The 230,686-nt window shown below is 55.2% G+C and carries 194 protein-coding genes, 8 tRNA genes and 3 pseudogenes (2 of these 205 only partly in view); 66 read left to right on the top strand and 139 right to left on the bottom strand.

All coding sequences use genetic code 11. The annotated features are described in order from the left end of the window. From CPH17_RS05615 to CPH17_RS05630, 4 genes are all read right to left on the bottom strand, one after another. A protein-coding gene (locus CPH17_RS05615; protein ID WP_096298531.1) for a restriction endonuclease crosses the window boundary here: on the bottom strand, window positions 1-1,208 show its 5' portion. It extends 1,063 nt beyond the left edge of the window; the window shows 1,208 of its 2,271 coding nt (coding positions 1-1,208); it begins with the start codon at window positions 1,206-1,208; its stop codon lies off the left edge, out of view. Between the two features lie 88 nt (window positions 1,209-1,296). After that, entirely contained in the window at window positions 1,297-3,126 is a 1,830-nt protein-coding gene (locus CPH17_RS05620; protein ID WP_096298533.1) for an AAA family ATPase, read from the bottom strand. Between the two features lie 1,344 nt (window positions 3,127-4,470). Next, window positions 4,471-4,547: transfer RNA gene (locus CPH17_RS05625), tRNA-Arg, on the bottom strand. A gap of 52 nt (window positions 4,548-4,599) precedes the next feature. Then, window positions 4,600-5,547, bottom strand: coding sequence for an AEC family transporter (locus CPH17_RS05630; protein WP_096298535.1), 948 nt, complete (start codon window positions 5,545-5,547; stop codon window positions 4,600-4,602). Between the two features lie 153 nt (window positions 5,548-5,700). Between CPH17_RS05630 and CPH17_RS05635 the strand changes: the two genes are divergently transcribed. Next, window positions 5,701-8,760 (top strand): sensor domain-containing phosphodiesterase, encoded by a 3,060-nt coding sequence (locus tag CPH17_RS05635; protein WP_096298537.1) that lies wholly within the window; start codon window positions 5,701-5,703, stop codon window positions 8,758-8,760. Window positions 8,761-8,762: 2 nt separating this feature from the next. Here CPH17_RS05635 and CPH17_RS05640 read toward each other — a convergent pair whose 3' ends face one another. Continuing rightward, window positions 8,763-10,727, bottom strand: coding sequence for a diguanylate cyclase (locus CPH17_RS05640; protein ID WP_074398520.1), 1,965 nt, complete (start codon window positions 10,725-10,727; stop codon window positions 8,763-8,765). Window positions 10,728-11,468: 741 nt separating this feature from the next. On the opposite strand from CPH17_RS05640, the gene CPH17_RS05645 reads away from it, so the two are divergent. Beyond that, window positions 11,469-12,704 carry a DcaP family trimeric outer membrane transporter gene (locus CPH17_RS05645; RefSeq protein ID WP_157742939.1) on the top strand — a complete coding sequence of 412 codons (1,236 nt, stop codon included), beginning with the start codon at window positions 11,469-11,471 and terminating at the stop codon, window positions 12,702-12,704. Window positions 12,705-13,443: 739 nt separating this feature from the next. Here CPH17_RS05645 and CPH17_RS05650 read toward each other — a convergent pair. From CPH17_RS05650 to CPH17_RS05680, 7 genes are all read right to left on the bottom strand, one after another. Next, window positions 13,444-14,574, bottom strand: a complete 1,131-nt coding sequence (locus CPH17_RS05650; protein WP_096298542.1) for a porin — start codon at window positions 14,572-14,574, stop codon at window positions 13,444-13,446. 263 nt (window positions 14,575-14,837) lie between these two features. Next, entirely contained in the window at window positions 14,838-15,611 is a 774-nt protein-coding gene (locus tag CPH17_RS05655; protein WP_096298544.1) for a ProQ/FINO family protein, read from the bottom strand. Window positions 15,612-15,653: 42 nt separating this feature from the next. Beyond that, window positions 15,654-16,181 carry a dihydrofolate reductase gene (locus CPH17_RS05660; protein ID WP_096298546.1) on the bottom strand — a complete coding sequence of 176 codons (528 nt, stop codon included), beginning with the start codon at window positions 16,179-16,181 and terminating at the stop codon, window positions 15,654-15,656. After that, a complete protein-coding gene (locus CPH17_RS05665; RefSeq protein ID WP_231898109.1) occupies window positions 16,178-16,951 on the bottom strand; it encodes a thymidylate synthase in 774 nt (257 codons plus the stop codon). Before CPH17_RS05665 ends, CPH17_RS05660 begins: the two co-directional genes overlap by 4 nt. A 170-nt stretch (window positions 16,952-17,121) precedes the next feature. Then, entirely contained in the window at window positions 17,122-17,913 is a 792-nt protein-coding gene (gene lgt / locus CPH17_RS05670) for a prolipoprotein diacylglyceryl transferase (protein WP_096298548.1), read from the bottom strand. Window positions 17,914-17,981: 68 nt separating this feature from the next. After that, on the bottom strand, window positions 17,982-18,785 hold the full coding sequence (locus CPH17_RS05675; RefSeq protein ID WP_096298550.1) for a sulfite exporter TauE/SafE family protein: 804 nt from the start codon (window positions 18,783-18,785) through the stop codon (window positions 17,982-17,984). Next, window positions 18,782-19,948 carry a response regulator gene (locus tag CPH17_RS05680; RefSeq protein WP_096298552.1) on the bottom strand — a complete coding sequence of 389 codons (1,167 nt, stop codon included), beginning with the start codon at window positions 19,946-19,948 and terminating at the stop codon, window positions 18,782-18,784. Before CPH17_RS05680 ends, CPH17_RS05675 begins: the two co-directional genes overlap by 4 nt. Window positions 19,949-20,122: 174 nt before the next feature. On the opposite strand from CPH17_RS05680, the gene CPH17_RS05685 reads away from it, so the two are divergent. Next, window positions 20,123-20,890 (top strand): NRDE family protein, encoded by a 768-nt coding sequence (locus CPH17_RS05685; RefSeq protein ID WP_074396868.1) that lies wholly within the window; start codon window positions 20,123-20,125, stop codon window positions 20,888-20,890. Between the two features lie 9 nt (window positions 20,891-20,899). Here the strand turns inward: CPH17_RS05685 and ptsP are convergent, their stop codons facing one another. Together ptsP and CPH17_RS05695 are read right to left on the bottom strand one after the other, a co-directional pair. Then, window positions 20,900-23,161, bottom strand: a complete 2,262-nt coding sequence (gene ptsP, locus CPH17_RS05690; protein ID WP_074396869.1) for a phosphoenolpyruvate--protein phosphotransferase — start codon at window positions 23,159-23,161, stop codon at window positions 20,900-20,902. Between the two features lie 81 nt (window positions 23,162-23,242). Beyond that, window positions 23,243-23,734, bottom strand: coding sequence for an RNA pyrophosphohydrolase (locus tag CPH17_RS05695; RefSeq protein WP_074396870.1), 492 nt, complete (start codon window positions 23,732-23,734; stop codon window positions 23,243-23,245). A 186-nt stretch (window positions 23,735-23,920) separates the two neighbouring features. Between CPH17_RS05695 and CPH17_RS05700 the strand changes: the two genes are divergently transcribed. After that, on the top strand, window positions 23,921-24,577 hold the full coding sequence (locus tag CPH17_RS05700; RefSeq protein ID WP_074396871.1) for an HAD family hydrolase: 657 nt from the start codon (window positions 23,921-23,923) through the stop codon (window positions 24,575-24,577). Between the two features lie 194 nt (window positions 24,578-24,771). Here CPH17_RS05700 and CPH17_RS05705 read toward each other — a convergent pair whose 3' ends face one another. Next, complete coding sequence (locus CPH17_RS05705; RefSeq protein WP_008957639.1) at window positions 24,772-25,746, bottom strand: malate dehydrogenase; 975 nt, start codon at window positions 25,744-25,746, stop codon at window positions 24,772-24,774. A 246-nt stretch (window positions 25,747-25,992) separates the two neighbouring features. On the opposite strand from CPH17_RS05705, the gene CPH17_RS05710 reads away from it, so the two are divergent. Then, window positions 25,993-27,114 carry an efflux RND transporter periplasmic adaptor subunit gene (locus tag CPH17_RS05710; protein WP_096298554.1) on the top strand — a complete coding sequence of 374 codons (1,122 nt, stop codon included), beginning with the start codon at window positions 25,993-25,995 and terminating at the stop codon, window positions 27,112-27,114. Continuing rightward, window positions 27,098-30,160 (top strand): efflux RND transporter permease subunit, encoded by a 3,063-nt coding sequence (locus CPH17_RS05715; protein ID WP_096298556.1) that lies wholly within the window; start codon window positions 27,098-27,100, stop codon window positions 30,158-30,160. The genes CPH17_RS05710 and CPH17_RS05715 overlap by 17 nt, the downstream gene beginning before the upstream one ends. Before the next feature lie 158 nt (window positions 30,161-30,318). On the opposite strand, the gene CPH17_RS05720 is transcribed toward CPH17_RS05715, so the two are convergent. From CPH17_RS05720 to yrfG, 9 genes are all read right to left on the bottom strand, one after another. Further along, entirely contained in the window at window positions 30,319-30,807 is a 489-nt protein-coding gene (locus tag CPH17_RS05720) for an Rsd/AlgQ family anti-sigma factor (RefSeq protein ID WP_074396875.1), read from the bottom strand. Between the two features lie 107 nt (window positions 30,808-30,914). Next, window positions 30,915-31,427, bottom strand: a complete 513-nt coding sequence (locus CPH17_RS05725; RefSeq protein ID WP_074396876.1) for a disulfide bond formation protein B — start codon at window positions 31,425-31,427, stop codon at window positions 30,915-30,917. Beyond that, window positions 31,427-33,064: a glutamate--cysteine ligase gene (gshA, locus tag CPH17_RS05730; protein WP_096298558.1), complete on the bottom strand. Its 1,638-nt coding sequence runs from the start codon at window positions 33,062-33,064 to the stop codon at window positions 31,427-31,429. Before gshA ends, CPH17_RS05725 begins: the two co-directional genes overlap by 1 nt. Window positions 33,065-33,196: 132 nt before the next feature. After that, the gene (locus tag CPH17_RS05735; RefSeq protein ID WP_074396878.1) at window positions 33,197-35,554 is read right to left on the bottom strand and encodes a Tex family protein; all 2,358 of its coding nucleotides are present in this window, start codon (window positions 35,552-35,554) and stop codon (window positions 33,197-33,199) included. 250 nt (window positions 35,555-35,804) lie between these two features. Beyond that, window positions 35,805-36,302: a peptide-methionine (R)-S-oxide reductase MsrB gene (gene msrB / locus CPH17_RS05740; RefSeq protein ID WP_074396879.1), complete on the bottom strand. Its 498-nt coding sequence runs from the start codon at window positions 36,300-36,302 to the stop codon at window positions 35,805-35,807. Between the two features lie 117 nt (window positions 36,303-36,419). Beyond that, a complete protein-coding gene (locus CPH17_RS05745) occupies window positions 36,420-37,976 on the bottom strand; it encodes a phosphoenolpyruvate carboxykinase (protein ID WP_074396880.1) in 1,557 nt (518 codons plus the stop codon). 304 nt (window positions 37,977-38,280) lie between these two features. Further along, a complete protein-coding gene (gene hslO, locus CPH17_RS05750) occupies window positions 38,281-39,156 on the bottom strand; it encodes an Hsp33 family molecular chaperone HslO (protein WP_074396881.1) in 876 nt (291 codons plus the stop codon). A gap of 46 nt (window positions 39,157-39,202) precedes the next feature. Further along, entirely contained in the window at window positions 39,203-39,592 is a 390-nt protein-coding gene (gene hslR / locus CPH17_RS05755; RefSeq protein ID WP_074396882.1) for a ribosome-associated heat shock protein Hsp15, read from the bottom strand. Window positions 39,593-39,610: 18 nt separating this feature from the next. After that, window positions 39,611-40,264: a GMP/IMP nucleotidase gene (gene yrfG, locus CPH17_RS05760; RefSeq protein ID WP_074396883.1), complete on the bottom strand. Its 654-nt coding sequence runs from the start codon at window positions 40,262-40,264 to the stop codon at window positions 39,611-39,613. Window positions 40,265-40,336: 72 nt separating this feature from the next. Between yrfG and nudE the strand changes: the two genes are divergently transcribed. Next, window positions 40,337-40,951, top strand: coding sequence for an ADP compounds hydrolase NudE (nudE, locus tag CPH17_RS05765; protein ID WP_074396884.1), 615 nt, complete (start codon window positions 40,337-40,339; stop codon window positions 40,949-40,951). Window positions 40,952-40,991: 40 nt separating this feature from the next. On the opposite strand, the gene CPH17_RS05770 is transcribed toward nudE, so the two are convergent. After that, entirely contained in the window at window positions 40,992-42,050 is a 1,059-nt protein-coding gene (locus CPH17_RS05770; RefSeq protein ID WP_074396885.1) for an oxidoreductase, read from the bottom strand. Between the two features lie 126 nt (window positions 42,051-42,176). Here CPH17_RS05770 and CPH17_RS05775 point away from each other — a divergent pair, with 126 nt between their 5' ends. Then, the gene (locus CPH17_RS05775; RefSeq protein ID WP_074396886.1) at window positions 42,177-42,983 is read left to right on the top strand and encodes a CLCA_X family protein; all 807 of its coding nucleotides are present in this window, start codon (window positions 42,177-42,179) and stop codon (window positions 42,981-42,983) included. Here CPH17_RS05775 and CPH17_RS05780 read toward each other — a convergent pair. From CPH17_RS05780 to CPH17_RS05845, 14 genes are all read right to left on the bottom strand, one after another. Then, on the bottom strand, window positions 42,980-43,945 hold the full coding sequence (locus CPH17_RS05780) for a zinc-binding metallopeptidase family protein (protein ID WP_074396887.1): 966 nt from the start codon (window positions 43,943-43,945) through the stop codon (window positions 42,980-42,982). The genes CPH17_RS05775 and CPH17_RS05780 overlap by 4 nt on opposite strands. A gap of 178 nt (window positions 43,946-44,123) precedes the next feature. Then, entirely contained in the window at window positions 44,124-45,050 is a 927-nt protein-coding gene (locus CPH17_RS05785) for a YihY/virulence factor BrkB family protein (RefSeq protein ID WP_074396888.1), read from the bottom strand. Window positions 45,051-45,222: 172 nt separating this feature from the next. Beyond that, window positions 45,223-45,310, bottom strand: a tRNA-Ser gene (locus CPH17_RS05790). Between the two features lie 94 nt (window positions 45,311-45,404). Next, window positions 45,405-45,911, bottom strand: coding sequence for a YiiD C-terminal domain-containing protein (locus CPH17_RS05795; RefSeq protein ID WP_096298560.1), 507 nt, complete (start codon window positions 45,909-45,911; stop codon window positions 45,405-45,407). Window positions 45,912-45,913: 2 nt separating this feature from the next. Further along, window positions 45,914-46,474, bottom strand: a complete 561-nt coding sequence (locus CPH17_RS05800; RefSeq protein ID WP_096298562.1) for an NAD(P)H nitroreductase — start codon at window positions 46,472-46,474, stop codon at window positions 45,914-45,916. Window positions 46,475-46,523: 49 nt separating this feature from the next. Beyond that, window positions 46,524-47,357, bottom strand: coding sequence for an NADPH-dependent 7-cyano-7-deazaguanine reductase QueF (queF, locus tag CPH17_RS05805; protein ID WP_096298564.1), 834 nt, complete (start codon window positions 47,355-47,357; stop codon window positions 46,524-46,526). 3 nt (window positions 47,358-47,360) lie between these two features. Then, the gene (locus tag CPH17_RS05810; RefSeq protein WP_074396892.1) at window positions 47,361-48,134 is read right to left on the bottom strand and encodes an ABC transporter permease; all 774 of its coding nucleotides are present in this window, start codon (window positions 48,132-48,134) and stop codon (window positions 47,361-47,363) included. Next, window positions 48,131-49,099: an ABC transporter ATP-binding protein gene (locus CPH17_RS05815; RefSeq protein ID WP_074396893.1), complete on the bottom strand. Its 969-nt coding sequence runs from the start codon at window positions 49,097-49,099 to the stop codon at window positions 48,131-48,133. Before CPH17_RS05815 ends, CPH17_RS05810 begins: the two co-directional genes overlap by 4 nt. A 135-nt stretch (window positions 49,100-49,234) precedes the next feature. After that, window positions 49,235-49,309 (bottom strand) — tRNA-Gly (locus tag CPH17_RS05820). A gap of 22 nt (window positions 49,310-49,331) precedes the next feature. Then, a tRNA-Glu gene (locus CPH17_RS05825) sits at window positions 49,332-49,407 on the bottom strand. A 23-nt stretch (window positions 49,408-49,430) separates the two neighbouring features. Beyond that, window positions 49,431-49,505: transfer RNA gene (locus tag CPH17_RS05830), tRNA-Gly, on the bottom strand. Window positions 49,506-49,545: 40 nt separating this feature from the next. Continuing rightward, window positions 49,546-49,621: transfer RNA gene (locus tag CPH17_RS05835), tRNA-Glu, on the bottom strand. 80 nt (window positions 49,622-49,701) lie between these two features. After that, window positions 49,702-49,776 (bottom strand) — tRNA-Gly (locus tag CPH17_RS05840). Between the two features lie 24 nt (window positions 49,777-49,800). Continuing rightward, window positions 49,801-49,876: transfer RNA gene (locus tag CPH17_RS05845), tRNA-Glu, on the bottom strand. A 312-nt stretch (window positions 49,877-50,188) separates the two neighbouring features. Here CPH17_RS05845 and CPH17_RS05850 point away from each other — a divergent pair. The 5 genes from CPH17_RS05850 (at window position 50,189) to msrB (CPH17_RS05870) (ending at window position 55,260) form a co-directional block, all read left to right on the top strand. After that, window positions 50,189-51,292 carry a TRAP transporter substrate-binding protein gene (locus tag CPH17_RS05850; protein WP_096298566.1) on the top strand — a complete coding sequence of 368 codons (1,104 nt, stop codon included), beginning with the start codon at window positions 50,189-50,191 and terminating at the stop codon, window positions 51,290-51,292. 1 nt (window position 51,293) lies between these two features. Continuing rightward, a complete protein-coding gene (locus tag CPH17_RS05855) occupies window positions 51,294-51,803 on the top strand; it encodes a TRAP transporter small permease subunit (protein ID WP_096298569.1) in 510 nt (169 codons plus the stop codon). A gap of 3 nt (window positions 51,804-51,806) precedes the next feature. Then, window positions 51,807-53,129 carry a TRAP transporter large permease gene (locus CPH17_RS05860; protein ID WP_096298571.1) on the top strand — a complete coding sequence of 441 codons (1,323 nt, stop codon included), beginning with the start codon at window positions 51,807-51,809 and terminating at the stop codon, window positions 53,127-53,129. A gap of 30 nt (window positions 53,130-53,159) precedes the next feature. Then, entirely contained in the window at window positions 53,160-54,746 is a 1,587-nt protein-coding gene (locus CPH17_RS05865; protein ID WP_096298573.1) for a gamma-glutamyltransferase family protein, read from the top strand. A gap of 115 nt (window positions 54,747-54,861) precedes the next feature. After that, complete coding sequence (gene msrB, locus CPH17_RS05870) at window positions 54,862-55,260, top strand: peptide-methionine (R)-S-oxide reductase MsrB (RefSeq protein ID WP_074396898.1); 399 nt, start codon at window positions 54,862-54,864, stop codon at window positions 55,258-55,260. Between the two features lie 52 nt (window positions 55,261-55,312). On the opposite strand, the gene CPH17_RS05875 is transcribed toward msrB (CPH17_RS05870), so the two are convergent. The 10 genes from CPH17_RS05875 to nrdR all read right to left on the bottom strand — a co-directional run bounded on the left by CPH17_RS05875 (window position 55,313) and on the right by nrdR (window position 66,890). Then, window positions 55,313-57,478: a methyl-accepting chemotaxis protein gene (locus CPH17_RS05875; protein ID WP_074396899.1), complete on the bottom strand. Its 2,166-nt coding sequence runs from the start codon at window positions 57,476-57,478 to the stop codon at window positions 55,313-55,315. Window positions 57,479-57,706: 228 nt separating this feature from the next. Continuing rightward, window positions 57,707-60,151 carry an endopeptidase La gene (gene lon, locus CPH17_RS05880; protein ID WP_074396900.1) on the bottom strand — a complete coding sequence of 815 codons (2,445 nt, stop codon included), beginning with the start codon at window positions 60,149-60,151 and terminating at the stop codon, window positions 57,707-57,709. 85 nt (window positions 60,152-60,236) lie between these two features. Further along, window positions 60,237-61,499 (bottom strand): DUF945 family protein, encoded by a 1,263-nt coding sequence (locus tag CPH17_RS05885; RefSeq protein WP_074396901.1) that lies wholly within the window; start codon window positions 61,497-61,499, stop codon window positions 60,237-60,239. Window positions 61,500-61,548: 49 nt separating this feature from the next. Beyond that, window positions 61,549-62,022 carry a phosphatidylglycerophosphatase A family protein gene (locus tag CPH17_RS05890; RefSeq protein WP_074396902.1) on the bottom strand — a complete coding sequence of 158 codons (474 nt, stop codon included), beginning with the start codon at window positions 62,020-62,022 and terminating at the stop codon, window positions 61,549-61,551. Next, entirely contained in the window at window positions 62,019-62,996 is a 978-nt protein-coding gene (gene thiL, locus CPH17_RS05895; RefSeq protein WP_096298575.1) for a thiamine-phosphate kinase, read from the bottom strand. The genes CPH17_RS05890 and thiL overlap by 4 nt, the downstream gene beginning before the upstream one ends. A gap of 59 nt (window positions 62,997-63,055) precedes the next feature. Further along, window positions 63,056-63,550: a transcription antitermination factor NusB gene (gene nusB / locus CPH17_RS05900; RefSeq protein WP_074396904.1), complete on the bottom strand. Its 495-nt coding sequence runs from the start codon at window positions 63,548-63,550 to the stop codon at window positions 63,056-63,058. Then, window positions 63,543-64,034, bottom strand: a complete 492-nt coding sequence (gene ribH, locus CPH17_RS05905) for a 6,7-dimethyl-8-ribityllumazine synthase (RefSeq protein WP_096298577.1) — start codon at window positions 64,032-64,034, stop codon at window positions 63,543-63,545. Before ribH ends, nusB begins: the two co-directional genes overlap by 8 nt. Before the next feature lie 13 nt (window positions 64,035-64,047). Further along, window positions 64,048-65,205 (bottom strand): bifunctional 3,4-dihydroxy-2-butanone-4-phosphate synthase/GTP cyclohydrolase II, encoded by a 1,158-nt coding sequence (gene ribBA / locus CPH17_RS05910; RefSeq protein WP_074396906.1) that lies wholly within the window; start codon window positions 65,203-65,205, stop codon window positions 64,048-64,050. Window positions 65,206-65,247: 42 nt separating this feature from the next. Further along, on the bottom strand, window positions 65,248-66,378 hold the full coding sequence (gene ribD / locus CPH17_RS05915) for a bifunctional diaminohydroxyphosphoribosylaminopyrimidine deaminase/5-amino-6-(5-phosphoribosylamino)uracil reductase RibD (RefSeq protein ID WP_441316761.1): 1,131 nt from the start codon (window positions 66,376-66,378) through the stop codon (window positions 65,248-65,250). A gap of 35 nt (window positions 66,379-66,413) precedes the next feature. Further along, a complete protein-coding gene (gene nrdR / locus CPH17_RS05920; RefSeq protein ID WP_074396908.1) occupies window positions 66,414-66,890 on the bottom strand; it encodes a transcriptional regulator NrdR in 477 nt (158 codons plus the stop codon). A gap of 143 nt (window positions 66,891-67,033) precedes the next feature. On the opposite strand from nrdR, the gene CPH17_RS05925 reads away from it, so the two are divergent. Next, window positions 67,034-68,797: a sugar phosphorylase gene (locus CPH17_RS05925; RefSeq protein WP_074396909.1), complete on the top strand. Its 1,764-nt coding sequence runs from the start codon at window positions 67,034-67,036 to the stop codon at window positions 68,795-68,797. A 158-nt stretch (window positions 68,798-68,955) separates the two neighbouring features. Continuing rightward, the gene (gene dsbG, locus CPH17_RS05930; protein ID WP_441316769.1) at window positions 68,956-69,699 is read left to right on the top strand and encodes a thiol:disulfide interchange protein DsbG; all 744 of its coding nucleotides are present in this window, start codon (window positions 68,956-68,958) and stop codon (window positions 69,697-69,699) included. 12 nt (window positions 69,700-69,711) lie between these two features. Here dsbG and CPH17_RS05935 read toward each other — a convergent pair whose 3' ends face one another. Then, a complete protein-coding gene (locus tag CPH17_RS05935; protein ID WP_096298581.1) occupies window positions 69,712-70,131 on the bottom strand; it encodes a DUF6691 family protein in 420 nt (139 codons plus the stop codon). Then, window positions 70,128-70,589, bottom strand: coding sequence for a YeeE/YedE family protein (locus tag CPH17_RS05940; protein ID WP_096298583.1), 462 nt, complete (start codon window positions 70,587-70,589; stop codon window positions 70,128-70,130). Before CPH17_RS05940 ends, CPH17_RS05935 begins: the two co-directional genes overlap by 4 nt. Window positions 70,590-70,780: 191 nt before the next feature. On the opposite strand from CPH17_RS05940, the gene ylqF reads away from it, so the two are divergent. The 3 genes from ylqF to htpX all read left to right on the top strand — a co-directional run bounded on the left by ylqF (window position 70,781) and on the right by htpX (window position 74,093). Next, window positions 70,781-71,734, top strand: a complete 954-nt coding sequence (ylqF, locus tag CPH17_RS05945; protein WP_096298585.1) for a ribosome biogenesis GTPase YlqF — start codon at window positions 70,781-70,783, stop codon at window positions 71,732-71,734. Between the two features lie 58 nt (window positions 71,735-71,792). Further along, window positions 71,793-73,040 carry a pyridoxal phosphate-dependent aminotransferase gene (locus CPH17_RS05950; RefSeq protein WP_027335178.1) on the top strand — a complete coding sequence of 416 codons (1,248 nt, stop codon included), beginning with the start codon at window positions 71,793-71,795 and terminating at the stop codon, window positions 73,038-73,040. A 147-nt stretch (window positions 73,041-73,187) separates the two neighbouring features. Then, window positions 73,188-74,093 (top strand): protease HtpX, encoded by a 906-nt coding sequence (htpX, locus tag CPH17_RS05955; protein ID WP_096298587.1) that lies wholly within the window; start codon window positions 73,188-73,190, stop codon window positions 74,091-74,093. A gap of 98 nt (window positions 74,094-74,191) precedes the next feature. On the opposite strand, the gene CPH17_RS05960 is transcribed toward htpX, so the two are convergent. From CPH17_RS05960 to pdxB, 3 genes are all read right to left on the bottom strand, one after another. After that, on the bottom strand, window positions 74,192-75,133 hold the full coding sequence (locus CPH17_RS05960; RefSeq protein WP_096298589.1) for a diguanylate cyclase: 942 nt from the start codon (window positions 75,131-75,133) through the stop codon (window positions 74,192-74,194). Then, window positions 75,126-76,217: a cobalamin-independent methionine synthase II family protein gene (locus tag CPH17_RS05965; protein ID WP_197703509.1), complete on the bottom strand. Its 1,092-nt coding sequence runs from the start codon at window positions 76,215-76,217 to the stop codon at window positions 75,126-75,128. Before CPH17_RS05965 ends, CPH17_RS05960 begins: the two co-directional genes overlap by 8 nt. Before the next feature lie 141 nt (window positions 76,218-76,358). Next, entirely contained in the window at window positions 76,359-77,504 is a 1,146-nt protein-coding gene (pdxB, locus tag CPH17_RS05970) for a 4-phosphoerythronate dehydrogenase PdxB (protein WP_074396916.1), read from the bottom strand. 96 nt (window positions 77,505-77,600) lie between these two features. On the opposite strand from pdxB, the gene CPH17_RS05975 reads away from it, so the two are divergent. Next, a complete protein-coding gene (locus CPH17_RS05975) occupies window positions 77,601-77,882 on the top strand; it encodes a hypothetical protein (RefSeq protein WP_074396917.1) in 282 nt (93 codons plus the stop codon). Window positions 77,883-77,888: 6 nt separating this feature from the next. Here CPH17_RS05975 and CPH17_RS05980 read toward each other — a convergent pair whose 3' ends face one another. Both CPH17_RS05980 and rlmKL read right to left on the bottom strand, forming a co-directional pair. Beyond that, a complete protein-coding gene (locus CPH17_RS05980; protein WP_096298591.1) occupies window positions 77,889-78,224 on the bottom strand; it encodes a glutaredoxin family protein in 336 nt (111 codons plus the stop codon). Window positions 78,225-78,247: 23 nt separating this feature from the next. After that, on the bottom strand, window positions 78,248-80,440 hold the full coding sequence (gene rlmKL, locus CPH17_RS05985) for a bifunctional 23S rRNA (guanine(2069)-N(7))-methyltransferase RlmK/23S rRNA (guanine(2445)-N(2))-methyltransferase RlmL (protein WP_096298593.1): 2,193 nt from the start codon (window positions 80,438-80,440) through the stop codon (window positions 78,248-78,250). Window positions 80,441-80,783: 343 nt separating this feature from the next. Here rlmKL and rmf point away from each other — a divergent pair, with 343 nt between their 5' ends. Beyond that, window positions 80,784-80,993, top strand: coding sequence for a ribosome modulation factor (gene rmf / locus CPH17_RS05990; RefSeq protein ID WP_074396920.1), 210 nt, complete (start codon window positions 80,784-80,786; stop codon window positions 80,991-80,993). Between the two features lie 121 nt (window positions 80,994-81,114). Here the strand turns inward: rmf and CPH17_RS05995 are convergent, their stop codons facing one another. The 5 genes from CPH17_RS05995 to CPH17_RS06015 all read right to left on the bottom strand — a co-directional run bounded on the left by CPH17_RS05995 (window position 81,115) and on the right by CPH17_RS06015 (window position 89,899). After that, the gene (locus tag CPH17_RS05995; RefSeq protein WP_096298595.1) at window positions 81,115-82,128 is read right to left on the bottom strand and encodes a quinone-dependent dihydroorotate dehydrogenase; all 1,014 of its coding nucleotides are present in this window, start codon (window positions 82,126-82,128) and stop codon (window positions 81,115-81,117) included. Window positions 82,129-82,230: 102 nt separating this feature from the next. Next, window positions 82,231-87,054 (bottom strand): NAD-glutamate dehydrogenase, encoded by a 4,824-nt coding sequence (locus CPH17_RS06000; protein ID WP_096298597.1) that lies wholly within the window; start codon window positions 87,052-87,054, stop codon window positions 82,231-82,233. Window positions 87,055-87,226: 172 nt separating this feature from the next. Next, window positions 87,227-88,330, bottom strand: a complete 1,104-nt coding sequence (trmA, locus tag CPH17_RS06005) for a tRNA (uridine(54)-C5)-methyltransferase TrmA (protein ID WP_096298599.1) — start codon at window positions 88,328-88,330, stop codon at window positions 87,227-87,229. A 65-nt stretch (window positions 88,331-88,395) separates the two neighbouring features. Then, window positions 88,396-89,229 (bottom strand): glutamate racemase, encoded by an 834-nt coding sequence (locus CPH17_RS06010; protein WP_096298601.1) that lies wholly within the window; start codon window positions 89,227-89,229, stop codon window positions 88,396-88,398. A gap of 124 nt (window positions 89,230-89,353) precedes the next feature. Beyond that, a complete protein-coding gene (locus CPH17_RS06015; RefSeq protein WP_096298603.1) occupies window positions 89,354-89,899 on the bottom strand; it encodes a hemerythrin domain-containing protein in 546 nt (181 codons plus the stop codon). A 110-nt stretch (window positions 89,900-90,009) separates the two neighbouring features. On the opposite strand from CPH17_RS06015, the gene CPH17_RS06020 reads away from it, so the two are divergent. Then, window positions 90,010-91,344: a replication-associated recombination protein A gene (locus CPH17_RS06020; protein ID WP_074396926.1), complete on the top strand. Its 1,335-nt coding sequence runs from the start codon at window positions 90,010-90,012 to the stop codon at window positions 91,342-91,344. 54 nt (window positions 91,345-91,398) lie between these two features. On the opposite strand, the gene lolA is transcribed toward CPH17_RS06020, so the two are convergent. Both lolA and CPH17_RS06030 read right to left on the bottom strand, forming a co-directional pair. After that, entirely contained in the window at window positions 91,399-92,055 is a 657-nt protein-coding gene (gene lolA / locus CPH17_RS06025; protein WP_074396927.1) for an outer membrane lipoprotein chaperone LolA, read from the bottom strand. Window positions 92,056-92,235: 180 nt separating this feature from the next. After that, window positions 92,236-95,235 (bottom strand): DNA translocase FtsK, encoded by a 3,000-nt coding sequence (locus CPH17_RS06030; protein ID WP_074396928.1) that lies wholly within the window; start codon window positions 95,233-95,235, stop codon window positions 92,236-92,238. Between the two features lie 129 nt (window positions 95,236-95,364). Here CPH17_RS06030 and aat point away from each other — a divergent pair, with 129 nt between their 5' ends. The 3 genes from aat (at window position 95,365) to infA (ending at window position 97,269) form a co-directional block, all read left to right on the top strand. Next, window positions 95,365-96,096 (top strand): leucyl/phenylalanyl-tRNA--protein transferase, encoded by a 732-nt coding sequence (aat, locus tag CPH17_RS06035; RefSeq protein WP_074396929.1) that lies wholly within the window; start codon window positions 95,365-95,367, stop codon window positions 96,094-96,096. A gap of 81 nt (window positions 96,097-96,177) precedes the next feature. Next, entirely contained in the window at window positions 96,178-96,912 is a 735-nt protein-coding gene (locus CPH17_RS06040) for an arginyltransferase (protein WP_074396930.1), read from the top strand. Window positions 96,913-97,050: 138 nt separating this feature from the next. After that, window positions 97,051-97,269: a translation initiation factor IF-1 gene (gene infA / locus CPH17_RS06045; RefSeq protein ID WP_007111068.1), complete on the top strand. Its 219-nt coding sequence runs from the start codon at window positions 97,051-97,053 to the stop codon at window positions 97,267-97,269. A gap of 134 nt (window positions 97,270-97,403) precedes the next feature. Here the strand turns inward: infA and clpA are convergent, their stop codons facing one another. The 3 genes from clpA to CPH17_RS06060 all read right to left on the bottom strand — a co-directional run bounded on the left by clpA (window position 97,404) and on the right by CPH17_RS06060 (window position 102,610). Continuing rightward, window positions 97,404-99,680, bottom strand: a complete 2,277-nt coding sequence (gene clpA, locus CPH17_RS06050; RefSeq protein WP_074396931.1) for an ATP-dependent Clp protease ATP-binding subunit ClpA — start codon at window positions 99,678-99,680, stop codon at window positions 97,404-97,406. A 139-nt stretch (window positions 99,681-99,819) separates the two neighbouring features. Beyond that, the gene (clpS, locus tag CPH17_RS06055) at window positions 99,820-100,143 is read right to left on the bottom strand and encodes an ATP-dependent Clp protease adapter ClpS (RefSeq protein ID WP_441316770.1); all 324 of its coding nucleotides are present in this window, start codon (window positions 100,141-100,143) and stop codon (window positions 99,820-99,822) included. Window positions 100,144-100,375: 232 nt separating this feature from the next. Next, on the bottom strand, window positions 100,376-102,610 hold the full coding sequence (locus tag CPH17_RS06060) for an NADP-dependent isocitrate dehydrogenase (RefSeq protein WP_074396932.1): 2,235 nt from the start codon (window positions 102,608-102,610) through the stop codon (window positions 100,376-100,378). Between the two features lie 255 nt (window positions 102,611-102,865). Between CPH17_RS06060 and CPH17_RS06065 the strand changes: the two genes are divergently transcribed. The 9 genes from CPH17_RS06065 to CPH17_RS06105 all read left to right on the top strand — a co-directional run bounded on the left by CPH17_RS06065 (window position 102,866) and on the right by CPH17_RS06105 (window position 111,523). Beyond that, on the top strand, window positions 102,866-103,480 hold the full coding sequence (locus CPH17_RS06065; protein WP_074396933.1) for a pseudouridine synthase: 615 nt from the start codon (window positions 102,866-102,868) through the stop codon (window positions 103,478-103,480). Beyond that, entirely contained in the window at window positions 103,477-103,920 is a 444-nt protein-coding gene (locus CPH17_RS06070) for an NUDIX domain-containing protein (RefSeq protein WP_074396934.1), read from the top strand. Before CPH17_RS06065 ends, CPH17_RS06070 begins: the two co-directional genes overlap by 4 nt. 73 nt (window positions 103,921-103,993) lie before the next feature. Next, window positions 103,994-105,136, top strand: a complete 1,143-nt coding sequence (mnmA, locus tag CPH17_RS06075; RefSeq protein WP_074396935.1) for a tRNA 2-thiouridine(34) synthase MnmA — start codon at window positions 103,994-103,996, stop codon at window positions 105,134-105,136. Next, window positions 105,133-105,774, top strand: a complete 642-nt coding sequence (gene hflD, locus CPH17_RS06080; protein WP_074396936.1) for a high frequency lysogenization protein HflD — start codon at window positions 105,133-105,135, stop codon at window positions 105,772-105,774. The genes mnmA and hflD overlap by 4 nt, the downstream gene beginning before the upstream one ends. Window positions 105,775-105,817: 43 nt before the next feature. Continuing rightward, entirely contained in the window at window positions 105,818-107,203 is a 1,386-nt protein-coding gene (gene purB / locus CPH17_RS06085) for an adenylosuccinate lyase (RefSeq protein WP_074396937.1), read from the top strand. A 70-nt stretch (window positions 107,204-107,273) separates the two neighbouring features. After that, window positions 107,274-108,461 (top strand): cupin domain-containing protein, encoded by a 1,188-nt coding sequence (locus CPH17_RS06090; protein WP_074396938.1) that lies wholly within the window; start codon window positions 107,274-107,276, stop codon window positions 108,459-108,461. A gap of 1 nt (window position 108,462) precedes the next feature. Further along, entirely contained in the window at window positions 108,463-108,915 is a 453-nt protein-coding gene (locus CPH17_RS06095) for a GNAT family N-acetyltransferase (protein WP_096298605.1), read from the top strand. Between the two features lie 291 nt (window positions 108,916-109,206). Then, window positions 109,207-110,805 carry an isocitrate lyase gene (locus CPH17_RS06100; RefSeq protein WP_096298607.1) on the top strand — a complete coding sequence of 533 codons (1,599 nt, stop codon included), beginning with the start codon at window positions 109,207-109,209 and terminating at the stop codon, window positions 110,803-110,805. A 250-nt stretch (window positions 110,806-111,055) separates the two neighbouring features. Next, window positions 111,056-111,523 (top strand): glycine zipper 2TM domain-containing protein, encoded by a 468-nt coding sequence (locus CPH17_RS06105; RefSeq protein WP_074396941.1) that lies wholly within the window; start codon window positions 111,056-111,058, stop codon window positions 111,521-111,523. 86 nt (window positions 111,524-111,609) lie between these two features. On the opposite strand, the gene CPH17_RS06110 is transcribed toward CPH17_RS06105, so the two are convergent. Then, window positions 111,610-111,888 carry a hypothetical protein gene (locus CPH17_RS06110; protein WP_074396942.1) on the bottom strand — a complete coding sequence of 93 codons (279 nt, stop codon included), beginning with the start codon at window positions 111,886-111,888 and terminating at the stop codon, window positions 111,610-111,612. Between the two features lie 172 nt (window positions 111,889-112,060). Here CPH17_RS06110 and CPH17_RS06115 point away from each other — a divergent pair, with 172 nt between their 5' ends. Then, window positions 112,061-112,543 carry an FKBP-type peptidyl-prolyl cis-trans isomerase gene (locus CPH17_RS06115; RefSeq protein ID WP_074396943.1) on the top strand — a complete coding sequence of 161 codons (483 nt, stop codon included), beginning with the start codon at window positions 112,061-112,063 and terminating at the stop codon, window positions 112,541-112,543. Window positions 112,544-112,619: 76 nt separating this feature from the next. Here the strand turns inward: CPH17_RS06115 and nikR are convergent, their stop codons facing one another. Further along, complete coding sequence (nikR, locus tag CPH17_RS06120) at window positions 112,620-113,021, bottom strand: nickel-responsive transcriptional regulator NikR (protein ID WP_074396944.1); 402 nt, start codon at window positions 113,019-113,021, stop codon at window positions 112,620-112,622. Between the two features lie 98 nt (window positions 113,022-113,119). Here nikR and CPH17_RS06125 point away from each other — a divergent pair, with 98 nt between their 5' ends. From CPH17_RS06125 to CPH17_RS06145, 5 genes are read left to right on the top strand one after another with little or no spacing between them, the layout of a single operon-like run. Continuing rightward, the gene (locus CPH17_RS06125; protein ID WP_096298609.1) at window positions 113,120-114,709 is read left to right on the top strand and encodes an ABC transporter substrate-binding protein; all 1,590 of its coding nucleotides are present in this window, start codon (window positions 113,120-113,122) and stop codon (window positions 114,707-114,709) included. Then, window positions 114,700-115,680 carry an ABC transporter permease gene (locus tag CPH17_RS06130; protein WP_096298611.1) on the top strand — a complete coding sequence of 327 codons (981 nt, stop codon included), beginning with the start codon at window positions 114,700-114,702 and terminating at the stop codon, window positions 115,678-115,680. Before CPH17_RS06125 ends, CPH17_RS06130 begins: the two co-directional genes overlap by 10 nt. Continuing rightward, window positions 115,677-116,477, top strand: a complete 801-nt coding sequence (locus tag CPH17_RS06135) for an ABC transporter permease (RefSeq protein ID WP_074396947.1) — start codon at window positions 115,677-115,679, stop codon at window positions 116,475-116,477. Before CPH17_RS06130 ends, CPH17_RS06135 begins: the two co-directional genes overlap by 4 nt. 18 nt (window positions 116,478-116,495) lie before the next feature. Continuing rightward, a complete protein-coding gene (locus CPH17_RS06140) occupies window positions 116,496-117,314 on the top strand; it encodes an ATP-binding cassette domain-containing protein (RefSeq protein WP_096298613.1) in 819 nt (272 codons plus the stop codon). Further along, window positions 117,307-117,960, top strand: a complete 654-nt coding sequence (locus tag CPH17_RS06145) for an ABC transporter ATP-binding protein (RefSeq protein ID WP_231898085.1) — start codon at window positions 117,307-117,309, stop codon at window positions 117,958-117,960. The genes CPH17_RS06140 and CPH17_RS06145 overlap by 8 nt, the downstream gene beginning before the upstream one ends. Here the strand turns inward: CPH17_RS06145 and CPH17_RS06150 are convergent. The 3 genes from CPH17_RS06150 to CPH17_RS06160 form a co-directional block, all read right to left on the bottom strand. After that, on the bottom strand, window positions 117,893-119,086 hold the full coding sequence (locus tag CPH17_RS06150; protein WP_074396950.1) for an MFS transporter: 1,194 nt from the start codon (window positions 119,084-119,086) through the stop codon (window positions 117,893-117,895). The two genes, CPH17_RS06145 and CPH17_RS06150, sit on opposite strands and share 68 nt — an antisense overlap. A gap of 40 nt (window positions 119,087-119,126) precedes the next feature. Continuing rightward, window positions 119,127-119,711 (bottom strand): NlpC/P60 family protein, encoded by a 585-nt coding sequence (locus CPH17_RS06155; RefSeq protein WP_074398524.1) that lies wholly within the window; start codon window positions 119,709-119,711, stop codon window positions 119,127-119,129. A gap of 232 nt (window positions 119,712-119,943) precedes the next feature. Then, window positions 119,944-122,406, bottom strand: a complete 2,463-nt coding sequence (locus CPH17_RS06160) for a YbeU/YbeR family protein (RefSeq protein ID WP_096298617.1) — start codon at window positions 122,404-122,406, stop codon at window positions 119,944-119,946. A gap of 505 nt (window positions 122,407-122,911) precedes the next feature. On the opposite strand from CPH17_RS06160, the gene CPH17_RS06165 reads away from it, so the two are divergent. Then, the gene (locus CPH17_RS06165) at window positions 122,912-123,961 is read left to right on the top strand and encodes a four-carbon acid sugar kinase family protein (RefSeq protein ID WP_074396961.1); all 1,050 of its coding nucleotides are present in this window, start codon (window positions 122,912-122,914) and stop codon (window positions 123,959-123,961) included. 242 nt (window positions 123,962-124,203) lie between these two features. Here the strand turns inward: CPH17_RS06165 and CPH17_RS06170 are convergent, their stop codons facing one another. The 3 genes from CPH17_RS06170 to CPH17_RS06180 form a co-directional block, all read right to left on the bottom strand. After that, complete coding sequence (locus CPH17_RS06170; protein WP_096298619.1) at window positions 124,204-125,073, bottom strand: glycine betaine ABC transporter substrate-binding protein; 870 nt, start codon at window positions 125,071-125,073, stop codon at window positions 124,204-124,206. 120 nt (window positions 125,074-125,193) lie between these two features. After that, window positions 125,194-126,447 carry a M24 family metallopeptidase gene (locus CPH17_RS06175; RefSeq protein WP_074396963.1) on the bottom strand — a complete coding sequence of 418 codons (1,254 nt, stop codon included), beginning with the start codon at window positions 126,445-126,447 and terminating at the stop codon, window positions 125,194-125,196. Window positions 126,448-126,484: 37 nt separating this feature from the next. Continuing rightward, the gene (locus CPH17_RS06180) at window positions 126,485-127,375 is read right to left on the bottom strand and encodes a HalD/BesD family halogenase (protein WP_074396964.1); all 891 of its coding nucleotides are present in this window, start codon (window positions 127,373-127,375) and stop codon (window positions 126,485-126,487) included. Between the two features lie 101 nt (window positions 127,376-127,476). Here CPH17_RS06180 and CPH17_RS06185 point away from each other — a divergent pair, with 101 nt between their 5' ends. After that, window positions 127,477-128,364 carry a LysR substrate-binding domain-containing protein gene (locus CPH17_RS06185; protein ID WP_074396965.1) on the top strand — a complete coding sequence of 296 codons (888 nt, stop codon included), beginning with the start codon at window positions 127,477-127,479 and terminating at the stop codon, window positions 128,362-128,364. Between the two features lie 28 nt (window positions 128,365-128,392). On the opposite strand, the gene CPH17_RS06190 is transcribed toward CPH17_RS06185, so the two are convergent. After that, window positions 128,393-129,298: a LysR substrate-binding domain-containing protein gene (locus CPH17_RS06190; protein WP_074396966.1), complete on the bottom strand. Its 906-nt coding sequence runs from the start codon at window positions 129,296-129,298 to the stop codon at window positions 128,393-128,395. Window positions 129,299-129,481: 183 nt separating this feature from the next. Between CPH17_RS06190 and CPH17_RS06195 the strand changes: the two genes are divergently transcribed. The 3 genes from CPH17_RS06195 to CPH17_RS06205 are packed head-to-tail and all read left to right on the top strand — an operon-like array spanning window position 129,482 to window position 133,319. Then, window positions 129,482-130,975, top strand: a complete 1,494-nt coding sequence (locus CPH17_RS06195) for an aldehyde dehydrogenase (RefSeq protein WP_074396967.1) — start codon at window positions 129,482-129,484, stop codon at window positions 130,973-130,975. Window positions 130,976-130,980: 5 nt separating this feature from the next. Beyond that, window positions 130,981-132,180, top strand: coding sequence for an iron-containing alcohol dehydrogenase (locus CPH17_RS06200; RefSeq protein ID WP_074396968.1), 1,200 nt, complete (start codon window positions 130,981-130,983; stop codon window positions 132,178-132,180). After that, window positions 132,177-133,319: a mandelate racemase/muconate lactonizing enzyme family protein gene (locus tag CPH17_RS06205; protein ID WP_074396969.1), complete on the top strand. Its 1,143-nt coding sequence runs from the start codon at window positions 132,177-132,179 to the stop codon at window positions 133,317-133,319. Before CPH17_RS06200 ends, CPH17_RS06205 begins: the two co-directional genes overlap by 4 nt. Before the next feature lie 131 nt (window positions 133,320-133,450). Here CPH17_RS06205 and speB read toward each other — a convergent pair whose 3' ends face one another. The 7 genes from speB to CPH17_RS06240 all read right to left on the bottom strand — a co-directional run bounded on the left by speB (window position 133,451) and on the right by CPH17_RS06240 (window position 139,590). Beyond that, window positions 133,451-134,437 carry an agmatinase gene (speB, locus tag CPH17_RS06210; protein WP_074396970.1) on the bottom strand — a complete coding sequence of 329 codons (987 nt, stop codon included), beginning with the start codon at window positions 134,435-134,437 and terminating at the stop codon, window positions 133,451-133,453. 10 nt (window positions 134,438-134,447) lie between these two features. After that, window positions 134,448-135,737: a M20 family metallo-hydrolase gene (locus CPH17_RS06215; protein WP_074396971.1), complete on the bottom strand. Its 1,290-nt coding sequence runs from the start codon at window positions 135,735-135,737 to the stop codon at window positions 134,448-134,450. A gap of 23 nt (window positions 135,738-135,760) precedes the next feature. Beyond that, complete coding sequence (locus tag CPH17_RS06220) at window positions 135,761-136,480, bottom strand: DUF1989 domain-containing protein (protein ID WP_074396972.1); 720 nt, start codon at window positions 136,478-136,480, stop codon at window positions 135,761-135,763. 79 nt (window positions 136,481-136,559) lie between these two features. Further along, window positions 136,560-137,378 (bottom strand): amino acid ABC transporter ATP-binding protein, encoded by an 819-nt coding sequence (locus CPH17_RS06225; protein WP_096298621.1) that lies wholly within the window; start codon window positions 137,376-137,378, stop codon window positions 136,560-136,562. After that, complete coding sequence (locus CPH17_RS06230; protein ID WP_096298623.1) at window positions 137,365-138,063, bottom strand: amino acid ABC transporter permease; 699 nt, start codon at window positions 138,061-138,063, stop codon at window positions 137,365-137,367. The genes CPH17_RS06225 and CPH17_RS06230 overlap by 14 nt, the downstream gene beginning before the upstream one ends. Window positions 138,064-138,076: 13 nt before the next feature. Next, a complete protein-coding gene (locus CPH17_RS06235; RefSeq protein WP_074396974.1) occupies window positions 138,077-138,733 on the bottom strand; it encodes an amino acid ABC transporter permease in 657 nt (218 codons plus the stop codon). A gap of 26 nt (window positions 138,734-138,759) precedes the next feature. Next, on the bottom strand, window positions 138,760-139,590 hold the full coding sequence (locus CPH17_RS06240; protein WP_096298625.1) for a transporter substrate-binding domain-containing protein: 831 nt from the start codon (window positions 139,588-139,590) through the stop codon (window positions 138,760-138,762). Between the two features lie 160 nt (window positions 139,591-139,750). On the opposite strand from CPH17_RS06240, the gene CPH17_RS06245 reads away from it, so the two are divergent. From CPH17_RS06245 to CPH17_RS06285, 9 genes are all read left to right on the top strand, one after another. Next, on the top strand, window positions 139,751-140,704 hold the full coding sequence (locus CPH17_RS06245) for a LysR family transcriptional regulator (RefSeq protein WP_074396976.1): 954 nt from the start codon (window positions 139,751-139,753) through the stop codon (window positions 140,702-140,704). A 453-nt stretch (window positions 140,705-141,157) separates the two neighbouring features. Next, entirely contained in the window at window positions 141,158-141,853 is a 696-nt protein-coding gene (locus tag CPH17_RS06250; protein WP_172898690.1) for a GntR family transcriptional regulator, read from the top strand. A 42-nt stretch (window positions 141,854-141,895) separates the two neighbouring features. Continuing rightward, complete coding sequence (locus CPH17_RS06255; protein ID WP_096298627.1) at window positions 141,896-143,119, top strand: CaiB/BaiF CoA transferase family protein; 1,224 nt, start codon at window positions 141,896-141,898, stop codon at window positions 143,117-143,119. Window positions 143,120-143,132: 13 nt separating this feature from the next. Then, complete coding sequence (locus CPH17_RS06260; RefSeq protein WP_096298629.1) at window positions 143,133-144,422, top strand: TRAP transporter large permease; 1,290 nt, start codon at window positions 143,133-143,135, stop codon at window positions 144,420-144,422. 87 nt (window positions 144,423-144,509) lie between these two features. Beyond that, window positions 144,510-145,556, top strand: coding sequence for a TRAP transporter substrate-binding protein (locus tag CPH17_RS06265; RefSeq protein WP_096298631.1), 1,047 nt, complete (start codon window positions 144,510-144,512; stop codon window positions 145,554-145,556). A gap of 11 nt (window positions 145,557-145,567) precedes the next feature. Beyond that, a complete protein-coding gene (locus CPH17_RS06270; protein WP_096298633.1) occupies window positions 145,568-146,101 on the top strand; it encodes a TRAP transporter small permease in 534 nt (177 codons plus the stop codon). Continuing rightward, window positions 146,094-148,031, top strand: coding sequence for an aconitate hydratase (locus CPH17_RS06275; protein ID WP_096298635.1), 1,938 nt, complete (start codon window positions 146,094-146,096; stop codon window positions 148,029-148,031). Before CPH17_RS06270 ends, CPH17_RS06275 begins: the two co-directional genes overlap by 8 nt. A gap of 17 nt (window positions 148,032-148,048) precedes the next feature. After that, window positions 148,049-148,981 carry a hydroxymethylglutaryl-CoA lyase gene (locus CPH17_RS06280; protein WP_096298637.1) on the top strand — a complete coding sequence of 311 codons (933 nt, stop codon included), beginning with the start codon at window positions 148,049-148,051 and terminating at the stop codon, window positions 148,979-148,981. Between the two features lie 15 nt (window positions 148,982-148,996). Then, entirely contained in the window at window positions 148,997-150,175 is a 1,179-nt protein-coding gene (locus CPH17_RS06285) for an MFS transporter (RefSeq protein WP_157742940.1), read from the top strand. Window positions 150,176-150,256: 81 nt separating this feature from the next. Here CPH17_RS06285 and CPH17_RS06290 read toward each other — a convergent pair whose 3' ends face one another. From CPH17_RS06290 to CPH17_RS06300, 3 genes are all read right to left on the bottom strand, one after another. Further along, complete coding sequence (locus tag CPH17_RS06290; protein ID WP_096298641.1) at window positions 150,257-151,741, bottom strand: hypothetical protein; 1,485 nt, start codon at window positions 151,739-151,741, stop codon at window positions 150,257-150,259. Window positions 151,742-151,756: 15 nt separating this feature from the next. After that, window positions 151,757-153,598, bottom strand: coding sequence for a hypothetical protein (locus CPH17_RS06295; RefSeq protein ID WP_096298643.1), 1,842 nt, complete (start codon window positions 153,596-153,598; stop codon window positions 151,757-151,759). A gap of 271 nt (window positions 153,599-153,869) precedes the next feature. After that, the gene (locus tag CPH17_RS06300) at window positions 153,870-155,309 is read right to left on the bottom strand and encodes an MBL fold metallo-hydrolase RNA specificity domain-containing protein (protein WP_197703527.1); all 1,440 of its coding nucleotides are present in this window, start codon (window positions 155,307-155,309) and stop codon (window positions 153,870-153,872) included. Between the two features lie 425 nt (window positions 155,310-155,734). On the opposite strand from CPH17_RS06300, the gene CPH17_RS06305 reads away from it, so the two are divergent. The 7 genes from CPH17_RS06305 to tal all read left to right on the top strand — a co-directional run bounded on the left by CPH17_RS06305 (window position 155,735) and on the right by tal (window position 163,473). Further along, complete coding sequence (locus tag CPH17_RS06305) at window positions 155,735-156,463, top strand: SDR family oxidoreductase (RefSeq protein ID WP_096298647.1); 729 nt, start codon at window positions 155,735-155,737, stop codon at window positions 156,461-156,463. A 164-nt stretch (window positions 156,464-156,627) separates the two neighbouring features. Further along, complete coding sequence (locus tag CPH17_RS06310; protein ID WP_096298649.1) at window positions 156,628-157,566, top strand: ABC transporter substrate-binding protein; 939 nt, start codon at window positions 156,628-156,630, stop codon at window positions 157,564-157,566. A 61-nt stretch (window positions 157,567-157,627) separates the two neighbouring features. Continuing rightward, a complete protein-coding gene (locus tag CPH17_RS06315) occupies window positions 157,628-159,130 on the top strand; it encodes a sugar ABC transporter ATP-binding protein (RefSeq protein ID WP_096298651.1) in 1,503 nt (500 codons plus the stop codon). After that, window positions 159,127-160,107, top strand: coding sequence for an ABC transporter permease (locus tag CPH17_RS06320; RefSeq protein WP_096298653.1), 981 nt, complete (start codon window positions 159,127-159,129; stop codon window positions 160,105-160,107). The genes CPH17_RS06315 and CPH17_RS06320 overlap by 4 nt, the downstream gene beginning before the upstream one ends. A 55-nt stretch (window positions 160,108-160,162) precedes the next feature. Further along, on the top strand, window positions 160,163-161,704 hold the full coding sequence (locus CPH17_RS06325) for an FGGY-family carbohydrate kinase (protein ID WP_096298655.1): 1,542 nt from the start codon (window positions 160,163-160,165) through the stop codon (window positions 161,702-161,704). A 9-nt stretch (window positions 161,705-161,713) separates the two neighbouring features. Beyond that, window positions 161,714-162,445 carry an SDR family oxidoreductase gene (locus CPH17_RS06330; protein WP_096300904.1) on the top strand — a complete coding sequence of 244 codons (732 nt, stop codon included), beginning with the start codon at window positions 161,714-161,716 and terminating at the stop codon, window positions 162,443-162,445. Between the two features lie 74 nt (window positions 162,446-162,519). After that, window positions 162,520-163,473 (top strand): transaldolase, encoded by a 954-nt coding sequence (gene tal, locus CPH17_RS06335; RefSeq protein ID WP_096298657.1) that lies wholly within the window; start codon window positions 162,520-162,522, stop codon window positions 163,471-163,473. 65 nt (window positions 163,474-163,538) lie between these two features. Here tal and CPH17_RS06340 read toward each other — a convergent pair whose 3' ends face one another. The 36 genes and pseudogenes from CPH17_RS06340 to CPH17_RS06480 form a co-directional block, all read right to left on the bottom strand. After that, window positions 163,539-164,537: a LacI family DNA-binding transcriptional regulator gene (locus tag CPH17_RS06340; RefSeq protein WP_096298659.1), complete on the bottom strand. Its 999-nt coding sequence runs from the start codon at window positions 164,535-164,537 to the stop codon at window positions 163,539-163,541. 846 nt (window positions 164,538-165,383) lie between these two features. Continuing rightward, the gene (locus CPH17_RS06345) at window positions 165,384-166,658 is read right to left on the bottom strand and encodes an O-antigen ligase family protein (RefSeq protein WP_096298662.1); all 1,275 of its coding nucleotides are present in this window, start codon (window positions 166,656-166,658) and stop codon (window positions 165,384-165,386) included. A gap of 239 nt (window positions 166,659-166,897) precedes the next feature. Next, entirely contained in the window at window positions 166,898-168,172 is a 1,275-nt protein-coding gene (locus CPH17_RS20190; RefSeq protein WP_096298664.1) for an exopolysaccharide biosynthesis polyprenyl glycosylphosphotransferase, read from the bottom strand. Next, a complete protein-coding gene (locus CPH17_RS06355; RefSeq protein ID WP_157742941.1) occupies window positions 168,162-168,761 on the bottom strand; it encodes a glycosyltransferase in 600 nt (199 codons plus the stop codon). Before CPH17_RS06355 ends, CPH17_RS20190 begins: the two co-directional genes overlap by 11 nt. A 68-nt stretch (window positions 168,762-168,829) precedes the next feature. Next, complete coding sequence (locus CPH17_RS06360; protein WP_231898086.1) at window positions 168,830-169,609, bottom strand: IS3 family transposase; 780 nt, start codon at window positions 169,607-169,609, stop codon at window positions 168,830-168,832. 35 nt (window positions 169,610-169,644) lie between these two features. Next, a complete protein-coding gene (locus CPH17_RS06365) occupies window positions 169,645-169,956 on the bottom strand; it encodes a DUF1153 domain-containing protein (RefSeq protein WP_092829743.1) in 312 nt (103 codons plus the stop codon). Window positions 169,957-170,245: 289 nt separating this feature from the next. Continuing rightward, window positions 170,246-170,482, bottom strand: a complete 237-nt coding sequence (locus tag CPH17_RS06370) for a hypothetical protein (RefSeq protein WP_096298668.1) — start codon at window positions 170,480-170,482, stop codon at window positions 170,246-170,248. Between the two features lie 794 nt (window positions 170,483-171,276). After that, window positions 171,277-171,501: pseudogene (locus CPH17_RS06375) on the bottom strand (transposase); the annotation flags it as partial. 34 nt (window positions 171,502-171,535) lie between these two features. Continuing rightward, a complete protein-coding gene (gene tnpC, locus CPH17_RS06380; protein ID WP_074394777.1) occupies window positions 171,536-173,134 on the bottom strand; it encodes an IS66 family transposase in 1,599 nt (532 codons plus the stop codon). A 43-nt stretch (window positions 173,135-173,177) separates the two neighbouring features. Continuing rightward, the gene (gene tnpB, locus CPH17_RS06385; RefSeq protein ID WP_074394776.1) at window positions 173,178-173,534 is read right to left on the bottom strand and encodes an IS66 family insertion sequence element accessory protein TnpB; all 357 of its coding nucleotides are present in this window, start codon (window positions 173,532-173,534) and stop codon (window positions 173,178-173,180) included. Further along, a complete protein-coding gene (locus CPH17_RS06390; RefSeq protein WP_074394775.1) occupies window positions 173,531-173,743 on the bottom strand; it encodes a hypothetical protein in 213 nt (70 codons plus the stop codon). The genes tnpB and CPH17_RS06390 overlap by 4 nt, the downstream gene beginning before the upstream one ends. A gap of 76 nt (window positions 173,744-173,819) precedes the next feature. Further along, window positions 173,820-175,184 carry a transposase gene (locus CPH17_RS06395; protein ID WP_231898087.1) on the bottom strand — a complete coding sequence of 455 codons (1,365 nt, stop codon included), beginning with the start codon at window positions 175,182-175,184 and terminating at the stop codon, window positions 173,820-173,822. 347 nt (window positions 175,185-175,531) lie between these two features. Further along, window positions 175,532-176,632 carry a class I SAM-dependent methyltransferase gene (locus CPH17_RS06400; RefSeq protein ID WP_096298670.1) on the bottom strand — a complete coding sequence of 367 codons (1,101 nt, stop codon included), beginning with the start codon at window positions 176,630-176,632 and terminating at the stop codon, window positions 175,532-175,534. Between the two features lie 132 nt (window positions 176,633-176,764). Next, window positions 176,765-177,415: pseudogene (locus CPH17_RS20475) on the bottom strand (integrase core domain-containing protein). 172 nt (window positions 177,416-177,587) lie between these two features. Further along, on the bottom strand, window positions 177,588-179,933 hold the full coding sequence (locus CPH17_RS06410; protein WP_096298672.1) for a hypothetical protein: 2,346 nt from the start codon (window positions 179,931-179,933) through the stop codon (window positions 177,588-177,590). A 205-nt stretch (window positions 179,934-180,138) separates the two neighbouring features. Further along, window positions 180,139-180,405 (bottom strand): hypothetical protein, encoded by a 267-nt coding sequence (locus CPH17_RS19875; RefSeq protein WP_157742943.1) that lies wholly within the window; start codon window positions 180,403-180,405, stop codon window positions 180,139-180,141. A 678-nt stretch (window positions 180,406-181,083) separates the two neighbouring features. Further along, window positions 181,084-181,362 carry an integrase core domain-containing protein gene (locus CPH17_RS20480; RefSeq protein WP_157742978.1) on the bottom strand — a complete coding sequence of 93 codons (279 nt, stop codon included), beginning with the start codon at window positions 181,360-181,362 and terminating at the stop codon, window positions 181,084-181,086. Then, window positions 181,278-181,514 (bottom strand): integrase core domain-containing protein, encoded by a 237-nt coding sequence (locus CPH17_RS20485; RefSeq protein WP_197703512.1) that lies wholly within the window; start codon window positions 181,512-181,514, stop codon window positions 181,278-181,280. Before CPH17_RS20485 ends, CPH17_RS20480 begins: the two co-directional genes overlap by 85 nt. 90 nt (window positions 181,515-181,604) lie before the next feature. Further along, a complete protein-coding gene (locus CPH17_RS20095) occupies window positions 181,605-181,787 on the bottom strand; it encodes a DDE-type integrase/transposase/recombinase (protein WP_197703513.1) in 183 nt (60 codons plus the stop codon). Then, a complete protein-coding gene (locus tag CPH17_RS19885; protein ID WP_157742944.1) occupies window positions 181,768-181,947 on the bottom strand; it encodes a hypothetical protein in 180 nt (59 codons plus the stop codon). Before CPH17_RS19885 ends, CPH17_RS20095 begins: the two co-directional genes overlap by 20 nt. Window positions 181,948-182,277: 330 nt before the next feature. Continuing rightward, a complete protein-coding gene (locus tag CPH17_RS06420; RefSeq protein WP_096298675.1) occupies window positions 182,278-183,855 on the bottom strand; it encodes a glycosyltransferase in 1,578 nt (525 codons plus the stop codon). 91 nt (window positions 183,856-183,946) lie between these two features. Further along, window positions 183,947-184,081 (bottom strand): sugar transferase, encoded by a 135-nt coding sequence (locus CPH17_RS20360; protein ID WP_269457729.1) that lies wholly within the window; start codon window positions 184,079-184,081, stop codon window positions 183,947-183,949. A gap of 44 nt (window positions 184,082-184,125) precedes the next feature. Beyond that, the gene (locus CPH17_RS20365; protein WP_269457730.1) at window positions 184,126-184,356 is read right to left on the bottom strand and encodes a sugar transferase; all 231 of its coding nucleotides are present in this window, start codon (window positions 184,354-184,356) and stop codon (window positions 184,126-184,128) included. Next, window positions 184,349-184,741, bottom strand: a complete 393-nt coding sequence (locus CPH17_RS20110) for a sugar transferase (protein ID WP_197703516.1) — start codon at window positions 184,739-184,741, stop codon at window positions 184,349-184,351. Before CPH17_RS20110 ends, CPH17_RS20365 begins: the two co-directional genes overlap by 8 nt. Window positions 184,742-184,828: 87 nt before the next feature. Continuing rightward, window positions 184,829-185,215, bottom strand: a complete 387-nt coding sequence (locus CPH17_RS20115; protein WP_197703517.1) for a hypothetical protein — start codon at window positions 185,213-185,215, stop codon at window positions 184,829-184,831. A gap of 61 nt (window positions 185,216-185,276) precedes the next feature. Further along, complete coding sequence (locus tag CPH17_RS06430; RefSeq protein WP_096298677.1) at window positions 185,277-186,503, bottom strand: glycosyltransferase family 4 protein; 1,227 nt, start codon at window positions 186,501-186,503, stop codon at window positions 185,277-185,279. Window positions 186,504-186,505: 2 nt separating this feature from the next. Next, a complete protein-coding gene (gene wecB / locus CPH17_RS06435; protein WP_096298679.1) occupies window positions 186,506-187,576 on the bottom strand; it encodes a non-hydrolyzing UDP-N-acetylglucosamine 2-epimerase in 1,071 nt (356 codons plus the stop codon). Then, window positions 187,573-188,958, bottom strand: coding sequence for a hypothetical protein (locus tag CPH17_RS06440; RefSeq protein WP_157742945.1), 1,386 nt, complete (start codon window positions 188,956-188,958; stop codon window positions 187,573-187,575). Before CPH17_RS06440 ends, wecB begins: the two co-directional genes overlap by 4 nt. An 8-nt stretch (window positions 188,959-188,966) precedes the next feature. Next, a complete protein-coding gene (locus CPH17_RS19890) occupies window positions 188,967-190,031 on the bottom strand; it encodes a hypothetical protein (protein WP_157742946.1) in 1,065 nt (354 codons plus the stop codon). A 1-nt stretch (window position 190,032) separates the two neighbouring features. Beyond that, complete coding sequence (locus CPH17_RS06450) at window positions 190,033-192,480, bottom strand: glycosyltransferase family 4 protein (protein ID WP_096298685.1); 2,448 nt, start codon at window positions 192,478-192,480, stop codon at window positions 190,033-190,035. Window positions 192,481-192,518: 38 nt separating this feature from the next. Further along, window positions 192,519-193,613: a DegT/DnrJ/EryC1/StrS family aminotransferase gene (locus CPH17_RS06455; protein ID WP_096298687.1), complete on the bottom strand. Its 1,095-nt coding sequence runs from the start codon at window positions 193,611-193,613 to the stop codon at window positions 192,519-192,521. A 47-nt stretch (window positions 193,614-193,660) separates the two neighbouring features. Beyond that, window positions 193,661-194,236: an acyltransferase gene (locus tag CPH17_RS06460; protein WP_074397001.1), complete on the bottom strand. Its 576-nt coding sequence runs from the start codon at window positions 194,234-194,236 to the stop codon at window positions 193,661-193,663. 19 nt (window positions 194,237-194,255) lie between these two features. Further along, entirely contained in the window at window positions 194,256-195,206 is a 951-nt protein-coding gene (locus tag CPH17_RS06465) for a Gfo/Idh/MocA family oxidoreductase (protein ID WP_074397002.1), read from the bottom strand. Between the two features lie 19 nt (window positions 195,207-195,225). Continuing rightward, the gene (wbpA, locus tag CPH17_RS06470; protein WP_074397003.1) at window positions 195,226-196,536 is read right to left on the bottom strand and encodes a UDP-N-acetyl-D-glucosamine 6-dehydrogenase; all 1,311 of its coding nucleotides are present in this window, start codon (window positions 196,534-196,536) and stop codon (window positions 195,226-195,228) included. A 340-nt stretch (window positions 196,537-196,876) separates the two neighbouring features. Continuing rightward, the gene (cysQ, locus tag CPH17_RS06475; RefSeq protein ID WP_096298689.1) at window positions 196,877-197,710 is read right to left on the bottom strand and encodes a 3'(2'),5'-bisphosphate nucleotidase CysQ; all 834 of its coding nucleotides are present in this window, start codon (window positions 197,708-197,710) and stop codon (window positions 196,877-196,879) included. A gap of 130 nt (window positions 197,711-197,840) precedes the next feature. After that, window positions 197,841-199,607, bottom strand: coding sequence for an SLC13 family permease (locus CPH17_RS06480; RefSeq protein WP_074397005.1), 1,767 nt, complete (start codon window positions 199,605-199,607; stop codon window positions 197,841-197,843). Between the two features lie 207 nt (window positions 199,608-199,814). Between CPH17_RS06480 and rfaH the strand changes: the two genes are divergently transcribed. Next, window positions 199,815-200,339, top strand: a complete 525-nt coding sequence (gene rfaH, locus CPH17_RS06485; RefSeq protein ID WP_074397006.1) for a transcription/translation regulatory transformer protein RfaH — start codon at window positions 199,815-199,817, stop codon at window positions 200,337-200,339. Between the two features lie 818 nt (window positions 200,340-201,157). Here rfaH and CPH17_RS06490 read toward each other — a convergent pair. Further along, window positions 201,158-201,349: a DUF2283 domain-containing protein gene (locus CPH17_RS06490; protein WP_074397007.1), complete on the bottom strand. Its 192-nt coding sequence runs from the start codon at window positions 201,347-201,349 to the stop codon at window positions 201,158-201,160. A 2-nt stretch (window positions 201,350-201,351) separates the two neighbouring features. Continuing rightward, window positions 201,352-201,606, bottom strand: coding sequence for a DUF4258 domain-containing protein (locus CPH17_RS06495; RefSeq protein ID WP_082934255.1), 255 nt, complete (start codon window positions 201,604-201,606; stop codon window positions 201,352-201,354). A 291-nt stretch (window positions 201,607-201,897) separates the two neighbouring features. Between CPH17_RS06495 and CPH17_RS06500 the strand changes: the two genes are divergently transcribed. Continuing rightward, window positions 201,898-202,356 carry an REP-associated tyrosine transposase gene (locus CPH17_RS06500; RefSeq protein WP_096298691.1) on the top strand — a complete coding sequence of 153 codons (459 nt, stop codon included), beginning with the start codon at window positions 201,898-201,900 and terminating at the stop codon, window positions 202,354-202,356. A 317-nt stretch (window positions 202,357-202,673) separates the two neighbouring features. Here the strand turns inward: CPH17_RS06500 and CPH17_RS06505 are convergent, their stop codons facing one another. Further along, window positions 202,674-202,865, bottom strand: a complete 192-nt coding sequence (locus tag CPH17_RS06505; protein ID WP_074397007.1) for a DUF2283 domain-containing protein — start codon at window positions 202,863-202,865, stop codon at window positions 202,674-202,676. A 2-nt stretch (window positions 202,866-202,867) separates the two neighbouring features. Beyond that, window positions 202,868-203,122, bottom strand: coding sequence for a DUF4258 domain-containing protein (locus CPH17_RS06510; protein WP_082934255.1), 255 nt, complete (start codon window positions 203,120-203,122; stop codon window positions 202,868-202,870). 154 nt (window positions 203,123-203,276) lie between these two features. On the opposite strand from CPH17_RS06510, the gene CPH17_RS06515 reads away from it, so the two are divergent. Next, the gene (locus tag CPH17_RS06515; RefSeq protein ID WP_074397008.1) at window positions 203,277-203,735 is read left to right on the top strand and encodes an REP-associated tyrosine transposase; all 459 of its coding nucleotides are present in this window, start codon (window positions 203,277-203,279) and stop codon (window positions 203,733-203,735) included. Between the two features lie 92 nt (window positions 203,736-203,827). Here the strand turns inward: CPH17_RS06515 and nadS are convergent, their stop codons facing one another. The 5 genes from nadS to CPH17_RS06540 all read right to left on the bottom strand — a co-directional run bounded on the left by nadS (window position 203,828) and on the right by CPH17_RS06540 (window position 209,550). Continuing rightward, on the bottom strand, window positions 203,828-204,112 hold the full coding sequence (gene nadS, locus CPH17_RS06520; protein WP_074397009.1) for a NadS family protein: 285 nt from the start codon (window positions 204,110-204,112) through the stop codon (window positions 203,828-203,830). Then, entirely contained in the window at window positions 204,112-204,447 is a 336-nt protein-coding gene (locus CPH17_RS06525) for a type II toxin-antitoxin system RelE/ParE family toxin (protein WP_074397010.1), read from the bottom strand. The genes nadS and CPH17_RS06525 overlap by 1 nt, the downstream gene beginning before the upstream one ends. Before the next feature lie 238 nt (window positions 204,448-204,685). Beyond that, the gene (gene glyA, locus CPH17_RS06530) at window positions 204,686-205,951 is read right to left on the bottom strand and encodes a serine hydroxymethyltransferase (RefSeq protein WP_096298693.1); all 1,266 of its coding nucleotides are present in this window, start codon (window positions 205,949-205,951) and stop codon (window positions 204,686-204,688) included. Window positions 205,952-206,197: 246 nt separating this feature from the next. Beyond that, complete coding sequence (locus CPH17_RS06535) at window positions 206,198-208,768, bottom strand: ABC transporter permease (protein ID WP_096298695.1); 2,571 nt, start codon at window positions 208,766-208,768, stop codon at window positions 206,198-206,200. Beyond that, a complete protein-coding gene (locus CPH17_RS06540) occupies window positions 208,765-209,550 on the bottom strand; it encodes an ABC transporter ATP-binding protein (RefSeq protein WP_096298698.1) in 786 nt (261 codons plus the stop codon). The genes CPH17_RS06535 and CPH17_RS06540 overlap by 4 nt, the downstream gene beginning before the upstream one ends. Here CPH17_RS06540 and CPH17_RS06545 point away from each other — a divergent pair. From CPH17_RS06545 to CPH17_RS06555, 3 genes are read left to right on the top strand one after another with little or no spacing between them, the layout of a single operon-like run. After that, on the top strand, window positions 209,549-210,220 hold the full coding sequence (locus CPH17_RS06545; protein WP_096298700.1) for an arylesterase: 672 nt from the start codon (window positions 209,549-209,551) through the stop codon (window positions 210,218-210,220). The two genes, CPH17_RS06540 and CPH17_RS06545, sit on opposite strands and share 2 nt — an antisense overlap. After that, window positions 210,221-210,895 carry a transglutaminase-like cysteine peptidase gene (locus tag CPH17_RS06550; protein ID WP_074397015.1) on the top strand — a complete coding sequence of 225 codons (675 nt, stop codon included), beginning with the start codon at window positions 210,221-210,223 and terminating at the stop codon, window positions 210,893-210,895. It abuts the gene before it with no gap. 11 nt (window positions 210,896-210,906) lie between these two features. Next, a complete protein-coding gene (locus CPH17_RS06555) occupies window positions 210,907-212,808 on the top strand; it encodes an EAL domain-containing protein (protein ID WP_096298702.1) in 1,902 nt (633 codons plus the stop codon). 91 nt (window positions 212,809-212,899) lie between these two features. Here CPH17_RS06555 and CPH17_RS06560 read toward each other — a convergent pair whose 3' ends face one another. The 9 genes and pseudogenes from CPH17_RS06560 to CPH17_RS06595 form a co-directional block, all read right to left on the bottom strand. Next, window positions 212,900-213,226 (bottom strand): tryptophan synthase subunit beta like protein, encoded by a 327-nt coding sequence (locus tag CPH17_RS06560; RefSeq protein ID WP_074397017.1) that lies wholly within the window; start codon window positions 213,224-213,226, stop codon window positions 212,900-212,902. A 111-nt stretch (window positions 213,227-213,337) separates the two neighbouring features. Further along, window positions 213,338-224,230 carry an immunoglobulin-like domain-containing protein gene (locus tag CPH17_RS06565; protein WP_096298704.1) on the bottom strand — a complete coding sequence of 3,631 codons (10,893 nt, stop codon included), beginning with the start codon at window positions 224,228-224,230 and terminating at the stop codon, window positions 213,338-213,340. A 42-nt stretch (window positions 224,231-224,272) separates the two neighbouring features. After that, window positions 224,273-224,452 (bottom strand): annotated as a pseudogene (locus CPH17_RS20490) (immunoglobulin-like domain-containing protein); the annotation flags it as partial. Window positions 224,453-224,577: 125 nt separating this feature from the next. Further along, entirely contained in the window at window positions 224,578-225,255 is a 678-nt protein-coding gene (locus tag CPH17_RS06570; RefSeq protein WP_096298706.1) for a retention module-containing protein, read from the bottom strand. A gap of 232 nt (window positions 225,256-225,487) precedes the next feature. Further along, entirely contained in the window at window positions 225,488-225,997 is a 510-nt protein-coding gene (locus tag CPH17_RS06575) for a helix-turn-helix domain-containing protein (RefSeq protein WP_096298708.1), read from the bottom strand. 11 nt (window positions 225,998-226,008) lie between these two features. Continuing rightward, window positions 226,009-226,302, bottom strand: coding sequence for a hypothetical protein (locus CPH17_RS06580; protein WP_096298710.1), 294 nt, complete (start codon window positions 226,300-226,302; stop codon window positions 226,009-226,011). Beyond that, the gene (locus CPH17_RS06585; RefSeq protein WP_074397020.1) at window positions 226,302-227,729 is read right to left on the bottom strand and encodes an HlyD family type I secretion periplasmic adaptor subunit; all 1,428 of its coding nucleotides are present in this window, start codon (window positions 227,727-227,729) and stop codon (window positions 226,302-226,304) included. The genes CPH17_RS06580 and CPH17_RS06585 overlap by 1 nt, the downstream gene beginning before the upstream one ends. Next, the gene (locus CPH17_RS06590; RefSeq protein ID WP_231898088.1) at window positions 227,729-229,897 is read right to left on the bottom strand and encodes a type I secretion system permease/ATPase; all 2,169 of its coding nucleotides are present in this window, start codon (window positions 229,895-229,897) and stop codon (window positions 227,729-227,731) included. The genes CPH17_RS06585 and CPH17_RS06590 overlap by 1 nt, the downstream gene beginning before the upstream one ends. Window positions 229,898-230,040: 143 nt before the next feature. Next, on the bottom strand, window positions 230,041-230,686 hold the end of the coding sequence (locus CPH17_RS06595; RefSeq protein ID WP_096298714.1) for a TolC family outer membrane protein. Its footprint extends 830 nt past the window's final position; only the last 646 of its 1,476 coding nucleotides appear in the window; its start codon lies beyond the right edge, outside the window; its stop codon occupies window positions 230,041-230,043.

The raw sequence follows: 230,686 nt of genomic DNA on the forward strand, positions 1-230,686 counted from the left end.
TTCTGGCACTTCATGTTAAGGTTTCTAAATGGTTTGCTCCAAATAAGGTCTGGGTTTTGTAAAGAAGAATAGATATATCTAGGATAGTCTTTAGGTTCAACACTATCGATAAGGTCACTGGAAACTGAAGCAATAACACGAGGATTATAGTTTTTATGATCTACTATTTTCCCGAGCCAATCTCCTTCGAGTATGGATACAAAGTGCTGATTTGAAAGCCCAGAAACTAACAAGTGATTATAAAATATATGGGACCTCAGTTTGCGCGTATACACACCAACATCTAACAAATACTTAGATAACTGAAGCCTTCGATCATCGACATGATCGGAAATTCTTCGTGCTTCCTCAAAGATATGTGCCCTTGTTGTAAGAATAAACCGAGAATTTTCAGATCTCCTTACTCTTTTCACAAACATTGATAGTGCAGTATCACGTTGAAGAAGGGATTGACGATCAAGCTCAATTCGACCTAGAAAATCATCAAAGAAAAATACTGTTGGTTTATCATCTTCAATTTTTGCAAACCCATCTTCCAACGAGTTTATTGCATAAAACCTCCAGCCATTATTTAAGTAACTGTAGGAAATCATTTTTGCTAAGGTTGTCTTCCCTACGCCAGGAGGACCAGAAACAATTAATACTTTTTCTTTCTCTAACTTTTCTATCGCGTCGTCAAAACTTGGATTTCGGGCATAGACCTTAAGATCTTCTAAAATTTCAGATTGTGTAGCATGTGTGAAGGCTTCAAGTCCTGATTGAAGAATTCGCTCAATAACAGCAGCACTAGACAACCACAACTTTATGTGTGATTTTTCTATTTCTGGATTTCTTTTTATCGCTGAGCTAATGTCTTCACGCCCCCAAATATCATTTTTATTTGATAAAAATCTTGCAAAAATACTAGCAAGCTCATTGCTTTTCTTTGGTGTTAAAGACTGCGACGTAAAAAAAAGGTATCGCTTTGGCGCAAGCTTACTGAGGTTTTCTATTTCACTTTTTGCAGCGGCTTTTAGGGATGCAAAAGTTGAGCCTTCATAGTGTTTGCACTGTATTATAACTGTCCCGTCACCCATTGAATGACGGCCATCAATACCACCGTCAGGCCCAGGTCCAAATGCAGAAAACCGCATTCCAGTTTCAGCCTGGGCAATATCACGGCATAAGTCTTCAAAATCAATAGGCGATAGATTCTCTAATTGCGACATTGCTATAACATTCTCTTCTAATGGTAGTTTAAGACGATTAAACCATCACTGCTTAACTTACACGCGCACGAGAGCTTACACGTCACTATCAAACAAACGTGGTTAGTTTTTGTGACAGCTCAAGTAGCTCTGACTTATCTACCCCATTATCATTATAATTTGATTTCTCGATAATTTTTATAGCGGACATAGATGGCCAAAATCGATCTATTACATCATCAGGTTTAATACCTACAGCATTTCCAATAATTTTTTTAGCATCGCAGGTATCAGTGAAATTCACCTCTGCTCCAGACTCATCCTTAATTAGATCTATGCATAGGTAGTTCTCGATTTCACGTTTACGTGTCGAGTAGAATGCTTTGCCTTGAGCCTCTACTTCAACTTTACGTTTTTGAATGGACTTGACTTGTTCTGGGCTACCGCCAACATCTGAATCAAGGAACACACACCACGGTAGTCCCAGGCTATCAGCCAGCTTAAGGGTGACCCAGTGCTTAACATTGCCGCTACCACCTGTCTGGAGAGGGACTATCCCAGCTTCATCTAAGCTGGCTCTGATATAACCTGCATCTTTCAAAGTTGAGGTTGTATGACGCAAGAATGTAACGTCTGACTTCCCTTCTACCAAGACAATGCCTTTAGCACGTTCCATACCTGTTTCAGGTAATACGCCGAGGCTTTCAGCAGCCTCTTTTAGCACCGTATCACTTGGCATTTTAACCATTGGTAAACCTTCGGCATTCTTAGTAACATAACGAACGCCTTCAATTGGAATCAATCCAGCCAAGGCAGGCACATGAGTGGTCACTAAAATCTGTCGATTATCCTTATTGGCTAATTCCAGCAATGCCTTCATTAGCATTACTTGGTAATCAGGATGCTGAGAAGTTTCTGGCTCCTCAATGGCGTAGATTACATTTCGATTTGATCCAAGAACGGATTTCTCAGCCTCAGCCCGGAAGAAGTTCAATAGTATTAAACGACGAACTCCGCTTCCCCTTTTATTGATAGGGATTCCGTCATCACCATCTAATGTGAAATTAAATGTCCATTTTGGCTTGTCTTTAAATCTAGGAGTCAGTTCGTTTGCAAGTTCAGGTGCCATCTCTTTTAATTTTTCAAGTGTGCGATTGGCGACATCTAGCACGCTTTGCTCTATCTGATTTTCAAGGGCAGATATCTGTGCTTGTAGATTATCTTGAGCGTCTTTAACTGCTTGCTGGAGAGGGTTTTTAGCCTCTGCATCCCCATCACTACTTTCTCGATCAGCTTTAAACAACGCAAATGTCGGAAGTTGCTCTTCAATTTTACCCCAAACTGATTTCCCTTCTGCTGATAGTCCCTTGTCGATATCCAATAGTGTTTCATCGAGATTCAGTGGTTGCGAGTGATCTCGAATAGCCTTACGCCAAAGAGAGGCTACTCGCTTATCGACTACATCATCCTCAACCCCCCATTCTTTACCAAACTTTTTTAAATCCGTTATTTTCAGGCCAAGCATGTTATTTAAAACATCATCAACCGGGTGTTGGCATCGAATGTAAGTTTTCTCAGGCTTACCAGATGTGTTTGCTTTAAAAACCTTTACTACTTCTAAGCAGCCCTCTTTATTAAGCAGTAGCTCATCGGAAAGTGTGGTCTCGACATTTACATCTAAAATAAGCTTATCCGGCAGCTCATCAAATATACAGCAAATCTCAAACTTATTTTCGCCTGCTTGCAACCGGAAACAGTTTATGTCGTTTTTGTCCGCCTTAGCTCCATCAGCTTCAAAGAATATTGCTAAAGCTTCCAATACCGTAGATTTCCCAAAGTCATTTCGACCAACTATACCCGTCATGGCTTCATCAATAGGTATAACTGTCGTGCTTTGATACCCTCTAAAATTGGTCAACTTAAGGTATTTTAATCTCATAATTGTTTTCCTTTCCTAAATCTTACAACAAGGTATCTTAAAAAGGCTCTTAATTTCACTTCAAAAAATCAAAATAAAATTGCAGATGCCAATCCTAATGTCCACTTTGGCTCAATAGCTGCTTTGAAAAATGAGTGAAACGGTTACTGAACCGTAAGAACTGAAAGCTTCAAAAAATGACATCGCCGATCGGCACAACCAGCGGTTGGTGATTTGCAGACCAAGGTCGCAAGCGAATTGATACTCATAAGCCACACCCCCAACTTTAATTATTTTTAGCAGTATTGCCCATTCCTTTACACCGGAGCAACCCGTTTAGCTGCGACTTTAGGCCATCCTACGCCGCAACTTTGTGGAAGGCTTTGGCTCTACAGGGTCTTGTCAGGAATGTTCATTCTGGCTACCAGCCAGCCGGAGGCCTAGCTTTAGAATATTATTTTTCATCTTCTCCCCTAAACGGGCACAAATTCGCATGATTTCGCATGACTCCCATGCACCCAAAATCCTCCTACAGCCCAGCAACAGCGGGCTTCAGCCCATTTTGCAGAGTGCATGAAGAAATACCCCACAAGCGAACACCGCAGGCGGGTGGGGGACAACGCGCCGTGGGGTGCGGCGGCCAGGGGGTCTGCCGTTGGCAACCGCTCTATAAAGCCGCTGTATGCCGTTGCAATCCTTGCCCATGCTTTGCCCTACTCCACAACGAGAAAGCTCCGCACAGGGCGGGGCTTCACGGCAGCAGCATTAGCGAGTGTTAGGCGGTATCGTCGCTATCCAGCTCCTCCATGCTTGGTACATAGCCCATCTGAGCTTCCAGCGCTTTAAGCTCACGCGGGAAACGAATAGGTGAGTAGTGGCCCCGTTATGGTAGTCCTCACACGCTAGACGCTCTGGCACTTCGCTACCGGGAATTTTTACCCGTGAGTGGTCAACGGGTATGCGGCACGGGAACATATCTGCAAGCGCTGCTGTTTGTCGCTCTGCTTCTGATCAACGGGGCCAATACTGCCGCTTTATATCTGCCGTTTCTCTCGCGCTTCTGCAAGGCTCACATCGGGGCAAACGCTACCCAAGGCTGCCATTGGGCGAGATCCTAAGTTCTAATCCTTGGCCATCGGAAAGGGTGACGACTTTCGAGCCAGCCTTGGTGGCGGTTATTTGTCGTACAGGTAGCGCCATGGCGGCATACCGGGCATCTTTGAACGGAGGTATATACCATTACGTATACCACTTGGAAGCCGGTTTTGAAAGGAATACTGGGGAACAGGAAGGGCTAAAAAATAATGTCTTTCAGTGTGTTACACATCATTTTTGGACTTATCAGGACTTCTCAAAACAGCGAGGTGGCGTCCCTGGCAGGAGTCGAACCTGCGACCTGCCGCTTAGGAGGCGGCTGCTCTATCCTACTGAGCTACAGGGACTTATGAGGAGCGGCAGTATAACGCTTAGGCCAACGTAGGCCAAGGCAATGCGCTATATCCAGCCGAGCAGCCGTAGCGCGAAAATACCGGCGGTAACCGTCACGCTTGCCATCAGGGTGGTAATGGCGATGATGTTCGCTGCTAACGAGAAATTGCCACCAATCGCCTTGACCATTACAAAGCTTGCGGCTGCTGTGGGGCTGGCAAAGAACAGGAATAGCAAGCCTAGTTCGCGGCCCGAAAACCCCGCAAGCCAGGCAGCTCCGGTCGACAATACCGGAAGAATAACCATCTTCATCACGCTGGCACTTAACGCGACCTGCTGGCTTTCTCGCAGGCTTCTCACCGACAGGGTCGCCCCGATGCAAATCAGCGCCAGCGGCAACGTAAGAGAAGCAAAATAATCACCTGATGTCATCAACCAACGGGGCAACTGAACTGACCATGCGGTGAATGGCAAGGCGGCCAACACGGCGATAATCAGCGGGTTGGTACAAATCTTCCAGAGCAGGCTGCGCCAATCCGTTGCCTGACCGGGTTGATACATTGCCAGCACCACCACCGAGAGTACGTTGTACGTCACAATGACAACGCCTAATAATAGACTTCCCGCCGAAAGACCATAGTTGCCATACATGCCCGCGGCCAAGGCCAGCCCCACCACGCCACAATTACCGCGAAAGGCTCCCTGAACGTACACTCCGCGTTCTTCACGAGGGACCCGGAAGCTCGCCCAACCCCAGCTCAAGGCACATTGGCACAGGGTCGCCAACGCGAAGAACACCAAGAGCGGCACATCCAACGCCACGGCCAAGTCAGCTTTTATCAAGCTTAAAAAAATCAACGTCGGTAAGGTGGCTTTGAAGACTAAGGCAGAAGCGGTCGTCACGAATGCTCTGTCTATCCAGCCAAGTCGCTTTAAACCTAAACCTACAAATACCATGGCAAAAACAGGCAGGGTGACATCAAGCGTGCGGGCAAACAGCTCAAATAGACTCACGGTCAACAATCTCTTTTGCTGAATTCAAATATTAAGGCGCTGCATCTGCTTATACTCTACCGTACCGTTGACGGAGATTTATCGACTGGCTGGACAGCGATGGCAGCATAAGAGAAAGTGTTCCAAAACGCGCATATAACAGACAGGTTACCCATGGTATCACTCCTCGGAAGCCATAATGAAGCGCAGCGTTTGTTTACACTAAAACGCTACACCTTGGGTGATCGCTCTGCGGATCCTGAGCTTGACCGCATCACTCGCTTGGCCGCCACGCTTTGCCAGGCCCCTATGGCGTTAATTACCCTGGTCGACGAGCACCAAACATGGTGCAAAAGCAAGTATGGCAACGCCGTAAGTTTCACCCAACGTGAGCATTCATTCTGCACTCACACTCTCTCGTCAGCCTCGCTTCTCGAAGTTCCTGATACCCAACAAGACCACCGTTTTCAGCGGCTCCCACTGGTCACTCAGCCCCCGGGCATCCGCTTCTATGCAGGAATGCCCTTAATAACTGAAAACGGCTACGCGATTGGCTCGCTCTGCGTGATGGACACGGTGCCACGCCAGCTAACCACCACCCAGCGCGAGCTCTTAACCCAGCTCGGCACTAGCGTCATATTACAGTTTGAGCACCACTTAGCATCTCGCGCCCAGCATGCCACCAGTAAAGCAGGTATCGGCGTTTGGGAGATGGACATTCCTAGCCGCGTCACACATTGGAATGACGTCATTAACCAGCTATATGGCATTGGCGAAGAAGACGATATTGATATATTCCAGCGCTTAAACGTCTACGTCGAGGCGGATAAAGCACGCTTAATTCAGGCGTTGAATGCAGCGGTTGAGCACAAGCGAGCATTTAATGACACCTTTCAGCTGATCACTCCGCAAGGGCTTCAGCGCTGGGTTCGTATTACCGGCCATCCCATAATGGTCAACGGCAGCGTTGTTCAGTTAATCGGCACCATGATTGATGTGACGCCACGCAAACGCGTCGAAAGCCAGCTTTTAAAGCAGCAGGCGTTGGAGCGCGCGATTATGCGCGCTCAAGCAAGCTTTATTGATGAAAGAGAAAACACGTCTGCGCTCAATCATCTGCTAGACGATTTGCTGGCGCTGACTGATAGCGAATATGGCTTTATTGGCGAAGTTCTTAAAGATGAGCAACAAGCCCCTTACTTGGTTGCCCATGCCATTACCGACATAACCTGGGATGACGAATCGCGCCGCTTTTATGATCAAAATGCTCCCAATGGCATGATCTTCAGCAATCTGGACACGCTGTTTGGCCACGTGATGCGCCATGAGGAGGTAGTGATTGCCAACCAGCCTGACCAAGACCCGCGGCGGGGTGGGCTCCCTCCCGGCCATCCTCAGCTAAAAGCTTTTTTAGGGGTGCCGATCCATTTGCACGGCCACTGTATCGCCATGATTGGCTTGGCGAATCGCCCCAATGACTACGACAGGGCTCTAGTAGATTTTCTAGCCCCGCTGCTGGGTAGTATCGGGCAACTGGTGAACAGTCTTCGCATCAACCGCCAGCAACGAGACGACCAAACTGCCATTTCCCGCCTCTCGATGGTGGCCAAAAAAACCAGCAACGGCGTGGTCATTACCGATGCCCAAGGCCGTATTGAATGGGTCAACGAAGGATTTACCCGCTTAAGTGGTTACACACTTGACGAAGCGCTGGGCAAAACACCTGGAGAGCTATTGCAGGGTCCGCAGACTAACCCAGCCACGATTGCGAGGATTACCAAAGCACTCCAGCAGAAACGCGGCTTTGAAGAGGAGGTGCTCAATTATCGCCGGGATGGGTCTCGCTACTGGGTACATATCAGCTGTAATCCGCTGCCAGATAGCGATAACGGTAACGCAGGCTTTATTGCCATCCAGTCCGATATTAGCGACACCAAAGCCCACGAAGAAGCCCTGTATAAAGCCGCCAATATTGATGAGCTAACCGGGCTCGCCAACCAGCGTTTAGTGAAAGAACAGCTGGCTCAATATACCGATGGGGCCACGCACGACAATGCCGTTAGCATTCATGTTTTAAATCTAGATGATTTTAAACGACTCAATGAGTTACTCGGTTATCAAGCGGGAAACGACGTGCTGGCAGGCATCGCCAGACGTTTGGAGGGGCTAATCGACATCACGGGGTTCTGCGGGCGTTTAAGCGGCGATGAATTCGCTGTAGTGACGCAACCACCTATCACCGCGGCCAGCTTACAGCGCCGCATTCACGACACGTTTTACTTAGCAGGCCAGGCTATCAAGATTACCACCTGCGTGGGCACGACTACCTACCCGCAGGACAACGTAGACACCGACACACTTATCCGACATGCGTACCAAGCCCTCTACCAAGCAAAAACCCACGGGCCCGCACAGAATGCCATTTACAACCCGGATGAAGAACAGTCCACGCGCAGCAAACAAAAGCAGCGCAATGCCATACGCTATGGCTTAAAGAATGGAGAGTTTGTGCTTTTTTATCAGCCACAGGTTAACCTTCAATCCCACTGTGTGATTGGGGTCGAAGCGCTAATCCGCTGGCAGCACCCAGAAAAGGGCCTACTCTCACCAGCCGCTTTCCTGCCGTTAGTCGAAGGCACTGATTTGGAATATGACGTCGGCGAGTGGGTCATCGAAACAGCGCTCAAGCAGCAAACGCTTTGGCAACAGCAATCCATTTACATGCCCATCAGCGTGAACATCAGCCCACGGCACTTATTGCACCCCGGCTTCTTGCCGCAGTTGCAGACTTTGCTTGCCGCCTACCCACACATTGAACCACGGCAGTTATCACTGGAAATTTTGGAGTCGGCCACGCTTGATGATATGCAGGCGGCACTGGCGGTGCTATCTGCCTGCCAGGCATTAGGGATTGACGTTGCCCTTGACGACTTTGGTACAGGCTATTCCTCATTGGCCTATTTTCGCCATTTACCCGTGCAACTGATCAAAGTCGACCGCGACTTTGTCCGCGATATGCTAGACAGCCAGAATGACCGGGCGATAGTGGAAAGCATAGTGTTTCTAGCCAAAAAGTTTTCACGCCCGGTCCTGGCAGAAGGCGTCGAAACAATGGCGCATGCTAGCGCGCTGCTGGCATTAGGCTGCCACTTGGCCCAGGGCTATGGCATTGCCCGCCCCATGCCCGCGTTGGATATCCCCCAATGGTTGCAGCAGTGGAAGTTAACAAGTTGATATCATTCAAAAAGCTGGATAGCGCTTGGGCTATGCTCTTCATGTAGCCTGATCACCACGCCATTACGGCCTTTATCCTTGGCTGCGTAACTCCCGGCATCAGCGCGCGCCAACGCTTCATCAGTGCTTCCATCGTCTTCGTGAAAGGTGGTAACCCCAATACTCAGCGTTACGCTATATTCTTTACCTTCATGAACCACCGAAATTTCCCCCACTGACTGACACAAGGATTCGGCGATCTTTTGCGCTTGGTTCAGAGTACAGCTGGGCAGCAAAACACCAAATTCATCGCCGCCTTGGCGGGCAACATGATCACTACGGCGCACTTCCCAAGCGACCACTTGGGCGATACGCCGCAGCATTTCGTCACCCAGTGCATGCCCACCTTCATCGTTAATCGGTTTGAAATGATCAAGGTCAAACAATAATAGCGCCGAGGGCGTGCTGGTTTTTTGAAATTCGGCAAAAGCATCATCAAGCCGCCGCTCAAAACCACGCCGGTTAAGCAACCCGGTTAGCGGATCATGCTCAGCTTCCCAGCGCTGAATAGCCTCTTGCTCACGCCGCTCGGTAATATCTTTGACGACGCCTACCAAACCCAACGAATGGCCACCCTGGGAGAGCATCACCACCCGAGCATGTACATCCAGCCATAGCGTTTCATTATCGCTACGCACAAAACGAAACTGGCGGACAAAATCACTCCCGGTTTTGAGGCTATGTTTCCACATATCGATAGCTCCGCCCCGATCATCGTGATGAATTTGATGCAGCCAGGCGTTCGTCGGCGCATCCGACTGGATGCCGAGCATGTCGAGAAGCGACGGATTCATATAAGTAATATCGCCGTCAAAATTGGCGACAAACATTCCTTGCGGGGTAGCATTTAGCACAGAGTCGAGAAAAGCTTCACGCTCTTGGAGGTTAGCCATCAATACTTGGCGCTCGTCCTCCACGCGGTTGAAGGTATGCGCAACGCGCTGCAACTCTTGCAAATTAGTGCCTAGCTGCACTCGCTCGCGTTCACCGCGCCCCACTTGGCCAATCTGCTTGGCTAAATGTTTTAACGGCGACAACATACGGCGCAAAATTAACCAGAGCACCGGCAGCATCAGCAACGTCAGTGCGACTCCCAGCCACCATAGTCGCTTTAAAAAGCCGCCTAGCGGCTCTTGGGCTTGCTCACTGGGCAAATACAGGCCTACTACCCAATTCGCTGGCCAAACCTGCCCATAGGACTGAAAACCAAGCTGGCCGTTAAGCAACGCACCAACGGCCTCACCTTCCCAACCATCTAATGCCAAACCAAGCCAAGGATTAAAATCGCTGTCCGGCACCTCGGTCATAATCAGGTCGCGATTAGGGTGATAGAGTATTTTTCCAGAGGCCGTCGCCACCCCCGCGTAGCCTTGTTCGCCTAGCCTAACCCGAGAGAGCCGATCAAAAATCCCACCGGAATCCAGACTGACAACGCCGCCCACAAAGCCGTTGAAGTTCCCCTGCTGATCAATGCGCGGCACGCTAATCAATATCATTGGCATACCGCTACCACGCCCCACAAACGGCTCACTAACGTAAGGCTTTTGCGAGCCGCGCAGTATTTTAAAATATTCAAGCTGGGCGGTGTCTAACCCTTCACGTCCTTCAACATTCGGCCAATCGGCGATCACCCGCCCTTCTGCATTGGCGACCACCACACCTTCGAACCAAGCCATTAGCGCTTCATTACGCTGTAACGTCGAATCTATCGCGTCGTCACTAGCATCTGCTTCAAGCTGGGTGTTTAGGCGGCTTAACGCATCAATGCGGGCGTCTACTTGCTCAGTGACCTCATCGGCAAGCAACGTCGACTCATAGCGCAAGTGCGCCATATTGGTGGCCTTCACCATGGCACTGCCTAGCTGCCACGCCATCCCCAGCACCAGCATCACGACCAGTAGCCAGGTAACGGCTAGCCCCATCAGCATCCGGTTCTGAAGCGAACCGATACAGGATTTGCGTTTTAACCAGCGAGCCAAACCCACCCACCCCGCTTACCTTGCCGAATATTCAACATTTCACCTTTAAGGTTTTTTTATCGTGTGTGCTAATAGTACCGTTGTATGAGCCTCCACCACAAAATAATTACCTACCGATAATCAACGACCGCTAGTGATCAAGCCTCTTCTCATCAGGCACATGGGGGTCGAAATTGTTGCAAACCTCATGCCGATGTTCGCTAGGCGAACACTGTGCGGCACCCTATTATGCATCAGCCCTTCTTCTCACTCCCAGCAGGCATTACCTCACCTGTTCTTCTTAGACCCAAAGAGCAGCCCCCTGAAGATACGCTGAGGTGTAGAAAAGGAGTGCCGTGCTGAAAGCATTTATTCAAAAAAACGCAATTCACGATAAAATAACAATCAATTAACCTTAAAAAAGACTTTTTTATAAGTAAACTTACCAAATAAAAAATTAACCACATCTAATATTTAAAATACTTAAAAAAAATTAGCGTGCTAACACATTGAATGAAATCGAGAAAGTTCCTCATCCTTTTGTCGTAATCTTATATTCACCCAATTGTAACTTCACTTTAAGCTCGCTATGTTAGCTCCAGATAGCAAACAGCGTTCGCCTCTTGGGCTAGTTGGCTATCTAACTAAACAACAACAAACCACAACGACAGCGCAGTCTCTCGATAGACTGCCTGATATAAATAAAAGGAAATGCAAGTGACTTTTACAAAGCGCTTTAAGCAAACCGCTCTCTTCTCGACTAGTGCATTAGCTCTTGCTGTTGCGTCGGCATCACACGGCTACGATATAGAAGTGGGTGACACTGACATTAGCATTTATGGCTATGCAAAACTGGACCTGATCTACGATGTAGATAGTGATCTTGGTGATAAAAGCGTTGGCTACGGCAATATTGCTCTTGATGGGGATAGTAGCAGCACCGGCCATACCGGCATACATGCGGCAGAAAGCCGTATCGGGTTTTCAACGGCCACCCCGATGGCAGGCAGTGAATTAAAGACCACCATTGAAGGTGATTTTTACGGCGGTGGCGCTGATAGCAATGCAGCGGAATTCCGTTTGCGCCAGGCATTTGGTGAGTGGAACGGTATTCTTGCAGGTCAAACCTGGACCAACTTTGCAAGCTTCATTCCTGGCACACCTACTATCGACTTTACCGGTCCTGGCGGACGCGGCATTCTAGATCGCCAAGCTCAATTACGCTACACCACTGGAGGGTTCTCTGTTGCGGTGGAAGACCCAGACAAGCTGGGCGGCAATGTAAATGCCAACATTAGTTCTGACACCATTACTGGCTATGAACCAGACGGCACTCCAATCACAACCACTTCATCTTCAAGTGCGGCTAAAAACAAAGTACCTGACCTAACTGCCCGTTATGAAGGCGCTAGCGGCAACTTTAGTTATGCGGCCTCGGGCGTAATGCGCTACCTGGAGTACGATACAAACAATAACGCAGACGCAGATGCTTCCTGGAGCGATGATACCGCTACAGGTTGGGGCATCGCGCTGGCCGGTGCACTTGAAGTCACTGAGGACTTGACCGTTCGTGCAGGTGTTAGCCACGGCGATGGTATTGGCGGTTATGTTGATAGTAACCCCTACCAAGCTCCTGCTTACGTAGACTCTAACGGCAACCTAGAAACCGTTGAAGCAACAGGCGGCACAGTAGGCGCAAGCCTGAAAGCCGGCCCTGGCGCATTTAACCTCGTTTACAGCGTTGCTACAGCGGATCTGGATGATGCAGAAGTTGCCGACAGCACGAATGATACCTTCGAAAGTGTTTGGGCTAACTATATCTGGTCACCGGCATCTACTCAAAACATCGCTTACGGTGTTGAAGTCGGCCAGCACAGCCGTGAAACGGTAGGTGGGGACGACGGCGATGCTATTCGCGTACAGGGCATGGTGAAGTACAGCTTCTAAGCATTAACGGCGGCTTTACAAGTCGCCACAGGCAGACCTTAACAGTACAAGCAAAAACTCTTCGATCCTTAAGCCCCAACCAAGGTTGGGGCTTTTTTAATGGGCAGTAACAGTGAAATGGCTCATCGTGGAAAAGCGTTACCCAGGTAATCTCAACACGCCATTGGCAGGTAGCAACCAGCCCCTTAAATAATATGTCGTCTATCTACCTATACATAGTATTAGCCTGACTCCAGGCGCTTACTGATTGCAAAGTTAACTACTCTGGCACTTGCGCGTGCTCTTTGCATGACAACTCCCTATATTAAGCTGGCACCCTTCTAAACAATAACCTCCTTCATAGCTGACAAGCTTGGACTATCAACGGGCAAGCCACTGACTTGGCCTGACGCAAAGTAAATACCTCCTCCTGGCTAGCAATGCACACCGCAGAGGAAACCGTATCAGGCGCAGTAGAAGCGGGCTTATAACGTCACTCACCACATCAGATTCAAAACTTGATGTTGCTAGCTGTCCTTTCCAAGCAATATTGATTCATTGCCAGCAATAAATTCGCGCTACTAATGCAACCCTGGCCCTAACAAACACACCAGGCTAGTCGACAATTCGCATACCGCTTCCCCAACTATCCCTTTACGGGAAACCGTGTAATACCCACACAAAAAAGCCGGCCCCTAAGGGCCGGCTCTGTCGTCGTTTCCGACGTATCTAGCTAATCAACTGCTTAAGACGAAGCGTCTTAGAAGTCGTAACGTACACCGACGGTGTATTGAACATCGTCGTCAAGGCTACGGAAGTTTTCAGACAGCGACTCATCGGTGCTAGTAGAGCTATCTTCCTGGTAAGCTTCGGCGAAGACATACATCGGCTCGCTGAAGCGATAGTTGGCGCCCAGCACCCAACGGTTTTGATCGTCGACGCGATTATCGATCATTTCAACGTGGTAGTAGTCGCCGTAGATCTCACCCATGCCGTAGTCATAAGTAGCACCAACACCAACTAGGTTGTCGATCTCATATGATGCAACAGACTCACCGGCGCTATTGGTAGACTGTGTTTCAACTTCATCTTGAGAAGCGGTAACGTCACCAGCTTCCTGGTAACTGATACGTGCGCTGAAGTTGTCGGTAAAGCCGTACTGAGCTACCACGCCCCATAGGTCTTCGGAGAACTGTTTAGCGCCTTCACCGTCGTAGCTAGCGGTGTCATTTTCATCGACCTGCTTGGCTTGGTTGTAGGCAGCACCCAGGTAGAGGTCTTCCCACTCGTAGCTAACACCAGCGTGCCAGGAGGTGCTGGAACCGGTATCGTCTGCACCACTAGTATCATCAGTGTTGCCAGACAAGTGCTTGACTGCAACCTTAGTCTGGAAGCCTTCCATTACCGGAGAAGAGTACTGGATAGAGTCGCCGTGGGCAGCAACGTTACCAAAGTCAATGTTGGTAGCGCCGTCGCTTTCTGGCACGTCCTGAATGACGGTAACGTTCTGGTACATGATGGAGTCGAAGTTACCGACCTGCACCGCACCCCAGGTATCACTCTTCGCACCCACGTAAGTGTTGCGAATGGTATCAAAACCTGCATCGTTACGTGCATCGGCCTTGCCACGGAATTCCATGCGGGCGAAAGTGCTCAGGTCGCTGGTGACGTCGTGGTTAGCGATAAAGCCAAAACGCGAACCCAGGTCAACAAATTCAGAGCCGTCAGACTTTTCATCGCCACCAGCTTCCGGGCCACCAGTCTGTACAGCGTAAGCCAGACGACCGTAGAGGTCGAGGCTGGTGCCGTCCTGGTCGTAAACGGTTGCGGCCTGGGCGCCAGAGGCGGCCATGGTACCAGCGATAGCAGTCGCTAAAAGTGTCTTTTTCATGGTGTAGGTTCCTTAACTAGCTTACTGTTTCGATCGTTTCTGTTCGACCTTAGGTCGACAGTCGGCTTCGTGGGTACGCTCTTTTTTCATTTACCAGGTATTTAAAACCCGGCTAATGCGGCACATCCTCACAAAGACCTTGTTATATTCCAATGCTCGCAAGGCAAACTCTATACTGGGACTGTGAGGAACGCAATAGAAAAAAACACTGTTTTTTTATTATTCGCGTTTTTTTTGCGGAACAAAGCCATTCTGAGCAGGTCTTATCGGCTCTGAAATTTCTTCTGCAGGCCCAACAACTTATCTTCCAGGCTAAGTTGTTTTTGGGGCGCATCAGCGCCAGATGGCGTTTTTTCTGCTTTTTTCTGCGGGTTTGTCGGCGCTTTTTTTGTGGGTTTGGGCGTTTTGGCGTGAGGATTAGCGCCCTTAGGCGCTTGAGGGCGCTCATTGGGAGACGCGGACGCCTGCTGGGCACGTTTTTCTGCTGCATGACGCGCAGCTTCCGAATCTACAACCCCCGCTTCATTGCCATCCAAATCAATACGCACTGCCCCCTCGCGCACTGATTTTATATAACGCGGCAAATTGACGTAGTTTGCCAAAGCGCGACGGATTAGCTTGCCTGACCATGGCTCGCGTTCGGCGAGGTCTTGGTGTATGCCGACTTTCAACGGCTGAGTATGCCCCTTAAAGAACGCTTTTGGATAGCGCTGATACCACTGAGTCAGAAGCGCGTGGGGCGCAGGCGGCTCGGGGTTAGATTCCTCGCTAGCGGACACATCAACTGGCGGCGAGGATGTTGGCACAGACTCCGCTTTGTTTTGTGTAACGCTTTCTGTCACGTCTTCTGGCACGTCCACTTCCGCGGCGTCGGATGTTGAGGCGTGAAACTGAGCTAACTGCTGTTTTAACTCAGCATTTTCTGCACGCAGCCGGGTTAGCTCAGCCTGAGTGAGTGCCCAACGCTGCTCAAGGTCGTCTAATAACTGTCTGGGGCTTATTGACCCAGGGTTTACCGACTTAGTGCTAACCGACATCCAAGGCTTCTCCTTCGCGGGGCTTTATATACACACCTAAGCCTATGGGGCTACGCGTTCGTAAGTCACAAATGCATATTGGGGTTGCTGTTCATTAGGCTGACCGGCCACGCGTTGCGTTTCACGCCATTCGCTTGGGTCTAACGAAGGAAAGTACGCATCACCTTGCACCTCAATGTCAACTTCCGTCACGTAAAGCCTCGACGCATAGGGCATGGCTTGGCGATAAATTTCCCCGCCACCCATGACCATAATTTCTTCAGCCGCTTCAATTGTTGCCTGCTGGTCTGCCAGGGCAAGGGCGGCAGGAAGATCGTGGCAGACCCGAATACCCTCATGAGTAAACGCGTCTTGACGGCTAACCACAATATTTAACCGATTAGGCAACGGCTTGCCAATCGACGCAAAGGTTTTACGGCCCATTACCAGCGGCTTGGCCTGGGTCATACGTTTAAAGAACTTTAAATCTTCAGGCAAATACCAGGGTAGCTGCCCTTCTACCCCTATGACACGGTTTTTAGCCATTGCCACAATCATGGCCACGGGTACCAGCGGCTCAAACTGACTCATACCGCCACCTCGGCTTTGATGTGGGGGTGTGGCTGATAATCCGCTATTTCAATGTCATCAAACTGGAAGTCAAAGAGATCGTTAACATTGGGATTCAGGTTTAAACGCGGTGGCGCTTTGGGCGCACGTTCAAGCTGCTGCTCCGCCTGTACCAGGTGGTTACTGTAAAGATGCGCATCGCCCAAGGTGTGCACAAACTCACCGGGCTTAAGCCCAGCGACCTGCGCCACCATACTCAATAGCAAGGCGTAGCTTGCAATATTAAACGGCACACCCAGAAAAATATCGGCGCTGCGTTGGTAGAGCTGGCAGGAGAGCCGCCCGTTCGCCACGTAAAACTGAAACAGGCAGTGGCAAGGGGGAAGCTGCATATCATCTACCTGAGCCGGGTTCCAGGCTGATACCACCAAGCGCCGCGATTGAGGTGACCTGCGAATCTGCTCAAGCACATTGGCGATCTGGTCAACGCTACCGCCTTTGGGATCGGGCCAGCTACGCCATTGATAGCCATATACGGGTCCCAGATCACCGTTCTCGTCTGCCCACTCGTCCCAAATACGCACGCCATTATCTTTCAGGTAGGCGATATTGGTATCGCCTTTTAAGAACCACAAAAGCTCGTGAATAATCGAACGTAAATGCAGTTTCTTAGTGGTTAGCAACGGAAATCCGCGCGACAAATCGAAGCGCATTTGATGGCCGAACACCGAGCGAGTGCCCACCCCTGTGCGGTCATGGCGGTCAGTCCCCTGATCTAATACCAAGCGCATTAAATCCAAGTAGGGCTGTTCAAGCGCAGGCAAGGCGTTCGCATTGACGGAAGCGTTTGGCACGGGCGTAGTTACGGTCACAGCATTTCCAAATTAAAGGGGCAACATAGCGATGTATTCTAGGTGGACAGACTCAAGCGAGCAATGGCTGCCCGCCTGAGCACGGGCACTCAGATGAGTTTTGCGTCTACCGGCTGTTGACGAGACCAGGCCATCATTATAGCGCCCAGCGCGATCATGGGTAGCGTCAGCACCATTCCCATGGTGACCCAACCAAAGGCGATAAAACCGATGTGGGCGTCGGGCAGGCGGAAAAACTCAACTAGGAAGCGGAACACGCCGTAGAAAAGCAAGAATAAACCTGAAACAAAGCCACGCGCTTTCGGTTTAGCCGATGCCCACCAAAGAATGCAGAACAGTACCAAGCCTTCTAATATGGCTTCGTAAAGGGCTGACGGATGACGCGGTTCGGGGCCCATACCGGGAAACGGCATCCCCCAGGGCAGTGACGTAACTCGCCCGGGCAGTTCGTGGTTAATAAAATTACCGATACGGCCAGCGCCTAGTCCAATGGGTACCAGTGGGGCAATAAAGTCGGTTAACGTCAATATGGCTAATTGCTTACCCCTTGCAAAAAACCAGGCCGCGAGCAGCACCCCAATTAAGCCTCCATGGAAACTCATTCCTCCATCCCAGACTTTAAACACCCATAGCGGGTCGGCTGCCCATTGGCCCAAGCCATAAAATAGTGCGTAACCCAAACGTCCGCCGGCAACGACCCCTATGGCGCAGTAAAACAGCAAATCACCAATATCGTCTCGGCTTAGCCCAATCCGCGCTGCACGTCGACAGCCGAGCCACCAAGCGGCCACGAACCCCACCACGTACATAAGGCCATACCAATGGATTTGCAGCGGGCCAATGGCGATCGCAACAGGGTCGATTGTGGGATAATTAATCATCTACGCTCTCTACTTAATGGGTCTGTTGATGTGTCTGGATGAGTTAATACAATTAGCTCTACAAACGTCTAGCTCAATAAAAACTTCAGCCCCACGACAGTGAGCAGGGCCGCAAATGCCCAGCGCAACACGTGACTGGGCAGGCGATGCGCTAGGCGGACGCCCACTCGGGCAAAAGGAATACTCGTCATAACGATGGTAATAAACGCTGGCCACATCACATAACCGGTGGCCCAAGGAGGCAACTGCGGATGTCCCCAGCCCATCCATATAAAAGTGGCGGCACCAAACAGCGCAATGGGTACGCCGCAGGCGGCTGATGTTGCCACTGCTTGGGTCAAGCTAGCCCCACAGCGCGACAACCAGGGAACGGCAAGCGTGCCACCACCGATACCGAAGAGCGCCGACACCCCGCCAATCACACTCCCCGCCAGCACCATTGCATAGGCTGGGGTGTTGACAGCCTGATTAGGCGTAGGCTTAAACCCTAGCGCCATTTTGACGGCCATCGACAGCACAAACAGGCCAAACAACATACCCAGCAGCGACCCTGTCAACTGCCCGGCTACCAGCACCCCCATAATGGCGCCGGCCATTAACCCCGGCAGCAAAGCGACAAACCAAGGGAAGTGAATACTCCCCCGTCGCCAATGCCCCAACGCCGAGGATATGCCTGTTACCACGATTGTGGCCAACGAGGTACCAATCGCGAGGTGCATCACCACGTCAGGCGAAAGCCCTTGGAAAGTAAACACCGCGGCCAGCGCGGGTACGATGATCAACCCACCCCCGACGCCGAACAGGCCTGCCATCGTTCCCGCCACGGCACCAAGCAGCCAATACCCGAGTAACGTAACCGCCAATGCACTCATCGGGTAGGCGAAGCCCCATTGGCCTCTGGGAACCATGTGGTAATGATGCCCAGCAAGGTTTCCGGCTGATAAGGCTTGGTCAGTAGGTCGTCAAGGCCGGCGGACAAGCATTCTTGCTGCCCCATGTTGTCAGCATTAGCGGTTAGTGCGACAAGAACGCTCTTACGGCCTCCTTGAGCAGCTTCGACTTCGCGCCAACGGCGGGTGGTTTCCAGCCCATTGAGCGTCGGCATAAAAATATCCATAAAGACCAGGTCAAAAAAGCTTTGCTGCTGACGCTCGAGTGCCTGCTCTCCGCTGCTCACGCCCTCTACATATAAGCCGTGGTTTTCGAGCATCTGACGCGCCAGCATAAGGTTCACCGGACCATCATCGACGACCAGTACCCGCAACGATGATGCCACAGGTGCTTGGTCAGAAGACTCGGCAGGGACGTCACGGTGCTGCACCAAGTTCATTAGCAATGCACGAATATCGGCAATTCGCTCGCGCACCTCAAGCATATTGGCCCGACAATCTTCGCTGACCTGGGTATTTAATTGTTCGCTTAAACGGTCAAATAACGCATCGGTCTCACGCTGCAACAAGCCTAAATACTCCGACTTAAGACGCGACTCTTCTCGCGCTCGGTCACGCCCGGCGAGCAGATGCCTTACCTGTTGCTGTTGATGATGCAGGTCATCAAGCAACGTCTTGGCATCATCGGTTTCATTGGTGACTGCCTCAGCTGACGAAGGTGCAGCTATCGACGCAGCAAGGCTCGATAGCACATTATTCACTTCCGCAAGGCGTGCGACGGGGCGTTCGTCAGAGGGCTCATCCAGCGTAAGCGTTTGGCGAGGGGAGGTGATCGCCACCCGCTTAGCGAGTGTTTTGGTATGTTGCTCAAGCTCAACCAACTGCTGCATAAGACGCTCTTCTTTATGCTTGGCACGCGACTTCACCAACATCAAAAACGCCGCTACATTCAAGCTGCTGCCAGTCAACAGCACAAGCATCAGCCACAGCGAAATGCTCCATGATGCGTAGCCGGGCGACACCCACCCGACCAACCAAACCACCAACGCGCAAAGCACCACTAAGGTGGCCTGCATCAGTAGCAATGGCCACAGCACTGGCCATATCAGGGTATTCCAGAAATGTTCCCGCTGGCTGTGTTGCATAAAATAGCGCCTTCCTTTCTGGCCAAGCGACACAAGCTGATGCGTATTCCTGATTAACAACGCATTTGTTTCGCAACTTGGGTTAGTGTAGGAAATGACAGGCTACAAGTGTACGTCGACACGCCCGGAGTGTCATGCCCGCGCTATATCAACCCAACCGGACGATGAACCCCCATGTGTTTAATCGCTTTTCGATGGCAGCCACGCTCTGCCACTCCCTTGCAGCTAATTGGCAACCGCGATGAGTTCCATGCGAGACCCACTGCGACCCTAGCGCCCTGGCACGACAGGTCGTTAGTAGGAGGACGCGACCTGGAGGCGGGTGGAAGCTGGCTGGCGGCCAATCGCGAGGGCAGGATCGCAGCGCTTACCAATGTGCGCGACCCCGGGTTAATCCCGGCACCGGGGGCGCCCAGTCGCGGACATTTGGTAAGCCAGGCATTGGAATGCGACAACATAGCGGCGTGGCTAGGCAACCTTGCTGAGGGTGCAGCGGCACAGTACGCGGGCTTCAACTTGCTGGTCGCCACCCCTACCCAGCTTTGGTATTTGCATCGCGGCCGCGAGCAGCTTTCGCTAAACGAAGTCTCTCCTGGCGTTCACGGCTTGTCTAATGCTGTGCTTAACAGCCCGTGGCCGAAGCTGCTATCGGTCAGGGAGGCCCTTGAACAAGTTGACCCCAGGCACTTTCCGGGCAAGGCCCTAAACGCCTTCCAAGACCCTCGCACAGCGCCCATTTCAGCGCTACCGGACACCGGAGTAGGCGATGAGCTGGAACGCCAGCTATCGGCAGCGTTCATTGTGGGCGAGCGCTACGGCACCCGCGCCACCAGTTGGTTATCACTCACTGACAGTGGCGATGTGTCGATAACCGAGCAGCGCTTTGGGCCCTGGGGAGCTTTCGAAGGCGAGACGACACTGAGTGTCCAGTGCGAACAATAAATTAAGTGTCTAATCACGCGGCGGCAGCAAATGTGAAAGCTGCCAGTCGTCCATACGTTTATCCAGGTGCACGTGCACCTGGGCCGGCGTATCCAGCAGCATCACTTCAGACAGCAACTGCTGGGCATCCTTGAATGACACACGTCGAATCGCCGCACGCACTTTAGGCAGGCTGGGGGCATTCATTGACAGGCTGGTAAAGCCCATTGCCATCAGCAGAAGCGCTCCCGCCGGGTCGCCCGCCAACTCGCCGCACAACGAAATAGGCTTATTAAGCCGTCGCGCATCCTGGGAGAGCTCTTGCAACGCGCCTAGCAATGCGGGGTGAAGCGCGTCGTAAAGGCTTGAGACCCGTGGGTTATTGCGGTCTACCGCAAGAAGATACTGGGTCAGGTCATTACTGCCTACCGAGAAAAAATCCACCCGCTTGGCCAATGCATCCATTTGGTAGATAGTGGCCGGCACTTCAATCATTACCCCCACCTTGGGACGCTCTACATCGATGCCCTCCTCACCCAGCTCCAGGATGGCGCGGTCCAACAACCGCAGTGCTTCGTCCACCTCTTCCACATTGGTGATCATGGGGAAAAGCACGTAGAGGTTGTCGAGCTCTCTGGACGCTTTCAACATCGCCCGCAGCTGCACCATCAGGACTTCAGGATGGTCCAAGGTGACTCGCATACCCCGCCAGCCTAAAAACGGGTTGGCTTCTTCAATCGGGAAGTAAGGCAGATCTTTGTCACCGCCAATATCTAGCGTGCGCATGACCACCGGCAGCGGTGCAAAGCTTTCTAACTGATCGCGGTAAAGCCGCGTCTGTTCTTTCTCACCTGGGAAGCGCTCGGTAATCATAAACGGCACTTCGGTACGGTATAGCCCCACACCGCTGATACGGCTTTTGAGCAGTGCGGCGGCATCAACGGCTAGCCCGGTGTTCACCATCAATGGCATGTCGTGGCCATCAGGCGTCTCGCTGGGCAAGTCTTGCTCGTGCGCTAATAGTTCGGTAAGCGCTTCTTCTTCGGCAATCAGGCTTTCATAGCGGGCTTTCAGCTCCGGGGCCGGGCGCACAAACAACCGCCCCCGGTGGCCGTCTAGCACGACAGGCGCGCCTGAAAGCCTTGGCAGCGGTAAATCGACCATGCCAAGCACGGTGGGGATCCCCATGGCGCGGGCAACAATCGCCACGTGGGACGTACTGGAGCCCCGTACCGACACTAACCCTTTCAGCTTATCGCGGGGCACTTCACCCAGCATGGCAACGCTAATCTCATCACCCACTAGAATCGCGTTATCGGGATACGTTTCAGGAGTCGAGGGCGAGCCCTCTTGCAAGTGAGCCAACACACGGCGACCCAGGTCGCGAATATCCGCTGCCCGCTCGCGAAGATAGTTATCATCTACGCGCTCTAGGTATTGAACGTGGCGGCGCACTACGTCAGCCAAAGCGCCAGGCGCCCACTGCCCTTCACGGATACGCTTTACCACTTCCTCTGACAGCGCCGCTTCGCCGAGCATTTGCTGGTAAACATCGAACAGCGCCAGCTCTTGGGTAGAAATGCGGTTAACCAGCCGCTCAGCGGCGGCGCGAATTTCATCGCGGGTTTTGCCAATCGCTTCTTTAAGCCGCGCGATTTCATACTCTTGGTCGTTGGGAACAAGGTCGGGAACGCTGTTGAGGTCTGACGGCGGCGTAATCACCACTGCTTCACCCATCGCCATACCCGGCGACGCCGCCACCCCCTTGAACATGGTTTGCCCGCTGGGAAGCGCACGTCGGTTTAAGTTACCGGTCGCCAATGCATGTGCCAACACACCTGCCAACTGGGCCGCCATAGTGACCAAAAAGGCCTCATCTTCGTCATCGTATTGGCGCTGCTCGGCTTGCTGAACGACCAGCACACCCAGCATTTGACGCTGATGGATAATGGGCACACCCAGAAAACTCGAGTAACGCTCCTCTCCGGTGGCTTCAAAATAGCGGAATTGTGGATGGGATTGGGCATCTTCTAAATTAAGTGGCTCGCTGCGCTTAGCCACCAGGCCCACCAGCCCTTCGCCAACCGGAAGCACCACCTGGCCAACAGCTTGGGTGCGCAAGCCGATGGTTTCCATTAGCACAAGCGACTCAAGCTCTTTATCGTAAAGATAAAAAGAGCACACATCGGTTTGCATCGCTTTGCGAATGCGCCGCACCATGGTGGCTAATGCAGCATCCAGGTTTTTCGCGCCATTCACTTCTTGAATAACGCGTCGCAGCACCTCAAGCATGGACGTTTTACTTTTCACTGTTATTTGCCTCGCTGAGGAATTCCTTGGCAGTCAACCGCGGCCCTGTCCTAGGGCGGCGACTCACTCGTCAATTAGCGCCAGCCGTTGGACTCGGGGCGATAGCTCGCGGAGCGCACGGCGATACACTTCACGCTTAAACGGTACGACTTGGCCGAGAGGATACCAGTAACTTACCCAACGCCACCCATCGAACTCGGGCTTTGGCGTTGCCGTCATGCAGATACGGCTATCCTCGCAGCGAATTTGGAGTAAAAACCACTTCTGCTTTTGACCAATACAAACCGGCCGCGAATGTGTGCGAATCATGCGTCGTGGCAGACGATAGCGCAGCCAGCCCCGGGTGCAGGCGACAATGTCAACATCATTGGCCGTCAGACCAATTTCTTCGTGAAGTTCACGAAAAAGTGCTTGTTGCGGTGTCTCGCTTGCTTTGATGCCTCCCTGGGGAAACTGCCACGCATTTTGTCCTACACGACGCGCCCATAGCAGCTGCCCCTGGCGGTTGGCGATAATGATGCCAACATTGGGGCGAAAGCCGTCAGCGTCGATCACGGACATCACCTTATAAATTTTCAGTTACCGCCATTTTTCCACAAGGACAACAAGCGTATCAATACAATATAACGTCAACTTGCTAACGCACACGATATGCCGGTGTAAAAGCACTGTTGACTCTGCGATAATCCGCGGCTTTGCGTCTGACTACAAACGACCAACATTAACCATAAGGGGAGCGCCGTGAGTTTGGCCATTTTCGATTTGGATAATACCTTGCTATCCATCGATAGCGATCACGCCTGGGGTGAGTTCTTGCTTGAGCAGGGCGCGGTAGATCCGGTCGCGTACCGGGAAGCCAATGACCGTTTTATGGCCGATTACAATGCAGGCACCCTCGATATGGCCGATTTTTTAGCCGTCGCGCTTAAGCCGCTTGCCGACAATACGCCCGAGCAGCTTGCTGCTTGGCATCAACAGTTTATGGCCAGCAAAATCGAGCCACACATTTTGCCCAAAGCCGAGGAATTGCTGGCTCGCCACCGCACACGCGGCGATACGCTACTGATCATTACGGCTACTAACCGCTTTATTACCGGGCCGATTGCCAAGCGCTTGGGCGTTGATCATTTGATTGCCGTAGAACCCGAGCGTATTGACGGCCGCTACACCGGCCAGGTGCAAGGTATTCCCAGCTACCGCGAAGGCAAAGTGACGCGTTTGCAGCAGTGGCTTGAGGAACAGGATTTAACCATGGAGGGCGCTTGGTTCTATAGCGACTCTCACAATGACCTACCGCTGCTTGAAAAGGTCGACCATCCTGTCGCCGTCGACCCCGACGACACCCTGCGCAACGTCGCCGAACAGCGCCAATGGCGCATCATGAGTCTGCGGGACTGATCCCTGCCCCGGGAGCTGGAAGAGCGGCGCTTTGCGCCTGGAAGAAGTTTGCGCCTGGAAGAAGGAAGAAGGAAGAAGGAAGAAGGAAGAAGCCAGGCTAGCTAAAGATATCGACCAAGAAAAGCCCCGCAGGCCAAAGCCTGCGGGGCTCTCTTACTTCTTACCTCTTACTTCTAATTCTCTTGCTTCTCCGATCAGCCGAGCAGGTGCTCGACCGCGGCACGCTCTTCGCGTAGTTCTTTCTCGGTGGCTTTCATTTTCTCTTGGCTGAATTCGTCAATCTCGAAGCCTTGAACGATTTCATATTTGCCACCCTGGCAACGCACTGGGTAAGAGTAAATGATGCCTTCTTCGATGCCGTAGCTGCCGTCAGACGGAATTGCCATGCTGACGATGCCTTTGGAACCCAGCGCCCAGTCGTGCATGTGGTCGATAGCGGAAGAAGCCGCAGAAGCCGCAGAAGACGCGCCGCGTGCTTTGATGATCGCCGCGCCGCGCTGTTGCACGGTAGGAATAAAGTCGTTTTCGTACCAGTCACGCTCAACCAGATCAAACGCTGCTTTGCCGTCGACTTTGCACTGGGCCAGATCCGGGTACTGGGTGGCACTGTGGTTGCCCCAGATGATCATGTTTTCAACGTCCGTGACGTGCTTGCCGGTTTTCTGAGCCAGCTGGGTCAGCGCACGGTTGTGGTCCAGGCGCGTCATGGCGGTGAACTGGCCTGCGTCCAGATCCGGCGCATTGCAGGAAGCAATCAGCGCGTTGGTGTTGGCGGGGTTACCGACCACCAGCACTTTTACGTCACGGCTGGCGTGGTCGTTCAGCGCCTTACCTTGTACGGAGAAGATCGCTGCGTTAGCTTCCAGCAGGTCTTTACGCTCCATGCCGGGGCCACGCGGACGCGCACCTACCAGCAGAGCGAAGTCGGCGTCTTTGAACGCGACATTCGGATCGTCGGTGGCAACGATGTCTTGCACCAGCGGGAAGGCGCAGTCGTTAACTTCCATTACCACGCCGTTCAGCGCGTCCATCGCCTGAGGAATTTCCAACAGCTGAAGAATGACAGGCTGATCCGGCCCCAGCATGTCGCCAGCGGCGATGCGGAAAATTAAAGAGTAGCTGATCTGACCGGCGCCGCCGGTAATCGCAATACGTACTGGATCTTTCATCATTGCTCCTTGATTGGTTCGCCTAGGGATGGTTCTCGCCTGAGGAATAGCTCAACAGAACTCAAGACGCAAAGATGGTATGCCTCGCTGGGCAAAAACTCAATCAGACATGAGACTAGTATGCATTTAGGCATTTAATACACACTCATGCAGCGGCGTGCTACTCGCTGAACAGGCTGAGTTGCGCTATGGTGTCATCGGCTTGATAACCGCCTTTCTTGTATTGCTAAGGACATGGACGCTCCCATGCGAAGAATCCCGTTTTCTTATGCCTTAGCTAGCCTATTAGTGCTGGCGCTGGTGATATGGCTCGCCTTTGGTAATTTTCAGGGCTTCCAAAGCACGCCCCCGGACACTCCCGCTGACCGCGAGGAGGGCTCGCGTGTCGAGGTAGTGGAGCAATACAGCACCGCCTTTATTCCCGAGCAAATTATCCAGGGCCAACTGACGGCTCACCGCGAAGCCACCTTACGCGCCAACATAGCGGGCTTTGTCGATGAAAAGCCGGTGGATCAGGGAAGTCGCGTTAAGACAGGCGATAGACTACTCGTGCTGGACAACGACGCACTGCCCGAGCAACTCCAACAGGCCCGGGACGAGCTAGCCGTGGCCGAAGCGGAGTATTCTGGCGCGCGCAACCTGCGCCAGCGTGAGCTCATTTCACAGCCGGAGCTATTGCGTTTGCAGAGCGCGCTTAGCGCCAACGCCGCTCAAGTCGCTCAGTTGCAGAATCAATTAGACGACAGCCGCCCCACCGCGCCTTTTGACGGTGTGCTCAACCGCGTAGAGGTGGAGCTAGGCGACCTGCTACAACCCGGCGAAGAATGGGGCCAACTGGTTGATGATCGGCGCTTGAAAGGCACCGCCTGGGTCTCTCAACAGCAGGTGGGCGATTTAAGCGAGGGCTTACCGGTCACTGCCCGGCTGCTGAACGGCGACTATTTAGAAGGCGAACTCACTTTCGTTAGCCACCGAGCCGATGAAGCCACGCGCAGTTTTTATATTGAAGCGACACTGGATAACCCGGCCGGCAAACGCCTTGCAGGAGGCAGTGCCGAGTTGACGATCACCCTACCGCCTCGCCAGGTGCATACCCTTTCCCCTGCACTGCTCAGCTTAAATAGCGAGGGCCAGTTGGCAGTCAAACACCTGGATGATAGCGACCAGGTGCAGCAGACCACGGTAGAGTTGGTCAGTGCCGATACTCAGCGCGCGCATGTGGCGGGCCTGCCCAATCCAATACGCCTGATTACGCTAGGCGCGGGCATGGTGGAGACAGGCGAAACGGTCACTCCGGTACCTTCCGAACAGGCCACCATTGCGCAACCGTCACCCGGTCAGGATAGCGTTCATGCGCCAGTTGATTAATGCGGCGCTAGCCCACACCCGCACGACAATACTGCTATTGGTGAGCCTGCTGCTGGCAGGCATCACTGCTTGGCAGATGATTCCTAAAGAAGCCAACCCCGACGTCACCATTCCAATGATTTACGTCTCGTTGTCGCTGGAGGGCGTTAGCCCCGAGGATGGTGAGCGGCTACTGATTCGCCCCATGGAGCAGGAGCTGCGTGGCATTGAAGGATTGCGCAAGTTCACCGCCCAATCCAGCGAAGGGCACGGCTCGATTACGCTCGAGTTCGACCCAGGCTTTGACCCAGACACCGCGCTCACCGACGTGCGCGACCGGGTGGATACCGCCCGCAGCGAACTGCCTGATGAGGCCGATGAGCCGCGAGTCATGGAGGTCAACGTTTCGGAGTTTCCAGTCTTGACCATCGGCCTCTCCGGGCAGTTGGACACCCGCGAACGCATGACCATTGCCCGGCGCCTGCAAGAGGAGATCGAAGGCATTGCCGATGTGCTGGAAGTCGACATCGCCGGTGAGCGTGAAGATCTGCTGGAAATTGTCGTGGATCCGCTGGTGCTTGAGAGTTACGGCGTCGATTTTGACGCGCTGTTTAACCAGGTATCACGCAATAACCGCCTAGTGGCAGCCGGCAGTTTGGATACCGGCGCGGGGCGCCTGGCGTTGAAAGTCCCCGGCATTATTGCGTCGCTTGACGATGTCATGAATATGCCGGTCAAAGTCGAGGACGATCAAGTCGTCACCTTTGGCGATGTCGCTTGGATTAATCCCACCTACAAAGATCCCGAGGGCTTTGCCCGCATCGATGATCAACCCGCCGTGGTGCTTGAGGTTTCCAAACGCGCTGGGGCTAATATCATCGCCACCATTAATGCAGTGCGTGAGCGCTTGGCCGAAGCAGATGATTTGCTGCCTGAGCAGTTGCGCTTCACCACCATTCTGGATGAGTCGACCACCGTTGAGAATATGCTCTCCGAGCTGCTCAACAACGTGTTGACTGCCGTGGTGCTGGTGCTGATTGTCGTGGTCGCCGCAATGGGCTGGCGAATGGCGCTATTAGTGGGTTTGACCATTCCTGGGGCGTTTTTAACCGGTATCCTACTGGTATGGGCGTTTGGTTTTACGCTCAATATCGTGGTGCTGTTTGCGCTAATTTTGGTGGCGGGTATGTTGGTCGACGGCGCCATCGTGGTCAGCGAGCTTGCCGACCGCCATTTGCGGGATGGCCAAGCGCCCCATCAGGCGTGGCTAAACGCCGCCTCACGCATGAGTTGGCCGGTAATTGCCTCAACCGCCACCACACTTGCAGTATTTATTCCGCTACTGTTCTGGCCCGGTGTGGTCGGTCAGTTTATGAAGTACCTGCCCGCTACCGTTATTTTGTGCCTACTAGCGTCGCTGGCCATGGCGCTGGTGTTTTTACCCACCCTTGGCCGTTTGTTTACCCGCACTGCCGTTCCTGATGCAGATAACAACAATAAAGATGATGCGACGTCATTCGGGCGCGGCTATCGCCACTTGCTGGCCAGGCTGCTCATGCACCCGGCCTGGGTCCTGCTGGTCACCGTGTTGTTGATGGCACTTTTATATACCGGCTATGCGCGCTTCAACCACGGCGTCGACTTCTTCCCTAACGTGGAACCCGACAGCGCCCAGGTACTGGTGCGCGCCCGAGGTGATTTCTCCGCCGCAGAAACCGATGCCATCGTGAAGCGGGTGGAAGCCAGATTATCCGGCATGAGCGAAGTCAGAGCGCTGTATGCGCGCTCCTTTGCGGTGCCCAACGAGCAGATGGGCAGCGACGTCATTGGCATGCTGCAGTTTCAATTTATCGACTGGCATGAGCGCCGCCCTGCCCAGGCTATTTTGGACGATATGGCCGAGCGCGCAGGGGACCTTCCCGGCATTACGTTGGAATTTCAGGAGCAGGAAATGGGCCCCGGCGGCGGCAAGCCTATTGTGCTAGAGGTCAGCGCCACCAATCCCGACGTCGCTGATGCGGGGGTTAACCAGCTAATACAATTAATGGATGAGTTGGGTGGCTTTGAAGACATACAGGATAACCGCAGTCTGCCGGGCGTAGAGTGGCAGGTAAACGTGGACCGTGAAGCCGCGGCGCGTATGGGCACGGATGTGACGACGATTGGTAGCGCCGTCCAGCTGCTTACCACCGGCCTTCAGGTGGCGAGCTACCGGCCACCCGAAGTGAGCGACGAAGTGGATATTCGTGTACGTCTGCCACAAAACTGGCGCTCGCTGGATCAATTAGAGCGATTAACGATCAACACCCAGCGCGGCCAGGTGCCTATTTCACACTTTGTAACCCTGGAGCCAGCGCCTAAAGTCGGCACCCTCAACCGCATTGACGGCCGCCGCGCGATTACCGTTGATGCCGACCTTGCCCCTGACTACCTAGCCGATGAGCGCCTGAACGCCCTATTGGATGCTAGCAGCGACAGCTTGCCCGAGGGCTTGATGGTCAATGTCGCTGGCGAACAACAGGATCAGCAGGAATCAATGCAGTTCCTGGTCAGCGCGTTCTTGATTGCTATTGGCTTGATGGCGCTGATTCTGGTGACTCAGTTCAATAGCTTTTACCAGGCTGGGCTGGTGCTTTCGGCCATTGTCTTCTCTACCGCGGGCGTACTGATGGGCCTGCTGATTACCGGCCAGGCGTTTGGCATTGTGATGGTAGGCATGGGCGTGATTGCCCTAGCGGGTATCGTGGTCAACAACAATATCGTCTTGATCGATACCTATAACGAGCTGCGTGGCAACGGCTTATCGCCCAGTGAGGCCGCGTTGGAAGCGGGTTGTTTGCGGCTGCGCCCGGTACTGTTAACGGCGATCACCACGGTACTGGGATTAATGCCGATGGTGCTGGGCATCAATGTTGATTTGTTTACGCCTGCGTTGGGCTTTAATGCCCCCTCTGCCCAATGGTGGACGCAGATGTCTAGCGCTATCGCAGGTGGGCTCACCTTCGCCACCGTGCTAACGTTGTTGCTCACCCCCTGTATGCTGGTGATCGGCGGCAAACGGCGTTAAAAGCCAGAAGCCCGATACGTCGGGCGATCAGACTGTCTACAGAGGATAATCTTTAGCGAACTGATCTTGCCTAATCGCGCAATAAATTGCGCTCTAACAAAACCGGTGCTCGCACCCAGCTCAGTAAGAGCCCGATTTGTCGGGCGATAGCTGATTGGTTAGGCAGGCGCTTGGGAGGTTTCAGGGTTGTGCGCGGCATGCAGGCGGGCGATGAGCTGGTCTTCCAAGGCAAAACGCTCGGTTAACCCGCGAGCCAAGCGATCAATCCAGGCAGGTAAGCGGGCAACATTCTGCTCGCAACTGGAGGTAGAAGCAAAGTCGGTATCAAACTCAAGCACCATTTCCGTGGACATTTCCAGCCGCTCAAGTAGCTTGCCTGCAATGTTCAGGGCGCTTTCATCGTTAAAGGCGTGCGCTTCCTCGGCCAGTTGGGGGTATATTTCAAAATGCCCCGCGCTAATGTAATCCATTAGCGATTCACTGAAATGGTCAATACGTGATTTGTTGACGCTTTCAAGTTCCGCGTCACAGGCCTCTTTTAGCTCGATAAAACTTACCAGCAAATCGCGCCGTTGTTCCAACCAGCGATCAATAAGGGTGTGTACACCCCCCCAGCGCTCCTGGGCATTTTTACAATCTTCGAGCATGCGGCTCTCCTTGCTTGTCGCCACCGTTAACAACGCTAGACTCGCTTTTCCACTCTGCGCTGTCAATCCTCACCAGGATGGTTTCCTTAATCCTGTGATTAAGGCTATTAGCTGAATAGCATGGCACGCTGTCGGGCGAGCACGATCATACGCAGCGGTATGAGCAATAGCACAGCAAAACCGATCAATGTCCAAGCAGGCAACGATAGTCCCAGTAGGGTAAAGTCGATCTCGGCGCACTCTCCCGAGCCAGTCAGCACCATGGCGACCACATCCTGCATGGGCAAAATATCCATCATGTAATCAAGACCAGGGCCACACGTGGGCACTTCATCAGCGGGCAGCGATTGAAGCCAAATATGGCGGCCCGCAATAAAGGCCCCCGTACCCGCCGACAGCAAGCCAAGAATGCCGTATATGACCTTACCCACTCGCCCTGGGTTATGCACTGCTGCGATGAGCAACACCACGCCTGTCGCGATCACCGCTACGCGCTGAAACACGCAAAGCGGACACGGCTCGAACCCGCCGATATGCTCAAGTCCGAGCGCGACCGCCATCATAAAGATACAAAAAACGACACCCAACAGCGCCGCTGGACGGATGGACGGTGTTTTCATCATTTCTTCTCCGCTCGCAGTGCCGATAGCGCGCGCGATTCTCGGGCATGGGCAAAGTAATCGCGTAAAAAATCATCGAAGCTTACTTGATCATCGGCTTCGATATCGCGCTGTTGCTGGTGGGATGTATCAATCAACTGGGCTAGCAGCGCTTCTCGAGAACGCTGCATAGGCTTAGCTTTCAGTTCACTCGCTTGTGCTTGAGCAAGCTGTAACAAGGTATCGCTAAGCGAACCATTGCCCGCTTGTAGCTGCGCCAGTAGCCGCGCCGAGGGGGTCAGCGATGGATCATTTAGGCGCGGCGTTAACGCTTCTAATGCCGCCGCATGGGGAGTGCCCGTTTCTACTGCATCCAACAGCCGTGCGACTTCCGCCATTTCGGTAAAAATCTGTTCACCCCAGCCGCGCACTGAGGTCGATTCGCCGTCGCGAACTAGCGTCAATGCCGGGTCACGCCCACGCTCCACTACAAAACGACGGTTGTCGTCCAGACGATCACACTCTTCGTCTGATATCCATGGACTCTCACTTAGCAAACACCACATCAAGAAGGTATCGACAAAGCGCATTTGCGTTTCATCAATGCCTAGAGGGTCAAAGGGATTCAAATCCAGGCAGCGCACTTCGATGTATTCGACACCCCGAGCCTCAAGCGCCTGACTGGGCGTTTCGTTGTGCTTGGCCACCCGCTTGGGGCGAATATCGCTGTAGTACTCGTTCTCGATTTGCAGAATGTTGGCATTGAGCTGTTGCCACTCGCCATCCACATTCACCCCCAGCTTTTGATAATCCGGCCAGGGCGAGGAAATCGCGTGCCGCAGGGTATTCACATAGTTGGACAGCGAGTTGAAGCAAATTTTCAACTGCGACTGTACCTTGTTTTGATAACCCAGGTCCGACATGCGCAGCGTGGTGGCATAAGGGGCGTAGTAGGTGTCGTCGCTTAACGGCTTAAGCTTCTCGGGCACCTTGCCATCGGGCAGAAAGCTTTTGTCTATTGCTGGCGAGGCGCCAAAAAGATACAGCAGCAGCCAGCTGTGGCGCCGGAAATGACGGATCATGCCGAAGTAGCGAGTGGAACGGTAATCGTTGAAAGGCACGTCCGTCGCTTGCTCCAATTCACGCAGCGCATGCCACATATCGTCCGGCAGGGAAACGTTGTAATGCACCCCGGCGATGGCTTGCATAATACGCCCATAGCGCACGTCTAACCCTTTGCGATAAACGTGCTTCATGGTGCCAACATTCGAGTCGCCGTAATCGGCGATGGGCACGCTGTCGTTGCCCGATAGCCGCGACGGCATACTCCCCGGCCAGATCCACTCGTCGGCCAGGTGCTGATAGGTAAAGCTATGCAGGTCCGATAAAAAGCACAATGCCTCGCCCGGGTCTGAGTACACCGGCGTGATGTACTCAAGCAACGCCTCGGAATAGTCGGTGGTAATGTGCGGATGGGTCAACTTTGAGCCCAACGCATAGGGATGCGGGGTTTGCGCAATGTGGCCATTTGCATCGACCCGCAGGCCTTCTTTTTCCAACCCGCGGCGCAGCCGGCCGAGACGGCCCTGCCGGGCGCTGGGTAGCAAGCGATCGACCGTAGCCGTTAGTGAAGGTGGCACAGTGAGTGGTTCAGGCAAGGTGAACACTCCTTGTCAATAAGGCCCGTGCACGCACGGGCCTTGGTGGAATCGGGTGGCATCGCCAGCGGCTACCCATCGAGAATAGACAGCAGGATATGGCGGCAGCCGTTCAACTTTCAAGATGCGCGACTATTTGTCCTGCTTGGCCTTAAGCAACGCCGCCCCCAGCGCACCCACTGCTGCGGGCGGTTCACTGGACTTGGCGGCCTGGCGTCTAGCGTTCTGCCCCTGGCGGCGCGATGGCTTGCGCGGTTCATTCTCGCCTGCCTGGGAAGCACCCTGTTGCTCACGCTCCGGCTCATCGTCCAAGCGCATGGAGAGCCCTACCCGCTTACGCGGAATATCCACGCTCATGACCTTGACGGTGACGATATCGCCGGCCTTGACCACGCTGCGTGGATCATCGATGAAACGATCGGAAAGCGCCGAAATGTGCACCAGGCCATCCTGATGAACGCCGATGTCCACAAAGGCGCCGAAGTGAGTAACATTGGTCACCGTGCCTTCAAGCACCATCGAAAGCTTAAGGTCTTGAAGCGTTTCGACCCCTTCACGAAACTCAGCGGCTTTGAACTCAGGGCGCGGGTCGCGGCCGGGCTTATCCAGCTCGTTAAGAATGTCGCTCACTGTAGGCACACCAAAGCGCTCATCGGCGAAGTCGCCGGGCTTTAGTGTTTTGAGCGTTGCGCTGTCGCCAATCAGCCCTTTGACATCGCGACCGCTTTGCTTGGCCATACGCTCGACCACCACATAGGCTTCGGGGTGGACGGCACTGGCGTCCAGCGGATTGTCGGCGTTGCTGATACGTAAGAAGCCAGCACACTGCTCAAAGGTTTTGGGCCCCAGGCGGCTGACTTCCAAAAGTTCTTTACGACTTTTGAAGGCACCTTGAAGGTTACGCTGAGCGACAACGTTCTCAGCAATGGCAGTACTTAGCCCGGCCACCCGGGACAGTAGCGCGCTTGACGCGGTGTTTAAATCCACCCCTACCCCGTTAACGCAATCCTCAATGACTGCCTCCAGGCTGCGCGATAGCTGCACCTGAGAGACATCATGCTGGTACTGACCCACGCCAATCGATTTGGGTTCGATTTTGACCAGCTCCGCCAACGGGTCCTGCAAACGGCGGGCAATCGACACCGCACCACGTACCGTGACGTCGAGGTCAGGCAGCTCTTTCGACGCGTATTCCGAGGCGGAGTAAACCGAGGCGCCTGCCTCGCTCACCATGACCTTGCTCAGGCGATAGTCGGGCGCAAGCGCTTTCAGTAGCTCCCCGGCCAGCTTGTCGGTTTCCCGGCTGGCGGTGCCATTCCCTACGGCAATCAACTGCACACCGTGCTGCTTCACAAGCTTGGCCAATACGCCGAGCGCGTCATCCCAACGGTTCTGCGGCGCATGGGGATAAATCGTCGCTTGGTCGATAAATTGTCCGGTGGCGTCGACCACGGCCACTTTACAGCCGGTACGCAGGCCGGGGTCGATGGCCAGCGTCACTTTTTGCCCTGCCGGTGCGGCCAGCAGCAAATCTTTTAGATTGGCAGCGAATACTTCAATCGCAGTGAGTTCGGCCTGTTCGCGCAGACGCCCGAGCAGCTCGGTCTCAAGCGCCGTGTAGAGCTTGACGCGCCACGTCCAGCGCACCACTTCGGCCAACCACTTATCCGCCGCGCGGCCTTGATCACTGATACCGAACTGCTTGGCTATGGTTACCTGAGCAGGGTGAACAGGGGCTTCCTCTTCACCGGGCAGGCGAATCGCCAGGCTCAAGACGCCTTCATTGCGACCACGGAACATGGCAAGTGCGCGGTGAGATGGCACCTTGGCAAGTTTTTCATCGTGCTCGAAATAATCGGAAAACTTAGCGCCCTCATGCTGTTTACCGTCCAGCACGCGGGCGCTTAATTCGCCTTCCTGCCACAGCCGCTCGCGAAGCTGGCCGATCAGGTCAGGGTCTTCGGCAAAGCGCTCCATCAAAATCTGCTTGGCGCCATCCAAGGCCGCTTTAGCATCGTCAATGGCGGGAATGTCGCCCTCTGCAGGGCGCAAATAATTGTCAGCCTCGCTTTCGGGATTAAGCGTGGGGTCGGCAAGCAGCGCATCGGCCAGCGGCTCTAGCCCCGCTTCGCGAGCAATTTGTGCTTTGGTGCGACGTTTTTTCTTGAACGGCAGGTACAAATCTTCCAGCCGCTGCTTGGTCTCCGCAGCGTCAATGCTTGCTTTCAGCGGACCATCCAGTTTGCCCTGCTCGTCAATGGCGGCAAGTACTGCGGCACGGCGCTCTTCCAGCTCCCGCAGGTAGCGCAGGCGCTCATCTAGCTGACGCAGTTGAATATCGTCCAGCGCGCCGGTGACTTCTTTACGGTAGCGGGCAATAAACGGCACGGTGGCGCCACCATCCAGCAGTTCCACCGTGGCTGACACTTGCTCGGGGCGAACGCTTAGCTCAGCAGCTAAACGGGCAATAATACGCTGATTGACATCCATAAATGACCAATAAACTCATGCAGCACTGTTAAGTGCCCACAAGGTACCATAATCCCATCACGGCTGGCATGGCTTGCTAGCGTCGCCAGCCTTGGTCATCCCAAAAAAACGGCCCTCTGGCCGTTTCTGCCTGAATCTTCCATTGTGCTAATACGTTCACCGCACTCAACCTCACCTATCGTTGACGGTTTTGAAGAGCATATTATTGAAGGGTTTAGATTGTGACGGCGGCAATAGCCGTCGGCGGTATTTAAGCAGGCACAAACCTTAACGCCACACCATTATTACACCAGCGAAGCCCGGTTGGCTCGGGGCCATCTTCAAACACGTGGCCTTGATGGCCACCACAACGGGCGCAGTGGTATTCAGTGCGCGGCCATACCAGCTTAAAATCGAGCTCGGAGAGTAAGTGTCCTTCCACATGCTCAAAAAAGCTCGGCCAGCCGGTACCTGAATCGAACTTCATCTCGCTGGTAAACAGTAATAAATCACAGCCGGCGCATCGATACTCTCCCTCACCCCACTCTTTGTCTAAAGGGCTTGAAAAGGCAGGCTCCGTGCCATGGTCACGGAGAACATCATAGGCCTCGTCGGACAGTCGTTCACGCCACTCGTCTTCACTGAGCTCAAGCGGTTCGATATCAGGGGCCGCCTCTAGGTCGAGTCTTGGAAAACCAAACGATATACCTGGGATGGCCCCTGCTAGCCCAGTGAATCCAGCAAGGCCAATAAAGTGACGACGTTTCATGAGGTAACTCCCATAACGGCCAGAAGACGGGCTAAAAAAAGGGGCAACGCCGTAGCGATACCCCTTCAGACACCTTAGTGGTGCTAACGTTCTAGACCTTACAGGCTGGTTCCATGATTAAGTCAACTGCGGCCCTGCCTGAATAATCGCTGGATTCACGCCTTCAAATTTCTTGAAGTTATCAACAAACTTGGTCACCAGCTCCTGCAAGTGGTGATCATAAGCAGCGCGGTCTTCCCACGTTTCACGCGGATCAAGCAGGCTTGAATCGACACCAGGTACTGCCACCGGCACCTCTAGGTTCAGCCCATCGATGAGCTTGGTTTGCACATCGCGCAGCACGCCGGACTGAATGGCGCTGATAATCGCGCGGGTCGTCGGGATAGAAAAGCGAGAACCGCCTTCACCAAAGGCACCGCCAGTCCAGCCAGTATTGACCAGATAGACCTGAGCGTCTTTTTTCTCGACGCGCTTGATCAGCAGGTCAGCATATTCACGCGCCGGACGCGGGAAGAACGGAGCACCGAAGCAGGTAGAGAATGTTGCCGCCAGCCCTTCCGAAGAGCCCATTTCAGTGGAGCCGACCTTTGCGGTATAGCCCGATAAGAAGTGGTAGGCGGCGGCTTCCTTTGAGAGCACCGAGACCGGCGGCAATACGCCGGACATATCACAGGTCAAGAAGACGATGGCGTTCGGCTCCCCGGCCAAATTTTCCGGCACGCGCTTTTCGACGTGCTCTAGCGGGTAAGCGGCGCGTGAGTTTTGCGTCAGGCTATCGTCGGCGTAATCCGGCTCGCGACGATCGTCCAGCACCACGTTTTCCAGTACGGTGCCAAACTTGATGGCATTCCAAATCACCGGCTCGTTCTTCTCGGACAGGTCGATACACTTGGCATAGCAACCACCTTCCATGTTGAACACAGTACCGTCGCCCCAGCCGTGCTCGTCGTCACCAATCAAGTAACGGGCCGGATCAGCAGAAAGCGTTGTTTTACCGGTACCGGAGAGACCGAAGAACAGGCAGGTTTCGCCGTCTTCGCCGACGTTGGCGGAGCAGTGCATGGGTAGTACGTCAGCGTCGGGCAAGAGGAAGTTCTGCACCGAGAACATGGCTTTTTTCATTTCACCGGCATAGCGCATACCAGCGATCAGCACTTTTTTCTCGGCGAAGTTAATAATCACACAACCGTCGGAGGGCGTGCCGTCGCGGCTGGGATCACAAACAAAATCGGCCGCGTTGAGAATCGTCCACTCGTCTTTAACAGCAGGATTAAACACCTGAGGACGCACAAACATAGTGCGTCCGAAGAGATTTTGCCATGCGGTTTCGGTGCTTACCCGCACCGGCAGGTAATGCACATCGTCGCTGCCCACGTGCAGCTCAGAAACAAAATGTTCACCCGCACCCAGATAATCTTCAACCCGTGACCACAGGGCCGAGAACTTACCCGCATCAAAAGGCCGGTTAACGCTCCCCCAATCAATGCTGTCACGCGTAGAGGGTTCATCAACGATAAAGCGATCTTTCGGTGAACGGCCGGTACGAACGCCCGTGTTCACTACCAGGGCACCGTTAGCAGACAGGCGGCCTTCGCCACGTGCCACGGCGCGCTCGATCAATTCGGCGCTGCTGAGGTTAACATGGGCTTGATGAGCGGCTTGAGTCGTGGTCATGTCGATTCCTGGGCCTTGCGGCCGATTTTCTCGTTTACCGGGCGTCACCGACGCCTTTCAAAAGTTCATCCCGGCACATGGCTGGGCGCTTAAGTCCGGCGCATTATGGCAAAAAGAAAGCCCCCGGAAAACGGGGGCTGAAAGCAAATATATTGTAGTTAAACTACAACATTGGCACCATATTTTGTGTTGCGCTGCAGTAAATTTTCAAACAGACGTTTGGCAAGATCGCCCAAGTCACTGGTATGGCTAGCGCCCATGAGGGGCGTTTTAAACACAAGCGTTAAGCGCCCCGACTACAAAATCAATGGATAGTCGGTGACGGCGCGTCAGGGTTATCCAATAAACTTTCAATTTCCGCCGCCGTGTAGTGATATTTCGTGTGGCAAAAGTGGCATTGGGTGTTGATTTCGCCTTGTTCGCGCACAATATCACGCAGTTCCGTGTCTCCCAGCGTCAGTAACCCATAGCTCATCCGCTCGCGGGAGCAGGTACAGCCAAAGCGTAGCGCTTTGGGCTCAAACACCCGAACGGTTTCCTCATGGTAGAGGCGATAAAGCACTTCGCGTTGTTCAAGGCCCAGCAGCTCTTCTGTCTTGATGGTGTCAGCAAGGTGTACACTGCGTTCCCAAGCATCTACATCCTGGTGTTGCGAGTCGTCAGGCAGACGTTGCAAGAGTAAGCCCCCTGCCCGCTCACCGTCTGCGGCAAGCCAAAGCCGCGTGGGCAACTGTTCGGACTGGCTAAAATAAGCCTCCAGACAGCCGCTCAGCGTATCGTGATCAAGCGCGACAATCCCCTGGTAGCGATTCCCCTCATTAGGATCGAGGGTAATCAAGATTTGGCCATCGCCGACCAATTCGCGAAAGCTGGCCTGCTCGCTGGGTAAATCGCTACTTTCGGCAATCCGGGCAACCGCCCGCAGCTCACCACCGGGATTGGATTCGGCCATCATCAGCGACAGTACACCCTGGCCGCGCACTTCCATGCTCATGGTGCCATCCAGCTTGACCGTATCGGTAAGCAGCGCCACAGCCGCCAATAATTCACCTAGCAGTCGGTTGACCGCTGGGGGATAGGCGTGGCGGTCCAGTACTTCATGATAGGCGTTGGACAGCGTTACGATTTCGCCGCGCACATTGGTATGGTCAAACAGAAAACGTTGGATTTGATCAGACATAAGAAAACCGTTGGGGAAAATAAAAAGGGATAGCCGAGCGGGAAGCTCACTCCCCCTGCTGGCGCTGAAAACGGTGTATATCGCGACGCTGCTTTTTGTCAGGCCGCTTAAGCGGGTGCTGCATGACTTCGTTGGTTAACCGGCGTGCTTCAGCCTCGCGGGCGCGGCGCTCAACGCTTTCCTGAGTTTCGGCGTAAAGCTTCCGGGCTTCGGGCGCGCCCTTCCGCTGGCCTGACAGGGCAGTAACTTCTACCTCAAGCACGTCCCAGCCTTGAGGCACTTTGATCAGTGCGCCCAGCTCGACGTTTTTGCTGGTTTTGGCGCGGGCGCCATCGTAGTGCACTTTGCCACCTTCAATAGCTTTTTTAGCCAGAGCGCGCGTCTTAAAAAACCGCGCAGCCCACAGCCATTTATCCAAGCGAACACTGTCGCTCATTATCGCTCTCCTTACTGCTCAGGTACGTGGCAGCAGTTGGGCAAACCGGTCCAGGGCGTCAAACTCCTCAAGCGCCTTCTCTGGCCGTTGGCTATCCGGCTGTTTGATGCCGAGCAAATACTGAATGCCAAAGGTGCGAGCACTGGCGAGAACATGAGGATTATCGTCAATAAATAACGTACGGGCTGGATCAAAAGGTTCAAGCGCTTGCAAAGCTGACCAAAACGCTTGCTCTTCCTTTGCCGCACCAACATCTTCTGATGAAATGATGGCATCCAGGTAGTTTTCCAACCCCGTCAGCGGAAGTTTCAGCGCCAGACTGGCGCGGTCGGCATTAGTTGCCAGCACCACACGGGGATGGGCCTGCTTCAGCCAGGTTAGAAAATCCAGCGCGTCGCCGCGCAGGCCGATCAAGTGCTGCACTTCGCGCTTGAGTGCGACAATATCGACGCCGAGCTCGCGGCTCCAATAAGCTAAGCTGTACCAGTTGAGTGTGCCTTGCTCACCGATGATGCGGGCACGCAAGGTCTCTTGAGATGCCTCATCTAACTGATGGAGCTCAGCGTAGCGACGCGGCAAATGCTCCAGCCAAAAATGGCTATCGAAGTGCAAATCCAACAAGGTACCGTCCATGTCTAATAATACGGTATCAATCTCACTCCACTCGATCATTACCGCTCCCATCGCGAATGCTATAAGCGTGCTATTGTAGCCTAACCCCCGTTTACCAGCCATGGAGGCAGCATGTCCCGCTACGATTCAACCAACGACCGCTCCGCATCGGGCTACCCTCAAAAACCCCGTATCCTGGCGCGCAACACCGTAGCGCAGAGCCGTTTGTTTCATGTCGAAGCACTCGACCTGCGTTTTTCCAACGGAGAAGAGCGTCAGTTCGAACGCTTGACCGGCGCGGACAGAGGCGCGGTGATGATTGTCGCCATGCCCGACCCGGAGCATGTGCTGCTAATTCGCGAATACGCGGCGGGGTTTGAAGATTATGTACTCACCCTGCCCAAGGGATTGGTGGACCCCGGCGAAGATATCATCACCGCCGCCAATCGAGAGTTAATGGAAGAATGCGGCGTTGGCGCGCATCACCTTGAGCCGCTAACGGAGCTCTCTCTGGCGCCCAATTATATGCGCCACCGTATGCAGGTGCTCATGGCAACCGACCTCTACCCCAAGCGCCTGCCAGGCGATGAACCCGAGCCCTTGATTGTCGAAACCCATGCGCTAGAAGAGCTACCCGCCTTGTTGCTGCGAGAAGATTTTCATGAGGCACGGGCGATCGCCGCGCTGTATATTGCCCGCGATAAATTACGCGAAGAGAAGCGCAATAACGCGACGGATTTGCTGTAACAGGGACGGCCAGCGGTCATCCCTATCTGTCAGCGTGGCGTTACAGATGATTTTTCAACGATATCCAACGCCGCTGGCGGTGGCTATCAAGCCCCGCCTCCAGCAATGCCATACTGCGTAGCGCATCGTCGATACCCACCGGGAGCGGTGCTCCATCGCGAATTGCACTGGCAATAGCCTGGTAATAAGCCAGGTAATCGCCAGGCTGGGTGGGGAGCTCACGGCGCACCAGTGGGGCGTCTTCCCCCTCGCCTTCCCGCAGTGTCAACACACCGTGCTGACTGTCTTCGCCCCACAGAGGCGTCGGCGACTCACCGGCTTTTAAACGATCTTCCTGAGGGTCTAAGCCATATTTAACGAAGCTGCCCTGGGTGCCATGAATCCGAAAACGCGGCGTCGGCTCAGCGACCAAGGTGCCGGCCGCAAGCGTAACGCGAAATCCGTCGTACTCGAGCAGGGCAAGAAAATCATCGTCTGCCTTAGCGCCCTCACGTAACGCGCCTAGCTCCAGCAAAATGGCATGGGGCATGCCAAACAGCTCGCAGGCCTGGTCCAGCAAATGCGGGCCCAGGTCGTACCAAATACCCCCGCCTGGTGTGGCTTTCTCGCGCCAGCGGTCGCGCACTTCCGGCCGAAAGCGATCAAAATGAGATTCGAACCCGGTCACGCGGCCCAATGTACCCGCCTCAAGCAGCGCTTTGATGGTTAAAAAATCGCTGTCCCAACGACGATTATGAAATACCGAGACCATCCGCTCTTTATCTGTCGCTAAGGCCTTTAGCTGTTTGGCTTCGGAAAGCGTCACGGTAAACGGCTTATCGACCACCACATGCTTGCCAGCGGATAGTGCCGCCTTGGCAAGTGGAAAGTGCGTATCGTTGGGCGTGGGTATCACGACCAGATCGATATCCTTGCGCTCGCACAGCGCAAGCGCCTTGCTTTCAACGTCAACCTCGGGCAAATCGGCATGTACTTTGGCCGCATCACTGGAGGACACGGCCACAAGATCCAGCCCTTGCGTGGCCCGAATAAGCGGCATATGAAACGTCTTGCTGGCAAAACCGTAACCCACCAAGCCCACATTAATAATTGCCTTCATTGCATTCCTTACTGGTCAATCCAAGCGGTTAACGATTGTGGCATGAGCCATGCGCGCAAACTAGATGCTGAAGCGATACCATCAAGGCATAAAATATCTTCATCTACTACCGAAGCGAGCCATGCTGTGAGTATCAATGCGCGTGAATTTTATCGTAATGGACCGTCTCACCGTGAACAGCGTGCCAGCAGTTTTGGGCTAATTCGACGGCAGTTTGATTTTCGCTCTATCGAGATTGGTCGCTGGGTGACAAGCGTCGAACGGGACCGTGCAGCGGAGCTATTTCACGATGCGCTGTGCGATTTAATGTTGATCCTTCAAGGGCCTGAAGCACTGATTTCGCTGCGCGGCTCGCTGGCATTGCAATATGGGTGCGGGGGCAGGCCGGGCGTGTCTGCACACTACGACCCTAACCAGCGCAGTTTTGCACTAGCTAAAAATGCCGGCCCCGGGAGTATCGCTCACGAATGGTTCCATGCCTTCGACCACTACATCACCAGTAAATGTTTTCGTGCGGCACCTAACCGTTCCTTTGCTTCTGTTGCCTGGCTGGCTGATGCTGCGCCTATATCTCACCCGCTTAACGATCGTTTGAGACAATGCTTTCAAGCCATTCTGTTGCAGCCGGAGGGCGACCAGCCAAGCGAACTGTTTAGGTACTCGGCCCAGGTGGATAAACAACTTGGCCAACTCTATTACAGCCAGCCTGAAGAGCTATGCGCGCGGGCGTTTGAGGCCTTTGTTCAAGACGCCACGGTTACTAACCACTTCTTGGTAAAAGGCACTAAAGCCTCGCCTGAAGCTGAGCGCGGACTTTACCCCCAAGGCGAACAACGCCAGCGGATTAACGACCTATTTGGCAAGTATTTTGCCGCGCTGGGCAAGGCACTGGAGAATGAAGGCCAAGCGAATACCCCAATGACTCACGCTTAAAGCCCCTGAGCGCCGCGGCGCAACCAATTATGCACGAAAGCCAGTTTATGGCGGGCATGCTGCGAAAGCACGAACGGGTACACATCCGCTAAGCCCATGGAGCGATTTATATGGTTAACGCCCACGGTGAGCGAGGCCGCAATATGGATCAGTTGGTCGGCATCTGGCTCTGAATAAGGGTCCCACCCAGGGCTGGGTATTTGCGGCGATGACAGACCAGTGGCGACAAAGCTGTCGGCAATATCGGTCAGATGCAGCAGATGGGCTGCCGTTTCCGCCCAGTCTTCATGGGGATGCGCGGATGCGTAACTTGTCAGGTAGTGCTGCTTCCATTCCGGCGGCGGGCCATTTTCGTAGTGGTAACGAAGCGCTGCCTGATAATCAATCCGCTCATCGCCGAACATGGCGCGGAAGGCATCCAGAAAATCTTCACGAAGGCTCAACCGCCACCACAGCATGTGGGCAATTTCATGGCGCATGTGGCCTATCATGGTGCGATACGGTTCTTCTAACGCCTCTCGACGCGTGGCAACCAACACCGGATCCACCTCCGCCACGCTAATCGTCACGATGCCTTCAGCATGCCCCATGGGGACCGGGGTAGGGCCTTCCGCCAGCAGATGAAATACGGGCCGTGCCCCAGGGTCCTCTGGCCGGAACCAATGCCAGCGACCGAGGTTATCTAGCGCCCAGCGCTTGGCCGCTTCAGTCTTCGCCCAGTTGGGGATAGCGTCAGGAATGGAAGGGTCAGGCGCCAGCGCCGTCATGGCACAGGAACGACAAAAAGCACCTTGTTCTGGCGCTATCCAGTTGCATCCAATTCTTTCCCTGTTAGCACAAAAGGGGGGCATTGGCACAAAAGCACGCGCCTGGGGATCGTAAGCGACGGGGGTGCCGTCTGCGGTATTGAGATTGTCGAACCAGAGATTACCCGTGCCGACCGGATTGGCAAAAACACGCATGAGGAGACACCTCCAAAAAAAACGTTAATAACCATCTTGCGCGCCCAGACCGCTCTCCCACAAGTGACAGCATATAAATAGCGACTTAGACACCTAAATGCCGCCAGTTGATACGCTGCTAAGCATCGTTAATGTGAAAACGTTTGCGATCGTAACACCTAGGCTGCAGTCAAACAGTTCATTCAAGCCGGGTCACTGGCTGGCGATCAGGATCGGCATACCACGGCAGGCTAAGGCGTGTGTTGCGCTCTAGTTCGGCAATCACCTGGGCACCCAGTAATAAAATAATGGCGCCAACTTCCAGGCTAAGTAGCACAATAACCAACGTCGCCAGGGAGCCATACACGGCGTTGACAAATGACAGATGGGTAAAATAGTAGACCAGCAGTAGCCGCACACCTTCCCATAGCAGTGCCGCCACGAACCCACCTACTACAGCCCGTCGCAACGCGATTTTCACCACCGGAAGCACTTTGTAGATGGCACTGAACAACAGAAATACCCCGACGAAACTGATCAGGTTAAGTACCGGTTCGGAAAACCGCGCCAGCGGCAGCTCCCGCTCAAAGATGGCCAGCACTAGTGAATTGAGTGAGCTGGCCAGAGTAACGACAAGTGTCAATGCCATTAGTCCCGCTCCCAACACCAACATAAAGGCGTAAGGCAGCATCACGGATACCCAGGCGCTGCGCCTAATATGCGGGGTCTCTGGCGCATGGAAGATAATCGCCAAGGCATCTTCGAGCATACGAAAGGCGAACGAGCTGAAGAGCAACATGACTGGAAAAACAAAGATACCGATCACATCGCGGGAATCCAGCAAGCCTCGGACAGCTTCAAGCAGCACTTCAGCATGCGCTGGCGTCAGGTGGCGCGCTTGTACGGCCAACACATTAAGCAAGTGCTGCTCATCCACTACTTGCGTCAACATAACGACTAGCAAAGCAAAGAGCGGCACGATGGAAAGCAAAATATTGTAGCCCACCCCGCCAGCCAGCAGAATGCCGCGGTTCTTGAGAAAGTTGCATAGCACTCGCCATGCAAAGTGGATCAGCCTGGGCAGCAGAAGGACGATGGCACTGAGGAATACGCGATATCGAACCATGGTTGGCCACTCTCCTTGTAAGCTCAGGCTATGATACGCCTATGACGCTGCCCATTTACAAGAATGACCGATAATTAACAGTTCGAGTGTTAGATGACAACCACGGCAAGGAAAAAAACCAGAACACCAAAAACAAAAAAGCCGCTGAAATCAGCGGCTTAATCTATATTCTTGGCGGAGGGGGAGGGATTCGAACCCTCGAAGCCTTTCGACTTACACACTTTCCAGGCGTGCTCCTTCGACCACTCGGACACCCCTCCGCGTTGTTTGCTCTTTTGAGACCGGCGTGGCCTTTCCCAGCAGAACGGCGCACATTTTATGGGCTAAGCTGCGAAATAGCAAGCCGTTTTCGGATCAGGCCCCCGGGAGGACCGCATAACTGCCAGTAGCATGCAGACACAGCGTGTCGCCGCAATACAGCTTTTGATCTAGCGCAATACGCCCCTTCCCACGCTCCCGTAGCGCTGCGTCGAGCAAGTCCGGCCCCTTGGGATCGCACGGCATGCATATCAAGCGGTAATCACCTGTCACCGGCGCATGAAAACGTTGACTGGCCTCTGCCACCACTACGTCGCGTGCCAGCCCGCGTTCACGCAGCCACAACGTTACCCAGCACCAGCCCTGCAGCGTGGTTTGCGCGGTTAGCGCACCGCCAAAGCCCGTGCCCTTGTCATTAAGGTTCGGCTCAAGCGCCAACTGCCAGGCAAGGGAATCGCTCTGACGAGCCATGTGAGTGATCCCCAGAGCACCAACCATGGGAATTGCCTCGCCCAACCATCGCTGAAAGGCCACCAGATCATCCGGGCCTTCGGGTAACGGTAAGCGCGGGTGCGGCACTCCGGCTTGACGGCTGGCTGCCATGGCTATCCCCAGCGTTCTACAAAATCAGTAACGTGATGCTGCGGTAGCGGCTTGTGTCGACCTCCTGGCGTGCCGAGGTAGATAAAGGCAACCACTTCGTCGTCTTCCTCTAGGCTCAGTCCTTTACGCACCACTGGGTCAAAGGCGTACTTACCGCTGCGCCACATAGCACCCAGCCCGAGCGCGTGGGCGGCTAACAGAATACCGTGGGCCGCACAGCCAGCAGAAATCACCTGCTCCATTTTGGGGACTTTGGCAATATCCGGCGTTACGCTGGCGATAACCGCAATCACCATGGGCGCACGCAGGGGTTTCTTACGCGCCGAATCAAGCGCCGCGTCATCGGCATGGGGATCTTCTTGAAACTCGGCCTCGGCAAATAACTCACCCAAGCGCTCGCGACCTTCACCACTAAACTCAATAAACCGCCAGGGACGCAGCTCTTTATGGTCGGGTGCGCGCAGCGCGGCCTGATAGATCGCGCTAAGCTGCTCGGCGCTAGGGGCAGGCTCGGTCAACTTGCCCATGGAGCTACGTTCGTGCAGTAGCGTAAGTGCGTCCATGATGACTCCCATCTAATCAATGGTGTGAGCGCTAGGTTAGCGCAATCATTTACTGCCTTGCTAGGCGCAGCGGGCTAGGCGGCGCAAGCCCCGGGGTGGCCCGCCAAGGGCTGATATCCAACCCGCCGCGACGCACATAGCGCGCCAGCACCAACAGTTCACTGGGTTGGGCGTGGTGCATTAAGTCGGTAAAGATATGTTCGACACAATGCTCATGAAAATCCTGATGCTGACGGTAGCCGATCAAATAACGCAACAGCCCCTCGCGCTCCAGCTTAGGGCCTTTATAGCGAATCATCACGCTGCCCCAATCGGGCTGGCCCGTCACTGGACAGTTGGACTTTAATAGATGCGAGTAAAGCGTCTCTTCAACGACCTGCGCGCTAACCGCCAGATGCTCGGCACTGGGGGTGTAATCGTTGACGTCGATATCCAGCGCATCCAGACATTCCCCTGGCAAGCATTTAGGTGCCAGGGCATCTGCGTCTACGTCGAAAAGCGCAACGCTAACGGGCGCACCTGCCGCACCCGCTAAATCTTGCGCTAACGTATTAATGACCTCATCTCGGTCGGCAAAGCGGGTTTGGTTGAAGCTGTTGAGGTAAAGCTTCCATGATTTTGACTCAATCAAGTTGGGTGAGTCGGCAGGTAAACGAAAGCGAGCCACCGCCACAATGGGTTTGCCGCGCCCATTCAACCAAGAGACCTCAAAAGCGTGCCATTCATCTTCACCGACAAACGGCAGGCTGCCCTCAACAATGCCTAGCGGGGCACGGTTCGCCGTGCGTGAAATGGGATAGAGAAGCCCAGGGTCGTAAGCGTCTGGATAAGCAGATTCACGTCCCAGCGGCGCGTGCGCAAGAGTATCGGGTCGATGCGACATGCTTTAACTCCGTATTCCTTTACCGCGCTCTAGCATACGCAACGCTATCGCGAAGAGGACCACAATAAAGCCCAACACAGCAGCCAGCGCCCAGCCAACGGGAATATCTGATACGCCTAAGAAACCATAACGGAAAACGTTCACCATGTATAAAATGGGGTTGAGCATCGACACGCCCTGCCAAAAATCCGGCAACATGGAAATCGAGTAAAACACCCCGCCCAGATAGGTAAGCGGCGTGAGAATAAAGGTGGGGACAATCGAAATATCGTCAAACTTGTCGGCCAACAGCGCGTTGATAAAACCACCGATGGAAAATAGCGCAGAGGTGAGCACCACCACCAGCACGGTAAGCAACGGATGCTCGACCGTCAGGCGGGTAAAAAACAGCGAAACCACGGTGACAATCAGCCCAACACCTAAACCGCGCGCCATACCCCCAAAAATAAAGCCGGATAAAATCACCCAGTTGGGCATGGGCGATACCATCAACTCCTCAATTGAACGCTGAAACTTGTTGGAGAAGAAGCTTGAGGCCACATTGGAGTAGCTATTGGTAATCACCGACATCATGATCAGGCCAGGGACAATAAAGTCCATGTAGGTGAAGCCGTCCATATCACCAATGCGCGAGCCAATCAGATTGCCGAAAATAATAAAATACATGGCCATGGTGATAGAGGGTGGCAACAACGTTTGTGGCCATATCCGCGTGAAACGCTTGATCTCTTTGAGCACCAGCGTCCACAAGGCGATAAGGGTTTGACTCGCATTCATACCCGCGCCTCCTTTGGTTGTTCGGCACGCTTATCGATCGCGTTTTGACTCCCCTCCACCATCGATACGAACATTTCCTCTAACCGGTTGGCGCGATTACGCATCGACACAACCTGCAAGCCCTGGTCGGTTAATGCACTGAACACATCGTTGAGTCGCTGACCGCGATGAACCACCAGCGACAACTGCGAGGCCTCCACCCGCTGGATATCGAACCCATCCACCACGGGGGCATCGCTGACAGGCGCCGCAAGATCCAGTAGAAAAGTTTCCCTACTCAGTTCGGCGAGCAACTCGCGCACGCTGGTATTACGGACAATTTCACCGTGGTTAATGATCGCAATATTGCGGCATAAACTCTCGGCTTCCTCCAGGTAATGCGTCGTGAGGATGATGGTGGTGCCTTCGTCGCGATTAATCCGCCGCATGTATTCCCACATGCTACGCCGCAGCTCGATATCAACTCCGGCGGTTGGCTCATCGAGAATCAGCAACTTGGGGCGATGCATCAAGGCACGCGCAATCATCAACCGCCGCTTCATGCCACCAGAAAGCATCCGCGCGCTGCCGTTGCGCTTATCCCATAACCCGAGATCAGTCAGTAGCTGCTCGGCGCGAGGCAAGGCCTCACGGCGCGTCATTCCATAATAGCCCGCTTGCGCCAGCACGATATCGAGGACTTTTTCAAACTGGTTAAAGTTAAACTCTTGAGGCACTACGCCCAACTGGTATTTAGCTTTAGCGAAGTCTTTATCGATATCGATGCCAAAGATCGACACCTTTCCCTGGGTTTTCTGCACCAGAGAACAGACCACACCCAACGTGGTGGATTTGCCTGCGCCGTTAGGGCCCAATAGCGCAAAAAAATCGCCCTGCTGGACGTCAAGATCAATACCTTTTAACGCTTGAAAGCCGTTGCCATACTGTTTAGTAAGGCCACGTATCGACAATGCCGGTTCGGCCATGAACATGTCCTGTCAGCAAAATGAGAAGGGTCGCTGCATGCGTAAGCACTAGATATTAGGGCGCAAACTTTTTTTTCAATCGGTTTTGCCGCATTAGGCAGGTACTGAAGAGACGAAAGGAAAGATGGGTGCGCTTGGAGCGGGAAAGGAGATTCGAACTCCCGACCCTCGCCTTGGCAAGGCGATGCTCTACCACTGAGCTATTCCCGCAACGCAAAAGAAAAGTACGAGATGGCGTCCCATAGGGGGTTCGAACCCCTGTTACCGCCGTGAAAGGGCGGTGTCCTGGACCACTAGACGAATGGGACACAGATAGAAGCGTTAGATTGTTTGGAGCGGGAAAGGAGATTCGAACTCCCGACCCTCGCCTTGGCAAGGCGATGCTCTACCACTGAGCTATTCCCGCTCGATAATACGCTTCACTTAACAAGATCTCGCTATCGGATTGGCGTCCCATAGGGGGTTCGAACCCCTGTTACCGCCGTGAAAGGGCGGTGTCCTGGACCACTAGACGAATGGGACACAGCTGGAGCGGGAAAGGAGATTCGACCGGGCTGGCGTTCCAGCTCACGACCCTCACCTACTTTTCCACACAATCCAATTGGAGCGGGAAAGGAGATTCGAACTCCCGACCCTCGCCTTGGCAAGGCGATGCTCTACCACTGAGCTATTCCCGCATTCCGATACCTTGACGATTGAGTTGGCGTCCCATAGGGGGTTCGAACCCCTGTTACCGCCGTGAAAGGGCGGTGTCCTAGACCACTAGACGAATGGGACGTCGCAATGCCTCGTCGAGGTGGCGCGTATGTTACTCAGCCCTTATTAAACTGTCAAGCAGTTCCCTCTCGGCCGCCCCTGCCTATTGAGCCATGCGCCAGCGTGGATATTACCCACTACAACCGCTTCACCGTAGTGCATTTAACGTCATATGACGCTCACTATTAGTGCGTAGTACACAACCACCTCAGATACCAACAACCGACAAACGCAGTAAAAATCTTTTATTTAAAATAAATCGATTTTATGGCATGCCGCTTGCTAACACCTTGTTGGGACACGATTGATTCATTGACCGCCACGAGGTGCCTTATGACCTTTACACGCCGCAAGTTTCTTACCACTGCCGCTGTATCTTCCACTGCTGGGTTGGTGCTCGGCGCCCCCAGCATTGCAAGAGCACAGTCGTCCGACACCTTTAACTGGCGTATGACCAATGCCTACGGGCCTGGGTCGCCATTTTATGTCGAAGGTCCAGGGAGCCCCACCGACGTTATTGACAAGATCAACACCATGTCGGGCGGACGCCTCAACATTCAACACTTTGCAGCGGGAGAGCTCATCCCCGCGCTTGAAGGGTTTGAAGCGGTGCAGAGCGGCACCATCGAAATGAACGCAGCCAACAGTTACTTCTGGTCGGGTACGACCTTTGCCGCCCAGTACTTCACCACCGTGCCCTTCGGCATGAGTTTTATGGGCCATATGGCATGGCTATACCACGGCGGAGGTTTGGAGCTGTGGCACGAGCTATACGAGCCGTATGGCATGGTGGCTTTCCCGTTGAACAACACCGGCGTGCAGATGACCGGCTGGTTCCGCGAACCCATTGAAGACATTGGCCAGCTTGACGGTCTGCGCATGCGCGTACCGGGCCTCGCTGGCAAGGTATACGCCTCTCTTGGAGTGGATGCCCGCGTACTCCCTGGCGGCGAGATATTCCCGGCGCTGGAACGCGGCGTGATTGATGCTGCAGAGTTCGTCGGCCCCTACCAAGACCGCCGCATGGGGCTTCAAGACGCCGCCAAATACTATTACACCACCGGCTGGCACGAACCCTCCACCACGGGTGAACTGCTGATTGCTAAAGATCAATGGGACAGACTGCACGAGGATCTGCAAATGATTGTTCGCTCGGCATGTATGGCGGCCTGCCTTGAGAGCCTGACATGGTCGGAGGCTGTCAACGGCGAAGCCTTGACCGACCTGGTCGACAACCATGGTGTGACGGCTAGCCAACTACCAGAACCGATTGTGGATGCACTCCGCGAAGCCACGCTGGATACCCTTGAAACCGAAGCCAATGACGACGCAGAAGTACGCAAGATTCACGATAGCTACATGGCGTTTAAAGCCAAACACGACCGCTGGGCCGGTGCCAGCGAACGCGCTTGGCTAAGCAATATCATCGGAGTGTGATATGCGAGCCGTAGAAAACCTAGTCAAAGGCATTGAGGCACTGGTCCGGCTATTTGGCCGGATCGCCGCCTGGACTTGCGTAGTATTAGTGGCGTTGGTATCCAGCGATGTAATACTTCGTTACCTGTTCGATATCGGGGCCGTTTGGCTGCAAGAGCTTCAGTGGCATCTGATATCGCCCATTGCCCTGTTTGGCATGGCGTACTTACTGCTCAACGACGAACAAGTCAGGGTGGATGTGTTTTACGAGCATTTTCCGGCGCTCGTAAAACGCGTCATCGAAGTAATTGGTGGCCTAGCGCTGCTTGTTATGGGCTTGTATATCGCTTGGCTAACGCTTCCCTGGGTCGCGCAATCGTTTGGCCGCGGCGAAGCCTCACCGAACCCTGGCGGCCTCCCCTGGCGCTGGCTGTTAAAAGCATTCATCCCGTTTGGTTTCACCCTGCTCGCACTGCAAGGGCTGGCTCATGCGCTGCGCAATGCGCTCGCGCTTCCCGCACAAGGTGACTGACCTATGTCTTTAAATGAATGGCTTGCGATCGGCATGATCGGAGCCTTTTTCGTTATGCTGCTGATTGGCATTCCAGTGGCGATTAGCATCGCGACGACCGCATTTGTGTTTGGCTTCATCGGCTTTGGGCCGGTGCTATTTAACCTTCTGCCGTCGCGCATCTATGGCGTGGTGACCAACTACACCTTTATGGCCATCCCTCTGTTTGTGTTTATGGGCGTCATGCTTGAGAAATCCAAGCTTGCCGAAGAGTTGATTGACGTCATCGGCCACGTATTTGGCAATCTCTCCGGCGGCATGGGCGTGGCGATTATCTTTGTCGGCGTACTGCTAGGGGCCGCCACCGGGATTGTGGGGGCCACCATTGTCACACTGGGCCTGCTCACGCTTCCCACTCTGTTGCGCCGTGGCTACCCGAAAACGCTGGCAACCGGAATGATTTGTGCTTCCGGCACCCTCGGGCAAATTATCCCCCCAAGCTTGGTGCTCATCTTATTAGCCGAAATTTTGGGGGAATCCGTTGGCACCATGTTCGCCGCCGCGATGCTACCGGGGCTAACCCTGGCGGCCGTTTACATCATCGCGATTCTCGCCCTTGCGGCCTGGAAACCCCACTTAATGCCGCCTATACCCGCAGAAGAGCGCGCTCAACTAAGTAAAGCACAGTTGATGCGCAAGGTCGTGCGGGTGGTAGGGCCGCCAGTAGGCTTGGTGGTTGCTGTTTTAGGATCGATCATCGGCGGCATTGCCGCACCGACCGAAGCTGCTGCCATGGGAGCGCTGGGTGCAATGGTATTTGTCGCAGGCTCCGGGCGACTGAGTTTTAACCTGCTCAACGAAGTCGCTAAAGCAACGCTTATTATCTCTGCGATGGTATTTTTCATCTTGATCAGCGCGCAGGTATTTGGTTTGGCGTTTCGTGGCCTGGGCGGCGAGCACTTAGTCGCCCGGATGTTCGAGTGGGTGCCCGGCGGCGAAATAGGCGCCCTGCTATTCATGCTGCTGATGTTCATTCTGGGCTTCTTTCTCGAATGGATCGAGATTAGCTATATTGCCTTGCCGTTATTCTTACCCTTTTTTATTCAGCTAGGCGTCGACATGGTATGGCTGGGTATTTTGGTGGGGCTGGTGTTGCAGACCTCGTTTTTAACTCCACCCTTTGGTTGGTCACTGTTCTTCCTGAAAGGCGTCGCCCCCAAAGGTGTCACGACGCTGGATATCTATCTCGGCGTACTACCGTTTATCGCCTTGCAGTTTCTCGCCATTGCCCTGGTGATACTATTTCCCAGTATCGCCACGTGGCTACCTAATGCCATCGGCTGGTAATCGCCGGGCTCAACAATAAAAGGATAAGATATGCTTCATACGCAACGTAGCTATGGCGGCAGCTGTGTCGCCCCTCACCATCTGGCCGCAAGTGCGGGGCGCGACGTCCTCAAGCAAGGCGGTAACGCCGTAGAAGCGATGGTAGCCGCTGCCGCCACCATCGCCGTGGTCTACCCGCATATGAACGCCCTGGGCGGCGATGGCTTCTGGTTAATCCATGAACCTGGCAAAGCACCGGTGGCCATTGATGCCTGCGGCCCGGCTGCGGGCTTGGCCAATGTAGACTTCTATGCGGGCGACACTCACATTCCCGAGCGTGGACCTAAAGCGGCCCTCACCATGGGAGGCACGGTAAGCGGTTGGCAGGAGGCGTTATCGGTTGCCGCCGACTGGGGCCAAGCCCTGCCGTTGACGACGCTGCTGGCCGACGCCATTGGCCATGCACAAAATGGCGTAGCGGTTTCAAAGAGCCAGGAAACCCTGACCGCCAAGCACCTCGAACGGTTATCGCCCAGCCCTGGCTTTAGCGAGTCGCTGCTAGTGAACGGCAGAGCCCCCCTTGAAGGCGAGCGGCTGCGCCAGCCGCGCCTAGCCGCGACGCTTGAACGTCTGGCCACGGCAGGTCTGGATGATTTTTATCGCGGGGAGCTTGCCGCCAGCATGGCGCGGGACCTGGAAGCGCTGGGCAGTCCATTGCGTTTGGATGATTTTCACGCGTATCGCGCCCAGCGGGTGACACCGCTTGAAGTGACTCTCGCCGACGCTACTCTGTATAACCTGCCAGCCCCCACCCAAGGGGTGGCATCATTGATGATTCTCGCCATTTACGAGCGCATCAAAGCCAAACAACCCAATGGCTTCGCCCACCTGCATGGCCTGATTGAAGCCACCAAGCGTGCCTTTATGCTGCGCGACCAGTACGTGACCGACCCGGACCGTACCCCCACTCCACTTCAGGCGTTACTCAGTGACGAGCGCATTGACGCTGAGGCCGCTCAGATTAATGCCTCACAGGCGCTGCCTTGGCCCTATGAAGCCGCAAAAGGCGACACCATCTGGATGGGCACGGTGGATAACGAGGGCCGGGCGGTTAGCTTTATCCAAAGCATTTATTGGGAATTTGGCAGCGGCGTGGTGTTGCCAGAAAGCGGCGTGCTGTGGCAAAACCGCGGCATAAGCTTCTCGCTCGACCCTGCGGCGTTACGCGGGCTCGCTCCAGGGCGCAAACCGTTCCATACGCTTAATCCGGCGCTTGCCCGGTTTAACGATGGGCGCACCATGGTCTATGGCACCATGGGTGGTGAGGGACAGCCGCAAACGCAAGCGGCGGTCTTCTCGCGCTACGCCTTCCATCAAATGCCATTGCAGCAAGCGATTACCGCACCACGTTGGCTTTTGGGCCGCACTTGGGGCGAATCGAGCATGAACCTAAAACTCGAAGATCGTTTTGATAATGCGCTAGTGACAGCGCTGAACAAGGCTGGCCACGACGTGGAAGTTCTCAACGAGTCCTTCAGTGACACGATGGGGCATGCCGGGGGCATCGTTCACCACCCTAACGGGCTGATTGAAAGCGCCCACGACCCCCGGAGTAACGGCGGTGCGGTTAGCGTTTGACGGTATGGCTGGCGATTTTGTCGAATATTGCGCATCCTGAACTCAGGTAGGCGACCACTGTCATTTACAGGTAGGGTATTAGCCAGCGAGACATAAGCGGGAGAGGAGACCCCCTATGGCGAAAATCGACAAATCCCCAGACCAATGGCGTGAACAACTTACGCCAGAGCAGTACCGCGTCACCCGCGAAAAAGGCACAGAGCGTCCGTTTACGGGCGATTATCAGGTCAGTGATACCCAAGGCATCTACCACTGTGTTTGCTGCCACGCACCGCTGTTTGAGAACGAGCACAAATTTGATGCCGGCTGCGGCTGGCCCAGTTTTGACCGTCCTCTCGGCACTCGCTGCATTGAGGAACACCAGGACACATCCCATGGGATGGCCCGCACCGAAGTGGTGTGCGCCCACTGCGACGCCCACCTGGGTCACGTCTTTCCTGACGGCCCACCCCAAAGCACCGGATTACGCTACTGTATCAACTCGGTATCGTTAGAGTTTCATCCCGACGAATAAAACCAAAAAAGCTTTGCGCCCGCCAGTTCAGGATGGCGGGCGCAGTTAACGCTTAAAACTCATCCCATTGGTCAGCACTGACGCTCTGCGCTTCGCGCTGTTTAGACGATGACGAATGGTTGGGCAGTGCCTTGGCTGTTTTATCTGTCGCTTGATTCATTCTGGACAAATGTTCACGGGCGGTTTTAATGCTTTCTTCCTGAGCCCCTTCCAAGCGGAACGCATCCACCACGTTGGCCAGCTCAAAGGCCTCAAGCGCTAGGTTATCCGCGGACGCGGCAATCGACTGCACCTTCGTGGCATTTTGCTGGGTGACATTATCCATTTCGGCAATTGCCGCGTTGATTTGCCCGATGCCACTACTTTGCTCGCTAGAGGCCGTACTGATCGACTCCATCAGCTCGCTCACGCGGTTGACCTGATGCATAACGGCGTCAATCGCTTTTTCCGCCTGCTCAACGGCGCTGCGGCCACCGGTGACCTCCTGGGTAGTACTATCGATCATGCGGCGAATTTCCTGGGCGGCTTCAGCGCTGCGTCCGGCAAGGTTGCGCACCTCGCTGGCCACCACCGCAAACCCGCGCCCGTGCTCACCGGCCCTTGCCGCCTCGACCGAGGCATTCAAAGCAAGAATATTGGTTTGGAACGCAATACCGTCGATTACGCTGATCATCTCGGTCATTTTTTCAGCACTTTGGGCAATCCGCTGCATACGCTCAACCAACTGCTGCATCTGTTCGCCGGTTTGCTGAGTGCTGCGCGCATTTTGTACCGCCAATTCGCTCGCCTGACGGGCGTTATCGGTATTTTGCTGCACGGTCGACGTCATTTCTTCCATGCTCGAGGCGGTCTCTTGCAGTGACGATGCCTGCTGTTCGGTGCGCGATGCCAGTTCCTCATTTTCGGCGGCAATTTGCTGAACCGCAGGCGTTACCACCGATACACGGCTTTCAACGTCGCCAACAATACCTGATAGGCTAAAGCGCATCGTATCCAGTGAGTAAAGGAGTTCGCCCAGCTCATCGCCGGTTTGGCGGCGCTCCCGGGCAGCCAAGTTACCGGCGGCAATCTGAAAGGTAATATAACGCGCGCCCGCTAGACTGCGCATAACCGATTTCAAAATCAGCATGCTCAGGCCAATCATGACCAACGCACCCAACCCCATTAGCACCAGCTGGGCAACCACCATTTGCTGTCGACCTTGCTGCGCCTCAGACAACATATCTGCGGCCAGTGCGCGTTCACTTTGCACCAGTTGGCTGACCTGCTCACGCAAGGCCCGCGCGCTTGGCACGGCTACATCGTTTAACGCTTCAAAAGCGCCAAAGCCGTTGCCATCCACAAGCGCCGTGGTCGCTTGATCCACGCCGTTGCTCCAATTGTCCAACGCATTGCCAAAGGACTGTATCACCTCACTGCTTTGGTCTTCGTCAGCCCGGTACTCATCCCAACTAAGCCGGATGCTATCCAGCTCAGCCATCAAGGCCTCTGACATTTCGTCGGCTTCTACACTGCGTGGATTGCGTACGGCAGGCTCTAACTGTTCCATCACCTGTCCAACGGTTTGTTCAATACGTTGCAGGTTGGCGACGTCATCAAGCCCTGAACGGCTCAGGGTATCCAAGCGCTCGCCAGACACCATCAGCCCGTAAATGCCCAGCCCGCCTGCCAAACCAAGCAGCAATAATGCCGCCGCCACCATGCCGATTAACTTGGCACGCAGGCTAGTGACTCTAAAGCGCGAGAGCATTCCCGTGAGCCCCTTACGCCGCAGCGTACCGCGCACCAGCGTGTAGTGCCTGGATTTGCCCTTCTCACGCATCTCGGCGTAGATCTTTTCGGCCTTGGCCACTGCCTTGGGGCTGGCCTTTCGGCGTACTGAGGTGTAACCCACGATACGATCACCGTCGCGCAACGGTGCAAGGGTGGCATGTACCCAGTAATGGTCGCCGTTTTTACGGCGGTTCTTGACCAGGCCCTGCCAGGTGGTGCCTGACTTCAGGGTTTTCCATAAATCCGCAAAGGCCGCTTCCGGCATATCCGGGTGGCGAATAATATTATGCGGTGCGCCAATCAACTCATCGCGGGAGTAGCCGCTCACTTCAACAAAGGTGGGATTCGCGTAGGTGACGTTACCTTTCAAATCTGAGCGCGATATCAGCACGGTTTCTTCTGTTAACGGATATTCTTGCTGCGTGACGGGTTGGTTGTTGCGCATGGTGGTCCCTGGAAAGAATGTTTTTTTTAAAAAAGCTATTACGTTTATCGGCCATTCACGCAAAAACTAAATAGTGATTTACAAAGAAAAAAACGCTACCCGTAGGGATAGCGTTTTAAAGATTATTCAGGATTAAGCGTTAATGACTAGATGACCTACTTTAACGATAAGCATCGATACCAGTGCCATCAATTAAGCGAGTCAATTGTTATTAATTCACTTAATTAGCTATTTGAATACTACCTTGGCCACGTCGCGATAGCGGTTGGCAAAGTGCACTGTCATCCCCTCCTTCAGATAATCGGGCAGCTCTTCATAATCGCGCCGGTTGGCCTCGGGCAATATCACTTCAAAGATATCGCTGCGGCGGGCGGCAATCACTTTTTCGCGGATACCCCCGACGGGCAATACTTGCCCAGTTAAGGTCAGCTCTCCCGTCATGGCGAGAGGACGATCAATGGCCTGGTGCCTTGCAAGCGACATCAGCGCGGTGGTCATGGAAACCCCCGCCGAGGGGCCGTCTTTGGGCGTGGCGCCTTCCGGTACATGCAAGTGCACAAAAGCCGAGTCGAAAAAGTCGCTATCAGCTCCGTATTCCTGCAGGTGGCCAAGCGTATAGCTATAGGCAATATTGGCCGACTCCTGCATCACGTCACCCAGTTTGCCAGTGAGCTTAAAGCCACGGTCCAGCGAATGTACCTTGCCCGCTTCGATGGGCAAGGTAGCCCCGCCCATGGAGGTCCAGGCAAGCCCCGTGACCACGCCCTCACCTGTTAGGACTTTTTCTTTCCGGAAGATCGGCGCGCCTAAAAATTCTTCAAGGTTTTTTACCGACACCTTAACCGTCTCAATGCCTTCTTCAAGCAGCTTGACGGCAGCCTTGCGCACGATGCGATGCAACTGCTTTTCTAACTGACGCACACCCGCCTCACGGGCATAGCCTTCTATCACTTGCTTAAGCGCAGCGTCGGATAGCTGAATACGCTTTTTCGCCAGATTGTCGCGTTTTAGAAGCTTGGGCCACAGGTGATTCTTGGCGATCGCCAGCTTTTCTTCGGCAATGTAGCCCGACAGGCGAATTTGCTCCATACGATCAAGCAGCGGCCCGGGAATCGAATCCAAGGTGTTGGCCGTACACACAAATAACACCTTGGAGAGGTCCATACGGACGTCCAAATAGTGGTCGAGAAAGTCGACGTTTTGCTCTGGGTCCAACACCTCGAGCAGTGCTGATGCCGGGTCGCCCTGAAACGACTGGCCTAGCTTGTCGATTTCATCCAGCATGATCACCGGATTTTCAACTTCTACTTCCTTGAAAGCCTGAACCAATTTACCTGGCATGGCCCCCACATAGGTACGCCGATGCCCTTTGATCTCGGCCTCGTCACGCATACCGCCGACGGAGAAGCGATAAAACTGGCGCCCCAGCGCTTCAGCAATCGAGCGGCCAACGGATGTTTTACCTACCCCGGGCGGACCTACCAGCAGCACAATGGAGCCGCCCACATCGCCCTTGAACGAGCCTTCAGCGAGGAACTCAATAATCCGCTCTTTAACATCTTTCAGCCCGTCGTGGTCGCGGTCCAGCACTTGTCTTGCATGCCCCAGGTCCAACTGGTCCTGGCTGGTGACGCCCCAAGGGAGTGAGGTCAGCCAATCCAGGTAGTTGCGCGTCGTGCCGTATTCGGGCGACCCGGTTTCCAACACGCTGAGCTTATCCAACTCGTCGTCGATACGCGACTGGACGCGCTCGGGCACTACTAGCGACTCTAACCGTGCACGAAAGGTATCAACGTCGTTTTCGCGGTCGTCTTTTGAGATACCCAACTCGCGCTGAATGACTTTCAACTGCTCACGTAGGAAAAACTCGCGCTGACGTTCCTGCATTTGCGCGTTGACCTGCTCACTGATTTCACTTTGCAACTGAGCAACATCAATTTCTTTGCGCAACAGCGGCAGCACTTTTTGCATCCGCTCGGCGACGTCCAGCGTCGATAGCACGTCTTGAAGTTCTGGCCCTTTGGCGGAGGTAATAGCCGCCGCGAAATCAGTCAGCGGGCCTGGCTGGTGGGGGCTGAAGCGATTTAAGTAGTGTTTGAGCTCCTCTCCATACAGCGGGTTAATGGGCAACAATTCCTTAATCCCATTAATAATCGCCATGGCATAAGCGCGGGTCTCTTCGTTTTCCGCATCTACCGGCTCTTTAGGGTAGCTAACTTCAACGAGGTAAGGCGGAGTGGTCGAAAGCCAGCGCTTAATTTTAAACCGCTGAAGCCCCTGGGCAATAAACTGGATTTGCTGATCTTCGCCCTTCATCTTGTGGACTTTCACCGCCGTGCCAATTTCCGGAAAGCCCTCGCTATCCAATGAATCGACACCGTGCTCACCGACATAGGCAACCCCGACGGTATGGTGAGGCGTGTTGCCCACACGACGCATGGTTTCTTCCCAGCGCTCACGGTTGATCACCAGGGGTTGCACTTGAGCGGGAAAGAAAGGCCGATTATGGATCGGCAATAGGTAAATACGCTCGGGGAGCATGTCACTGGCGGGCACCAGCGAGTTTATGCGCTCGCCGTCTGATCGGAACTGATCGCCTTCGCTCTGCGAAGTCGAATCGTTATCGCCCTGAACGTTAAACTGGTCGTCTCGGTCAAATTCCTGGTCGCTCATGCACCCTCCAATCAGCACCTGCCGGTGGCGATTGCCGCTCGGCTTTGTGATGGAAATGCGGGCGCTTCAGGCAAACTTCAACCGTTTAATGATCAGGCCATAGCTCAGGCATGGGGCGACCATTAACTCGCCACTGGCCGCGAACCACATCGAACGCTAGCTCCCGAGTACCTAACGGTAGCCCAAGCCAGAGAGCCGCGACGGTCGGCGCATCGTGCCAGGTAAAATCACCGTCGATACGTTCACGCCAACGGGCTTGCTCCTCGGGCTCACCTAGCAGAGTGGCATCTAGCTCGTCTAGTCGGCGGTTATCAAAAAATAGCGCCCCATCGGCATCCAGACGAATACCCAACAGAGGACTCTCGACGGTCGCGGTGGAAACGTCTAAGCGCGGCGAGTCACTTAACAACTGACGCAAATCTGGCTGAAGACGCGTTAAGGTGCCTTCGGCCATAGGCAAGCGTGCATCACCCCAAGCGGCCTCCTGACGTAACTGGCGAATCGTCTCGCGTAAGGCATCCGCATTAATCCGCGAAAGCTCCATCACCATGTGGCCGTTCTGCAAAAGCGCCGTGTCTGGCGTTTCAGAGGGCACCCTCACCTCACCAATGCTGAGCTCGCCTTTTATGCGCAGTTCCTGCTCGTCGAGTATCATCCGACTGTTCACATCAAGCGGCGCCACGTGGACGTCAAAGGAAGGATAAGACAATGCCAGGTTGTCGATATGCAGATAGTCACGCTGGGTGAAGTGGTAGGCATCTTCAGTGTAGGTATAGCGACTCTCGAGCACCGAGGGGCCTAAGCGCAGCTCAGCCGGGCCGTCGGTAATAGTCAGTTGATCCATTGCCGCCCGCATTCGCCAGTCCCCATAAACACCCTCCAAACGCAGTCGGCCACCACGCACGCCTAGCTCTCTGCCATTTTGCTGAATGATAAAGGGTGCCAGCGCCAAGCGTAGATCACTGTGCCCGCTGAGCGTATGGTAACTACCTTTCCAGCGAGGTACTGACGGCGCTGAGACCTCCCCAAGCGCCTGTTGCAAGACGGTGTCCAGGCGGGGTAACAGCGTGCCTTCGACATCCGTGCTTAAGATACCGTGGCGGGCGTTATAGTTAAGCTCCAAACGCCAGGGACGCCCAAGCAACGGAGAAAGAATCAGCCGTCCTTGCGAACTTAACCAGCCCTGCTCACTTTCAGTGCGAGTGACACGCCACTCGCCACGCGCGGCTAGGTCGTCCAGCGCCTGGCGCAGGCTTCTCTCGAACAACACGCTGGAAAGCAGTTGCGCGGCCATCCATAGCACGGCAATGACAGCCAACACGGGGACAATCAAACGTTCCTTGCGCATGGCGTCTCCCTTGAGCCAAACGCGCCGACAAGCGGCGTTTTTTTAACGATCAGTGCAACCAAAACCAAAGGTGCATAATGCTCCAAGCGTAAATCCCTGCCATCACATCGTCGATCATAATGCCAAACCCGCCGGCCACTCGCCGATCAGCCCAGCGGATGGGCCATGGTTTGAACACATCGAAAATGCGGAACACTACAAATCCCCATAAAGCAGATTCCCATGAAAACGGCACCGCTGCCATGGTAATCCAATAACCGACAAACTCATCCCAGACGATCCCAGAGTGGTCATGCACCCCCAAATCATGGGACGTTCTATCGCACAGCCAGACGCCAATCACAAAGGCAACAAACACAATACTTAGGTACCAGCCTAGCGATAAATCCGCCATTAACCAATAAAAGGGAATCGCGGCCAGCGTACCAAACGTACCTGGCGCCCAAGGCACGGCACCACTACCAAGCCCGAAGGCAAAAAAGTGCGTGGGCCGACGCCAAACGCTGGCAGGGGCATGGTTCATGGCGTCTCTCCCTTGAAATGCTGCCAGCCGTGGTAGCGCTGAAGGGGAAGTCCATGCACGCCTAGCGTGTCGCTACACTCGCCAATCACGTGGAGCGGAACACCTAGCGCGTCAAGCTGCTGCCGCGCTTGATCAACATTCCCGGCTGGTAACGTCACCAGTAGTTCATAGTCGTCGCCCCCGGTCAATGCGGCTTGGCGCGCAGCCTCTTGACCCAGGGCGTGTTTTAGCCCTTCAGCCAACGGCAGCGCATCCAGGGATAGTGAAGCTCCCACGCCAGACGCCTCGCGCAGGTGGCCCAAATCGGCCAACAGTCCATCCGAAATATCGATCGCCGAACTGGCTAACTCGCGCAGCGCTTCGCCGGCCGCTAAACGCGGCGTCGGCCATAAATAACGCGCCAGCAGTGGGTGCGCCCTATCACGCTCGCCCTTTTGCCACAGCGCTAAGCCGCCCGCACCACCGCCTAGCGCGCCTGTTACGGCAATCACGTCGCCAGGCTGAGCACCGCTACGCGTTAGTGCCTTGGTGTTAGGCACTTCCCCCATAACCGTCACAGCAATGGAAAGCGAGCCCGAGGTTACGTCACCACCCGCAAGTGTGGTTGCGTGTTGCTCAGCCAGTGCGGCAAAGCCACGCGCGTATCCTGCAAGCCAAGCATGGACGGCTTGATCATCGCCAAACTGTGCCTGATCTAGCGTCAAGGCCATGACACACCAACGCGAGGTGGCGCCCATTGCCGCCAAGTCACTCAGCGCCACGGCCAGCGCACGGTGGCCAATAGCATCGGCAGGCGCATCGCTTGGAAAGTGAACATCCGCCACCGAGGTATCCACGCTGACGACTAGCTGGTGCCCCGGCTGAGGCGTCAGCAGGGCAGCATCATCGCCTACACCCAACGCCACGCCATGTTGGCGGGCATTGTCACAAGGCAACGTAAAATAACGTCGGATTACATCAAATTCGGCAAGCACAAAGGCCCCTTAAACGCAGCGTCAGCACGAGCGCGAAATCACCCAGCCCATTGGGCCGGTTAGCGACGACGCGCGCTGACCTCGGCACTCCGCAAGCGAATAGCCAACTTGTCGAGAATACCGTTCACGTATTTATGGCCGTCGGTGGCACCAAACGATTTGGCCAGCTCAACACCTTCGTTAATAACGACGCGATAAGGCACTTCCATTCGCCGGGATAGCTCGTAGGCCCCTAGACGAAGGATAGCCAGTTCAACGGCATCCAGGTCTTGCAACCGGCGATCAAGCAGCGGCGATATTTCCCGGTCCAAATCCGCTTTAAAGCGAGCCGTATTGTGCAGCAGTTCATGAAACAGGGCCTGATCAGCGATTTCCATCACTTTGGACCAATTTTCATAATCTTCCAGGTCGTCATCTGGCACTTGGCTACGGAATTCCGCTTCAATGGCGCTGATTGACTTACCCGTCATATGCCACTGATATAGCCCTTGCACCGCCAGCTCGCGCGCCGCTTGTCGGCCCTGCTGGGCAGCCGAGGGCTTACGCTCACTCATGTGTATCCCCAGGCGCAATAGCGCGCAGCAACGAGACCATTTCCATCGCGGCCATGGCCGCTTCCGTACCTTTGTTACCGGCTTTGGTACCGGCACGTTCGATGGCTTGCTCGATTGTCTCAACGGTCAGCACGCCATTGGCAATCGGCGTATCGAACTCGAGTTGCAGCTGGTTGAGGGCAGTGTTACAGCCGCCCGCCACATACTCAAAATGCGGCGTACCGCCACGAATCACGGCGCCAAGCGCGATGACTGCATCGGGCTTCACCACCTTGAGTACGCGTTTGACGGCCAGCGGCAGTTCCCAGGCACCGGGGACGTGAACGATGTCGATATGCTCTATGTCGACGCCGTGACGCACCAGGCTGTCTACGGCGCCTTCCACCAGACTATCCACCACATGATGGTTGAAACGGCCAACTACGATGACGTACCGGCCATCAACGTCGACGTAGGTGCCTTCAACTTGAGAAAGGGATTGCATCAATTTATACCTGCTAAGAAGTTGGCTCATCGGAAGTATCATTCGGGCCCAATCGTTCAACGACTTCAAGATCAAAGCCGGAAAGCGCCGAAAACTTCCACGGTGAACTAAGTAAGCGCATTTTACCCACGCCAAGATGGCGCAGTATTTGCGAGCCAGTGCCAATGGTTAAGTAGTTGCCGGCTCCGTCAGAATCGCTGGTGCGCGGCTGGCGGACGCGTTCTAAAAAAATATCCAACTGATCTTTAAGGTCTTGATGCGGTCGTCCATCGTCAATGAGCACCAGGACACCTGCCGGGGCCGCGGCGATTTCCATCAGCGCTCGCTGGGCATCCCAACGACACTGCTCGCCTTTGGTAAGCCCCAGCACATCGCGTAGCGTATCGGCCAAATGCACCCTCACCGTGGTGGGCGCCTCAGGCGTGGGCTGCCCCTTGACCAGCGCCAGATGATGCGCACCCTGGATACGGTCACGAAACACGTGCAACGTCATCTCGCCCTGGGTGGTCATGATCGGCGAAGTTTCCAGATGATCGACGGTCTGCTCATTGACGATACGGTAATGGATCAGGTCAGCTATGGTGCCCATCTTGATGCCGTGCTCACGGGCGAAAGCTTCAAGCTCGGAGCGACGCGCCATGCTGCCGTCGTCGTTCATGACTTCACAAATCACACCACTCGGCTCACAACCCGCCAGAGCAGCCAAATCACAGGCTGCCTCGGTATGACCAGCACGACGCAGCACGCCGCCCGGCTCGGCCATCAGGGGGAAAATATGCCCCGGTTGGACGATATCCGTGGGTTTGGCATGCGGGGCGACGGCCGCCTGGACAGTGCGCGCGCGGTCAGCCGCTGAAATCCCAGTGGTTACCCCTTCGGTGGCTTCAATGGAAAGGGTGAACTTGGTCCCAAACCCTGAGCCGTTGTCGCGCACCATCAGCGGTAAGTTAAGCTGCTCGCAGCGAGCCCGCGTCATCGGCAGACAAATTAAGCCGCGGGCAAAACGTGCCATAAAGTTGATATGTTCCGCCTGGACTTTTTCGGCGGCCATGATGATATCACCTTCATTTTCGCGATCCTCATCGTCCATGAGAATCACCATTTTGCCCTGGCGAATATCGTCGACCAGTTCGGCAATGGGGGCTAATTCCCCAGAGGAAGCGTGCGCCATGGAATCTCCAAAAGGTTGTCGCAATGGGTGCGATTTCGCGCGTCAGGGTACCTTGGTATCGTCGCTTGCGCCAGTCACTAACGGTGAGGCGATAATCCGCCAATCCCGACCCACTGCCCGAACATCATGAATGGTGAGGCGCTGCTGATCAGCCATCAGGGTAAGTCCTGGCAGAGCAAAAAGCGGTCGAGCTTCTCCCCCTAACAGCGTAGGTGCAATGAATAGCTGCATTTCATCGATCAAGCCCGCGTTGATCATCGCCCCCGCCAGAGTCGCTCCGGTTTCGACCAGCAGCTCATTGACCTCTTCGTTGACCGTCAGCCATTCGAGCAAAGCGGGCAGGTCCACCCGGCCTTGTGGGTCGGCAGGTAAAGTCTGCACCTCTGCGCCTGCTCCAATCAGCCGCTCACGCTTGTCGGCGCCGTGAGACGGCGTGGTCATGATCAGAGTGCGCCCAGGCGCTCGCAAACAGGCAGCAGCAAGCGGCAGCCGCAGCTGGCTATCAACAATGACCCTAAGCGGCTGACGACCAGCCACTTCCTCGGCGTCGTCCAGACCAAGTTGCTCGGCGCGCACGGTCAGCCGCGAGTCGTCCATAATCACCGACTCAACGCCGCTAAGAATCGCACTGGAACGGGCGCGCAGTCGTTGCACCTGAGCACGCGCCTCGGGACCAGTAATCCACTGTGATTCTCCCGACCCCATGGCGGTGCGGCCATCCAAGCTCATCGCCATTTTCATACGCACGAAGGGACGCTTGGACGCCATACGAGCGATAAAACCTGGATTAAGTGCCCGGGCATCCGAGGCTAGCAAACCCACGGACACCTCGATACCCGCCTCTTCCAGCATGCGAATGCCCCGACCGCTAACCTGGGGGTTAGGATCGACCATTGCCACCACCACCCGCGCCACCTGAGCGGCTTGCAGCGCCCGCGCGCAAGGGCCGGTGCGGCCGGTATGCGAACATGGCTCTAGCGTGACATAAACCGTCGCGCCCTGGGCGCGGTCGCCGACGGCGCTTAACGCATTAATCTCGGCATGGGGCTCACCCGCTCGACGGTGAAACCCTTCGCCTATAATCTCACCGTCACGCACGATCACGCAGCCCACGCGTGGATTTGGGTCGGAGGTATACAAACCGCGCGCTGCCAGCACGAGGGCGCGTGACATGTAGCGATGATCCTCGGCACTAAACGACGTCATACTCACGAGGAAGGCCCAGCGTCCGTGGGCTCTTGGGAAAGGCGATCAATTTCAGCGCGGAACTCGTCCAGATCCTGGAATTTACGATATACCGAGGCAAAGCGAATGTAGGCCACTTGATCGAGAGTATTCAGTGCCTGCATGACCGACTCCCCGATCTCGCGAGCGTTAATTTCTCGATCCCCCCGGGCGCGCAGCGTTTGACGAATCCGCTCAACAGCCGACTCAATCGCTTCTGCACTGACCGGCCGCTTTTCGAGCGCCCGCAGCATACCAGCGCGCAACTTGGTTTCGTTGAAGCTCTCGCGAGAACCGTCAGACTTCACCACGCGGGGCATCACCAACTCGGCGGTTTCGTAGGTGGTAAAACGTTCCTGACAGCTTGCGCATTGGCGACGACGACGCACTTGGTCACCGTCGGCCACCAGCCGCGAATCGGTCACGCGAGTATCGTTAGCACCACAAAAGGGGCAATGCATGGCGTTCAACCTATTGTCAGCCCGTGCTACAACGTGGCACGAGAAAGCAAAAATGACCTGTCAATGCGTTCTTAACCCGTCATTGTAACGTTTTGGCACATAAGCTGCACCGTTTGTGGAAGCCTGTTTATTAGGACGCCTTCATGACTGCCTTCGACACTACCGTTCATGCCCACTTGAGCCACCTTTATGGCCCCCGCGCCGCTGAGGTTCAGCGTCGGCTTAATCTGCACTTGACGCACTTTCTCGCTGCCCGCAAAGCGCCGACCGCCACCGGGAAGCGCGCCCAGCATGCACCATCTTGGAGCGAAAAAGACCAGTGGCTGATCGCCTATGGTGACTCAATTGTCGATGACCAAACGCCACCATTAGCGGTGCTTAACGACTTTTTGCAGGCGCGGCTCGGTGAACGTATCAGCGGCGTCCACGTACTGCCGTTTTTCCCGTGGAGCAGCGACGACGGCTTTTCAGTGATTCACTACCGAGAGGTCAACCCAGACCTGGGCGATTGGCAGCATATTCAAACCCTCGCCCGCCACTACGATTTGATGGCCGACTTGGTACTCAATCATGTGTCGCGGGAATCACTGTGGTTTGTCGATTACCTGAGCGGCAGCCTGCCGGGGCGTGATTACTTTATCGAAGTCGACCCGGACACTGATGTGTCGGCCGTGGTGCGCCCACGCAGCAGCCCACTGCTGGTGCCTATCTCCACCCGCCGGGGCACACGCTATCTATGGGCAACGTTTTCTGAAGACCAACTCGACCTGAACTTTGAAAACCCCGATGTGCTGCTGGAATTTGTTGGCATCCTACTGTTTTACCTAGAACAAGGTACCCGCATCGTGCGGCTGGATGCCGTCGCCTTTCTGTGGAAACGATTGGGAACGCCGTGCATTCACTTACCCGAAACCCATACGGTGGTGCGATTGCTGCGCGCCATCGTCGACCATGTTGCCCCGGGCACCTTACTGATCACTGAAACCAACGTGCCTCACCACGAAAACATCAGCTACTTCGGGCTTGACCTCCAGGCCGACGGACCACCCGACGAAGCCCACATGATTTATCAGTTCACCTTGCCGCCGCTACTACTGCACACGCTAACCCGTGGCGAGACCAGCACTCTGCAAGCCTGGCTGGCGAGCCTGCCTCCGCTGCCGGACCACTGTACCTATCTCAACTTTACTGCCAGTCACGACGGCATTGGCGTGCGCCCGCTGGAAGGCCTGCTACCCGATCACGAACGCGATGCCCTGCTTGAACTGATGCATCGCTTCGGTGGCTTTGTCAGCATGCGCAGTAACCCAGACGGCAGCGACACACCCTACGAAATCAACATCACCTGGTTTGAAGCCATGCAAGGCACGCGCAAAGGCCCCGACCCGTGGCAAATCGCGCGCTTTTTGTGCAGTCAGGCGATCATGCTCAGCCTGCAGGGGATTCCCGCCCTGTACATTCACACACTGACCGGCACCCTCAACGACGTCGAGGGGGTTGAACGTAGCGGCCGTCTGCGCTCAATCAATCGTCGCCGCTGGCAGCGCCGCGAACTGGACTTACTCCTCGACAGCACTGCCACACCTACCCACGACGTCTTCAATGCCCTTAGCCGCTTGTTGGAATATCGCCGCCAAGAGCCGTGCTTTCACCCAAATGCCGCACAGCGGGTGCTTGCCTCAGAGCCATCGCTACTGGCCATCGAGCGTGGCCCGCTAGCTAGCGGCCGCCGCCTGTTGGCGCTGTATAACGTCACCGAAGTGCCGCTGTCGTTCGAACAGCTCGGTGATGACGTTCAGTGCGCTTTATCATCAACGTCATGGCAGCCCTTGAGCGGCGAAACCGACTGGCAGCCGACGGACCCACTGCCCCCATATGCTGTGCGCTGGCTGACTAACAATCCTTAATGTTATAAGGATAGAAACTTTAGCAAGAAAAAGATGCCTATTCAGGTCACGCGCGTTACGCTAGGTCCTCGATTTTGCGATGATTAAGGAGCGTTATGCGCGACTGGTTCTCTATGCCCCTTCCGGTGTCACGAAGTTTTACCCTAATAGCCAGCGCGATGCTCGGTATGCTTATGATGCCGACCGCTCAGGCCGACTCGCTTCCCGACCCCATCCAAGCCTTGGCAGATCAAGGCCTTGAGATTCACGGCGAGTTTGACGCCCCCGGCGGAATGCGCGGCTTTGGCGCCAGCCGGCAGGGTCAAGAACTGACCATTTACTTAACGCCCGACGGCGAGCATGCCATCAGCGGCTCGCTGACCGACCAGGACGGCGATAACCAGCTTGAGGAGGCAGCCCTGGATAAGCACGTACGGGCACCCCTCGAAGCAGAAACTTGGCAGCTACTAGAAGACAGCCATTGGATTCAAGATGGCCAGCGCGACGCACCTCGCGTGATTTACACCTTTACAGACCCTAACTGCCCCTATTGCCAAACCTTCTGGGAAGCCGCGCGGCCTTGGGTCGACGCTGGCAAGGTGCAACTGCGCCATATCATGGTGGGTATTTTAGATGCCGACAGCCCCGCCAAAGCGGCTGCGCTACTCGCTGCCGAGGACCCCGCCGAAGCACTCGTCAACCACAAGCAAGGCGAACGCATCAGCGCCAGCGCTCAACCTCGCGATATTGAAGAACAGGTCTACACCAACAATCAGCTGTTCGAAGGCCTGGGGCTCCACGCCACGCCGACCAGCGCCTTCAAGCGCCAGACCGACGAGGGAGTCACTCGGCTGGACCGCGTCGAAGGCATGCCCAACGAGGAACGTTTGGAGGAAATGATGGGTGGCCCAGCGCCGGAGTAAGCGATAGCCTCGTCAGGCGATGCGCCTGGCGATCACCCAGCCCAGCACCATGGTCGCCAGCATCGCCACCAGCGGTAAGGTAGCGCCGCCAAGCGACGCAATGGCCGGCCCCGGGCAATAGCCCGAGAGGCCCCACCCCACGCCGAACAGCGCCGCCCCGCCGAGCAGTCTGGCGTCCAGCGTCTGCTTGCTGGGCAGCTGAAAGCGCCCGTCCAGCATGGGGGCGGGCTGCTTCAGCACAACGCGGTAGCCAATGAAGGTGGTGATGACCGCCCCGCCGAGTACGAACATCAGCGTCGGGTCCCAGTCACCGGCGACATCCAGGAAACCGACCACCCTGGCCGGATCGGTCATGCCCGAGACCGCGAGTCCCAGGCTGAACAGCAGGCCGGCGACATAGCTCGACACCAGGGTCAGAGACTGTTTTTTCATGCCCCACCTCCCAGAACGTGCCGCACGACATAGACGGTCACCAGCGCGGCGACCAGGAACGTGATCGTTGCCGCCAGCGACCGCGGTGAGAGACGCGCCAGCCCGCACACCCCGTGGCCACTGGTGCAGCCGCTGCCGAGCCCGGTGCCCAGCCCGACCAGCAGGCCGGCCACCAGCATCAGCGGCACGCCGCCCAGCGGCTGGCCGATGACCTCGCCGGGATGATTGACGACGTTGCCCCACCCGACGCCAAGCCCCATCAGCAGCAAAGGCCCGCTGATCAGGCCTACCAGAAACGCCACCCGCCAGGCGCTATCGCCCTTTGGCCGCTGGGCGATCAAATTACCCACAATTCCGCTGATCCCGGCGATTCGCCCAAGGCTTGCCATCAGCCAGACCGCCGAGATACCGATCAAGATACCGCCCACAAGCCCCTGCAGGCTCGATGCCAGGTCCATGTTGTACTCCTCTTTGCCATTACCTGTCTTTGCAATTAATGGTCGTGGCGATTGCTTGGCGCCGCCGCCAACATATAATAATTATAAAGTTATACCATATAAGAATATAAGGCCGAGATCACGCCTTAACAACCGTTTATTGACCACCTTCTGTTAAGATGCAGCGCATTTGCTATTTGCAGGAGAAACCCATGCTCGGCTGGTTCCCCGGACACATGAACAAGGCCCGCCGCCAGATCAAGGAGGCGCTGCCGGAAATCGACGTGGTCATCGAAGTGCTCGATGCCCGCCTGCCTTATTCGAGCGCCAACCCCATGCTGGCCGAGCTGACCCGCCACAAGCCGGTGCTCAAGATTCTCTCCCGGGCGGACCTGGCCGACCCGGACCGCACCGACGAGTGGGTGGCATTTTTCGACGCCCAGGACGACATGCGCGCGCTGGCGGTGACCACGACCAATCTCCGCGAGCTTAAAAAAATTCCCAAGCTGTGCCACGAGCTGGCCGGCGCCGTGCGCGCCGACCGAGACGTGCGCGTGATGGTGATGGGCATTCCCAACGTGGGTAAGTCGACGCTGATTAACGGCTTGGCGGGGCGCAAAATCGCCAAAACCGGCAATGAGCCGGCAGTCACCAAGCGTCAGCAAAAGGTGCGCATCGACGGACGCGTGGCGCTGGTCGACACCCCAGGGGTGCTGTGGCCCAAGATTGAAGACCAGGCCAGCGCCTACCGCCTGGCCGCCAGCGGGGCGATTCGCGATACCGCCATCGAGTATACCGACGTGGCTATCATCACCAGCGCCGAACTGGCAAAGCGCTACCCGAACGCGCTGACCGCCCGCTACAAGCTCAAGGCGCTGCCCGCATACGCACCGGTCAGCACCGATGAGATTGATGCCGACGGCCCGCAAAAGCCGGACTTCCTGGCAATTGCCGGTTTTGACGGCCACGCGATCCTCAAGGAAATCGCCGGCAAGCGGGGCGGCCTGCGCCCCGGCGGTGAAGTCGACCTGCACCGCGGCGCCGAGGTCTTGCTGCACGAGCTGCGCGACGGCAAGCTGGGCAGGCTGACGCTGGAAACCCCAGACGATATTCCGCCGCCGCCCGTAAACGATAACGAAGACAGCGCCTTGCATTCCGACGCATAATGGCGCATCGACCGGCGATGCCGCGCGGCCACTGGACACTTTTTGGAAATAACGGCTCATGGACACCCCGCACTCACAAGAACCGCCCACGCTCAAGAAATCGCACAAGCTGAGTAACGTCTGCTACGACATTCGCGGCCCGGTACTCGACCACGCCAAGCGCCTGGAAGAGGAAGGCCAGCGGATTCTTAAGCTGAACATCGGCAACCCCGCGCCGTTTGGCTTTGAGGCGCCCGAGGAAATTCTTCAGGACGTGATGCGCAATCTGCCCACCGCCCAGGGCTATTGCGATTCCAAAGGCCTATACTCGGCGCGCAAGGCGATCATGCAGGAATGCCAGCGCAAGGAGATTCCCGGCGTCGGCATCGAAGACATTTATATCGGCAACGGCGTGTCGGAGCTGATCGTGATGGCCATGCAGGCGCTGCTCAACGACGGCGACGAAGTGCTGATTCCGGCCCCCGACTATCCCTTGTGGACCGCCGCCGCCCACCTGTCCGGCGGCCACGGGGTGCATTACCTGTGCGATGAGCAGGCCGACTGGGCACCGGACATGGACGACATCCGCGCCAAGGTCACCAGCCGTACTCGGGCCATCGTGCTGATCAACCCCAACAACCCCACCGGCGCGGTCTATCCGCCCGAGGTGGTACGTGAAGCGCTGGCCATTGCCAGGCAGCACAACCTGGTGGTGTTTTCCGACGAAATCTACGACAAGATTCTCTACGACGGCGTCGAGCACACCGCCACCGGCGCGCTGGCCGACGACGACCAGTTGGTCATTACCATGAACGGGCTGTCGAAAAGCTACCGCTGCGCCGGGTTTCGCTCGGGCTGGATGACCATTTCGGGCACCCTGGCCAAGCTCCACGCCCGCGACTTCATCCAGGGCCTGACCATGCTGGCCTCGATGCGTCTGTGTGCCAATGTGCCTGCCCAGCACGCCATTCAGACGGCGCTCGGCGGCTATCAGTCGATCAACGACCTGATTCTGCCCGGTGGGCGCCTGCTGGCGCAGCGCGATATCACCGTGGAAAAGCTCAACGCCATTCCCGGGGTTTCCTGCGTAACGCCCAAGGGAGCGCTGTATGCCTTCCCAAGACTTGATCCCAAGGTGTTTAACATCAAGGACGATCAGCAGTTGGTGCTTGATCTACTGCTCCAGGAAAAAATCCTGCTGGTTCAGGGTACGGCGTTCAACTGGCCCGAGCCCGACCACGTGCGCATCGTCACCCTGCCCTGGGCGGATCAGCTGGGTGATGCGCTGGATCGATTCGCCAATTTTCTGGCGCGCTACCGGCAGTAATCCCGGCGCGCCGAAAAACCGTCGCCACGTCCACTTGAAACCTGAACGCGGCGGACGTATCTAAATACACCAGTACGACACGACGGCGACTGGCCTACTCAACGCAGTCACACTCTAGACGGTTACATCCAAGGGAGAATCCGCCACATGATGCGCATATTGCTGTTTTTAGGCACCAACATTGCGGTGTTGTTGGTTGCCAGTCTGACGCTACGATTGCTTGGGGTCGAAAGTTACCTCAATGCGCAAGGCATCAACTTCACCAGCCTGCTAATTTTCTGCTTTATCTTTGGCATGGCCGGGTCAATGATCTCGCTGTTCATCTCGAAGTGGATGGCCAAGCGTAGCACCGGCACGGTGATCATTGAAAAACCGTCAAACTCAACCGAGCAATGGCTGCTCGACACCGTTGCCGAGCTTGCCCGCGAGGCCGGCATCAAGACGCCGGAAGTGGGCATTTTCCCCGCTCAGCAGTCAAATGCCTTCGCCACTGGCTGGAACAAGGACGATGCCCTGGTCGCGGTGTCAGCGGGCCTTCTGAACCGCATGCGCCCCGAAGAAGTTCGCGCCGTGCTGGCCCATGAGATTGGTCACGTAGCGAATGGCGATATGGTGACCCTGGCCTTGATTCAAGGGGTCGTGAATACCTTTGTAATGTTCTTTGCCCGCATCGTGGCCCACCTGATCGATGGCTTTTTGAAAAGCCGCAGCGATGGCGAAGGCGGCCTCGGCTTTATGGGCTACTTTGCCGTGGTCATGGTGGCCGAGATTATCTTTGGCATCGCGGCCTCGGCCATCGTCGCCTGGTTCTCGCGCTTTCGCGAATACCGCGCCGACGAAGCAGGCGCACGGCTTGCTGGCACCGGCGCCATGGTCAACGCCCTGGCTCGCCTGAAAGGCGAAACCGAAATGCCCGACCAAATGCCCGACACCCTGCGCGCTATGGCGATCACCAAAGGCCAGACTCGCTCGCTAGTCGAGCAACTATTTGCCAGCCACCCGCCGTTGGATGACCGCATTCGCGCATTGAAAGAAGCCGCTTATCGCCAATAAGTGTTTACATACCTGGACCTGTTGACATTTAACTGTGCTAGCCATAAAAGCCGCCCTGCCTTATCACAAGGGCGGCTGAATAGATCCCACAAACTAACTCAAGATTCAAAAAGTGCGGAGCGAAAACACGCTCTGCCATCTGATTTGGCTTGATAAAGCAGTTTATCGGCAGCACGAACCAGCGCTAACGGGTTGTCTCCCGTCACGTGTTGCGCGGTAGCGACACCAAGGCTGATCGTAACAATTGGTGCCACTTTTGATTTACCATTGGGAATGGCCAGCGCTTTGACTGCTAATTCCAGCTCTCCGGCTTTATGGCGGGCACCGCAAAGATCGGTTTCCGGCAAGAGGCAAGTAAACTCTTCACCACCATAACGAGCAACCAAATCTCTGGGACGGTTCAGCGTCGCTCTTAGGGATGAGGCAATATTTTTTAAGCATTCATCTCCACTGACATGGCCGTATAAATCGTTATAGCGCTTAAAAAAATCGATATCGATAAAGATTACGGATAAAGGCAATTGACCCTGCTTACACCGCTTCCACTCTGAATCCAGTAACTCATCAAAATAACGCCGATTGGCCACTCCGGTCAGGCCATCTGTAAGCGCCAACTCATGCAAACGAAGCGTTTCTTGATCACGACGCTTGAGCACAGTGGCTGAAATCTGTAAAGCGGTTGAGCGGAGCAACTCAGCACTCTGGTCAGGCATGGCAGGATGAAGCTGAGTCTCCGCATTGGTGCTCTGGGCAATACGAAAAATACTGCCATTGACGCTAATTTCTTGGACAACCGAGATAGATCGTCGATTATTAATGTATTCGAAAGCGGAGGGGGGAGCATCATTTAATGCCCAAGATAAATCCAGCGCTCGTTCTGGAAGCAAACACGCTGCATGAATATCACGCGCACTGAGCCCCTTGATTAATAAGGGCGCAGCATCGGCAAACTCTTCAACAAAATCCAAATTCCAGTCAATCAAGCGTTGCTCAATATCAAAAATGGCAAAGCTTTGAAACAAAGTGGGCGCGTTAGTCATACCGAGCACTCTGCTGCGATGATAGTTGCTCTGAAGCCATTGTTGTACCCAGCACGCGTGCACGAATTTTAGCAAAAGCGGTTGATCGGGAAGTGTAAATATCGTCGCAGAAAGGTGAAAAGCCGCAGTCGTCGGTAGTGCCTAACTGTTCCAGCGGTATATGACGTGCCGCTTCCAGCACACGCTTACAGACTTCCTCAGGTGTTTCAATGTAAGGATTATTGACATCGATAACACCGATGAAGGCGCGCTGCCATGGTTTTAAATAGCGGGCAACAATTCTCAATGCCCGATCAGGATCTGTCTCCGCCGCCATCGCAATATAAAAATTGCCAGCCTTGAGCTCGAAGAGGCTGGGTAAAAGCTCGGCGTAGTCCACATCAGCACTATGCGTGGAATTGTGATCGGCGCCGGGACAAGTGTGGATACCGATATATTGACGGTCTTCATCAGTAAACCGTTCCAAGACCCTATTATTTAAATCAATAAACCCATTCAGTACGCTACCACTCGGGTCGAGCTTAATCGCCAATCGCCCCTCGGTGAAATCGATTTGCACTTTTTGTGCGCCAGCGGCAAAGCAGGCACGAATTTCTTTTTCCTGCTCATTGACCAAATCCTCCAGGAACTCTTCGCGGGTATAATCAGGAATACTCTCTGGGGGATAAAACAAACTCAATGCTGAGACTGAGATGATGGCTTGCTTCATTGGGCGCTGGGTATATTGTCTGGCCGAAGCCAATGTCTCTGAAGCGGAAAGAATGAAGCGAAAAGGCCCAGCAGTTAAGCGGGGCAACCGACGCACGTGACCATCCTGGAAGGGAATTTCAAGACCGTCAGGAGCAATATTCTCCCCCCCTTCGACCGAATAGGTAGCAAAGCTATGTGTTTTACGCTGTTCACCATCACTGATGATAGGGGACCCCGTTGCCTCAAGTTCTCTCATCGTTAGTTGAACTGCTTGATCATAAAAGGTGGTCATGGCCTCCGCATCAAGCTCGCCTGACTCAAATTGACGCTGAGCCTGCATCAACTCTTCAGTACGGGGTATGCTGCCAATAGCTTCAGTCGGTAATGTGATCATTTCTTTTGCTCCCAATGCTCAAATGCGCACGCGCACGGTTTAACAGGTAGATATGAAATACCAGAAAACCACGCCGTGCTGATTAATAGCGACTCATTCTACTTTCCAAACCCCCAGGCCAATGCAGACAAGAATTGAATACTAGCCCGCATACACATTAAACCCCGCCCCACGCAGTATGCTTCCTAGCCCTACCGCTTCGCCAGAAAGCTTCACGGTGAGCGTGGCAAACTCACGGCGCACTGGGTAATCGGCTCGGCAGCGGTCAAAACCCTGAGTAATCCCCCACTGGCGTACTTGTCGCGCAAGACTGTCATGGTCGCGGCGCACGTCGTAAACCGCCCGCGTGCAAAGCCTGAGGGCGTCATCCACCGGCAGCGCCTGTTCAAGCGCCAGGCTTGCCAGCGCAGGCGGCGGGCACAGCTCGCCAAACCCAAGGTGACTCGGCTGTCCTAGATGATCCGCCAGCGCCTGGTGAATCATCCAACTACCACGTAACTTGCCATCCAGGCTGTAACCCGCAATATGCGGTGTCGCCAGGGCCGCTAAATCCCGCAAGCTGGGGTCAACGGCCGGCTCTTGCTCCCAGACGTCCAGCACGGCGGTGATATCCCCCGTGCCCGACAGCCGGCTGCGTAACGCCAGGCCGTCCACGCAGTCGCCACGCCCCGCATTGAGCAGTACGCTGCCCGGCGCTAACTCATTGATGCGCTGGGCATCCAGCAAATGTTGGGTGGCGTATGGGCCGGATGCCACCCGTGGCGTATGCAAGCACAGCACGTCGCAGCGGGCGATGAGTTCATCAAGCTCGGAAAATCCCATTGGGCCTTCGCGCTCGGCCCTCGGCGGATCGCAGGCCAATACCGGCACGCCTAGCGCCGTTAGGCGTTCAACCAGCCGGCTACCCACGTTACCCACCCCGATAACGCCCACACATCGCTCGCTGAGCACCCAGCCGTCGCGCTCGGCAAGCGTCAATAAGCTACTAAGCACATAATCCACCACGGCCTCGGCGTTGCAGCCCGGCGCGCTGGCAAACCCGATACCCCGCTCTTCCAGAAAGGCTTGGTCGATGTGGTCGGTACCGATGGTACAGGTGCCGACAAAACCCACGCGACTATCAGCAAGCAGCGACCGATCAACCTGGGTGACCGAGCGCACAATCAAGGCATCGGCGTCTGCTACTTCGGCGGCGCTAATCTCACGCCCGGGCACGCGGGTAAGTGAGCCGAAAGTCCCAAAGCAGGGGTCAAAGGCGGGGATATTGGCATCGACAACAAGTTTCATAGGCGTTTTCTTATCCGAGCTTTACAATACGCCCGCATCGGCTTGTGGTGCAGACACGTTTAAGGGGGCGTTAAAGCGAATGTTAAGGGGAATATTTTGATCGTACGCTGGGAAACCGACCATGACTACGTGTTGGTGCATATTCACCAGGATATGCTGGGTGATTGGATTTTTAGTCGCGCCTGGGGGCAAATTGGCACCCAGTACGGGGGGTTGAAACATCAATTGGCTGACACCCTTGCCCAGGCCCATATGTGGCTGGAAGATGAAACCACCATTCAGGCCTCGCGTGGGTTTCGCAAAGTGCTGGAAGTGGCTGACAACTCTCCCGAAGGTCAGGAGGCCATGCGCCAGCTGTCACTGCTTGACGCCTTCTGAACCTGATCACCCTAAAAAGCGCCGCCCACTGATCTGGTGCGCGCCTTTCGGCGGAGCGCCTTCAACAGAATCGGTGAGCGCCTCCAGGGCCGCTTCATCCAGCCAGCCCCGTTTGTACAGCCAGTCGCTCAAGCGCTCAAGCTTATGACCACTTTCCAGCTCCTTCCCCTCGTCGTCCGCCAACACGGGGATGCGCTCGCCGTAGCTTGCCAGCAGCGCATCGTCGTCACTCACCTCAACGCGCAGCCACTCAATCGGCTGCCGGGTTAACGCCGCCACCTGTGCCTCCAGCTCGTCGCAAAGATGGCAGCCCTGGGTGGTGTAAATCGTCAGTCGAATCATATCGCGGGCCTGAATTGATAGCGCTATTCGCGCTGGCGTAGCAAGAACACATGGTGCGCGTTGCTACGTCGCTGGAAATCCGGATCAAAGCTGCGCGCGGTTATATCCTCGACCACAAACTGCTCGCTCAGCGAGTCGTCCAGCTTGAAACGCCGCTGGTTATTGGAGAACACCAGGGTGCCGCCCGGCGCAAGTCGCGCCATAGCCAGTGTCACCAGCCGCGGATGGTCGCGCTGCACGTCCAGGGTGTCGCGCATTTTCTTGGAGTTGGAGAACGTCGGCGGGTCCATAAAGATCAGGTCGAACTCGGCATTGGCGGTTTCCAGCCAGCGAAAGCAGTCATCACGCACTACCCGATGCAGCCTGGGGTCCAGCTGGTTGAGGGTAAAGTTATCCCGCGCCCACTCAAGGTAGGTATTGGACATATCCACGCTAACGCTGTCGCTCGCTCCGCCCAATGCCGCCTGCACTGTGGCAGTCGCGGTATAGCAAAACAGATTCAAAAAGCGCTTGCCGCTGGCCATCTCAAAGAGCATGCGGCGCACGGGGCGATGATCAAGAAATAGTCCGGTATCCAGATAATCGCGCAGGTTAACCCATAGCCGAGCACTGCCTTCCCGCACCTCGAAGCGCTCGCCGCTGGCGTCGCGTTTTTGGTACTGGGCGCTACCGGTTTGCCGCTCACGACGCTTGACGTGGATCTTGCTGGGATCGACGTCCAGCACGCTGGGCATTACCTCCAGGGCATCAAATAGCCGCTTTTGCGCCTGGGAAGGGTCCACCGAGCGTGGCGCCGCATACTCTTGCACGTGTACATGATCGCCGTAGCGATCGACCGCCAGAGCATATTCGGGCATATCGGCATCGTAAAGCCGGTAGCAGGTTTCTCCGCTTTGCTTCAGCCATTTTTTTAGCCGCTTTTGGTTTTTGGCCAGCCGGTTGGCAAACATCTGCGCGTTGTCCGATCCCTTGGGCGCGGTGCTCACCTCAGTGCTGGGGGACTCAACGTCGGCCGTATCCTGCGGGGTATGGGGGTCAATGGCCATCAGCAATAGCTTGGCGTCCAGCGCGCCGTTTTTCAGCGCGTACTGCTTGTGGGCGCGTAGACCAAGACGGTGACCGAGGTCCGGATTGCCGGTGAACACCGCAAGCGTCCAGCCGGGGAACAGCGCCTTGGCCTTGTCACCCAGCTGCGCGTAGAGCTGTACCAGCTCGGGCAGCTCGCCCAGGCGTTCGCCGTAGGGCGGGTTAGTGATCAATAGCCCCTGCTCGACGGTCAGCTCGGCAGGCCGCGTCAGCTGTGAAAGCCGTTGACCGTGCAGGTGAATCAGCGCGGGAATACCCGCGCGCATGGCATTGGTCTTGGCGGCCGAGAGCGCCGCGGGGCTTTCATCAAAGCCGGTCAGCGAGGTTTTACAGCGCTTGCGGCCAATTGACGCCCGCGCATCGGCCTCGCGCTTTAACTCACGCCATTGGTCTTCATCGTGACCGGCCCAGCCGTGAAAACCAAAGCGTTCGCGGTGCAGGTTGGGCGCCTGGTCGGCGGCCATCAACCCGGCCTCAATGAGCAGCGTCCCCGCCCCACATAGCGGGTCAATCAGCGGCTCCCCTGCTTTGGCACGCTCAGGCCAGCCTGCGCGCACCAGCAAGGCGGCCGCCAGGTTTTCTTTCAACGGCGCGTGGCCCACATCACGGCGATAGCCACGCCGATGCAGACTTTCTCCTGAGAGATCGATGCCAAGGGTCGCATTAGCGCGGTGCAGGTGGGCGTAAAGACGCAGGTGTGGCGTCTTGGTATCAATCGAGGGGCGTTCCTGGCCAGCCAATTGCAACGCATCGACCACGCCATCTTTCACTGTTTGCGCACCGAAGCGGGTATGGCGGATGTGATCACTGCGGCCATGAAAATCTACCGCCATGGTCCGCCCGGGGGCCAAATGTTGGGTCCAATCCAAGCGTGCCACTACGTCACGCAGTTGTTCGGCAGTTTCGATCATTGGCTCGCGCGCCAAGATAAGGATGATGCGGTTAGCTAACCGCGACCATAGGCATATACGATAGGCCGTGGCCTGATCGGCTGAAAAATAGACACCTGCCACCGTTGTTTTACCTGGGGTAGCGCCTAGCGCTGCCAGTTCGTCGGCTAGCAGGCTTTCGATGCCCTTGGGGCACGTCGCCAAAAGGCTGAGGGGGGCGGTTGAGCTTAACTCTGTCATGGTAATGGCTGCGCGTAACTGCGCGATATTCCTGTATATGGCAAATGTGTTTACGTCTTATGACAATTTGATGGTCGACAAGAGACCCCATCATGGTCTAACAATAAGAGAGTAGCTACTGAAAAACGCATGCGTTGTCTGTCAGGGTCTCAATGACCTATGGCGTTGACGAACCGGCCGCCCGGTGGGTTCAGCACGTGAGTGCTAGACCATTGTGCTGGGACGGCGGTTCACTCTTGAGGTCAGCTCTCGAAATAGTGGCGGCGAGACATAGGGGCGGGTTGCCCTGTATCACGCCCCCCGTTATTTCATCTTAAAGGCTTTCATGAAAAGAGGTTAGCCAATGAAACGACAAAAACGTGATCGCTTCCAGCGAGCTTATGTACACGGCTATAAAGCGGGTATTACGGGTCGCTCCCGTGATGATTGTCCTAGTCAAGAGATTAATTTACGCGAATACTGGATGAGCGGTTGGCGTGAAGGTCGCGGCGACCAGTGGGACGGCATGACCGGTGTATCAGGCATCCATAAAAATCCCATGGTAATGACCTAACCCTTTACCTTTAACGAACATACAGTAAGCCCGCTGACTCAAGCGGGCTTTTTGGTTGTATACGTCCTTTAAAATGGCGCAAGCCAACAGCCTGCACCTCACTAGTTAACCGCCATGCCTATTAATTTATTTTTAGAGCGTTGGCGCACTCGCTAACAAGCTTGGGCCCACGATAAATTAGCCCTGAATAGAGCTGTACCAAATCCGCTCCGGCATCGCGTTTGGCCCTGGCCGCCTCACCGCTGTCGATGCCGCCAACGCCAATAATCGGTAACCGAGGGAGTTGCTCGCGCAATAACCGAATCACCCGGTTCGAGGCTTCAAACACTGGCTTGCCCGATAGCCCGCCCGCCTCGTCGGCTTGCGGGTCACCTGCCACCGCTTCCCGGGAAATCGTGGTATTGGTGGCGATCACTCCATCAAACCCATTGCGCTCGATGCTACCTGCCACTAGCGCCACTTCCTCGTCGGTCATATCCGGCGCAATTTTTACCAGCAGCGGCACATGACGGCTCGATTGCTCGTCCAAGGCTTGGCTACGCGCCCGAATAGGTGCCAACAAAGCGTCTAGCTGAGCGCCAAACTGCAGCGTACGCAGCCCCGGTGTATTGGGCGAGGAAATATTCACGGTGATGTAATCAGCAACCCCATGAACCGCCTCTAAACAGACCAGATAGTCGTCCAACGCATCGTCTACCGACGTGGTCAGATTTTTGCCTATATTAATGCCCACCACACCGCCATAGTGGCGCTGTTTCACCTGTGCGACTAAATGTGCGACGCCGCGGTTATTAAACCCAAACCGATTAATGATGGCCTCGTGGCCCGCGAGACGGAACAAGCGGGGCTTGGGATTACCCGGCTGGGCCACCGGCGTTACAGTGCCGACTTCAATAAACCCAAAGCCAAGCTCACCCAGCGCGTCGAGGTGATCGGCGTTTTTATCCAACCCAGCCGCCAGGCCCACACGGTTGGCAAAATGCAGCCCCATCAGCTCAACAGGATCCTCGACCGGCTTGCCTACCAAGCGCTTAATACCTCCCAGGCGGTGTAGAGAATCCAAGGCTCTGAGCGCCATGCCGTGGGAAGTTTCAGGGTCGATGCGGAATAACAGCGAGCGAGCAAGGATGTACATGGTGGGTCTCTTGGAGCAAGGGCTAAAAAGCGGTCGCTAGTATAACGCAAACGGGCGCTCCCCGGAAAAACCAGAGAACGCCCGCAAGGATGGCAGCGCGGTTTAGCTTTCGCTATCACTTTCCGCCAGGTCGACCAGTTCACGAATGGCCACTGCAAACAGCGCAAAGCCCACTTCACTGCCGCCGCGTACCTCGTCGATCAGACGACACCAGCGGCGGTGCAAGTCGGCGTGCTGATCCAGCCATTGAGCGACACGCTCCTGGGTGTCGCGACTGCCGGCCTCCAGCTTGAGTACGCTAGTGGTTAGCGCCAACTGCTGGCGGTCGATATCATCACGGAAGGTTTCCCGCGCTTGGGCCTGCCAGGCATCGCGCACTTCAAGCTGGGTAACCTGCTGGATCATCCAGGGGAGCTCCAGGCGGCTACCAATCTCGTAGAAGACCTCGGCTACACGCTGGGGTTTTTCATTGGTGGCCCGTGCTGCCTGGATAATGCCCAGACCAGCATACAGGCTGGGAGCCGCCGCTACGGTCGAGGCTAATGCATCGGGAACGCCCGCTTCTTGCAGCTCTTCAAAGCGTTGTTGCCACGCAGCCAGTTCCTCGCCGCTGAGCAGCTCGCCAATGCCTTCCTGTAACTGCGCCAAACGGGGACGGAAGTACTCGATGGTATCCTGGGTCGATAGCCCCATGTGCTGACGCAGGAACCACCGCGTCGCGCGGCGGATCATGCGCATCACGTCGAGCATCATCGCGTATTGCACACGGTTGGGCACCTGGTTATCCAGTGCTTCCAGCTGGGCCCACAGAGTAGCCAGATTAAAGCTGTCCCGGGCAACGACGTAAGCGCGGGCAATATCCGCTCGGCCAGCGCCGGTTGAGTCCATGAGCCGGCGCACAAACACAATGCCCATGTGGTCGACCAAATCGTTGGCCACCTGAGTGGCAACAATCTCGCGCTTCAGACGGTGGTCATACATTTCCGGCTGATAGCGCTCGGTCAATACCGCCGGGAAAAGACGCTCAAGATGCTGGTGAATATACGGGTCGTCTGGCACCTCTGAGGTAATCAAGTCGCCTTTCAGGGTGCTCTTGGCGTAAGAAATCAATACCGAGAGTTCCGGAAGGCGCATGCCCTGTTGCTGGCTCGCACGCTCTTTTAATACGTCATCGGCGGGGAGGAATTCAAGTTCTCGGTCAATCTGACCGGCTGACTCCAACTCGCTGATAAAGCGGCGGTAAGGCCCCATACCCTGCTGGGAGAGAATGGCCGAAAGATCCAATGCCTGAGTTTGGCGGTAGTTATCGAGAATCACCAAATCGGCGACCTCGTCGGTCATCTCGGCCAGCAACTGGTTGCGCTGCTTGTCGGTCATGTCGCCGCGCTTGACCACCTCATCAATCAGGATTTTGATGTTCACTTCATGGTCGGAGCAGTTGACGCCCCCGGCGTTGTCGATAAAGTCGGTGTAAACCCGCACGCCTTTGGCGGCGGCTTCCATGCGGCCACGCTGGGTCAGGCCCAGATTACCGCCCTCGCCGACCACGCGGCAGTTCAAATCATTGCCGTTGATGCGCAACGCGTCGTTGGCTTTATCGCCCACATCCGCATCAGTCTCTTCAGAGCCTTTCACATAGGTGCCGATCCCGCCGTTCCAGATCAAATCGACCTTGGAGACGAGCATTGCGCGGATCAACTCGTTAGGCGAAAGCCGCGTCTCTTCAATGCCAAACGTCGACTGCATTTCGGGGGTAATCGCAATCGATTTAGCGCTACGGCTAAACACACCACCACCTTGGGAGATCAGCGTCTGATCGTAATCTTCCCAGCTGGAACGCGGCAGGTCGAACAAGCGCTGACGTTCGGCAAATGAGGCAGCGGCGTCCGGCGTAGGGTCAACAAAAATGTGCAGGTGGTTGAAGGCCCCCACCAGTTGAATCGTCTCCGACAGCAGCATGCCGTTGCCAAACACGTCGCCCGCCATATCACCGATGCCGATCACGCTAAATTCATCGCGCTGGGTATCGACATCCAGGTTTTTAAAGTGACGCTTGACCGATTCCCAGGCACCGCGTGCGGTAATGCCCATCTTCTTGTGGTCATAGCCGTTGGCGCCGCCGGACGCAAAGGCATCACCCAGCCAGTGACCATATTCAAGCGAGATTTCGTTAGCAATATCCGAAAAGGTCGCCGTGCCCTTATCAGCAGCAACCACTAAATAGGCGTCGTCTTCGTCGTGGCGCACCACGCTCTCTGGCGGCACGACATCGCCCGCGACGAGGTTGTCAGTCACATCCAGCAGCGCGCGGATAAATAGCTGATAGCAGGCAATGCCTTCTTTTTGCTGGGTTTCACGGTCGGCGTTCTCTGGCATCCGCTTACAGACAAAGCCACCTTTCGCGCCCACCGGCACAATCACTGCGTTTTTAACCTGCTGTGCTTTCACCAGCCCCAGCACTTCGGTGCGGAAATCCTCATGACGGTCGGACCAGCGCAGCCCGCCGCGAGCCACCTTGCCGCCGCGCAGGTGCACGCCTTCCACCCTTGGTGAGCAAACGAAAATCTCAAACGCGGGACGCGGCTTGGGCATGCCGGTCACCTTGGAAGGCTCGAGCTTGTAGGCGATGTAGTCCTTGGGACGACCGTTTCCGCTTTGCTGGTAATAGTTGGTGCGCAGCGTCGCCAGGATCAGCTCCATAAAGCGGCGCAACAGCTGGTCGTCGTTAAGGCTGGCGACTGCCTCAAGGTGTTCATTAATGCGCGCCACGCACTCGCTGGTGTCGTGGTCATCCAAGCTGGGGTCGAAACGCTGTTGGAACAACGCTACCAGCGTCTGGGTGATCACCGGGTAGTTGGCAAGCGTGGTGGCGATGTAGTCCTGGGACATGCCAAAGCGAATCTGCTTGAGATAGCGGGCATAGCCCCGCAGCATGGCCACTTCGCGCCAGTCCAGGCCAGCGCCGATGATCAAGCGGTTGAAGGCGTCGTTATCAGCCTCACCGGCCCAAATGCGCTTGAACGCTTCGCTAAACGTTTCACGCATATCCGAAAGGCTTACCTCAGCGCCGCTATGCTCCAGCTCGAAGTCATGAATCCAGTAGCGCTGTTGGGGGCCGTTGATATCGTAGGGGCGCTCGCCAATCACTCGCAGGCCGAGGTTTTCCATCATCGGCAGCACGTCGGAAAGCGGAATTTGCGTCGCTCGGTGGAACAGCTTGAGGTTGACCCCGCCGCTCTGCTCTTCCAACGGTCGATAGAGCGACAGTGAGAGATCGTCACCGCTGTCCAGGGTCAGCAGGTGCTGCACGTCAAACACTGCCGTTCGCGCGGAAAAGTCTTCGCGATAGCTGGCGGAAAACGCTTCGTGGAACTGCTCCATCAGGTGGTTGGCGCGCTCTTCGCCGAACCCTTCGATCATTGCGGCCTGCAGATCGTCGCGCCAGCTGCGCGCCAGGCGAGCAACCTTGCTCTCCAGATGCTTAAGGTCGTACTCGCTGGGCGCATCGCCGTTGAAGCGCAGAATCAATTGAATACGTGCCAGCACCGATTCCGACAGGTACGTATTGAAGTCTCCAAAGCGGGCGTCAAGCTCGTCGCAGAGCATGTGCTGGATGCGCTGTCGCAGGTCGGTCGAGAACACGTCACGAGGCACGAAGACTAGGCACGAATAAAACTTACCGCTGACGTCGGCACGAATAAACAGACGTACCTGGCGGCGCTCACGGATATTGAGAATACCCAGCGCCGTGCTGGCCAGCGCCTCGGTATTCATTTGGAAAAGGTCGTCGCGCGGATAGACCTCCAGCACCTGAAGAAGCTGCTTGCCGTTATGCCCTTGGGGATTGAAACCGGCAATATCCATCACCGCTTTGAGTTTGCGACGCAGCAGAGGAATATTGCGCGGTGATTCGTTGTACACCGTAGCGGTAAACAGCCCAAAGAACCGCCGCTCGCCGATCACATTGCCATGATCATCGTAGCGGTCGACAGTAATGTAATCCGGATAAGTTGGCCGGTGTACCCGAGAATGATGAGCACTTTTGGCAAACGACAGCAGCTGCGGCACCAGCACATAGTCATTGTGTTCGCCAATGCCTTCTTCGGTACGAATACGCTCGCAGTAGCGTGGCTGATCCAAACGGAAGACACCCAGCACGCTGTCAGGGTCGCGGGTTAACTCGCCGTCTTCAAGCAGGTATTCGTCGTAACCGAGAAAGGTAAAGTTATCTTTAAGTAGCCATTCCAAAAAGGCGATGGCCTCTTCGTGGTCGTCCGGGTCGATTTGCGGCGGGCAATTTTTCTCAAGCTCCTGAATGGAGCTGCGGATCTGCTCGCACATGGCATCGAAATCACCCACGGCGGTGCGTACATCACGTAACACCTCGTGCAGGTTGTGCTCAATTTTCTCCAACAGCTCAGGGTCGGTATGCCGGTCGACCTCAATCACAATCAGCGACTCGCGCGCCTCTGGTGCTTGTGCATCGCGGGGCGAACCTAACGCCTGCAGTTGGTGCTGCGCATCTCGGCCAACCGCCACTACCGCATTCTGAATAGCATGAACCGTTAGGCCGCGACGATTCAGCTCAATGCGTACAGAATCGACCAAAAACGGCATGTCCTCGTGAAGTACCGCAACAAAGGTGTGCGTCGACTGCCAGCCATGCTCTTCAAAATCGGGATTGAACACTCGGATTTTGGGGCTTTGCGGGTCGTGGTGCTGCAAGAACTGCCAAATCGAGAGCGTCGCCCCATAGAGGTCATCCAGACGGCGATCAATGAGATCTTCCACCGGTACCGTCGCGTAGAAGTGTCGCGCGAAGGCATCGATAGCCGTAGCGCGGGTCGGCTCCAAGCGATCGTGCAGACGTTCTTGTAGCTGCTTCAACAAATCTTGCCGACTTTCTTCAATCGCAACGTAATGCATCCATCACCTCAGCTACCGGGGCCATCACCTGGCCAAAAAACGAAGGACAATAGGCCTTTAGGCCATTATGCGACTAGCTTACGCTACCCGTTAACGCCGCCCTAGCCATCTGTCTGGTTACTCATAGCGCATACCACTTTTGCATTAGCCGTGTTTTTATCATCCGTGCCGGTCAGCGCCGCGTCAGCCACACCCCACATTCACAATGGTCGGTAAACGGAAACTGGTCAAACAACGCAAAGCGGACGATCTCATGGGTGTGCGTTAATTGGTTTAAGTTCTCTGCCAGCGTCACAGGGTTGCATGAAATATAGACGATCTGGGCGTATTCGCTGAGCTGGCGGCAACTTTGCTCATCAAGCCCTGCCCGCGGCGGGTCCACCAGCACCGTAGAAAAGTCGTAGGATTCAAGCGCCATCTCTGCCACACGGCGACCAGTTTTCTCGCCTTTTAACGCAAGGGCGAACTCCTCTGCCGACATGCGCGCCACTTGGGCGTTGGTCACGCCGTTCGCCGCGAGGTTGACGTTGGCGCTGGCCACCGACGTGCGCGAGATTTCAGTGGCCAATACACGGCGAAAATTCGCCGCCAGAGCGATGGTAAAGTTGCCATTACCGCAGTAAAGCTCGACCAAGTCCTCATGCTCACGCCCCGCCGTCACATCGCTTGCCCAACCCAGCATCGCCTGGCAAATATGTGCGTTGGGTTGGGTAAAACTGTTTTCGACCTGTTGGTAATGCAGCGTGCGACCCTCTAACTCCAGGCGCTCCCAAACATGATCGCGCGTCAGTACCAGACGCTGTTTACGCGAGCGACCGATGATCATAATACCCAGTTCCGCTTCAAGGGCCCGCGCTTCAGCTTCCCAGGCCTCACCCAACGGACGGTGATAGATCAGCGTGACCAGCGCCTCCCCCGAAAGCGTGGTTAAGAACTCGAACTGAAACAGTCGGTGGCGTAACTCATCGCTTTTCAAAAAGGCCGTGCGTAACAGCGGCATCAGACGGTTGATGGATTCACTGGCAACTGGGAACTGATCAAGTCGAATAACGCGCTTGCTCTTAGGATTGCCCGGCGTGACCTCAAACATGGCGTAGAAAAGATCATCGCCTTCATGCCAAATACGAAACTCACAGCGCTGGCGGTAGTGGCTGGGCGGTGACGGAAACATCTCTAAAGCCGGCGGCGCGAAGGGCTCAAAAAGGCGTTCGACATAGGCACGTTTGTCAGCCAATTGCTCGGCGTAGCGTTCGGGGTCAACAACAGGGATAGCCAAAGCGGCTCCTCTTTATGTATGGGTAAACATGATCTTGGTAAATATTAAACAGACCCTTACCACGGCTAATGCGTCAGGCTTAATGGCTGCGCGGGCTGAAATCCATAACGCGCCAAACCTTCGGTTAGGTGGTCGGCCGGGCCGGTGGTAAAACAGCGACCGTCGGGGTTCATCACCATTAGCATCTCTGCCACCTGACCGACACGCCGGGCAATGGCATCGCCAGAATCGACCCATTGAATCGGTACCGGGGCAAGCTGGGCTAACCAGGGTTGTAAGAGGGGAAAATGGGTGCAGCCGAGCACGATAGTATCAAGTGCAGGGGTATCAATTGCAGGAGTATCCAGCGTGGACACGCCTGGCCTTGGTTGCGCAGCTTGCCACAGCGGCATCAACGCGGTGTGGATACGCGCCTTGTCGAGTGGTTGCCCCGCCAACCATGCCTCGGCTTCGCTGACCAATGCATCGGCGGCCACTTTGGTCACCACGCAGTCGCTGGCAAAGCGGTCGATCAGTTCCTGGGTATATGGGCGGCCGACCGTGGCCCTGGTGGCCAGCAGGCCGATATGACGCGTCTGGCTAAGCGCCGCCGCCGGTTTAATCGCCGGTACGGTGCCCACCACGGGGATCGACAAATGCCAGCGCAGCTTTTCAAGTGCCAAGGTACTGGCAGTGTTGCAGGCCACAACGAGTACGCTAGGTTGGCAAGCCGCAACCGCCGACAAGCAAACAGCCAGGATACGCTCGGCAAGGCTGGCGTCGTCGCGCAGACCATAGGGTAGCCACGCATTGTCACAGGCGTAGCAAAAACTGGCATGGGGATAGTGCTGACGTAACGCCGCTGCTACCGACAGCCCTCCCACACCGGAATCAAATATCAGAACAGGCCCTTGCTTCATCCTGTCACGCCACAGCCATTGCGTTTTACCACCATCGCCCCTGTCTATGCATTTTTATCAAGGCGATTAGTTTAACACGCACGCGGTAGCTGATAAGCCATCTTCAGCCAGGCCCTCATCAAACTTATACGTTGGGAACATCGGCCCCGCGCAGCTCGGCATAAAGCTCTGGATAGGCTAACTGCAAACGCTCAAGGGATTGTTCGGCGCCCACCGGCAGTGACTGGCGCAGAGCCTCCATATCGTCCTCGCTAAAGTGCTTGTCCATCAACGGAAATAGCGCTTCACGTTCCTGACGCAGGTAGGCGCGGTGCGCCTCCAGATACTCCCTCAAGTCGTCAGCGAACTTGTCCATGGGCAGCACGTTGTCCATCAAAATCATATCGATGTCATTGGATAGCTGCTGCAAACGGGGCGTCAATTGACGATAATCTTCAGCCATTTTTTCGGTGAGCGCCGTGTGTTCAGGGGCGTCCGTGCGCAGCCTTTCAACACAAATTCGCTCCAACGGCCCAGCAAAGCTGTCCATGTAGGACAAAATGTAATCCACCACCTCGCGCATTAGGTGAAAATTGGGACGCTCGCCTTGAACCAAGGCTTTTTGCTTCAATTGAAGGACGTGCAGCATCCTGGCCATATTGGCATGATCTAATCGCAGTTGGTTTAACATTGAGCCGTCTCCTTTATCGTCTTACGCCAAAGGTAGTCTGAGCAGACACGCTTTACCATACACCTTATGATGACATACCCAACCGATGGTCAGTGTTAAACGGAGCTTCCATGGATCTTTTCAGCCGCGCAACCCCTGCCGACGACGCCCCTTTAGCCTACCGGATGCGCCCGCGCCAGCTTGAAGACTATGTTGGCCAACAGGCGCTCGTTGGCCCGGATAAACCGCTACGGCGTATGGCGGAGTCGGGCGTTGTACGCTCAATGATTTTATGGGGGCCGCCGGGTGTCGGCAAAACCACCCTGGCGGAACTCCTGGCGCATGCATCCAACGCCCATTTAGAACAGCTCAGCGCGGTGATGGCAGGGGTTAAGGATATTCGCGTGGTCGTCGAACGGGCCCAGCAACTTAGTTCACCGGTTATTCTATTTTTAGATGAGATTCACCGATTGAACAAGAGCCAGCAGGACGCCCTACTCCCTCATGTTGAGTCTGGCCTTTTGACGTTGATTGGCGCCACCACCGAAAATCCGTCGTTTGAGGTCAACTCAGCACTGCTCTCTAGGGCGCGGGTTTATGTGCTGAAATCGCTGACGCAAGACGAATTGATCAGCGTGATGCGCCAGGCCCTGGACGACCCCGAGCGCGGGCTGGGCAAACGTAGCATTGAGGTGGAGCCATCGGTATTAACTGCCTTGGCCAAGGCAAGCGCAGGAGATGCCCGCCGCGCACTGGGCCTACTGGAAACCGCCTGCGATTTCACCACACAACAGGCTGGCCACGAAGTGCTGCCCGAAAGCGTACTGGCCGATGTCATCGGCCATCAGGCCAGCGCCTTCGATAAGCAGGGCGATGCCTACTACGACCTGCTCTCGGCTATTCACAAATCGGTGCGCTCCTCACGGCCCGATGCCGCCTTGCTCTACATGGCCCGCTTTATTCAAGGCGGTGGCGACCCGCTGGATGTGGTGCGCCGACTCAGCGCCATCGCCTCGGAAGACGTGGGTAACGCTGACCCTCGCGCACTACCATTGGTCATCGCCGCCTGGGATGCCTATTTACGGCTAGGCGACTACGAAGGCCAGCGGGCAATCGCCCACGCGGCGATACATCTGGCGGTGGCGCCAAAAAGCAATCGCATTGACCAGGCCTGGAACAAGGCCCAGCAGTTTGTCCGCCAACAGCCCCAGGTTGAAGTACCCACCTATCTGCGCAACGCGCCAACCAAGCTGATGGAGCAACTCGGTCATGGCGAAGGCTACCGCTATGCGCACAACGAACCCGACGGCTACCCTGCAGGGAGTGCCCACGACTGCTGGCCGGAGGAGCTGCCCAGACAAGCGTTTTATCAACCCAGCGCGTTCGGTCAGGAAAAGCGTTTTGCCGAGATCATGGCGTGGCGAAACGCCAGAAACAAAGAAGCCGACCAGGCATCGGATGCCTGATCGGCCTTTATGTAAATGAAATGAGCCTTTCCGCTAATCGCTCATAAAGCCCGGCTAGCGCTCGTCCTCACGAATCACGTCAGCTCCATCGGGGACTTCAAATTCAAAACGCTCGTCGTCAATATCTTCATTGCGCTCGGCATTGCTGAAGATAATCGATGTGCGTTGGCCGGTGCTATCGGTCATCCATAGCTCGGTGAGCATATCACCATCAAAGGTCATGCGAAGCTGCTCAAACAAAGTATCCGCGGACGTGGGCACTAGCGTGAAGATATCATCACCGCCGTCGTCCTCGTACTCGACATCGTAATTTTCGGTCAGCTCGCTAACCCGTCCTGATAGCAACAATGCGGGAGTATGAGTCACCCGCTCGTCCAGCGCCTGGACCGTCACTTGCTCAAGATCCGGATCGTAGAGATACACCTCATCACCGTCCGATACCACGGTTTGCGCATAAGGCGCTTCCACTTCCCAGCGCAACATACCAGGGCGCGACAGCCACATTTCGCCACGCGCTTCCTGCAAGCGGTCACCGCTGCCATCGAGTATTTCTTGCTCAAACGATGCCTGATAGCTTTCCAGCGGATCAAGCCGTTCGGTTAGCCGCTCAGCGGCCTCGTTGGCAATGGCCAGCGGGGCGGTGAAGGTTAATCCTAATGCGCTGGCAGCCAGTAGTAATGATGAAGGACGTCGAGTTTGCGTATCGCTCATGCGATCTCCCTAGGCAACCTTGCCAGTGAACAATGAACTTAGCCGGTCATATGGCTAGTAAAAAAGCGGATAAAGAGTGAACGTGGGGGCTAGCATAACCGTTCGTGTAGCCATTAAGACGCGCGTCCCGCTACCAAGTTTCATCGGCAGCGGGATTTCCACGCTAATTGCACGATTGGCTTAATGGCCAACAGGCGGTGGCGCCAGCACCTCCCGGGCGCCGTTGGTACCCATCGATGACACCACGCCCGCACCTTCCATGGCCTCCACGAGGCGAGCGGCACGGTTATAGCCAATTTTAAAGCGCCGCTGCACTGCGGAAATCGATGCTTTACGCGTTTGCGTGACAAACTGAACGGCTTCATCGTAAAGCGCGTCCTGCTCGGCGTCATCGCCATCGACTCCCTCGGCCTCAAGCCCAGCTAACGCGTCTGCCGAAACACCGCCCGATAAAATCTCTTCGATATATTCCGGCTCACCGCGGCGCTTCCAGTCTTCCACCACACGATGTACCTCATCGTCGTCGACAAAAGCCCCGTGGATACGATTGGGCGGCCCCGACCCGGCGGGCAAGTACAGCATATCGCCATGCCCCAGCAGGCTTTCCGCGCCGCCCTGGTCCAAGATCGTGCGCGAATCAATCCGCGATGACACCTGGAAGGCCATCCGCGAGGGAATATTGGCCTTGATCAAACCAGTGACCACGTCCACCGACGGGCGCTGAGTGGCAAGTATCAGGTGGATCCCTGCCGCACGGGCTTTTTGCGCCAGGCGAGCAATGAGCTCTTCGACCTTTTTGCCCACGATCATGAACATATCGGCGAATTCGTCGATCACCACCACGATGTAAGGCAGCTTCTCAAGTATCGGTGGCGTTTGGTGCATCTCCCAAGGCTGCGGCTCCCATAGCGGGTCAGCCACCTGGGCGCCAGCGCGCTCGGCTTCGTCCAGGCGGGCGTTAAAGCCGGCAATATTACGCACCCCCATAGCGGCCATCAGCTTATAGCGACGCTCCATTTCTGCCACACACCAGCGCAGGCTATTGGCTGCCTCTTTCATATCGGTAACTACCGGAGCCAACAGATGCGGAATACCGTCGTAGACAGATAGCTCCAGCATTTTTGGGTCGACCATGATCAGCTTTAGCTCATCCGGCGTGGCCTTGAGCAGCATCGAAATTAGCATGGCGTTGACGCCCACCGACTTGCCCGACCCCGTGGTACCGGCCACGAGCAAATGCGGCATTTTGCCGAGATTGGCGACTACCGGCCCGCCACCAATGTCCTGCCCCAGGGCCATGGTCAGCGGTGATTTTTCCTGTTGATAGCGTTCGGAATCAATGACTTCGCGTAGCCTGATCATTGCCCGATGGGGATTTGGTATCTCAATACCGACCGTCGGCCGCCCTGGAATCACCTCGACCACGCGTACGCTCTTGACCATCAACGAACGCGCCAAATCTTTGGCTAAGTTGCTGATTTTGGAAACTTTGACGCCCGCTGCGGGCTTAATTTCAAAGCGCGTAATCACTGGCCCGGGCCAGGTGTCGACCACTTCAGCTTTGACGCCATACTCGCGCAGGCGTACTTCAAGCAGCTCGGCCATATCCGCCAACTGCTCATCGGTATAGTTGGGCTGATGTGGCTCAGCCGGGGTCAGCAGGCGCAAGCTCGGCACGTCGCCTTCGGGGTCGGGTATGTGATCGAAGGAGGGACGCTGATTTTGCAGATGTTCCACCGTCCACAGCGTCGGCCCGTTATCGGCCTCCTCTTGCTCGGCGGCAACCTCCGGGCTGAAGGTCGGCTCATGACGCGCAGGCGGAGGCGTCGATGCTTCCGGTACCTCGTCGTCATCGCCCCATATCGGCTCGGGCACTACTTCAGGCACCCGATCCTTGTGCCGCTCGGCGTTCAATGACTCAGCGGCTTGTTCGGACGCTGCCTCATCCGGCACGGGTGCCCACGGCTTGTCCTCAGCGGCGGAGAGCGGTGCTGAAGAAGCCGGCACAGCCTCTGGTTCACGGCGCGAGGCGCGCAGCGGTAATGGCTCGCGGGACGCTTCGTCGGCAGGCGATGCAGGCGTGGCCGTAAAAGGTGACGCAGCCGTCGAATCAGCGCTGTGATCACGTGCCGATGGTTCAATCTCGTGCGTTGCCTGCTGGCTGGCCGGTGGCGCAGTGGTCGGCAACTGTTCAGTGGCTGCGTCTGTTTCAGTAGCGGCTTCTTTGGCTATCTCTGGAGGCGTCGCCTGGGCGCGCGGCGCTGTCTTGAAAGCCGTGGCAGAAGGTGCTCGTGCGGCCGTCCAGGGGATAGACGTGTCCGTGACGTTATCACGGCCTGCTTGGTTGTCTTCCTCCATGTCGGTCGACATCGCAGGTTCGCGGCGTTTATCGCGACTGCTGCTCTCGGCCTTAGGCTCGGGCGCTGCTTTACGTTGCGTGGGCTCTGGGACAGGTCGCGCTGCCGCTCGCTGCTTGGCTCGCTCACGGCGCGCCTGGCGACGCGCCGACCACCAACCACTCAAACGGCACAGGCGGCGGCCCACCTCATCGGCGACCTGCAGCCAGGACATGCCACTAAACAGCGGAAAACCGCTCAAAATCAGCGCAGCGGCAATCAACCCTACGCCGCCGCTGTTGACCAGCGGGCGTAGCGCACCCACCAGCCCTTCACCCAAAATACCTCCAGAGGCATAGGGCAGCAGGCTATCGGGGTTATAAAAATGCAGCGCGCCGAGCATGGTGGTGCCAAACATCAGCAGCATCAGCCCCCCGGCGCGCACCGCTACGGCCACCGGGTCCAGCTCAAAGCGCACCTGGCGGGAGCGAACCAGCCACCAGGCCAAATAGCCGACCATGCCTGGCCACCAGAGCGCACTGGCCCCCAGGAGCGAATAGAGGACGTCAGCAAGCCAGGCACCCACTGGCCCCATCCAGTTGCTGACCGCGGTTTCCGGCCCTTGGGATGACCAGCCGGGATCCGCTGGCGAATAACTAAACAGCGCCAGTAATAAAAATGTACATATCGCCAACAGCGCCACCACCACGCCATCGCGTGCGGCGCCCTGCAGGCGTAACCCAACCCGACGAGCTTTGTCCTTGGCGGCGTTGACCCGACCCGAAGACCCACTTTGGCGCGTGTTACGCTGTGTTCGCTTGTCGACCGCTTTATTCAATTTCAAGCGACTCTCCCTTTTGCACCCGATGGCGTCGTTAATCCACTTGCGAGTTTGTATCATACCGAGCATCCTGCTGCCGTCACAGGGTCGTTGATCCGCACTTGTTATCGCTGCTAATGACCGGAGCACTCCATGCTACCCTGGCTTTCCTCGCCAATGCCTCACTTTCCCCCCGTCACCTCGGCGCTGGGTTCGCCTAACGGCCTGCTCGCAGCGGGCGGCGAATTAACCCCCGATTGGCTGGTGGAAGCGTATCGGCACGGCATCTTTCCATGGTACAGCGATAACGACCCCATTCTATGGTGGAGCCCTGATCCCCGCATGATACTCCTACCTGAACAATTTAAGCAGCGCCGCAGCTTAACAAAAAAGCTGCGCAATGCGGGATTTGAGATCACCGTCGACCAACATTTTGAACAAGTGATCGACGCCTGCGCCGCGCCACGGGACGAAGAACTGGGCACCTGGATTACCGATGACATGTATCACGCCTACTGTGACCTCAAAGCCCAGGGCATTGCCCACAGTATCGAGGTGCACCATCACCAGCGCTTGGTGGGCGGCCTTTATGGTGTCGCTATGGGGCCGGTGTTTTTCGGTGAGTCGATGTTTTCCCGCGTTCCCGACGCCTCAAAAGTGGCTTTAGCGCACCTGGTCCGCGCCATGCGCGACCACGGCGGCAAGCTCATCGACTGCCAAATGCATACACCGCACTTGGCAAGCCTAGGCGCAACAACAGTCGCCCGAGCGACATTCATCAGCTATCTTGAAAAGTGGTTGCCAAGCTCTGCGTTTAGCTTTGCAACACCACCGGAGAACGCGCCCGTTGTGCCGCCTTCTCCGTGGCTATCGGCTATCGCCTGACGCAATTTACCGGTATCTATTTTACAAGCACCTTTTTTACAGGCTAACGGTGCCAACGCTAACGGAACCAGGAGGCAAACTGTGAGCAGCAACGCTCCCCGCCGGCTTGTACGCGATTTGCGCTTCTTTTTGACAGTGCCCCACGCCTGTAGCTATCTGCCCGACAAAGAAGCCACCACGCTGTTCCTGGACCCTCAGGAATCGCCCATGCCCGGTGTCTATGACTCCTTGTCCCTGCTCGGGTTTCGGCGCAGCGGTCGACATTTATACCGTCCCCATTGCGAAGGCTGTAACGCTTGCCGCTCCGTACGCGTGCCGGTCGAACGCTTTAGCCCGAACCGAACGCAGCGGCGAATCACCCGGCGCAATGCGGATATCACCACGCGCATCACCAAAGCATACTTTGATGCGCGCCATTACGCGCTTTACGCTGACTATATTAACCACCGCCATGCCGATGGCGACATGTACCCCCCAAGCCATGAACAGTATCGAACGTTTTTGACCCTGGACGAACCCTATGCTCAATTAATGGAGCTTTATCTTGAGGATCGCCTGATTGGAGTGGCTGCCTTCGACCAGCTTGAGCACGGTCTTTCAGCGATTTATACCTTTTTCAGCGTCGACGAATCCCTGGATAAGCGCTCGCTGGGCACTCTGGCTATATTACGGCTCATCGACTTGGCCCGCGACAAGCAACTGCCCCACCTTTACCTGGGTTACTGGATAGAAGCGTGTCGAAAAATGCGCTATAAGCAGAATTTTACCCCCCTTGAGGTGCTCGACGGCCGCCAGTGGCGAGAATTAATTCGCTAATCAGCCACGCTTTTTTGCCTTGACGCCAGGCTTACGGCACAATATAGCGCTATTCGAGGTGGTGCTGGCTATCAGGCACCGCATGCCCAGTCGTTTTGAGCACACCTATTACGTTGAATTAAGTGAGGAACTGCCTATATGGCACGCGAAGATCATATTGAAATGGAAGGCGTTATTGTCGATACCCTGCCCAACACCATGTTCCGTGTTGAGCTGGAAAACGGTCACGTCGTTACAGCGCATATCTCTGGCAAAATGCGCAAAAACTACATCCGCATCCTGACCGGCGATAAAGTAAAAGTTGAGCTCACGCCTTACGATCTCTCCAAAGGCCGCATCGTTTACCGCTCACGCTAACAGCGCCCAGCACGGCGTGAATCAGCGCCCTGCCCTCTTTTACTCGTCCAGCGCTACCGATGCCTGCCTGCCAAAACGACAACGCCCCGTCAATGACAGGGCGCTGCGTAGAAGTCTGGATAGCTAAGCGCCCATTAGGGCGCATCGGCCATTTCCGACTCGGTTGACAAGCGTAACTCGCCTTCCTCCAAGCTGACGTGCACGATCCCGCCCTGCTCGGCAAGCTCGCCAAACAGAATCATCTCTGCCAGCGGCTTTTTGAGCTTCTCTTGGATCAAGCGCGCCATCGGGCGTGCCCCCATGTCCGGATCGTAGCCTTGATCCGCCAGCCAATCGCGCGCCATATCGTCGACTTCCAACTGAACGCGCTTCTCGTCCAACTGTGCTTGTAGCTCGATCAGGAACTTGTCGACAACGTTGCGGACTACCGAAGTCGGTAGCGAATGGAACTGGATAATGCCGTCCAGGCGGTTGCGGAATTCCGGCGAGAAGGTACGGCGAATGACTTCCATCGCATCGGTCGAATGGTCCTGATGCTGGAAACCGATCGAGCGGCGCGATGCCTGCTCGGCCCCGGCATTGGAGGTCATGATCAGGATAACGTGACGGAAGTCTGCTTCGCGGCCGTTGTTATCGGTCAGGCGGCCGTGGTCCATCACCTGCAGCAGCAGGTTGAAGACTTCCGGGTGCGCTTTCTCGATCTCATCCAACAGCAGCACGCAGTGCGGCTGCTTGGTGACGGCTTCAGTCAGCAGGCCGCCCTGATCGTAGCCAACATAGCCCGGAGGCGCACCGATCAGGCGTGACACGGTATGCCGCTCCATGTACTCCGACATATCGAAACGCACAAGCTCAATACCCATGATATGCGAGAGCTGCTTGGCCACTTCGGTTTTACCTACCCCCGTCGGCCCAGCAAACAGGAAGCTGCCCACCGGCTTGTCGGGCGACTTCAAGCCAGCACGCGACAGTTTAATGGCAGCAGACAGCGTATCGATGGCCTCGTCCTGACCAAATACCAGCATTTTCAAGTCGCGGTCGAGTTTTTCAAGCAGCTTGCGATCCGAACTGGACACGCTCTTCGGCGGAATGCGGGCAATCGATGCCACAACCGCTTCCACCTGCTCCACATCGATGGTCTTGGCGCGCACTTCAGGCGGTAGCAGACGCTGGTGGGCACCGGCTTCATCAATCACGTCGATGGCTTTATCCGGTAGGTAGCGGTCGTTGATATAGCGATCCGCCAGACGCGCCGCGCTTTCAAGCGCCCCATCGGTATATTTAAGTTCGTGGTGTTCTTCAAACCGCGAACGCAGCCCCTGAAGAATCTTGATGGTATCTTCCACCGACGGCGCCATCACATCGACTTTCTGGAAGCGACGCGCCAAGGCACGGTCTTTCTCAAAGATACCGCGGAATTCTTGGAAGGTAGTCGAGCCAATGCAGCGCAGCTCGCCCGAGGAAAGCAGCGGTTTGAGCAGGTTAGAGGCATCCATCACACCGCCAGACGCCGCACCCGCACCAATCACGGTATGTATCTCGTCGATAAACAATACCGCATTGGGCTGCTTACGTAGCTCGCCGAGCAGGCTCTTCAGGCGCTTCTCGAAGTCACCACGGTACTTTGTACCGGCCAGCAGTGCGCCCATATCCAGCGAATACACCACCGCATCGGCGATAACATCAGGGACGTCTTCTTCGACGATGCGCTTGGCTAACCCTTCAGCAACGGCCGTCTTGCCAACACCGGCTTCGCCGACCAGCAGCGGGTTGTTTTTGCGGCGACGGGCAAGAATCTGCACCACGCGCTCAAGCTCGTGATCGCGACCGATCAAGGGGTCGATTTTGCCCAGCCGCGCCTGCTCGTTGAGGTTGGTGGCATAGCCGGTAAGCGGGTGAGCCGCGCCTTCGGCGCTGCCTTCCTCGGCTTCTTCGCCTTCCTGCTGGGAAGGCGATGGTGAAGGGCCATGCCCCGCGACCTTAGAGATGCCATGCGCGATGTAGTTAACCGCGTCTACCCGGGCAACATTCTGCTGCTTGAGGAAATAAACCGCTTGGCTTTCCTGCTCAGAGAAAATCGCCACCAGTACGTTCGCGCCGGTAACTTCACTTTTACCAGACGACTGTACGTGGAAAACGGCGCGCTGGAGCACCCGCTGAAAGCCCAGTGTCGGCTGCGTTTCGCGGTCGCCTTGGCCTTCAGGAATCAGAGGAGTGGTCGAGTTGATGAAGTCCTGCAAATCGGACCGCAGCTTGTCGAGGTTTGCCCCACAGGCTTTCAATACATCCAACGCCGAAGCGTTGTCCAAGAGCGCGAGCAACAGGTGCTCGACGGTCATGAACTCATGACGCTTGGAGCGCGCCACGGTGAAAGCCGTGTTCAGGGTCAGTTCAAGTTCTTTGCTCAGCATGGCAGTCCCCTTTTCGCTACACCCTAGGGCATATCGCCACCTAGGACTTGCGTCGGATCAGTTTAATCGACCGGCACTTTCAAACATCGGGTACAAATCGAACAGTTGCAAGCCCACCTACCGATTTTTTTCAACGCTCTCAATCGGCGGCTTCAATGTCGCTCATTAAAGGATGCTCGCACTCACGGGCGTATTCATTCACTTGGTAACTTTTAGTTTCAGCAATATCGCGGGTAAACACACCACAGGTAGCTTTCCCCTGAGTATGCACCGCTAACATCACCTGGACGGCTTTTTCACTGTCCATGTTAAAGAAGCCTTGCAGCACTTCGATGACAAACTCCATCGGCGTAAAGTCATCGTTGTGAAGCACCACCTTAAATAGCGGCGGCTGAGCCAGCTCAGGCTCGGCAGACTGCACCGTCAGGTCGTCATCGTATTCAGGCATATCGGGGCGCGTCATGCCCGCTTCAAGCGAAGACGCCTCCGGGTATGAACTGTCGGTATGGGGCATAAGCAGCAAGGTTTATCATCTCTCGGCCGACGGGCAACGTCCTAGGTAGCGATGTGCTATATAGTCAGACGTGCGCAATCAGCAAGGGTTCATGGAAAAATCAAAATTATCACATCGTGCCGGACAAAAAACCCCCGCCCGACAAGCGGGCGAGGGCTTAACGCTACGGAATCGAACTGCGTTAGTCGGCAGCGACCATCGCCAATGCGTTGTTGAGCGTTTTACTCGGGCGCATGGCTTGGCTAGCCCGTTCGCCACTTGGACGGAAATAACCTTCAATATCAACTGGCTGCCCTTGAACGCTGTTGAGCTCATCAACAATCGTCGCTTCGTTGGCTTTGAGCGTTTCCGCCAGACGTGCAAACAGCGTCTTCATCTCGGCATCTTCGTCTTGCGCGGCCAGTGCTTCTGCCCAGTATAGCGCCAAGTAGAAGTGACTGCCTCGGTTGTCCAATTCGCCTACCTTACGCGACGGTGACTTATTGCTGTCCAGGAACTGACCGTTGGCTTCATCAAGCGCATTAGCCAACAGCTTAGCGCGGGCATTACCAAAGGTGCTGCCCAAGTGTTCAAGCGACGCCGCCAGGGCCAAGAATTCGCCCAGTGAATCCCAGCGCAGGTGATTCTCTTCCAGGAACTGCTGGACGTGCTTCGGCGCAGAACCGCCCGCACCCGTCTCAAACAGCCCACCGCCATTCATCAGCGGTACAATCGAGAGCATCTTGGCGCTGGTGCCCAGTTCCATAATCGGGAACAGGTCGGTTAGGTAGTCGCGCAGTACGTTACCGGTGACCGAAATGGTGTCTTCGCCCTTGCGAATACGCTCAAGCGATACCTTCATGGCCTCCACCGGCGACAGAATTCGAATATCCAGGCCGTTGGTGTCGTGGTCTTTCAGGTAGGTTTCGACTTTGTTGATCAGTTGCGCATCGTGAGCACGGTTGGCGTCGAGCCAGAAAATCGCCGGCGAGCCGCTTTCCCGCGCCCGGGTCACTGCCAGTTTGACCCAATCCTGGATCGGCGCGTCCTTGGTCTGGCACATGCGCCAGATATCGCCCGCTTCAACGTCGTGGCTAAACAGCGTGTGGCCGTTTTCGTCGGTCACTACCACGGTGCCATCGGCAGGAATCTGGAAGGTCTTGTCGTGGGAGCCGTACTCTTCCGCTTTCTGGGCCATCAAACCAACGTTAGGCACGCTGCCCATGGTGGTCGGGTCGAAAGCACCATTTTTCTTGCAGTCTTCAATCACTGCCTGATAAATGGTCGCATAGCAGCGATCCGGAATTACCGCCTTGGTATCCTGCAGCTCGTCGTTAGCGTTCCACATCTTGCCCGAATCGCGAATCATCGCGGGCATCGAGGCGTCGATAATCACGTCGCTGGGTACGTGCAGGTTGGTAATACCTTTGTGCGAGTTGACCATCGCCATCGGTGGACGCTCTTTGTAGAGCGCCTCGATATCGGCCTTGATGGTTGCCTGCTGTTCAGCGGGCAGCTTTTCAATCGCGCTGTAAAGATCGCCAATACCGCTATTGGGATTGAAGCCCGACAGTTTAAGCGCGTCGGCGTGCTTTTCGAGAACGTCTTTGTAGAATTCCTCTACCACCATGCCAAACATGATCGGGTCGGAAACCTTCATCATGGTGGCTTTCAGGTGCAGGGAAAACAGCACGTTATCTTTCTTGGCGTCTTTGATCTGGCTGTCGATAAAATTGCGCAGGCGGCGGCTGCTCATGCAGGCCGCGTCGATCACCTCTCCTTCCTGCACGGCAAGGCCTTCTTTCAAAACGGTGTGAGTACCGTCTTTCTGGGCCAGATCGATCTTGAGCTTGCTGGCGTTTTTAATCACCGTGGACTGCTCGCTGGCGTAGAAATCGCCTTCGCTCATGTGAGCCACGTGCGACTTCGAATCAGCGCTCCACTCGCCCATACGATGCGGGTATTTACGCGCGTAGTTCTTAACCGACTTCGGCGCACGGCGATCAGAGTTACCCTCGCGCAGTACCGGGTTGACCGCACTGCCCTTGGCCTTGTCGTAACGCGCCTTGATCGAGGTTTCCTCGTCGTTCTTCGGCTCGTCCGGGTAGTCGGGCAGCGGGTAGCCCTGGCTCTGAAGCTCTTTGATGGTCGCCTTCAACTGCGGGCCTGATGCACTGATATTGGGCAGTTTGATGATATTGGCTTCAGGCGTGGTGGCCAATTGGCCAAGCTCGGCCAGGTCATCGCTGACGCGCTGTTCATCGCTGAGCAGATCAGGGAATTGGGAAAGCACGCGGGCAGCGAGAGAAATATCGCGCGTCTCAACGATAATGCCCGCCGAGTCGGTAAAGGCATCAATAATCGGTAACAACGAATAGGTCGCGAGCGCGGGGGCCTCGTCGGTGAGCGTATAAATGATCTTCGGCGTTTTGGACATTTTTGCGTTAACCTCTTTTCTCTGTCGCTGTGATTATAAATTCTTAAGCGTCGCGGCTCATTGAGCAAGAAACCTTATCGCGAAGCGTGCGGAGCTTTTGGTAGCTCCTCCCATCACATGGTGATTAATAAAAGCCACAAGGTGGTTTATCGGTGGTGGTGACGACGACCCCAGCGGTCACGCAGGAGTATACCAGCGCTGCACTTTAACCGCATGAGCGATTGTCGACAAATCAAGGGCAGCCCAAACGAGACAATGAGCAACCTATATTTACTGCATAAACCCTACCGCATGCTGTCCCAGTTCACCGACCCCCAGGGCCGCGCCACCCTGGCGGATGTGATTGACGTGCCAGACGTTTATGCCGCCGGTCGGCTCGACTACGACTCGGAAGGCCTGCTGCTGCTCAGCGATGATGGCAGCCTGATTCACCGCATTGCCCATCCGCGCCATAAACAACCGAAAACCTACTGGGTTCAGCTCGAAGGGCGAATCGACGACGACGCCCTACACGCGCTGAAAAGCGGCGTGGCGCTAAAAGACGGGCCCACGCTGCCTGCCAAGGCGCGGCGTATCGACCCACCCAACATCGCCCCGCGCCACCCGGCCATTGACCCTAAGCGCCACCCATCCACCAGCTGGCTGGAGCTGACAATCAGCGAAGGCCGCAACCGCCAGGTGCGACGCATGACCGCCCACGTCGGCTTCCCCACGCTGCGTCTGATTCGCGCTGCAATCGGCCCTTGGCAGTTGGGCGAACTGGCGCCAGGCGAATGGCGTCACGAAACCCTGCATGCGCCGCGCGCGGCGAAGCCCAATCAGCGCCCAACCCAGCGCAAACGGCCCGCATCAGGGCGCAAGCGGTCATGAAACAGACGATTCACAGCACAGCGGCCTGCGTAATTCAACAGGGCGAACGCTTTCTAATGGTCGAGGAAGCCCGCGGCGGCCCTACCACCGTGTTCAACCAGCCGGCCGGGCATATCGAACCCGGCGAAGGGCCTATCACCGCCATCTTGCGCGAGGTCGCCGAAGAAACCGCTTGGCAGGTCACGCTCACCGGCTACCTGGGGCTTTACATTTTCCATACGCCCCAGGGAAAAACCTTTCACAGCCACGGCTTTATCGCCACGCCCAAGACGTTTCTGGATACCCCGCTGGATCGTGACATTACCGCCACCCACTGGCTGACACTGGATGAAATTCAGGCGCTCAATCACGCTGGGCGATTGCGCAGTCCTCTGGTGGTCACCCGCATTGAAGATGCCATGCAACACCACCATTACCCCCTAGAGGTAATCCGCGAGTGAAGCACTCGAAGCGCCATGGCTGCATCGTGTATAATCACCGCCCAATTGCATACCACTCCAACCGAGGATGGCGATGACATCCACCACTGGCACCTCCACGCCCACGGCGTCTGCGACCGGCAAAGTGATTGTCGGCATGTCCGGCGGCGTTGACTCTTCCGTATCGGCCTTGTTGTTACTACAACAGGGCTACGACGTGGAAGGCCTGTTCATGAAAAACTGGGACGAAGACGACGGCACGGAGTACTGCACGGCGAAGGAAGACCTCGCCGACGCCGAAGCGGTGTGCGCCAAGCTTGGCATTAAGCTGCATACGGCCAATTTTGCCGCCGAATACTGGGATAACGTTTTTGAGCACTTTCTCGCCGAGTACAAAGCGGGCCGTACACCTAATCCGGATATTCTGTGCAACCGCGAAATAAAATTTAAAGTGTTTCTTGAATACGCGGAGATGCTCGGCGCGGAGAAAATCGCCACCGGTCACTATGTTCGTGAAGGCACCCGGGAAGGTCGCCCCCGCCTGTTAAAAGGCCTGGACGGCAACAAGGACCAGAGCTACTTCCTGCATGCCGTGCCCGAAGCTGCCATTGCGCGCACGCTATTTCCGGTGGGTGAGCTGGAAAAGCCTGCGGTGCGCGCGCTGGCCGAGCAGCACGATCTAATCACCGCCAAGAAGAAAGACTCCACCGGCATCTGCTTTATCGGCGAACGCCGCTTTCGCGACTTTCTCAAGCAATACCTGCCCGCCCAGCCCGGCACCATCGAAACCCCCGAGGGCGATGTGATCGGCGAGCATATGGGGCTGATGTATTACACCCTCGGCCAACGCCAGGGGCTCGGCATTGGCGGCTTGGCCAACTATTCCGAAGACCCGTGGTATGTCGCCCAGAAAGATCTGGAACGCAACGTGCTGGTAGCCGTGCAAGGTAAGCATCATTCGCTGCTCTATAGCGATGCGCTGGTCACCGAGCCGATGGACTGGGTCGCCGGTGAGCCACCGGTCACCCAAGGGCGCTTCACGGCTAAAACCCGCTACCGCCAGAGCGATCGAGGCTGCGAGATAATTGCCAAGCCTGATGGCAGCGTCGAGGTACATTTCGACGATCCCCAACGCGCCGTAACCCCAGGTCAGTCGCTCGTTCTCTACGACGGCGATATTTGCCTGGGCGGCGGTGTGATTCACTCCACATGGAAGGCAACCGAGGCAGCCACATGAGCCCTACCACGCCCATTCATCGCGCGCCGGAAACCCCGGCCGCGCGCCAAGCACTGGCGCTAGCAGGGGTCTTTCAGGCCGCAAGCCTGGTGGACGAACTGGCCCGCACGGGCCAAGTAGAGCCGCGCGCCTGGGAAACGCTTATCCAAGCGACTAGCGACCCTAACCCGGAAAGTTTTGAAGCAATCTACGGCGGCCACCCCAACAACCTGCGCCAGGGATTGGATACTCTCGAAATGCTGGTCGGCCGGGAACAGGCCAATCCGGTGGTGCTACGCTATGGCTTTTCGATACTGCTATTGATGAACAAGCTGCGCAACAACCGCAACATGATGGATACCCTGGGGCAGAAGTTGAGCCATATACAAGGTCAGGCGGAACACTTTGGTGCCACCCATGAAAACGTGGTCGCAAGTCTGGGCGAAGCCTACCAGGAGACCATCTCGACGTTTAAAAACCGCATTGTGGTTCAGGGCGACCCCTCGCTGTTGCAAACCCGCATGATGCCCGAGCGTGTGCGCGCCTGTTTGATGGCCGGCATTCGTTTTGCGCTGCTATGGCATCAGCAAGGCGGCCGACGCTGGAAACTGATGTTCCAACGCAAAGCCCTGCGTCGCGCGCTGGATGACTTGAAATAACGTCCCTTTACCCCTAATCGCTTTCAGAACTGGAAACCAAGCCATGCAACTCTCTGCTTTGACCGCTCTTTCCCCCGTTGACGGCCGCTACGCCAGCAAAGCCGCCGCGCTGCGCGAACATTTCAGCGAATTCGGCCTGATCCGCGCTCGGGTCATCGTGGAAGTCCGCTGGCTGCAGCGGCTCGCCGAACACAACCAAATCGTCGAAGTACCGCCGCTTTCCGCCCAGGCGACGGCGTTTCTTGAAGCGTTGATCCGCGACTTTTCCGTGGCCGACGCTGAGCGTATCAAGGACATTGAGCGCACCACCAACCACGACGTCAAAGCGGTGGAGTACTTTCTCAAAGAGAAAATTGCCGACAACAGCGAACTGCATGCGGTGACTGAATTCATCCACTTTGCCTGCACCTCGGAAGACATCAACAACCTGTCCTACGGCGTAATGCTGGCCGATGGCCTCCAAGCATTGCTACCCGTCATGCATAACGTTGCCGACGATATCACCGCACTGGCCATCACCCATGCCGGCCAACCGATGCTGTCGCGCACCCACGGGCAAACCGCCAGCCCCACGACGCTTGGCAAGGAAATGGCCAACGTGGCTTATCGCCTCAAGCGCCAGCTCAAGCAGATCGAGCGCGTCGAGATTCTGGGCAAAATCAACGGCGCCGTGGGCAACTACAACGCTCATCTGGCGACCTATCCCGAAATCGACTGGGAAGCCAATGCGCGAACTTTCGTGGAAGGCCTGGGGCTGAGCTTCAACCCCTACACCACCCAGATCGAACCCCACGACTACATCGCCGAGCTATTCGACGCCATCTGTCGCTTCAACACCATCCTGATCGATTTTGACCGCGACGTCTGGGGCTACATTTCGCTTGGCTACTTCAAGCAGCGCACCGTGGAAGGTGAAATCGGCTCGTCGACCATGCCGCACAAGGTCAACCCCATCGACTTTGAAAACTCGGAAGGCAACCTTGGCTTGGCCAACGCGGTACTCGGCCACCTGGCGCAAAAGCTGCCGATCTCGCGCTGGCAGCGCGATTTGACCGATTCCACCGTGCTGCGCAACCTGGGCGTGGGCCTGGCCTACGGGCTGATTGGCTATCACGCCAGCCTCAAGGGCATCAGCAAGCTGGAAGCCAATCCTGAACGTCTGGACAGCGACCTGGACAACAGTTGGGAAGTGCTCGCCGAGCCGATTCAAACCGTCATGCGCCGCTACGGTATTGAAAAGCCTTACGAAAAGCTCAAAGAGTTGACCCGGGGCAAGCGCATCGACCAGGCTGGCTTTGCCGCCTTTATCGATACCCTGGCGCTACCCGACGACGTCAAAACCGAGCTGAAGGCAATGTCACCGGCAAGTTACATCGGCGACGCCGAAGCCCAGGCAAATGCGCTACGTCAACGATTGGATGCACTATAATCCGGTTTTGGCCCTTACATCGGTTTTAACCAACTGCTTACACTGCGAATCTTCGCGCTAGGATAACGTCATGCACCCTTCCGATAAGCCACTTACCTTGCTAGGCGACTTGACCCCAGCAGAATTCTTGGCGAGCTACTGGCAACAAAAACCGCTGCTGATCCGCGGGGCAATGCCTGACTTTATCAGCCCCATCGAACCCGACGAGCTGGCAGGACTTGCCTGCGAGCCCGGCATAGAGGCGCGTCTGGTGGAAGAAAAAGGCCCCAACGGCGCATGGGAGGTATCCCACGGGCCTTTCGATGAAGCCACCTTTGAGCGCCTGCCCAACGGCCACTGGAGTCTGTTGGTTCAAGCCGTGGATCACTATCTGCCGTCGGTGGCCGCCCTGTTGGATGAATTCGATTTTCTGCCCCGCTGGCGACTAGACGACGTGATGATCAGCTATGCTCCGCCCGGCGGCAGCGTCGGTCCCCATGTCGACCAGTACGATGTGTTCCTGTTTCAGGCCAGTGGCCAACGCCGCTGGCAACTGGGTGGCCAACCCGGTGATGACGCGCCGATTATTCAGGGCATTGACCTGCGTATCCTGGAAACCTTCGCGGTTGAAGAAGACTCCGACTGGGTGTTGGAACCCGGCGACATGCTCTACTTACCGCCAGGCTGGGCCCATCACGGCGTTAGCCAAACGGAAGACTGCATGACCATGTCGGTAGGCTTCCGCGCACCCTCGGCCGACGAAGCGGTCACGTCCTACGCCGATTTCCTGGGCGAACAGCTGCCCGCCTCCCTGCGCTACGCCGACCCCGAACTCACGCCCGCAGAACACAGCGGCGAGCTCGACGATGCCGCAGTAGAGCGTATGCGCCAGCTAATCGTGTCGACGCTGGATAATCCACAGCAAATCGCCCAGTGGTTCGGCCGCGTGATGACTCAACCCAAGTATGTCGACCAAGTCGTACCGCTTGACCCTCCCATGACCGAAGCCAACCTTGTTGCTCAGCTACAAGAAGGCGAGCCGCTATACCACATGCCCGGCTCACGCTTCGCCTGGCGCAGCGAGGGTAACGCCACCACGCTGTTCGCCGACGGTGAAGGCTATGCCTGCTCGGAAGCGCTGGCACAGCGCCTGGCGTCAACCGCACCGCTTCACGAGGATGTGCTGGAATTGCCAGGCGCCAAATCGCTCATTACCCAGTTGGTCAACGCCGGCAGCCTAAGCTGGTTACATGACGACGATGGCGACGACGACGAATAACATGCCCCGCGACGCTCTACCGGTGAATATCCAAGAGGGTGAATGGTCGTTGCTCGGCAACATCGCAAGCCCTATTCGCCGCGTAGTGTTCATCGACGAACAGCAGGTGCCCCAAGACGAAGAATGGGACGGCCAGGACCCAGCCTGCCGTCACTTTGTTGCCTATCTTAACGACCAACCAGTAGGCACCGCGCGGCTACTGCCCGACGGCCATATTGGCCGCGTGGCAGTGCTTGCCGAGGCACGCGGATCAGGCATCGGCGGCCAATTAATGGCCGCCGCCATCGCCTGTGCCCAGCGTCTTGGCCACCCTCAAGTAGCGCTCAGCGCGCAGCTCCATGCGCTGGCGTTCTACGAACGGCTCGGCTTCACCGCCCACGGCGACATCTTCATGGACGCAGGCATTCCCCATCGTGAGATGACCCTTACCCTCAGCCCATCGCCTGCTCGCTAGTTGCGAAATTCCACTACACAATCCCACCGCTTTGTTACCCGGCTGTAGTCGGGCTACAACGCTGCCTGCCCCCAAGTGTCAATTGTTGCCTACCTCGCCTTCGGGGATAGTGGTTTTACTGCAGTGCCACATGGCCTGCCCGAAATCACCGCGCTTACGACGTTCTATTAAGAGACTTATTTCTTAAAGACACGCCAAGCGAATTGAACGATGCTGAAAATGACTTCGCAGGTGCAGCATAAGAAACTGCTAACGTGCGCATCGTTATCACAACCCCGGAGGGATTAGCTCATGACTGGACTACTTGAAGAGATCAAGGCACTGGCCCAACTACGCGAAGCACAAGGCGGCAAATGGGACAACATCAAGCCTGAATACGCCGCGCGTATGCGTGCCCAGAACCGCTTTCACACCGGCCTGGACATCGCCCGCTACACCGCCAAGATCATGCGCGACGACATGGCCGCCTACGATGCCGACACCGCCAACTACACCCAATCACTAGGTTGCTGGCACGGCTTTATCGGCCAGCAGAAGATGATTTCCATCAAGAAGCACTTCGGCACCACCAAACGCAGCTACCTCTACCTCTCCGGCTGGATGGTTGCCGCCCTGCGCTCCGAGTTCGGCCCGCTGCCCGACCAGTCCATGCACGAGAAAACCTCGGTCGCCAATCTGATCGAAGAGCTCTACACCTTCCTCAAGCAGGCCGATTCGTGGGAGCTCAACCACCTCTTCCGCGCGCTGGACGACGCCAAAGAGGCTGGCGTCAAAGCCAAGGAGCAGGAACTGATCAGCCAGATCGACAACCACGAAACCCACATCGTGCCGATCATTGCCGACATCGACGCTGGCTTTGGCAACGCCGAGGCCACCTACCTGCTGGCCAAGAAGTTCATCGAAGCCGGTGCCTGCTGCATCCAGTTGGAAAACCAGGTATCCGACGAGAAGCAGTGCGGCCACCAGGACGGCAAGGTCACCGTGCCCCACGAAGACTTCATCGCCAAGATCAACGCCGTCCGCTACGCCTTCCTCGAGCTGGGCGTCGAAGACGGCGTCATCGTGGCACGTACCGACTCGCTGGGGGCGGGCCTTACCCAGAAGATCGCCGTGACCAACGAACCGGGCGACCTGGGCGACCAGTACAACAGCTTCCTGGATGGCGACGTGATCGAATCGGCCTCCGACATCAACAACGGCGACGTGGTCATCAAGCAGAACGGCAAACTGGTCAAGCCCAAGCGCCTGGCCTCCGGCCTTTACCAGTTCAAGCCCGGTACCGGCGAAGACCGCGTGATACTCGACTGCATCACCAGCCTGCAAAACGGCGCTGACTTGCTATGGATCGAAACCGAAAAACCCCACGTTGGCCAGATCGCGTCGATGGTCAACCGCATCCGCGAAGTCTGCCCAGATGCCAAGCTGGTCTACAACAACTCACCGTCGTTCAACTGGACGTTGAACTTCCGCCAGCAAGTGTTCGATGCCTGGGAAAAAGAAGGCAAGGACGTCTCGGCCTACGAGCGCGACAAGCTGATGAGCGTCGAGTACGACAACACTGAGCTTGGTCAGCTTGCCGACGAGTGGACGCGTAACTTCCAGCGCGACGGCGCGCGGGAAGCGGGCATCTTCCACCACCTGATTACCCTGCCCACCTACCACACCGCGGCGCTGTCTACCGACAATCTGGCTAAGGACTACTTCGGTGACGAAGGCATGCTGGCCTACGTCAAGAAAGTTCAGCGCGAGGAAATCCGCCAGGGCATCGCCACAGTTCGCCACCAGGACATGGCTGGCTCCAACATCGGCGATGATCATAAAGAGTTCTTCCACGGTGACGCCGCGCTGAAAGCAGGCGGCAAAGACAACACCATGAACCAGTTTGGCTAATACTCACCCCGAGCCAATTCGCTAGCCGTACCAACGCCCAGCAGGTTTGACCTTCTGGGCGTTTTTTTCACCTAGTTTTGCACACTATTTTCTTAATCAGCGACTACACTCGCTATCATTACTTTTATTCTCAACAAACTGCTTTGCAACCTGAGCAATATTGAGTATGTTGTTAACGAACACTGTTCTATAATTTAGTCACATGTCCCGTAGCTAACGGGTTGGCTAAGCGACCCTCTCGGAGGTTTCCATGAAGCGTTTACTCCCTATCGCCGCACTCAGCGTTCTCGTTCTCGCTGGTTGCGCCAATACATCGGGCTATTCGGGCGATGTGTACAGCGGTAATCAAGCCAAGACCAGCCAAAGTGTCAGGATTGGCACTATTGCGGCGGTACGTCCGGTAAAAATCCAAGCGGATAGCCGCACGGGCGGCCTGCTAGGCGGTGGCGGCGGCGCGATTATCGGCGGCCTGCTGGGTAACCAAGTAGGCGGCGGCTCTGGTCGGCAACTCGCCACCGTTGCTGGTGCGCTGGGTGGCTCCATTGCCGGTACCGCTGCCGAAGACCGCGCCAACCGTATTGACGCACTGGAAATGGAAATCCGCCTGGAAGACGGCAGCGATGTGGTTGTCGTTCAACGTGCTGACCGCGATTTCCAGCCCGGTCAAAAAGTTCGCCTGATTGGCAACGGCGCCAACGCAAGTGTCGCCCCCTACTAATTAGCGAAGCGTCGGTATAGCAAAGCGCCCCGCCAGCATCGCTGACGGGGCGCTTTTTGTTTCACCAACTTAATCCACGGACTGGCTTAATGAGGCGCTTTACTGGATGCCCAGTTAATCAGTTTAAATACCACCAAACCGATAATGCCCAGCAGAATGGCAACTAGCAGAACATCTACCGGGCGTACCAGCGTGGTCGCGCCCAGCACGGCCAGGGCCGATACCCACAGCCAGCGATTATCACCGTGGGTTTTCAGCGCAGCGGGCAGCATTTTATCCAGCCCAGCGCTCACGGTTTGCCAGCGCTGATTAACAAAATAACCAATCAGCACAAAGGCGATCAGCCAAATCAGTAATAAGGTCATGTCATGCTCCGTAGAAGGTGCGGCGGAAAAAGTGTTCGGCTAGGGTAGCCCTGCACAATCCAGGGCGCAATACCGCCAAAAGATGAGAGACGGAAAATCCCCTTCTACCCCCTGACAAGCCAGCGCTCACGCGTTACCATGTTGGGACATGCACTCACCGAAAGGTTATTTAATGCAAATTGCGCAAAACTCGGTTGTCGCGTTCCACTACACCTTAACCAATGATGAGGGTGAAGTGCTAGACAGTTCCGAAGGCCGCGAGCCACTCACCTACCTCCATGGTTCAGGCAACATTATTCCTGGCCTGGAAAAAGAGCTTGAAGGCCACGGTGCTGGCGAAAAGCTGAACGTTAAAGTGACCCCGGAAGAGGGTTACGGCGAAGTTCAGGAACAGCTCATGCAAGAAGTTCCGCGCGATGCTTTCCAAGGTGTTGAAAGCGTCGAGCCGGGCATGCAGTTCCAGGCGCAGACCCAAGGCGGCCCGCTAATGGTTACCGTTAAGAAAGTCGAAGGCGACACCGTCGTCGTCGACGGCAACCATCCGCTAGCCGGTCAGCACCTCAACTTTGACGTTGAAATCGCCGAAGTACGCGAAGCCAGCGAAGAAGAAGTTGAGCACGGCCATGTTCACGGCGAAGGCGGCGTAGAGCACTAAGCTCTTCCCCTGGGCTGTTCATCAGCCCACGCGTGACATGCGAAAAGGCGACCCAAGCGGTCGCCTTTTTTATGCTTTACTCCTCAGGAATCAATACCAGTTGGCCGTGACGAACGCTGCGCGATGAGGTCACTTCGGCAGCGAACTGTTTGAGCGCTGCACCCTGCCCCTTCAATAGCGCTACCTCCAGGCAACTGTCGTGATTAATATGCACGTGAAGCGTCGACAGCGTCAGGTCGTGGTGGTCATGGGAATGCCGCGTTAAGCGCTTGGAAAGCTCACGCGCGGCGTGGTCATAGACATATACCAACGCTCCCATACAGGGTGTCTCGGGGGCCGCTTCTTGCTTCACCTGGTTGAGTCCACTGCGGGCTAAATCGCGGATCGCTTCCGAGCGATTCTGATAGCCCCGCTCACGCATTAGCGTATCCACTTCTGCCAGCAATTCTTCGTCAAGCGTTACCGTTACTCGCTGCATGCACACCCCCTTCTAATGAAAATATGTGCGCCTTTCTGCCTCGCCAGTATGATGTTAATCTAAAAACATCATACCCAGTCGCTAATAAGGACACCGCCATGTCTCTCCCCTCCAAGGCTATTCTACTTGGCTTGGCGCTTGGTTGCGTCACCGGGGCGAACGCCGCCGAGACAAAACAGCAGCTCGTGATGGCCATTGGCGGAGAGCCGGAACAAGGCTTCGACCCGCTGCTCGGCTGGGGGCAGTATGGCAACCCGCTATTTCAATCGACATTGCTCTCGCGGGGTCGCGACTTATCCCCGCAGCCACAAGTGGCCACCGACTGGTCGCTGTCCGAGGACCGTCTGACCTGGACATTGACACTGCGCGATGACGTTCGTTTTGCCGATGGCACCCGACTTAACGCCGACGATGTCGCCTTTACCTTTAATGCTGCCGCCGAGGCCGGTGGCCGGGCTGACCTCAGCGCGCTGGAAAGCGCCGAGGCCATCGACTCACAAACCGTCACCCTGACGCTCCGCGAGCCGCGCATTACCTTTATCGACCAGCTAATGACCCTAGGAATCGTCCCCAGCGCCGCGCGCGACAACGGCTACGACGATAACTATGGCCGCGACCCGCTAGGTTCCGGGCCATATCGACTGGTGGAGTGGCAAGAGGGCGAGCAACTGATTGTCGAGCGTAACCCACACTTTTATGGCCCCACGCCGCCGTTTGAGCGGCTGGTGTTTTTGTTCACCGGCGAGGATACCACCCTGAATGCCGTTCGCGCAGGTGAAGTGGACCTGGCCGCCCTGCCGCCTGCACTTGCTAACCGGTTGCCCTCGCACATGCGCCGCGTGGTGATGGAGAGCGTCGATAACCGCGGCATTTTATTTCCCATGCAGCCCGACAACGGCGAAACCGCGGATAACGGCGCGCCCATCGGCAATGATGTCACTGCCGATATTGCCATTCGCCAAGCGATCAACCTGGCGCTCGACCGCGACACCCTGGTGGATGTGGCGCTCGAAGGCTACGGCCGCCCAGCGTTTGGCCCCGCCGACGGCCTGCCGTGGAGCGACTCCGACGAAACGCTGGATGCCCCCGATCTCGAACGTGCAGCGGCGTTACTCGACAACGCCGGCTGGCAGCAAAGCGACGACAACCTGCGCGAAAAAGACGGCCAGCCTGCCCGCTTCAAACTGACCTACCCCGCCGGCGACACCACCCGGCAACGGCTGGCAGAAATTAGCGCGCAAATGGTCCGCCCGCTGGGCATCGAGATGCAGCCTACCGCCCGCCACTGGGACGAGATACAGCGCGAAGCCCTCCACCAAGATGCGGTGGTGATGGGATTTGGCAGCCATAGCCCGCAGGAAATCTATTACCTGTTCCACAGCCAGCATAGCGGCAACGGCTTTTACAACAGCGGCTTTTACGCCAACCCCAGCGTGGACGACCACCTGGATGACGCCCAGCAAGCCGCCAGTGCAGAACAGGCCGCGGAGCACTGGCAAGCCGCCCAGTGGGACGGCGACACCGGCTACGGCGTGCGCGGTGAGGCCACCTGGGCGTGGATGGTCAACCTGGAACACGTTTACACCGCCGACCGATGCCTCGACCTTGGCACCCTGGGCGTTGCCCCCCACGGCCACGGCTGGCCGGTTACCGCTAACCTGCTCGACTGGCGCTGGACGTGCGACTAATCGCCTTCGCGGCCGTTCGCCTGCTGCGCCTCGCGCTGGTGCTGGTGTGCGTGGCTGCGGTGTCGTTTGGCTTGATGATGCTGTCACCCATCGACCCGGTGGACGCTTATCTGGGGCCACAAATGGCGCAGGTAAGCCCTGAACAACGGGCGCTTATTGCCCAGCGCTGGGGGTTTGACGCGCCCCCCGTGGTTCAGTTTGGCCACTGGATGAGCCAACTTCTGCACGGTGATCTGGGTATCAGCCATATCTATAACCAACCGGTGAGCGAGGTAATCGGCCAACGCTTTCAACGCTCTATCGCCCTGCTCGGCAGCGCCTGGCTGCTTGCCACGCTGCTAGGGTTCGCCCTGGGGGTCATCGCCGGTGCCAAAGAGGGCTCCATGTTGGACCGGGTGATCAGCACCTACGCCTACTTCACCGCCTCGACCCCCGCCTTTTGGCTGGCCATGCTACTGCTGCTGCTATTTTCGGTTTACCTGGGCTGGACGCCGGTGTGCTGCGCTGGCCCCACTGGTACCCGAAGCCAGGACGTCGACCTTGTCACCCGGCTTCACCACCTCATACTGCCGGTGGCAACGCTTGCCTTGCTGGGCATTGCCAACATAACCCTACATACCCGCACCCGCATGCTCGCACTAATGCACTCCAGCATTGCCACGCATGCCTTTGCCCAAGGCGCCAGCCGGTTGGATATCGCCTGGCGGCACGGCATCCGCCATGCCAGCCTGCCCGCTTTAACCCTTTCATTGGCCTCGTTGGGTGAACTGTTTGGTGGCTCGGTACTCGTCGAGCAAGTGTTCGCCTACCCAGGCCTGGGGCAAGCAACCGTCGCCGCTGGGCTGCGTAGCGATGTGCCCCTATTGCTGGGCATTGCAATGTTTACCGCACTGTTCGTAAGCATCGGTAACTTACTCGCCGATACGCTCTACGCGCTGATTGACCCGCGCATGCAAAAGGTACCGCAATGAGCCGCGCACAACCCCGGCGCGATGTACTGTGGCTCGGCAGTGTCATGGTGCTGATGCTTGTCGCGCTACTCAGTAGCCGCTGGCTGCTCGGCGACATACCCGGTCAGATGCAGTTTGACGCTCGCTTGGCGCCCCCAAGCCTCAACCACTGGCTGGGCACTGATGCTCTGGGCCGCGAGCTCTGGGCGCGCACGCTGGCGGGGCTAAGCCTGAGCATTGGCGTTGGCAGCCTGGCGGCGCTGCTGGGCAGCGTGATTGCACTGAGTCTCGCGGTTATCGCCACGCTTAATAGCAAGCTCGACGCCTTGGTGAGCCTGTTGATCGATACGCTACTCAGTGTGCCGCATTTGATTTTATTACTGCTGATTGCGTTCGCGTTAGGCGGCGGCACCCATGCGGTGATTATCGCCGTAGCGGTCACCCACTGGCCGCGTCTGGCGCGGCTACTGCGCGCTGAGCTACTGCAGCTTCGCCATGCTCCCTATATCGCCATGTCGCGGGCGCTGGGTAAGTCGCGCCGCTTTATCGTGGTCTATCACTGCCTGCCCCACGTGCTACCCCAATGCGTGGTAGGGGCACTGCTGCTGTTTCCACACGCTATTTTGCACGAAGCCGCGCTGACCTTTTTAGGCGTGGGGCTGGACCCCAGCCAGCCCGCCATTGGCGTATTGCTGGCCGACGCCATGCGCTATTTAAGCGACGGGGTTTGGTGGCTGGGCGTATTTCCCGGGCTTGGGCTGCTGCTGGTGGTCCTTGGCCTTGAACGGCTTTCCAGCCATCTGCGCCAGGCGCTATGAGGAGAAAGGGAGGATGACATGCTGTCGATCGAAAACGTAACCCTACAACTGCCCTATTACGCCAACTGGTGGCAGCGCCGCTGGGCCACCTGCCTGGACAGCCTAAGCATGAACGTTGCCCGCGGTGAGGTGCACGCGGTGGTGGGCGCCTCGGGAGCCGGAAAAAGCCTGCTGGCCCACGCAGTCATGGGGCTGCTGCCCAAAAACGCCAAACTAACCGGCGAGCTTACCTATCAGCAGGCACCACTGACCGCTCAGCGCCAGCGCCAACTACGCGGGCGCGAGCTGGCATTGATTCCCCAGTCGCTTGACGCCCTCGACCCCTTGGTGCGCAGCCAGCGTCAGGTCAGCTGGGCTGCCCACCGCGCAGGGCACGCCAGGGGCAATGCCTGGCAAGCCGCAGGAAACGCACTCAACCATTACCAGTTAGATGCACACGCCCGGCACGCCTTTCCCCACCAGCTCTCCGGCGGCATGGCCCGGCGTGTGTTAACGGCCATGGCCCACGTGAGCCACGCACAGTTGATCATTGCTGATGAGCCCAGCGTCGGGCTCGACCCTGTGCAGCGCGACCGGGTGTTAAACGCCCTACGCGCGCTGGCCGAACAAGGCAAGGCGGTAATCATCATTACCCACGATTTACGCCACGCGCTGCGCATCGCCGACCAGGTGAGCCTGATGCGTGACGGGCGAGGCATTGAAACCGCGCCTGCCCACGCCTTTGCAGGCGCGGGCCACGCCCTGACAAGCCCCTATGCCCGTGCGCTATGGCAAGCCTTACCCGACAATCACTTCAGCACGCCAGAGCGCGCGCCCCAGGAGAGCCAGGTTGCTTAACGCGCACCATTTACAGGCAAGCTTTGCCGACCAGCCTCCAATTCTTGATGACGTATCGCTGTCGTTGGCGCCGGGCGAATGGGTGGGGCTTAACGGTGATTCCGGTGCGGGCAAGTCGACCCTGGGCAAACTACTGGCAGGGCATCTTATGCCCCAGGCGGGCTATGTGCAGGTCGATGGCGCCGCATTACCGGCACGCGGCTTACGGCCCGTGCAATGGCTGCCGCAATCACCGGAGTTGGCGGTCAACCCACGCTGGCGGGTCAAACGCATTTTGGAAGAAGCCTGGACGCCGCCCTACGCATTGCGCGACGCGTTTGGGATTGAACCCGGCTGGCTGAACCGATACCCCCAGGCACTATCCGGCGGCGAATTGCAGCGGGTAAACGTCCTGCGGGCGCTCGTGCCGGGGGTGCGCTACCTGGTGGCCGACGAGATTTCCAGCATGCTCGACCCGCTCACCCAGCTCGCACTGTGGCAGGCGCTACGCCAAGTGGCCGAAGCCCGAGGGTTGGGCGTGCTGGTCATCAGCCACGACGAAGCACTACTTAAGCGCCTATGCACTCGCCGTCTGCGGCTTAGCGAGGGGCGTCTGCACGGCGCTCAAAGCGCCACAGCGAAAGCGCCACAAGCAACGTCACGCTAAGCAGCAGCCACGAAGCGAGCGCCACGCCTTGCCAGCCCGCCCATTGCCAGAACGGTTCCAGCCAAAAACCACCCAGGCTTGCGCCCACGTAGTAAAACACTAGATACAACGCCGAGGCGCTGCCCCGCGCGCCCTGGGCGTAACGCCCCACCCAACTGGACGCCAGCGAATGGGCCATAAAAAACCCAAAGGCATTAACGGTCAGCCCAACAATAATTAATAGCAGAGAATCGGCCAGCGTTATCGCCGTGCCCAGCATTAAAATCATCACCCCGGCGCTCATACAGGCTGCCGGTGAAAACCGCTTGGCCAGCCGCCCGGAAAGCGTAGAGCCCAGGGTACCGCCCAGGTAGGTCAAAAAAATCAACCCCAGACTGCTCGCGGCCAACTGGTAAGGCGCGTCTGCAAGCCGAAACGTGATATAGCTGTATTGATTGATAAAAATCAGAAAATTGATGCCACCCAGCGCATAAGCGGCGAGCAATACCGGGGTACGCAAATGCCCGGCAAGATCACTCAGCGCAATGCGCAGTTGAAAGCGCTGCGGGCGAAACGCCTGGCTGGTCGGCAGCAGGCGCCAGAACAACGCGCCGCCCAGCAGCGTTAGCACCCCCACGGTGATAAACGCCGCCGTTGGCCCGCCAATATCGGCTGCCGCGCCACCCACCACGCGCCCGCTGATGCCGCCCAGCGAATTGGCGCCAATATACAGCCCCACCGCACTTAACAGCGCCGGCTTATCAAACTCATCGCCCATCCAGGCAATCGCCACGGCAGGCAAGCCACCCAGCACAAAGCCCTGCACCAAGCGCAGCGCTAAAAGGCTTTCAAAGGTAGGGGCAAACGCCAGGGCCAGCGAGCAGCCACCGGCCAGCAGCAGGGTAATGCGCATAATGCCTTCGCGGCCAATGGCATCGGAAAGCGGCCCGAATACCAGCAGCGCGAACGCCAGCGACAGTGTCGATACCGACATCAACAAACTAACGCCCAGGGTAGACACGCCATAGGCCTCTTTAAGCCCCGGCAGCAGCGGCTGCGGGGCATAAAGATTGATAAACACCAGAAAGGAGCCCAAACACAGGGCAAAGGTAGCGCGCCACCAGGCGCGCGTATGGGCTTCAATCATTCCATTCCTAATCGTACAAAGCTGGGGTGGCTACCACTGCTTACATCGACCGGGAGGCACTGGTTTGCGGCGTGTCATTCAGCTTTGCCAGGTGCGAGGGCGCTAACGGCCGCCGCGACTGCCAGTAATAGCGGTTCCAGTAGCTATTATCCAGGCTCGAGATAATCACGCCCTTGGAGGTAGAGGCATGCAAGAAATGCCCGTCGCCAACATAGATGCCCACATGGTCATACGCCCCCGGTGGACGGAAGAAGACCAGATCGCCTGCCCGCAATGATTGGCGGTCGATCGAGCGTCCCTCGTGAATTTGCCCTCGGGTGGAGCGCGGCAGATCCAATTCAAACGTATCGCGGAAAATATTACGTACCAGTGCCGAGCAATCGATACCACGCTGACTGGTACCACCAAGCCGGTACGGCGTTCCCACCCACTCCTCGTGCTGCGACAACAGCGCCTCACGCACTTGCTCGATGGGGGAACCCTGCCAGTCGCCGAACGCTGCATTGTCTCCATCGTGGGGCGACATCTGCGCTTCCCAGTCGGCGGGCAACCCCGGCAGCGAGCGGGCAAAATAGTCATCGGGCGCGTCGTCTTGAGGTGCGTTACCGGCACAGCCGCTTAGCATCACCACGAGTAGACAACTGCTTGCTGGCACACTAAAGGAACAAACTTTATGACTTTGAGATAACCTATCTCGTAAAACACGGACAGCGGTCACAACCGAGTGTGGCAACGCAACCATGCGCGATCCCTCGTCAATAATTGAGTAAAAACATCAACCTCCCAGCTCTATTCATGAGTGGGTTCTTTTTGATCAACTGACGACTATAAGCGAAACGCACCACTTATGGCGAGTTTCAATGTAACGTGCGCTGGTCGCCGGGCAATGTATCGATATGCAGCGGTGCAAAATGCCGTGGCTTTTTACCGGGAAAATCCAGGCTCGCCCATGGTCCGGCGAGTATCGGGGCCGCACACAGCCAGGCCACCAACGCCTGCCGAAAACTGGCTAAAAAGCTCTCTCGCTCGGGGGTTTCGCCCATAAAAAACGAAAAACCAGCGTACATGCCAGCGGCGTAATCCTGCCAGCCGGCATAGTGATCCGCGGCCAGTTGATAGGCACGCGAAAGTACATCGGCAAAGGCAGCGGATGAAAGCCAGCCAAGCTGACGCCCGGCAATGGCCAGATCAACCAGTTGGGCGATATCCCAGGCCGCCATATCCACCTCGTTGCAGCCGTCTTCATTATCGCGCACGCGGCGCAGCCGCAGCAGGTGGTGGCGATCCTCTTCGCCGCAATCGCCGGACTCCAAAATGGCAATCTCGGCGTCCAACCGCTGGGTATTGAGCGTGTAGGGGGCGTAGTTGATTTGGTATTCCTGACGGTCGCCCGCCTCTAGCATGGAGGTTAAAAACGTCTGCATGTCATCGGCACTGGCAAGGTGGTAATGGCTTTCCACCCACTCACGAATCTCGGCACATTCACGCGCGCTTTCCCGCTGCGGCTCACTCCAAACGGCGCTATTCAGCGGCCCCACCAACGACATGGCGGTAAATTGGCTAAGCGTTGGCCGCTCACTGGGTTCGCTCCACGCCTCGACCCGCCACTCTAACCAGTGAAACAGGCTGCCGGGATCTTCCAAATGCCAGGCAATTTCATTGCACAGCGAGGCGTGTTCGCTCTCCGGCAGGCAGTGTTCCCAAGCCAGCCAAGCTTCTAACAAGCGTTTGGCATTAGGGTAAAAGCGGCATAAACAATTGCGTAGCGAGCGCGCATAGTCGAGTAACGGTTCGGGCTCGAGCAATTCGCTGTTAAGTGCCATGTGCAGGTAAAAGGCGAATTTTTCCGCCATATGGATGGTGGCCGCATGACGGCTGACGCTCTTTAACGCCTGGCGTTGGGTATTAATCGGAAAATCCGGCTGGCCAAACAGCGTGGCAGAAGGCGGCATCACGCCGTGGGCGGCATCCGCAGCAAGCTGGTTTAAGTGATGCGCCTGGGCAGGCAGCCAATAGCGGGCCATGGCTGACGCGCCCTCATCGGCATGCATGCCTAAGGTGCCATCCAGGTATTCGCCAGCCTCGGCGCGCTGGGCTTCGCTAATCGGTATGCTGGGATTGGCGAGGCGCAGCATGGCGTCTGGCTCGCGAACGCCCGCCAGCGCCAGCAGCCAGTGGTGCGGCGTATCGCGCCATTGGCTAAGCAGGGCCCGCGAGGCCGCTTGCGTCTCGGCGCTCAGCAGGTGGTCCACCGCAACCTGCCAAGGACTAAACATCCCGTTTAGCAGCATGGTTTCACGCTTGGGCGGCGTCATGTCACGGCGGTCCATGCCGTCAAACAAACTGTGGCCCCGGCGGTAAGCGGTGACCACCGCTCGCCAGTCGTGGTAACGGCGCTGAAGTAGCTCGGCCGCATGGGCAGCAAAGGCATCCGCCTCTATCTGGCTCAGCCAGCCGCTGCACGCCCCGGCCCAGGCCAGCTCGACAAGCCGCATCCAATCCCACGCGGCCCATTCCAACGGCTCGCCTTCATTGACAAAACGGCATAGCACGCCTGCATGACGAGACTCGGCCCGGGCATTACGCTGCCATTCCTGACGTTGGGCGGCATCCATGGCGAGTAAGTCGCGGGCTTCAACGTCCCAACGCTGGCGTTCGCCCTGCGCCCCCAGCCAAAGCAGCCCGGTAAGCAACTCGTCGCGATCGTTAATTTCCCAGGCGGTGTTGAGCCAACTGGCTGCGTCCGGCCAATCCGCCGTGCTTGCCGGGTAATGCAGCACCGGACGGAACAGCGCACACAGCCGCCAAGGCTGAGCCTCGGGGGCGGTCGGCCATAGTGTCACTTGGCCATATTGGCGCAGCACCGCTTCAAACATCTCCCAGGTAACCCCCGCCCCCTCGGCTTCTGAATCCGAGAGCACTTGGCAGGCGTCAATAAAACGGTCATCGGCCCCGGTGGCCCAGCCACGGACACCCAGCGAACGGCGCACATCGCCCAACCAGCCACGCAGGTCGCGGTAATCGCGGTTGATACGCTGCATCACGCAGCAGGCCCAATCGCTGGCTTGCGCGGGGCTTATCCAGCCCGCCGCTCCCGCCAACGCCGCCCACTCAAGCGCCGCCAGCAGCTGGTCGGCCTCGCCCGCGGGGGCATGCAGCGCCTCCAGCCATTGCTCGGCCAGCTCACCCCGGTGGGTGATCCCCTGACCCAACAAACGCTGCTCCGCTGCCCCCGCATCCACCGACAAAGGATGCGGCGTAAAATGCCAATCGCAAAGCACCAACTGCTGTGCCCACCAAGCATGTAACGCGTCACCCAAGAGTCACCTCGACAAAAAACACCCGCTGCCCACAGGCAAGCTTAAAGCCGCTTAGTGTAACGGAAACCACCCCAAACGCCGATAGCGTACAGGTTTGATAAGCGCTCAATTTATAGGAAGGTGCCATAAAGGCAGGCTAGAGAAGGTTTTCGTAGGAGCGCAACTTGTTGCGCGATCAGCAATCATCAAGCCACCGAATGTTATCGCCCGACAAAGTCTGGCTCCTTGTGTCTCTCAAGAGGGAATGATTAGCTACCATTCTCTCTGGCCAGAAGGGTAACCCGCCTGGCTCCTGATGGGCATTGACCCTGTCCTGTAGATGGGGCCCTACAGGAGCTGAGTGCATGAAGTGAGTCTCGAAGGAACACAGCTCGTTGAGCGATCAGCAATAACATTAACAGTTTCTGAGGTGATAAAATCATACCGGCGCTTGATGGATGGTCGAGGGCATCGCCAGGCCTCAAGATGACTTAAAACAATCATTCAGAGAACTAAGAGAGCCGCAATGGCGTCCAAGACAGAAGCTCCGAGACTGGCAATCATTGCCGATGACCTGACCGGCGCGCTCGACTCCAGCGCGGCGTTTGCACGCTATGGCTTTCGCACCCATGCCGTGACCTCACCAGAGGCCATCCAACGTGTAGTAGCCGAGCGATGCCCTGAAATTCTGGCCATCTCGACACAAACGCGCGATGCCTCCCCAAATGAAGCGAGAAAGCGAGTCGCTCAAGCGATGAGGGCATTGCCTGCCGGCACGCACATCTTCAAGAAGGTCGACTCCCGGCTCAAAGGGCCGATCGCCGCCGAGCTTGACGAAATTCCCTACCGCAGGATCGTCGCCATGCCAGCGATCCCGCAATTTGATCGGATCGTCCTCAACGGCTGCGTCAGCGGCTTTGGCGTGGACTCGCCGATCTCGGTAGCCGACGCCCTCGGCCACCATGCCAGCAATGCATGTATACCCGATACGTTGCATGACAAAGACATGGACCAGTGGATCGGCGCCTACGCCACCGACTCCCTATTTCTCGGCGCACGCGCTCTGGCGGAGCGTTTGGCAATGCACATGGCCGACCACCCCATCCCGCAAGACTCGTCCTTGTCGTACCCGCCAGCGCTGTGTATAACCGCAGGTTCAAGAGATACAATTACGTTGGCTCAGATTGACGCGCTACTAGCAGCCAGACGCGATGCCGCATATGTACCGGCCCCGAATGGCTGCCTAGACATAGAGCCGCTGCCAACAGCACCGTTGACGGTGCTGCAGGCAGTCCCCGGCCCCACAACAATGCCAGCATCAACGGTTGCCACCCATCTTGCCTCATCCCTAAAAAGACTTACCGGCGAGAACGACGTGACCTGGCTTCTCACCGGAGGGGCGACGGCTGAGGCTGTGTTGCATTGCAACGGCATCCTGGAAATGGAAATACTCGGTGAAATTCTTCCCGGACTTCCGGTCTGCCGTACTGGGGATATTGTGTTTATCACGAAATCGGGCGGCTTTGGCGCGGATGATACACTTGTAAGAGTCGCCGAAATGATCTGCACAATTTAGCGAAAAAGCTGCATGACTGATCAACGAGAACCCACATCGGGACGCCGCAGTTTAGGCGAGATGGTCTACGACCAGATGCAACCAACCATCGCCGACATCATGAGTACGCAGATTGTCAGTTTCATTTGGCAATCTAGTCCGGGTTAGAGATGTGCTTTCGATTAAAAACACAACTGCCCCATGCGTTAGCACTTGCACGAGGCAGTAGTGTTATTGGTGGTAGTCACTTAAATAATGCAGAGCTATTCCGCATCGCCAGCAGCTAACCATTCATCAATCAAGTCACGATTCTCATCGATCCAAGTCTTGGCACCTTCCACAGGGTCACCGGTTTGCTCGATTTCGGCCATCAGGCCACCCAGCGTATCGTCGTCCATGTGCCAGTCGTTGAGCACGGACGTAAGCCAGGGATCATCATCACCGAAATCTTTGCGCGACATCCAGTGAATATCATCACTTTCGCCGTAAACGCCTTCAGCGTCTTCTAGATATTTGAGGTCGTACTCGGCAAAGGCCCAGTGCGGACTCCATAGCGTCACAACGATCGGCTCTTCTCGCTCATAAGCGTCACTCAGTGCGGCCATCATGGCGGGTTCAGAGCTGTTAGTTTGATCAAGTGACAATTCGTACGCTTCTATTACTTCGTCGGTAGAGCCTGCAATCGCCGAACCTGAATCAATGCCAAGAATCGTTGGGCTACCTTGATATTCATAATCCTCGGCGTTCTCACCAAGTTCCTGGATAGTGTCGATTTCCACGTAGTCCGGCACGACCAGGCCCAGTTTAGTGCCTTCGTACCAAACATCGTGCACGTCGATCTCATCCTCGTGGGGTTCAAGGAAAGAGGCATCCGTGTTAGGTAACCAGATTTCCAGTGAGAGGTCGAAGTCATCGTTGGCCAGACCACTATAAAGTGCGCTCTTGCTGACGTCGGAGAGCTCAATGTCGTAACCGTGCTCTTCTTCAAGAATGATCTTCCACATATTGGCGACGGCAATGTTCTCGGCCCAGTTGTTGGTCCCGATCACCAATGACTTGTCATTGTCCGCTTGAACGACAGTTGTCGCTGCGAACAATCCTACCAATAAAGCCGATGATGACATTTTATTCATATCAAGCTCCTCTCTTTTGTTTTAGACATTCTAAAAATTCAATCGTAGCAGGTTATTATCGAATGACGATCGACATTACCGCATAGCCATCATGAGAAAAAAGAATGCGATGCCGTTTCCCTAGGTATATCCCAGCAGTCTTGAATCGAAGGGATAATCGGACAGCAGCTCCACTTTTCCGTCGTCGCGGACGTAGAGCTGTTCTTCAAGCTTGACGCCTTCACCCCCCTTCTCGTGGCCGATAAAGCTCTCCACGCACAGCGTCATTCCCGGCTCAATAATGCCGTCGTAGCCCTTGTCGTCGATATCTTCACGATGAACGATGTAGGGATACTCGCCATTCATGCCAACGCCATGGGCCAGGGCGAAGTAACGGCGCGCCTTGTAGGCTTCGGGCAGTTGCCAGGCACGCTCGGCGTACTCCTTGAAACTGATGCCGGGGCTGATGTTTTGCATATTGGTACTTATCTGTTCATACGCCATGGCGTAGAGGTCTTTCTGGGCCCGGCTTGCCTGGCCATCGCCACACAGGAAAGTACGTGAGAAATCAGCATAATAGCCGTAGCGTCCTACCACGTCGGTATCGAGCGCCACCAGCTCGCCCTCCTGGATGATTCGGTCTGAGCACTCCTGGAACCATGGATTGGTGCGCGGTCCCGAGTTCATCAATCGCGTCTCGACAAAGTCAGCATCGGTTTCGATGATGTGCTGATGCAGCCTCGACCACACGGCGTTTTCGCTCATGCCCGGCTGAATGGCCGTTTCAAGCTTGCGCACCCCGTCTTCTACCGCGCGCAGCGACGAACGGACCATCTTGATCTCATTGGGTACCTTGATGGCACGCGCCAACTCCAGCGGTGCCTGGGCATCCAACACCTCGAAGCCACTCGCCTTCAACATGAAGGCCGCTTCCGGCGTGGCGCTTTCGATACCGATACGCTTACCGCCCCCGCATTGCCGAACAAGGTCGATAATCTCGTCCGCCCAGGCGCGGGTCACCGCCTCGGTGTTTTTCTCATTGAAGTAATAAGAAATCGCTTTCGCCGAACGAATCTCATCCACCGTGGGCAGGTGCTTGGCCAGGTGCTCGCAGCCGGAAAACTCGAACAACACCACCGGCCCCTCGGCAGGGACGAACGCATAGCGCGCCGGGTTGCGGGAACTGTAGACCTGCATGTTGCGCGACCCGGTGGCATAACGGACATGTGCCGGATCAAAGAGCACCACCGCGGCCAGGTCACGTTTGACGAGTTCACGCCTAACCCGGCCAAGACGATCAAGTAATACCTGTTCGATCTCGGCGTGCGTCGGCTCGCAATCGCTGGGCGCATGGGTCGGCGGAAGAATGCCGAGGGTATCGAGATCCATCTTCATGGTCTCTCCTCTTCATTAAAAATATAGGGATGCGTACTTAGTCGATCAGCCCGTCAGTACGCTCGGCATCGCGGACTTCCGCCTGGATATGCTGTTCGGCGACACGCCCGTACAGCTGGCGCGTGCGCTCCAGCTTGCCGACCACGCCGGGTTGCTGCGAATAGGCGAAAATGGCCGTCAACCGTGGCGTATCACCTTGCACCTCTGAGACGCGGTGCAGACTGAAGCGCCCTTTGAAAAGTTGTAAGTCCCCCGGACGCAGATCCAGGCGCTTTATAGGTGTTGAGTCATCCTCACGAATCACCGCGCTGACACCGGTATAGTTTTCGTACTGGGGCGTACGAATACCCGGGCAATACTCGAAAACGCCGCCCGCTTCGGGCTGCTGCGTCATCATGGTGACGATGAATTCGTTGGTGTCGTAGTGCCACGGCTGCTGAGTACCATCGGGCAATACGTTGAGCACGAGGCCAGCGAAAGGGTCGGCGTACTCATAAATTTGCTCTTCGCCCAGACAGCGGGCCACCAGCGACTTCATGGCCTTGGAGACATAGAGCCGATGAATCAGGCTGTCGGCCGTGATCATGTCCCGTGTAACGAAACCGCTGGTACGCGTCATGAATATCCGGCGGGGATCATCATCCGGCAGCGAGGGGTCATCAGCCGTAAAATAGGCGTTGACCTGGCGCGTGTTGAAGAAGCTTTTCTCGGCCATGCGCGCGCTCTCCGCCCGCGCCTGTTCAAGAACGGCCGGATGCAGGAAACCTCGCAGTACCGCACAGCCCTCACGGTCAAGATCACGCCGGGCCGACTCAATGACCTCAATAAGCGACGGGCTATCGGGGTCATCGAGTGGATAACGTTGGGTATCGACGAAAGCAGACAGATCCAGGCGCTCGGCATCCGCCAACTGATCAGCGTTCAGCATTGCATTGCCCTCCAGAAGCAAACGGGAACCGGGCTTGGCACCCGGGCTTATCTGAAGGCATAGTGGATAAACAAGCGCTATTGAGGAAACAATTCCTTGTGATGGATTCCATCGACTTTACCGATAGCTCATCCCGCACGCCGTCACTCGACAATGAGCTGTTGAGCGCCTTCGTGGCCGTGGTGGACAACAATGGGTTCACTGCCGCCGCTAATCAGCTGCACAAGACCCAGTCGACGATTAGTCTGCGCATACGCACCCTGGAAGAACGGCTCGGCACGCGTCTATTGCAGCGTACAAGCCGCCAACTGACACTCACCCAAGATGGGGAAACATTCCTGGTCTACGCCCGTCGCCTGTTGCAATTGCAACGTGAAGCGTTAAGCGTGCTTGGTCACGGCGACCACGACGGCGTGATTCGTTTCGGCCTACCCGAAAATTATGCCGAAGCCTGGCTACCGGCACTATTGGGCCGCTTTGCCGAACGCCACCCTCGCATTCGGCCGCATATTCATTGTCGTATGTCGAGTGAGCTCATCGAGTCGCTGGAAGCGGGAGAACTGGATCTCGTGCTGACCATTCAACACAAGAGCCAACGGCACGGGGTATCAATGGGCCACGAGGAAGTGGTGTGGGCAGCGCATCAGGATTATCGTGTCGCCCCCAATGCGCCACTCGCACTGGCGCTCTTCCCCGACCACTGCCCTTATCGAGAGCGCGCCCTGGAAGCCCTTGCGCGCCTGGGCAGGCAGTGGTCGCTGGAATATACCACCCAAAGCCCTACCGGGCTGCGCGTTGCCGTCAACCTGGGCAAGGCCGTCACGGTCATTGATCGACGCGCCATGCCTGAGAATTGGCGCATCCTCGATGAAGCGGACGGGTTTCCAGCGTTGCCGCCTGCCGAGTTGACGGTTCGACAATCGCCAAGTTTCCAGCATCCTGCGGGGGATACGCTCGTCGACTTGCTGCGTGAACAGCTTCTCTCATAACAGCCTCCACGGCGGCGTCTCGAGACGACTATAACCCCGTGGGGGGATCGTCGATCTCCTGCGCCAGCCATTGGCGGAACAACTTGAGGCTCGCCGACTCCACTTGATGCGGCCGGGTGGCCAACCAATAGGAACGATGCCCGGTGACCTCGACATCGAGCCAAGATACAAGCTCCCCTCTATCCAACTCGCGCTCGACCATGTGTCGGTCAGCGATGGTCAACCCGACGGCGTTAACGGCAGCATGAATCGCCGATTCCAGCAGATCAAACGCGATCCCCCCGCTGGTCTTCACACCTTCGATACCGGCCGCTGAAAGCCAGTGATCCCAGGTATGAAAGCGATCCTCCCCCCACAGGACATGGAGCAGCACCTGGTGATTGAGGTCGAGCGCATCACGCCGCATAGACCCCCTGAGCTTGGGTGCGCAGACGGCGATATGACTTTCCTGCATCAAGTGCACCACCTCGGCATCCGACCACTCACCGGTGCCAAAACGAATCGCCGCATCCAGGTTTTCGTCTCCCACAAGGTCATCATCGGCACGCGTTGTCAGGGACAGCTCCAGATCCGGGTGCAATGATTTCAAGCGCCCCAGTCTTGGGATTAACCACCGATTGGCAAAAGTAGGAGGTGCATTCAGGCGCAGGTGGGAGACAGCATCCGGCTCTTGCAGCCCTCTTACGGTCCAGGCGATGCGGTCAAAGGACTGGCGCAGCACTGGCTGCAACCGCCTTCCCGCGTCCGTCAATCGAAGGTGGCCCGAACCGCGTTGGAAAAGCGACACCCCCAACTGCTCCTCCAGCAACTTGACTTGACGACTGACCGCGCTCTGGGTCACGCAGAGCCGCTGTGCCGCCAGGGTAAAACTCGCACACTCGGCGGCGGCCTCGAAGGCCTTGAGAGCATTGAGTGGGGGTAAGGTGCGTGACATGCGCCGAAACCTCATTGGGTGATTTTTTCGCAGTAACTCACCAGATAATGTCAGCAAACACCTCTCCAATACCAGTCTTGCATGAGTTATTGGAATACCCGGGGTTCACTTTCCTCGTTTGTGGGGCCACAGCTGAGCACCTACTATCACCAAAACATGCCAACTCACCGCCGAGGTTATCTGATGACGGACCGTTCCCACACCGACTGGCAGGCTCGCGCAAGCACGCTCCCGCTACCGCAACTGGCCTATATCGACGGACAATTTGTCCCGGCTCGCAGCGGCGCCACCTTTTCCGCAGAGAATCCTGCCACCGGTCAGGTGCTCACCGAGGTGGCCGCTTGCGACAGCGCCGATGTCGACCGCGCCGTCGCCAGTGCGCGCCGCAGCTTCGAGAGTGGCGAGTGGCGCGACCTGCCCCCGACCGAGCGCAAATCGCGCATGCTCGCCTGGGCGGATGCCATCGAGGCACAGCTTGACGACATTGCGCTACTTGAGACCCTGGAAACCGGCAAGCCGATTGGCCAGACCACCACCGTGGATGTGCCCGGCCTGGTCGGAGGGCTGCGCTGGTATGCCGAGTCCCTCGACAAGCTCTACGGTGAAACGGCGCCTAACGGCGCGACCAGCGTCTGCCTGGTGGAGCGCGAACCGGTGGGCGTCGTCGCCGCCGTGGTGCCCTGGAACTACCCGCTGATTATCGCCAGTTGGAAGATCGGTCCGGCACTGGGCGCTGGCAACTCGGTGATCCTCAAGCCCGCTGAGCAGTCCAGCCTGGCAACCCTCAAGGTGGCAGGGCTTGCTATGGAAGCAGGCATCCCCGCCGGGGCTTTCCAGGTGGTCACGGGGCTTGGTCACATAGCGGGCAAGGCATTGGGCCTGCATGCGGGCGTCGATGCCGTGGGCTTTACCGGCTCCACCGAGGTCGGCAAGGCTTTCCTTGAGTATTCCGCGCACTCCAATATGAAGCGTATCGGCCTGGAGTGCGGCGGCAAGAGCCCGCATATCGTCACGCGTGATGTAGAAGACCTGGACACCATCGCCATGTCGGTCGCCTATGGCGTCTGGTACAACCAGGGCGAGACCTGCCACGCGGGTACCCGCCTTATTGTCGATCGAACCGTCAAGCAAGCGCTGCTTGCCAAGCTCCGCGGTTGGGCCGAGGCACTTCAGCCCGGTGACCCGCTCGACCCCGCCGTGCAGATGGGGGCAATGATCGAGCAGTCACACATGGAAAAGGTTCAGGGCTATCTCGAACATGGCCAGCGCGAAGGGGCTCGCCTGCTATTCGGCGGTGAGCAAGTGCGCAGCGAAAGCGGCGGGTACTACCTGACCCCGGCCGTACTCGACGATGTCACCAACGATATGCGGGTGGCCCGCGAAGAGATCTTCGGCCCGGTACTCGTCGTAATCACCGTGGACGACCTGGATGAGGCATTGGCCATCGCCAATGACACCGACTACGGCCTCGGAGCGGCGATCTGGACAGACCGGCTACGCGACGGCCACCGCGCCGCCCGCGCCCTTCGCGCGGGCACCGTTTGGGTCAACTGTTACGACCACACATCGATCAATGCGCCGTTTGGTGGCTACAAGCAATCCGGCCAGGGTCGCGACAAATCGCTCCATGCTTTTGACAAGTACACCGAACTCAAAACCACCTGGATCGAGATTTGAGCCCTATGCCCCTGAACCATTTTCATACCGGACGTCAGACACCGATCATCGCAGGACCTGGCACTCTTGGGCAGCTACCCGAGCTTCGCCGCCGCCTGGGGACCAGCCGTTATATGCTCATCAGTGACCAGGGCCTTGCCGCGACCGGCCTGGTCGATGCCCTGGTCGACGACCTAACGGCTGATGCCGAGGTAGATACCTTCCTGGCACCGGCGGGCGAACCCAGCGTCGCTACCGCCGATGCGGCCGCGACCGTAGTTCGTGCCCTGCCCGGCCGCCCCCTGGTGATTGGGCTGGGTGGCGGCACCGCGCTGGACATCGCCAAGCTGGTCGCTGCCCTGGCAGAAAGCCCGGGCGACATGGCGGATTACCTGCTGGCCAAGACCCCTTGGGCAGGGCGCGTACCCGCCGTGATGGTGCCAACTACCTCGGGTACCGGCTCCGAAGTCACGCGAACCTCAATCCTCACCGACCCAGAGGGACGCAAGCTTTGGGCCTGGGGCGACGAGCTGCTGCCCGACGCCGTCCTGCTCGACCCGGCATTAACGCTTGGCCTGCCCGCTACGCTCACGGCTACCACCGGCCTGGATGCCTTTGTCCACGCCCTGGAGGCCACGACCGGCCAGGGGCAACACACGTTCATAGAAGCTACAGCGCTGCAGGCCATCCGGCTGGTAGGCGCGGCCCTGCCCAATGCAGTGGCCGCCCCGGATGACCTGGTGGCCCGCCAACGCATGCAGGAAGCCGCTTGCCTGGCGGGCCAGGCTATCGATAATGGCGGTACCGGCATCGCCCATAACATTGGCCATGCCCTGGGTAGCTGTTACCACCTTCCCCACGGTATCGCCGTAACACTCGCCCTAGAGGCATCGCTGGCCTGGTCCGTGACAGGTAATGAAGCACGCTTCGCGCCAGCGGCCCATGCCCTGAAGGCAGGTTCCGAAGCCCAAGAATTGCCCAGGCTGTTCCGAGAGCTTGCTGATCAGACCCACTTCAACCAGGCCCTTTCCCCCTTCACCACGCTGACCCTGGACGCTGAGGCGCTAGCTTTGACCATGCAAAAAGACGAGAACGCGCCCATGGCCCGCAACGCGGCTCGCCGTCCAACGGGCGATGATTGGCAATGGCTCGCCGACGCCACGGTGGCCGTGTTCACGCGCCGCGTCGCCGAGCTTGCCACCCAGAACCGGGAGATCAGCGCATGAACGTGATCGAGCGCATCGAGATCAGTCAGCACCAGTGCGAGCTCGACCCACCCTTCCCGGCGGCCTGGGATAGCCAACCCCGGCGCAAGTTTCCGGCCGCCATCGTTCGCGTGATCGACAGCGAAGGCCGTGAGGGGATCGGCTCGGGCGATGCCATGTATGGCTTCGACGACTTCCGGTCGCTATTTATTGGGCAGGACCCCTTAGCCATCGAACGCCACAGCGCCGTTATCGACAACATCGGCTTTCATGCCGGGCGCTGCTGGCCACTGGAAGTCGCTCTATGGGACTTGATCGGCAAGATCAAAGCCCAACCGTTATGGCAATTGTTGGGCGGCACTTCGTCACGCCTGAAGGCATACGCCTCCAGCGGCACCCATCGCCCTACCGAGCAGGTCGTTGCCCTCGCCGAACAGGTTCGCGACGCAGGTATCCCCGCCCTGAAACTACGCTTTGGCCGTCAGCGTCTTGAAGATGACCTCGCGGTGCTCGCCGCCGTACGTCGTGCCGTCGGCAAAGATCTCGACCTGATGGTCGACTGCAACCAGGGCTGGCGGATGCCGTGGGATACCCAGGCCCCCTGGGACCTGGCCAAGGCCAGCGAAGTGGCTGAGGAGTTGATTCACCATGATGTGCTGTGGATGGAAGAGCCGCTCTATCGCGGCGACTACCCCGGCATGAATGCCCTCAACGACCTGACCGGCGAGCGGCTGAAAATCGCCGGAGGCGAGATGACCCGCGAACCCTACGAATTCCGCGAAATGCTGCGGCAGCAGTGCCTTGACGTCTACCAGCCGGACGCCGTGTGCTCAATCGGCCTGCTTGGCTTATCGCGGCTGGCGAAAGAAGTCACCACGGCGGGCAAATGGTTCACGCCGCATACCTGGGGCAATGGCATCGGTCTTGCCGCCAACCTGCATCTCACCGCCGGAGCGGTTGGCCCGGCTGGCTGTCCTTATCTGGAGTACCCTTTCGACCCGCCGGAATGGACACCCGAAGTGCGCGACTTCCCGCTGACCACCGCGATCAAGCCTGATGCCAAAGGCTGGCTGACACTCTCTGACGAACCTGGCCTCGGCATTACACTGGATGAAGCACGTCTCGCGGCCACCCGCGCCAACCAGGCAACTTGGCAATAGCGGCTGTCATAAATGCTTTTTTGCGGCAATACGCGCCAAGCTCTGTTTCTGGCATCGCGGAGGGGTCAATGGCCAAGATTTATTTTTGCGGCACGTAGTTGCTGCAACTTATTTAGTTGAACTCAGGCATTTTAGGTTTTTGTGTTATCAACCCCTTCAGCCATCAAGCAAAGAAGCTCATACATGAGGGTGGCGCCCATCAATGCCGTGATACCGCTGGGATCAAAGGGGGGTGATACTTCTACGACATCAGCACCAATGAGCGGTAAACCGCGGAAACCACGTACGAGCTGAAGTGCTTGCAGGCTGGTAAGGCCACCGACTTCGGGTGTACCGGTACCAGGGGCGAACGCGGGATCGATGCTGTCGATATCGAACGATAAATACACCGGCCCATTGCCGACGACGCGACGGGCTTCCGCGATGACCGCGTCAATACCCAACGCATCCACTTCTTCCATAAACATGACGCGCATGCTGGTGTCATGAGAATAGTCCCAGCCTTGCGTCGTGTTCTGGGCACCACGAATACCGATCTGCACGGTACGCTTGGGATCGACCAGGCCCTGTTCACAGGCGAGGCGAAAGGGTCCGCCATGGTGAAATTTCGATCCTTGAAACTCGTCCCAGGTATCGGTGTGGGCATCAATTTGGATCAATCCTACGGGGTCGTCGGCCGCTAAGCCGCGTAAAATGGGAAACGTAACTGAATGATCGCCACCAGCGCTCAGTGGAATAACGCCTGCGTTTCGAATGGCCGCGTAATAGGCGGCAATATCATCAGAGACTTTTTCAAGGTCGTAGATTGAGGAAAATCGCACATCGCCGATGTCAGCAATGCGTGCCTGGGCAAAGGGGTCCAGTCCGGTGATGTGATGCGCGCTGCGCATCATGCTCGACTGGTTGCGTATTTCACGGGGTCCGTGACGAGTGCCGGGACGATTGCTGACGCCGCCATCAAACGGAATCCCCACCAAGGCAATATCCAGCGCTTCCAAAGTGTCGGCAAGCGGAGCCCGCAGGAAGCTTGCGATCTCTCGGTAACGGGGTTCGTGGCGGGGTAGGTAATGTTCGCCAGTGGCGGCATTGAGGCGAGTGCCGTCTGTGCCTTTGGCCATTTTATGCTCCTTATTGGCTTAAGCGCGCCAAGCTGGCGGCTAACAGTTGCGTGCCAACGACGGCGTCATCGAGCTCGGTATGTTCATCCGGATGATGACTAAGCCCCTTGTGACAAGGCACAAACAGCATGGCCGTTGGGCAGTGGTTGGCGAGATGAATGGCATCATGAAAGGCGCCCGATACCAAGTGAGGCGCAGTGATCCCTAGCTCGCCTGCAGTGGCATCGATTTGTGCCGTCAGGGTGTCAGGAAAAGCCACCGGCTCAATCCGGGATAGCGAGGCAAGCGTTACCCGGCAACCTGCCCAGGTTTGTTGTGTGATGTCGTTGAACGTGGCTTCCAATGCTTTGAGTGTTGCTCCCTCTGGGTGTCGTAAATCGATACTGAAGGTGACGCGGTCGGGAATCGTGTTCACTGAGCCAGGGCTGACATCGAATTTGCCGATGGTAAAGCGCACACGATCTTCGCTATCCCGTGCTGCTTCCCTTAGCGCGGTTGCCACCGCGCAGGCGCCTTCTAATGCATCGCGTCGATGGGCACGCGGTGTGGTGCCCGCGTGGTTGGCGCTACCCTCCACGGTAACTTCAAACCAACTCACTCCCTGAATGCCCTCGACGACCCCCACAGAGGCCCCCTTTCGCTCAAGGATGGGCCCTTGCTCAATGTGCAACTCAATAAAGGCGTGCATAGGCGTCGCCATCGGACGACGAGGCACGTCGGCGGCGTCCATTTCGGCCAAGCACATATCAAGTGCATGCCCCATCGTCATGCCCTCGCTATCTTTAATCAGCCGGGTTGCCTCAAGGCTTCGCACATTGCAGAAAACTGCCGACCCGGAGGTTCCAGGAGAGAAACGCGCCCCTTCTTCGTTTGTCCAGCTCACCAGGGATAAAGGGTGGCGTGGGGTAAAGCCAGCCGCTTTAAGCGCGCGAAGCGCTTCAAGGCCGGCTAATACCCCCAATGCACCATCGTATTTGCCACCTGCCGGTTGGCTGTCGAGATGACTGCCTGTCACGACAGGGGCTAGCTCTGGGTCGCTGCCGGGCAGATCAAGAAATACGTTACCCATCGCGTCGACGCTCGCGTTAGCCCCTAGCTCGCTGGCCTGTTCAACAAGCCATCGCCTTGCACTGATGTCATGGCTGTCCAACGCTAAACGCGCCACACCGCCATCTTCGCGAGCACCGATCATCGCAAGTGTCGCCAGATCCTTGGCTAGACGCCGCGGGTTGACGGCTGCCGCAATAGCAGGGAGATCACAAGCGGTTTGATCGTTGGGCGAGGCAGGGTCGTGGACCATTGGGCTCTCCGTCACTGTGTTGTTTATTCGTGAACCTCGAAATGCACTTCCACCGGCTCGCAGTCCTCCCCATTGATCGGGATGATGTCCTGAGGGCAGGATGACATGGCCACGACACAGTCCATTTCAGCGCGTAGGTCGACGTAATCACCTGGCTTAGAAACAGGCGGACACCAGTCAACGTTCATCTGATCATTAACCGGAATGTTCATCCACAAATTGAACGGTTGGGGAACTTCGGGGGCATCAATGCCAATGGCTTTCATGGCCAGGCGGAGGTTATCAGCGCAATTGTCGTGGTAGTCCTCGACGCCTAACGTCATGTATCGAAACAGGTCGCAGGCGGCCATTAACGTATCGTGAATGCCAGGAGAGGTATCTGCTGTGAGGGTCATGATCGGACGGCGACGGTTGCTTATCAGCGGGTCGCCGACTTTGGGGATTAACCCGCTGAGCCAGGCACGGCCATGCTCCCAGGACATGAATTCATTGAGATTGTGGGTGCTGAACGCCCAGGTATCGCACACCTGGGTTCCGTGCGTATTGATGATGCGGATAGTCTGCCCCGCTTTTAGACGCACTGCTCGGCCACCCCGGGCAGCCACTTCATAACGCTCCCCCAAGACAGGCGTGCCGTCCGGGGAAATTGGCGTGTCCAGCGTGTGGTTATGTCCGCAGGGCTCAGTGTTACTTTTGGGCAGTTGCTCAATACGCGCATGATCAAAGGGTGTCGCAGTATTCATAGGGTTCTCCAAGGATGTTGACCATCGCCTTTACGTTGTAAAAAGTGAATGGCACCGGTTGATAGACGCAGTACGTCCGTTAATCGATATGGCGCTCGCGCCAGGTGTTAAGAAATTGCTGAAGGCGTTCGCTTTGGGGTTGGCGGAATAGCTTGTCAGGCGCGCCGCTCTCTACCACGCGGCCTTGATCCATAAAGATCACCCGGTCGGCCACTTTTGCGGCAAAGCCCATTTCGTGAGTGACCACCACCATGGTCATGCCGTCGGCAGCCAGCTTATTCATTACCTCCAGCACTTCCCCAACCAGCTCAGGGTCAAGAGCGGAAGTAGGTTCATCGAAAAACATCACTCTGGGTTTCATGGCAAGGGCCCTTGCAATGGCGACTCGTTGCTTCTGCCCGCCTGAAAGGCTCTCAGGGAAATGCCCGGCACGGTCGGCCAGGCCGACTTGCTCAAGCATGGCCATGCCTTCCTCGTTGGCATCTCGTCGCGAAAGACCGTTGACCAGTCGCAGCGCTTCGGTCACGTTCTCAAGCGCCGTGCGATGAGGCCATAAATGGAAATGCTGGAAGACCATGCCGACGGAAGCGCGCACTTCGTCCACGCGCTTCTCGCTGGTGCGAACGCGTTTCCCACCGCTGTCTTCGTAGCCCAACAGTTGGCTGTCGATATAAACGCTGCCGTGATCATAGGGCTCCAAGAAAGCCAGGCAACGCAACAGGGTCGATTTACCTGATCCTGAGGGCCCTATCACACACACCACCTCGGAAGGCAAAATACTGAAGTCGATATCGGTCAGCACCTCAAGGTCGCCAAATTGCTTGCTTACGCCCTGCGCCTCGACAATCGCTTTTTGTCGGGTAGACGGTGTTGTCGCTAACGTGTCAACCATGGGCATGGCGGGTATCTCCTCGTGGTTCGATGGGGCGTGGCTGACGATTGGCTAAGCGCTTCTCCAGTGCATAGCCGCCTCGTGCAATCAGTTCAATGATCAACCAATAGAGCAAGGCAACCGCCAGGTAGGGCTCAATGACTTGAAACGTCTGATTGACGATAGACGTGGCATTTTTGGTCAGGTCATCCACCGAGATGATTGATATCAGGGCAGACTCCTTTACCAAGATAATTAGCTGGTTGGTGCTTGGCGGCACTATCAAACGCGCCATTTGAGGAATCTGAATGCGGGTTAACACATGCCGTGGGGAAATGCCGAGCATGCGCGCCGCTTCCAAGTGTCCTTTAGGAACCGACTTGAAGCCGCCGCGATAAATTTCAGCAAAATATCCCGCCCCATACAGACCGATGCCGACAACGCCAGCGACGCTCGCGCTTAAGTCTAAACCTATGCTTGGACCACCGTAGTAGAGTAAAAACAGCAGAATTAGCAGCGGAATTCCTCGACATATCTCCACGTAACAAGCCACCGGATAGCCGAATAGCCGGGGGTTCGCGAGCCTAAGGGCGGCAAGCACCAAACCGAGCGAAAGGGCCAGCACGCAGCCCAAAAAGCAGATCCATACCGTGTTCCACAAGCCTTGTAGAATAAGTTCACGTGCTTCCCATAGCATTGCGATATCAAACATGTAGGACGCTCCCTTACTCGGTGGCGAGACCGCCGACCATGCGGCGTTCCAAATAAGCGCTGACGCGTGCCAGCACCAGGTTTACGGCCAGATAAAGCAACGCCGCCGCCAAGTACGTTTCCAGTGGCTGAAACGTACGCGATGCAATTTGCTCGCTAACCCGCATCAACTCCGTCACTGCAATCACCGAGATGAGCGATGAGTTTTTGAGGATAGTGATGATTTCGTTTGTTAATGGTGGCAACGTAAGGCGGAACACCTGAGGCATGATGATGCGCTTCCGGGTTTGCCAATCCGAGATCCCCGCCATACGGGCGGCTTCTATTTGGCCAGCTGGAATGTGGCTGATCCCGCTGCGAAAAATTTCCGATTGAAACGCTGCCGTATTCAACGTGAGTGTGAGTATCGCCGCATAGATAGGGGCTATTTCTATACCCACTTCCGGCAGCAGGTAGTAGACCAACAGCAATTGCAGCAGGATGGGCGTCCCTCGCCAAAAGCTTCGGTAAAGGCCGCATGGCCAGGATAAAAGGCGATATCGGCTCATCAATCCGAAAGCCAGTAAGACACCCAGTACCAAGCCAAATGCGATGGCGGAAAGCGAGACCACCAATGTGGTGGTCAAGCCTTCAACAAGAGCCGGATAGTGGTTGAGCAGAATCTCAAACATATGGCACTCAGAGCGTTAGTGGCGGTTTATTCTGCGGAAGGAAGCTCATCGGGCAGATCCATTGTGGAACCGAACCATTTTTCCTGTAGCTCTTCGAGCGTACCGTCCTCATTGAGCCGTTGGATTTGCTCGTCCATAAAGGCATTTAGCGAAGCACTTTCCTCGTTATCACGGCCCGCCCAAGAGAAGTAAACCGGATCACCAAAGGTGCCGACGACCTCAAAGACCTCTGGGCGCGTACGCTCGGCTTCTAGCAGGTTAGGCAAGCTGTTGATGACCACATCGACTCGTCCGTTTCCCAACTCGGCATAGGCCTCATCGACGCCTGTGTAGGTGCGGATGTCCTCAACCGGTGTTCCTGCCTCCTCTAGCTCTGCGGCTAACGCTTCCAGGGCTTCTAATTGCGCCGACCCCGACTGCGCTGCCGCGACTTTGCCCGCGATGTCTTCAGGGGAGCTGATGTCGTCTTCACCGGTGCGTTTGAGGATGGCCATGGTCGCGTCGGCGATGGGGGCGCTTAAGTGATAGCGTTCCATGCGTTCCGGGGTGGCGGTCACGGAGGTGACGACATAATCAAACCTCTCGCGCTCCAGACCTGGCAGAATGCCTTGCCAAGGCAGGTCCATACGGATCAATTCCACGTCCTCACCAAGCTCAGGCATGATGTGTTCCATGATGTCAGCTGAGTAGCCGACGATGTCACCGTCTTCAATGTATTCGAAAGGGGCGAAACGCGCTTCAGTGCCGACCGTAAACGTGCCCTCTGAGCGAATATCATCAAGCAAATCGCTATGGGCGGTGGAGGCAAAGCTGACGCTGAGCAGTAAACCAGCGGTAATAGCCGTTGTACGATGCATGGGGATCTCCTCGGACGAGTGATGCTCGGGTCTCAGTGGCGCAAGCCATCTGAGCAACAACACCTTGAGTTAAGCAGGAACCATGCAACAATAAAATTGCTATCTTTCGATGTTCACTCCCGTTTTATTGATGTTAAACGCACTAACGTAGAGCATTCTGATGAAGCTTTCAGCCGCTGATCTTAAAAGCCTTTCCGTCTTTCTGGCCGTCACCGAGCATCGTGGCTTCGCCGGTGCGCAAACGGCGCTCCACATGAGCCAATCCGCGGTCAGCTTCCACATTCGAGCACTTGAAGAACGCGTGGGGTTTACCGTCTGCCGACGGGGACGGCAGGGGTTTGAACTGACCGAGCGTGGCGCCATTGTCTATGAGCGTGCCAAATTACTGCTGGCTTCGGTCGATGATTTTGACAGCGAGATGAGCGAGTTACGCAGTTCCGTCTATGGCACCCTTCGCTTAGGGGTGGTTGATAACACGATTATGGATGTAGACCTTGATCTACAAGGCGTCATTGGTGAGTTTTTACGCAAAAATCCCAAGGCACGCCTGAATATCAATGTGAGTAGCCCCGACCGTTTAATCGGTGAAATCGCCAACGGAGACGTACAACTTGGGATATTGCCTGAAACGGCCCAAATGGAAGGCTTGCAGCATCGTCAGGTCTATACCGAGGTGCATGGCATGTATTGCGCGAAACGCCATCCACTATTTGAACGCGACAGCCACCAACTCACGGTGGAAGATGTCATTAAGCACCCTTTCGTGGTCAGGCCTTACGCCAATCTTCAAGAGCTTAAGAGCTTTCCCAATGCACAGGTTGGTGCGCATGCCTCCAACATGGAGGCCCAAGCGTTAATGATCTTGAGCGGCCATTTTATTGGCAATTTACCCCATTACTACGCCGCTCATTGGGTTGAGCGTGGTGAGCTCAAAGCGCTACTGCCTGATCAAGTAGAGATCGCGTCGCCCTTTTGCGTCGTTACCCGTGCAGGTCGGCGCCCTTCTCTTATCGTGCGGACCTTTATTCAAGAACTCGTATCCAGGCTTTGGCAAGAATCGCATCTGGCCGATGCTAATAAAGGAGAGGAGTTCACACTTAATGGATATCATTAGACTGGTCCTTGTTGCGGCGGTCGCAATGACCAAGTGCAAGAATCTCGGCTACTTTGACGGCCAAACTCAATTCCTGAAAGTTATAAATAACTAAGATAAGAGCAGCACTTGGGCATCAGCCAGCAGATGCTCAAGCCATAGATACGACTGCTGAAGACCGAAGCCGACAAGCCAAGACTCCAAAATGCTCAATCAGCATCCTCATGAATGAGAAGGGATCAGGGTATCTGGTAGCGACTTCTTTTCCCATGTTATTGGCCCGCCTACTCAGAAAGTGGATGAGATTCTGATGTTGCCTTCGGTATACCTCCCTAACTTCTCGCCATCACGCTAGTCCGCTGCGCTTCTTTACTCCGAATCACCTACATTGCATACAATAATAGACAAAAGTTCAATTTATAGGGGTTTATAACTTAGCTAGATTCAAAACTGCATACAATTTTAGGAAAACAGATGGCGAACGCAGTTCACACAACGCCTTCTCCCGTGGTCCAAACAGCCACGACTAAGGTGCACGAAGTCATCAAACAGCGGATTCTAGATGGCCACTACCGAGGTCATGAGTACATTCGTGAAGCGAATATCGCCCGTGAACTCGAAGTGAGCAGAACGCCCGTCCGTGAGGCCCTTCGCGAATTAGTCTCAGAGGGTTGGCTTGAGATGATTCCCCATCACGGCTCTCGTGTGACGGCCTGGACGGAGAAAGACGCTCGTGAGGTCTTTGAATTGCGACTGGTGTTGGAGCCTATGGCGGTACGCATGGCCTGTGAGCACATGCACAAGGATTGCTTGGCCAGGCTCGAGGCGATGGCTTCAGACATGGAACAGCTCACTGAGATGGCCGATACAAAGCCATCGGTACGTAACGAGATCGCCTCGCTCAACCACGAGTTTCACCGCGAACTAATTCGCGCGAGTGGAAACCAGCGCCTGAGTGCCGTGTTGGAGAGCGTGGTACGCACCTCGGTAATACGACGTAATTTTGGTAACTACGACCTTGCTAGCCTTCGCCGCAGCATGCGCCATCACCGTGAGATTCTCGAAGCCATCACTGAGGGTAGCCCATTATGGGCCGAACGAGTCATGAGCGCTCACCTACTCGCTGCAAAGTCGCTGCATTTCCGCTTTTCCGATGCTCCTGACTATTAGCGAGCATCCATCAAATAATCCAATAGAGGCGTCATAACAACAATGATTCAACACGAAGCCCAACCCTCTACTCCTACTCCACTGAGTGACATTAAGGTCCTGGAACTCGGTCAACTGATTGCAGGCCCCTACTGCGGCCAAGTATTGGCTGACTTCGGTGCCCAGGTAATTAAAGTCGAACCGCCCGGCAAAGGTGACGCCATGCGCCAGTGGGGGGCGGAGGATAGTGATACGGGCGAGCCCCTCTGGTGGAACGTCATCGCCCGCAACAAGCAGTCGCTGACCCTGGATCTGCGTCAGCCACGCGGCCAGGAACTGCTGCGCGAACTGGCCACCCAGGCTGACGTGCTGATCGAGAACTTCCGCCCCGGCACCATGGAGCGCTGGGGGCTGGGCTTCGAGGAACTCTCCCGCCACAACCCCGGGCTGGTAATGGTGCGCGTCACCGGCTTCGGCCAGGACGGCCCCTACGCCTCGCGGGCCGGCTTCGCCTCGGTGTGCGAGGCCATGGGCGGACTGCGCTACCTGAGCGGCTATCCCGACCGCCCGCCGGTCCGAGTGGGCGTCTCCATCGGCGACACTCTGGCCGGCCTGCATGCCGCGCTGGGCACCATGATGGCGCTTCACCAGCGAAGCCGCACCGGTCGCGGCCAGGTAGTCGACAGCAGCATCTTCGAGTCGGTGCTGGCAATGATGGAGAACCTGATCCCTGAGTACGCTCGTGCCGGTCGGGTACGCGAACGCAGTGGTAGCTTCCTGACGGGCATCGCCCCCTCCAACGCCTATCCCGCTCGGGACGGCCGCGACGTGATCATCGGTGCCAACCAAGACACGGTATTCCGGCGCCTCTGTACCGCCATGGGTCAGCCGACCCTGGCCGACCACCCGGACTACGCCACCCACCGCGCTCGAGGTGAACATCAGCAGACCATCGACGACCTGGTGGCCGCCTGGACGCGCCAGCACGATGCCCAGCAGGTAGTCGACATCCTCGCCGAGGCCGGAGTGCCGGCCGGCTTGGTCTACCGGGCTCCGGACATGCTGATGGACGCGCACTTCCGCGCCAGGCAGGCCATCGTCGAGGTGCCGGATCGCCGCGGCAAACCGCTGCCGATGCAGAACGTCTTCCCGCGGCTGGCCGAGACCCCTGGCCGGGTCCGCCACGTGGGACCCGCGCTCGGCGAGCACACCGAGACCATCCTCGCCGAGTGGCTCGGCCTCGCCCCCGACGCCGTTAACGCCCTGCGCGACGAACGCGTGATCTGACCGGAGCACCCCCATGGAACCTATTATCGTCGTAATCCTACTGGTGGGGCTGATCGGCTTCGGCTTTCCCATCTTCCTGGCGCTGGGCCTGTCGGGCCTGCTCGGGCTCTACATGGCCCGCGGCTCAATGGCCTTCTTCTTCGCGCCCTCGTCGCTGTTTGGCCAGCTCAACCTCTTTGAAATGGTCGCCCTGCCGCTGTTCATCCTGATGGGCAGCCTGTTGGGCGCCACGCCGGTGGGCGCCAACCTCTTCCAGGCTGCGGTGCGTTGGCTCAATTGGTTGCGCGGCAGCCTGGCGATCTCCTCGGTAGGCGCCTCGGCCATGTTCGGTGCCGTCTCCGGCGTCAGCTTGGCCGGGGTCGCCGCGGTGGGCTCCATCGCCGTGCCGCAGATGCTCGAGCGTGGCTACAGCCGGACCCTGGCCGCCGGCTCGGTGGTCACCGCTGGCGCCCTGGCGATGCTGATTCCGCCCAGCGTGCCCTTCATCATTTACGGCGCGGTCTCCAGCGTCTCGGTCGCGGACCTCTTCATCGGCGGTATCGTGCCCGGTATCGTGCTGGCCCTGGCGCTGTCGCTGTACATCTTCATCCGCGTCAGCCTCAACCCAGAGGAAGCCCCGGCCGCCGAGCAACGCTTCACCTGGAAGGAGCGTTTCCAGAGCCTCGCCAACATCTGGCACGCCGCTTTGCTTGTGCTGGTGGTGCTGGGCTCGATCTACACCGGCTTCGCCACGCCCAGCGAGGCAGCGGGCATCGGGGCTCTGGGGGCCTTCCTCATCGCCGCGCTGATCTTTCGCTGCCTGACCTGGTCCAAGTTGTTGCAGATACTCGGCAACACCGCGCGGATCAGCGGCGTAATCCTGCTGATTATGGGCTGCGCCAAGATCTTCGGCGACTACCTCAACATGGTACGCGTGCCCCAGTTGCTCACCGAGATCCTCACGGCCAGCGGCCTGCCGGCCTGGGCGATCCTGCTGGCGGTCATGGTGCTGCTGATCCTGCTCGGCATGCTGGTCGACGCGGTGTCGCTGATCGTGGTCACCACCCCGGTGCTGCTGCCGCTGATTGAGGCGCTGGGCTACGACCCGCTGTGGTTCGGCATCGTCATGGTGCTCAACCTGGAGATCGCCGTGGTCACGCCGCCGGTCGGGCTCAATCTCTATGCCTTGCGAGGCGTCTGCCCGGAACTCTCCATCGAGGAAATTATCCGCAGCGCCTTGCCCTTCGTCGCCGTCCAATTCCTCGTGCTGATGCTGTTCGTGTTCTTCCCCGGCCTCAGCCTGTGGTTGCCGGGGCTGATGTAGCCCCGGCGCAACGCGACTCCACGGGGTCGCAACCGATGCAACCCAAGTGAACCCTCACGTAAAAGCACAACAATAAGGAGTCTCACCATGACCCTCACCCGTCGCCAAGTACTCAAGTACGGTACCGTCGCCACCACTGGCGCCACCCTGTTCGGCACCCAAAGCCTGTTCGCCCCACGGGCGATGGCCGCCACCGCCCTCACCGGAGTCAACTACATCACGCCATCCTACAAGGCGCTGAGCTACGGCTCCGACGGTTTCGTGAAGTTCCTGGCCGATAACCACGCCGATGTTATCGACTTCGACTACCACCATTCCGGCCAACTGCTGACCGCCGACGAGCAGTTGCCCGGCCTGCGTGCCGGCAGCGTGGACTTCATGTTCCACACCCTGTCCTACATCACCCGTTCGCTGCCGATCCTCGGCATCACCGGCCTGCCCGGGGTGGTCAACGCGCTCTATGAACACCCCGAGCGGCTCAAGCTGGGCAGCCCACTGATGGAGCTGATCAACGAGCAGCTCGCCGAGGAGAACCTCTACATGCTCTGCTCGGGCGGCGGCATCCTCGAGCCGGAGTACATCTGGAGCACCGAGGACAACCCGATCCGCTCCCTGGAGGACCTGCGGGGCAAGAAGATCCGCGTGGTGGGCTACGAGGCGACCACCGCACTGGAGGAATTCGACATCGGCGCCACCCGCATCCCTTCGTCGGAGACCTACCAGGCGCTCCAGCGTGGCACCGTGGACGCCGGCATCTTCAACATCTCCACGGTCGTGGGGCGCAGCCTGTTCGAGCAGCTCTCCACCTGCTACAAGCTGCCCACCACCGCCTTCACGGTGGCGCCCTTCATGCTGCGCGACCGCTGGGACAGCCTGGACGGCGACGTCCGTGCGGCCCTCGAGGAGGCCGCCAAGTGGTACGACGACAACTTCGTCACCCACTGTAACGACGACGTTTACCCCAACGAGTACTGGCCGATGATGGAGGAAGAAGGCATCGAGGTCATTGAGCCCAGCGAGGAAGACCTCGAGACCTTCAACGCCGCCACCGAGGCCGTTTGGGACCACTGGAAAGAAGATGTCGGCGAAGAGGTCGGCGAGCGCGCCATCGCCCTGGCCCTGGGCGAGGCCTGAGGAGGAACGCCATGACATCCTACGTCATGCGCGGCTGGGACGGCCTGATGGCCGTCCTGCGCGGCGCCTCGATCCTGGTGCTCGCCTTCATGGCGCTCACCATCTGCTACGACGCCATGATGCGTCACGTCTTTTCCGCCCCGACCAGTTGGAGCCTGGAGATCAATTCCTTCCTGCTGGTCTACCTGGCGGTAATGGGGGCGGCCGAGGCCCAGCGCCACGACGCCCATATCCGCATCGAGTTCTTTGCCGACAAGCTGCCGGTACGCGTCCAGGCCCTGGTCGGCGTGGCCACCGGCCTGCTGGGGGCAACCTTTAGCTTCATCATGGTCTGGCGCGGCGGCATCATGATGAGCCAGGCCTTCGAGTACGGCGAACGGGTCTCCAGCTCGCTGGGCACGCCCATCGGCATCCCCTACGCCATGCTGCCCCTCGGCTTCGGCCTGCTCGGCCTGCAGTTCCTGCTCAATGCCTGGCAATCGGCTTGTCGCGTCCGACACCCCGACGCCGCACCACCACCGAATGGAGAGCCCGGCGATGTCTGATACCCTCAGCCACAAACTGATCAAGGACCACCTGCTGGAGGGCGACATGACGCCGGGCGGCGAGATCGCCCTGCGCATGGACCAGGCTCTGCTGCAGGACATCCTCGGCACCCTGGTCATGCTCGAGCTCGACGCCATGGGCCTCGACCGCGTGCACACCTCACCCAGCGTGCAGTACATCGACCACACCCTGATCCAGCAGGACAACATCAACGCCGACTCCCACCTCTTCCTGAAGAGCGCATGCGAGCGCCTGGGGGTCTGGTACAGCGGCCCAGGCAACGGCATCAGCCACCCGGTGCACATGGAGCGCTTCGGCGTGCCCGGCCAGAGTCTAGTAGGCTGCGACAGCCACACCACCGCGGCCGGTGCGCTGGGCATGCTGGCCATCGGCGCCGGCGGCATCGAGGTGGCCATGGCCATGGCCGGCCAGCCGCTCTATCTGGCAATGCCGGAGATCATCGGCGTGCGCCTGGAGGGCAAACTGCCCGACTGGGTCAGCGCCAAGGATATCGTCCTTGAACTGCTGCGCCGTCACGGCGTGGCCGGGGCGAAGAACTGCATCCTCGAGTATTACGGCCCCGGTCTGGCCGGGCTCGACGCAATGGACCGCCACGTGCTGGCCAACATGGGTACCGAGATGGGCGCCACCGGAAGTGTCTTCCCCAGTGACGAGGTGACCCGCGACTTTCTGCGCTCGCGGGGTCGCGAGGCCGACTGGACCCCGCTCGCCGCCGATCCGGGCTGTCGCTACGACCGCGAGGAGCGCATCGATCTCTCGAGCCTCGAGCCGTTAATCGCCCTGCCCTCCAGCCCGGACAAGGTGGTGCCGGTGGCCGAGGTTGCCGGACAGCCGCTCTACCAAGCCTACATCGGCTCCTCCGGTAACCCCGGCTACCGCGACATCGCTGTGGTGGCGGAGATCGTCAAGGGCAGGAGCGTGGCTGGCAACGTCTCCCTGGACGTCAACCCGGCGACTCGGCGCATTCTCGCCGCGCTGATCGACGAGGGCCACCTGGGCGCGCTGGTCGCCGCCGGTGCCCGCCTGCACCAGCCCGGCTGCAACGGCTGCATCGGCATGGGCCAGGCCCCGGCGGCGGGCCGCAACAGCCTGCGCACCGTGCCACGCAACTTCCCCGGTCGATCCGGCACCCGCGAAGATAGCGTCTTCCTGTGCAGCCCCGAGACCGCCGCCGCCTCGGCGCTCAAGGGCGTGATTACCGACCCCCGTAGCCTCGACATGCCCTACCCGAGGCCTCGCGAGCCCGTCGACATGGCGCTGGACAATGCCTGGTTCCAGCCGCCCTTGCCCGCCGAGCAGGCTCGGGGCGTAGAGCTTCTGGCCACCGACAACACCCCGCCGCTGCCGTTGATCGAGCCGTTGCCCGAGACCCTGGAGGTGCCGGTGCTGCTGGCGGTGGACGACAACATCTCCACCGACGACATCATGCCCGCCGGCGCGCGAGTACTGCCGCTGTGGAGCAATGTCCACGCCTCGGCGGAGCACCTCTTCGAGGCCGTCGATTCCGACTACGTCGCCCGCGCCCGCGAGCAGGGGGCGGCCGGCCATGCCATCGTCGGGGGCGCCAACTACGGCCAGGGCTCGAGTCGTGAGAACGCCGCCCTGGTGCCGCGACTGCTGGGCCTGCAGCTGGTGATCGCCGAGAGCATCGCCCGCATCCACTGGCAGAACCTGCCCTGCTTCGGCGTGCTGCCGCTGACCTTCGTCGACCCGGCCGACCGCGCGCGATTGAGCCGGGGTACCCGGGTGCGTATCGAGGGCTGGCGCGCAGCGCTCGCCGCCAGCCGCGAGGTCACGGCAACACTGGATAACGGCGAGACGCTAACCCTGCGCCACGAGCTCAGCGCCCGCCAGCAGGCGATTCTTGCCGCCGGGGGCGTGATCAACTACCTGTCTTCCACACCATGAACGACGAGACCGCTCCCATGACTCTGCTCGCCCCTCCGGCAAACGTGGAAATCGTTGAGGTTGCTCCCCGCGATGGTTTCCAGTCGATCCGCGACCCGCTGCCCACCATCGATAAGCAGCGCTGCATTTCAGCCCTCGTCGATGCTGGCATCACCCGCCTCGAAATCGGTTCTTTTGTGAGCCCCAAGGCCATCCCCCAGATGGCCGACACCGGCAAACTCATCGAGGCCTTCGCCGACCAACCAGCACTGCGCCTTTCGGCGCTCGTGCCTAATCTAAAGGGAGCAGAGCTGGCCCTGGCGCACGGCATACGCGAGGTCGTCTACGTGGTCTCGGTCTCAGAGTCCCATAACCGCAGCAATGTACGACGAAGCGTCGATGAGTCTCTGGAGGATCTTGGCCGAGTGGCAGAGCGCCTGCGTCAGACCGAAGGGACCCGGTTACGTCTCGACCTCGGCACCTGCTTTGACTGCCCCTTTGAAGGCACCATCGACTGGCAGCAGGTTGACCGCGTCCTCAGCCAGGCCACTCGCCTGGCAGACGGCTTGCCAATGGAAGTGGCACTATGCGATACCACCGGCCGAGCCAGCCCCTATCAGGTGGCTGAACATTTCACCCAGCTGCGTGAACGCCATGGCGGCAAAGGGCTGGCATGGGCCTTCCACGGCCACGATACCTACGGCATGGGCGTAGCCAACGCACTATTCGCGATACATCATGGCGCCACGGCAATGGATAGCGCCTGCGCTGGCCTTGGAGGCTGCCCCTTCGCCCCCGGCGCCACTGGCAACACCGCCACCGAAGATCTGCTCTACGCCCTTCAGGGCGGCAAAGTCGCCACGGGGATTGATCTATCAAAACTGCTCGTGGCGGCCGACCTGATCGCCGCCCTGCCCGGCGGCCAGACCGCCAGCCACCTGCGCCAGGTGCCGCGAGAACGGATGCGCTAAACCGTGCCGATCATCGTGCTGCTGTCGACCACGCTGGTGCTCGCCTTCTCCTCGCTGGTGGCGCTGTTCCCTGCCGCCATCGCCCCAGAGTTGTCTGGTGTACTGGGCGTCTCCTCGGCCACTATCGGTTTGCAGGTGAGCCTAATCTTCGCCGGCGCCATGCTTACCTCGCTGGTGGGCGGACCGCTCACCCGACGTTTAGGGCCCTGTCGCACCAGCCAACTCTCCCTGGCGTTGCTCGGCGGTGGCGCCGCCATGATGGCGATGCCGACCTTGCCGACCTTTGCCTTAGCCTCCCTCGTTGCCGGCTTGGGTTACGGGATGACCAATCCCTCCGCCTCAGTGTTGCTGGTGCGCTTCACCCCGCCTGAGCGACGCGGCCTGATCTTCTCATTGAAACAGTCGGGCGTGCCCTTGGGCGGTGTGATCGCCGGTGCCAGCGCACCGGTGCTGGCCTTGGTGGTGGGTTGGCAGGCCGGGCTGCTCCTGCTCAGCGCCATCGCCCTGCTCGGCATTGTCGCCCTGCAATGGCGGCGGGAGAGCTGGGATGACCAGCGAGACCCAGACACATCGTGGTTGGCAACGCCCTTCTCCGGACTCGACGTGGTATGGCGGCAGCGGTCGCTGCGCTACGTCGCGCTGCTTAGCCTGTGCTTCTCGGCGATTCAGCTCTCGGTTTCGGCATTTACGGTGGCGCTGCTGGTGGAGGATCTGGACTTCGGCCTGGTAGAGGCGGGATTGGTCATGTCCGGGGTGCAGGTGACCGGCGTGGTGGGGCGCATTGGCTGGGGTGAGATCGGAGACCGGCTGGGCGACCGCTTGATGGCACTTGCTATCATCGCCTGTACCACCGCCGTGGCAGCCCTGTTGGTAGCCACCATGACCCCGGCCTGGCCCAAGTGGCTGGTCATTGTACTACTGGGGCTACTGAGCTTCTCGTCGTTGGGCTGGAACGGCGTCTTCCTGGCCGAAATCACCCAACTGGCCCCGCCCCACCGCATCGCCGATGCCGCAGGCGGTTGCCTGGTTTTCACCTATGGCGGCGTTCTGCTCGGTTTGCCTATGGTTACCTTCCTCCACAGCGTGGTTGGTGACTATACAAGCGTCTTCGCTATCCTCGCTGGCATCTCGGTAGCGGGACTCTGGCTCATCCATCAAGCGAGACGAGCCAGATGCATGGATCGGGTTTCGTAGGAGCGCAACTTGTTGCGCGATCAGCAATCATCCCGCCTCCGCTGATATCCGCGTTGACGTTGCAAGCTCCCGGCCTGGACGCTACTCAACCGACGCCAAGCGGCTGAAGGTGAGGGCCTCGTCGCCGTCATAAATTTTTGCGGCACATAACGGCACACCCGCCAACTCATGGTCAACCAGGGCATCAGCGCTAATGAGATCGTCCTGCACAGGCTGCTGCGTGCGTAACTCACCATCAATACTCGCCTGGTAAAGCATGGGAACTGTCGTGACGCCGTCGCTTGGGGGCTCAAGGTTCACCCGCCTGGCGAAGTCGAGATACGCAGCAGGATCCTTGAAGACAAGGGTGCGCCCCAGTCTCTCGACCGGAATGTCGATAGACTGTACCCGCACGACGCCTTGATCCGAGATGCCGACCTGCTCCTCAGTCGCCAACAGCGCCACCCGCAGATCCCTGCCCGACCCACCCTGCTTGGGCAGATACATGACAAGGGGGTGATCCTGCCTCCTGAACACCAGTTCGGTTTCGGTATAACCGGTAAAAAGGCCTCGCCAGTCTTTGCCGCATACCCTCGAAAGATAGGCACGTGTTTCCGCCGTTCGCCAGAGCACCGCACGCTCTGCGCTATCGGAGTAGTCGACTATAGGCGTTGTATGGGCCAGCGACACGGCATAGCCCATGGCAGTGAGATAGTCGTCAAGAAGCGTAAAAACAGTGAGTTCCTGATGAAAACTGAGCGGCTTAGGTAAGCCCTCAATAAAAGCGTCGACGGGTGTATTATCCCAATTCAGCCTCAGCACCCACCCAAGCAGCGATTCGTAAAGGTTGGAGTCTTGCAGCGAGATTATCGCGTCGCTTTCCTTCAATAGTGTGGTCGTATCGGGATTCGCGTTCTCTCGCATCCGAACCGTGATCCCCAAACGCATCATGTTCTCTGTCGCCGCTCGCAGGGCGTTGCGTTGTTGAAGGGTTAAAAACGGCCCCGCTATGGTGATATCAAGCTCGACCGGCGCTCCATCTTGCGTAAGAAGCCGTGCTCCGCTACCCAGCGTGTAACCGGCCTCGGTAAGCCGCCGAAAACCTTGCCGCAACACCGCCCGCCCGTTCCCCACCCCCGCCATGGCCGCAGGATCAAGGCTACTCAGCACCGGGATGTCGTTTCCAGGAATCATGCCAGAAGCTTCCGCAAGTGCTTCGATTGAGGCGTCCGGGCCGGCGAAGTCCACAAGGGCCTTGTGGTATTCCATGATCGGCCCCGTGAAGGCAGGTGCAGAAAGTTCAAGGTCCGTTGATCCAGCGGTGCGCGGAAAAATCACCTCGTCCGCGATACCCAACAGCATGACGGCCGCGACGACATCCCGAATCGCCGGGTCCGCAATCGCATCAGACCCCGGATTGAAGCGAAGGACAAGTTCGGCTGCACTCTCCTCGAAGAAAGGAATATCCAGGTTTGCCTGGATCGCAGGGGGCGGCAGGCTGAAGCCGATAAAGAAGGCAGCCGCAGGGACTGGAGCCATAGCCAGCCCGATAGCAAGGATAGGGAGAAGCGATCGTGAAGCGAGCATGGCAAACCTCCCCGTCTACCGTCGACTGGTGCATCGCAAGAGATCGTCGTCGATGCGGCAATCGTCCCATGATTCCACCAGTTGCCAGGTCTGCCCGTCTTGTCGAAACGAGGCCCAGGTCCACTGATTGAAAGCGCTTGCCGCGTTCACCAGTGATGCGACCTGCCCCATCATGCCTGACCCCGTCATCGACATGTCGGCTCGGTACCGGCAATAGGCCGATATGTCAGGGTCTTCCATTCGCACGCAATGATCCAGGCTCACGGAGGTGATGCGCATATTGCCGGTGCTTGAGTTCATCGCACCGCCTCCGGAGAACAGGCACATCATCGCGGCCACAGGGTTGTTGTCACGGCGATAGGTATTGCACTGGTCGCCCATCGCATCAAGCCGACTGAAAGCGACATCCACATTTGCCTGAATAGCGTTCTGGATATCCTGGGCGTTCGGTGTGAAACGACCTGCCGCCTGGGGTATGCCCAAACCAGCCACCTGTTCAGGCTGAGAAGGTATCGCCGCAGGCGCGGGGGTCGGCGCAGGCTCTGCACCGGATGGATGAGCCTGCGCGATGTCGATCGGTTGTGACAGCCACAGGTCGAACTGCCGCCCTCCAAAATCTACAACGACATCACGGCCTCCGTCGCTGTAATCGTACCAAGGAAGGTCTTTGCGGATATTCTGCCGGAGCCTGTCAAAAACGCCTCCCGAGCAGCCGTGGTGGGTGAACACATCGATAAAACCTGCCTGCTGCTCCTGAAGCAACTCATCGAACCGCTGAGACAAAACGCTGAACGAAAAATCGTTACGCAGCTCGCTGTCATATATCGCTTTGCTGACATCTTCATAGGTGGAAGCCGTCAGGACAAACGGAGCAAAATCGTCATCAAGGATACTCAGCGTTTGAACGTTTGTGAGAGGCGTCGTCGTGTAGGAAGACATCGGCTCGTCAGTGGACGACGCACAGCTCTGCCAGTAAGCAAGATGGAAGGCAAGATAGTTGAGCATTCGTGCACGGAGCGACGACTCCGAGGACGCCCGGCGGCCCTCATAAATCCGCTGGATTGCCCGCGCTTTGCTCTGGTCGAGGAATGACAGGTCAAGCCCAGTGGGTGTCTCAACCGGCCCTGAATTATTCTCTGCGGTCACGATCTCGTCGAGATCAATGCTTTCCAGTGGATTCGGCTTGCCAGCGCGACAATATTCCAAGAGCGGACCCACATCCGCACGAAACGTGCTGAAATCCAAGCCGCCGCTCATCGGCAAGAACGCGCCGTTTCTTTTCAGTTGATAGGCAAAATTGGTCGTGCCCTTCAAGCGGGTAAAGAAAGAGGCATCAGCGCGCGCCGATCCGGACACGCGAACGACATGCCGATCACTGGAAAAGCGCTCCCCCAGCGCCACCGGCATCGAAAATTCAAGGGTCTGGCCGTAGGGACGAATGTTGAGCGAATACTCGTCATCCGGGCGCAGTTCCAGGGGGTCATCCATCAATTGAGAGACGACGCTGGTCAGGTCAATGATGCCGTCGCCGCGGCAACGCATCACGAATTCCGGCTCCCCCTCAGGCACATCGTAATTAGCGCCACGAGTGTAGACAAAAGCCGGATCACCTTGGATGGATACTAAAACCGGCGGGGTGGCGTTCGTGCGATTTTCGTCTCGCCCACTTTGATCGGCAAGGCTCGCCGTTATTCGAGGGTCGCTACCCGCTCGTGCGATATCAGCGATGCGTTCGATTTCCTCTATATCCAGTACGTCTGCGGCACTAGCCGATTCCTGAGAAAAGGCAGTTGTTGCAGAGCAGAGCAAAAGAGGTAAGGAGATAAACCGAAAGGTATTATTTAAAATCCAATGCATGGTTTTCCTACCCTCGTAAGCTCGGATCGCTAGAGCAGTGGTCACCCGTTAGATTTAAAAAAAACTAGGCGCCTTTATTGAGGTGGTCAACGCTCAATTCTCTAATACTTGTAATGACGCCGCCTCACCTTCCGAGGCTGCGAACGAGCCACCGCATAGCGCGACGAAGCCTTGCGCCTACAAGGATTGGAGGCGCCACAAAACTAATTACAGGTGGGTTTCGTAGGAGCGCAATTCATTGCGCGATCAGCAATCATCAAGCCACCAAACCCTATTCATATAACGACGGCTCATACAACGCAGGCAAAACGACTTCGATCTGCCGCCCAGCTTTTTGGGCCATGGCCTCAATGGCCGCTTTCAACGCTTGGCGCGCATCGTCATCGCCATGCACCAAACGCACTTCACGCGGCCAGCGGCGCATGCGTTTGATGAAATTAAGCAAATCGCGTTGCCCGGCGTGGGCCGAGTACCCGCTGATGGTGGTAATGCCAGCACGAATATCCACCCGCTCGCCATCCAGCTCCACCCAGCCGCCCTCGGGCCCGTAACGCTGAATGTCCCGCCCTGGGGTACCCGCCCCTTGATAACCCACAAACAGCACCTGATGACGCGGGTCGCCCAGCATCGCCTTTAAATAATTCACCACGCGCCCGCCCGCGCACATGCCGCTAGCGGCAATCACCACCGTCGGCCGGCCGCTTTCGGCCAGGTAGCGCACGGTTTGTTCGTGGGTGTCGTGTTCATCCACCGTGTACACATTGTCAAAACTCAGCGGATGCCTGCCTGAACGCAAACGGCGTTGAGCCTCAGCATCCCAGAACGGTTTTAATTGGCGATACACCTGGGTAAAGCGGGCCGCCAGCGGCGAATCGACAATCACCTCCAGCGAGCGCCAATCAGACGATGGCGGCGCGGCATGCACGATGGTTTCCAGCTCGTATAGCAACTCTTGCGTACGACCAATACTAAACGCAGGGATAATCACCGTTCCCCGGTTAGTCAGCGCTTGCTCTATAGCGTTTTTCAGCGCCTGGCCGCGCTCGCGGCGGCCTTCATGGTTGCGGTCACCGTAGGTGGACTCAAGCACCAGCACATCCGCCTGATACGGCGATTTTGGTGCAGGCAGCAGCGGCGTATACGGCGCGCCCAGGTCACCTGAGAACACCACCCGCCTTTTAGTGCTTTCCTCCTTTCTATTCAGCGCCACCTCAACATAGCTGGAGCCCAGAATATGCCCGGCCCGCTTGAGCTTCACCCACATACTAAGCGCCTGATCATCCACCACCGTGTGCCACTTGCCATAGGCTAACGGCACCAGCTGCTTTTCAAGCTGCGCCTGAAACTGCTCGATCAACCGCGCATTGCGGGTAAAGCCAATTTTTAACGCATCCTCAATCACCAGCGGTAACAGCACGGCGGAAGGCTCGGAACACAGAATCGGCCCTTTAAAGCCCGCTGCCAGCAAGTACGGCAACCGGCCTACATGATCGATATGCACATGGGTAATCACCAACGCTTTCAGCGTGCTGATATCAAAGCCCACTTCAAGCTGCGCCAGGCTATCCTCAGCGGCGTCTTCCCCCTGGAACAACCCGCAATCCACCAGTAGCGAGTGCTCACTGCTCGCCATCAATTGATGACAGCTACCCGTTACCCCGCCTGCCCCACCGTGATGACGTATCTCCGGCCACGTTCCCTGCGCTTGCATCTTCATGTCCTTATCTATCGATTCCTAAATAAAAATTTATCACATTGAATAAAAAAGCGCCTGACTGAGCCAGACGCTTTTAGAAGCCGCATAGAGGTTTTCATAAGAGCTCAATTTATTGAGCGATCAGCAATTATCCCGCCACCGAAGGCTATCGCCCGACGAAGTCTGACTCCTACAAGGCTGGGTGCATTAAGTAGGTTTCGTAGGGGTGACGTCACTCCTGAAATTATTGATGATCACCTCGCCTCGACCACTACGCTAGACATTGGTCTACCCTCCATTGATTTGCCCATGGTGGGCGACTAGTGTTTATTAATGTTGACGTTAACATTCAAGAAACATCAGCACTCCCCCGCTGTACAAATATTTGTATAACGTCAACTCGCTTTGACTACAAAAGACAATTAAAAGGAGAGAATTTGATGGCTAACGAATTGAAAGGAAAGGTAGCCGCCGTCACCGGCGCGGCGTCTGGAATAGGGCTTGCGACTGTAAAGGCGATGATCGCATCAGGCGCTCGCGTCGTGCTGGTTGACCGGGACCAGGCCGCACTGAAGACAATCTGTGAGGAATTGGGCGATGCTGCGATTCCTCTGGTCATGGACTTGCTCGATCCTAAGGACTGCGCAACGCTGCTGTCACAAATCCTGGAGAAAGCCGGCCAACTCGATATCTTCCACGCCAATGCTGGTAGCTATATCGGGGGTGACTTGCTTGACGCTGACCCAGGTGCCATTGACAGAATGGTGAGTCTAAATGTCAGCGTCGTGATGAAGAACGTACAGAATGTCTTGCCACACATGATCGAACGCGGAACAGGTGACATCATGGTGACGAGCTCGGTAGCTGGGCATTTCCCTGTCCATTGGGAGCCGGTCTACGCCTCCTCCAAGTGGGCCATGAACAATTTCGTCCAGACCGTGCGTCGCCAGGTCTTGAAACATGGAATCCGTGTGGCTTCTGTATCACCTGGCCCTGTCAACAGTGCCTTGCTAGCGGACTGGCCAGAAGAAAACCTGCGCAAGGCGAAAGAGTCAGGCAGCATTATTGAGCCATCGGATGTATCTGATGCCGTCATGTACATGCTGACTCGCCCTCGCAACGTGACCATTCGTGACATGGTGGTCCTGCCAAGCAATTTCGATATGTAACGTAAACCTCAGAGAGACAGGCTAGGCGTTAGTAGACATTGGTCTGAGTGCTATTGCTTTGTCACCAGGACTCTTCTAGCTTTTTAATGTTGACGTTAACATTTCAATAAATGTCAGCTCTATTTGCACCTTGCAATGCCACAACAACAAATCTGGAGCCAACCATGAAAATTAATGATATCGCCGCACCTTTCCGCAAGACGGCTCTTGTCGCCGCCTGCGCCACCGTTTTGACAGCAGGAACCGCAACGGCCGATGAGCATAACCTTAAAATCGGCATGTCCTTTCAGGAGCTTAACAACGAATACTTTGTGACCATGCAAGAGGCACTCGAGAGCGCCGCGGAGAGCATTGGCGCCGAAGTGATCACCACCGATGCCCGCCACGATGTCTCCAAGCAGGTCAGCGATGTCGAGGATATGATCCAGCAAGACATCGATATCCTGCTGCTCAACCCCGCCGACTCGGTGGGTGTCGAAACGGCGGTGCTGGCCGCTGAGGAAGCCGGCGTCACCACGGTTGCCATTGACGCTCAGGCCGAGGGGCCAGTGGACGGCTTCGTGGGTTCAAAGAACTACGACGCCGGCTATAAAGCCTGCGACTATCTGGCCCAGGAACTCGACGGAGAAGGTCAGGTGGCGCTACTGGATGGCATTCCCGTCGTGCCCATCCTTGAACGTATCGAAGGCTGCAACGATGCGCTTGCGGAATACGATGGCATTGAGGTCGTCGACAAGCAGAATGGTCGCCAGGAACGTACTCACGCCATGTCCGTGACCGAGAACATGATTCAGGCCAATCCAGAGCTCGACGGCCTATTCAGCGTCAACGACATCGGCTCCCTGGGTGCCCTGATTGCCATCAACTCCAGCGGCAATGATATCAAACTGGTTAGCGTCGATGGCCACCCCGAGGCTGTCGCCGAGATTGAGAAGGAAGGCTCTCCGTTCATCGCCACCTCGGCACAATACCCCGCCGACATGGTGCGAGTGGGCTTAGGCCTGGCACTGGCCAAGCATTGGGGCGCTGACACCGCACCCGCGGAAATCCCCATCGATGTCGAGCTGATTGACCGAGATAAAGCCTCCGATTTCAGCTGGTAAACCTTATACCACTGACGCTGACAACGTGTGCCGCCTCCAGGCGGCACATGAGGGTATTTCCATGACTCCATTACTTTCCCTGAGGCACATCTCAAAGTCGTTTCCCGGGGTGAAGGCCCTGCAAGATGTGTCGCTCGATCTCAACGCTGGCGAGGTGCATGCCCTACTTGGCGAGAACGGGGCTGGCAAGTCGACGCTGATGAAGATTCTCTGCGGCATCTACCGTCAAGATGAAGGAGAGATCATCATTGATGGCAAGACCTGCGATTTCCACGGTTATCAAGATGCTCTCGACGCCGGCATCGGTATCATCTTCCAAGAGTTCAGCCTGATTCCCGATTTGGACGCAGTAGACAATATTTTCCTGGGACGTGAAAAACGCAACCGACTAGGGCTGCGTGACCGACGTGGCATGGTCGCCGAAGCTCAGCGCTTGTTCGAGCGTCTTAAGGTAACTATCCCCCTGGACTGTCCTATCGTTGAGCTGAGCGTCGCCGATCAGCAATTTATCGAGATTGCCAAGGCACTATCGCTGGATGCACGCATTCTCGTACTTGACGAGCCAACAGCCACCTTAACGCCTAGCGAAGCCGACTACCTGTTCAGCATCATGCGCGAATTGCGCAAGCAAGAGGTTGGCATGGTGTTTATCTCTCACCACATGGAAGAAATCTTCACCATCTGCGATCACGTCACCGTGATGCGTGATGGTGAGAAGGTCTATGACTGTGATACCGCATCGACCACCCCCGATGATCTGATCGAAAGGATGGTCGGACGGCGAGTCGAGAACCTATTCCCCGAATACCGTTGCGATGCCGACCACACCGACGTGGTGCTGGACATTGAGGCCCTGCGCCTCGATCCCGAGGGTCCCGAGTACTCATTGAAACTTCATCGTGGTGAGATTCTTGGCTTCGCTGGATTGGTGGGTTCAGGTCGCACGGAGCTGGCCATGGGACTTATCGGTGCGACGCGTCCCGTGCATGCAAAGGTCAACATGGAAGGCAAGCCGATCAAGCTCCGTCACCCAGCAACCGCCCTTAAGCATGGAATCGGGTTGTTACCAGAAAGCCGCAAGACCCAAGGATTGGTCCTGCCATTTTCTTGCCGCGATAACATCTCCCTGAATAACCTAGCGCAATTCCAGGGTGCCTTGCCTTTTATCAAACGCCGTAAGGAGTCAAGTATTGCCGCCGACCTGATGGCCTCGGTGCGGGTTAAAGCCCCTAGCCCCGAAACGCCGGTCGACAACCTTAGCGGCGGCAATCAACAAAAGGTGGTTATCGCCCGCTGGCTAGGCCACCAGTGCAAGGTGTTGATCTTCGATGAACCTACCCGCGGCATCGATGTTGGGGCCAAGTCGGAAATCTATGCCTTGATGAAGGAGCTCACTGCGCAAGGTGTGTCGATCATCATGATCTCCTCAGAACTGCCCGAAGTCCTCGGTTTGTGTGACCGAGTCGCGGTCTTCTATCAAGGCCGGATCGCTGCCGAACTCAAAGGCGAAAATCTCAGCTCACAATCTATCATGCACCATGCTACGGGGGGACTCAGCGCATGAACCAGCTAGCATCTACTCCCGGCACCGCCCGTCAGTCACTCAAGATGCGACTGGCCCGCTGGCGCCGCACTCCAGTTTTCTACCCGTTGATCGGTTTCATCGTCGTCTTCATCGCTATGGCGGTGATCAATGACAACTTCCTGTCAGGAAGCAACATGGCCAACCTGGCGCGCCAGTCGTCGATCATCGCGATTATCGCGGTAGGCATGAGCCTGGCCATCCTCACCGGCGGTATCGACTTATCGGTCGGCCCAGTGATGGCCCTATCGGGAACGCTCATGGCCGGTATGATGGTGGCCGGGTTGCCGCCGTCTCTGGCGATCGTGCTCGGGCTATTGGTAGGTGCCGCTTTCGGTGCCTTCAATGGCGTCTTCGTCGCCTTCGTCGGTATGCCCCCGATCATCGTTACCTTGGCGACCATGGGCATCGCCCGGGGCCTAGGGTTGATTTACACCGGTGGCTATCCGATCTCTGGGCTGCCGGAGGGCTTCGCCTTCTTCGGACGCGGCAGCCTAGTCGGCATCGAGACGCCGATTCTGATCATGATCGCCGTTTATGCCGTTGGTTATGTGCTGCTCAGCCATACCGCCACCGGTCGCTACCTGTATGCCATCGGCGGCAACGAGGAGGCGACCCGACTGTCCGGCATCCGAGTCTCGCGCTACAAGCTACTCGTCTACACCCTGAGCGGCACGACGGCAGCTATCGCCGGGTTGATTTTGACCTCGCGACTGATGAGCGGTCAGCCCAATGCCGGGGTTGGCTTTGAGCTCGATGCGATCGCCGCTGTGGTGCTGGGGGGCGCCGCCATCACCGGCGGGCGCGGCATGATCCTGGGTACGTTAGTTGGCGCCTTGCTGCTGGGTGTGCTCAACAACGGACTCAATCTAATGGGGGTGTCACCCTACCTCCAGACCGTCATCAAAGGTTTGATCATCCTGCTGGCGATCTATATCAGCCGCAAGCGCACGCTTTGAATCCCGACATACGCTTTAGCGAGGTTCAGCCCCGCGCTGGGAAAAGGAGAGCTGTATGGAAACTGTGATCGGTATCGATATCGGCACCCAGAGCACCAAGGCTCTCGTGCTCGATGGCAAGGGCCAGATTCTCGCCGAACATAGCCGAGGTTATCGCGTTGACACTCCGCACCCACTCTGGGCTGAACAGTGGGCGGATGTGTGGTGGGAGGCGGTGCTCGACTGCCTTCGCGACTGCCTGGGTGACCCGAAGGTCGACCCTCAGCATGTCAAAGGTCTATGTGTCAGCAGCCTCTACGGCGGCTCGGGTATCCCGGTCGACGCTGATATCCGACCCGTATATCCCTGCTTGATATGGATGGACCGTCGGGCTGAGGCTCAGGTGCAGTGGGTGAAGGAGCACCTCGACCTGAGCCGGTTGGGGGATATCACCGGCAACGGCGTGGACAGCTACTACGGGTTCACCAAGATGATGTGGCTCAAGGCCGAGCGCCCCGAGGTCTGGGAGCGGACCCGTTATTTGCTGCCGCCCAACAGCTACATCAACTACCGCCTGAGTGGCGAAATCGCAATCGATCACAGCTCGGCCGGCAATATCGGTGGCATCTACGACCTGGAGAAACGCGCATGGTCGACGGAAATGCTCGATGCGCTGGGTCTCGATAGAGACAAACTGCCGGACCGGCTGGTGGACTCAGGAGCGTCAATAGGCGGCCTGGTGCCATCGCTGGCCGAATCACTAGGCCTGCGCGCCGGTATCTCCGTGGTCGCCGGTGGCGTCGATGCGGCGATGGCCACGCTGGCGGCAGGGGCGACCCGTCCAGGCAACCACGTCGCCATGATAGGCACTAGCATGTGTTGGGGGGTGATCAATCGAGGCGTCGATGCCCGGGAGGGGCTCATCAGCATGCCGCATGTGCTGAACGGCGATCGGGATATTTACACCTTCGGCGGTGCCCTTACTGCGGGTGCTTCAGTTAGTTGGTACGTCGATACCTTCTGTGGTGAGGACAAGGCCGCCGCCGGTGAGAGCGGGAGTGCCTTTGAACGTCTCGAGCCGCCCGCGCGCGAACTTCCCCCAGGGGCCAATGGCCTGCTCTTCCTGCCCTACTTGATGGGCGAACGCAGTCCCGTATGGGATGCCCACGCCAGCGCAGGTTTCATCGGGCTCAGCCTTTATCACCAGCGCCATCATCTTTACCGAGCCGTGCTGGAAGGCGTGACCTTCGCTCTACGGCATAACATAGAAGCGGGCACACGGCAGGGAGTAACCCTCGACGACCACCTGATCGTGGTCGGCGGTGCCACTCAGTCGGATCTATGGATGCAAATCATCGCCGACGTTACCCGCATGCCAGTCCACACCTACCGGGAGAGCGTTGAGGCAGCACTAGGTGCTGGACTGCTGGCCGGTCAGGCTTGCGGTTTGCTCGACCTCGCCAAGCCCCTACAGCATGGCACCCTCGTTGAGCGCGCCACGCCATGCGAGACGACGGCTTGTCGATACGATGAACTCTTCACACTTTATTGCCAGCTCTATCCGACGCTCAAGCCGATCATGCATCGGCTCAATACCAACCACACACTGAGCGAGTGAATGTATTCCATGAATTTCGAACTGCAGAATCAACGCATTCTCGTCACGGGCGCTACCAGCGGCATCGGTCTCGAGATTGCCAAGACCCTTGCTGAGCTGGGCGCTAACCTGGTGCTGATAGGCCGCAATCGAGACATTCTCGCCGAACTGGAGCAATCGCTGGGGGCGCTTACCCTGGCCGTCGATATTACCGATGAAGCGGCGGTCACCGCGGCCTTCGCTGAGATGCCTGTACTTGATGGCTTGGTCAACTGTGCGGGCATCTCGATCCTCGACGACGTGCTTGACGTTAAAGCGAAAGACCTTGAGCAAATCATGGCCACTAATGTCACCGCCAGTGCCGTGGTCGCCCGGGAGGCCGCACGTCACATGATTGCGAATGGTCGCCAGGGCAGTATCGTCAACGTCTCCAGTCAGGCGGCCATGGCCGCCCTGCCGGGGCATCTCGGCTACTGCGCGTCCAAGGCGGCCATGGATGCCATGACGCGCGTATTGTGTCTCGAACTTGGCCCTAAGGGCATACGCGTCAACAGCGTCAACCCGACGGTAACGCTGACCCCGATGGCCGAACGCGCCTGGGCAGACCCCGCCAAGCGCGACCCGATGTTGGCAGCCATTCCCTTGGGACGCTTTGCCAGCCCTCGTGAAGTTGCGCTACCGGTCGCCTTCCTGCTGAGCTCGGCAGCATCAATGATCAGCGGTGCTACCCTGCCGATTGATGGCGGTTTCACGTCTCACTAGTGCCAAGTTGTGGGTACCAAATAGATGCGTTCTACATAGATGCTTTCTACATAGATTAAAGTGAAGGAAACGCCATGACCTATCAGCTCGATGCGCTTCGCCAGCACTCCATGGTGGTCGCCGACACCGGTGACCTGGAGGCCATTCAGCGCTACCAACCTCACGATGCCACGACCAACCCGTCACTGCTGCTCAAGGCCTTTGAACTACCGGGTTACCAAGCATTAATTGATCAGGAACTCGCTGCCGTCAAAGCCGATACCCGCGATCAGCAGGCAGAACATGCCGTGGATCGCCTCGCCGTGGCCATGGGCAGCGAGATTGCCAAGCTTATCCCTGGTCGCGTATCAACCGAAGTGGCCGCGAAGCTGTCTTTCGACACCGAGGCCAGCATTCGCAAGGCGCACGAGCTGGTTGCACTCTACGAGAAGCGGGGGGTGGCAAAAGAGCGAATATTGATAAAGTTAGCCTCGACCTGGGAGGGTATTCGCGCCGCAGAAGTATTGGAAAAAGAAGGCATCAACTGCAACCTGACCCTTCTATTCAGCGATGCTCAGACCCAGGCGTGTTTCGATGCTGGCGTGTTCCTGGTGTCTCCCTTCGTCGGCCGCGTCACCGACTGGTACAAAAAGGAGACCGGGCAAAATTTCACCCCCGAAAACGACCCAGGCGTGCAGTTCGTGCGTGGCGTCTGCGAGCGGGTTAGCCAAGGCGGTTACGATACCGTCGTAATGGGCGCAAGCTTCCGCACCGCCGACCAAGTGCTCGCACTCGCCGGCTGCCCACGGTTGACCATCTCGCCGGTATTGCTCGAAGAACTGGCAACGACATTGGGCGAAGTGAAGCCCAATGTGCTTCTGACACGCAATGGCGGCCCACGGCCAACACCTCTCAACGAGCCTGCTTTTCGTTGGGGCCACAATCAGGACGCTATGGCCAATGACAAGCTGGCCGAGGGTATCCGCCGTTTCGCCGATGACCAGTCGCGCCTTGAAGAGCAGATTGCCGAACGCCTGGCTGCCCTGTGATTCAGTAGAAACGATGGGTATATCGAGGGATGCGGCATGCCGACCACGTTAACTTCCCAGACGACTTACTGTATCAGCGTGGCAGAAATCGTGAGCTCACGGCCATCGGCCGTGGGGTCATTTATTTGCTCGAAGAGCAGTCGAAATGCTTCATGCCCTAACTGATAGGTGTCGTGCACCGCACAGGGGATCGATACATCGAAAATATCGGCATAGGGAAGTCGATCGATGCCTACGACAAGGACATCATCCCGTGATACATGTGCATCGTGCAGTGCCCGCATCGCGCCCAGTGTGATCAACTGGTTGAAACCGAATACGGCGTCGGGGAGCTTACCTTGGCGAAGATGGGCGGCCATGTCTCGATAGGCCGGCTGTAAGGTGTAGTCTCCTGGACGTTGTTCCAGTGACAAAGGAACGCCCCCTTCCTCATAAGCCTCTTTGAGGCCAGCTAGCCGATGCCGTGTGATTTGTGAGCCGCGTGGTCCTGTTAATGTCAGCACTCGTTCGATGCTCTTCTTCACCAACAACTCGCCAAGCAATCGTCCGGCAAGGTGGTTGTCCAATACCACACGACTGAAGTCTGTTACATTCAGCGTTCGATCCAGCATCACCACCGGCAAGTTGGCATTACGCAGGCGTTCAAGGTAAACAGGGCGATAACTGGCATCGTCAGAGACTGGCGACAGAATGATACCCGCCACCTGATAACTGAGCAGGGTATCGATCGCCACTTCCTCAAGCTCCGGCGAGCCATCGGTGTCGATCAGCATGATAGTATAGTCATGCTCCTTGGCCGCACGTGAAATTGCCTTGATCACCTCACTGTAAAAGGGATTATCCACGCTGGCTGTCACGAGGCCAATGAGCCGGTTCTTGCGACTTCGGAGATGGCTGGCGAAGGCGTTCGGTACGTAGCCCAGCTCGTTTGCCGCAGCAAGTATTTTCTCACGCGTCTCTGGCCTGACCTTCTCAGGCTTTTTCAATGCACGCGACACCGTCATGTTGGTCATGCCCACATGTTTGGCGATATCGGTGATCGTTACTTGGCTGCGTTTAGTCATGTACTACTCGTATATCAACATTCCAGGTACATAGGATAATCAAAACGTTAGGCCATATTGACCTATAGGCCCTTCACGTTTGCAAACAGAAGGCACAGTGGGCGTAAGGAACAACCACGAACGGTTATCCATTCTACAGTATGCTCAGCAATTGTGGTGATGGAAGAGACTGGATACCAATACAGAGCTTTATTTTAAAGAATAACAATGAGCCCCGTTCTACCGGCTGTCGGTGGTGATTTTTGGCTTCGTTGGAGCGCAATTCATTGCGCGATCAGCAGTGATAGAACCACCCAAGGCTATCGCCCGACAAGTCGGGCTCTTACAAGGCTGAGTGCATACAGCAGGTTTTCGTAAGAGCTCAATTCATTGAGCGATCAGCAATTATCTACCACAGAAACAAACACCCAGCTAAAAAGCTGGGTGTCAGTGGGTTTTGTAGGAGCGAAACTTGTTGCGCGATCAGCAACGATCTCGCCACTAAATCAGCGGCACGAACGGCACCCCACCACAGCCGGTTAACAGCATCGCGGCGGCGCCGAAAAACATCATCTTTAGCATTGTTTTCAGTTTAATCATCGAAATCAAAGTTCAACTCCAGGTCATCAAAGGTGCAGGTAGGTATCGTAGGGAAGCATTTCATTGAGCAACCAGCAAGCACCCGGCCACCAAAATCATCACCTGCCCCCCCTCGCCCGACAAGTCTGGCCCTACAAGGGCTGGAAGCAGCCACTGGGCTAGCTACATGGTTTTGGTAGGAGCACAACTTGTTGAGCGATCAGCAATTATCCCGCCACAGACAATCAACTCTTGCACCCAGCCCCTTCACCCGACAAAGCTGTTCCTTTACATGGCATGGGGCTGCTCCTTTCTCTGGCGGCTATACACACCCCACAACACCGCCAGCAAAAACGCGAACATCATCACCCCACTGTTATGGGCTAAAAAGCTCTGGGTCAGGCCGAAATCAATATAGGTAACGGAGAGTAACGTTCCGCCAGTGGCTATAGCGCGTAGCGATAAATCTTTCGCGCCCAGCTGCTGGATAAAAAAACGCATGGGGATCAGGTAAACAGCCAGCAGCACCGCCAAACCAATCAACCCACGCTTGGCAAAGCTGTCGATAAATTCATTGTGCGCATGGCCATAGCGGTAGGCTGTTTTTTTATTAATGATCCCCTCATCACCCAACTGGCGCATCGCCTCGCGGTAGCCGTTACTTCCCCAGCCTACGACTGGCTTTTCAGCAATCAAATGCCCTGCGCCGCGCCACATCTCAAACCGCGCACCGACGGATGTATGGCTTCTATCGCCCGCTACGTAGTTCTGCACCTGCTCGACGGCCTCATGGACCCTCGCCTGCACGCCAATTTGCGGCACGGCATAGACACCCACACCCCCGACAATCACCACCATGGCCATCGCCGCGACCAGCGGTTTGGACATCAAAGGGCCATAAGCACGAAATAACACCAGCAGCACGAATGGAATGCCTACCCAGCCACCCCGGCTACCGGAAAATAGCGACCCGAGCACCCCGAACAGCGCACACACGATAAAAAACGCTACCCACCTGCGCCGATGCGGCTGCGTGAATGCCCACCCCAACGCCGCCAGGCAAAGCACACCCAGCAGCATGCTCAGGTTGCCAAACTGGATGGTATGCGTATGCCCCGTTGCGCGAACCACGCCCATACCGAACTTCTGCCATATCGCCCAACTACCGGCACCCAAGGCCCCCAAGGCAATACCGCTCCATAACCAGGCCAAACGCGGAGGGTAAGCGATCACTAACAGCAACGCGGGAATCGCCAACCAAAAGCGTATCGGCTTATCCGCCCCACTGCTGCCCTGGCCATCCCACCAGGCCTCCAGCACGCCCACCAGCGCAAACGCCGCCATCGCGATCATCACCAACACATCCTGGCGAGAAAGCCCCAGCGACGGGCGTTTAACCAGCAACACACCGCTACCCAGAAACAGCATTAACGCGCCCAGCGAATAACCGGTAGGCGCAATTAACGCGATAGCGCAAAGCAGAAAAACAGCCAGTGACGTGTACAGCGAAAGCGGAGAAGAAACAGGGAGGGAATTCAAACGGGGGGAGTGGTTCACGGACATTCCAAAACAAGCGTTATTTGAACGCGGAATGTTACCACAGGTAAAATTTGAGTAAGAACTCAATTCATAGCGCGATCAGCAAACATCGAACCAACGCAGCTATCGCCTACAGACAACCCATCGCCCGACAAGCCTAGCGCCTATCAAGCTGGCAGCTTCCACAAAACCAAGTGCAAGCGGGGTTCGTAGGAGCACAACTTGTTGAGCGATCAGCAATTATCCCGCCACAAAACGCAAATCTAACGCGCCCCAAACCCGGTAAACAAAATCCGTACGGTTTTAAGAATGATCAACACATCCAACCACAACGAAAAATGCTTGATGTAATAAAAATCGTATTGCAGCTTGCGCGTCATGCCGTTCACTTCCGCCGCGTAGCCCTGCTCTACCTGCGCCCAGCCAGTGATCCCTGGCCGCACCACATGGCGATAGCTGAAAAACGGCACATCCTGCTCGTACCATTCGGAAAGCGAAGCCGACTCCGGCCGTGGGCCGATAAAACTCATCTCGCCTTTCAGCACGTTAAACAGTTGGGGTAACTCATCCAGCCGGTAACGCCGCAACACACGCCCCAAGGGGGTAATGCGCGGGTCATCACCGGAAATGGTGAAGTCCTCCCCACTCATATCGTGGTACATGCTACGGAACTTGAACATGTTGAACGGGCGGCCGCGGTAGCCCACTCGCGGCTGCATAAAGAACACCGGCCCTGGGCTATCGCGCTTAATTAACAAAGCAATCACCAGTAGCACGGGAAGCAATACAGGGAGCAAAAGCACAGCACAAATAAAATCCATCACCCGCTTAAAGCCCACATAAAACAGCGGTGGCAACAGGCTACCGAATTCATTTTCCGAGAGGCGGTCAATCTGCACACGACCGGAGATAGTCTCTGATATCTGCCGTGAGTGATAAACGGGGATATGGCATAGCGTGCAGGTAGCCAGAAACTTCTGCCATTCTGGGGGCAAATCCTCAGCGCGCAGATCTGCCATCACCCCATCAACCCGCAACCCTATCAGACTGGGGGACTCCAGCACACGAAGATCTACCTTGGTGTTACCGCGCAAGCGATGAGTATCTCCAAACGGGACCACGGCAAACTTTAAATTACGAAAGCGCCGGCCTAAAAAATAACCGACATAAAACCACGCCAAGCTAACTAAATAGCCGCTCAACATTACCTGACGGGTGTACCCCTCGCGGGTAAAAAACAAAATAGCCACCACCACCAAAAACGCGACCGAGACCGTAGGCATGATGTTGGCGCCCAACTGGGCTCTGGGAAAGCGCGACATACGCCGCAAGGTTAATGCTGATGCAATAAACGCAAGCCCGATAGCCACTAGCGTATTACGACGTACATCCGGCAGATATTCCCAAAACCCCCAGCCCCAGCGCTCCAAACCTGGTAATAAAAGTGCTAATGACATCCCCACCACCAGGTGGAACGTCAAGCTAAACAGCAGTAGCTCATACCAACGTGAATGGCGACGTTGATATTCACGCTTCATGATTCACCAACATCTTCACCTCATTCACCATGGCATCCATAATCTTATCCCTGCGCCATTTGGCGACAAACCGTTGGCGAGGTGTAATCCCTATTGTTAATGACTCCAGTACCTTAACGGCACTCTCCACCGAGCCAGGCTCAAACACCGCCGCATTCTCGATTTCACGCTGTACAAAGCACGCAGAATACCCCGGCAACCCCGCCCATATCGGTTTACCCGTAGCCGCATATTCGAACAGTTTAGATGGCAGCACGCTATTCAAAGAAGGTAGCGTATTCAAATGCAGAAAAAGCACATCGGCTGCTTGATAAGCGCCAATTAACGCCTCGCGAGAAACTGGCGGCTCTACAACCACGTTATCCAGCCCCATTGCCGCAACCCGCTCGCGCAGTGCATCTGCCCCCGCACCGCCGCCGATAATGCGAAACTTGACCCGGTCGCCCAAGCGTTGGGCCAACTGTGGCACAATATCTTCAATGGCTTGACCAACACCTAAGTTACCAGCATACAGTACCTGCAGCGGTTTTTGGGAGGGTGAAGGAATCGTTTGGTTTGGGTCAAACGCGCCCTGCTCTACCGCTTCCACAAACGGCAGATCAATACCGTTGGTATGCCAAGAGAGGCGTGTAATGCCCCCCCTGGTTTTTGCACACCCTACGCAGCTATTGCAGGGTGTGCTCGGGGTGCCACATAGCCTAGTGACTGATGTGGCCGTTCTTCGTTGTAGTACCGCATCCAGCGCCCGAGAACGGCTCTAGCTTGGCCCAACGACTCAAATCGATGCTGCCAGATGCACTCCTCCTTCAATGATCGGAAGAAGCGCTCGACAAGCCCGTTCTGCTCCGGTGTATATGGCGTCGTGAACTCCTGGGTGAGCCCATAGGCCTTCACTGTCGCCGTGTAATGCCGACTGCTGAACACGAGGCCATTATCCGACCTCAGTGCCAGAGGTTGATGAATACGACCCAGCGCGCCGAATCGATACACCAGAGCCTCTTCCAGCGCGGCTTCTGCGGTCTTGCTGCTGCCATTGTCCGATAATCGCCAACCGAGAATTTCTCGCGTGCAGCAATCGATGATCACCGCCAGGCTGGCCCGTCGGCCCTTGCCGCACCAAACATGCGTCAGATCGGTGGCCCAACGCTCATCCGGTCGTGTGGTCACTGAGGGCAGACTCCGGGCACGCGGCCGGAAGCCCTGCGGTCGCTTGCGTACCTGCCAGTTCTTCAACTGCAGGATGCGCTGGATCGGTTTGCGGTTCTCACCCAGCACACACGCTAGACGACGATAGCCATAGGTGGGGAATCCCTCCAGAGCCAGCTTTACCCGAGCGGCTAGATCGGTATTGATCACCCGGCGACGCGGTTTGGGACGATAGTACAGCGTCCGCCGGGGGAGCCCCAGCCACTGGCATAGCTTGACGAGGGATACCACGTGGCCCTCCTGGGCCAGTTCCGCCTGCAACGACCTTACGAGTTCTCGTCCTCGTCGAGCAGGCGTTTGAACTTTTTTAATGCATAGATCTGCAGGTGAGCTTCGCCCAGCGCCTCCTTGGTTTCCCGCAGATCGGACTCGTACTGCTCGCGGATATCCTTGGGACGGGCTCGGAACCCGTTCTCCATATTGCGTTGGGCTTCTTCCATCCAGCCCTCGACTTCCGAGACGGTGAGGTCATGCTGTCGAGCCACTTCAGCGACGGTGGTCTTGCCCTTGAAGATATCCATGACCACAGCGGCTTTGCGCTTGGCGGTCCAGCGTTTGACTGAGGGTTCGTTGCTCATATCATCCTCCTGATAGCTGCACTATAGCCAGTGCAGCTCTGGAGGGGGTCACTTCAATCAAACAGCGAATTAGCTGTATTACTTACACGCTTCACTGAGTAGGGGTAAACTGCTCATCAGAGGGGTATGGCAATCGGGTAAATAGAATTTGATAAGAAGGAATAAAAAAGAAAAATTCAGCATTTCAGAAGGCAACTGTTATTGCTTTTTTCAGCTTTTAGCATATAGAGATTAAAAATCCTAGGCTCTATAAGCAAAGTAAGTTAATAGAATCAACTCTTATCTAGAGTTATTTTTTCATTTCAAGCAACTTATTAAGGGCTTCATTTTCTTTTAAAAGACAACTTATCTTATCTGCCAACTCAGCTCGTTCACTAGCATGAATATTAATCAATTTTTTTAAGCGTTGACGAAGCTCTTCTATTTCCTTTTCCTTTTCCTTTTCCTTTTCCTTTTCCTTTTCCTTTTCCTTTTCCTTTTCCTTTTCCTTTTCCTTTTCCTTTTCTACACGATCATATGGGGTCATTTCAAAATCACTCTATCATTAATAAAATTGCCATTTTAATCAGGACTCCGTAGGAAAGCATTTAGACTAAAAGGCATCGATATCTGTTTACTAAAGGTCTTCTACATAAAATCACCGTGAAGTATAACTATAGGTATCAAAATAATCAAGAAAATAACCACAAACTGTTCATCCATACTGAAAAAAAAGCCCACCTTACAATATTAGTGATAGCAAGTTCTCGCACCAGTTCACATGACCAAACAAACACTGGATGTGGCTGTAATGATGCTTACGTCAGCCGATTTCAACTCTCGCTTGGGTAGCTATAAGCTTGAGAGTTCGATGCTAAAAAAGGAAACCGAATATAAAAAAAGCAATAAAACAGCAACATGTTTTTTGATGAAATATAGATAGGGCTGCCTATTAAGGGGTTATGCCGTTGAAGGAGAGACTTAGTCTAGCTAAGTTCTGGTAGCTGTTTAGAGGATCAATTAATGGCGTACCAAGTGTCCGCATACGGCTTCTCGCTCGAAAAATATAAGCCGTTAATATTAAAAAGAGCAAACCACTTATTCAATTTTTTAGCACTTGATTCGCCAATCAGACCTAGTCAACAATTTTGCATTTTAACGAGGCTGTAGAAAAACCTGATTTCGAGCCATCTCCACCGCCTGTTATCCTTATTTATTTACCCAGCCGGTCATCTGGCTGAGTAATCTTAATGTCGGCATTTAGCCACTTGAGCGCCCAGCTTAAGCCAGTTGAAGACAGTGTTTTGCGCTCACAAAGCAACATACCCCACTCCAAGCCCTTCATGACGCGTCCAAATGGCCATAATTCGCTAGCTTCTCAATATTGTGCACCAAGCAGTATAGCTGCCACTGACCTTGCACCTTTTTCTTACCCCGAAGGCTGAAGCGGTTCAGTCTTTTTGTCGTGCCAATATTGCCGAACACCGGCTCTACGACTGACATTCGATGACTGTAAATTTCTTTGCCCTTGGGGCTATCGACTCGGTGCTTCATCCAGCCGGTGTAAGCGCGCCATAAACCCCATCTATGCAAGCTTCGCTTAGACCGGTAAGGTCTCTTTCCACTGCCAGGGCAGCAGCGTCGTCAGTTCATCATCGTTGAGGGTGGGCAGTGTCTTGAAGACGTGTTGTAAGTAGTCGTAGGGCGAGAGGCCATTGGCTTTCGCGGTTTCGATCAGGCTGTAGATCGCCGCACTGGCGTGAGCGCCGCTCTGCGTATGGCTGAACAGCCAGTTTTTGCGGCCGACGACGAACGGGCGGATGGCATTTTCGGCCGGGTTGTTGTCCAGCGGGATCAGGCCATCATCGAGGAACCGGGTCAGGCGCGGCCACTGATGATCCAGGTAGTGCAGGGCTTTTCCCAGCGCACTTTTAGGCAGCACCTGCGCCAGTGACTTGTCGAGCCAGGTGCGCAGTTGAGCGATTAAGGGTTGGCTCTTCTGCTCACGCAGCCTGTGGCGTGCTTCGGGCTCAAGTGCTTTGGCCTGTTTTTCCACGCCGTACAGCTTACGGATCTGGTTCAGCGCCCAGTCCGCTTTGCCGGTTTTGCCTTTGGGCTGCACTTTTTGCGCCTCGACGAACTTGCGCCGTGCATGTGCCCAACAGCCCGCCTGGGTGATCCCATTGCGACGCACCACCTCGGCGTAGCCTTCGTAGCCATCGGTGACCAAGCGACCTGCATAGTCACCCAACAGGCGCACAGGCACTCGCCCGGCACGGCTGGCGTCATAATCGAACAAGACCACCTGTTGGCCTGGCGGCCCCCCGCGCTGCACCCACATGTAAGAGGTGGCACTGGCTTTGCGATCCGCTTCTTGGTTCACCTGGAGCGTCGTTTCATCCATATGGATCAGCAGGGAACGGAGCAGGTGTCGGCGTAGCGTCTCGATCAGCGGGGCGATGCGTTCACCGGCCTGCACCATCCACCGGGCCAGCGTATTGCGGGGGATCTCCGCCCCATGGCGGGCAAAAATCTGGCTTTGCCGATACAGCGGCAAGGCGTCTTGGTACTTGGCGGTGGCGACATAGGCCAGCAGCGTGGCGCTGGCATTGCTTTTCGGCAGTAACTTAGCGGGCGCCGGGGCAGTCTTGACGCCGTCTTCGCAGGTTCGGCACGCATACTTACGTCGCACATGACGGATCACCTCCACCCAGGCGGGCACGACGTGCAGTTCCTCGCTCACTTCTTCGCCGATGACCGTGAGCGCGGTGCCATCATCCTGACAGTGACGTGCCTCTTCAGGGAGATCATGCACCACCTCAACCCGTGGAAGCTCGGGCGGCAACGCTACCCGGCCACCCCGAGAGCGGCGTTTCTTCGCCGGCGCCGTGGGCTCGGCCACGGTGTCATTAACCGCCTCGTTGTCCGCTGCGTCGGTGTCGCCGTCTTCCTCGTCAACCGCCACTTCGGCTTCGTTGATCAGCAGGTCCTTTTGATCCACCTGATACTTCTCGGTGGAAGGACCGAACTGACGCTCCAGGGCCAGCCGGAACTGTTCAAACAGCGATTGTTTGGTGGCTTCCCACTGGGCTTCTTTTTTCTCCATCAACGCCAATAGCCGCGCATTTTCAGCGTCAGCAGCGGCCAGCTTGCGCTCAAGCTGGGAGATCGTTGGCGAGGAAGAATCGGCGTTTTGCATACTACCGAGTATACCAAAAACACCGCTGAGACAGGAGAAAAAACTAACCAACCTGCTGAAAATACAACGCTTTATGAGGTTGCATGGCCTTAAGGTTAACGCCATCCAGCAGCCAGTTCAGTTCCTGACCGGTCAGCGTCACCGTGTCGCCTTCCAGATGCGTTGGCCATTTAAATCGCTCGCGCTCCAGGCGCTTGTACCACACCACAAAGCCGTTACGTTCCCAGAATAGCAGCTTCACCTTATCGCGTTGGCGGTTGCCGAACACAAACAGCGCCTGATCGAACGGGTTCAAGTCCATGGCCTCCTGGACCAGCAAGGCCAACCCATCGATTTGCTTGCGCATATCCACGGGTTCGCGGCATAAATAAACCGTCAGGTCGGTACCAGGGCGGATCATGTCACCACCTCCACCGACAAAAACCGCGCGGGACGGCAGCGTGGTGGCACCGGCAAGCCTTGCACGCTTAACCGCTTCTCCCATGTCAGCAGGTCGGTGAGGGGTAACGCTTGTGAGTCGGCGTAATCACTTAACGGCATATTCAGCGCTGAGGCATGATAGAGATGGCCCAACCAAAAGGCCTGAGTGGGGTTGAGTTCACAGGTCATGACGATCTCCAAAACCAAAGAGATCACCAGTGTGATCAGCCCTCACGAGATTAGGTAGATGGGTTTATTGGATCGCTTACCAGCCGGTATAATTGGGTAAGTTATTGTTCCCGATAATAAAAGACACTTGTCGCCCAGCGCCGTTGCGATGGTCGGCCGAGCTTGGGTTCTGCATGCACCGGTATTTCTTTGGGCAATGCCGACATTGCAGTAAACGGCCTTCGAAGTGCACCCGGATCTTGCCATTGTCGGCTTCCCGCTGCCCTCGATAGGTCAGCTTTTCGCCAGCTGGACAGATACACGTTAGCTTTACAGGATCAAATTGGAACGCGCTGGCGGGCGTCGTCTCTCGCCAGCCTTTGTCCGGCAGGTTCTGATGGCGCTTGCCGTATTTGTCTTTCTGGTCGGCGAACTTCGGATCTCGGCTGCGGAACTGGTTATCGGGGATGTAGCCATTGATCTGTCGTTCGTGCAGGTACTTCATATTCGCTTCATTGGCGAAGCCGGTATCCGCGGTGACGACGGTGCCTTGCTGGTAGATATTTTCCGCAATCTCCAGCTTCTGAAAACGGGCTTCGACCGTTTCCAGTACGGGCTGCAAAGTGTGGTGTTCCTGGCCTTCACCAAAGGCCTGAGCGTCAATGACGATCTGGTGTTTTTTATCCACCGTGGCGACACCGTTATAGCCCTGGATCGTGCCCTTGCTGGTCGTCATTTTGGCACTTTCGTTATCGGTCAGATTGCTCTTCACTTCCTTGATTCGCTTCCCCCGGCCCATCCTTGGGCTGTGCGTCTTTAGGAAACGATCCACTTTGTTCATGGCGGTATCTAGCGAGAGAATCGTCTTGGCCCGTCGGATATCCCGATCCAGATCGGCTTCCGTCTCGGCCTCATCACGCGCGTAGTGCTCCAGTAGGTGATGCCGAATCAGGCCTCTCAGTTTCTCACGTTTCTCGTCCAATTCTTTGAACGTGCCAGACCACTCTTTTGAGGCATCGGAGGACATCTTGCAGCCATCAATCGCAAAGAGTTCGTTACCTAGCAAGCCTTGTTCGTGGCACACCAGCAGCACTTGTTCGAACAGCACTTCAATCTCATCGACATGGCGGCTAACGAAGCTGGCCAGTGTGGTGAAGTGGGGAACGGTATCGCAAGAAAGGGCTTTGAAAATAATATTGGTCTCGCAGCTCCACTGCATCTCGCGACTGGAGGTGATGCCTTTTGAGTAAGCAAACAGGATAATCTTAAGCAGGATGGCCGGATCGTAGGCCAGCCGACCGGTCGCATCGTTGCGGTACTTGGGATGGAAAACGGATAAGTCGAGCTTGTACTCGATCAGGTAGTGCACGGCGTGTTCAAAGGTACCTGGCTGGAGCTGATCCTGGTAGTTGATCACCACCATGGCGTTCTGATCGTAGTTATAAGCCTTGAAGCGCGGCATGCTGACCACTCCTCGTCTGTTTCCTCGATCCTACCAAAACTTAGGCGTCCGCGGGTTTTTCTACAGCCTCAACGTGCAGCTCAAGGGCAGACCAGCAGCAATCTTTCCCGTGGTAATAAAGGTAAAACTCATACTAGGAAAGGTCGGTAGTTCTATTTATTAACTTTAACACCTCGACCGTTTCGAAACAATTGGCTATGAAACTAAAGCACTTTGGCTCAAAAAAACTGGTTGAAGCCAAAAGAGATTAAAGGTGAGTTTTTCACCCATCTGCTAAAGCATTTTTACAAACTAAGCAACCAGAAACCCAAATAAAAAGAAAACCACATTCATAACAAAACCAAAAATCATTTAACCTTACCAAACCCTAAAAATATAGTTGAGTAGCCTTTTAAAACCACCCTTTCAATATTCAAATCGCAAAAAATATAACCATACCTATCCGTAACTTCTTTTTCATCTAAAAAAAAACGAACATGTCCAAATGAGTCAAAATTAGGTACTGAGAAAACAACTGAAGCCCCGCTTGATATACTTGATAAAAGCTCAACATCCTTTTCAATATGCTCAAGCACCTCAAGCAGGATATATAAATTATTTTCACTGTTAGGATCTAGCATATCCGATGAAAAAGCATTCCCTTTAATAAACTTTCCGGCAATTTCTCTTTGTTTAGCTTGTGAAATAGCAACAGCACTATAATCAAAACCTGTATAATCAAGTGCAGGAAGTCTTTTAAGTGCATACTCAGCAAATTGTCCAGGACCGCATCCAATATCAATAACACTTAAAACATCATTATCCTTAAAATAATTAACAACTTTATCCCAAGCAGGAGTATAAATGGAGTCTTCTGAACTCGATGCATATTTATCAGAAGTCTGGTAAACAGCATCATAAAACCGATAAGAAACTTCGATTGAATACCCAGAATAAATTTCATACTCAAGTTCTTCTTTAATTGCAATGGTAGTTAAAGGGATGCTAAGGCATAAAAATTCGGAAAAATAGATAGAAGATAACAGAATGCTGTACGCAGTACTTATATATCCTAGTTTTCTTAAAATGTCAGCCGCAAAAGTTGCAAAGCTAATTAGCTGAGAATATTCAGGGTCCAAATTAATTATATCCCAAATAAACTGCTCGGCTTTCATCCAATGTTTTTTATCACGATAAAAAGATGCCAAAGTGTGTAAAGACCTGCAATTATAAACACCAACACTAACTGACATTTCTAATAGGTCGATAGCTTCATCTAGTCGGTGCTGGTTTTTTAATGCATGAGCCTTAGAGATAATCAAACCTATAGCTTTTTTTTCTCCCCTTAATAAAAAGCTGTAGACTTCATTAGCATTGAAATAATCCTCATTATAAATATATGTTTTAGCTAGTTTAATTAAAGACTCAGCATCATTATTTTTATTAAAAACATCAATATTATTTTTCATAAGAGCACTCGACTTGATCTATACTATGGCGATAGAAATGACTTTATTAGTACTTTATTTAGATTACCACGCGTATCCTCTTTATAATAGGCGTTAAAAAAATGCAAGAGAGAGCTAGACGCCACCCCATCTTCAGTAGCAGCCAAGGTTAGAGTCAGAAGCCACTTTATCGTGTTTTATTACCAGTTGCTCGGCATAAGCTGAAGGTGTCAGCCCTCCAAGACTCTTCCTCAGTCTTTCTTCGTTGTGCTCCCGCCGCCATACCTCAATTACAACTTGGGCGTGATGAAGGTTGGTGAACCAACGCTCATTCCGGCATTCATCTCGAAAGCGCCCATTGAACGATTCGATGTAGGCGTTTTGGTTGGGTTTTCCAGGTTCAATTAAAAACAGAGCCCATGGCAGCATAGCGCGCCCACAGAATTCTGATCTGGCACTCATACGAATGACACGCAGTGCTCGGCGCTCACTCAGGCCACGTGACACCATAAAGCGCACCACGTCTCGGCGTGAAAACGCGCTTACCACTTTTTCATCAGCGCCTCGCGAGTGACCTCCATTTCTAGTAGCGAATCAGCGAGCAGCTTTTTCAAATGCCCATTTTGGCTTCGAGTTCTTTGAGTCGCTTGGCATCGGGTACGCTCATGCCGCCAAACTTGCTACGCCATAGATAGTAACTAGCCACTGAGAAGCCGTGCCGACGGCATAGCTCCTTGATGGGCAGTCCCGCTTCTGCTTCGCCCAGGAAACCAATGATCTGTTCTTACTGAAACGCTTCTTCATATCCAATCTCCTTACGCATAGGATCGGACTCTAAAGTGTAGCGCTACTCAACCTGGGAGTGAGACATTCACAAGCCAATGGTCAGCAGGGAATTTCACAGATATCATAGTATGATTCTGGGCGCAAATGCCTTAAACGCCATGTTATTTTTTAATTCTTGAAAACCTAGCTTTTAACTAAACAAATGAGGGTAGTGTAATCTTAAATGAGCTAACGCCATAATCATGGCTCTACTGCCCCCCTTATTGGGGTATTGCTCCCCAAGCCAGCCATTAGGAAATTTTGGAGAATTACGACTTACGACATTAATTATTTTAATAATAAGATTTAAATCATTCAACTGAACCCAGGAAGGAATAAAACCCGGCAAACTGGTACCATCATGACGCTCAGTAATAGAAATATTGGAATCATCATCAATAAAATGTGGCAGGCCACCCTCATTAAAAATCTTATTATGTATGAGCATACTACTTAGATCTTGCAGGATAGGATCAGAATTTTTTATTAAACCAGCTTCTGACAAAGCAACTGGTAACTCAATTGACGCGCCAGCTTTCCAGATTGCTTCTGCTTTCATTTTATGAGGATTATCAGATGGGGAAGGCGAATATGGCCACTTAACTAGACCAGATTCACTTTTAGTTAGGAAATATTTGTAGTAATTATAAATATCTAAAGCTAATCTTCTAAAAACGCAAGGAGCTTGCTCCAATTTAGACGCATGTGCTAACGACGCAGCATATAAATTTGCATGATTAATTGCCTCTACCACTTCGTCTGACTTATGCGTAAAATAACTGCCGAAACTAGCTTTTTCTTCTTCACCTAAAAACTCAGAAAGAGTTATTATAGCTTGATTGCCTATCAAATTGTTTCCAAATAGCGAAGCATACTCTGACATAGGCAACGTTATCAAACCTGCAGTAGTAATCTCATTTGCACGTTTGTTATTCTTAAACTTACCCCCCCATGAAGCAACTACCCTACCTCTTTCTTCATCAATAAGTCCCAAATTATCATCTCTTTCATCTAAAAGTCTATAACAAGTATTTAAAAATAAATCATCAAAACGCCTTTCTCCTGAAGCACGATATAGATCGATCAAAACTCTACCATAATACCCCCAGTACCAACCATATAATCTCCCTTTTTCACCAGGAGCAAGACCATGGTCACTCCTCTTAAACATCATATCCAGCTGAAGATAGATAAACTCAAAAAGCTCATCTAACGAAGGTGTACTTTTTAAAAGTCCTGCACTATCATCAAAATCGTTACTCTTATACTTTCTATTTAATACTTTAAATTCTGAATAAAGTCGATATCCAAATTCTTTCTCAACATTCTTGAGAGAGTTTGAAATTTTTTTGACTGAGTTCAAACTTCGATAAAAATTCACTAACGGTGTAACAGAAGAGTTTGGTATTTTAATATCAACTGCATAAATATTATTTTCTTTTAGCGATATCCCAACTTGTCCCAACCTATAAACTGTTCCACCCTCTTTATATATCAATGTATTAGCATCATTGACTGGTAATAAACCAAAGCTTATTACTCGCTCTTTAGCTCTACCATCTAACCCGCGGTTTATATCCTCACCTTCCCACAGAGAATAGTTTATGATCTCAAGTAAGTCTGAGGAATAGAACCTTCCCATGCCCATTGTTTCATTTATTCGCCAAGGCATCCCAGCATTTTTTTCCATTCCACCATAACCACCCCAATATATAGATTCTATGGGGTTTGAAATATCAACAAAGTAACCGTCAGTAAAACCGCCGCATAAAACTCCGCGATCAATCCAAGATCGATAAATATCAAATACTTTTACTGGAAGAAAATCATCAGAACCAAGAATTATTACAGCATCCGGATTTAGGCCTTTAGTTTTTTTAAGTCCAGCCTCCCATTTTTTATTTAATGGAGAATTGCTATGCTCAAGATATATAAATCCATATTTCTCTACGAGCTCTTTTGACTCCTCTCCTTCGGAACCTACAGCTAATAGTTTTAAATCAATATCAGCTTCTAATTCTGAAACTAATCTTTTGTAATAAGATAAAAAAACCTCAGTTAGATCTCTCCGTTGCCAAATACATGTCAATATGACAACTGTAGGTCTATCTTTATTTTCTTCTTTTCGTTTTTGTCCTAAAAAATTTAACGAATCTTTAAGGGTTATATTAGATTTCAAATTTGCTTTCATCGCCAGCTTCCCCAATATGCCGGCAATATTTTTTTGATTAAATATTGGTCTTTTTTTGCCAACATACCTTAAATAATTTTCTTTCAACTCAACCAAATCATTAAAGCAACCCACCTCAGCTTCAGTTTCCTCATAAATATTGCAAATTCTTTTATAGGATAAAAAATCATAGGGAACACTTTTCATACAAGCTAAATAAAGACTATAAGCTGCTTCATAGTCTTTATTTCTATATTTTTGCTCTGCTTGCGATTGCAGTTCTAAATAGCCAAAGCGTAATTTTCTGTTTGAATTATCGAAATTCATAAAATATCCACATATTATTGATTAAATAAAGCACTAATAATTAAAAATTTTCCACGGATTTTTTACAGTTTGATTGCATTAGCATTCATTATATCCAACCAATTATTCATCTTGCTCAACTCAATATTGCTTCGTTGTCAATTGAGAAAATGATTAGCTATAGTTCCAGAACCATCTTTTACAAGGAGAACAGTGTTAACTGTTCTCAAATAAGCTGCTTTGCTCTATGATAAATTTCTTTAGCTAATTTTTTTGCAATGGCGACTACAGTATGGCTGCGGCCTCGTTTAAATCGCCATATTGGTATTTTCTGTTTTTTTGTTTTTGGGGTTGTTTTTGGGGTTGGGTTGTTAAACTCAGCAGCTTCGCGATTATTATTAAGTTTTGATAAAAAGAAAGCTTCCTCTAATGCCTCTTGTGCAATCTTTAATTGAGTAAATAAAAGCTCATTTTCTTCTTTTATAACAGCCAATTGATAGGCGGAGTCTCGAGACTTTGATTCATTATTAGTAGTCGTATTTTTAGCTTTTCGAAGTGATATACTTTCTTGTATTTCGCTAAGCGATTGCTCTCCATAACTGTAAATTCTTACAGGAGTTTGATTGATATTTCTTTTTTCAACTTCACTAGCCTGATGCTTTGGTCGAAAAAGGTATTCTTCAACTTTCTGTTTTCTTAATTCATCTTCAAGCGCTTCGTGTATATTAAGTAGCTGGGTACGTAATAGCTCATTGTCATCCCCAGCACAACATAGTAACTGAAAGAGTTCTAGCTCTTCCTTTTTTCTATCACAAGTATTAATATTAATCCCCCCCTTACCTTATGAGATTTTCAAAAATCTTCAAGAAAAACATATTATATAACTTTTACTTAAAATTAATAATAATTTGCATTATCTTTAGAACCTCCATTGGGGCTTTATAACTAATAAAATTTATAAACCACTTTATTACCTTTTCTTATAGCTAACTTTAGAGAAAGTAAAACTATATCATAGCAGCCTTCAAAGAGAAAACATGAATTCAACCAATAGCTGGATCACCTTCGGTAACTGAATTTCAGATTATTCCCCCTGGCATGTCTGTGAGGTTTTTTGATATCCTTCTTAACTTCGAATAAATTTTGTATAGGCCGCGACGTTACCCCATCTTCAGTAGCATCCGAGTTTAAAGTCAGAAGTAACTTTATCGTGTTTTACCACCAGTTGCTCGGCATAGGCTGAAGGTGCCAGCCCTCCATGACTCCTCTTCGGTCGTTCTACATTGTACTCCCGTCGCCATGCCTCAATGACAACCTGGGTGTGTTGAAGGTTGGCGTGTAATGCCCCCCTGGTTTTTGCACACCCTACGCAGCTATTGCAGGGTGTGCTCGGGGTGCCACATAGCCTAGTGACTGATGTGGCCGTTCTTCGTTGTAGTACCGCATCCAGCGCCCGAGAACGGCTCTAGCTTGGCCCAACGACTCAAATCGATGCTGCCAGATGCACTCCTCCTTCAATGATCGGAAGAAGCGCTCGACAAGCCCGTTCTGCTCCGGTGTATATGGCGTCGTGAACTCTTGGGTAAGCCCATAGGCCTTCACTGTCGCCGTGTAATACCGACTGCTGAATACGAGGCCATTATCCGATCTCAGTGCCAGAGGTTGATGAATACGACCCAGCGCGCCGAATCGTTACACCAGAGCCTCTTCTAGCGCGGCTTCTGCGGTCTTGCTGCTGCCATTGTCCGATAATCGCCAACCGAGAATTTCTCGCGTGCAGCAATCGATGATCACCGCCAGGCTGGCCCGTCGGTCCTTGCCGCACCAACCGTGCGTCAGATCAGTGGCCCAACGCTCATTCGGTCGTGTGGTCACTGAGGGCAGACTCCGGGCACGCGGCCGGAAGCCCTGCGGTTCGCTTGCGTACCTGCCAGTTCTTCAACTGCAGGATGCGCTGGATCGGTTTGCGGTTCTCACCCAGCACACACGCCAGACGACGATAGCCATAAGGTGGGGAACTGAGGGTTCTGCTCATATCATCCTCCTAATAGCTGCACTATAGCCTGTGCAGCTCTGGAGGGGGTCACTTCATGACGTCGACTTAACCCTCTGCTCACTTCGGTTGGTAAAGCGGGGCAAGAAGCATAAGTCATAAAACAAATCACCAATGAAGTCTAAGCTCTAATTTTAGGAACCTTAAGATGAAAGCTTAAGCCTCATTCTAAACTAATCCAGAGGTAGCTAATTTTTATTAGCTTATAATTCCGACAGCCAATTAATCTATATTTCTTACCAATGAGAATTAGAGCGCTCCAGTAATACCCACCTAAAAAAACAATAGCCAGACTTCACGCTCATTACATTATCAAACTAACATGCTATAAACTTTAAGCAAGTTTTTTTCCTGAGCATGCCAAGAGTATTTTTCCTCCAAAAATTTATTTATTTCTGAAAAATCGGCGTGCATCTTTTTATAAGTGTAAGCTTTCAATATACCTATAGCAATATCGTCAGGATTTGCTTGGTCAACCACCACACCTATATTAAGCTCTTTTATAAAACCTGACATTTCTGGCAAATTAGATACAACAATAGGAACTCCGGCAAACGCCATTTCAAATAATTTGTTGGGCATGGAATATCTATAGCTTAAAGATACATCCTGGATTAGACAAACACCTAAGTCAGCTGTCTGGATCGTAGGTACGACAATATCTGATGGAACGCTAGGCAGCATATGTATACGTTCTGCAACGTTAGCTTCTTTTGCAAGGTTAAGGAGCCAACAATCATTACTTTCATGTCTGGGGCCTAAAATGACTAAATAGAAATCCTCTAATTTAGCCATTGAAAGTATAAGCTTATCTAACCCTCTAGCTTCTCTTCCAATACCACCGACATAAATAATCACTTTATCCTTCGGATTCAGCCCAGTTAGATGTTTAATATCAAAGAAATTATTTTTGTATTTATCTATATTTATTTCTGGGGAATTCATTACAAGAGTGGGACGGCAGCCAGGAAAACGTTCATCATAAAAATCAACAGCAAAATTACATACAGTTATAATATGATCAATTTTTTTGAATAGCCCTCTTTCCAAACTATCAATAAAGCTCTTTTTCTCAACCGGCAAAGGTGGAACGCGCTCTACTTCTATCTCATGTGCGTCGTAAACAACTTTTGCACCTGTTTTCTTTGAAAGGAGCACAGCTCCTAATAATGGATGAAGATCATGGGAGTGAATAACATCAGGAGATATATCACCAACAAAGTCTAGAAGGTTTGTAGCATAAAAGAAATATCGAACATAATACAACTGTTCTTTAATTTTATTGCAATATTTTTCTCTATTGTTATCTTTATCAAAACACCGCAACTTTTTCTTTAACCTTTCTCTTTCCTCTTTTCCTTCCTCAATTTCTAAACAAAGCCTATCAAATTCTAATTTATTACTATTGTATGCTTTTCTTTTATCAAACTGTCTGTAAGAAAAAAAACCAATAGATAACATTGGACATAATTCTTTATAATCAGAGTTCATAACTTTGAGTAATTTTTTCCTTTTTATTTTAATGTTATTTATCTTATCGTTTACAGCATATAGTTTTGATAATAAAATATTTCTCTCGGGTAGAAGGCTAGCTAAAGCGTTAATAGAGTTAAAATAAGAATTTAGATACGAAGAAAATAAATTTACTACGTCTACACCAGCTGGTGACAGCATTTCTTCGATTTTATTTTTTTTTACTAAATTTTCAGAAAAACATTCAAATCTATATACATGTATATTATCATTTATGTATTCGTATTCAGAAAATCCAGCTGCAATTCTACCATATATATATACTTTATGACCAGCACGAGCTAAAGACCGTGCTTGCTTCATAACACGCGCATCAGTAGTACCAGGATTAGAAACTAAAGAAACTATAATTTTCATATTTTCCTTTAAAAAAATATAAAGCTTACTGTTAACAACAAACCAAACTAAAATCAAAAAAGTTAACCTTCAAAAAGCTAATTTAATAGTACTAACGTGCCCCAAAGCCGGTAAAAATAATCCGCACTGTTTTCAGAATGATCAACACATCCAGCCACAGTGAAAAATGCTTGATATAGTAGAAATCATATTGCAGCTTGCGCGTCATACCATCCACTTCAGCCAAGTAGCCCTGCTCCACCTGGGCCCAGCCACTTATCCCCAGACGGACTACGTGTCGATAGCGGAAAATGGTACATCCTGCTCGTACCACTCAGAAAGCGAAACCGCCTCGGGCCTCGGGCCAATAAAGCTCATCTCACCACGCAGAATATTAAAAATCTGAGGCAATTCATCCAGCCGGTAGCGCCTTAACTTACGACCAAGCGGCGTGATGCGTGGGTCATCCCCCGTGAAGTCTTCCCCACTCATATCATGGTACATGCTACGAAACTTAAACATATTGAACGAGCGTCCACGGTAGCCCACACGTGGCTGCATAAAAAAACACAGGACCAAGGCTATCGCGCTTGATTAACAAAGCGAAAAACAGTAGCACCGGCAGCAAAAAAGGCAACAGGACCACCGCACACAGAAAATCCATCACCCGTTTGAAACCCACGTAAAACAATGGCGGCAACAGGCTGCCAAACTCATTCTCTGAGAGGCGGTCGATCTGAACGCGACCCGAGATCGACTCTGTTATCTGCCTGGAATGATAAACAGGAATATGGCAAAGCGTGCAGGTGGCCAAGAATTTTTGCCATTCCGGAGGTAGCTCCTGGGCGCGCAGGTCAGCCATGACGCCGTCTACCCTCAGACCATTAAGGCTAGGATCATCGAGCAAGCGAAGATCCACTTTCGAGTTGCCCCTTAAACGATGTGTGTCACCAAATGGCACAACTGCAAACTTCAAATTATGGAAGCGACGACCTCAAAAATAGCCTACGTAAAACCACAGCAAGCTGACCAGGTAGCCGCTAAACATTACTTGGCGGGTATATCCCTCTCGGGTAAAAAACAGAATAGCCACCACCAACAAGAAAGTGATCGAAACCGTGGGCATTATATTGGCCCCAAGCTGTGCCCTCGGGAAGCACCCCATACGCCTTAGCGTCAACGCTGTGGCAGTAAACGCAATACCGATCGCAACTAATGTGTTACGCCGAACATCCGGCAGGTAATCCCAAAATCCCCAGCCCCAGCGCTCAAGCCCGGGTATGAGCAGGGCCAAGGACATGCCTACTACCAGATGAAACGTCAAACTGAACAGTAACAGCTCATACCAGCGCGAATGGCGTCGTTGATATTCGTAGTTCATACTGTTAGAAATATCTTAATGTAAATAGTGTAAATGCATTGAAAATGAATCCGCTGCACGTTCATGACAATTTTTTTTCACGGAGCTTTTGAACTTCTTCGATTATTTTTTTAGCATGTAAAGACACATCCATATTATCAAACAGCCAATTTAAGCCGTTTTGTCCCATCAAACGCCTTTCTTCATGAGAAATATCCCTTAGAAAGCATAACGCATTTATAATCTCAACTATGGAATCTGGAGAACAACGTACAATACAACCTTCATGATCAAAAGGCGATCCACCATCATTCACTGAATAAATCACTGGACAACCAGCCAAAAAATAATCATTGATTTTCGTGGGACTAATCCCCCACTTAAACACATCCGAATCTTTTAAGCCAATATAGGCGGCGTCCATTTTACTCAAAAAGTCTCTGACCTGATATCTATTGACTGGAGAAAGAAAAGTCACTTTACTGAACAGACCCAGCTCACTACTTTTTAACAATAAATTATCTTTCTCTGGTCCATCTCCTAAAATAAAAAGATGAACATTATGACACTCATTGTAGCTTAAAGCCTCAAGCAATATATCTATATTAGTCGCTTTACCGAGAGAGCCACAATAACCTATTTTCAAACAAGACTTTTGATCTACATAATCAATTACGTCTATATGAGCACTTGGCAATTTCTCTATGCAGTCGAGATCATCAAATTGAATACCGTTTGGAATATGTATGAACTTATGCTCATCCATTCCTCTTGTTTTCAAATATTCTTTAGCCCGCGATGGAACAGAAAGAATAAGGTCAGAGCTACGACAGGCAAAATCTTCTGCTACTTGCATCAAGTAAATTAGCGGATTTTTCTTGGACACGCTCATTAAGCTAAAGAGAGTAAGTGGCCATAAATCACGAATATCAAATATCAAATATGATTTTTTTAATTTCGACAAGAAGAATGCCGGAAAAATACATAAAGGATTTGGTGATGATGCTACAATCACGTCCCAATTATTTTTCTTCGCGAAAAAAACGCCAATGTTAAAAAAAAACATGTTCAGCACACGAAGAGTATTATTCCCTTTTTTGTGCTTAATTGTGGGAAACCAATAATAGTCTATACCATCAATATTTTCATTTTTTCCACTAGGCTGTTTAAATCTTGATTGAGCAAAAGAAGCAGCAAAAACTGTAACAGAATGCCCCATTTCAACAAATTCTCTGGCAAGATTATAATTTCTATAAACCATACCGTAGTCAGGAGAACCCGCATCTTGAGAAATAATCAGTATTTTCATCTTTAGCGGGATTCAAGCGCTTTGACAATGTTGCTTGAAGCGAGGCCATTTCCATACAAATTCTTAGAATAATCAAACTCAAATTTTAAGACTTCTGATGCCAAACTGGTTATTCTTTCCTTATTAGCACCAGCTAAAATATTGACTCCAGCTTCAACTAATTCAGTCCACTCTGTTTCATCTCGCATTGTAATACAGGGCTTATGAAAAAAGTATGCTTCTTTCTGTAAACCGCCACTATCAGTAATGACACAGCTAGAGTTTTTAATAAGCCAGACCATTTCTAAGTAACCGACTGGATCAATTACAGAAAAATCGATTGAGATACCTTGCTTCTCGATGATCTGACGTGTTCTCGGATGAAGTGGTACAACAACAGGTAATAAAGAATAATGAATATCATTAAGTGCTAAAATGATTTCAGACAACCTTATAGGGTCATCAGTGTTCTCAGCTCTATGAAGCGTTGCTAAAATAAAGTCATCCGAATCAAGTTTAAACGTTAAAGGCACTCTAGACATCGGTGAAAAAAGCTGTGCGGCATCTTCCATCACATCACCAACGTTATCTACGAAAACATTTTTTTTTGAAGCAAACCCCTCACTTATAAGGTTATCAACGGCTGTGTCCGTGGGACAAAATAGAATAGAACTCACTTGATCAGTTAAAATACGGTTAATTTCCTCTGGCATTTTCATGTTAAAGCTTCTCAAACCCGCTTCAACATGTGCAATAGGAATATGCAGTTTAGATGCAGCAAGTGCACCTGCTAGCGTAGAGTTAGTATCACCATACACCAGTACATAGTCAGGTTTAGACTCCATTATTGCTTTTTCTATCTCAATAAGCATTTTACCAGTCATTTCACCATGACTTCCTCCATGTATATTGAGTTGAAAATCGGGCCTGGGAATTTTTAATTCATCAAAAAATATATCCGACATATTACTGTCGAAATGCTGGCCAGTGTGAAGCACTGTTTCTTTCAATAACTCACTTTTATTAATTTCTTTAGAAACTGCTGCTGCTTTAATAAATTGAGGACGGGCACCTACAATTGAAAAAATATTCATTTAAAAAATCCTTTATAGAGAGATTTTAATTTTTGCGAGTAGATTTCCCAATTGTCGTTATCAATAAATATTTTGCAATTTATACTTTTTCTATCTCTAGAGACTTGATCTATAGAATTTATAATTTTGGCTATATGACTAGCCTGTAGAGACGAATCCAACAACCAACCTATCTGCCATTCATCTACTATCTTTTTCATTTCAACCATTGGTGTGCATAGAAGAGGAACACCAGCATTGGGGTACTCCCACAGTTTATTTGGGGTACAATATAAATGATTTAGCCCATGATTCTCATAAGGAATTAAGCCCAAGAAAGCACCCATAGTCCAATGTGCGAGTTCACTTTGAGGTGCTGGAGGTATAATTACACACTTTGGGTAAAAGCAATTCCTTTGCGAGTTAATCTTATCAGCCATTGAGCTTAACTCATTATGTATGCCTCCCCACCCCATTAAAACAAGGGTAGTGTCATCCGAATAAAACTCGGAAGACTTTACTATGCTTTCGATACCTCTTTTCCTTGCAAAACCACCTTGATATAAAATTATTTTTTGATTTTCTGGGAGCATAGCTTTTTTATGCAATCTGTAATCGTACTCAATTGGTATATTTTTTAAAGTCGCATTTTTAATTATCAATGCTTTAGGAAGGTTTGGATATTTGTCAGCATAAAATTTGGCAATACTTTCATTGATTGTTATAAAGTGGTCAACTAGCGCTTGGAATGAAGAAATTTTCTTTGATATATTCTCCTTATTGTCAGCTTTAATTTGCGCTGTTTCTTCATATATTTCATGCGCATCCCAAATCAACAAACAACCAAGCTTATTTTTAAGCTTTATAGCTGCATCCATTGTTCTTAAGTCATGCGCATGGATAATATCTGGTTCAAACTTTACTACTTTATCATACATAGCTTTAGTTCGGTGCTCATCGTAAACTTTTTTTCTTGTGATTTTGATTAAAAAATTAATTACTTTCAAATAATAAAAATAGAGCTTATTTCTGTAAAAATAAGAGAATAAAAAAAACAGAGGTAAAACCAAGAGGCCAGTAAAGACAACAAAAATGGGCAAATAAAAAGCTGAAAATAAAAGTACGGCAGCAAACAAGAATAAAGTAAAAAGGGAAATTATTTTGAAATTTTTCCTAAGATATGATGAGACATCATTGTACAGAAAAGCTAAAACACCTACTGTAAATTGCTTAGGTATTAGATCTAGCGTAACCCCTGATTCACGTTTTTTACAATAGCCATTTCTAGTATGATTATCTTCGAATCCAAATATTTTGACCTCGAAGCCAGGTTCCGAAACTGAATCCGCACTTTTAAGTATCCTTCCATCGTTTACTACCGAGTTAAAGCTTAAAACTGCCACTTTTTTTCTCATTTCAACCCCAATTTTCTTTGGAACTCAGAATTGGCACTAACAATCAAAAAGCTCTTTTTTGTCTTAGTTAAAAACTCTAAAAGCTCAGCCTTTTTATAATTGTTTAGCATCACATCCTTGATAACAACTCTTTTATGGCATGTTAAGCAAAAATGCTTTTTCTCACCTATTACAACACTAGTTATCTTGGCGCTAGAACTGTCATTGGAAAGCGTATTTTTTACGTCTTTTATAAGGCTCGAAAAGTCGGCTGGACTTATTACAGCATGCTTTGCGTTCATTATTAACGGTATGTATCTTCGACCATTACCCTCAAAAGTTTTCTCACTTTCCAAATTGTAACCGATTCTATAATATGCAAACATAACTAAGCGCGTAAAAGAAAACACATACCTGAGTAAAAATACTAAAAGTACTATGAGTGCTGGGTCATAAATATCGTGGTTAACTTGGTATGCAAGGGAAACTGCAGGCATTATTAACGTAGCTGAAGCTAGACCACTTATAAGCAAGCCTAGCTTAAAAGGCACCACTTCTTCAGACACGGCTTTATTAAAATAGCTTAATAAGAAAGCTAGTATTGAAACAGATATCACGACGCTTAATAATGCCACACCTGCCAAAAGCAAAGAAAAAAAAGACATCAGCATAACTGAAATACAAACCACAACGCTTGGTGGTATAAAAAGCAGGAAGAAGGTCCTAACAGCTAAAAAACTGTGCTGCTTATAACTATTTACAATAGAGTTTATCTCTTTTTTAACTCTAGCATTTCGATAACACAAATTTATAGTTCTTTTAAGATTATAATTTGTATTTTTTATCAATGAATACATCATAGATGACCAGATAAGGAAGAGTACTGATAAGAAAAGATATACATTAGGATTTATGTCAAACCAGCGCTCTAAAAATCCATTACCACCATTAATGAATGAAACTACACAAACAAAAGAAAAGGCATTCAATATGCTAGTTGCTGAATTTGTTAGGCCTAAGAAAAACGAAACTTTAAATGCTGGGATATAATTTAAACCTAGCGACTTTATTAATGTTAGCATTTTATTTTCTTATCTTTTCTAAAATTTTTAAGGTCGTAGCCTTCAAGCCATCCCGTTGGATACTAGCTATAACTTTATTGACTGATTTTTTTACCGTCCAATTATTCCTTTCATTTTGTTTGTACTTTACTTTCCCACTATTTAAATAACTAAATATCTTCACATAATCTCTATTAGTTTTTATATGTTTGTATGCATATATAAGCGACGGCAAGACTTTTCTTGGATGATGGTGGTTAAGATAATATTTCCTTCCCTCGGCAGATAAGCTCTGTCGATAAGATGGGTTATTAATTAAATATTCAAGTACAGTTTGTATGTTTTTTGGATCGGCAACCATCACAGGCTTTTCTAAAGGCAAATAATGACGTAAGTCGCTTCTAACATAAGAAACTACAGGTTTTCCTAATGCCATCGCTTCTACCGCTAAAACCCCAAACCAGCCAATCCTCAATTGATCTACAATTATATCTGCCTTCTTATATATTTCAATTGCTTCTTTATTGTTCAACTTTTCAACTAAAATGAATTCTATACTATACCCTTTGCTTTTCAAGGCTGTAATAGCTGACTCAATATAATCGGTGCCTTTAATTGCTCTATTTGAAGGAGCGTGGACTATCTTAATATGTGCTTGAGCAGCAGACGGATTTATGTCGGCCAAACTCAAGCTATCTTCATTTAAGTCTTTAATAACTCTAGGTACAATTATGGAGTGTGGCGCGTATGTTTGTAATTCTGGATCTACAACAAAAATTCTATCCGCGATGGCGTTAACAACCTCATAGAATTTTTTCTGCGACAATACATTATATTTTCCGAAAACGTTGTTCGGATTTTCTTGAATATAATTAAACTCATTATACTGAAAAACATTTTTTCGCCGGGCTTCTCCGCCACGATAGTGAAAAAACACTCTTTTATTCTCTAAACTTGCTACAAATAAATCTATCGCACTTGGGTAACTAAGCGCTTGATTATAAAAGAAAGTACGGCTGTGATAATGCAATACATCGTAATTTTTTATCACCTTTAAAAAATTATCAACACTTTCTTTGCCATATTTTTGTTCAGATTCGACTATATCATACTCATAGCCATAATCATGCTCCGAGATTACTAAGCTTTTGCTAAAAAGATTATAGTTTGATAACTCACTTGAGAGCGTGTTAGGTTGTCCAGCAGATATAGTGGGGAGTTGAAGCACTGATTTAACATCATGATTGCTAAATTTGTTTTTTTTGAAGTGCTCATAAATATCGATTATTTTAATTTCTTCTTTTTCCCAACAATAAGACTCAGATATGGCTTTTAATTTATTAGATAGTTGCGAGTGATTCGATATACATAGGTTAATAGCTTCACATAATGACTTTGGGTCACCATCTTTAAAAACAACTCCACATTGTTTTTCTTCCACAAAAGCTTCCATTGCCTCATTGTTACTAACGACAACAGGCACACCAGCACTTATATACTCAAACAGCTTGTTAGGCAGTGCTATTTCTGCATTTGGATATTTTCTTATCGGATGAATTCCAAAATCCGCAGTGCGTAAATATGATATGAGATTGTCATATTTAACGTAAGGTAAAAAATGCACTCTGTTGGTAATTTCTAATTCAAGAACTCTATTTTTAATTTTTTCTACATAGCTATTATTAGAATTAGTAATTATAGCAACATGTAAGCCTTTCAATTGATCCAAAGCTTCGATTATTAAATCAACGCCTCTGACCTCTTTTACATTGCCACAATAGACCCCAAGCCTTTCATCCTGTTTTAAACAGAGGTCACTTCTTACATCTTTATAAAACAATGGGTCAAAGGAAGATATCCGCGGAGAATTATGAATCACAATGGGTTTTTTATTGAGATCAAGGTCATGCTTAAGTTTACTAGACAAGGCTTCAGAAACGCAGGTTAAAGCATTGGGCCTTTTGATATATTTTTTTTCTTGTTCATAAAAAAAATTACGGGTGCTTATATCTAAATCGGTTAATCCAGACACATACTCATGGATATCATGAATCCATGACCACTTATAATCTGGCAACATATCAGTAATTTTTCCGCCTACTGATATACCAACCATATCATGTGTATGTAAGAAGTCGATTTTTTCATCTTCTATAAATTTTATAACAGACTGGCTAACTATATCGGTATATACACTATAATCAACTACTCCTTTTGGCTTCCACTCTATACCTTGCTCTATTAACTCGTGCTTCGGGTGTGGTAACAAGTATACAGGATAAGTATATCCTTCTATAACTTCTACTTTCTTTTTGGGGCCAATGCCTATTAAAAATAAATCAAAACCTTTCTTTTTTAGCGTATCTGCTGTTTTAATAACTCGTGAATCGCCAACTATTCCATTCGCAACAAACATACAAATCTTATGATTACTATTATCAATATAGCTTTCGTCAAACAAAAATTCCATAAACTACTTCCTCGAAAACTTTGGCTTAAAACTAATACTTAAAACTTAGTTTCTATAAATTTGCTAATTTTATCTGTCACAAAGTCAATATCATCTGCTTTAACATAAGGCCCAAAAGGCAAGGAAAGAACTTTATTTGCCGCCCGATCACCTATTTCTAAACAAGCTTTCTCATCAAATACTGGCTGTTTATTAAGCGGTATCGGATAGTGTACTGCCGTAGGTATATTATTTTCTTTTAGAAAGGATGCCAAACCATCTCTATCGTCAACTTTTATTGTATATTGGGCCCATGCACTTATATTATACTCATGCTTAAAGGGTGTTCCAATTTGTTCACTTTTAGCTAATCTCGAATTATACATATCAGCTGCTTTGTTTCTCGCAGCTATTTCATCAGGCAAGATCTCTAATTTCGGCAACAAAATTGATGCTTGTAATGTATCTAATCGACTATTTACACCGATGCGAATATGGTGATAACGCTTATCTTGACCATGCCGGGCAATCTGTCGCATCACCTTGGCAAGCTCATCGTCATTGGTGAAAATGGCTCCGCCATCACCATAACAACCTAAGGGCTTGCTTGGAAAAAAACTCGTTGTTGCAATAGTGCTTAAATTACAGGACTTCTTACCCTTATAAGATGCCCCAAAGCTTTGGGCTGCATCTTCAATAACAGGTATGCCGTACTTTTCTGCTATCGCATTAATTCTATCAAAATCAGCGCACTGCCCGTATAGGGATACAGGTATAATAGCTTTCGTTTTAGGTGTAATAGCTTCTTCAAGCTTATCAGGGTCTAAATTATATGTTTTCTCGTCAATATCAACATAAACAGGTTTAGCCCCAAGCAAGGCGACTGTTTCAGCTGTTGCTATATAGGTAAACCCTGGAGTAATAACCTCATCACCAGGACCAATGCCTAACGCCATTTGAGCTATCTGAAGCGCATCAGTACCGTTAGCAACGGTTATACAGTATTTTGACCCGGTAAATTCGGCAAGTTTTTGTTCAAGCTCGTCTACTTCCGGACCCAGAATGTACTTACCATGTGCCAACACTTTCTGGATGCTAGCGTCGATCTTGTCTTTGATTCGGGCTTGTTGGGCGGCCAGGTCGATGAACTGCATGTCTGATTAACCTTCGAATAAAGTGTTTTGCTAGGGCTATCTACTACTCAAGCTTTGGAGAGCTGCCCGCTTTTTAGCTGATACTTGGTACCTGTATGAGAGCAAACCGTTTCACCCTCCCCTCTAACAGGCAAATCCAACTGCTCACCAAACTCACTCATCCAGCCAATCTGCTTGGCTGGCACGCCTACCACCAGAGCATAGTCAGGTACGTCTTTATTAACGACTGCCCCTGCGCCGATGAAGGCATAGCGGCCAATAGTTACGCCACATACGATTGTACAATTGGCTCCCAGGCTAGCCCCTCGTCGGACGATGGTATCGAGGTACTCATCCTTCCGCTCAATCAGCGAGCGGGGGTTGTAGACGTTGGTGAACACCATGCTGGGACCACAAAATACGCCTTCTTCCAGGTGGACGTTGTCATATACCGAGACATTGTTCTGGATTTTGCAGTTGTCACCAATAGTGACTTTATTACCCACGAACACGCCTTGTCCCATTGAGACGTTTTGGCCTATTTTGGCGCCGCCGCATACGTGCACAAAGTGCCATACACGTGAGCCTTCACCAATTTGGGCACCTTCGTCGACAATAGCACTAGGATGAATGTTTACAGCCATTTTGAATCCTGCTCCATTGTTATTTTATGAGCTTATTTAAAAACGGGTGGCCCTCGTTGGGTTCTGGCTTCTCCGGCATGGCATTACGGATGACATTGACGGTTTCTACACAATGGCGGGCGTCTTCTATCCCGTAACCGCGGCCTGCCAGTATTTCCTGGTAGCTGATGGTATGCAGATCCGTAAAGCCACCGGAAAACTCGATCTGATCACCCTGACAGGTAATAGAACGGTAGGTAGGCTGCTTGCCTTTTACGCTGTCGGGTAAATCATTTGCATCAATTGAGAGGAACCAGGGCACCCGGGCTTTTTCGTATTCCAGGTAACCAGCGGCCTTATAGTCATTGGCATAGTGAAGCACGTTCTTCTGCAACTTACCGAAGATAAAGTGCAGCATATCGAAGAAGTGAACGCCGATATTGGTGGCTACACCGAATGACTTGCGCGGATCGCCTTTCCAGCTTTCCATGTACCACTTACCGCGAGAGGTGATATAGGTTAACTCCACCTCATACTTTTCCTGGCGGTTTTCGCTGGCTACCTTGTCTTTCAGGTCCAGAATTGCTTGGTGATGACGCAACTGCAGGATGTTGTAAACCCGCTTGCCCGTTTCCTTTTCAATCTGCGCCAGTTCGTCCAGCAGCTCCGGTGTCGGCACCAGCGGTTTTTCACAAATCACGTCACAACCCAAACGCAAGCCTGCTGCGATGTGGGCATGGTGAAGGTAATTCGGGGAGCAAACGGCCACATAATTCAGCGCGGTTTCAGGATTGCGCTTGAGCTGCCATGCGTGTTCCTGGAAGCGCTCGAATTCGGTAAAGAACTCACTGGCCGGAGAAATACTATCGATGATACCCACGGAGTCATTGGTGTCGTACGCAATGCTCAGGTGGTTATCGGTTTCTTTAATGGCTTTCATGTGGCGTGGGGCGATGTAGCCCGCTGCGCCGATAAGAGCAAAGTTCTTCATGGTTAACTTCCGTTTCAGATCAGGCTTTGATGACGTTGGCAGCTGGTTCACGGTATCTACCGCGACTATCGATAATCAGTTGAGCTTTGGACTTAATCAGGTCGTAGTCAAAATCAGTATGATCAGTGGCCAGCACGACGGCATCGTACTCTGCAAGTGACTCCGCCGTTAGCTCTACACTTGAGAGATCAAAGTGGTGCTCGCGCATTTTCGGGAAGACGGCCACGTGGGGGTCGCTGTAAGCTACCAGTGCGCCTTTAGCCTGCAAAAGCTCCATAATAGTGACGGAAGGTGATTCCCTCATGTCATCCACATTCTTTTTATAGGCAATGCCAAGCACCAGCACTTTGCTGTTCTTCAGTGGCTTGCCAGCGTCGTTAAGCCCATCCATCAGCTTATTGACGACGTATTCCGGCATAGCCTGATTGACCTCACCTGAAAGCTCGATAAAGCGAGTATGCAGGCCATATTCACGCGCTTTCCAGGTCAGGTAAAACGGATCAATGGGAATGCAGTGACCGCCTAGGCCCGGCCCCGGATAATAAGCGGTAAAACCGAACGGCTTGGTGGCCGCGGCGTCAATGACTTCGAATAAGTCGATGCCCATTCGGTCTGCTACGACTTTCATCTCGTTGACCAAGCCGATGTTGACTGCACGATGAATATTTTCCAGCAGCTTGGTCATTTCTGCCGCTTTAGTGGTGCTTACAGGAACAACCTGGTCAATGGCTTGTTCGTATAGCGCCATTCCGGCCTCAAGACAATGAGGCGTATGCCCACCCAACACCTTGGGTATTGTACGAGTCTCAAAATCTGGATTGCCGGGGTCTTCTCGCTCAGGTGAATAGACCAGGAAGATATTTTCCCCAACGGTGAGGGTTGCGTTCTGAACACGTGGGAGCAGTTCTTCTTCGGTAGTACCTGGATAGGTAGTACTCTCGAGCGAAATAACCTGACCTTCGCGGAAGTAAGGTTGGAGCGCTTCTGTCGTATCAACCACAAAGCTGATATCGGGCTCGCGGTACTTATTCAAAGGTGTAGGTACGCAGAGGATGAGAGCATCACACTCACTAGCACGGCCGAAATCCGTTGTGGCTTCAAAACCTGAGGTTGTTGCTTTTTTAATTTTATCTGAGTTTATATGTTCTATATAACTTTTACCTGAATTTAATGCATCGACTTTATCTTTATCTATATCGATGCCTAGAACGTTAAAGCCTATATCGTTATAGCGTAACATTAGTGGCAACCCGACATAGCCCAGGCCCACAATTCCAATGACTGCTTTCTTGTCGCCAAACAGTTCAATCAGTTTTTCTTTGTGACTCATGAAACTTCCTTTTAATTTCAAGATTTGCAATTTGCGATTTTTAGGCACGCTACCGCCCAGGGATATTCCGGACGCATTCCCATGCCCTAATGTAGATATATGCCACGTGTTGCGTCCCGCTATGCGGTCAGTAATCACTCACACACAAGGCAATTGAAAATTGATCGGCATGATACATTTTCTTAATGGCAGGCACCACGTAAACAAGCGCTGGGCTCTGTACCGCCAGAGGTGAACGATTGTAGCTGGCCTGATCGCTCGATAAGTCTGGCTCCTGCAACCACCTTTGGACTTTCATTCAGCTTCTAGCTTCCAGCCGCGAAGCGGCGCTCTTCCAGCTTCAAGCTTGCCCTGAAAGGGCGGCCCGGAGGGCTTCTTCCCACCGGCTATCACGCTGGCCACAGACGATAAAGAACGGGTTGAGCACGCTTTCCTGCTGGTTGCAGCGTAGCGGCTCTAGGATCTCAGCATTGAGCACCTCGCCACCGGCAGCGGTGACCACGGCCTGGGCGGCGGCGGTGTCCCATTCAGAGGTGGGAGCAAGCCTCGGATAAAGGTCGGCGTTGCCTTCGGCTACCAGGCACAGCTTGATGGAGCTGCCCATCGAGACGCACTCATGGGCAGGCAAGCCGCTGCAGAAGGCTTCAAAAACTTCAGCGCCGTGGCGGCGGCTACCCACCACCTTCCAGGGGGCCGTTTCGGGGTCAGGCAGTTCACGCACTTGAATATTGATGTAGATGCCCTGGGCGATCTTGAACACCTCACCGCCTACCTGCCCTACCCAGGTGGTTTGCAGCACCGGCGCGTAGACGATGCCGAATACCGGCACGCCATTTTCGATAAGCGCTACATTCAGGGTAAATTCGCCATTCTTGCTAACGAACTCCTTAGTGCCGTCCAACGGGTCGACCAGCCAATAGCGCTGCCAGGTTTGGCGAGTAGCAAACGGTATCTCGGCGGACTCTTCAGAGAGCACCGGCACACCAGGAGTGACCTCTTCTAGCAGTGCGATCAGCGCATGGTGTGCGGCCATATCGGCCTCAGTGAGCGGGCTGTGGTCGGCCTTGGTCTCGACCGAGAAATCCTGCTCATAAATCGCCATTACCTCACGCCCGGCGGCGTGTACGCCCTCAATCAGTCGGGCGCGTCGTTCATTCGTGATAAAAGCAGTCACAGAAGATCCTTAGGTAAAAGAAATAAGAAGGAAGAAGGAAGTATCTCTTACCTCTTACCTCTTACCTCTTACCTCTTACCTCTTACTTCTGACTTCTTACCTCTTCAGCCGCGCAGCGGCGTCTTCCTTCTTAGAACGGCCATATCAGCGGTACCAGGGCAATCACCGTGATAGCGACAATCGCGCTGAGCGGGGCGCCCAGGCGTAGGTAGTCGCTGAAACGATAGCCGCCGGGGCCGAGCACCATCAGGTTGGTTTGGTAGCCCAGCGGAGTCATAAAGCTGGCCGAGGCGGCAAACATAATGGCGATGGCAAAGGGTAGAAAATTCACGCCCAACTGGTCGGCCACCGAGACGGCAATCGGGAACATCAGCACGGCGGCGGCGTTGTTGGTGATCAGCTCGGTAAATACCACCGTCATGAGGTAGACCAGCGCCAGCGCGGCCCAGGGGGCAAGTGCTTCGGTCAGTAATAACCATTGGGCCACCTGGGTGGCGGCGCCGGTTTCGGTCATGCCTGCGCCTAAAGCAAACGAGGCGGCAATCACGATTAATACAGAAAGATCAACATAGCGCCGCGCTTTGCTCATGGGTACGCAGCGGGTTGCCAGCATGCCGCCCCCGGCCAGCAACGCGGCTTCTAAAATCGACAGTAGCCCGGTCGCGCTTAGCGCCACCATGCCTCCTAGTATGCAGAGGGCCATGGGGGCTTTGCGAAAATCCGGCGGCGTGGAGTCGTTCAAGCTACTCACGAGCAGAAAGTCTTTGCGATAACGGTACTGGTCGACGAAGTCGTGAGTGGTTTCCAGTAACAGGGTGTCGCCAACCTGTAGCGTTGCGGTGCCGAGCTTGCCGGGTAGGCTTTTGCCGTGCCGTGAGATGGACAGAATCACGGCTTGGTAGCGGGAGCGAAACCGCGAGTCTTTAACGCTTTGCCCAAGCCCGCCAAAATCCGGGCCGATGACCGCTTCCACCAGGCAGCGCCGGTGGTGGGCAATATCCAGCTTGTGAATATCGCCACTGGCGGGTTTTAGGCCATGAATGCGGCGTAGCTCTCGGGCGCATTCCGGCGCGCCAATAAACATGAGGACATCGCCCGGCTGCAGCACGGTCTCTTGCGGTACGTTGTTGAGCAATTCACCGTTGCGCTCAATATCCGCCAGGTAGCCGTTCGCCAAGCTGCGCAGGCCTGCCTCCGCGATGGTTTTACCCACCAGCGGCCCTTTGGCTTCTACCTCAACGTCAACCACGTATTCGCGGGCCTGCTCAAGCTGTTCTAAAACGCCTTGGCGATCCGGCAGTAGGCGATTGGTGAAAAAATACAGAAAAGTGCCGCCTACCAACACCAGTGGTACGCCCACCCACGCCAGTGAAAACATCGAGAGGCTGACGCCGCGCTCGCTTTGCAGCAGGCCATCCACCACCAGGTTGGTGCTGGTGCCAATCAAGGTGCAGGTGCCGCCGATAATCGCCGCGTAACTGAGCGGTAGCAACAGCTTGCCCGGTGGCAGTTTTAGCCGTGCCGCCCACTCTTGAATGGCGGGGATGAACATGGCCACCACGGTGGTGTTGTTCATAAACGCGCTTAGCCCGGCAGCGGGTAGCAATACGCGTAACTGTGCGTGACGAAGCTTTGAGGGTTGGCCTAACAATCGGTGGGCCAGCCATTGAATCGCCCCGGTTTCTTTTAGCCCTGCTGCTACCACGTAGAGCGTGGCAATGGTGATCACCCCTGGGTTGGAGAACCCTTGTAGCGCTTGCGCGGGGGTTAACGTACCGCTGATGACGAGGCATCCGAGGGCGGCCATCAAAATCGCATCTGGGGCAATTCGGGTAAGCGCGAGGGCGGCTAAGGTGGCAACCACCACCAAGAGGGTTAATATCGCCGCTACTTCCATGATGCTCCGTTTCTAAACCAGACTGTCTTATAAAGCGTCCAGGCACGCTACCGCCCGGGGATTGTTCCGGGCGCTTTCCCTTGCCCTCATCCTAATTAGCTTTTCGCCGACCATTACTGCGTTGGGTCACTGCGTTTTTGTTACAATGCGCGTTGGCCCCGAGTTAACTAACCCCGTGGGTTAACTCATTTGAACGCAAGGAGCGACATGAGCCTCAGTGATAGCCAACCTACTGCGCAATGCGCCCAATGGTACCTTATCCAATGTAAGGGGGGCGAGTCTTTCCGCGCTGCCGAACAGCTGGAAAATCAGGGCTATCATATCTTCCACCCGGTGCTGGGCGTTCAGCGAAAGCGGCGCAGCAAACTGGTGTGGGTCACCGAGCCGCTCTTCCCTCATTACCTCTTTATTAAGTTAGACCAAGTGGCGAGCAATTGGCGGCCGATTCGTTCTACGCGGGGGGTTTTAAAGCTGGTGACGTTTGGCGACCAGCCCGCCGTGGTGCCTGAGCACATTGTGGATACGCTGTGCCAGCATCTGATGGATAAAGATGCCACGCAGGAGGCGTATTTCTGTGTAGGCGATGCCGTGGAAGTCACCGAGGGGGCATTCAAAGGTCAGCTTGCCCAGCTTACCGAGTTAAAAGGCCAAGACCGCGCCCTGCTGCTGCTGACGTTATTAAACCGCCCCCAGCAGGTGGAAGTACCCATCGCGCATTTGCAGAAGCAGTGATGCCGTTAGATGGTCTGATCGCCCGACAAGTCGGGCTCCTACGGGGTTTGGGTGCGTGCACCGGGGTTCGTAGGAGCGCAATTCATTGCGCGATCAGCAGTGATCAAGGCGCCGAAGGTAATTCCTAGCAGATGGCCTTATCGCCCGACAAGTCGGGCTCTTACGGGGTTGGGTGCGTGTAGCGGGGTTCGTAGGAGCGCAATTCATTGCGCGATCAGAAATGATCAAGCCACCGCTGACTATCGCTTGTAGATGGCCTGATCGCCCGACAAGTCGGGCTCCTACAGGGGGTGGGTGCAGGCACCCACGTATGCGCATGGGGCTTCGTAGGAGCCCAATTCATTGGGCGATCAGCAGGGATCAAGGCGCCGAGGGTGAACGCTTGTAGACAGCCTGATCGCCCGACAAGCCGGGCTCCTACGGGGGTTGGGTGCAGGCACCCACGTATGCGCATGGGGCTTCGTAGGAGCCCAATTCATTGGGCGATCAGCAGGAATCAAGGCGCCGAGGGTGAACGCTTGTAGACAGCCTGATCGCCCGACAAGTCGGGCTCCTACGGGGGTTGGGTGCAGGCACCGGGGTTCGTAGGAGCGCAATTCATTGCGCGATCAGCAGGGATCAAGGCGCCGAGGGTGAACGCTTGTAGATAGCCTGATCGCCCGACAAGTCGGGCTCCTACGGGGTTGGGTGCGTGCACTGGGGTTCGTAGGAGCGCAATTCATTGCGCGATCAGCAGTGATCAAGGCGCCGAAGGTTATCGCTTGTAGATGGCCTGATCGCCCGACAAGTCGGGCTCCTACGGGGGCTGGGTGCACTCGTCATGCCGCGTCACTGCGTAACAACGGCCAAGCTCCTTGCTTCGATGCTTCCAATATAACAATTTCAATGATGGAGCCATCTTCTGCGTAGCTAATGTGCGTATTCCAATCTTGCGAAACTTCTTTTGCGATTGGCTTATCGGAGAGATGCACAACTAAAATATCATCCGCTTCATCATAGGTGGTTCGCATGTTTAGCCCTCCCACTGAAAATGGTGCATAACAGTTTTAACAATGAGCTTACCTTCTAGCACAACGGCAGCGCAGACCAAGTTGTCATTCCGCGACGAGAACATTTTGGCTATCCAGAGACGGCTATCATCTTTATATCGAATATGCCCTGTTTCGAGCAGCTCTCTCAATTGTGCTTCACTAATAGCGCGCTGCGCCATACGCTCTCGTGCATGTCGAGTTACATGAACATCCATGTCGAATCGCTGGCAATGCATCCAACAGCCCCCACAAAAATACTTCTTTAGGCTAGCACGAAAGTACCGCCATGAATTATACCTGTAGATGGCCTGATCGCCCGACAAGTCGGGCTCCTACAAGGGGCTGGGTGCATGCATTGGGGTTTCGTAGGAGCGCAATTTATTGCGCGATCAGCAGTGATCAAGGCGCCGAAGGTGATCGCTTGTAGATGGCCTGATCTCCCGAAAAGTCGGGCTCCTACGGGGTTAGGTGCATGAATTTGGTTTTGTTGTAAATTATAGGTGGGAATCCAGGGATGGGGGTGGGTTATGCCGCGTGGTCATGCGTTGCGCTTGGGTCGGCGTTGTATACCGGGGCATTATTATGTGGTGACGATAGTGACGGAGAATCGCCGGCCTGTTTTCCGTGATTTTTCGATGGGGTGCGCGGCGTCCCGTGCGTTTTATCATCCAAGCGTTCAGCGGCATGGGGTGACGTGGGCGTTTGTGGTGATGCCTGACCATGTGCATTGGTTAATGGCGTTAGAGGGTGATCTTTCGCAGGCGGTTAAGCTTTATAAATCGTACGTTTCGCTGGCGGCGGGTAGCCCGGTTTGGCAGCGAGGATTTCACGACCGGTTAATACGCGAGGAGGAAGGCGTGCGTGATAGCGCACGTTATATTGTGGCCAACCCGTTAAGGGCTGGGCTGGTTAATCAGATTGGCGATTACAGTTTTTGGGATGCCCGTTGGTTAACGCCGGATGCGGGAGACCAGGTGCTTGTTTAGCCATCGAAGATTGTCGCTGGTAGACGGCCTGATCGCCCGACAAGTCGGGCTCCTACGGGGTTAGGTGTATGCCCGGGGGTTCGTAGGAGCACAATTCATTGCGCGATCAGCAGTGATCAAGGCGCCGAAGGTTATCGCTTGTAGATGGCCTGATCGCCCGACAAGTCGGGCTCCTACGGGGCTGGGTGCATGCCCGGGGGTTCGTAGGAGCGCAATTCATTGGGCGATCAGCCGTGATCAAGGCGCCGAAGGTTATCGCTTGTAGATGGTCTGATCGCCCGACGAGTCGGGCTCTTACAAGGGGCTGGGTGCACTCGTCATGCCGCGTCACTGCGTAACAACGGCCAAGCTCCTTGCTTCGATGCTTCCAATATAACAATTTCAATGATGGAGCCATCTTCTGCGTAGCTAATGTGCGTATTCCAATCTTGCGAAACTTCTTTTGCGATTGGCTTATCGGAGAGATGCACAACTAAAATATCATCCGCTTCATCATAGGTGGTTCGCATGTTTAGCCCTCCCACTGAAAATGGTGCATAACAGTTTTAACAATGAGCTTACCTTCTAGCACAACGGCAGCGCAGACCAAGTTGTCATTCCGCGACGAGAACATTTTGGCTATCCAGAGACGGCTATCATCTTTATATCGAATATGCCCTGTTTCGAGCAGCTCTCTCAATTGTGCTTCACTAATAGCGCGCTGCGCCATACGCTCTCGTGCATGTCGAGTTACATGAACATCCATGTCGAATCGCTGGCAATGCATCCAACAGCCCCCACAAAAATACTTCTTTAGGCTAGCACGAAAGTACCGCCATGAATTATACCTGTAGACAATCTGATCGCTCCTATAGGGGCTGGGTGCGTGTATTGGGTTTTGTTGTAAATTATAGGTGGGAATCCAGGGATGGAGGTGGGTTATGCCGCGTGGTCATGCGTTGCGCCTGGGTCGGCGTTGTATACCGGGGCATTATTATGTGGTGACGATAGTGACGGATAATCGCCGGTCTGTTTTCCGTGATTTTTCGATGGGGTGCGCAGCGTCCCGTGCGTTTTATCATCCAAGCGTTCAGCGGCATGGGGTGACGTGGGCGTTTGTGGTGATGCCTGACCATGTGCATTGGTTAATGGCGTTAGAGGGTGACCTTTCGCAGGCGGTTAAGTTGTATAAATCGTACGTTTCGCTGGCGGCGGGTAGCCCGGTTTGGCAGCGAGGATTTCACGACCGGTTGATACGAGAGGAGGAAGGCGTGCGTGATAGCGCACGTTATATTGTGGCTAACCCGTTAAGGGCCGGGCTGGTTAACCAGATTGGCGATTACAGTTTTTGGGATGCCCGTTGGTTAACGCCGGATGCGGGAGACCAGGTGCTTGTGTGAGGGCTTATTAAGAGCCGAAGGTAATTAGCTGATAGATAGTCTGATCGCCCGACAAGTCGGGCTCCTACGGGGTTGAGTGCAGGCACGGGCAATCAGTGTGAAGCCAGCTCGTTAAAGAACGAGGGGTTTTCTTGAATGGTCGCGAGCACCTTCGCTGCCAGCCCTGTTGGGTTGCGACGCTTGGTCTCCCAACTTTTTATGGTGTCGACACTGGTGCCCATTGCGTCGGCGAACTCAGCTTGGGATACATGCAGTTTCGCCCGAATTGCTCTGACATCCGCCACTTCGTGGCGGGTCACTCGGCTGGCTTGAGTCTTACCCTTCTTGATCTCGACAGCTTCTTGCAGCGATGTGTTGAGTTCATCAAAAATACTCATCAAGAAACCTCCTCTTTTAACTGCTGGGTAAGTGTTTTGAGCGCGGCCTTTTCGGAAGTCGTCAAAGTGTCTTTTACATTTTTGGGATAAGCCAGTATCAGGTAAATGACCTCAGCGGTAGCCAAAAAGTAAATCACTCGCGCACCACCTCGTTTACCCTTATGCCCCAATGCCATACGAACCTTGCGCAGTCCCCCTGTACCTTGAATCAGGTCACCTTTGTCCGGCTGCGCAATGAGCGCTAATTGAAGCTCCTTTAACTCGTCGTCAGAGGCAATAGTGACGATTTGCCTAGTGAACGTAGACGTTTCAATAAACTCTATGGCGTGAGTCACCTTTATGGCTTTCCTCTGACTAGTATGCCTTATGGTGTACAAAGTACACGGCCAAAATCGAAATGTCGATATAATTAATATCTGCCAACAGAGTCATCGCCCTAATAAAGGCAGATGATGGCACTGTAGTTTATTGCTCGTAGATAGCCTGATCGCCCGACAAGTCGGGCTCCTACGGGTTTAGGTGCGTGCACCGGGGTTCGTAGGAGCGCAATTCATTGCGCGATCAGGTGGAGGCTTACTTATAAACGGGGAACTTGTTGCATACCGCGGCGGCTTTATCCAGCACCTCGGCTTCAATGGCGCTGGTGTCTTCGCCACTGGCGAGTACATCGAGGATGTCGCAGATCCAGCCTGCCAGGTCGCTGCACTCTTTTTCACCGAAGCCGCGTGTGGTCACGGCGGGTGTGCCGATGCGCAGGCCGGAGGTGACGAACGGGCTTTGCGGGTCGTTGGGCACCGCGTTTTTGTTGACGGTGATGTGCGCACGGCCAAGGGCGGCGTCGGCGTCTTTACCGGTCACGCCCTGCTTGATCAACGATAGCAGGAAGAGGTGGTCTTCGGTGCCGCCGGAGACGATGTCGTAGCCGCGATCCATGAACACTTTGGCCATGGCCTGGGCGTTCTTGACCACTTGCTGCTGGTAGGTCTTGAACTCAGGTGCCATAGCTTCTTTGAAGCAGACCGCCTTGGCGGCGATGACGTGCATCAGCGGGCCGCCCTGGCCGCCGGGGAAGACGGCAGACTGAAGCTTTTTCTCGATATCCGCGTCGTTTTCGGCGGAGAGAATCACGCCACTACGCGGGCCGCGTAGAGTTTTGTGCGTGGTAGAGGTAACCACGTGGGCGTGGGGCAAGGGGCTTGGGTAAACGCCCGCCGCCACCAGGCCGGAAACATGCGCCATATCGACCAACAAGTAAGCACCGACTTCGTCGGCGATCTCGCGGAACTTGGCCCAATCGACAATTTGCGAGTAGGCCGAGAAGCCCGCAATGATCATTTTAGGCTTGTGTTCACGCGCAAGCTGAGCGACTTGATCGTAGTCAATCAGGCCTTGCTCGTTGAGGCCGTACTGAATGGCGTTGTAGTGCTTGCCAGAGAAGTTGGGCTTGGCACCGTGGGTCAGGTGGCCGCCTGCATCCAGGCTCATGCCCAGGATGGTGTCGCCCGGCTTGACCAGCGCCTGGAAGACGGCGCTGTTGGCCTGTGAGCCAGAGTGCGGCTGCACGTTGACGTAGGTGGCGCCGAACAGCTCTTTGGCGTAATCGATGGCGAGGTTTTCGGCGATGTCGACGAATTCGCAGCCGCCGTAGTAGCGCTTGCCTGGGTAGCCTTCGGCGTATTTGTTGGTCAGCTGGCTGCCTTGGGCTTCCAGTACGCGGGGGCTGGCGTAGTTTTCGGAGGCAATGAGTTCAATGTGGGCTTCCTGGCGCGCCACTTCTTTCTGCATAGCGTCAAACAGCACATCATCGAATCCGGCAATTGTCATATCGCGGCTGAACATCGGCGGGGAACCTCGTACGAAGGGTCGGTCATGAAAGAGTAGGCGGCTATGATACCTCAGCCGAGCGCGAGTTTCATCGCATCCGCGTCAGGATGCAGATGAATCGCGCTCATGTGGCGATGTTGCTTTCGGTTGCCTGTAGCCGGCCTGATCGCCCTGTAGGAGCCCAATTCATTGAGCGATCAGCAATGATCGAGCCCCCGAAGGTTATCGCCCGACAAGTCGGGCTCTTACAAGGGCTGGGAGCTACGCCTCGCCTAGTAACCCCAAACTTGCCGCAGGCGCTTGGCGGCGCAGGCTACGGGAGAGGCTGTGGCCGATGACGCCGATGAGCAGCGCGCCGCCGATGGGTAGCGCAAGCCATAGCTCGGGGTGCGGGCGTGGCGGTAAATCCAGCAGGTAGAGATACAGCGCAGCGGTGGCAATTTCAGCCAGGGCCGCGCCCAGTAGCCCGCTGGCAAAGCCGAGCAGCGCAAACTCGGCGCCTTGGACCCGCGAGATCATCGTCTGCCCTGCCCCGAACACGCGCAGCAGGCCGCTTTCGTGGGCGCGCACTGGCCGGCTGGCGGTCAGTGCGGCGTAGAGCACACTCACCCCGGCCAGCAGCACGAGTATCAATACCAGCTCGACCGCTCGGGTGACTTGGGTGAGCACATCGCGTACTTGGCCTAAAATCGCCTCCACGTTGAGCAGCGAAACGCCGGGGAAGTCTTGCACCAGCTGATTGACCAGGCTTTGTTCTTCCTCTGGTAGATAGAACGCGGTGATATAGCTATGGCCGAATGACTCCAACACTTCCGGCGGGAAGATCACGAAGAAGTTGGGCCGGAAGGAGTCCCAGTTGAGGCTGCGCAAGCTGGTGATCTCGGTGGTGATTTCGTCGCTGCCCACGGCAAAGGTGAGCTGGTCGCCAAGCGTCAGCCCTAGCCGCTCGGCCAGGCCGTCCTCCATAGAAATTGGCACCGGTGCGGCTTGGGCGGTGGCGTCTACCTCATTCATCCAATCCTGCTGTTGGTCAGCGCCCTCTTCATTATTTGCAAACCATTCACCGGCGACGATCTCGTTGCCTTCTGGCACCTCGGCCTGCCAGGTCAGGTTCAGCTCACGGCGCAGGGAGTTATCCCCCCGCGCGTCAGGGCGTACCGCCTCACGCGGGTCCTGGTCATTGATCGAGACCACCCGCCCGCGCACCATGGGGTACAGCTCGCTTTGCGCTTCGGCACGCGGGCTGACCACGTCTTCAAAGGCGTCGCGCTCACCGGGTTGAATATTGATGGCAAAATAGTTGGGCGTGTCGTCAGGCAGTTGGTCCTGCCAGGTGCTGAGCAGGTCGCCACGCACCAGGACGATCATCGCCATGGCAAAGAAGGTCACCGAGAACGCCATCATTTGGCCGAGGCCCGCCTGCCGACGCCGCCCTAGCTGACGGCCGCCCAGGCGCAACGCTTGCGACCAGGGGCCTTTGCCCGACAGCGCCTGCACGCCGCGCAACACACCACTCAGCAGCAGCGCGCTCACGCCCCACAACACGCCGAGCATGGCGGCCCCGCCAACCAGCAGGGCCAATGCCAGCGGCAGGCTGCCGGAATACAGCCATAGCAGGCCGCCGAACACTAGGCTTGCCACGCTGACCACCAGCCACGCAGACGGCGGTAGCGGGTCCAGCTCGCGGCGCAGTACTTTGAGGGCGCTCACGCGCTTGATGCGTAACAGCGTGGGCCCGGCAAAGCCGACCAACACCGCCAGCGCGGTGAGCACGCCCAGGCCCAGGGGCATAATGCCCGGGGGCGGTAAGGTCATGGGCAGGAAGCTGGCCAGCAGCCACAGCAGTAGCGCTTGGCCTGCGAGCCCCAACACGGCACCGATCAACGAGGCGACTAGCGCCAAGCCGAGCAGTTGGATGGAGAAAATCACCACCAGTTGGTGTTGGCTGGCCCCAAAACAGCGCAGCAGCGCGGCGGTGTCCAGGTGGCGCTCAACGTAACGCCGGGTCGACATGGCCACGGCCACGCCCGCCAGCAATACCGCAGCCAGCCCGGCAAGGCCGAGATAGCTTTCAGCGCGCTCCAGAGCGTTGCCCAGTTGGGGCTGGTCGACGCGTACGTCGCTGACTTCCACGCCGTCGCGACGCAGTTCATTCAACAGGCCCTGCACCTCATCCATCGCCTGGGGCGGCCCGGCGGCGAGGATTTCAAATTCGACCCGCGAGCCCTCTTGCACCAGCCCGGTGGCGTCAAGGTCGGCGGTATTGAGCATCAGCCGTGGATTAAAATTGCCGAATCCACCGGACTGGTCGGCTTCGCGTTCGATAATGCCGCTGATGGTCAGCTCGGTCTGGCCGACCTGAACACTGTCGCCTATCTCAATGTCGATTAACTGCGCCAAGCGCGGGTCGGCCCAGGCCTCGCCGGGGGACGGGCCAGAGGCGATTTGCTCGCTGCCTTCGCCTCGGTCGACCCGCGAGCTGCCGTAGTGCGGATAAACGTCATCGACTGCCTTGAGGCTGGCGGGCTGGAAGCGGTCGTCGCGGCTGATCATCGAGACAAGATCAACCTGGTCGCTCAGGGTGAAACCGGCATCTTCCAGTTGAGTGCGTAGCTCATCGCTGAACGGGTCGCGCTGTTCCAGCACCACGTCGCCGCCGAGCATCTGGCTGGCTTGCCGCTCAAGGCCACGGTCCAGCCGGTCGAGGAAAAACGCGATCATGGTCGACGCCGCTACGGCGAGCGTCAGCGCTACAAACAGCGCGCGCACATCGGCAGCGCGTAAGTCGCGCTTCAAACTTCGCAGGGCCAAGCGAGCGTTGAGGTTGCTCATGCATGGCCCTCTTGGTTTACCCGGTTGTCGTTGGCGAGTGTATCGCTTGCGAGTGTGTGGGGGTCGAACGCCTCAAGATGGCCATCGATGAGCCGCAGGCAGCGGTCGCAGCGGCGCGCCAGGGCATGGTCGTGGGTGACCAGGATCAGCGTGGTGCCTGCCTGGTGGTTGAGGGTGAATAGCAGATCAATAATTTGCGCGCCGGTGTCTGGGTCCAGGTTGCCGGTGGGCTCGTCGGCGAACACCAGTTCAGGGTCGGTGACAAACGCCCGGGCAATCGCTACGCGCTGTTGCTCGCCGCCGGAGAGCTGTTTGGGCAGGTGGCCCTGGCGTTCGCCGAGCCCTACGCGGCCAAGCCACTGGGCGGCGGTGTCGGTTTCGCCCGCGCGGGGCGAAAGCTCCAATGGCAGTAGCACGTTTTCCAGCGCACTCAGCGTCGGCAACAACTGGAAGTTTTGGAACACAAAGCCGACGCGGCCCGCTCGCAGCGAGGCGCGGCCGTCTTCATCTAACCGGCTGAGCGGATGGCCAAACAGGCTCAGCTCACCGTCGGTGGGCGTATCCAGCCCTGCCAGCAGGCCTAGCAAGGTGGATTTACCCGCCCCGCTTTTGCCCAAAATAGCCACACTCTCACCCGCTGCCACGCTCATCGAAAGGTCGTGTAAGATAGTTAACGTGCGCTCGCCGCTGGTAACACTTTTGGTTAAGCGTTCTGCATGAAGCACGCGCTGACCGCCCTTGTTGGCGGTAGGTTCAGGTGAGTCAAATGAGGAGTAAGACATGAAGCGTGGCATCCTTGTAGCTTGGCGAGAACATTACCGCATACTAACCCTGTGGCTGGGGGTGCTGATAGCCACCTTTACTGCATCGCCAGTCAACGCTGAGACCGTCAACCGAGACGCAGACACGGGGTCTACCGTGTTGGTCATGGGCGATAGCCTAAGCGCGGCTTATAACATTGAGCGCGATGAAAGTTGGGTAGCCCTGCTTGAAGAACGTTTGCAGGGGGATGCCAACGTCGTCAATGCCAGCATCAGCGGGGAGACCACCTCGGGTGGTGTGCAGCGTTTTGATGAACTGCTAGGACAGCATGAACCTGATATTATTCTGCTCGAGCTGGGTGGCAACGATGGGCTGCGCGGGCTTGCGCCACAGCAAATGCAGGCCAATCTAGCGGCGATGATTGAGGCTAGCCAGGAGGCGGATGCGGACGTGTTATTGTTAGGCATCGATATCCCGCCTAACTACGGCGATGCCTATCGCGAGGCGTTTACCACCGTGTATCACAATCTCGCCGATGAGTACGACGTCGCGTTAGTGCCGTTTTTGCTGGAAGGTGTGGCCACCGATGATGCCTTGATGCAGAACGATGGCATTCACCCTACCGCCGAGGCCCAGCCGATTATTTTGGAAAATGTGTGGGAAACGTTGGAAGAGATGGTGGCCCAGTAAATGAGAGTCACGCGGCGGCAACTACTCGCCGGGCTGGGTGCCGGTATGCTGTGCCTGTTCATTGGCGCGCCCTCGCCTGCGTCGGCGTTTAACCCTGAGCGGGTGCGGGAAAAGATGCGGCAGGCCCATGGCGACAGTGGCGTAGCGCTGATTGACGACTGGCTTGCCATGATCGAACGGCTGAGAGATGCCCGCCTGGGCGACCAGTTGAGAGAAGTAAATGACTTCTTCAACCGCAAAGTGCGGTGGCGTGACGACATCGACATTTGGGGCCAGGAAGATTACTGGGCTACCCCACTGGAGATGCTCGGCAAGCGAGAAGGCGACTGCGAAGATTACTCAATTGCCAAGTACATCACGCTCAAAGAACTGGGCGTGCCCGGCAATAAATTGCGCATGATATATGTCCGCGCGCGCATCGGCCGTTCGCAGCGCACCCAGGCCCACATGGTGCTGGGGTATTACCAAACGTCAGCCTCTGAGCCCTTACTGCTGGATAACATTATTCCTTCTATCCGGCCGGCTTCAGAACGGGATGACTTGGATCCTGTATTCAGTTTCAACAGTAGTGGTTTATGGGCCGGGGGCTCGCGGGAGTCTCGGGCTGACCCCTTAGCGCGGCTTTCACGCTGGCAAAGCGTGGTGGACCGTATGCGCGATCAAGGATTTATATAAGGAGATAGGATATGTCTCTCATCAAGCAGCTATGGTTGGCGGTCATCCTGATACTGCTCATGGCGTTTGTAGGCAGCTTGGCGGTGAGTATCACCTCAAGCCGCCACTACATTGAGCAGGAAGTGCAAATTAAAAATGCTGACAACGCTAATGCGCTGGCGCTTTCCATGAGTCAAATGGAGAAAGAGGACGTTAGCATTGAGCTTTTACTGTCGGCCCAGTTTGATACTGGCCACTATCGCTTGATTGAGCTGCGCTCACCGGAAGGCGAGGTGATGGAAAGCCGTGAAACTGAGGCGCTAGACGATGGCGTGCCTGCCTGGTTTGTTGATTTGGTGCGCCTGGACGTCTCTCCAGGCGAAGCGGTGGTGCAAGATGGCTGGAGCCAATACGGCACCTTAACCTTGGCGAGCCAACACGACTACGCCTACCGTTCGCTATGGCAAAGCACGCTGGAAATGGCCGCCTGGTTTGCGTTAGTGGGAGTTATCAGCCTGTTGCTGGCGTGGTGGATTGTCCGCTCCATTCGCCGACCCTTGATTGAAGTGGTCAGCCAGGCACGCAGCATCAGCGCTCGCCGCTTTACCACATCCCAAGAGCCACGCACCCTGGAACTGCGCGAAGTCGTGCAAGCAATGAATACCCTCTCCGGGGCGGTGCATACCATGCTTAGCGAAGAAACCGGCAAGCTCGACCAGTTGCGCCGCCGTTTGCAGGAAGACCCCACCACCGGCGCGTCTAACCGCACTACCCTGCTGGACCATTTGCAGCGCAACCTGGATAGCGATTCCCAGCGCGCCAGTGGTGTCTTGATTATGGTGCGCGTGGATGACCTGCCCGCGGTGAACGAACGTCTCGGCCACCAGGCCACCGACGCTGCATTAAAGGCGCTGGTTGGGCATTTATACCAATTGGCGAACGAGCTCGGCGGCGGTGAAGTAGGCCGTTTGAACGGCAGTGACTTTTTGCTGGTGGTCTACGGTGCGCAGGATATCGAACATGTCAGCGAGGCCCTTAAGCATCAATTGACCCTGCTGCGCGATGCCGTGGGCGAACCGCTGCGGCTGCCTGCGGCACTGAGCGAATACACCCAGGGTGATACCCCCTCTCAACGCCTGGCGGCGCTGGATGGCGCACTGGCGGATGCCGAAGGCCGTGGTGATCTGGCACTGGTAGTCGCCGCCGGGGAGTCTCGCTCTTCGCTTTACACCACCCATGATGCGTGGCGCTCGGCGCTGATCCAGGCGATGGACGCCGGTGTGGCGCTGGCGCGCTTCCCGGTGGTCAATGTCCGCCATGGGGTGGTGCATTTTGAGGCGCCTTCGCGCCTTGAGCTTGACGGCGAGTGGCGTAGCGCTGGCTTGTTCATGCCTTGGGTGGCGAGGCTTCAGCTGGAAGACCGCCTGGATATGGCGGTCGCCGAGCGTGCTCTGGCAATTATCGAGAGCGACCGGATTCCGCTGGGCATCAATCTCTCTGGGCGCGCCGTGGGCGATATGGCCTTTATCAAAACGCTGCGTCATCGGCTTGAGCGCTCGCCCGAGGCGGCACGCATGCTGTGGATTGAGCTACCTGAAAGTATTGCGCTGCACGATTTGGCAAGCTTCCGGCTATTATGCCGCGAGCTACAGCCCACCGGCGTGCGGATTGGTTTGGAACACGTGGGTAGCGAATTTACTCGCCTTGCCGACCTGCACGACCTGGGGCTTGCCTTCCTCAAGTTTGACGCCAGCCTGGTCAGCGGCGTCGACCAGGCCTTTGATCAGCAAACCATACTGCGCGGCATGGCCACCTTGGCGCACTCGCTGGGTATTTTGGCCATTGCCGAAGGTGTTAAAACCGAGGAAGAAGCTGACACCTTGTTTGATCTGGGGTTGGATGCCATTACCGGGCCTGGGGTTAAGGCGGGGTAAGAAGGAAGAAGGAAGAAGGAAGAAGGAAGAAGGAAGAAGGAAGAAGGAAGTTTAACGGTAGATCAGCGGCAGGGAAGCCGCTGATTAACATCTAGATGACGTCGCTGTCATCGTCGCTTATCAACCCCACATCATTTACGCGCTTACGCAGCGACTGCCTGTCCAGGAGTTTTTCCTGGGCTTTTTCGGGTAGGTCAGTGAAGCGGATAATGCCTTTATCCATCAGCAGGGTGATGACGTCTTCCAGCACCCGCACGAACTCAAGGTCCGACTGGCGAAGGCGCTCCGCCTCCTGGTCCTCGACGTTTAGAAAACGCAGTAGCTCGGCCGAGTCCGCCGAGACAAACTCCTGGCAGTGTTCATTGGCAGTTCGGCTTACCTGGGCAATCTCGCCTTGGCTGTCGCGGTTAACGTACATGGTGGTAGCGCTCCCAGTGGCAGCCAAGCTGCCGTGATCGTTGAATATGGTTAGCCTAACAAAAGGCCCCGCTTGGCGGTACCAAGCGGGGCCACTGAGGACCGTTCAGGCTTACTCGATGTCGAGCTTGCCGTTATCGATCATGGTCTGAACAATGTTCTGATCATAAGTCACACCATCTAGTGTAATCTTCTGGTCTGCACCATCTGTGCCCAACTTCCCACTTGTGCTGATTTCGAGCACGGTGTCTCCATCCTCGTTCTCTGATGCTTGCAGATAGCCATCTAGTTCGTCATCACCCCGCTCTTGGAGCAAATCGGAGAGATCAAGCTTGTCGCCTTCACCTTCGCCTGAGGCATTAAAGTCCCTAACGGTATCTGCAGCCGGTTGGTCCTCGGTACCCTCTTCGCCGAAGTTCCAGGCGAAAGTGTCAGCACCTGCGCCGCCGAAGAGGATGTCGTTGCCTTCGCCGCCGACCAACAAGTCATCACCACCTTGGCCGTAGAGAATGTCGTCTCCGTTGCCACCGTACAACTCATCATTTCCACCGCGCGTATCGCCTTCGACGTTCAACTCAGCGTGACCAGCCTGGATATAGTCGTACATCTGCTGCTCGGTGGGCTCTTCTCCGCCATTGCTGACCTTCAGGAATTCCTTCAGTGCCTTCATGCCTGAACCGTCAGGTAGTTCACGCCCTTCCCAGTTCAGTGCATCGGTATTGATGGCGTCACCAAAGATGATGTCGTTGCCATCACCACCCTTCACTTCGTCATCGCCCAACTCGGCCAGTTCGGTGTTGGTGGAGCCTCCTTCAAGGGCAGCGTCTAACTCACCGGCACTGTTAACGATATCGACTTCACCTTGTGGCACGTAAGGTGTCAAAGTGATGTTATCAATTGATAGCTGAGCATCACTGGCAAACCAACCTCCCGAACGGTCATCCACACTAAATTCAAGACGGTAGGTACCTTGCTCCAAGGCGTCAGTCTTGGCGGAGTCATTTCCATTCAATGTGCCGCCTTGACCGTCAACATCTATCCAGCTATTGCCCTCCAACTTTTGCAGTTTCCAGCCAGCACTGTCGTCACGTGAAAGGGAGGTGTTATAGTCGAACGAAATTCCAGCATATTCACCAGTTGCGATATTAAACTGTGGCGTTGCAACTTCATAAGCAGATTGGTTGACCGACGTATCGGAAATAGCCATGTAGTAGTTAGTCCACCTGCTACCTTCTCGGCTTAATGTCCCACCCGATGAGGGTGTGTTCCAATTGTTTGCATTGTTCCAGCCACCATTGTTACTAAAATCGGCCAGGATCTCCGACGAAATGCCATAAGGAGCTTCAACTAAGTTCTGCTCACCGGTATTGTCGAAATACTTCAATCTTCCCTCGGTAACACCATCGCCTATTCCAATTGCATGTACGCTGCTTTGCTCGCTTAACGAACCGAAAGCATCGATCGCATCCCGCATATCTTTATCGTTGGTGGTAGCTCCACCGCCGTTATCCCCACTATTACTAAACGTCGGGTCTCCATCCGTCAGAAAGTAAGTCAAGTTCTCATATGAATTTCCATTAGCATCTACCGTAGGCTGTCCGCCGAACCAATCAGACGCTTTATCGAATGCCGCTTCGTAGTTGGTTCCACCATTTGCGGATAAACCTTCGATTATGTCGACCAGCTCTCCGACGTTTTCAGATGTCAGATTACTGAATGTCCATTCTGACGCGTTTTCAGCAAAACCGACCAGCGAAACGTTTACGAAACCATCATGTTCAGCTAACTGGTTCGCCACATTCTTCAAGGCGTCAATCGTCAGCTTCATGCGGGAGTCGTTATACGCCACGTTATATTGGTTGCCGTCCAGGTCGTAGGCCATTGAACCCGAGGTGTCCACAACCAGGGCAACATTGTAGCTTTGCCCCGGCTGGATGTTGGTCTCGGCACCGCCGGTATCGGCCAATACAACATCATCACCTTGACCAGCCTGAATACTGTTATCACCGTTATTGCCAGTCTCAAGGTCACCCTTATACAGCGTCAGGCTAGTGGGAACGTTTACATCTTCAAAGTTGCCGTTCACCGCGATAACTTCAGCTTCAAGGTCACTCTCGCCGTCTGTTTCAACAGCAACGCTACCCTTGCCATTGCGATCTAGATTAACCGTATATTCCTGACCGCCGATAATTACCGTGGCCGTTGGGAAAGTATCAATGAAGTCAAACTGACTTTCATCGGGCGGGTTGGACGTCTCAATTTCAAAGGTGACATCAGAGGCACCGCCTATACTGGTCGCATCACCATTCATTACTTCTTTGTAAGCAATGGAGTGGATCAAATAGTCATCGTCATGGCCAACCGCGGTAAACTCGGCACTCGTAAATGTTTCACCACTTCCCGGCTCAAAGGTGTAAGCATTATCGACCTGATCAGAACCGCCAGGCGCTCGTTCTGTTCTGGTTTCGTTGCCGTTGGCATCATAATAGGTGACTAAGGCTTCGGTTGATGTTCCGCCACCTGCAACAATCGCAGAGCCAACAGAGTTTCCATCCTTATCAAAGAACTCTACTTTTGCTCGTTCATTGTTGTTCCGCCAGGCGAACTGGACATCGAAGTTTTTCACCTCATTATTGAAATCAACAACGACTTTTTCGCTCGTTCCATTATTGCCATAGCCAAGCTCGCTGGAAGCCCCCCCGCCAGACGTTGCTCCTGCCACGCCAAAGCCATCATGGTCAGTGCCAGTAACTCGGGAAATGGTGCCTTCTTCACCGTTAGCCCCATAGGCTTTTACGGTGAAGCTATCGGTATTATCGACATTGCCAACGTTAATGACGGATGTTTTCGTCACAATCGCGTTGATGCTGACGTCGGTGGTGTCGATGGTGTCGTTGACCTTGACAGTAGCAGTATCATTGGCATCCAGGTCTTCGAAGTTGTTATCGCCTTGATCGGTGACACTGACTTCGTAGCTTTCCGGATCAATGTAGACATCGTCACCCTGGATATCGAAAGGTGTCGAGGTACCCACAGTGGCGCCTTCAGCAAACGTGATAGTGGCACCATTGCTCAATGTAACGGTGAACTCTTGGCCCGCCGCGTTGCTGAGCGTGGCGTTAATCGTAGCAGTGCCTGTCCCTTCTTTTACAGTGACGTCGCTGAGACTTAGCGTGGTGACGTCGTTGTCGTCAACCGTGGTCACCGTGGCTTCGGCACTGGTATCCAGTGCTTCGTAGTTGCCACCTTCCGTGCCGGTGATGCTCAGGGTCTGGCTCTGGTCGCCCTGCTGGAAGTCGTCGTCGTTACGGCTGTCGAACGTGACGCTACCTTCGGTGGCACCGGCGGCGATGGTGATCTGCTGTTCGTTGCTGAGCGTGATTACCAGGTCGGTTTCCGGGGCGTTATCCACGCGCGCGGTGACCGTGATCTCCTCGCCTTCGGTGACTTGCTCCGGGGCCTCCAGGCTGATGGTGGTGACGTCGTTGTCGTCAACCGTGGTCACCGTGGCTTCGGCACTGGTATCCAGTGCTTCGTAGTTGCCACCTTCCGTGCCGGTGATGCTCAGGGTCTGGCTCTGGTCGCCCTGCTGGAAGTCGTCGTCGTTACGGCTGTCGAACGTGACGCTACCTTCGGTGGCACCGGCGGCGATGGTGATCTGCTGTTCGTTGCTGAGCGTGATTACCAGGTCGGTTTCCGGGGCGTTATCCACGCGCGCGGTGACCGTGATCTCCTCGCCTTCGGTGACTTGCTCCGGGGCCTCCAGGCTGATGGTGGTGACGTCGTTGTCGTCAACCGTGGTCACCGTGGCTTCGGCACTGGTATCCAGTGCTTCGTAGTTGCCACCTTCCGTGCCGGTGATGCTCAGGGTCTGGCTCTGGTCGCCCTGCTGGAAGTCGTCGTCGTTACGGCTGTCGAACGTGACGCTACCTTCGGTGGCACCGGCGGCGATGGTGATCTGCTGTTCGTTGCTGAGCGTGATTACCAGGTCGGTTTCCGGGGCGTTATCCACGCGCGCGGTGACCGTGATCTCCTCGCCTTCGGTGACTTGCTCCGGGGCCTCCAGGCTGATGGTGGTGACGTCGTTGTCGTCAACCGTGGTCACCGTGGCTTCGGCACTGGTATCCAGTGCTTCGTAGTTGCCACCTTCCGTGCCGGTGATGCTCAGGGTCTGGCTCTGGTCGCCCTGCTGGAAGTCGTCGTCGTTACGGCTGTCGAACGTGACGCTACCTTCGGTGGCACCGGCGGCGATGGTGATCTGCTGTTCGTTGCTGAGCGTGATTACCAGGTCGGTTTCCGGGGCGTTATCCACGCGCGCGGTGACCGTGATCTCCTCGCCTTCGGTGACTTGCTCCGGGGCCTCCAGGCTGATGGTGGTGACGTCGTTGTCGTCAACCGTGGTCACCGTGGCTTCGGCACTGGTATCCAGTGCTTCGTAGTTGCCACCTTCCGTGCCGGTGATGCTCAGGGTCTGGCTCTGGTCGCCCTGCTGGAAGTCGTCGTCGTTACGGCTGTCGAACGTGACGCTACCTTCGGTGGCACCGGCGGCGATGGTGATCTGCTGTTCGTTGCTGAGCGTGATTACCAGGTCGGTTTCCGGGGCGTTATCCACGCGCGCGGTGACCGTGATCTCCTCGCCTTCGGTGACTTGCTCCGGGGCCTCCAGGCTGATGGTGGTGACGTCGTTGTCGTCAACCGTGGTCACCGTGGCTTCGGCACTGGTATCCAGTGCTTCGTAGTTGCCACCTTCCGTGCCGGTGATGCTCAGGGTCTGGCTCTGGTCGCCCTGCTGGAAGTCGTCGTCGTTACGGCTGTCGAACGTGACGCTACCTTCGGTGGCACCGGCGGCGATGGTGATCTGCTGTTCGTTGCTGAGCGTGATTACCAGGTCGGTTTCCGGGGCGTTATCCACGCGCGCGGTGACCGTGATCTCCTCGCCTTCGGTGACTTGCTCCGGGGCCTCCAGGCTGATGGTGGTGACGTCGTTGTCGTCAACCGTGGTCACCGTGGCTTCGGCACTGGTATCCAGTGCTTCGTAGTTGCCACCTTCCGTGCCGGTGATGCTCAGGGTCTGGCTCTGGTCGCCCTGCTGGAAGTCGTCGTCGTTACGGCTGTCGAACGTGACGCTACCTTCGGTGGCACCGGCGGCGATGGTGATCTGCTGTTCGTTGCTGAGCGTGATTACCAGGTCGGTTTCCGGGGCGTTATCCACGCGCGCGGTGACCGTGATCTCCTCGCCTTCGGTGACTTGCTCCGGGGCCTCCAGGCTGATGGTGGTGACGTCGTTGTCGTCAACCGTGGTCACCGTGGCTTCGGCACTGGTATCCAGTGCTTCGTAGTTGCCACCTTCCGTGCCGGTGATGCTCAGGGTCTGGCTCTGGTCGCCCTGCTGGAAGTCGTCGTCGTTACGGCTGTCGAACGTGACGCTACCTTCGGTGGCACCGGCGGCGATGGTGATCTGCTGTTCGTTGCTGAGCGTGATTACCAGGTCGGTTTCCGGGGCGTTATCCACGCGCGCGGTGACCGTGATCTCCTCGCCTTCGGTGACTTGCTCCGGGGCCTCCAGGCTGATGGTGGTGACGTCGTTGTCGTCAACCGTGGTCACCGTGGCTTCGGCACTGGTATCCAGTGCTTCGTAGTTGCCACCTTCCGTGCCGGTGATGCTCAGGGTCTGGCTCTGGTCGCCCTGCTGGAAGTCGTCGTCGTTACGGCTGTCGAACGTGACGCTACCTTCGGTGGCACCGGCGGCGATGGTGATCTGCTGTTCGTTGCTGAGCGTGATTACCAGGTCGGTTTCCGGGGCGTTATCCACGCGCGCGGTGACCGTGATCTCCTCGCCTTCGGTGACTTGCTCCGGGGCCTCCAGGCTGATGGTGGTGACGTCGTTGTCGTCAACCGTGGTCACCGTGGCTTCGGCACTGGTATCCAGTGCTTCGTAGTTGCCACCTTCCGTGCCGGTGATGCTCAGGGTCTGGCTCTGGTCGCCCTGCTGGAAGTCGTCGTCGTTACGGCTGTCGAACGTGACGCTACCTTCGGTGGCACCGGCGGCGATGGTGATCTGCTGTTCGTTGCTGAGCGTGATTACCAGGTCGGTTTCCGGGGCGTTATCCACGCGCGCGGTGACCGTGATCTCCTCGCCTTCGGTGACTTGCTCCGGGGCCTCCAGGCTGATGGTGGTGACGTCGTTGTCGTCAACCGTGGTCACCGTGGCTTCGGCACTGGTATCCAGTGCTTCGTAGTTGCCACCTTCCGTGCCGGTGATGCTCAGGGTCTGGCTCTGGTCGCCCTGCTGGAAGTCGTCGTCGTTACGGCTGTCGAACGTGACGCTACCTTCGGTGGCACCGGCGGCGATGGTGATCTGCTGTTCGTTGCTGAGCGTGATTACCAGGTCGGTTTCCGGGGCGTTATCCACGCGCGCGGTGACCGTGATCTCCTCGCCTTCGGTGACTTGCTCCGGGGCCTCCAGGCTGATGGTGGTGACGTCGTTGTCGTCAACCGTGGTCACCGTGGCTTCGGCACTGGTATCCAGTGCTTCGTAGTTGCCACCTTCCGTGCCGGTGATGCTCAGGGTCTGGCTCTGGTCGCCCTGCTGGAAGTCGTCGTCGTTACGGCTGTCGAACGTGACGCTACCTTCGGTGGCACCGGCGGCGATGGTGATCTGCTGTTCGTTGCTGAGCGTGATTACCAGGTCGGTTTCCGGGGCGTTATCCACGCGCGCGGTGACCGTGATCTCCTCGCCTTCGGTGACTTGCTCCGGGGCCTCCAGGCTGATGGTGGTGACGTCGTTGTCGTCAACCGTGGTCACCGTGGCTTCGGCACTGGTATCCAGTGCTTCGTAGTTGCCACCTTCCGTGCCGGTGATGCTCAGGGTCTGGCTCTGGTCGCCCTGCTGGAAGTCGTCGTCGTTACGGCTGTCGAACGTGACGCTACCTTCGGTGGCACCGGCGGCGATGGTGATCTGCTGTTCGTTGCTGAGCGTGATTACCAGGTCGGTTTCCGGGGCGTTATCCACGCGCGCGGTGACCGTGATCTCCTCGCCTTCGGTGACTTGCTCCGGGGCCTCCAGGCTGATGGTGGTGACGTCGTTGTCGTCAACCGTGGTCACCGTGGCTTCGGCACTGGTATCCAGTGCTTCGTAGTTGCCACCTTCCGTGCCGGTGATGCTCAGGGTCTGGCTCTGGTCGCCCTGCTGGAAGTCGTCGTCGTTACGGCTGTCGAACGTGACGCTACCTTCGGTGGCACCGGCGGCGATGGTGATCTGCTGTTCGTTGCTGAGCGTGATTACCAGGTCGGTTTCCGGGGCGTTATCCACGCGCGCGGTGACCGTGATCTCCTCGCCTTCGGTGACTTGCTCCGGGGCCTCCAGGCTGATGGTGGTGACGTCGTTGTCGTCAACCGTGGTCACCGTGGCTTCGGCACTGGTATCCAGTGCTTCGTAGTTGCCACCTTCCGTGCCGGTGATGCTCAGGGTCTGGCTCTGGTCGCCCTGCTGGAAGTCGTCGTCGTTACGGCTGTCGAACGTGACGCTACCTTCGGTGGCACCGGCGGCGATGGTGATCTGCTGTTCGTTGCTGAGCGTGATTACCAGGTCGGTTTCCGGGGCGTTATCCACGCGCGCGGTGACCGTGATCTCCTCGCCTTCGGTGACTTGCTCCGGGGCCTCCAGGCTGATGGTGGTGACGTCGTTGTCGTCAACCGTGGTCACCGTGGCTTCGGCACTGGTATCCAGTGCTTCGTAGTTGCCACCTTCCGTGCCGGTGATGCTCAGGGTCTGGCTCTGGTCGCCCTGCTGGAAGTCGTCGTCGTTACGGCTGTCGAACGTGACGCTACCTTCGGTGGCACCGGCGGCGATGGTGATCTGCTGTTCGTTGCTGAGCGTGATTACCAGGTCGGTTTCCGGGGCGTTATCCACGCGCGCGGTGACCGTGATCTCCTCGCCTTCGGTGACTTGCTCCGGGGCCTCCAGGCTGATGGTGGTGACGTCGTTGTCGTCAACCGTGGTCACCGTGGCTTCGGCACTGGTATCCAGTGCTTCGTAGTTGCCACCTTCCGTGCCGGTGATGCTCAGGGTCTGGCTCTGGTCGCCCTGCTGGAAGTCGTCGTCGTTACGGCTGTCGAACGTGACGCTACCTTCGGTGGCACCGGCGGCGATGGTGATCTGCTGTTCGTTGCTGAGCGTGATTACCAGGTCGGTTTCCGGGGCGTTATCCACGCGCGCGGTGACCGTGATCTCCTCGCCTTCGGTGACTTGCTCCGGGGCCTCCAGGCTGATGGTGGTGACGTCGTTGTCGTCAACCGTGGTCACCGTGGCTTCGGCACTGGTATCCAGTGCTTCGTAGTTGCCACCTTCCGTGCCGGTGATGCTCAGGGTCTGGCTCTGGTCGCCCTGCTGGAAGTCGTCGTCGTTACGGCTGTCGAACGTGACGCTACCTTCGGTGGCACCGGCGGCGATGGTGATCTGCTGTTCGTTGCTGAGCGTGATTACCAGGTCGGTTTCCGGGGCGTTATCCACGCGCGCGGTGACCGTGATCTCCTCGCCTTCGGTGACTTGCTCCGGGGCCTCCAGGCTGATGGTGGTGACGTCGTTGTCGTCAACCGTGGTCACCGTGGCTTCGGCACTGGTATCCAGTGCTTCGTAGTTGCCACCTTCCGTGCCGGTGATGCTCAGGGTCTGGCTCTGGTCGCCCTGCTGGAAGTCGTCGTCGTTACGGCTGTCGAACGTGACGCTACCTTCGGTGGCACCGGCGGCGATGGTGATCTGCTGTTCGTTGCTGAGCGTGATTACCAGGTCGGTTTCCGGGGCGTTATCCACGCGCGCGGTGACCGTGATCTCCTCGCCTTCGGTGACTTGCTCCGGGGCCTCCAGGCTGATGGTGGTGACGTCGTTGTCGTCAACCGTGGTCACCGTGGCTTCGGCACTGGTATCCAGTGCTTCGTAGTTGCCACCTTCCGTGCCGGTGATGCTCAGGGTCTGGCTCTGGTCGCCCTGCTGGAAGTCGTCGTCGTTACGGCTGTCGAACGTGACGCTACCTTCGGTGGCACCGGCGGCGATGGTGATCTGCTGTTCGTTGCTGAGCGTGATTACCAGGTCGGTTTCCGGGGCGTTATCCACGCGCGCGGTGACCGTGATCTCCTCGCCTTCGGTGACTTGCTCCGGGGCCTCCAGGCTGATGGTGGTGACGTCGTTGTCGTCAACCGTGGTCACCGTGGCTTCGGCACTGGTATCCAGTGCTTCGTAGTTGCCACCTTCCGTGCCGGTGATGCTCAGGGTCTGGCTCTGGTCGCCCTGCTGGAAGTCGTCGTCGTTACGGCTGTCGAACGTGACGCTACCTTCGGTGGCACCGGCGGCGATGGTGATCTGCTGTTCGTTGCTGAGCGTGATTACCAGGTCGGTTTCCGGGGCGTTATCCACGCGCGCGGTGACCGTGATCTCCTCGCCTTCGGTGACTTGCTCCGGGGCCTCCAGGCTGATGGTGGTGACGTCGTTGTCGTCAACCGTGGTCACCGTGGCTTCGGCACTGGTATCCAGTGCTTCGTAGTTGCCACCTTCCGTGCCGGTGATGCTCAGGGTCTGGCTCTGGTCGCCCTGCTGGAAGTCGTCGTCGTTACGGCTGTCGAACGTGACGCTACCTTCGGTGGCACCGGCGGCGATGGTGATCTGCTGTTCGTTGCTGAGCGTGATTACCAGGTCGGTTTCCGGGGCGTTATCCACGCGCGCGGTGACCGTGATCTCCTCGCCTTCGGTGACTTGCTCCGGGGCCTCCAGGCTGATGGTGGTGACGTCGTTGTCGTCAACCGTGGTCACCGTGGCTTCGGCACTGGTATCCAGTGCTTCGTAGTTGCCACCTTCCGTGCCGGTGATGCTCAGGGTCTGGCTCTGGTCGCCCTGCTGGAAGTCGTCGTCGTTACGGCTGTCGAACGTGACGCTACCTTCGGTGGCACCGGCGGCGATGGTGATCTGCTGTTCGTTGCTGAGCGTGATTACCAGGTCGGTTTCCGGGGCGTTATCCACGCGCGCGGTGACCGTGATCTCCTCGCCTTCGGTGACTTGCTCCGGGGCCTCCAGGCTGATGGTGGTGACGTCGTTGTCGTCAACCGTGGTCACCGTGGCTTCGGCACTGGTATCCAGTGCTTCGTAGTTGCCACCTTCCGTGCCGGTGATGCTCAGGGTCTGGCTCTGGTCGCCCTGCTGGAAGTCGTCGTCGTTACGGCTGTCGAACGTGACGCTACCTTCGGTGGCACCGGCGGCGATGGTGATCTGCTGTTCGTTGCTGAGCGTGATTACCAGGTCGGTTTCCGGGGCGTTATCCACGCGCGCGGTGACCGTGATCTCCTCGCCTTCGGTGACTTGCTCCGGGGCCTCCAGGCTGATGGTGGTGACGTCGTTGTCGTCAACCGTGGTCACCGTGGCTTCGGCACTGGTATCCAGTGCTTCGTAGTTGCCACCTTCCGTGCCGGTGATGCTCAGGGTCTGGCTCTGGTCGCCCTGCTGGAAGTCGTCGTCGTTACGGCTGTCGAACGTGACGCTACCTTCGGTGGCACCGGCGGCGATGGTGATCTGCTGTTCGTTGCTGAGCGTGATTACCAGGTCGGTTTCCGGGGCGTTATCCACGCGCGCGGTGACCGTGATCTCCTCGCCTTCGGTGACTTGCTCCGGGGCCTCCAGGCTGATGGTGGTGACGTCGTTGTCGTCAACCGTGGTCACCGTGGCTTCGGCACTGGTATCCAGTGCTTCGTAGTTGCCACCTTCCGTGCCGGTGATGCTCAGGGTCTGGCTCTGGTCGCCCTGCTGGAAGTCGTCGTCGTTACGGCTGTCGAACGTGACGCTACCTTCGGTGGCACCGGCGGCGATGGTGATCTGCTGTTCGTTGCTGAGCGTGATTACCAGGTCGGTTTCCGGGGCGTTATCCACGCGCGCGGTGACCGTGATCTCCTCGCCTTCGGTGACTTGCTCCGGGGCCTCCAGGCTGATGGTGGTGACGTCGTTGTCGTCAACCGTGGTCACCGTGGCTTCGGCACTGGTATCCAGTGCTTCGTAGTTGCCACCTTCCGTGCCGGTGATGCTCAGGGTCTGGCTCTGGTCGCCCTGCTGGAAGTCGTCGTCGTTACGGCTGTCGAACGTGACGCTACCTTCGGTGGCACCGGCGGCGATGGTGATCTGCTGTTCGTTGCTGAGCGTGATTACCAGGTCGGTTTCCGGGGCGTATCCACGGCGCGGTGACGTGATCTCCTCGCTTCGGTGGCTCGGCTGATGGTGGGAGTCGTGCGTCCGTGGTCACCGTGGCTCGGCCTGGTAAGTGTCGGTTGCCCGTGCGGTGTGTAGGGCTGGCTGGGTGCTGGAAGTCGTCGTCGTTACGGCTGTCGGTGGCACCGGGCGGCGGCGATGGTGATCTGCTGTTCGTTGCTGAGCGTGATTACCAGGTCGGTTTCCGGGGCGTTATCCACGCGCGCGGTGACCGTGATCTCCTCGCCTTCGGTGACTTGCTCCGGGGCACTTAGAGTGATAATGCCCTGTAGTCCGTCATCGTCTTCGACTGCCACATCGTCCTCATCAGGCGCAGCTGCAAACTCAACCGTATCAGGCCCTCCATCGACACTGCCTGCATAGTCATACTGCAAACCCTGAACAGATTCTTCGATACGTGCGAGCTGGACGAAGTCGGAGCCTCCGCCACCACCACCGGCAGCACCACCGCCTGCAGCGGTCGCTTCAAGCAGTTCGAGCAGGTCCCCATCTTCATCTTCGAGTGCGGAGAGCAGCGCTTCTACTTCGCTGTCCTGGGCGACCGTTTCGTCTTGGTCAGGGGCATTTTCGGCATCCACGTCATTGGACATTGCCACTTCTTCGTCAGCGCCAATCGTGGTTGCTGGCAAGCCGTCGTCAAAATCAAGCTGAACACTGCCGTTGCTAGAGGTGACAAGCGTTTCGCCCTCTTCAAGGGCGTCACCGATGGCAAGCTCACGCAGATTACCGTCCGGGTCTCGTGCCCACGCCTGACCAGAAATCGCGACAACGGTTGCAATGCTCATAGGAGTCATCCTCTAACGACAAAAATAGGGTTTTGTATTGATAACTAGATTAGGCGAGGTTGGAGAGGCTTAGTATTGGACCGTGGTACAGGGAGGAGGACTATTTTGGTAAGCACGTCATACATGCTGCGGTGGCGTTAAGCACACGCCAGGGGCAAATAATGAACGAATGGATGAGCAGCGGGATGGCTATATCGCTATCAAAGATGACGATATCGCCGCCTGGTACTGGCTACTTGGAAGTGGAGAAACTGGGGATGTCACTAACCCCAGCCGATGTACCTTTACCCGTTAGCTTAATGATCAACTGAAGTCGATCATGAATGTCCAGCTTGCTGAAAATGGCGGTCAAGTGGGCTTTTACCGTTCTTTCAGTAATATCGAGTTCCCGGGCCACGACTTTATTGCTGGCCCCTTTCGCCACCGCCAAAGCCACTTCACGCTCGCGTTGGGTCAGCGCTTCCAGTACCGATGATTGAAGCTGCTGGTCACCATTGAGAAGCCGCCAGGTACTGCCCATGACTTGCGCCATCACATCAGGCGGCACCCAGATTCCCTGGTTCATGACCACCATGGCGATCTGCTTCAGGATTTCGGTCGGGCTAAGAGCGTGGGCATACCTCGGCACCTTCACGCTCGGCGTTGGGTCAGCGCTATCCAGTGCACCGGATGATTGAAGCTGGCTCGGGTCCACCATTGAATTGAGGCCATAATCGGCACCAGATTCCTGGTTCATGACCATGGCGATCTGCTTCAGGATTTCGGTCGGGCTAAGAGCGTGGGCATACCCTCGGCACCTTGCTGTAGCGCATCGATGGCGGCGGTGTTGTCGGGCATCATCGAGAGCACCACAACGGTGGATTGCTTGGCAATACGTCGCACCAGGGAAGGCCCGTCGGTTTCTTGCTCCTCTTTCAACACCCACACCAGCGTGTCAGCATCGCCCAGACGTTCGGCCTGTTCAGGGGAAACGCATTTGGCCTCAGCAAAAGCGGCCTGCCAGCGAGGCATCAGCGTTTTATCTTGAGCGACAAAAAGGTGTTTCATCAGCGTTCCCCTAATGAATTATTCCATGCTCGCAGGACGGGCTTCAGGAGGAATTCCATCACTGTGCGCTTGCCGGTCATGATATCGACCTGGGCCGTCATGCCGGGAATGATGTCCATTTCTTCGTTATTGATCTCACCCTGCTCGGTACGCACCCGCACGCGGTAAAAGGTGTTGTCATCATCATCGGTAATTGTGTCGGCACTGATGTTTTCGAGCTCGGCTTTCAAACCGCCATACTGGGAATAGTCGTAAGCCGTTAGTTTGACGGTGGCGTCCTGCCCAGGGCTCAGGAATGCAATATCTTGGGGCGCGATGCGCGCCTCAACCAATAGCCGGTCATCGGTGGGGATAATATCGACTACTTCCTGCCCTGCCTGGGCCACGCCACCAATGGTCGTGATGTGTAGTGTCTGAACAATCCCTTTCACTGGCGCGCGAATGTCGGCTAACTGAACGCGATTCTCCAGCCCCGAACTGCCCTCATTGAGCGCCGAAATTTCACTGAGCGTGTCGGCCAGGTCGTTGCGCCATTGGCCACGGCGTTCAGCACCCAACTCGCGCAACTGTGATTCGCTTTCTTCGACAGCTGCTTCCAGCCGCTCAATGGCCGCATTGGCCTGATCGCGCTCGCCTCGATTACGGGAAACTTCGCGTTCCAAACGCAGCACTTCCACTTCGGATACCGCCCCCGACGATAACAGAGGACGGGTGAGCTGGAGTTCCTCATTGGCCATTTGCAACTCGCGGTTCGCCGTATCGCGCTTCAGCTGTGCTTCAAGCAGCTCGGCATCCCGCTGACGAATCCGGTCGCGGATGACGGTTTCCTGCTCGCGCAATTCATTGAGTCGGCTTGCGTAGACTTCACGCTCTTGAGAAACCGCTAACGGCGCCTCAGCCAGCAAATCGTCGTCGGGAGAAAAGGCGGTATCCGTCACCAGGGCACGAAGACGCTCGGCACGGGCTCTTAGCGATTGAGCTTGAACCCGGTTTTCACGGAAATCGGAGACGAAGCGCGTGGGGTCGACGCGCATAATAATTTCGCCTGCCTCGACCATTTGCCCTTCTTCGACGAGGATTTCCTCTACGACACCGCCATCAAATGACTGAACGCGCTGCAGCTGTTGCGCGGGAATCACACGCCCCTGACCGCGGGTGACTTCGTCAATTTCAGCAAAGAAAGCCCAGATAAGCAGCGCGATCAAGGCAAGGACAATGCCATAAAGGAACCCGCGTGCGCGGAGCGGGTCTTGCTGCATGCGCGCCCAATCGGCATCGCTTGCCCAGTCTCGGTTTAAGTGGGCCGACGTGACGCGCTTTGAAAACAGTCGATCCATAAACGGGCGAAAAGGCTTTCCACCTTTTTCACTAAACCGGCCCAGCGCTTCAAAGCCCTGCTGTTCGGCAGATTTACGCTTTTTCGCCATTAACTCGCCCTCCCGACTTGGCCCTTACGCAAGGCTTCGACGACTTGCTCGCGCGGACCGTCCGCGACGATTTTACCCGCGTCCATGACGATGATGCGATCAACGAGCGAGAGTAGCGACGTACGGTGAGTGACGATCACCATGGTCTTTTGTTGACTAAAATGCGTGAGGTTTTTCTTTAATACTTCCTCACTGGCGTGGTCCATCGCACTGGTGGGCTCATCCAACAGCAGCACGCTAGGGTTGCTCACCAGCGCCCGCGCTATCGCTACTGATTGGCGTTGCCCCCCAGAGAGCATGTTGCCACCCTCACCAACCGGTAGGTCGAGCCCGTGAGGATGTGATTTTACCAACGACTCAAGGCCACTCAACCTGACGGCTTCCAGAAGCGCGTCATCATCAACGCCTTCACTGCCTGCCCCTGCCAGGATATTGTCGCGCAGACTGCCAAAAAATAACGCTATATCTTGTGGTACGTAGCCAATGTGTCGTCGCAGCTGCGTGGGGTCGTACTGGCGTATATCGACGTCATCCAGCAATACGGCACCGGCCGTGGGCTGATAAAGCGCCAGTAACAGTTTGCTGAGGGTTGATTTACCTGAGCCGATACGGCCAATCAACGCGACTTTTTCGCCCGCTTTTAAGCGAAAGCTAACATTGTTCAGGGCGTTGCTTTCCGCCTCGGGGTAGCTGAGGCTCACGCCGTCGAATTGAACCGCGCCCCTTACGACAGGGCGACTAATGTAGGCTTTTCCCTCTATACGTTCGGTGGGCTTGTCCATCACGCCATTGAGCGACTGCAGTGCGGTGGAGGATTGATGGTACTGAGCCATCAACCCCGCGGCTTGGCTAATGGGTGCCATAGCCCGAGAAGACAGCAAGTAAGCAGCAATCAATCCCCCTTGGGTTAAGTCACCTTCAATGATCAAATACACCCCAATGACGATAATCGCCACCGCCACCGTATGCTGCGTCCATAGCGCTACGCTGGTGACCGACGAGCTAACCAGACGAAGCTGCGCTGCCGTGCGCGATAGAAAAGCCGACGCGCGCTCCCAGTTGCCTTGCAACCGGCTTTCACTACGCAATGTTTTGACGGTTTCCAAGTTCGCGACGGCCTCGACCAGCGTGGAATTGCGCTGTGCACCAATACGCCATGTGGTTTCGGAGAGTTCGTGCAATTTACTCTGGGCGGCCAACGCATAGAGAAAGACAAATACCGCACCGACGACGATCGGAATTACCAAAGGCACCCCGATCAAGGCAATAATCGCGGCAAAGAGAATTACAAAAGGCAGATCCACCAGCGCCACGACAGTGGCCGAGCCAATAAACGCCCGCACGGATTCAAATGACTGCAGGGTCGACGTGAACGAGCCGGTCGATGCTGGTTTAGCCTCCATGCGCATGCCCAATACGCGTGACATGATGCTGGAGGTAAGCTTTACATCCGCCCGACTGGCCGCCAAATCAACAAAGGCGTTGCGCATCAAGCGCAGTGCCAAGTCAAAACACAATACAATGAAAATACCAACGGCAAGCACCCACAAGGTCTCGGTGGCCGCGTTGGGCACCACGCGGTCATAGACGTTCATGACGAACAGTGGCATCGCGATGGCGAACAGGTTGATCACCAGCGACCCTATCAAAACGTCTCGATAAAGCTTGCGGTTCTCGCTTATCACGCCCCAAAACCAGTGTCGAGAGCGCTGCTGTTTAACCTCGGGGCCACGCGCATCAAAGCGGTATTTAGGCCTTACATATGCCGCTTGACCGCTGTAAGCCTCTTGCAAGCCGGAGAGGCTCACAATAGAGCTGGCTTCACCCAGTTCAGGAAAAATGACTTCTGCCTGAGCATTTTTAAGATCCACACTAAGCAGCACACAGGCTCTTCCGGCCTCAAGCAGTAAAATGGCCGGAAACAGGGCGGGGTTTAGCTGCGAAAGACGTGACTTGACTATCCGAGCGGTTAGGTCTGCGCGAGCTGCCGCACGCCCCAGCACGCCAGGGGTGAGTTTGCCCTCCTCAAGCGGAAGACCGGCGACCAACGCTTCCCGTGTAGCATCGTGGTGGTGAATGGCCGCCACAGCGATCAAACACTCTAGAAGCTCATCCAAGCCCGTTTCTTGCGGCGACTCAGGTACGGAGTTGTCATTTTCTTGCGTCACATACGCCTCATACAGCCAGTAGATAGTCGACACTGCGACATCATCGCATGCTTGACCGTCCAGCAGCATTAACCGCCACTGGACGTCTGAGTCTCAATCGGTTTACTGGACTAAGAACGACTCAGGTCGTTATTGCCAGTAGATCAACTGCCAACCAAGTCCTCAAGGGTATAATTGGCAGGTGCTTGAGTCGGGCAGATAGAGTCGGCATCCAGCTCAACACCATCGCTCCCCAGGTCTGACAGACTCGGCATGTCACCGCGTGATACGTCCAGCGTTTGCATCAACTGCCCCATTGAGGCTAGCGTCTCAGCATCGGCAATGGCGACGTCATACTGGGCATTGACGTAGGCGCGGCTGGCTTCAAAGAACTCATTCTCGCTGTCCAGCACGTCGAGCAAGGTTCGCTCGCCGATGTCGAACTGCTGCTGGTAGGCGCCACGTACACGATCAATCGACTGGCGATGCTGATTCAGGTACTGCATCTGCTCACGCAGTCGCTGAGTATCCGCATAAGCGATTTGGGCGGTTTGACGAACGTTGTGGCAGGCCAGCTCGCGATTATCGACGGCCTCCTCGATGCGCTCGCTTGCTGCACGAAATGAAGCCAAGTCCGAGCCGCCACGGTATAAGTTCATGCTGGCAACAAGTTCAATGCTGCTTTGATCACGACGACCTATCGCCGCCGAGTCATCGTTATTACTGCCGGTACGTCCAACGATATCGACCCGCGGATGGAAGCCTGCCTGTGCGATATCCTGCTCCGCGCGAGACGCGGCAATATCTTCA

Origin of the sequence: Halomonas sp. hl-4 (assembly GCF_900215475.1) — a bacterium.
In the GTDB taxonomy this organism is placed as follows: Bacteria; Pseudomonadota; Gammaproteobacteria; order Pseudomonadales; family Halomonadaceae; genus Vreelandella.

Bases quoted from the DNA above. Each gene is read 5' to 3' on its own strand.
- CPH17_RS05620 (WP_096298533.1), bottom strand. From the start codon at position 3,126: ATGAGATTAAAATACCTTAAGTTGACCAATTTTAGAGGGTATCAAAGC.
- CPH17_RS05635 (WP_096298537.1), top strand. From the start codon at position 5,701: ATGGTATCACTCCTCGGAAGCCATAATGAAGCGCAGCGTTTGTTTACA.
- CPH17_RS05640 (WP_074398520.1), bottom strand. From the start codon at position 10,727: ATGCTGATGGGGCTAGCCGTTACCTGGCTACTGGTCGTGATGCTGGTG.
- CPH17_RS05645 (WP_157742939.1), top strand. From the start codon at position 11,469: ATGCAAGTGACTTTTACAAAGCGCTTTAAGCAAACCGCTCTCTTCTCG.
- CPH17_RS05650 (WP_096298542.1), bottom strand. From the start codon at position 14,574: ATGAAAAAGACACTTTTAGCGACTGCTATCGCTGGTACCATGGCCGCC.
- CPH17_RS05655 (WP_096298544.1), bottom strand. From the start codon at position 15,611: ATGTCGGTTAGCACTAAGTCGGTAAACCCTGGGTCAATAAGCCCCAGA.
- CPH17_RS05660 (WP_096298546.1), bottom strand. From the start codon at position 16,181: ATGAGTCAGTTTGAGCCGCTGGTACCCGTGGCCATGATTGTGGCAATG.
- CPH17_RS05665 (WP_231898109.1), bottom strand. From the start codon at position 16,951: ATGCGCTTGGTATTAGATCAGGGGACTGACCGCCATGACCGCACAGGG.
- lgt (WP_096298548.1), bottom strand. From the start codon at position 17,913: ATGATTAATTATCCCACAATCGACCCTGTTGCGATCGCCATTGGCCCG.
- CPH17_RS05675 (WP_096298550.1), bottom strand. From the start codon at position 18,785: ATGAGTGCATTGGCGGTTACGTTACTCGGGTATTGGCTGCTTGGTGCC.
- CPH17_RS05680 (WP_096298552.1), bottom strand. From the start codon at position 19,948: ATGCAACACAGCCAGCGGGAACATTTCTGGAATACCCTGATATGGCCA.
- CPH17_RS05685 (WP_074396868.1), top strand. From the start codon at position 20,123: ATGTGTTTAATCGCTTTTCGATGGCAGCCACGCTCTGCCACTCCCTTG.
- ptsP (WP_074396869.1), bottom strand. From the start codon at position 23,161: ATGCTTGAGGTGCTGCGACGCGTTATTCAAGAAGTGAATGGCGCGAAA.
- CPH17_RS05705 (WP_008957639.1), bottom strand. From the start codon at position 25,746: ATGAAAGATCCAGTACGTATTGCGATTACCGGCGGCGCCGGTCAGATC.
- CPH17_RS05710 (WP_096298554.1), top strand. From the start codon at position 25,993: ATGCGAAGAATCCCGTTTTCTTATGCCTTAGCTAGCCTATTAGTGCTG.
- CPH17_RS05715 (WP_096298556.1), top strand. From the start codon at position 27,098: ATGCGCCAGTTGATTAATGCGGCGCTAGCCCACACCCGCACGACAATA.
- CPH17_RS05720 (WP_074396875.1), bottom strand. From the start codon at position 30,807: ATGCTCGAAGATTGTAAAAATGCCCAGGAGCGCTGGGGGGGTGTACAC.
- CPH17_RS05725 (WP_074396876.1), bottom strand. From the start codon at position 31,427: ATGAAAACACCGTCCATCCGTCCAGCGGCGCTGTTGGGTGTCGTTTTT.
- CPH17_RS05735 (WP_074396878.1), bottom strand. From the start codon at position 35,554: ATGGATGTCAATCAGCGTATTATTGCCCGTTTAGCTGCTGAGCTAAGC.
- msrB (WP_074396879.1), bottom strand. From the start codon at position 36,302: ATGAAACGTCGTCACTTTATTGGCCTTGCTGGATTCACTGGGCTAGCA.
- CPH17_RS05745 (WP_074396880.1), bottom strand. From the start codon at position 37,976: ATGACCACGACTCAAGCCGCTCATCAAGCCCATGTTAACCTCAGCAGC.
- hslO (WP_074396881.1), bottom strand. From the start codon at position 39,156: ATGTCTGATCAAATCCAACGTTTTCTGTTTGACCATACCAATGTGCGC.
- hslR (WP_074396882.1), bottom strand. From the start codon at position 39,592: ATGAGCGACAGTGTTCGCTTGGATAAATGGCTGTGGGCTGCGCGGTTT.
- yrfG (WP_074396883.1), bottom strand. From the start codon at position 40,264: ATGATCGAGTGGAGTGAGATTGATACCGTATTATTAGACATGGACGGT.
- nudE (WP_074396884.1), top strand. From the start codon at position 40,337: ATGTCCCGCTACGATTCAACCAACGACCGCTCCGCATCGGGCTACCCT.
- CPH17_RS05770 (WP_074396885.1), bottom strand. From the start codon at position 42,050: ATGAAGGCAATTATTAATGTGGGCTTGGTGGGTTACGGTTTTGCCAGC.
- CPH17_RS05780 (WP_074396887.1), bottom strand. From the start codon at position 43,945: ATGCGTGTTTTTGCCAATCCGGTCGGCACGGGTAATCTCTGGTTCGAC.
- CPH17_RS05785 (WP_074396888.1), bottom strand. From the start codon at position 45,050: ATGGTTCGATATCGCGTATTCCTCAGTGCCATCGTCCTTCTGCTGCCC.
- CPH17_RS05795 (WP_096298560.1), bottom strand. From the start codon at position 45,911: ATGGCAGCCAGCCGTCAAGCCGGAGTGCCGCACCCGCGCTTACCGTTA.
- CPH17_RS05800 (WP_096298562.1), bottom strand. From the start codon at position 46,474: ATGGACGCACTTACGCTACTGCACGAACGTAGCTCCATGGGCAAGTTG.
- queF (WP_096298564.1), bottom strand. From the start codon at position 47,357: ATGTCGCATCGACCCGATACTCTTGCGCACGCGCCGCTGGGACGTGAA.
- CPH17_RS05810 (WP_074396892.1), bottom strand. From the start codon at position 48,134: ATGAATGCGAGTCAAACCCTTATCGCCTTGTGGACGCTGGTGCTCAAA.
- CPH17_RS05815 (WP_074396893.1), bottom strand. From the start codon at position 49,099: ATGGCCGAACCGGCATTGTCGATACGTGGCCTTACTAAACAGTATGGC.
- CPH17_RS05850 (WP_096298566.1), top strand. From the start codon at position 50,189: ATGACCTTTACACGCCGCAAGTTTCTTACCACTGCCGCTGTATCTTCC.
- CPH17_RS05855 (WP_096298569.1), top strand. From the start codon at position 51,294: ATGCGAGCCGTAGAAAACCTAGTCAAAGGCATTGAGGCACTGGTCCGG.
- CPH17_RS05860 (WP_096298571.1), top strand. From the start codon at position 51,807: ATGTCTTTAAATGAATGGCTTGCGATCGGCATGATCGGAGCCTTTTTC.
- CPH17_RS05865 (WP_096298573.1), top strand. From the start codon at position 53,160: ATGCTTCATACGCAACGTAGCTATGGCGGCAGCTGTGTCGCCCCTCAC.
- msrB (WP_074396898.1), top strand. From the start codon at position 54,862: ATGGCGAAAATCGACAAATCCCCAGACCAATGGCGTGAACAACTTACG.
- CPH17_RS05875 (WP_074396899.1), bottom strand. From the start codon at position 57,478: ATGCGCAACAACCAACCCGTCACGCAGCAAGAATATCCGTTAACAGAA.
- lon (WP_074396900.1), bottom strand. From the start codon at position 60,151: ATGAGCGACCAGGAATTTGACCGAGACGACCAGTTTAACGTTCAGGGC.
- CPH17_RS05885 (WP_074396901.1), bottom strand. From the start codon at position 61,499: ATGCGCAAGGAACGTTTGATTGTCCCCGTGTTGGCTGTCATTGCCGTG.
- CPH17_RS05890 (WP_074396902.1), bottom strand. From the start codon at position 62,022: ATGAACCATGCCCCTGCCAGCGTTTGGCGTCGGCCCACGCACTTTTTT.
- nusB (WP_074396904.1), bottom strand. From the start codon at position 63,550: ATGAGTGAGCGTAAGCCCTCGGCTGCCCAGCAGGGCCGACAAGCGGCG.
- ribH (WP_096298577.1), bottom strand. From the start codon at position 64,034: ATGCAATCCCTTTCTCAAGTTGAAGGCACCTACGTCGACGTTGATGGC.
- ribBA (WP_074396906.1), bottom strand. From the start codon at position 65,205: ATGGCGCACGCTTCCTCTGGGGAATTAGCCCCCATTGCCGAACTGGTC.
- ribD (WP_441316761.1), bottom strand. From the start codon at position 66,378: ATGTCACGCGCCCTCGTGCTGGCAGCGCGCGGTTTGTATACCTCCGAC.
- nrdR (WP_074396908.1), bottom strand. From the start codon at position 66,890: ATGCATTGCCCCTTTTGTGGTGCTAACGATACTCGCGTGACCGATTCG.
- CPH17_RS05925 (WP_074396909.1), top strand. From the start codon at position 67,034: ATGACTGCCTTCGACACTACCGTTCATGCCCACTTGAGCCACCTTTAT.
- dsbG (WP_441316769.1), top strand. From the start codon at position 68,956: ATGCTCGGTATGCTTATGATGCCGACCGCTCAGGCCGACTCGCTTCCC.
- CPH17_RS05935 (WP_096298581.1), bottom strand. From the start codon at position 70,131: ATGAAAAAACAGTCTCTGACCCTGGTGTCGAGCTATGTCGCCGGCCTG.
- CPH17_RS05940 (WP_096298583.1), bottom strand. From the start codon at position 70,589: ATGGACCTGGCATCGAGCCTGCAGGGGCTTGTGGGCGGTATCTTGATC.
- ylqF (WP_096298585.1), top strand. From the start codon at position 70,781: ATGCTCGGCTGGTTCCCCGGACACATGAACAAGGCCCGCCGCCAGATC.
- CPH17_RS05950 (WP_027335178.1), top strand. From the start codon at position 71,793: ATGGACACCCCGCACTCACAAGAACCGCCCACGCTCAAGAAATCGCAC.
- htpX (WP_096298587.1), top strand. From the start codon at position 73,188: ATGATGCGCATATTGCTGTTTTTAGGCACCAACATTGCGGTGTTGTTG.
- CPH17_RS05960 (WP_096298589.1), bottom strand. From the start codon at position 75,133: ATGACTAACGCGCCCACTTTGTTTCAAAGCTTTGCCATTTTTGATATT.
- CPH17_RS05965 (WP_197703509.1), bottom strand. From the start codon at position 76,217: ATGATCACATTACCGACTGAAGCTATTGGCAGCATACCCCGTACTGAA.
- pdxB (WP_074396916.1), bottom strand. From the start codon at position 77,504: ATGAAACTTGTTGTCGATGCCAATATCCCCGCCTTTGACCCCTGCTTT.
- CPH17_RS05980 (WP_096298591.1), bottom strand. From the start codon at position 78,224: ATGATTCGACTGACGATTTACACCACCCAGGGCTGCCATCTTTGCGAC.
- rlmKL (WP_096298593.1), bottom strand. From the start codon at position 80,440: ATGACAGAGTTAAGCTCAACCGCCCCCCTCAGCCTTTTGGCGACGTGC.
- rmf (WP_074396920.1), top strand. From the start codon at position 80,784: ATGAAACGACAAAAACGTGATCGCTTCCAGCGAGCTTATGTACACGGC.
- CPH17_RS05995 (WP_096298595.1), bottom strand. From the start codon at position 82,128: ATGTACATCCTTGCTCGCTCGCTGTTATTCCGCATCGACCCTGAAACT.
- CPH17_RS06000 (WP_096298597.1), bottom strand. From the start codon at position 87,054: ATGCATTACGTTGCGATTGAAGAAAGTCGGCAAGATTTGTTGAAGCAG.
- CPH17_RS06010 (WP_096298601.1), bottom strand. From the start codon at position 89,229: ATGAAGCAAGGGCCTGTTCTGATATTTGATTCCGGTGTGGGAGGGCTG.
- CPH17_RS06015 (WP_096298603.1), bottom strand. From the start codon at position 89,899: ATGTTAAACCAACTGCGATTAGATCATGCCAATATGGCCAGGATGCTG.
- CPH17_RS06020 (WP_074396926.1), top strand. From the start codon at position 90,010: ATGGATCTTTTCAGCCGCGCAACCCCTGCCGACGACGCCCCTTTAGCC.
- lolA (WP_074396927.1), bottom strand. From the start codon at position 92,055: ATGAGCGATACGCAAACTCGACGTCCTTCATCATTACTACTGGCTGCC.
- aat (WP_074396929.1), top strand. From the start codon at position 95,365: ATGCTACCCTGGCTTTCCTCGCCAATGCCTCACTTTCCCCCCGTCACC.
- infA (WP_007111068.1), top strand. From the start codon at position 97,051: ATGGCACGCGAAGATCATATTGAAATGGAAGGCGTTATTGTCGATACC.
- clpA (WP_074396931.1), bottom strand. From the start codon at position 99,680: ATGCTGAGCAAAGAACTTGAACTGACCCTGAACACGGCTTTCACCGTG.
- clpS (WP_441316770.1), bottom strand. From the start codon at position 100,143: ATGACGCGCCCCGATATGCCTGAATACGATGACGACCTGACGGTGCAG.
- CPH17_RS06060 (WP_074396932.1), bottom strand. From the start codon at position 102,610: ATGTCCAAAACGCCGAAGATCATTTATACGCTCACCGACGAGGCCCCC.
- CPH17_RS06065 (WP_074396933.1), top strand. From the start codon at position 102,866: ATGAGCAACCTATATTTACTGCATAAACCCTACCGCATGCTGTCCCAG.
- CPH17_RS06070 (WP_074396934.1), top strand. From the start codon at position 103,477: ATGAAACAGACGATTCACAGCACAGCGGCCTGCGTAATTCAACAGGGC.
- mnmA (WP_074396935.1), top strand. From the start codon at position 103,994: ATGACATCCACCACTGGCACCTCCACGCCCACGGCGTCTGCGACCGGC.
- hflD (WP_074396936.1), top strand. From the start codon at position 105,133: ATGAGCCCTACCACGCCCATTCATCGCGCGCCGGAAACCCCGGCCGCG.
- purB (WP_074396937.1), top strand. From the start codon at position 105,818: ATGCAACTCTCTGCTTTGACCGCTCTTTCCCCCGTTGACGGCCGCTAC.
- CPH17_RS06090 (WP_074396938.1), top strand. From the start codon at position 107,274: ATGCACCCTTCCGATAAGCCACTTACCTTGCTAGGCGACTTGACCCCA.
- CPH17_RS06095 (WP_096298605.1), top strand. From the start codon at position 108,463: ATGCCCCGCGACGCTCTACCGGTGAATATCCAAGAGGGTGAATGGTCG.
- CPH17_RS06100 (WP_096298607.1), top strand. From the start codon at position 109,207: ATGACTGGACTACTTGAAGAGATCAAGGCACTGGCCCAACTACGCGAA.
- CPH17_RS06105 (WP_074396941.1), top strand. From the start codon at position 111,056: ATGAAGCGTTTACTCCCTATCGCCGCACTCAGCGTTCTCGTTCTCGCT.
- CPH17_RS06110 (WP_074396942.1), bottom strand. From the start codon at position 111,888: ATGACCTTATTACTGATTTGGCTGATCGCCTTTGTGCTGATTGGTTAT.
- CPH17_RS06115 (WP_074396943.1), top strand. From the start codon at position 112,061: ATGCAAATTGCGCAAAACTCGGTTGTCGCGTTCCACTACACCTTAACC.
- nikR (WP_074396944.1), bottom strand. From the start codon at position 113,021: ATGCAGCGAGTAACGGTAACGCTTGACGAAGAATTGCTGGCAGAAGTG.
- CPH17_RS06125 (WP_096298609.1), top strand. From the start codon at position 113,120: ATGTCTCTCCCCTCCAAGGCTATTCTACTTGGCTTGGCGCTTGGTTGC.
- CPH17_RS06135 (WP_074396947.1), top strand. From the start codon at position 115,677: ATGAGCCGCGCACAACCCCGGCGCGATGTACTGTGGCTCGGCAGTGTC.
- CPH17_RS06140 (WP_096298613.1), top strand. From the start codon at position 116,496: ATGCTGTCGATCGAAAACGTAACCCTACAACTGCCCTATTACGCCAAC.
- CPH17_RS06150 (WP_074396950.1), bottom strand. From the start codon at position 119,086: ATGATTGAAGCCCATACGCGCGCCTGGTGGCGCGCTACCTTTGCCCTG.
- CPH17_RS06155 (WP_074398524.1), bottom strand. From the start codon at position 119,711: ATGCTAAGCGGCTGTGCCGGTAACGCACCTCAAGACGACGCGCCCGAT.
- CPH17_RS06165 (WP_074396961.1), top strand. From the start codon at position 122,912: ATGGCGTCCAAGACAGAAGCTCCGAGACTGGCAATCATTGCCGATGAC.
- CPH17_RS06170 (WP_096298619.1), bottom strand. From the start codon at position 125,073: ATGAATAAAATGTCATCATCGGCTTTATTGGTAGGATTGTTCGCAGCG.
- CPH17_RS06175 (WP_074396963.1), bottom strand. From the start codon at position 126,447: ATGAAGATGGATCTCGATACCCTCGGCATTCTTCCGCCGACCCATGCG.
- CPH17_RS06180 (WP_074396964.1), bottom strand. From the start codon at position 127,375: ATGCTGAACGCTGATCAGTTGGCGGATGCCGAGCGCCTGGATCTGTCT.
- CPH17_RS06185 (WP_074396965.1), top strand. From the start codon at position 127,477: ATGGATTCCATCGACTTTACCGATAGCTCATCCCGCACGCCGTCACTC.
- CPH17_RS06190 (WP_074396966.1), bottom strand. From the start codon at position 129,298: ATGTCACGCACCTTACCCCCACTCAATGCTCTCAAGGCCTTCGAGGCC.
- CPH17_RS06195 (WP_074396967.1), top strand. From the start codon at position 129,482: ATGACGGACCGTTCCCACACCGACTGGCAGGCTCGCGCAAGCACGCTC.
- CPH17_RS06200 (WP_074396968.1), top strand. From the start codon at position 130,981: ATGCCCCTGAACCATTTTCATACCGGACGTCAGACACCGATCATCGCA.
- CPH17_RS06205 (WP_074396969.1), top strand. From the start codon at position 132,177: ATGAACGTGATCGAGCGCATCGAGATCAGTCAGCACCAGTGCGAGCTC.
- speB (WP_074396970.1), bottom strand. From the start codon at position 134,437: ATGGCCAAAGGCACAGACGGCACTCGCCTCAATGCCGCCACTGGCGAA.
- CPH17_RS06215 (WP_074396971.1), bottom strand. From the start codon at position 135,737: ATGGTCCACGACCCTGCCTCGCCCAACGATCAAACCGCTTGTGATCTC.
- CPH17_RS06220 (WP_074396972.1), bottom strand. From the start codon at position 136,480: ATGAATACTGCGACACCCTTTGATCATGCGCGTATTGAGCAACTGCCC.
- CPH17_RS06225 (WP_096298621.1), bottom strand. From the start codon at position 137,378: ATGCCCATGGTTGACACGTTAGCGACAACACCGTCTACCCGACAAAAA.
- CPH17_RS06230 (WP_096298623.1), bottom strand. From the start codon at position 138,063: ATGTTTGATATCGCAATGCTATGGGAAGCACGTGAACTTATTCTACAA.
- CPH17_RS06235 (WP_074396974.1), bottom strand. From the start codon at position 138,733: ATGTTTGAGATTCTGCTCAACCACTATCCGGCTCTTGTTGAAGGCTTG.
- CPH17_RS06240 (WP_096298625.1), bottom strand. From the start codon at position 139,590: ATGCATCGTACAACGGCTATTACCGCTGGTTTACTGCTCAGCGTCAGC.
- CPH17_RS06245 (WP_074396976.1), top strand. From the start codon at position 139,751: ATGAAGCTTTCAGCCGCTGATCTTAAAAGCCTTTCCGTCTTTCTGGCC.
- CPH17_RS06250 (WP_172898690.1), top strand. From the start codon at position 141,158: ATGGCGAACGCAGTTCACACAACGCCTTCTCCCGTGGTCCAAACAGCC.
- CPH17_RS06255 (WP_096298627.1), top strand. From the start codon at position 141,896: ATGATTCAACACGAAGCCCAACCCTCTACTCCTACTCCACTGAGTGAC.
- CPH17_RS06260 (WP_096298629.1), top strand. From the start codon at position 143,133: ATGGAACCTATTATCGTCGTAATCCTACTGGTGGGGCTGATCGGCTTC.
- CPH17_RS06265 (WP_096298631.1), top strand. From the start codon at position 144,510: ATGACCCTCACCCGTCGCCAAGTACTCAAGTACGGTACCGTCGCCACC.
- CPH17_RS06270 (WP_096298633.1), top strand. From the start codon at position 145,568: ATGACATCCTACGTCATGCGCGGCTGGGACGGCCTGATGGCCGTCCTG.
- CPH17_RS06275 (WP_096298635.1), top strand. From the start codon at position 146,094: ATGTCTGATACCCTCAGCCACAAACTGATCAAGGACCACCTGCTGGAG.
- CPH17_RS06280 (WP_096298637.1), top strand. From the start codon at position 148,049: ATGACTCTGCTCGCCCCTCCGGCAAACGTGGAAATCGTTGAGGTTGCT.
- CPH17_RS06290 (WP_096298641.1), bottom strand. From the start codon at position 151,741: ATGCTCGCTTCACGATCGCTTCTCCCTATCCTTGCTATCGGGCTGGCT.
- CPH17_RS06295 (WP_096298643.1), bottom strand. From the start codon at position 153,598: ATGCATTGGATTTTAAATAATACCTTTCGGTTTATCTCCTTACCTCTT.
- CPH17_RS06300 (WP_197703527.1), bottom strand. From the start codon at position 155,309: ATGCAAGCGCAGGGAACGTGGCCGGAGATACGTCATCACGGTGGGGCA.
- CPH17_RS06305 (WP_096298647.1), top strand. From the start codon at position 155,735: ATGGCTAACGAATTGAAAGGAAAGGTAGCCGCCGTCACCGGCGCGGCG.
- CPH17_RS06310 (WP_096298649.1), top strand. From the start codon at position 156,628: ATGAAAATTAATGATATCGCCGCACCTTTCCGCAAGACGGCTCTTGTC.
- CPH17_RS06315 (WP_096298651.1), top strand. From the start codon at position 157,628: ATGACTCCATTACTTTCCCTGAGGCACATCTCAAAGTCGTTTCCCGGG.
- CPH17_RS06320 (WP_096298653.1), top strand. From the start codon at position 159,127: ATGAACCAGCTAGCATCTACTCCCGGCACCGCCCGTCAGTCACTCAAG.
- CPH17_RS06325 (WP_096298655.1), top strand. From the start codon at position 160,163: ATGGAAACTGTGATCGGTATCGATATCGGCACCCAGAGCACCAAGGCT.
- CPH17_RS06330 (WP_096300904.1), top strand. From the start codon at position 161,714: ATGAATTTCGAACTGCAGAATCAACGCATTCTCGTCACGGGCGCTACC.
- tal (WP_096298657.1), top strand. From the start codon at position 162,520: ATGACCTATCAGCTCGATGCGCTTCGCCAGCACTCCATGGTGGTCGCC.
- CPH17_RS06340 (WP_096298659.1), bottom strand. From the start codon at position 164,537: ATGACTAAACGCAGCCAAGTAACGATCACCGATATCGCCAAACATGTG.
- CPH17_RS06345 (WP_096298662.1), bottom strand. From the start codon at position 166,658: ATGTCCGTGAACCACTCCCCCCGTTTGAATTCCCTCCCTGTTTCTTCT.
- CPH17_RS20190 (WP_096298664.1), bottom strand. From the start codon at position 168,172: ATGAAGCGTGAATATCAACGTCGCCATTCACGTTGGTATGAGCTACTG.
- CPH17_RS06365 (WP_092829743.1), bottom strand. From the start codon at position 169,956: ATGAGCAACGAACCCTCAGTCAAACGCTGGACCGCCAAGCGCAAAGCC.
- CPH17_RS06370 (WP_096298668.1), bottom strand. From the start codon at position 170,482: ATGACCCCATATGATCGTGTAGAAAAGGAAAAGGAAAAGGAAAAGGAA.
- tnpC (WP_074394777.1), bottom strand. From the start codon at position 173,134: ATGCAAAACGCCGATTCTTCCTCGCCAACGATCTCCCAGCTTGAGCGC.
- tnpB (WP_074394776.1), bottom strand. From the start codon at position 173,534: ATGATCCGCCCTGGTACCGACCTGACGGTTTATTTATGCCGCGAACCC.
- CPH17_RS06390 (WP_074394775.1), bottom strand. From the start codon at position 173,743: ATGACCTGTGAACTCAACCCCACTCAGGCCTTTTGGTTGGGCCATCTC.
- CPH17_RS06395 (WP_231898087.1), bottom strand. From the start codon at position 175,184: ATGCCGCGCTTCAAGGCTTATAACTACGATCAGAACGCCATGGTGGTG.
- CPH17_RS06400 (WP_096298670.1), bottom strand. From the start codon at position 176,632: ATGAAAAATAATATTGATGTTTTTAATAAAAATAATGATGCTGAGTCT.
- CPH17_RS06410 (WP_096298672.1), bottom strand. From the start codon at position 179,933: ATGAATTTCGATAATTCAAACAGAAAATTACGCTTTGGCTATTTAGAA.
- CPH17_RS19885 (WP_157742944.1), bottom strand. From the start codon at position 181,947: ATGAGCAGAACCCTCAGTTCCCCACCTTATGGCTATCGTCGTCTGGCG.
- CPH17_RS06420 (WP_096298675.1), bottom strand. From the start codon at position 183,855: ATGAAAATTATAGTTTCTTTAGTTTCTAATCCTGGTACTACTGATGCG.
- CPH17_RS20365 (WP_269457730.1), bottom strand. From the start codon at position 184,356: ATGTTTAAGTTTCGTAGCATGTACCATGATATGAGTGGGGAAGACTTC.
- CPH17_RS20115 (WP_197703517.1), bottom strand. From the start codon at position 185,215: ATGAACTACGAATATCAACGACGCCATTCGCGCTGGTATGAGCTGTTA.
- CPH17_RS06430 (WP_096298677.1), bottom strand. From the start codon at position 186,503: ATGAAAATACTGATTATTTCTCAAGATGCGGGTTCTCCTGACTACGGT.
- wecB (WP_096298679.1), bottom strand. From the start codon at position 187,576: ATGAATATTTTTTCAATTGTAGGTGCCCGTCCTCAATTTATTAAAGCA.
- CPH17_RS19890 (WP_157742946.1), bottom strand. From the start codon at position 190,031: ATGCTAACATTAATAAAGTCGCTAGGTTTAAATTATATCCCAGCATTT.
- CPH17_RS06450 (WP_096298685.1), bottom strand. From the start codon at position 192,480: ATGGAATTTTTGTTTGACGAAAGCTATATTGATAATAGTAATCATAAG.
- CPH17_RS06455 (WP_096298687.1), bottom strand. From the start codon at position 193,613: ATGCAGTTCATCGACCTGGCCGCCCAACAAGCCCGAATCAAAGACAAG.
- CPH17_RS06460 (WP_074397001.1), bottom strand. From the start codon at position 194,236: ATGGCTGTAAACATTCATCCTAGTGCTATTGTCGACGAAGGTGCCCAA.
- CPH17_RS06465 (WP_074397002.1), bottom strand. From the start codon at position 195,206: ATGAAGAACTTTGCTCTTATCGGCGCAGCGGGCTACATCGCCCCACGC.
- wbpA (WP_074397003.1), bottom strand. From the start codon at position 196,536: ATGAGTCACAAAGAAAAACTGATTGAACTGTTTGGCGACAAGAAAGCA.
- CPH17_RS06480 (WP_074397005.1), bottom strand. From the start codon at position 199,607: ATGGAAGTAGCGGCGATATTAACCCTCTTGGTGGTGGTTGCCACCTTA.
- rfaH (WP_074397006.1), top strand. From the start codon at position 199,815: ATGAGCCTCAGTGATAGCCAACCTACTGCGCAATGCGCCCAATGGTAC.
- CPH17_RS06490 (WP_074397007.1), bottom strand. From the start codon at position 201,349: ATGCGAACCACCTATGATGAAGCGGATGATATTTTAGTTGTGCATCTC.
- CPH17_RS06495 (WP_082934255.1), bottom strand. From the start codon at position 201,606: ATGCATTGCCAGCGATTCGACATGGATGTTCATGTAACTCGACATGCA.
- CPH17_RS06500 (WP_096298691.1), top strand. From the start codon at position 201,898: ATGCCGCGTGGTCATGCGTTGCGCTTGGGTCGGCGTTGTATACCGGGG.
- CPH17_RS06505 (WP_074397007.1), bottom strand. From the start codon at position 202,865: ATGCGAACCACCTATGATGAAGCGGATGATATTTTAGTTGTGCATCTC.
- CPH17_RS06510 (WP_082934255.1), bottom strand. From the start codon at position 203,122: ATGCATTGCCAGCGATTCGACATGGATGTTCATGTAACTCGACATGCA.
- CPH17_RS06515 (WP_074397008.1), top strand. From the start codon at position 203,277: ATGCCGCGTGGTCATGCGTTGCGCCTGGGTCGGCGTTGTATACCGGGG.
- nadS (WP_074397009.1), bottom strand. From the start codon at position 204,112: ATGAGTATTTTTGATGAACTCAACACATCGCTGCAAGAAGCTGTCGAG.
- glyA (WP_096298693.1), bottom strand. From the start codon at position 205,951: ATGTTCAGCCGCGATATGACAATTGCCGGATTCGATGATGTGCTGTTT.
- CPH17_RS06535 (WP_096298695.1), bottom strand. From the start codon at position 208,768: ATGAGCAACCTCAACGCTCGCTTGGCCCTGCGAAGTTTGAAGCGCGAC.
- CPH17_RS06545 (WP_096298700.1), top strand. From the start codon at position 209,549: ATGAAGCGTGGCATCCTTGTAGCTTGGCGAGAACATTACCGCATACTA.
- CPH17_RS06540 (WP_096298698.1), bottom strand. From the start codon at position 209,550: ATGTCTTACTCCTCATTTGACTCACCTGAACCTACCGCCAACAAGGGC.
- CPH17_RS06550 (WP_074397015.1), top strand. From the start codon at position 210,221: ATGAGAGTCACGCGGCGGCAACTACTCGCCGGGCTGGGTGCCGGTATG.
- CPH17_RS06555 (WP_096298702.1), top strand. From the start codon at position 210,907: ATGTCTCTCATCAAGCAGCTATGGTTGGCGGTCATCCTGATACTGCTC.
- CPH17_RS06560 (WP_074397017.1), bottom strand. From the start codon at position 213,226: ATGTACGTTAACCGCGACAGCCAAGGCGAGATTGCCCAGGTAAGCCGA.
- CPH17_RS06570 (WP_096298706.1), bottom strand. From the start codon at position 225,255: ATGAGCATTGCAACCGTTGTCGCGATTTCTGGTCAGGCGTGGGCACGA.
- CPH17_RS06575 (WP_096298708.1), bottom strand. From the start codon at position 225,997: ATGGTCATGAACCAGGAATCTGGTGCCGATTATGGCCTCAATTCAATG.
- CPH17_RS06580 (WP_096298710.1), bottom strand. From the start codon at position 226,302: ATGAAACACCTTTTTGTCGCTCAAGATAAAACGCTGATGCCTCGCTGG.
- CPH17_RS06585 (WP_074397020.1), bottom strand. From the start codon at position 227,729: ATGGCGAAAAAGCGTAAATCTGCCGAACAGCAGGGCTTTGAAGCGCTG.